Source organism: Nocardiopsis sp. NPDC006198 (genome assembly GCF_040613895.1).
GTDB classification, from domain to species: domain Bacteria; phylum Actinomycetota; class Actinomycetes; order Streptosporangiales; family Streptosporangiaceae; genus Nocardiopsis; species Nocardiopsis tropica.
This window is the reverse complement of record NZ_JBEXSY010000001.1, coordinates 166914-397599: the sequence shown is the minus strand read 5'-3', so window position 1 is coordinate 397599 and position 230686 is coordinate 166914. Positions and strand designations below refer to the sequence as shown.

The 230686-nt window shown below is 72.1% G+C and carries 173 protein-coding genes and 2 pseudogenes (2 of these 175 only partly in view); 76 read left to right on the top strand and 99 right to left on the bottom strand.

Annotation, left to right across the window (positions count from 1 at the left end; translation table 11 throughout):
• Together ABZ234_RS01695 and ABZ234_RS01690 are read left to right on the top strand one after the other, a co-directional pair.
• Window positions 1-253 carry the 3' portion of a hypothetical protein gene (locus tag ABZ234_RS01695; RefSeq protein WP_355010589.1) on the top strand. Its footprint begins 1208 nt before the window's first position, so 253 of the gene's 1461 nt are visible here — the last part of the coding sequence; its start codon lies off the left edge, out of view; the stop codon is at window positions 251-253.
• Window positions 254-359: 106 nt separating this feature from the next.
• Complete coding sequence (locus tag ABZ234_RS01690) at window positions 360-986, top strand: TetR/AcrR family transcriptional regulator C-terminal ligand-binding domain-containing protein (RefSeq protein ID WP_355010588.1); 627 nt, start codon at window positions 360-362, stop codon at window positions 984-986.
• A 93-nt stretch (window positions 987-1079) separates the two neighbouring features.
• Here ABZ234_RS01690 and ABZ234_RS01685 read toward each other — a convergent pair whose 3' ends face one another.
• Window positions 1080-1874 (bottom strand): helix-turn-helix transcriptional regulator, encoded by a 795-nt coding sequence (locus ABZ234_RS01685; RefSeq protein WP_355010587.1) that lies wholly within the window; start codon window positions 1872-1874, stop codon window positions 1080-1082.
• A 97-nt stretch (window positions 1875-1971) separates the two neighbouring features.
• On the opposite strand from ABZ234_RS01685, the gene ABZ234_RS01680 reads away from it, so the two are divergent.
• Both ABZ234_RS01680 and ABZ234_RS01675 read left to right on the top strand, forming a co-directional pair.
• Window positions 1972-2775, top strand: a complete 804-nt coding sequence (locus ABZ234_RS01680) for an SDR family oxidoreductase (protein WP_355010586.1) — start codon at window positions 1972-1974, stop codon at window positions 2773-2775.
• Window positions 2776-3064: 289 nt separating this feature from the next.
• Entirely contained in the window at window positions 3065-3535 is a 471-nt protein-coding gene (locus tag ABZ234_RS01675) for a hypothetical protein (RefSeq protein ID WP_355010585.1), read from the top strand.
• A gap of 265 nt (window positions 3536-3800) precedes the next feature.
• Here the strand turns inward: ABZ234_RS01675 and ABZ234_RS01670 are convergent, their stop codons facing one another.
• A complete protein-coding gene (locus ABZ234_RS01670; protein WP_355010584.1) occupies window positions 3801-4205 on the bottom strand; it encodes a hypothetical protein in 405 nt (134 codons plus the stop codon).
• 521 nt (window positions 4206-4726) lie between these two features.
• Between ABZ234_RS01670 and ABZ234_RS01665 the strand changes: the two genes are divergently transcribed.
• Together ABZ234_RS01665 and ABZ234_RS01660 are read left to right on the top strand one after the other, a co-directional pair.
• Window positions 4727-5065 carry a trypco2 family protein gene (locus ABZ234_RS01665; RefSeq protein ID WP_355010583.1) on the top strand — a complete coding sequence of 113 codons (339 nt, stop codon included), beginning with the start codon at window positions 4727-4729 and terminating at the stop codon, window positions 5063-5065.
• A gap of 49 nt (window positions 5066-5114) precedes the next feature.
• Window positions 5115-8564, top strand: coding sequence for a tetratricopeptide repeat protein (locus ABZ234_RS01660; RefSeq protein ID WP_355010582.1), 3450 nt, complete (start codon window positions 5115-5117; stop codon window positions 8562-8564).
• 384 nt (window positions 8565-8948) lie between these two features.
• Here the strand turns inward: ABZ234_RS01660 and ABZ234_RS01655 are convergent, their stop codons facing one another.
• From ABZ234_RS01655 to ABZ234_RS01640, 4 genes are all read right to left on the bottom strand, one after another.
• Complete coding sequence (locus tag ABZ234_RS01655) at window positions 8949-9509, bottom strand: hypothetical protein (RefSeq protein WP_355010581.1); 561 nt, start codon at window positions 9507-9509, stop codon at window positions 8949-8951.
• Window positions 9510-9884: 375 nt separating this feature from the next.
• Window positions 9885-10313, bottom strand: coding sequence for a hypothetical protein (locus tag ABZ234_RS01650; RefSeq protein ID WP_355010580.1), 429 nt, complete (start codon window positions 10311-10313; stop codon window positions 9885-9887).
• Between the two features lie 59 nt (window positions 10314-10372).
• The gene (locus tag ABZ234_RS01645) at window positions 10373-11113 is read right to left on the bottom strand and encodes a class I SAM-dependent methyltransferase (RefSeq protein ID WP_355010579.1); all 741 of its coding nucleotides are present in this window, start codon (window positions 11111-11113) and stop codon (window positions 10373-10375) included.
• Window positions 11114-11138: 25 nt separating this feature from the next.
• A complete protein-coding gene (locus ABZ234_RS01640; protein WP_355010578.1) occupies window positions 11139-11930 on the bottom strand; it encodes an alpha/beta fold hydrolase in 792 nt (263 codons plus the stop codon).
• Window positions 11931-12191: 261 nt separating this feature from the next.
• On the opposite strand from ABZ234_RS01640, the gene ABZ234_RS01635 reads away from it, so the two are divergent.
• Window positions 12192-13373 carry a cytochrome P450 gene (locus ABZ234_RS01635; protein WP_355010577.1) on the top strand — a complete coding sequence of 394 codons (1182 nt, stop codon included), beginning with the start codon at window positions 12192-12194 and terminating at the stop codon, window positions 13371-13373.
• Here the strand turns inward: ABZ234_RS01635 and ABZ234_RS01630 are convergent.
• From ABZ234_RS01630 to ABZ234_RS01615, 4 genes are read right to left on the bottom strand one after another with little or no spacing between them, the layout of a single operon-like run.
• The gene (locus tag ABZ234_RS01630; protein ID WP_355010576.1) at window positions 13363-15330 is read right to left on the bottom strand and encodes a Gfo/Idh/MocA family oxidoreductase; all 1968 of its coding nucleotides are present in this window, start codon (window positions 15328-15330) and stop codon (window positions 13363-13365) included. The genes ABZ234_RS01635 and ABZ234_RS01630 overlap by 11 nt on opposite strands.
• Window positions 15327-16472, bottom strand: a complete 1146-nt coding sequence (locus ABZ234_RS01625; protein ID WP_355010575.1) for an NAD(P)H-binding protein — start codon at window positions 16470-16472, stop codon at window positions 15327-15329. Before ABZ234_RS01625 ends, ABZ234_RS01630 begins: the two co-directional genes overlap by 4 nt.
• Complete coding sequence (locus ABZ234_RS01620) at window positions 16469-21931, bottom strand: amino acid adenylation domain-containing protein (RefSeq protein WP_355010574.1); 5463 nt, start codon at window positions 21929-21931, stop codon at window positions 16469-16471. Before ABZ234_RS01620 ends, ABZ234_RS01625 begins: the two co-directional genes overlap by 4 nt.
• The gene (locus ABZ234_RS01615) at window positions 21928-28509 is read right to left on the bottom strand and encodes an amino acid adenylation domain-containing protein (RefSeq protein WP_355010573.1); all 6582 of its coding nucleotides are present in this window, start codon (window positions 28507-28509) and stop codon (window positions 21928-21930) included. The genes ABZ234_RS01620 and ABZ234_RS01615 overlap by 4 nt, the downstream gene beginning before the upstream one ends.
• Window positions 28510-28680: 171 nt before the next feature.
• Here ABZ234_RS01615 and ABZ234_RS01610 point away from each other — a divergent pair, with 171 nt between their 5' ends.
• From ABZ234_RS01610 to ABZ234_RS01595, 4 genes are all read left to right on the top strand, one after another.
• Window positions 28681-30336: an AMP-binding protein gene (locus ABZ234_RS01610; RefSeq protein ID WP_355010572.1), complete on the top strand. Its 1656-nt coding sequence runs from the start codon at window positions 28681-28683 to the stop codon at window positions 30334-30336.
• 170 nt (window positions 30337-30506) lie between these two features.
• Window positions 30507-30704, top strand: a complete 198-nt coding sequence (locus tag ABZ234_RS01605; protein ID WP_355010571.1) for a (4Fe-4S)-binding protein — start codon at window positions 30507-30509, stop codon at window positions 30702-30704.
• A 271-nt stretch (window positions 30705-30975) separates the two neighbouring features.
• Window positions 30976-32298, top strand: coding sequence for a salicylate synthase (locus ABZ234_RS01600; RefSeq protein WP_355010570.1), 1323 nt, complete (start codon window positions 30976-30978; stop codon window positions 32296-32298).
• Between the two features lie 58 nt (window positions 32299-32356).
• Window positions 32357-33214 carry a class I SAM-dependent methyltransferase gene (locus ABZ234_RS01595; RefSeq protein WP_355010569.1) on the top strand — a complete coding sequence of 286 codons (858 nt, stop codon included), beginning with the start codon at window positions 32357-32359 and terminating at the stop codon, window positions 33212-33214.
• Between the two features lie 79 nt (window positions 33215-33293).
• Here ABZ234_RS01595 and ABZ234_RS01590 read toward each other — a convergent pair whose 3' ends face one another.
• From ABZ234_RS01590 to sbnB, 8 genes are all read right to left on the bottom strand, one after another.
• Window positions 33294-34448, bottom strand: a complete 1155-nt coding sequence (locus ABZ234_RS01590) for a chorismate-binding protein (protein ID WP_355010568.1) — start codon at window positions 34446-34448, stop codon at window positions 33294-33296.
• 116 nt (window positions 34449-34564) lie between these two features.
• Entirely contained in the window at window positions 34565-35968 is a 1404-nt protein-coding gene (locus tag ABZ234_RS01585) for an ATP-binding cassette domain-containing protein (protein ID WP_355010567.1), read from the bottom strand.
• Entirely contained in the window at window positions 35961-36812 is an 852-nt protein-coding gene (locus ABZ234_RS01580) for an ABC transporter permease subunit (RefSeq protein ID WP_355010566.1), read from the bottom strand. Before ABZ234_RS01580 ends, ABZ234_RS01585 begins: the two co-directional genes overlap by 8 nt.
• On the bottom strand, window positions 36809-37807 hold the full coding sequence (locus ABZ234_RS01575; protein WP_355010565.1) for an ABC transporter permease: 999 nt from the start codon (window positions 37805-37807) through the stop codon (window positions 36809-36811). The genes ABZ234_RS01580 and ABZ234_RS01575 overlap by 4 nt, the downstream gene beginning before the upstream one ends.
• Window positions 37807-39318: an ABC transporter substrate-binding protein gene (locus ABZ234_RS01570; protein WP_355010564.1), complete on the bottom strand. Its 1512-nt coding sequence runs from the start codon at window positions 39316-39318 to the stop codon at window positions 37807-37809. Before ABZ234_RS01570 ends, ABZ234_RS01575 begins: the two co-directional genes overlap by 1 nt.
• A 1200-nt stretch (window positions 39319-40518) precedes the next feature.
• Window positions 40519-40977 (bottom strand): hypothetical protein, encoded by a 459-nt coding sequence (locus ABZ234_RS01565; protein ID WP_355010563.1) that lies wholly within the window; start codon window positions 40975-40977, stop codon window positions 40519-40521.
• A gap of 644 nt (window positions 40978-41621) precedes the next feature.
• Window positions 41622-43226, bottom strand: a complete 1605-nt coding sequence (locus tag ABZ234_RS01560; RefSeq protein ID WP_355010562.1) for an amino acid adenylation domain-containing protein — start codon at window positions 43224-43226, stop codon at window positions 41622-41624.
• Window positions 43223-44296, bottom strand: a complete 1074-nt coding sequence (gene sbnB, locus ABZ234_RS01555) for a 2,3-diaminopropionate biosynthesis protein SbnB (protein WP_355010561.1) — start codon at window positions 44294-44296, stop codon at window positions 43223-43225. Before sbnB ends, ABZ234_RS01560 begins: the two co-directional genes overlap by 4 nt.
• Window positions 44297-44718: 422 nt before the next feature.
• On the opposite strand from sbnB, the gene ABZ234_RS01550 reads away from it, so the two are divergent.
• Together ABZ234_RS01550 and ABZ234_RS01545 are read left to right on the top strand one after the other, a co-directional pair.
• Entirely contained in the window at window positions 44719-46434 is a 1716-nt protein-coding gene (locus ABZ234_RS01550; RefSeq protein WP_355010560.1) for an ABC transporter ATP-binding protein, read from the top strand.
• The gene (locus ABZ234_RS01545; protein ID WP_355010559.1) at window positions 46431-48176 is read left to right on the top strand and encodes an ABC transporter ATP-binding protein; all 1746 of its coding nucleotides are present in this window, start codon (window positions 46431-46433) and stop codon (window positions 48174-48176) included. The genes ABZ234_RS01550 and ABZ234_RS01545 overlap by 4 nt, the downstream gene beginning before the upstream one ends.
• Window positions 48177-48332: 156 nt before the next feature.
• Here the strand turns inward: ABZ234_RS01545 and ABZ234_RS01540 are convergent, their stop codons facing one another.
• Complete coding sequence (locus ABZ234_RS01540) at window positions 48333-48947, bottom strand: SMI1/KNR4 family protein (protein ID WP_355010558.1); 615 nt, start codon at window positions 48945-48947, stop codon at window positions 48333-48335.
• Window positions 48948-49069: 122 nt separating this feature from the next.
• Window positions 49070-50812 (bottom strand): carbamoyltransferase C-terminal domain-containing protein, encoded by a 1743-nt coding sequence (locus tag ABZ234_RS01535; RefSeq protein WP_355010557.1) that lies wholly within the window; start codon window positions 50810-50812, stop codon window positions 49070-49072.
• Window positions 50813-51659: 847 nt separating this feature from the next.
• Between ABZ234_RS01535 and ABZ234_RS01530 the strand changes: the two genes are divergently transcribed.
• The 3 genes from ABZ234_RS01530 to ABZ234_RS01520 are packed head-to-tail and all read left to right on the top strand — an operon-like array spanning window position 51660 to window position 53349.
• Window positions 51660-52433, top strand: a complete 774-nt coding sequence (locus tag ABZ234_RS01530) for an alpha/beta fold hydrolase (RefSeq protein WP_355010556.1) — start codon at window positions 51660-51662, stop codon at window positions 52431-52433.
• A gap of 51 nt (window positions 52434-52484) precedes the next feature.
• The gene (locus ABZ234_RS01525; protein ID WP_355010555.1) at window positions 52485-52748 is read left to right on the top strand and encodes an acyl carrier protein; all 264 of its coding nucleotides are present in this window, start codon (window positions 52485-52487) and stop codon (window positions 52746-52748) included.
• The gene (locus ABZ234_RS01520; RefSeq protein ID WP_355010554.1) at window positions 52741-53349 is read left to right on the top strand and encodes a class I SAM-dependent methyltransferase; all 609 of its coding nucleotides are present in this window, start codon (window positions 52741-52743) and stop codon (window positions 53347-53349) included. The genes ABZ234_RS01525 and ABZ234_RS01520 overlap by 8 nt, the downstream gene beginning before the upstream one ends.
• 37 nt (window positions 53350-53386) lie before the next feature.
• On the opposite strand, the gene ABZ234_RS01515 is transcribed toward ABZ234_RS01520, so the two are convergent.
• The 4 genes from ABZ234_RS01515 to ABZ234_RS01500 are packed head-to-tail and all read right to left on the bottom strand — an operon-like array spanning window position 53387 to window position 68866.
• Window positions 53387-54310 (bottom strand): hypothetical protein, encoded by a 924-nt coding sequence (locus ABZ234_RS01515; RefSeq protein WP_355010553.1) that lies wholly within the window; start codon window positions 54308-54310, stop codon window positions 53387-53389.
• Window positions 54307-55308, bottom strand: coding sequence for a 2,3-diaminopropionate biosynthesis protein SbnA (gene sbnA, locus ABZ234_RS01510; protein WP_355010552.1), 1002 nt, complete (start codon window positions 55306-55308; stop codon window positions 54307-54309). Before sbnA ends, ABZ234_RS01515 begins: the two co-directional genes overlap by 4 nt.
• Window positions 55309-55355: 47 nt before the next feature.
• A complete protein-coding gene (locus ABZ234_RS01505; RefSeq protein WP_355010551.1) occupies window positions 55356-55571 on the bottom strand; it encodes an MbtH family NRPS accessory protein in 216 nt (71 codons plus the stop codon).
• A gap of 56 nt (window positions 55572-55627) precedes the next feature.
• Window positions 55628-68866, bottom strand: coding sequence for an amino acid adenylation domain-containing protein (locus tag ABZ234_RS01500; RefSeq protein ID WP_355010550.1), 13239 nt, complete (start codon window positions 68864-68866; stop codon window positions 55628-55630).
• 960 nt (window positions 68867-69826) lie between these two features.
• Here ABZ234_RS01500 and ABZ234_RS01495 point away from each other — a divergent pair.
• From ABZ234_RS01495 to ABZ234_RS01445, 11 genes are all read left to right on the top strand, one after another.
• Window positions 69827-72415 carry an amino acid adenylation domain-containing protein gene (locus ABZ234_RS01495; RefSeq protein WP_355010549.1) on the top strand — a complete coding sequence of 863 codons (2589 nt, stop codon included), beginning with the start codon at window positions 69827-69829 and terminating at the stop codon, window positions 72413-72415.
• A complete protein-coding gene (locus ABZ234_RS01490) occupies window positions 72412-76980 on the top strand; it encodes an SDR family NAD(P)-dependent oxidoreductase (protein WP_355010548.1) in 4569 nt (1522 codons plus the stop codon). Before ABZ234_RS01495 ends, ABZ234_RS01490 begins: the two co-directional genes overlap by 4 nt.
• Complete coding sequence (locus ABZ234_RS01485; protein ID WP_355010547.1) at window positions 76977-81599, top strand: type I polyketide synthase; 4623 nt, start codon at window positions 76977-76979, stop codon at window positions 81597-81599. The genes ABZ234_RS01490 and ABZ234_RS01485 overlap by 4 nt, the downstream gene beginning before the upstream one ends.
• Window positions 81599-87016: a type I polyketide synthase gene (locus ABZ234_RS01480; RefSeq protein ID WP_355010546.1), complete on the top strand. Its 5418-nt coding sequence runs from the start codon at window positions 81599-81601 to the stop codon at window positions 87014-87016. The genes ABZ234_RS01485 and ABZ234_RS01480 overlap by 1 nt, the downstream gene beginning before the upstream one ends.
• 46 nt (window positions 87017-87062) lie before the next feature.
• On the top strand, window positions 87063-87914 hold the full coding sequence (locus ABZ234_RS01475) for a 3-hydroxyacyl-CoA dehydrogenase NAD-binding domain-containing protein (protein WP_355010545.1): 852 nt from the start codon (window positions 87063-87065) through the stop codon (window positions 87912-87914).
• Between the two features lie 32 nt (window positions 87915-87946).
• On the top strand, window positions 87947-88198 hold the full coding sequence (locus ABZ234_RS01470) for a phosphopantetheine-binding protein (protein ID WP_330157644.1): 252 nt from the start codon (window positions 87947-87949) through the stop codon (window positions 88196-88198).
• Between the two features lie 68 nt (window positions 88199-88266).
• Entirely contained in the window at window positions 88267-89508 is a 1242-nt protein-coding gene (locus ABZ234_RS01465) for a hypothetical protein (RefSeq protein ID WP_355010544.1), read from the top strand.
• 1 nt (window position 89509) lies between these two features.
• The gene (locus ABZ234_RS01460) at window positions 89510-92191 is read left to right on the top strand and encodes a condensation domain-containing protein (protein WP_355010543.1); all 2682 of its coding nucleotides are present in this window, start codon (window positions 89510-89512) and stop codon (window positions 92189-92191) included.
• A 116-nt stretch (window positions 92192-92307) separates the two neighbouring features.
• Window positions 92308-93486: a pyridoxal-phosphate dependent enzyme gene (locus ABZ234_RS01455; protein WP_355010542.1), complete on the top strand. Its 1179-nt coding sequence runs from the start codon at window positions 92308-92310 to the stop codon at window positions 93484-93486.
• Window positions 93487-93559: 73 nt separating this feature from the next.
• A complete protein-coding gene (locus ABZ234_RS01450) occupies window positions 93560-94702 on the top strand; it encodes an acyl-CoA dehydrogenase family protein (protein WP_355010541.1) in 1143 nt (380 codons plus the stop codon).
• On the top strand, window positions 94699-95979 hold the full coding sequence (locus tag ABZ234_RS01445) for a condensation domain-containing protein (protein ID WP_355010540.1): 1281 nt from the start codon (window positions 94699-94701) through the stop codon (window positions 95977-95979). The genes ABZ234_RS01450 and ABZ234_RS01445 overlap by 4 nt, the downstream gene beginning before the upstream one ends.
• 33 nt (window positions 95980-96012) lie before the next feature.
• Here the strand turns inward: ABZ234_RS01445 and ABZ234_RS01440 are convergent, their stop codons facing one another.
• The 7 genes from ABZ234_RS01440 to ABZ234_RS01410 all read right to left on the bottom strand — a co-directional run bounded on the left by ABZ234_RS01440 (window position 96013) and on the right by ABZ234_RS01410 (window position 105531).
• Window positions 96013-96285, bottom strand: a complete 273-nt coding sequence (locus ABZ234_RS01440) for a phosphopantetheine-binding protein (RefSeq protein WP_355010539.1) — start codon at window positions 96283-96285, stop codon at window positions 96013-96015.
• Window positions 96286-96603: 318 nt separating this feature from the next.
• On the bottom strand, window positions 96604-97950 hold the full coding sequence (locus ABZ234_RS01435) for a condensation domain-containing protein (protein WP_355010538.1): 1347 nt from the start codon (window positions 97948-97950) through the stop codon (window positions 96604-96606).
• A gap of 936 nt (window positions 97951-98886) precedes the next feature.
• Window positions 98887-99339, bottom strand: a complete 453-nt coding sequence (locus ABZ234_RS01430) for a CoA-binding protein (protein WP_355010537.1) — start codon at window positions 99337-99339, stop codon at window positions 98887-98889.
• Between the two features lie 126 nt (window positions 99340-99465).
• The gene (locus ABZ234_RS01425; protein WP_355010536.1) at window positions 99466-102903 is read right to left on the bottom strand and encodes a phosphodiester glycosidase family protein; all 3438 of its coding nucleotides are present in this window, start codon (window positions 102901-102903) and stop codon (window positions 99466-99468) included.
• A 346-nt stretch (window positions 102904-103249) separates the two neighbouring features.
• Window positions 103250-103723, bottom strand: coding sequence for a nitroreductase family deazaflavin-dependent oxidoreductase (locus ABZ234_RS01420; RefSeq protein ID WP_355010535.1), 474 nt, complete (start codon window positions 103721-103723; stop codon window positions 103250-103252).
• A 419-nt stretch (window positions 103724-104142) separates the two neighbouring features.
• Complete coding sequence (locus tag ABZ234_RS01415; protein ID WP_355010534.1) at window positions 104143-104520, bottom strand: CPCC family cysteine-rich protein; 378 nt, start codon at window positions 104518-104520, stop codon at window positions 104143-104145.
• Between the two features lie 708 nt (window positions 104521-105228).
• Window positions 105229-105531: a hypothetical protein gene (locus ABZ234_RS01410; RefSeq protein WP_355010533.1), complete on the bottom strand. Its 303-nt coding sequence runs from the start codon at window positions 105529-105531 to the stop codon at window positions 105229-105231.
• A 555-nt stretch (window positions 105532-106086) separates the two neighbouring features.
• Here ABZ234_RS01410 and ABZ234_RS01405 point away from each other — a divergent pair.
• On the top strand, window positions 106087-106287 hold the full coding sequence (locus tag ABZ234_RS01405) for a hypothetical protein (RefSeq protein ID WP_355010532.1): 201 nt from the start codon (window positions 106087-106089) through the stop codon (window positions 106285-106287).
• 87 nt (window positions 106288-106374) lie between these two features.
• Here the strand turns inward: ABZ234_RS01405 and ABZ234_RS01400 are convergent, their stop codons facing one another.
• Entirely contained in the window at window positions 106375-106662 is a 288-nt protein-coding gene (locus ABZ234_RS01400) for a hypothetical protein (protein ID WP_355010531.1), read from the bottom strand.
• 298 nt (window positions 106663-106960) lie between these two features.
• Between ABZ234_RS01400 and ABZ234_RS01395 the strand changes: the two genes are divergently transcribed.
• Entirely contained in the window at window positions 106961-107113 is a 153-nt protein-coding gene (locus tag ABZ234_RS01395) for a hypothetical protein (RefSeq protein ID WP_355010530.1), read from the top strand.
• Window positions 107114-107263: 150 nt separating this feature from the next.
• Here the strand turns inward: ABZ234_RS01395 and ABZ234_RS01390 are convergent, their stop codons facing one another.
• The 4 genes from ABZ234_RS01390 to ABZ234_RS01375 all read right to left on the bottom strand — a co-directional run bounded on the left by ABZ234_RS01390 (window position 107264) and on the right by ABZ234_RS01375 (window position 111705).
• Complete coding sequence (locus ABZ234_RS01390; RefSeq protein ID WP_355010529.1) at window positions 107264-108601, bottom strand: NtaA/DmoA family FMN-dependent monooxygenase; 1338 nt, start codon at window positions 108599-108601, stop codon at window positions 107264-107266.
• An 82-nt stretch (window positions 108602-108683) separates the two neighbouring features.
• Window positions 108684-109685, bottom strand: coding sequence for an LLM class flavin-dependent oxidoreductase (locus tag ABZ234_RS01385; RefSeq protein WP_355010528.1), 1002 nt, complete (start codon window positions 109683-109685; stop codon window positions 108684-108686).
• Between the two features lie 64 nt (window positions 109686-109749).
• A complete protein-coding gene (locus ABZ234_RS01380; RefSeq protein ID WP_355010527.1) occupies window positions 109750-111048 on the bottom strand; it encodes an NtaA/DmoA family FMN-dependent monooxygenase in 1299 nt (432 codons plus the stop codon).
• Window positions 111049-111177: 129 nt separating this feature from the next.
• On the bottom strand, window positions 111178-111705 hold the full coding sequence (locus tag ABZ234_RS01375; RefSeq protein WP_355010526.1) for a helix-turn-helix domain-containing protein: 528 nt from the start codon (window positions 111703-111705) through the stop codon (window positions 111178-111180).
• Window positions 111706-111866: 161 nt separating this feature from the next.
• Between ABZ234_RS01375 and ABZ234_RS01370 the strand changes: the two genes are divergently transcribed.
• The 4 genes from ABZ234_RS01370 to ABZ234_RS01355 all read left to right on the top strand — a co-directional run bounded on the left by ABZ234_RS01370 (window position 111867) and on the right by ABZ234_RS01355 (window position 115881).
• Window positions 111867-112349 (top strand): flavin reductase family protein, encoded by a 483-nt coding sequence (locus ABZ234_RS01370; protein WP_355010525.1) that lies wholly within the window; start codon window positions 111867-111869, stop codon window positions 112347-112349.
• Between the two features lie 79 nt (window positions 112350-112428).
• Window positions 112429-113769, top strand: coding sequence for an NtaA/DmoA family FMN-dependent monooxygenase (locus tag ABZ234_RS01365; protein WP_355010524.1), 1341 nt, complete (start codon window positions 112429-112431; stop codon window positions 113767-113769).
• Window positions 113770-113978: 209 nt separating this feature from the next.
• Window positions 113979-115403 carry a GTPase ObgE gene (gene obgE, locus ABZ234_RS01360; RefSeq protein WP_355010523.1) on the top strand — a complete coding sequence of 475 codons (1425 nt, stop codon included), beginning with the start codon at window positions 113979-113981 and terminating at the stop codon, window positions 115401-115403.
• A 166-nt stretch (window positions 115404-115569) separates the two neighbouring features.
• The gene (locus ABZ234_RS01355; protein ID WP_355010522.1) at window positions 115570-115881 is read left to right on the top strand and encodes a hypothetical protein; all 312 of its coding nucleotides are present in this window, start codon (window positions 115570-115572) and stop codon (window positions 115879-115881) included.
• A gap of 60 nt (window positions 115882-115941) precedes the next feature.
• Here the strand turns inward: ABZ234_RS01355 and ABZ234_RS01350 are convergent, their stop codons facing one another.
• The 5 genes from ABZ234_RS01350 to ABZ234_RS01330 all read right to left on the bottom strand — a co-directional run bounded on the left by ABZ234_RS01350 (window position 115942) and on the right by ABZ234_RS01330 (window position 120424).
• Window positions 115942-116457 carry an SUKH-3 domain-containing protein gene (locus tag ABZ234_RS01350; RefSeq protein ID WP_355010521.1) on the bottom strand — a complete coding sequence of 172 codons (516 nt, stop codon included), beginning with the start codon at window positions 116455-116457 and terminating at the stop codon, window positions 115942-115944.
• A 735-nt stretch (window positions 116458-117192) separates the two neighbouring features.
• Window positions 117193-117603: a hypothetical protein gene (locus ABZ234_RS01345; protein ID WP_355010520.1), complete on the bottom strand. Its 411-nt coding sequence runs from the start codon at window positions 117601-117603 to the stop codon at window positions 117193-117195.
• A 305-nt stretch (window positions 117604-117908) separates the two neighbouring features.
• Window positions 117909-118316: a hypothetical protein gene (locus tag ABZ234_RS01340; protein WP_355010519.1), complete on the bottom strand. Its 408-nt coding sequence runs from the start codon at window positions 118314-118316 to the stop codon at window positions 117909-117911.
• A gap of 183 nt (window positions 118317-118499) precedes the next feature.
• Window positions 118500-119060 (bottom strand): hypothetical protein, encoded by a 561-nt coding sequence (locus ABZ234_RS01335; RefSeq protein ID WP_355010607.1) that lies wholly within the window; start codon window positions 119058-119060, stop codon window positions 118500-118502.
• 5 nt (window positions 119061-119065) lie between these two features.
• Window positions 119066-120424, bottom strand: a complete 1359-nt coding sequence (locus tag ABZ234_RS01330; RefSeq protein WP_355010518.1) for an MFS transporter — start codon at window positions 120422-120424, stop codon at window positions 119066-119068.
• 70 nt (window positions 120425-120494) lie between these two features.
• On the opposite strand from ABZ234_RS01330, the gene ABZ234_RS01325 reads away from it, so the two are divergent.
• From ABZ234_RS01325 to ABZ234_RS01315, 3 genes and pseudogenes are all read left to right on the top strand, one after another.
• Window positions 120495-121493, top strand: a complete 999-nt coding sequence (locus tag ABZ234_RS01325) for a helix-turn-helix domain-containing protein (RefSeq protein ID WP_355010517.1) — start codon at window positions 120495-120497, stop codon at window positions 121491-121493.
• A gap of 315 nt (window positions 121494-121808) precedes the next feature.
• The gene (locus tag ABZ234_RS01320) at window positions 121809-122402 is read left to right on the top strand and encodes an SMI1/KNR4 family protein (protein ID WP_355010516.1); all 594 of its coding nucleotides are present in this window, start codon (window positions 121809-121811) and stop codon (window positions 122400-122402) included.
• Window positions 122403-122779: 377 nt separating this feature from the next.
• Window positions 122780-123696, top strand: a pseudogene (locus ABZ234_RS01315) (lantibiotic dehydratase).
• 327 nt (window positions 123697-124023) lie between these two features.
• Here the strand turns inward: ABZ234_RS01315 and ABZ234_RS01310 are convergent.
• The 16 genes and pseudogenes from ABZ234_RS01310 to ABZ234_RS01235 form a co-directional block, all read right to left on the bottom strand.
• The gene (locus ABZ234_RS01310) at window positions 124024-124329 is read right to left on the bottom strand and encodes a hypothetical protein (protein WP_355010515.1); all 306 of its coding nucleotides are present in this window, start codon (window positions 124327-124329) and stop codon (window positions 124024-124026) included.
• Between the two features lie 399 nt (window positions 124330-124728).
• A pseudogene (locus ABZ234_RS01305) lies at window positions 124729-125085 on the bottom strand (RHS repeat-associated core domain-containing protein); the annotation flags it as partial.
• Window positions 125086-125503: 418 nt separating this feature from the next.
• Window positions 125504-128632 carry an RHS repeat-associated core domain-containing protein gene (locus ABZ234_RS01300; protein WP_355010514.1) on the bottom strand — a complete coding sequence of 1043 codons (3129 nt, stop codon included), beginning with the start codon at window positions 128630-128632 and terminating at the stop codon, window positions 125504-125506.
• 599 nt (window positions 128633-129231) lie between these two features.
• Entirely contained in the window at window positions 129232-131730 is a 2499-nt protein-coding gene (locus ABZ234_RS01295) for an OmpA family protein (protein WP_355010513.1), read from the bottom strand.
• Window positions 131731-131744: 14 nt separating this feature from the next.
• Complete coding sequence (locus ABZ234_RS01290; protein WP_355010512.1) at window positions 131745-132122, bottom strand: hypothetical protein; 378 nt, start codon at window positions 132120-132122, stop codon at window positions 131745-131747.
• On the bottom strand, window positions 132122-132544 hold the full coding sequence (locus ABZ234_RS01285; protein ID WP_355010511.1) for a TadE/TadG family type IV pilus assembly protein: 423 nt from the start codon (window positions 132542-132544) through the stop codon (window positions 132122-132124). Before ABZ234_RS01285 ends, ABZ234_RS01290 begins: the two co-directional genes overlap by 1 nt.
• Complete coding sequence (locus ABZ234_RS01280; RefSeq protein ID WP_355010510.1) at window positions 132541-132927, bottom strand: TadE family protein; 387 nt, start codon at window positions 132925-132927, stop codon at window positions 132541-132543. The genes ABZ234_RS01285 and ABZ234_RS01280 overlap by 4 nt, the downstream gene beginning before the upstream one ends.
• Window positions 132924-133127 carry a hypothetical protein gene (locus tag ABZ234_RS01275; RefSeq protein WP_355010509.1) on the bottom strand — a complete coding sequence of 68 codons (204 nt, stop codon included), beginning with the start codon at window positions 133125-133127 and terminating at the stop codon, window positions 132924-132926. Before ABZ234_RS01275 ends, ABZ234_RS01280 begins: the two co-directional genes overlap by 4 nt.
• 20 nt (window positions 133128-133147) lie before the next feature.
• A complete protein-coding gene (locus ABZ234_RS01270) occupies window positions 133148-134026 on the bottom strand; it encodes a type II secretion system F family protein (RefSeq protein WP_355010508.1) in 879 nt (292 codons plus the stop codon).
• Window positions 134023-134868 carry a hypothetical protein gene (locus tag ABZ234_RS01265; RefSeq protein ID WP_355010507.1) on the bottom strand — a complete coding sequence of 282 codons (846 nt, stop codon included), beginning with the start codon at window positions 134866-134868 and terminating at the stop codon, window positions 134023-134025. The genes ABZ234_RS01270 and ABZ234_RS01265 overlap by 4 nt, the downstream gene beginning before the upstream one ends.
• Window positions 134865-136187: an ATPase, T2SS/T4P/T4SS family gene (locus ABZ234_RS01260; RefSeq protein WP_355010506.1), complete on the bottom strand. Its 1323-nt coding sequence runs from the start codon at window positions 136185-136187 to the stop codon at window positions 134865-134867. Before ABZ234_RS01260 ends, ABZ234_RS01265 begins: the two co-directional genes overlap by 4 nt.
• Window positions 136184-137014 (bottom strand): hypothetical protein, encoded by an 831-nt coding sequence (locus ABZ234_RS01255; protein ID WP_355010505.1) that lies wholly within the window; start codon window positions 137012-137014, stop codon window positions 136184-136186. The genes ABZ234_RS01260 and ABZ234_RS01255 overlap by 4 nt, the downstream gene beginning before the upstream one ends.
• Before the next feature lie 31 nt (window positions 137015-137045).
• Window positions 137046-137666, bottom strand: a complete 621-nt coding sequence (locus tag ABZ234_RS01250; protein WP_355010504.1) for an SAF domain-containing protein — start codon at window positions 137664-137666, stop codon at window positions 137046-137048.
• A gap of 21 nt (window positions 137667-137687) precedes the next feature.
• Window positions 137688-138134, bottom strand: a complete 447-nt coding sequence (locus tag ABZ234_RS01245; RefSeq protein ID WP_355010503.1) for a hypothetical protein — start codon at window positions 138132-138134, stop codon at window positions 137688-137690.
• Between the two features lie 344 nt (window positions 138135-138478).
• Window positions 138479-138850, bottom strand: coding sequence for a hypothetical protein (locus ABZ234_RS01240; RefSeq protein ID WP_355010502.1), 372 nt, complete (start codon window positions 138848-138850; stop codon window positions 138479-138481).
• A 405-nt stretch (window positions 138851-139255) separates the two neighbouring features.
• Window positions 139256-139783 carry an ATP-binding protein gene (locus ABZ234_RS01235; RefSeq protein WP_355010501.1) on the bottom strand — a complete coding sequence of 176 codons (528 nt, stop codon included), beginning with the start codon at window positions 139781-139783 and terminating at the stop codon, window positions 139256-139258.
• Window positions 139784-140752: 969 nt separating this feature from the next.
• Between ABZ234_RS01235 and ABZ234_RS01230 the strand changes: the two genes are divergently transcribed.
• The 3 genes from ABZ234_RS01230 to ABZ234_RS01220 all read left to right on the top strand — a co-directional run bounded on the left by ABZ234_RS01230 (window position 140753) and on the right by ABZ234_RS01220 (window position 142593).
• On the top strand, window positions 140753-141592 hold the full coding sequence (locus tag ABZ234_RS01230) for a helix-turn-helix transcriptional regulator (RefSeq protein ID WP_355010500.1): 840 nt from the start codon (window positions 140753-140755) through the stop codon (window positions 141590-141592).
• A gap of 28 nt (window positions 141593-141620) precedes the next feature.
• A complete protein-coding gene (locus ABZ234_RS01225; protein WP_355010499.1) occupies window positions 141621-141806 on the top strand; it encodes a DUF397 domain-containing protein in 186 nt (61 codons plus the stop codon).
• A 172-nt stretch (window positions 141807-141978) separates the two neighbouring features.
• Entirely contained in the window at window positions 141979-142593 is a 615-nt protein-coding gene (locus ABZ234_RS01220) for a hypothetical protein (RefSeq protein ID WP_355010498.1), read from the top strand.
• 244 nt (window positions 142594-142837) lie between these two features.
• Here the strand turns inward: ABZ234_RS01220 and ABZ234_RS01215 are convergent, their stop codons facing one another.
• The 8 genes from ABZ234_RS01215 to ABZ234_RS01180 all read right to left on the bottom strand — a co-directional run bounded on the left by ABZ234_RS01215 (window position 142838) and on the right by ABZ234_RS01180 (window position 151814).
• Window positions 142838-143674 (bottom strand): SDR family oxidoreductase, encoded by an 837-nt coding sequence (locus ABZ234_RS01215; RefSeq protein ID WP_355010497.1) that lies wholly within the window; start codon window positions 143672-143674, stop codon window positions 142838-142840.
• Window positions 143661-144878, bottom strand: a complete 1218-nt coding sequence (locus ABZ234_RS01210) for an FAD-dependent oxidoreductase (RefSeq protein ID WP_355010496.1) — start codon at window positions 144876-144878, stop codon at window positions 143661-143663. Before ABZ234_RS01210 ends, ABZ234_RS01215 begins: the two co-directional genes overlap by 14 nt.
• Window positions 144875-145072, bottom strand: a complete 198-nt coding sequence (locus tag ABZ234_RS01205) for a ferredoxin (RefSeq protein ID WP_355010495.1) — start codon at window positions 145070-145072, stop codon at window positions 144875-144877. The genes ABZ234_RS01210 and ABZ234_RS01205 overlap by 4 nt, the downstream gene beginning before the upstream one ends.
• A gap of 41 nt (window positions 145073-145113) precedes the next feature.
• A complete protein-coding gene (locus ABZ234_RS01200; RefSeq protein WP_355010494.1) occupies window positions 145114-146355 on the bottom strand; it encodes a cytochrome P450 in 1242 nt (413 codons plus the stop codon).
• A 171-nt stretch (window positions 146356-146526) separates the two neighbouring features.
• The gene (locus ABZ234_RS01195; protein WP_355010493.1) at window positions 146527-147237 is read right to left on the bottom strand and encodes a response regulator transcription factor; all 711 of its coding nucleotides are present in this window, start codon (window positions 147235-147237) and stop codon (window positions 146527-146529) included.
• Between the two features lie 148 nt (window positions 147238-147385).
• Window positions 147386-148102, bottom strand: a complete 717-nt coding sequence (locus tag ABZ234_RS01190; RefSeq protein ID WP_355010492.1) for a class I SAM-dependent methyltransferase — start codon at window positions 148100-148102, stop codon at window positions 147386-147388.
• A 171-nt stretch (window positions 148103-148273) separates the two neighbouring features.
• On the bottom strand, window positions 148274-149323 hold the full coding sequence (locus ABZ234_RS01185; RefSeq protein WP_355010491.1) for an STM4015 family protein: 1050 nt from the start codon (window positions 149321-149323) through the stop codon (window positions 148274-148276).
• A 400-nt stretch (window positions 149324-149723) separates the two neighbouring features.
• Complete coding sequence (locus tag ABZ234_RS01180) at window positions 149724-151814, bottom strand: UvrD-helicase domain-containing protein (RefSeq protein ID WP_355010490.1); 2091 nt, start codon at window positions 151812-151814, stop codon at window positions 149724-149726.
• A gap of 1212 nt (window positions 151815-153026) precedes the next feature.
• On the opposite strand from ABZ234_RS01180, the gene ABZ234_RS01175 reads away from it, so the two are divergent.
• The 5 genes from ABZ234_RS01175 (at window position 153027) to ABZ234_RS01155 (ending at window position 158043) form a co-directional block, all read left to right on the top strand.
• The gene (locus ABZ234_RS01175; protein WP_355010489.1) at window positions 153027-153761 is read left to right on the top strand and encodes a hypothetical protein; all 735 of its coding nucleotides are present in this window, start codon (window positions 153027-153029) and stop codon (window positions 153759-153761) included.
• A 262-nt stretch (window positions 153762-154023) separates the two neighbouring features.
• On the top strand, window positions 154024-154764 hold the full coding sequence (locus ABZ234_RS01170) for an IclR family transcriptional regulator (RefSeq protein WP_355010488.1): 741 nt from the start codon (window positions 154024-154026) through the stop codon (window positions 154762-154764).
• A complete protein-coding gene (hutG, locus tag ABZ234_RS01165) occupies window positions 154761-155708 on the top strand; it encodes a formimidoylglutamase (RefSeq protein ID WP_355010487.1) in 948 nt (315 codons plus the stop codon). Before ABZ234_RS01170 ends, hutG begins: the two co-directional genes overlap by 4 nt.
• Window positions 155705-156910, top strand: a complete 1206-nt coding sequence (gltS, locus tag ABZ234_RS01160; RefSeq protein ID WP_355010486.1) for a sodium/glutamate symporter — start codon at window positions 155705-155707, stop codon at window positions 156908-156910. Before hutG ends, gltS begins: the two co-directional genes overlap by 4 nt.
• A gap of 464 nt (window positions 156911-157374) precedes the next feature.
• Window positions 157375-158043: a hypothetical protein gene (locus ABZ234_RS01155; protein WP_355010485.1), complete on the top strand. Its 669-nt coding sequence runs from the start codon at window positions 157375-157377 to the stop codon at window positions 158041-158043.
• Window positions 158044-158319: 276 nt separating this feature from the next.
• On the opposite strand, the gene ABZ234_RS01150 is transcribed toward ABZ234_RS01155, so the two are convergent.
• A complete protein-coding gene (locus ABZ234_RS01150; RefSeq protein WP_355010484.1) occupies window positions 158320-159336 on the bottom strand; it encodes a hypothetical protein in 1017 nt (338 codons plus the stop codon).
• A 362-nt stretch (window positions 159337-159698) separates the two neighbouring features.
• The gene (locus ABZ234_RS01145; RefSeq protein WP_355010483.1) at window positions 159699-160292 is read right to left on the bottom strand and encodes a TetR/AcrR family transcriptional regulator; all 594 of its coding nucleotides are present in this window, start codon (window positions 160290-160292) and stop codon (window positions 159699-159701) included.
• 49 nt (window positions 160293-160341) lie between these two features.
• Here ABZ234_RS01145 and ABZ234_RS01140 point away from each other — a divergent pair, with 49 nt between their 5' ends.
• Window positions 160342-160869 carry a nuclear transport factor 2 family protein gene (locus ABZ234_RS01140; RefSeq protein ID WP_355010482.1) on the top strand — a complete coding sequence of 176 codons (528 nt, stop codon included), beginning with the start codon at window positions 160342-160344 and terminating at the stop codon, window positions 160867-160869.
• A gap of 151 nt (window positions 160870-161020) precedes the next feature.
• On the opposite strand, the gene ABZ234_RS01135 is transcribed toward ABZ234_RS01140, so the two are convergent.
• The 6 genes from ABZ234_RS01135 to ABZ234_RS01110 form a co-directional block, all read right to left on the bottom strand.
• The gene (locus tag ABZ234_RS01135; protein ID WP_355010481.1) at window positions 161021-161692 is read right to left on the bottom strand and encodes a histidine phosphatase family protein; all 672 of its coding nucleotides are present in this window, start codon (window positions 161690-161692) and stop codon (window positions 161021-161023) included.
• Between the two features lie 209 nt (window positions 161693-161901).
• A complete protein-coding gene (locus ABZ234_RS01130) occupies window positions 161902-162573 on the bottom strand; it encodes an enoyl-CoA hydratase-related protein (protein WP_355010480.1) in 672 nt (223 codons plus the stop codon).
• A 29-nt stretch (window positions 162574-162602) separates the two neighbouring features.
• Window positions 162603-162815, bottom strand: coding sequence for a hypothetical protein (locus ABZ234_RS01125; RefSeq protein ID WP_355010479.1), 213 nt, complete (start codon window positions 162813-162815; stop codon window positions 162603-162605).
• A gap of 255 nt (window positions 162816-163070) precedes the next feature.
• Window positions 163071-163880 carry a putative protein N(5)-glutamine methyltransferase gene (locus ABZ234_RS01120; RefSeq protein ID WP_355010478.1) on the bottom strand — a complete coding sequence of 270 codons (810 nt, stop codon included), beginning with the start codon at window positions 163878-163880 and terminating at the stop codon, window positions 163071-163073.
• A gap of 518 nt (window positions 163881-164398) precedes the next feature.
• Window positions 164399-165442, bottom strand: coding sequence for a zinc-dependent alcohol dehydrogenase family protein (locus ABZ234_RS01115; RefSeq protein WP_355010477.1), 1044 nt, complete (start codon window positions 165440-165442; stop codon window positions 164399-164401).
• Window positions 165443-165506: 64 nt separating this feature from the next.
• Complete coding sequence (locus ABZ234_RS01110; RefSeq protein WP_355010476.1) at window positions 165507-166739, bottom strand: MFS transporter; 1233 nt, start codon at window positions 166737-166739, stop codon at window positions 165507-165509.
• A 138-nt stretch (window positions 166740-166877) separates the two neighbouring features.
• Here ABZ234_RS01110 and ABZ234_RS01105 point away from each other — a divergent pair, with 138 nt between their 5' ends.
• Window positions 166878-167801 (top strand): helix-turn-helix transcriptional regulator, encoded by a 924-nt coding sequence (locus ABZ234_RS01105; RefSeq protein WP_355010475.1) that lies wholly within the window; start codon window positions 166878-166880, stop codon window positions 167799-167801.
• Between the two features lie 282 nt (window positions 167802-168083).
• On the top strand, window positions 168084-168893 hold the full coding sequence (locus ABZ234_RS01100) for an alpha/beta hydrolase (RefSeq protein ID WP_355010474.1): 810 nt from the start codon (window positions 168084-168086) through the stop codon (window positions 168891-168893).
• Window positions 168894-169227: 334 nt separating this feature from the next.
• On the opposite strand, the gene ABZ234_RS01095 is transcribed toward ABZ234_RS01100, so the two are convergent.
• The 3 genes from ABZ234_RS01095 to ABZ234_RS01085 all read right to left on the bottom strand — a co-directional run bounded on the left by ABZ234_RS01095 (window position 169228) and on the right by ABZ234_RS01085 (window position 171685).
• On the bottom strand, window positions 169228-170079 hold the full coding sequence (locus tag ABZ234_RS01095) for a class I SAM-dependent methyltransferase (RefSeq protein ID WP_355010473.1): 852 nt from the start codon (window positions 170077-170079) through the stop codon (window positions 169228-169230).
• Between the two features lie 211 nt (window positions 170080-170290).
• Window positions 170291-171007, bottom strand: coding sequence for a VCBS repeat-containing protein (locus ABZ234_RS01090; protein WP_355010472.1), 717 nt, complete (start codon window positions 171005-171007; stop codon window positions 170291-170293).
• A 144-nt stretch (window positions 171008-171151) separates the two neighbouring features.
• Entirely contained in the window at window positions 171152-171685 is a 534-nt protein-coding gene (locus ABZ234_RS01085; RefSeq protein WP_355010471.1) for a hypothetical protein, read from the bottom strand.
• Window positions 171686-171972: 287 nt separating this feature from the next.
• On the opposite strand from ABZ234_RS01085, the gene ABZ234_RS01080 reads away from it, so the two are divergent.
• The gene (locus ABZ234_RS01080) at window positions 171973-172674 is read left to right on the top strand and encodes a hypothetical protein (protein WP_355010470.1); all 702 of its coding nucleotides are present in this window, start codon (window positions 171973-171975) and stop codon (window positions 172672-172674) included.
• A 133-nt stretch (window positions 172675-172807) separates the two neighbouring features.
• Here the strand turns inward: ABZ234_RS01080 and ABZ234_RS01075 are convergent, their stop codons facing one another.
• Together ABZ234_RS01075 and ABZ234_RS01070 are read right to left on the bottom strand one after the other, a co-directional pair.
• Complete coding sequence (locus ABZ234_RS01075; protein WP_355010469.1) at window positions 172808-173221, bottom strand: spore-associated protein A; 414 nt, start codon at window positions 173219-173221, stop codon at window positions 172808-172810.
• Window positions 173222-173961: 740 nt separating this feature from the next.
• On the bottom strand, window positions 173962-174834 hold the full coding sequence (locus tag ABZ234_RS01070) for a 2-dehydropantoate 2-reductase N-terminal domain-containing protein (protein ID WP_355010468.1): 873 nt from the start codon (window positions 174832-174834) through the stop codon (window positions 173962-173964).
• Window positions 174835-174904: 70 nt separating this feature from the next.
• Between ABZ234_RS01070 and ABZ234_RS01065 the strand changes: the two genes are divergently transcribed.
• The 6 genes from ABZ234_RS01065 to ABZ234_RS01040 all read left to right on the top strand — a co-directional run bounded on the left by ABZ234_RS01065 (window position 174905) and on the right by ABZ234_RS01040 (window position 179673).
• Window positions 174905-175534: a TetR/AcrR family transcriptional regulator gene (locus tag ABZ234_RS01065; protein WP_355010467.1), complete on the top strand. Its 630-nt coding sequence runs from the start codon at window positions 174905-174907 to the stop codon at window positions 175532-175534.
• A gap of 313 nt (window positions 175535-175847) precedes the next feature.
• Window positions 175848-176282 (top strand): SRPBCC domain-containing protein, encoded by a 435-nt coding sequence (locus ABZ234_RS01060; RefSeq protein WP_355010466.1) that lies wholly within the window; start codon window positions 175848-175850, stop codon window positions 176280-176282.
• Window positions 176269-176631 carry a metalloregulator ArsR/SmtB family transcription factor gene (locus ABZ234_RS01055; RefSeq protein WP_267945045.1) on the top strand — a complete coding sequence of 121 codons (363 nt, stop codon included), beginning with the start codon at window positions 176269-176271 and terminating at the stop codon, window positions 176629-176631. The genes ABZ234_RS01060 and ABZ234_RS01055 overlap by 14 nt, the downstream gene beginning before the upstream one ends.
• Entirely contained in the window at window positions 176628-177017 is a 390-nt protein-coding gene (locus tag ABZ234_RS01050) for a VOC family protein (RefSeq protein WP_355010465.1), read from the top strand. Before ABZ234_RS01055 ends, ABZ234_RS01050 begins: the two co-directional genes overlap by 4 nt.
• A 356-nt stretch (window positions 177018-177373) precedes the next feature.
• Window positions 177374-178231: a maleylpyruvate isomerase family mycothiol-dependent enzyme gene (locus ABZ234_RS01045; protein ID WP_355010464.1), complete on the top strand. Its 858-nt coding sequence runs from the start codon at window positions 177374-177376 to the stop codon at window positions 178229-178231.
• A gap of 497 nt (window positions 178232-178728) precedes the next feature.
• A complete protein-coding gene (locus ABZ234_RS01040; RefSeq protein ID WP_355010463.1) occupies window positions 178729-179673 on the top strand; it encodes an alpha/beta hydrolase in 945 nt (314 codons plus the stop codon).
• A gap of 88 nt (window positions 179674-179761) precedes the next feature.
• Here ABZ234_RS01040 and ABZ234_RS01035 read toward each other — a convergent pair whose 3' ends face one another.
• Window positions 179762-181009, bottom strand: a complete 1248-nt coding sequence (locus tag ABZ234_RS01035) for an FAD-dependent monooxygenase (RefSeq protein ID WP_355010462.1) — start codon at window positions 181007-181009, stop codon at window positions 179762-179764.
• 97 nt (window positions 181010-181106) lie between these two features.
• On the opposite strand from ABZ234_RS01035, the gene ABZ234_RS01030 reads away from it, so the two are divergent.
• Window positions 181107-182105, top strand: coding sequence for a WYL domain-containing protein (locus ABZ234_RS01030; protein ID WP_355010461.1), 999 nt, complete (start codon window positions 181107-181109; stop codon window positions 182103-182105).
• A 129-nt stretch (window positions 182106-182234) separates the two neighbouring features.
• On the opposite strand, the gene ABZ234_RS01025 is transcribed toward ABZ234_RS01030, so the two are convergent.
• The 3 genes from ABZ234_RS01025 to ABZ234_RS01015 all read right to left on the bottom strand — a co-directional run bounded on the left by ABZ234_RS01025 (window position 182235) and on the right by ABZ234_RS01015 (window position 186067).
• Window positions 182235-184286, bottom strand: coding sequence for an AAA family ATPase (locus ABZ234_RS01025; protein ID WP_355010460.1), 2052 nt, complete (start codon window positions 184284-184286; stop codon window positions 182235-182237).
• Between the two features lie 172 nt (window positions 184287-184458).
• The gene (locus tag ABZ234_RS01020) at window positions 184459-185286 is read right to left on the bottom strand and encodes an AraC family transcriptional regulator (protein ID WP_355010459.1); all 828 of its coding nucleotides are present in this window, start codon (window positions 185284-185286) and stop codon (window positions 184459-184461) included.
• A gap of 523 nt (window positions 185287-185809) precedes the next feature.
• On the bottom strand, window positions 185810-186067 hold the full coding sequence (locus ABZ234_RS01015; protein ID WP_355010458.1) for a carboxypeptidase-like regulatory domain-containing protein: 258 nt from the start codon (window positions 186065-186067) through the stop codon (window positions 185810-185812).
• Window positions 186068-186527: 460 nt separating this feature from the next.
• Between ABZ234_RS01015 and ABZ234_RS01010 the strand changes: the two genes are divergently transcribed.
• Genes ABZ234_RS01010 through ABZ234_RS01000 form a run of 3 tightly spaced genes read left to right on the top strand, consistent with a single transcriptional unit; the run spans window position 186528 to window position 189180 of the window.
• Window positions 186528-187364: a type II CAAX endopeptidase family protein gene (locus ABZ234_RS01010; RefSeq protein ID WP_355010457.1), complete on the top strand. Its 837-nt coding sequence runs from the start codon at window positions 186528-186530 to the stop codon at window positions 187362-187364.
• Complete coding sequence (locus tag ABZ234_RS01005) at window positions 187361-188524, top strand: histidine kinase (protein WP_355010456.1); 1164 nt, start codon at window positions 187361-187363, stop codon at window positions 188522-188524. The genes ABZ234_RS01010 and ABZ234_RS01005 overlap by 4 nt, the downstream gene beginning before the upstream one ends.
• Window positions 188521-189180, top strand: coding sequence for a response regulator transcription factor (locus tag ABZ234_RS01000; protein WP_355010455.1), 660 nt, complete (start codon window positions 188521-188523; stop codon window positions 189178-189180). The genes ABZ234_RS01005 and ABZ234_RS01000 overlap by 4 nt, the downstream gene beginning before the upstream one ends.
• A 224-nt stretch (window positions 189181-189404) precedes the next feature.
• Here ABZ234_RS01000 and ABZ234_RS00995 read toward each other — a convergent pair whose 3' ends face one another.
• Window positions 189405-190253 (bottom strand): LysR family transcriptional regulator, encoded by an 849-nt coding sequence (locus ABZ234_RS00995; protein ID WP_355010454.1) that lies wholly within the window; start codon window positions 190251-190253, stop codon window positions 189405-189407.
• Window positions 190254-190405: 152 nt separating this feature from the next.
• Between ABZ234_RS00995 and ABZ234_RS00990 the strand changes: the two genes are divergently transcribed.
• Window positions 190406-191143, top strand: a complete 738-nt coding sequence (locus ABZ234_RS00990) for an NAD(P)-binding domain-containing protein (protein ID WP_355010453.1) — start codon at window positions 190406-190408, stop codon at window positions 191141-191143.
• A gap of 168 nt (window positions 191144-191311) precedes the next feature.
• Entirely contained in the window at window positions 191312-194011 is a 2700-nt protein-coding gene (locus tag ABZ234_RS00985; RefSeq protein WP_355010452.1) for an AAA family ATPase, read from the top strand.
• 34 nt (window positions 194012-194045) lie between these two features.
• Here the strand turns inward: ABZ234_RS00985 and ABZ234_RS00980 are convergent, their stop codons facing one another.
• Window positions 194046-194603 (bottom strand): helix-turn-helix transcriptional regulator, encoded by a 558-nt coding sequence (locus ABZ234_RS00980; protein ID WP_355010451.1) that lies wholly within the window; start codon window positions 194601-194603, stop codon window positions 194046-194048.
• A gap of 120 nt (window positions 194604-194723) precedes the next feature.
• Here ABZ234_RS00980 and ABZ234_RS00975 point away from each other — a divergent pair, with 120 nt between their 5' ends.
• The 4 genes from ABZ234_RS00975 (at window position 194724) to ABZ234_RS00960 (ending at window position 200259) form a co-directional block, all read left to right on the top strand.
• Window positions 194724-196046, top strand: coding sequence for an MFS transporter (locus ABZ234_RS00975; RefSeq protein WP_355010450.1), 1323 nt, complete (start codon window positions 194724-194726; stop codon window positions 196044-196046).
• A gap of 197 nt (window positions 196047-196243) precedes the next feature.
• Window positions 196244-197749, top strand: a complete 1506-nt coding sequence (locus ABZ234_RS00970) for a multicopper oxidase domain-containing protein (protein ID WP_355010449.1) — start codon at window positions 196244-196246, stop codon at window positions 197747-197749.
• 613 nt (window positions 197750-198362) lie between these two features.
• Entirely contained in the window at window positions 198363-199271 is a 909-nt protein-coding gene (locus ABZ234_RS00965; protein ID WP_355010448.1) for a zinc-binding dehydrogenase, read from the top strand.
• Between the two features lie 70 nt (window positions 199272-199341).
• On the top strand, window positions 199342-200259 hold the full coding sequence (locus ABZ234_RS00960) for an AraC family transcriptional regulator (RefSeq protein WP_355010447.1): 918 nt from the start codon (window positions 199342-199344) through the stop codon (window positions 200257-200259).
• Between the two features lie 81 nt (window positions 200260-200340).
• On the opposite strand, the gene ABZ234_RS00955 is transcribed toward ABZ234_RS00960, so the two are convergent.
• From ABZ234_RS00955 to ABZ234_RS00945, 3 genes are read right to left on the bottom strand one after another with little or no spacing between them, the layout of a single operon-like run.
• The gene (locus ABZ234_RS00955; protein ID WP_355010446.1) at window positions 200341-201804 is read right to left on the bottom strand and encodes an NAD(P)/FAD-dependent oxidoreductase; all 1464 of its coding nucleotides are present in this window, start codon (window positions 201802-201804) and stop codon (window positions 200341-200343) included.
• Window positions 201805-201832: 28 nt separating this feature from the next.
• Complete coding sequence (locus tag ABZ234_RS00950) at window positions 201833-202594, bottom strand: GNAT family N-acetyltransferase (RefSeq protein ID WP_355010445.1); 762 nt, start codon at window positions 202592-202594, stop codon at window positions 201833-201835.
• The gene (locus ABZ234_RS00945; protein WP_355010444.1) at window positions 202587-202880 is read right to left on the bottom strand and encodes a hypothetical protein; all 294 of its coding nucleotides are present in this window, start codon (window positions 202878-202880) and stop codon (window positions 202587-202589) included. Before ABZ234_RS00945 ends, ABZ234_RS00950 begins: the two co-directional genes overlap by 8 nt.
• A gap of 187 nt (window positions 202881-203067) precedes the next feature.
• On the opposite strand from ABZ234_RS00945, the gene ABZ234_RS00940 reads away from it, so the two are divergent.
• The 3 genes from ABZ234_RS00940 (at window position 203068) to ABZ234_RS00930 (ending at window position 205270) form a co-directional block, all read left to right on the top strand.
• Window positions 203068-203388, top strand: coding sequence for a MafI family immunity protein (locus ABZ234_RS00940; RefSeq protein WP_355010443.1), 321 nt, complete (start codon window positions 203068-203070; stop codon window positions 203386-203388).
• Between the two features lie 45 nt (window positions 203389-203433).
• A complete protein-coding gene (locus ABZ234_RS00935) occupies window positions 203434-203937 on the top strand; it encodes an NUDIX hydrolase (RefSeq protein ID WP_355010442.1) in 504 nt (167 codons plus the stop codon).
• Window positions 203938-204250: 313 nt separating this feature from the next.
• Window positions 204251-205270, top strand: a complete 1020-nt coding sequence (locus ABZ234_RS00930; protein ID WP_355010441.1) for a LacI family DNA-binding transcriptional regulator — start codon at window positions 204251-204253, stop codon at window positions 205268-205270.
• 111 nt (window positions 205271-205381) lie between these two features.
• Here the strand turns inward: ABZ234_RS00930 and ABZ234_RS00925 are convergent, their stop codons facing one another.
• Window positions 205382-205918 carry a CYTH domain-containing protein gene (locus ABZ234_RS00925; RefSeq protein WP_355010440.1) on the bottom strand — a complete coding sequence of 179 codons (537 nt, stop codon included), beginning with the start codon at window positions 205916-205918 and terminating at the stop codon, window positions 205382-205384.
• A 314-nt stretch (window positions 205919-206232) separates the two neighbouring features.
• Complete coding sequence (locus tag ABZ234_RS00920) at window positions 206233-207033, bottom strand: GNAT family N-acetyltransferase (RefSeq protein ID WP_355010439.1); 801 nt, start codon at window positions 207031-207033, stop codon at window positions 206233-206235.
• A 501-nt stretch (window positions 207034-207534) separates the two neighbouring features.
• Here ABZ234_RS00920 and ABZ234_RS00915 point away from each other — a divergent pair.
• The gene (locus tag ABZ234_RS00915) at window positions 207535-208329 is read left to right on the top strand and encodes an SAM-dependent methyltransferase (RefSeq protein ID WP_355010438.1); all 795 of its coding nucleotides are present in this window, start codon (window positions 207535-207537) and stop codon (window positions 208327-208329) included.
• 200 nt (window positions 208330-208529) lie between these two features.
• Here ABZ234_RS00915 and ABZ234_RS00910 read toward each other — a convergent pair whose 3' ends face one another.
• Entirely contained in the window at window positions 208530-210611 is a 2082-nt protein-coding gene (locus ABZ234_RS00910; RefSeq protein WP_355010437.1) for a serine/threonine-protein kinase, read from the bottom strand.
• Window positions 210612-211097: 486 nt separating this feature from the next.
• Here ABZ234_RS00910 and ABZ234_RS00905 point away from each other — a divergent pair, with 486 nt between their 5' ends.
• The 4 genes from ABZ234_RS00905 (at window position 211098) to ABZ234_RS00890 (ending at window position 214468) form a co-directional block, all read left to right on the top strand.
• Window positions 211098-211700 carry a TetR family transcriptional regulator gene (locus tag ABZ234_RS00905; RefSeq protein ID WP_355010436.1) on the top strand — a complete coding sequence of 201 codons (603 nt, stop codon included), beginning with the start codon at window positions 211098-211100 and terminating at the stop codon, window positions 211698-211700.
• 50 nt (window positions 211701-211750) lie between these two features.
• Window positions 211751-212785 carry a zinc-binding dehydrogenase gene (locus tag ABZ234_RS00900; RefSeq protein ID WP_355010435.1) on the top strand — a complete coding sequence of 345 codons (1035 nt, stop codon included), beginning with the start codon at window positions 211751-211753 and terminating at the stop codon, window positions 212783-212785.
• A 57-nt stretch (window positions 212786-212842) separates the two neighbouring features.
• Window positions 212843-213823 carry a zinc-binding dehydrogenase gene (locus ABZ234_RS00895; protein WP_355010434.1) on the top strand — a complete coding sequence of 327 codons (981 nt, stop codon included), beginning with the start codon at window positions 212843-212845 and terminating at the stop codon, window positions 213821-213823.
• 192 nt (window positions 213824-214015) lie between these two features.
• Window positions 214016-214468: a hypothetical protein gene (locus ABZ234_RS00890; protein WP_355010433.1), complete on the top strand. Its 453-nt coding sequence runs from the start codon at window positions 214016-214018 to the stop codon at window positions 214466-214468.
• Between the two features lie 102 nt (window positions 214469-214570).
• Here ABZ234_RS00890 and ABZ234_RS00885 read toward each other — a convergent pair whose 3' ends face one another.
• Together ABZ234_RS00885 and ABZ234_RS00880 are read right to left on the bottom strand one after the other, a co-directional pair.
• Window positions 214571-215200 carry a hypothetical protein gene (locus tag ABZ234_RS00885; RefSeq protein ID WP_355010432.1) on the bottom strand — a complete coding sequence of 210 codons (630 nt, stop codon included), beginning with the start codon at window positions 215198-215200 and terminating at the stop codon, window positions 214571-214573.
• 240 nt (window positions 215201-215440) lie between these two features.
• A complete protein-coding gene (locus ABZ234_RS00880) occupies window positions 215441-215995 on the bottom strand; it encodes a hypothetical protein (protein WP_355010431.1) in 555 nt (184 codons plus the stop codon).
• 587 nt (window positions 215996-216582) lie between these two features.
• Here ABZ234_RS00880 and ABZ234_RS00875 point away from each other — a divergent pair.
• Both ABZ234_RS00875 and ABZ234_RS00870 read left to right on the top strand, forming a co-directional pair.
• Window positions 216583-218427: an ABC transporter ATP-binding protein gene (locus tag ABZ234_RS00875; protein WP_355010430.1), complete on the top strand. Its 1845-nt coding sequence runs from the start codon at window positions 216583-216585 to the stop codon at window positions 218425-218427.
• Window positions 218417-220216 (top strand): ABC transporter ATP-binding protein, encoded by a 1800-nt coding sequence (locus ABZ234_RS00870; RefSeq protein WP_355010429.1) that lies wholly within the window; start codon window positions 218417-218419, stop codon window positions 220214-220216. Before ABZ234_RS00875 ends, ABZ234_RS00870 begins: the two co-directional genes overlap by 11 nt.
• Before the next feature lie 28 nt (window positions 220217-220244).
• Here the strand turns inward: ABZ234_RS00870 and ABZ234_RS00865 are convergent, their stop codons facing one another.
• From ABZ234_RS00865 to ABZ234_RS00835, 7 genes are all read right to left on the bottom strand, one after another.
• Window positions 220245-221336: a peptidase C39 family protein gene (locus tag ABZ234_RS00865; protein WP_355010428.1), complete on the bottom strand. Its 1092-nt coding sequence runs from the start codon at window positions 221334-221336 to the stop codon at window positions 220245-220247.
• Window positions 221337-221370: 34 nt separating this feature from the next.
• Complete coding sequence (locus ABZ234_RS00860) at window positions 221371-223473, bottom strand: iron ABC transporter permease (RefSeq protein WP_355010427.1); 2103 nt, start codon at window positions 223471-223473, stop codon at window positions 221371-221373.
• Window positions 223470-224525 (bottom strand): iron-siderophore ABC transporter substrate-binding protein, encoded by a 1056-nt coding sequence (locus ABZ234_RS00855; RefSeq protein WP_355010426.1) that lies wholly within the window; start codon window positions 224523-224525, stop codon window positions 223470-223472. The genes ABZ234_RS00860 and ABZ234_RS00855 overlap by 4 nt, the downstream gene beginning before the upstream one ends.
• On the bottom strand, window positions 224522-225400 hold the full coding sequence (locus tag ABZ234_RS00850) for an ABC transporter ATP-binding protein (RefSeq protein ID WP_344177665.1): 879 nt from the start codon (window positions 225398-225400) through the stop codon (window positions 224522-224524). The genes ABZ234_RS00855 and ABZ234_RS00850 overlap by 4 nt, the downstream gene beginning before the upstream one ends.
• 200 nt (window positions 225401-225600) lie before the next feature.
• Window positions 225601-226518: an AraC family transcriptional regulator gene (locus tag ABZ234_RS00845; RefSeq protein WP_355010425.1), complete on the bottom strand. Its 918-nt coding sequence runs from the start codon at window positions 226516-226518 to the stop codon at window positions 225601-225603.
• A gap of 339 nt (window positions 226519-226857) precedes the next feature.
• On the bottom strand, window positions 226858-227613 hold the full coding sequence (locus ABZ234_RS00840) for an ABC transporter permease (protein ID WP_355010424.1): 756 nt from the start codon (window positions 227611-227613) through the stop codon (window positions 226858-226860).
• Window positions 227603-228430, bottom strand: coding sequence for an ABC transporter ATP-binding protein (locus ABZ234_RS00835; protein ID WP_355010423.1), 828 nt, complete (start codon window positions 228428-228430; stop codon window positions 227603-227605). The genes ABZ234_RS00840 and ABZ234_RS00835 overlap by 11 nt, the downstream gene beginning before the upstream one ends.
• A gap of 54 nt (window positions 228431-228484) precedes the next feature.
• Here ABZ234_RS00835 and ABZ234_RS00830 point away from each other — a divergent pair, with 54 nt between their 5' ends.
• Window positions 228485-229129: a TetR/AcrR family transcriptional regulator gene (locus tag ABZ234_RS00830; protein ID WP_355010422.1), complete on the top strand. Its 645-nt coding sequence runs from the start codon at window positions 228485-228487 to the stop codon at window positions 229127-229129.
• Window positions 229130-229535: 406 nt separating this feature from the next.
• Window positions 229536-230686: the 5' portion of a BCCT family transporter gene (locus tag ABZ234_RS00825; protein WP_355010421.1), read on the top strand. Its footprint extends 454 nt past the window's final position; the window shows 1151 of its 1605 coding nt (coding positions 1-1151); the start codon lies at window positions 229536-229538; its stop codon lies off the right edge, out of view.

The window sequence follows — 230686 nt, the reverse complement described above, 5'->3', positions numbered from 1 at the left end:
CGCCGGAAGCGAACTGTCCCCCGAGCCCCCCGTGCACGCCCAGGGGTTCGTCACCTCCGACGGCCGGCGCCGCCTCCTGCTGGTAAACACGGGGCCCGACCCCGTCCAGGTCACCCTCACCGGGGAGGTTCGCTTCCACGAGACCGCCCATGTGGACACCGCCACCTCCCACCGCCCGGCCCTCCGGGCCCCGGCATCCGGCGACCTCCTGGAACTGGGCCCCTTCTCCACCACCGTGGCGACCCTGGCCTGAGAACACCGTCACCGACCGGCGCCACCACCACGGACGCCCGGCCCGCCGGTCACTCCCGGCACCGGCCCTACACTGGGCCGGTGCCCTGACAGGGAGGACAACGCCCATGACCGCCCGTGGCCGCCGCGGCCCCGAACAACTGCTGGCCGACATCCGCGCCGCAGCCGTCGAGGAACTCTGCCTGGTGGGCGTCGGCCGCCTGAGCATGGCGGGTATCGCGCAGCGCTCGGGCACCGCCCGCACCTCCCTGTACCGGCGCTGGTCCGCTCCCATCGACATCGTGCTCGACGCCCTCGAACACGACTTCCCGCAGGAGACGGTGTCCCCCGGCACCGACGACCTCCGCGGCGACCTCGTCCGGGCCCTGGTCAGCCTGGCCGAGTGGACCACCACCCCCACGGCCAGGGCCGCGGCCGCGATCCTGACCGAACGCGACCGCCACCCCGAACTGGCCGAGGCCCTGTACACCCGCGTGTTCGACCCCAAGGGCGGGCGCTTCACCCGCACCGTCCTGACCCACTACGCGGAGCACGGACACATCGACCCGTCCCTGGTCAGCGACGTGGTCGTCGACATAGGCGAGGCCCTGGTCCTCAAACACCTCTCCGACACCGGGAACGTCCCCACACACGCCCACCTCGAACGCATCGTGGACCACGCCATCCTTCCCGCGGTGGGGCTGCCTCCCCGGAGGACCGGTCCGGACGACGACTCCCGGCATCCGGTGAGCTGACCCCTCACGGGGCCCGCCGGTCGCCGACGGCCGGGACCGACCCTCCGGTGGCGAGGCGGCCGGCACAGGAGGCGGGCGTCCCGGCCGTGGCCTTCAGTGCCGGGTAGCGCCGGTCCCCTCCTCGGCCGCCTTCTCCCGGTAGACCAGGAGCTGGTATCCGGGCACGCTGGCGACGTCGAAGGCGTGGAAGTCGATGCTCAGCAGACCCCGGGCGGGGTGGCGCAACACCTTCGTCTCGTGGGTCTTGGGCCGCACGTCGTGGCGCGCCCACAGGCCGGGGAACTCCGGGCTCTCGGCCTCCAACCGGTCGAGCAGTTCCCGGAGCCGGGCGGGGGCGACGGCGAAGTCGGCGCTGGCACGCAGGTTGGCCACCGTCGCCTCGGCGGAGGCCTCCCAGTCGACGAAGAACCGGCGGCCCTCGGGGTCCAGCAGGACCATATCCAACAGGTTCGCGGTCTCCTCGAAACCGGAGAACAGCTCCTGCGCCCGGGCGTTCAGCGCCAGGACGTCGAGCACCGGGTCCAGCACGATGGCGCCGGAGTCGCTCCAGGAGTCCATCAGGCTCAGCAGCTCGGCCGGCACCGGCTGGACCGTGGCCTCTTCTCCGAGCCTGCGCGCCGTACCGGCCAGTGCGTACAGGTGCCGTTCCTCGGCCCCGGTCAACCGCAGCGCCTTGGAGAGGCCTGCCAGGACCACCTCCGAGGGGCGGGTCTCCTTGCCCTGTTCCAGGCGGCGGTAGTAGTCGACGCTCACCTCGGCGAAAGCGGCGACCTCGTCGCGGCGCAGGCCCGGGACGCGGCGCTCGCCCGCCGCGGGCATTCCGACGGCCTCGGGAGTGACCTTGGCACGGCGTGTCATGAGGAACTCGCCCAACTCGCTGCGTGGCATGTCCCGAGCCTACCGACGGGCAAGGGAGGCCCCCGGACCGCTGGGGGGCCGTATCGCTACCCCCCGATCCGGCGGAACCGGTCGCATGCTGGCCGACATGAACACAGCACAGAACACCCAGCCCGCCGCCCAGCTCATCTCCGGAACCCCGCTCGCCGGACGTGTCGCCGTGGTGACCGGCGCCTCCAGCGGCATCGGCGAGGCGACCGCCCTGCGCTTCGCGGAACTCGGCGCGAAGGTGGCGCTGGTGGCCCGTCGCGGCGACCGGCTCAACCAGGTCGAGGACCGCATCCGTGCCGGCGGCGGAAGCGCCCTGGCCCTGCCGACCGATGTCACCGACCGCGCCGCCGTCCTCGCGGCGGCCGACCGCGTCGCCGACGAACTCGGCCGGGTCGACCTCGTCTTCGCCAACGCCGGCGTGCAGCTCATCTCCGGCATCACCGACCTGGCCGCAGAAGACTGGGACGCCCAGATCGACCTCAACGTCAAGGGCGTCATGAACACCGTCCAGGCCTTCGTGCCGTCCCTGGAATCGGCCGCCGCCGACGGCCGCAGCGCCGACCTCGTCATGACCTCGTCGATCGCCGCCGTCCGGATCCTGGAAGGCTTCCAGGTCTACTCCGCGACCAAGGCCTACGTCACCCAGCTCTCCAAACTGCTCCGCACCGAGCTTGGCCGCAAGAAGATCCGAGTGGCGACGATCGAGCCGGGCATGGTCGACACCGAACTGCCCGACCACGTCACCGACCCGGCCGCGAGCAAGCTCATGGCCGACCTCATCGACCAGATCGACGTCCTGTCGTCCGCGGACGTCGCGGAGACCGTCGCCTTCATGAGCGCGGTCCCCAAGCACGTCAACCTGACCGAGATCACCATCCTCCCGACCGAGCAGATCATCTGACGCCATGGCGGGAAGGGTTCGCCGGGCCGGAGAGCATCGGACGGTCCCGCTGCACAGGCCTCTCCCGCCGCGTACCTTCCCGATGCGCACCCCGACGCGCTCGCCCCACCGCTGGGCGAGCGCGTCCGGGTCGCTGGCACGAGCCGTCGCAGGTAGGCAGACAGACCCCGGTCTGCACCGTGTGGTCGGAGTGGAGCAAAAATCGACCCTGGTCCTACCCCCGGGCACGAACCCTCGCCGTCCTGTGGCCGAAGCTCCGTACCTCTCCGCCGGGTGTCAGCATGGGCGGATGACCGCTCTGCTCTGGGACGAAGTGAAGGACCTGTTCGACCCCCACCTCATGGGCTCGCTGCCGGACCTGCGGGTTCCCGACACCTCGGTGCGGGACTGGCAGAGCTTCCTGGAACTGGTGGTCGAGCGCGGATGGCGGCACCGGTACACCGAGGGCAATGCCGTGGTGCCCCTTGGACCGGCGCACACCGCGCTGTCGCGCACCGGGTTGGCGGAGTTGCGGGTGTGGCCGAGTGGCGGTGTACTCGCGATCTTTCGCTTCTGCGCTCCGGAGGAGATCGACTTCGACGTGGACCTGCGTGAACTCCAGGGGCAGGAGCGGCTGGACGTCCTGTGCCACTTCCTCGCGACCATCGGACGCCGCCTGGGCAAACCCGTTCTCATGGAACCGGAGGGCTCCCACGGCCACCCCGTCCTGGGGTTCGACGTCCGCGCCGACCGGGTCGTCCGCCTGGCCGAACCGCTGTGACGCCGCGGCATTCCGGGCTCGGGGAGGGGTTGCTCGTCGGGGAGCGCCACGCCCCCGGACGATCAGTGCGGGTGTCACCGATCTCCACGGTCAGTGCGTCTGATCGGGGGCGTGCAACATGCCCCCGGCAGAACCAGGCAATTCACGGTTTCATGTTGCGCACCAGGGTCCACGATGTCTTTGTGCGCGCGGCGGGAAGCGGCTCCGATACGCGAACCTTTCCCATGTTCTGCCCAGGACCGGGAACGACTTGTTCGCGTCCTGGCTAGAGGTCCTCGAACGCTTCCTCGCCCGGCCGCCACACCATCCAACTGCGATCCTCGAAGCCGCTGAGCATGGCGATCTCCGGACCGTCGAGTTCGCCCTCGGTCGGATGGAGCTGGATCGCACCTCGGTCGAAGTCGACCTTGATCCCGATGCCGGTCTTCTCCTGCGTGGCGATCACGTGCTGGCCGATGAGGGCGCGCAGCGCCTCCGCCCAGCCGCACTCCTCAAGGGTGAACCGCCGCCCGTCCAGAACCACCTGGGGCAGGACGTCACAGTTGAGCAAGGGCATGTCGTCGGACGTCTCGCTGTAGAACCACAACTGGACGTAGTCCATGACGAACTGCACCGAGTACAGCCGACAACCCACGAGACGGCCCAGGAGCGAATTCAGTACATACACCACGAACGAGACTCCAGACGAAGGACGAGGGCCAAAAACCGCGAGACACCACGTCGGCGTGGCAATCATCATGCGCATGCCGAGCGAAAGGGAACGAGGCCACCTGTCGGCCAGCCGCACCAGAGGGCGATCCGCAGTCGGCCAAGGCCTTGTCATACGCCATCGGGCGCCGCGCCGGCCTGAGCGTACTCCGTTCGTGCTCGACACTCTCGGGCCCGGGCTGCACCGGCCGACACCTCCGCGAACGGCCGTCCGGGCGGTCTCACGCCAGGCGATGGGCGACGGTCAGCCCGGGGTCGACTGCCCGAACGGCGCCAGCCGTGATCGGCGGCGTCACGAGAGGCCATCCGGTGGTGACGGACTCGGAAGGACCCGGGCAACACCGACCTGGGCCTCAAGCCACCGCCGACCGGAAGGAGGAGGACTGGCCGCATACGGTCAAACACCCCTCCGGCGCCCGCGCCACGGCGCGGGTTCTGCGATCGTGGGATCGTCCTTTCTCCCCCGCCCTTCGAGGAGCCCACGTGGAAATCCGCCTGACCGACGCCGTCCGCACCCTGCGCGAGGACCTGACCGAGGCGGTCGAGGAGGCCGAGGCCCAGAGCCCCGACATCGCCTTCAAGGTCGGCCCCATCCAGATGGACTTCGAGGTCCAGTTCCGCGTCGACGGCAAGGCCAAGGGCAAGCTCTCCGCGTGGATCGCCTCCGGCGAGGTCGAGGCCGGGGCGAGCCGGACCCGCACCCACCGGGTGTCCTTCACCCTGACCCCGCACCCCAGGAAGATCCCCGGCGGCGACGTGTCCATCAGCAGCACCCGCCGCGACTCCGGTGAGCACACCCCTCCCCCGGCCTTCAGCCGCTGAGCCCCCACTCCCCCGTGCGCGGGGTCCGTAGAAGCGACCGGAGTACCTGTTGGACACCGCCCAGCGCATCACCCTCATCACCACCCCCACCAGCACCGGGTCCGGGTACCTCATCGCCCCGCGCCTGGTCCTGACCAGCGCCCACACCGTCCCCGACGTCGGCGGCCGGGTCCAGGTGCACACCGCCACCGACCACCGGCCCCGCGCCGGGCAGGTGGTCTGGCGCGGCACCCCGCACAGCCACGACGACGCCGCCCTGGTGGAGGTCACCGATCCCGACTGGACCGAGCACCCGGTCACCACCAGGTGGGGAAGGCTGGTCACCACCACCCCCGGCACCCCCTGCCAGGTGTGGGGCTTCCCCGACCTGGTGCAACGTGCGGGCCGGGCCGCGGAGACCGCCCAGCTGGCCGGCACGGTCGCCCCGGGCAGCCACTACGTCAACCACCGGCACGTGATGGACCTGAGCGCCCACCCGCCCCGCTGGCTCCCCCACGAGGTCCGGGAACAGGAGCGGACCGGGCAGCGGCGCTCGCTGTGGGCGGGCCTGTCCGGGGCCGCGATGCGCTGTGGCGACGGCGAGCTGGTGGTGGGCGTGGTGGCCGCCGACCCCGAACACCGCGACCACGCCGCCCTGGAGGTCGTGCCCGCCTACGTGCTCCACCACGACCCCGCCTTCCGGGCCGTCCTGGCCGAGCACGGTGTGCCCCTGGTGCTGGAACCGGTCGAACTCGCCCACCTGGCCCACACCCCGCGCGCCCACCACCGCCCCTCCCCCGCCGCGCTGCTGGAGGCCCACCGGCAGGTGGTGGACTTCCACGGCCGTGAGGAGACCATGCGGACCCTGCTGGAGTGGTGCCAGGGCACCGAACCGCTCACGGCGGCGGTGGTGCACGGGCCCGGCGGGCAGGGCAAGACCCGCCTGGCCCACGAACTCACCGCACGTCTGGCCGAGCCCGACCCGCAGGGGAGGCGGTGGGCCACCGTGTGGCTCAGGCAGGACGCCACCGTCGAGGAACTGGGCCCGGTCAAGGAGGCCACGGCCCCGCTGCTGGTGGTGGTGGACTACGCCGAGACCCGCACCGCGCAGCTCGTGCGCCTGCTCCAGCTGTGCGACCGCCCGCCGGGGCACGCCCCCGTCCGGCTGCTGTTGCTGGTGCGCACGCTGGGCGAGTGGTGGGACCAGGTCAACACCGCCACCGGCCACCTGCTGGCCGACCTGGCCGTGCAGCTCCCGCTACCGCCGCTGGCGCCCCGCGCCACCGAGCGCGCCCGGGAGTACCGCACCGCCCTGGGCCACCTCGCCGAGGCCCTGCCCACGGCCCGCACGCCGCGCCCGGCAGACTGGGCCCGGGTCGCGGACGGCCTGGCCGACCCGGACCTGTCGGGGCCCGAGTGGGAGACCGTGCTGAGCGTGCACATGCGCGCCCTGGCCGACCTGCTGGACGCCACCCAGGACCCCACGGCCGTCACCGCCGACACCGCGGTGGAGGGGCGGGTGCTGGCCCACGAGTTCCGGTACTGGGACCACAGCGCCGCCGCCTACGGCCTGGGCGACGCCGACCTGGCGCAACCGCTGCGCGACGTGCTGGCCCTGGTCTTCACCCTCGCCCCCGCCGGCGTCGAGGAGGCGGACGAACTCCTGGAGAGCGCGGCGGTGCTCCAAGGGCAGAGCACCGCCCGCAGGCACCAGATCCGCCTGTGGGCCGGCGGCCTGTACCCCGCGGACGGGGAGCGGATGTGGGGGCACCTGCAACCGGACCGGCTGCTGGAGTACTTCCTCGGACAGCGCCTGCAGCGCGACCCCGCCCTGTTCGACCCCCACCTGGACACCGTCGCCACCGCGGACGCCGAACGCCTGGTGACCCTGTACGCCCGCGCGGCTGCCCACCCCGCCCTGTCCGCCGTGAAAGGGCACCTGAGCGCACTGTGCACCCGCCACATCCACACACTGGGCCCGGCGGTCGTCGACGTGGCCACCCAGGTGGAACACCCCGGCCCGCTCCTCCGAGCGCTGGAAGACGTCACGGACGACCCCGACACCTCGCCCGAGGTCCTCGGACGGCTCAGCGACGCCCTGCCCCTGTCCAGCCAGCGGTTGGCGGTCTGGGCCGAGCGATTGACGGCATGCCTGGTGGGGGTGCGTCGGGGGCCGGCAGCGCAGAACCCCGACGCCCACTTGTCCGACCTCGCCGGGTCCTTGAACAATCAAGCCCTCACCCTGCGCGCCCTGGGGCGGGTCGACGAAGCGCTCGAGGCGAGCACCGAAGCCGTAGAACACTACCGGGCCCTGACCGAACAACGCCCCGACGCCCACCTCTCCGGCCTCGCCCTCGCCCTGAACACCCGGGCCCTCACCCTGCGTGATTCGGAGCGGTTCGAGGAAGCGTTCGAGGCGGGCACCGAAGCCGTACAGCACTACCGGGCCCTGGCCCAGCGGCGCCCGGACGCCTACCTCTCCGACCTCGCCCTCGCCCTGAACACCCGGGCCCTCACCCTGCGCGCCTTGGGCCGGGTCGACGAAGCGCTCGAGGCGAGCACCGAAGCCGTACAGCACTACCGGGCCCTGACCGAACAACGCCCCGACGCCTACCTGACGAGCCTCGCCATGGCCCTGAGCAACCAGGCCATCTACCTGAACGCCCTGAAGCGGGTCGACGAAGCGCTCGAGGCAGGTACCGAAGCCGTTGAGCACTACCGGTCTCTGGCCGAGCAGCGCCCCGACACCTACCTCTCCGACCTCGCCCTCGCCCTCGGCAATCAGGCCGGCCATCTGAGTGCTCTGGAGCGGGACGAAGAAGCAGTGGAGGCCATCACCCGAGCTGTCGGTATCACCCGTGCCTTGTCGGAGCAGCACCCCGACGTCCACCTGCCCAAACTCGCAGACTATTTGGACTACCACGTCAATATCCTCACGAAACTGGGACGGGTTTCAGAAGCTCTGGACGTCATGTCCGAAGCCGTCGGTGTCCACCGTTCCCTGGCCGACCCGGAACGGGACGAAGAAGTCCTGGAAGCCACCACTCGAACCGTCCGTCAGTACGAGGCATTGGCTGAGCAGCACCCGGAGGCCTACCTGCCCGACCTGGCGGCGTCCCTGCACGACCAAGCTGGTCAGCTGGGGGAACTGGCCCGACTCGAGGAAGCCCTGGAAGCGATCACCAAGGCCGTCGGCATCCGCCGCATCCTGGCTGAGCAGGACCCGGAGGCCTACCTGCCCGACCTGGCGGCGTCCCTGCACGACCAGGCCGGTCGCCTGCAGATGCTGAAGCGCGCAGAGGAAGGGCTCGAAGTCATCGGTGAAGCTGTCAATATCCGCCTCGACCTCGCGGATCAGCACCCCGAGGCTCACCTGTCCGGCCTGTCCGAATCCCTGGGCAGTGTAGGTCGGATCCTGGTCGCTCTGGGGCGCCATACGGAATCTTTCGCCTACTTCGAGGAGTCCACCCGCATTAAATTGGAGTTGGGCAACCCGAAAAAAGCGGGTGATGCGTCCTGAGTCGGCGGACAGCGCACCCCCTCATCACACGACTGTCTCGTACCGGGCGCGGTGGAGGATCTGGTGTGTTCCGGGAACTCCTCCCGCCGCTTACCTGACGCGCTCCTTCTCCGCGACCGGCCCCATGCCTGGTGGCCGCGGGAAGGCGGAGCCGATCCGGCACGTCCCGGCCCCGTGTCCCAGGCCGAAGACTTCCCACGGCCTGCCGCCTGTGCCGGGAGCGCCGCCGTTCGGTCCCCGGGGATTCCCACCTCACGAACCGACCGCCTTCCCGAACTCGTTCGACCAGGAGAACGGGCGCTGTTCCGACCCGGCCGACAGGCACAGCTCCCCTGCCCAGCCACGATCAGGGCGATGACGGCACCGACGAAGAGTCGCCGGAGGTCAGCGAACTATTCCATGCAGCTCGAGGCCGCTCACCGTTCCACGCGGCCAGGAGGGCCTGGTGAAGACAGGACAGAAAAGCTCCCTGGAAATTATTCCGTAGAGATATTCGCTGAACGGGACCTCATGCCGCACCCAGGAAACAGAGCAGTCCGTGGCGATCACCTGCCAGTGATCCGGATTCCCCGAAGAGTCCCAGAAAATCTTTTTCCCAGAATTTTCCAGGGCCCAGCAGATGAGATCGGAGAACCTGACATAGTCATCACCCGGGGAAATTTCCCAATGATGGACCAACTTGCCATCGCGGAAGTAAACACCTTCCGATTCATGAATTCTTTCCAGGTCGTCCTGGTTCTGTCTGATTTCTTGGCACACCACCCTGGGTTGGAGCACGCTCAACTTGTCGTCGAAATAGAACCCGGATCCCATTTCCACGATGGTTTCGACGTAGTCGGAGGGAAGCGGAGGCAGCCCAGAAAGAGGGTACTCAGATAGGTTGGGGGCAACACCTCCCCGCGCGCCCTCTCGAAGAAGCCCAACGAGCTCTCGCACCTTACTCACCGATCATCACCGTTCTCCCTGCGCGGCCGTCTCGGCGCTTTCGGTCGCAGGGCTGTCTGCCCAGGCCTGCGGGCTGACGAGCTGCCGTTCCCGACTACCCCCGGGGCGACCGTCGCGCAGCGGCCCCGCCCCGGCCAGAGCCCCTCATCGAGTGGCCGCAGTTGTGAATCCTGCCCGGCATCCCAGAAACCGGGGCGAGCGGGGTGGGGTTGTCGGCCTTCTCGGCCATGACCTCCGACTGCTCGAAGACCTCAGGGATTCCGGGGCCGGCCGGAGGTAGGCGGGGACAGCCGTCCCCGGGACGGGGACCGTTCCCGGGAACGGTCCCCGTCCCGTGACCCGCACCGGCCATGACCGGGGGCGTCCCCTTGGCGGTCAGCCCACTGGGCGCAGGTCCCCGCACCAGCTCTCGTACTCGACACTGCCGGTCGGAAAGACGATCTCCAGGCCGACACGGCCGGTGTAGGAGTCGAACCTCTCGTGCACCGCGACGACAGGCTCCCCCGCATGACGGACGAACGGCGACCCGTGCGTCCACGGTGCGACCTCCACAGTGCCGTGCTCGCCCATGTCGTAACCAGAGCGGGGCGCAGCGTCGTCCACGACCAGGCACCAGTCGGAGCCGGTCGTCAGGTGGACGGCGTCGCCGAGGTCGTCGACGAGCCAGACCTCGACCGGGTCGGTCGCAGCCTGGTCGGCGCGCGCGTGCCACGCGGCCATGACCTGCCGCACGCGGCGCCCGACCAGACGCGCGGGGTCCACCCCCGCTCCGTGCAGCGGGCACTCGCGTCGCGTCGTCGGCATCACCCGACGACCGTACCCGGCACCAGGCTCGGAGGCCACGGGGATGAGGAGGACGGCTCCTAGGCGTCCCGGACGGTGAGGACGCCGATCTCCGGCGCTCCGGGGAGGCCGGGCTCGCCGACCAGGCGTCCGTCCATGCCCGCCTCCTCGGCGAGGCGGGCGACGCTGAGGTTCTCCCACATGTAGGTGTCGCGGGTGCTGCGCACCACCTCGCCGTCGCGGAGGACCTTCCAGGTCGTCTCCCATCGCAGGAGGTCGCCCTCGACGGGTTCGGCCTGCGTCCACCATTCGTAGGTCTGCTCGCCGATGCGTTCGCGCAGCATGCGGAAGGGGGGGATGGCCCTGGCTGTGCCCGTGCCCATGAGTTCCACGACGATCGGGGCGCCGGGTGGGACGTGCTCGCCCAGCTTGCGCCAGAGCGCGATCCGCTCGTCCTGGGTCAGGTGCCCCAGCACGCCGAAGACGACCACCGCACCGACGCTGTCGGGCAGCCGCAGGTGTTGGGCGGGCTCGGCGCTGATGGTCACGCGGCGGCGGAGGTCCTCCTTGCCGACGACGCGGCTGGTGAGCATCGCCCGCATGGGCGTGGACGGCTCCGCGGCGAGGATCGGGGAATGCGGCAGGGCCGCGGCGATCACTTCCGTGATACGGCCCGTGCCCGCTCCGATCTCGACGACGGGGCCGTGAGCGGGGTCGACGCCGGCCAGCGCCGTGCGCAGCGGTCCGGCGCTGGTGAGCACGTGGCGTGCGGCGACCATCTCGTAGAACTCGGCGGAGGCTGTGTAGTAGTCCGCGACCATGGTGATCTTCCTTGTCGTGACGGTCTCAGGGTGTGCTGGGCCAGGTGGGGGCGGTCTCGGTGGGCTCGTGGCCCAGGGCCCGGGCGATGGTCGCCGCGACCGCGCGGCGCTGTTGCGCGAGGAAGAAGTGCCCGCCCGGGAACACCTCGGTCGTGACGTCGCCGGTCGTCGTGTTCTTCCAGGTCGCGGCGGCCTCCTCGGAGCACTCCGGGTCCTGTTCGCCGACGAACACGTGCACGGGCGTGTCGAGCGGTGCCGCCTGCGTCGGCCGGTAGGTCTCGATCAGCCGGTAGTCGTTGCGCACGTAGCCCAGGACCGCGGTCCGCAGCTCCTCGTCGGCCAGGACCTCCGGCGGGGTGCCGCCCAGCCGGGTGAGGTCGGCCGCCAGGTGGTCGTCGTCGCGCAGGTGGACGTCGCCGGGCTCGACGTCATGGGGTGCGGGCCGCCCCGAGGCGAACAGCCGGACCGGCGGCGGCAGCGACCTGCGGCGCGCCTCCACGGCCACCTCGTAGGCGACGGCGCTGCCCATGCTGTGCCCCATGAGTGCGTAGGGGCGGTCCAGGAGGGGGGCGAGAGCGTCCACGACCGCGTCGACGACCTCGGGCATCGTGTCGACCATGGGGTCGCCGAAGCGGTCCTCGCGGCCGGGGTACTGCACGGTCAGCGCCTCGATGCCGGGGGGCAGCAGGTACTGCCACGGTCGCAGCGAGGACGCCGATCCCCCGGCGTGGGGCAGGCAGATGAGGCGCACGTCCGCCCGGGGGCGGTGCCGGGGCCGACGCAGCCACGGGCTGAGGGGCGCTTGCCGCGGGTCCATGGGAATTCTTCTCCTCGCGATCTTTTCCTGTGAAAAAAGAATGGCTTTTAATGGCGTCGCCATTGACGACCCCGGTGACATTGATCTCGAATTGCGGACGATCCATCATATTGGAGATCGCACCCGCAGTCTGTAAAGTTATGAATGGAGACCGGTTGATCCCTCCATTTCTCCGAGTTTTCCCGTGGTATCCGCAATCCGAGCAGAAGGGCTGGTGTCCCCGTGTCCGACGCCGACCGAGTGAACCCTCCGGCTTTCCCCATGCCGCGCGAGTGCCCGTTCTCGGCCCCGCGCGCCTACGCCGACCTGCGCCGGCGGGGGCCCGTGGCCCGGGTGTCCCTGCCGACCGGCCGCACGGCCTGGGTGGTCACCGGCTACGAGGAGGTCCGCGCGGTGCTCGCCGACCCCCGCGTGAGCGCGGACATCCGCCGTCCGGGGTTTCCGGCGCTGGTGGAAGGAGAACAGGAGGCCGGCACGAAGACGACGCCGTTCATCCGCATGGACCCGCCCGAGCACTCCCGGTTCCGGCGGATGCTGCTCGCCGAGATGACGGTGCGCAAGGCCCGCCGGATGCGCCGCGACATCCAGCGGATCGTCGACGACCGGATCGACGAATTGCTGAACTACGGCCCGCCCGCCGACCTGGTGACCCATTTCGCCCACGTGGTCTCCAGCACCGTCATGTGCGAGCTGGTCGGCCTGCGCCGCGGCGACCAGCTGTTCCGGCGCGTCACGGAGACCCTGGGCTCGCAGGTCTTCGGCGGGGGCGGCAGCACCGCCGAGGGGGCCAGCGAGGGCATCGGCGCCCTGGGCGCGGTGGTGGAGGACGCCGTGCGCGCGAAGGAGGAGGACCCCGGCGAGGACCTGCTGAGCCGCCTGGTCCACGAGCGGCTGCGGTCGGGCGAGCTGACCCGGCAGGAACTGGTGACCACGATCAGCATCCTGATCGTCGCGGGGTGGGAGACCACCACCAACCAGATCGCGCTGAGCGTGCTCGCCCTGCTCCAGCGGCCCGACCTGCTCGAACGGCTGCGGCGCGACCCCGCGGTACTCCCGCAGGCGGTCGAGGAGCTCCTGCGGACCCTGTCCGTGGGCGACTCCATCGCCCTGCGCACCGCCACCGAGGACATCGAGGTCGGCGGGACCGTGATCCCCGCCGGCGACGGGATCATCCCGCTGCTGGCGGCCGCCGACCACGACCCCGCCGTGTTCCCCGACCCGGAGCGGATCGACTTCGACCGCACCGGCAGGACCCACGTGGCGTTCAGCTACGGGATCCACCAGTGCGTCGGCCAGAACGTCGCCCGCCTCGAACTCGGCGTCGCCATCGGCACCCTGGTCGACCGGATGCCGGGGCTCCGGGCGGCGGAGCCGTTCGAGTCGGTCCGCTTCCGTCACGACGGGATCGCCTTCGGGCCCGAACGGGTACTCGTCACGTGGTGACCGCCCCGTCCCCCGGCGCCGTGAGCGTGCCCAGGTAGGGCACGCCCGCGGCGTGGGGCGCGGGCGGCGGCGTGAGGCGCAGACCGCTCTCCCGGGCGAGCTGTTCGAGCTCCAGCGTGTACCAGCGGTACTGCTCGCGGACCTCGCGGACGGGCTCGCCCCCGCGGAGGACGCGCCACTCGGTGTCGAGCCGCATCCGGTCCGGCCCGTCCGGTTCGCCGGACATCCACCACTCGTACCGCTGCTCGCCGAGTTCGGCGTGGCGCAGCAGGGTGGGGCCCATCCTCATGGGCTCGCGCATCCCCGTCAGCTCGACGACGATCGGGGCGCCGGGCGCCAGGCGCTCCGCCAGTCCCCGCAGGAGGTCCCTCCGCAGGTCCGGGTCGAGGTGGCCCAGCACCCCGCAGATGACGACCCCGCACAGCCGGTCGGGCAGCACCCCCGGCTCCAGCAGGCGCTCCGCGGCGTGGGGGAGGACGGTCACCCGCTGCGCGAGCCCGGGGTCGTCGCCGACCCTGCCCGTGAGCAGGGCGCGCATCCCCGCAGCGGGTTCGGCGGCGATCACCCGGCAGTCGGGGTAGGCCGCCGCGACCTGCCGGGTGACCAGTCCGCTGCCCGCGCCGACGTCCACCAGCGGGCCGGTCCGGGGGTCGATCCCGCTCAGGCACGCCACGACCGCGGGGCCCGTGCGCGCGGTGTGCTCGCGGGCGCCGAGGTCGAAGAACTCCGCCGCCTCGTTGTAGTCCGACAGGTCCGCCGCGTGCGGGCGGGCCGGCTCACCGGGAGGGGCCGGGGCCTGCCGCGCGGCCGCCCCGGACCCGGGCGCGGCGGGTGCCGACGCCCCGGCTGCGCCCGGCGCCGCGAGCGCGCCCGGCGCCAGGGGCTCGGGGGCGGGGGGACGGATCAGCTCCGGCGGCCCCAGGCGTTCCATCAGCTCCCGCCAGAGGGCGAAGACCGCCAGGTCCTGCTGGGCCGACCGGAGCGGGTCCCCGCCCTCGGCGACGGCCGCGGCGAACCCGTCGAGGGCCTCGCCGATCGCCTCGGGCCACAGCTCGGAGAAGATCTCGGAGATCCGGGGCGGCGGTCCCGCCTGGCCCAGGACCGCCGACGCGGGCAGCCGCAGCGACTCGGCCCCGGTTCCGGGTGTGAACACCAACCGGTGCCCGGAGTCGCGGGGGGAGTGGATCCGCGGGTGCCACAGCACGGGCCCGTGGGTGTCGGCCAGGGTCAGGACCCCGCCTTCGGTCCCCACGGCCACGCGGTGCCAGAAGAGGGAGTGGTTGTCCCGGTCCCCGGGGTGGATCTGGTTGTGCACCCGCAGTGTCAGCGGGGCTCCGGCGATGGCCCCGTGCAGCAGGCTCAGCGGCGCCTCCCCCTTCGCCGCCGCCACGACGTCCTCGGTCGGTGGAACGGGATCGCCCAGCCTCCAGGGCCGGGTGCCGCCCAGGGCGCGCGCCAGGATGTCGATCAGGGGGGCCAGGACGTGGACCGGGGCCGCCGCGTCGACGAACAGGACACGCTGCAGTCGGCGCAGTCGGCGCGCCGCCTCGATGAACTCGCGCACCGGGGCCACGTGGGGGTAGTGGGTGTTGACCTGGAACTGCCGGCCGGCCTTCCTCGCCGCGCGGAGGGACTCCGACAGCTCGTCGGGGTGCAGCGGGTGTTCCTGGAGCACGTGCACGCCCTTGGCGAGCAGTGTGCGCGCGAGTTCGGACCCCTGGCCTCCCATGACCGCCGCGGGCACCGCCACGACGGCCGCGTCGATGTCGGCGGGGAGCTCGTCCGGGGAGGTGTGGCAGGGCACGCCGTGCCGTTCGGCCAGTTCCCGGGAGTGACGGCTGCCGGTGGAGAGGAGCCCCGCCAGGGTGAACCCGGGGTGGCTCCGGACGGCGTCGAGGTAGAGGCGGCCGAAGTTCGTGCCGCAGACGACGGTGCGCAGCGGTGCCAGCGCGTTCACAGCTCACCGTCCTCGACGGCCTCGGCCGCGTCGCCGGGGACCGGCGGCGCGGCGGCGTGGTGGTGGACCGCGAACTCCGCGTCCCCGTTGGCCCTCAGCGCCTCCACCGTGGCCTGCGGGTCCATCGCCTGGGCCGCGTAGTGCAGCCCCTTGCCGATGCGGCCGGCCAGGACGTCCAGGGCCGCGAGCGCGGCGACGGCGCCGGTGAGCCGGTAGCTGCTGTCGCAGTGGACCACGCAGGTGCGTGCCCAGTCCCGGCCCGAGAGGCTGAACACCAGCCGGTAGTAGGGCACGCCGCCCGCGGCGTCGACCTCGGCGGCGCGCCGGATGCGCCCGGTCACCGCGTCGCGCTGCTCGGCGGTGTCCATCGGCAGGGTCGGCAGCGCGGTGAGCAGCTCGCGCACCTGTGCTCCGGGGAGGACGTTGTACCAGTCGGCCTCGGCCAGGTCCATGTGCGCGGCCAGGCGCTCCACCTCGGTGGTCAGGAGCGGTTGCAGGGCGACCGGGTGGGGGAAGTAGGGGGCCTGGGCGCTGTCGGCCACCCGCAGGACCCCAGGGGCGCGGCGGCCGTGCCGCCAGGCCGCGAGGGGGTGGCCGAAGCGCTCGCCGCCCGCTCCCCCGGTGTCCAGGGAGAGCACGATGTCGGCCGCAACGCTCTCGGTCGCGTGTTCCAGCCCGCCCGCGTAGCCGGTCATCCTGAGCGCCGGACCGTTCGCAGGGCCGGCCCCGGCGAGCCAGAGGGGGACCAGGCCCGCCAGGCCGGGGACGGTCCCGGCCGACAGGACGACGCAGCGGTCCGGCCCGACCGCGCCCGACTCCGTCAGGGACTCGTGGACGGGGTCGTCGCCCATGACGTCGACGACGTCGGCGCCCGCGGCCAGTCCGGCCAGCGCGACGGTGTCCTTGAGGAGGTAGCTGGGACCGGCGCAGTTGACCAGCAGGGTGCAGCCGGCGCTGAACCGGGCGAGCGAGGCGGGGTCGGAGGCGTCGACCCCGACGGTCTCGCTGCCCTCGGGCCAGGGGCCCGGGGGGACGGCAGAGGGCCGCCGGGCCCCCAGGCGCAGCGGGCCCGCTCCGGCCTCGGCCAGGGCCGCGGCGGTGTGGCGCCCGACAGCGCCGGAGGCGCCGATGATGCCGATCAAGAGGTCTTCCCTTCGATGATCTCGTGCAGGTGGTCGTCGACCGTGGGGACGTTCTCACCCGTCATGCAGGTGAAGTGCTCGCCCGGGATGTCGCGGGTGCGCAGTTCGCCGAGGCAGATCCTCGCCCAGTGGTCGGCGATGGTGTCGGCGCTGCCGGGGAAGGGGTAGGCGCCGTTGTGCCGCAGGAAGGTGATGTCGCCCGCGTAGGGCTCGGCCCGGTGCCGGCTCAGCGCGAAGGTGCTCTGCTGGTAGGTGCGCAGGGCCCGGAGCAGGCCCTCGGGCTGGTAGGTGTCGGCGAGCTCGGGCGGCAGCGCCTCGCACATGCGGGTCACCCGGGCCATGCGCGGCACCGCCTCCAGGGCCTCGAAGGCGGCCGCGACGTCGGCGAACTCCCCGTCCAGGTCGGCGATCGCGCCGTCCAGGACGGCCTCGGGAGAGCGGTCAAGCACGGCGGAGACCGCCTCGCCCACGCGCTCGGAGTCGGCGGGGAACCCGATGTGGGACGGGTCCATGCCCATCATGAGCGAGAAGGAGTACTCGGAGAGCAGTTCGTCGTCGATGCGGAAGGTCGGGCTGTGGCTGCTGATGACCGTGAGGCTGCGGACGGTGGCGCCGGCTTCGGCGAGCCCGCGGGCCACCTCGGTGGCGATGACCCCGCCCACGCAGTAGCCGACGACGTCGACCCGTGTGTGTCCGGCGTCGAGCAGGGCGCGCACGTATTCGGCCGCCGTGCGGTCGATGAGCCCGTTCGGGTCGGCGTTGCGGAAGTTCTCGGGCGCCGGCAGCTCCAGGCCCACCAGCCCGTGTCCTTCACCGGAACGGGCGCGGAGCCGGGTGACCAGGGGCCGGTACGGCAGCAGGGTCCCCGTTCCGGCGTGCACGAGCACGGTCACCGGGGCGCCGGGCTCGGGCCGGATCAGCTCCACCAGAGGCGAGTTCTCGGCGTCCGCCTCCGCCTCGGGGGCGGAGAGCTCCCGCAGGTAGGCGGCGAGGCCGGCGATGGTCGGCCTGCGCAGCAGGTGGCGCAGGACGACCTCCCACTCGAGGTCCCATTCGTGGCCGGCCAGCCCGTCGCGCAGCCGTCCGACGATCCGGGCCACCAGCAGCGAGTCGCCGCCCAGCGCGAAGAGGTCGTCGTCGCGTCCGATGCGCTCCGTCTCGAGCAGCTCTGCCCACAGGGCCGCCAGTGCGCGCTCGAGGTCGTCGCGGGGGTTCTGGTCGCCGGCCTCCTCGGCGGGGCCGGCGCCCAGTTCGAGCGAACGCTTCTCCAGCGCGCCGCGGTCCAGCTTGCCGTTCTCCGTCCTCGGCAGGGCGTCGACGACCTCCCACTGGGAGGGCACCGAGTACTCGGGGAGCAGTTCGTGGCCGCGGCGCGTCAGCGACGCCACCTCGACCGGCTCCTGCAGGGGCTTGGCACGGACCAGGTAGAGGTGCTGGCCGAAGGCCCGGGCCGTTCCGGTGTCCTCGGGGAACGCGGCGGCGACCTGGTGGCCGCGGTCGCGGAACAGCTCCTGCCACTGGTCGTGGCGCAGGAACGTCTGCTCCTGCTCCTGGCGGACGTCGGTGAACGGTCCCGCGTGCTCGGCCGTGAACTCCGCGGAGATCCGGAGCGCGTGGTCGTCGTCGTCGGTGTTGGCCAGCAGGAACATCCACCCGCCCGGCGCCACCAGGGTGGAGAGGCGCTCCAGGGCCGCTTCCACGTCGGGGAGGTTGTCCAGGACGCCGACGCAGACCAGCAGGTCCACGGAGTTGCGGGCCAGGCCCTGCCCGGCGGGGTCCTGCGCGGGGTCGAAGGCCGCGCAGCGCACGCGCGGGTCGTCGGAGAAGTCCTGCTCGAACACGGACCGGTTCTGCGCCGACGCGTCGGTCCCCAGGTAGTCGACCCGGTGGTCGGCCAGTGCGGGCAGCAGGTCGCCGGCCACGCCGCCGCCGCGCAGCCCGACCTCCATGATCCGCAGCGGTTCGGCGGTGTCGCGGGTGCGTGCGATCTCGGCGGCCGCGGCGGCCAGGACCGAGCGCAGCGCGGAGGAGCCGGCGTTCGCGGCGTAGGCGGCGGTCAGCGCCCGCGGGTCGGCGCCGGAGAACGGCCGGGCCGCCTCCTCCCGCCCGGCGACCAGGTCGGCCAGGTGCTCGGCTCCGGCACGCACCGTGGCGAACAGTTCGGGACTCCACCGCGCCTGCTTCTCGAGGCGGGCGGCCTCGTCCCAGGCGCGGACGGTGGCCTGCGGGCCGGGGGCGCGCAGGCCGGCGAGCTTCCCGCCGGGGGTGCGCTCCAGGAGGCCGTCCGTGACGAGCCCCCGGATCCAGCGCCGCACCAGGCGGTGGTGTGCGGGGGCCGCTCCCAGCGCGTCGCACACCTGTTCCGGTGTGAGCTCGCCGCCCCCGGCGAAGGCCGGGGCGAGTGTGTCGGCGATGGACGCCGCGGCCGCCTCGCCGAGCGCGGCGCGGAACGCGGCGAGTCCGTCGAGGTCCACCTGCTGCCCGGCCTGCCGGGCGGCGTCGCGGACGGCGGGGAGCAGCGTCTCCGGGAGCGGGAGGGGGGTGTCGCGGTGGGCGGGTTCGACGAAGGCCGTCAGGCTCTGGCCCGCGCCCGTGGGCCCGGATCCGCGCCCGCCGGTGAGCACGACCGCCGCCGCGCCCACCTCCGGCAGCGACTCCACCGCCGCCTGGACCTCGCCGAGCTCGATCCGGTAGCCGCGGATCTTGACCTGCTGGTCCTCGCGTCCGAGGAACTCGATCACCCCGTCGGGCCAGTAGCGGCCCATGTCGCCGGTGCGGTAGAGGCGCTCACCGGTCTCCGGGTGCCGGATGAACCGGGCCGCCGTCCGCTCCTCGTCGCCGAAGTAGCCCTGGGCCAGACCGATGCCCCCGATGTACAGCTCGCCCACGACCAGGTCGGGACAGGGCCGCAGCGCCGTGTCGAGGACGTGGAACGTCTGGTTGTCCATCGGCCTGCCGTAGGGGATGCTGCGCCAGGCGGGGTCGACCCGGTCGATCGGGTGGTGGATGGACCAGATCGACGCCTCGGTGGCGCCGCCGAGGCTGTGCACCGCCATGTTAGGGGCCCAGGTCCGCACGGCCTCGGGCAGCGCGGTGGGGATCCAGTCGCCCGAGAGCAGCGCGACGCGCAGGGAGGGCAGGGGCGGGTCGTCGGCGCGCAGGTAGTCGTGCACCATCTGCAGCTGTCCGGGGACCGAGTTCCAGAAGGTGACCTGCGCGGACCGGACGGTCTCGATCCACTCGGAGGGGTCGCCTCGGCGCGCGGGGTCGGGCAGCACCACGGCGGCCCCGACCGCCAGCGGGCCGAAGATGTCGTAGACGGAGAGGTCGAAACCGAGCTGGGCCAGTGCGAGGACGCGGTCGTCGGCGGTCACGTCGAACCTGCGGTTGACGTCGGTGACCGTGTTCAGCGCCGCGGCGTGGCTGATCATGACGCCCTTGGGGGCGCCGGTCGACCCCGAGGTGTAGATGACGTAGGCCAGGTCGTCGGGGCCGGTGTCGGGCCGCGGAGGCGGACCGGAGGCGAGGGGGAGGCTGTCGACGGCGACGGTGGTGCATCCCGGGGGCCACTCCCCCTCCTCCACCAGCCAGGACTGGGTCAGCACGACCGAGGCCCCGGCGTCGGTGAGGATCGCCGTGCGGCGGCGCGCCGGCTGCGTGGTGTCCAGGGGGAGGTAGGCGGCGCCGGCCATCAGGGCGCCCAGGACGCCGGCGACCTGCTCCCACCCCTTCTCCATCGTGACGGCGACCAGGTCGCCCGCGCCGACGCCGGCGGCGCCCAGCGCCCGTGCGACCGCCGCCGCGCGCCCGACCAGCTCGCCGTAGGTCAGCGAGCGGTCCCGGTCGATGACGGCGACGCGCCCGGGGTCGCGCTCGGCGGCGGCCAGCACCCCCTCGTGCAGCAGGGCGCGCGGCACCGGGGCGGCGGTGTCGTTGACCCGCTCGCGGACGGCGCGGGTGCCCTCCGGCAGTTCGACGCGGGCAGCCTCGTTCCAGGCGTCCGGGTCCTCGGCCAGACGGGTCATGAGGGCGGTGAAGGCGGCGAAGAGGTCGGCGGCGGTGTCACCGCCCAGGACCCCTTCGCGCACGTCCCAGCTCAGGGCCAGTTCGTCGGCGCGCTCCATCACCTGGCAGTCCAGCCAGACCTGCGGGGTCTGGGTCTGGGCGTGGCGGATGGCCGCGGCGGGGCGGCGGGCTGCCGCCGAGCCGAGCGTGCTGGTGAACACGACCGGCATGAGCACGGTGTCGCTGTCGCTGCGCCGGGTGAGGTCGGCCAGGACCTGGCTCCCGGTGTACAGGGAGTGCGCGAGGTCCTCCAGCAGGGTGTCGCGCAGGGTGGCCGCGCGTTCGGCGAACGTCTGCGCGGGCCGCAGGTCGACGGCGAGGAGTTCGACCGCGGTGAAGTCCCCCACGAGGCGGTCGACGTCGGCGTGCAGGGGCAGGCGGGTGAAGGTGGGGACGTTGAGCGTGAACTGCGGGCTGCGGCTCCAGCGGCCCAGCACCTCGGCGTAGGCGGCCATCGCGGCGGCCGAGGCGGTGACCCCGGCGCGGGCGGCGTTGGCCTCGAAGGACGCGCGCTGCTCGGCGCCCAGGATCTCCTCGAAGCGCCGGAAGGCGCCGACCCGGCCGCCGTCGGCGGGCAGCGGCAGGTCGGGGGCGGGGGGCAGGGTGGGCAGCCGCCGGGTCCAGTAGTCGCGGGCGCGGTCGTACTCGCCGGTGAGCGTCTGGTTGCGGCGCGCCAGGACGTAGTCGCGGAAACCGATCTCCGGGGCCTCGGTCTCCCGGCCGTGGTAGGTGTCCTCAAGCTCGGACAGGACCAGCAGCAGGCTGGCGTAGTCGACGATGAGCTGGTCGATCGACAGGTGCAGGACGAGTTCGTCGGCGCAGCGCGTCATCCGCAGCTCGAACAGCGGCGGCACGTCGGTGGGCGGGACCCTGGAGGCGAGTTCCCGGCGCACCAGGTCCACGCGCTCCTCGACCTCGGCGGGGGTGGCGCCGCGCAGGTCGGCGGTCGGCACCGGCGTCTCCGGGATCTCGGGCAGGACCTCCTGGAAGCCGTCGGGGTGGACCACCGCGCGCAGCATGCCGTGGCGGCGCACCACGGACCACCAGCTCTCCTGGAGCCGCTCCGGGTCGGTGTCGGCCGGGAAGGAGAGTTCGACGTAGACGTGGCAGGCCACTCCGCCGTACCCGTAGGCGCTGCCGCGGCCGACCAGGTAGGCCGCCTGGATGTCGGTCAGCGGGAAGGGGGTGCCGGCCGACTGGGGGTCGGGGGTGATGCGGGTGGCGAGGCGGCGGGCGGTCAGGTGGGCGAGGACCTCGGCGCGGTTCTCGCGCAGCAGCGCCTTGCGCTCCTCGGTCAGCACGCCCTTGGGGGCGCGGAACCGCAGGGCGCCGTCGTCCTCCCAGAGCCGGATGCCGTCCTTCTCCATCTCGGAAACGAGCTGATGGGCGTTCATAGGATTCCGCTTTCTTCGTCGTCGCGGGAGGCGAGCGCGTGGTCGACCTGTCGTGCCAGGTCGGCGAGGGTGGATGCGGTGAGGAAGGAACGGACCGAGATCTCGACGCCGAACGCCTCACCCGTGGCTGTGACCAGGCGCAGCGCGCTCAGGCTGTCGCCGCCGGCGGCGAAGAAGTCGGTGTGGCGGTGCTCGGCCCCGGCGCCCAGGAGTTCGGTCCACAGTGCGGCGATGCGGAGCTCGGTCCCGCCCGTGGGCGGTCCCGACGCGGCGCGCTCCCGGACGGCGGCCTCCTCGGCCAGCGCGCCGCGGTCCACGGCGCCCTCGGCGGTCAGGGGCAGGCGGGGCAGGCGGGTGATCCGGGCCGGTACCGCGAAGGGGGGCAGCAGTCCGGACAGGTGGCGGGAGAGGCCGTCGGGCTCCTCCCCGTCGGCGGTCACCGTGTAGGCGTGGAGCCGGCGTTCGCGCCCCTCGCCCACGGTGACCACCGCCGCGTGGACGACGCCCGGGTGCGACTCGATGGCGCCTTCGACGGCGCCGATGTCGACGCGGCGGCCGTTGAGCCGGGCCTGCGGTTCGGGGCCGAGGAACTCGACGGCGCCGCCGGGCAGGTACCGGGCGCGGGTCCCGGTCGGGCGGAGCCGCCCGTCCGGGTCGGACTCCCCGGCCGTGGCCGGGTCGGGCGCGGCGTCGGGGCCTGCGATCCAGAGGTCGCCGATCACCTGGTCGGGGCATTCGCGGCCCGCGGAGTCCACCACGCGCAACCGGTGGCCCGCCAGGGGCCGCCCGGAGGGCGCCGAGCGGTCCGTGTCGGCGTCGAGCTCGACGGCGCTCGCCCAGCCGGCGCTGCCACGGCCGCCGTACAGCGCGACGAGCCGGCCGCCGCCGGTGGCCCGGCGCAGGCGCCCGGCCAGTCCGGCGCCCACCCGGTCGCCCGAGACGAGCGCCAGGCGCAGGTCGCGCAGCGGCGCGCCCTCGCCGGCCGGGGCCGCCGCGATCAGCTCGTCGAGCAGCATCGGCGGGCCGTTCCACACCGTCGCGCCGTGTTCGGCGGCCAGCGCGGCCGCGGCGCGCGGGTCGGTCGCGACGTCGGCCGCGGGGCACACCAGTGCGCCGCCGGCGCCGAGCGGCCCGAACACGCTGAACGCGTCCACGGCCGCCGCCGGGGGGTCGCCCGCGAGCACCCGGTCCCGCGCGTCGATGCCGAACCTCTCGCGCACCGCGGCGATCGTCGCCGCCGCCGACCGGTGGTCGACGGATTCGACCGCGGCGTCCTCCCCGTCCGGGCCCGCCTGGACGGTGACGTAGGCCCTCGCCCCGGGGTCGGCGGCGACCGCGGTCCGCAGGGGGGCGGCGGCGGCCAGATCGGTGAGTTCGGCCTGGTCCGGTCCGTCCGCGCGGCCGGGGCCGACGATCACGACGCGGGCCCCGGCCGCCCGCCGGTCCTGTTCGCGTCGCGAGGGGGGCGCCCCCGGGTCGCCCAACAGGTAGGCCGCGCCGGTGGAGAGCACACCCAGGATCGCGACGACCCGGTCGGCTCCGGGGGGCAGGGTGATCGCGACGACGTCGCCGGGGCCCGCGCCCCGCTCGGCCAGGCCGCCCGCGACCCGGGCGGCCCGCGCGGCGAGTCCGCCGTAGGTGAGGGGCTCGCGGCCGGGGGCTCCGAGGACGGCGGGGCGGTCCGGGTCCTCCTGGGCCCGGCGCAGGACCTCGCCGTGGAGGGTGCCCTCCGCGGTGGCGGGGAGGGGGCCCGGGGCGGGACGGCGCGTGTCCGCCTGGGCGCGCGGGAGCACCGGCGGGGCGACCGCGTCCCAGTCGTTCCCGGCCAGCCAGGCCAGCATCGTGTTGTAGGCGTCGAACATGGAGTCGAGCACGCCGGGACGGAACAGTTCCTCGATGGCGTCCCAGGTGACCATGACGCCGCCCTGGGACTCGGTGACCTGGTTGTCCAGGAGCACCTGCGGGGTCTGGGAGATGCCCCACACCTTCTCGGGGAAACCGTCGGAGAGGTCCTTGACGGTGCGGTCGCCCACCCCGACGGAGCTGCTGAAGACCACGGGCATGGCCGCGTCGACCGCCCCGGTGCGCTTGGCGAGCTCCTGCAGCAGCCAGGTCACGGAGGCCTCGCGGTGGTCGAGGTCCTCGCCCATGACGCGCTGCAGGCGGTGCGCGGCGGCCGGCCACGGCTCCCCGGCGCGCGGCTCGTAGCCGAGCAGGGACACCGAGGTGAAGTCGCCCATGATCAGGTCGATGTGGGGGTGGACCGGCTGCCGGTTGAACAGGGTGAGGTTGACCGCCACCTCCGGGTCGTCGCTCCAGGCCGACAGGACCTCCGCGTAGCAGGTCAGAAGGACGACCGACGGTGTCAGGCCGTGGGCGCGGGCCTTGTCGGTGATCGCCTCCCAGTCCCGCGCGCGGAGGGGGCGCCGGCGGCGGGTGAAACGGGGGTGCTCCACGGTGGAGGGGTCGGCGACCAGCGGGAGCGCGGGTGCGGGCGGCAGTGTCCGGAGCCGGCGCGTCCAGTGCCGGCGCGCGTGCTCGACCGCGTCGGGGTCGGGTTCGGACTGCAGGACGTAGTCGCGGAAGGAGACGTCGATCGGCTCCAGCTCCGCCCCGGGGTCGCTGTAGAGCCGGTCGAGCTCTCCGTACAGGGCGATGATCGAGGCGGCGTCGAGGACGATGTAGTCGAGCCCGATCGCCAGGCGCGTGCGCGTGGCGCCGCCGCTGGGATAGCGCACGGCCCGCAGCTCGAACAGGGGCCACCGGGTCAGGTCGATGCTCAGGTGGGAGGCCTCCTCGCGCAGCGCGGCCAGGGCCTGCGCGGCCTCCTCCTCGGTGGCCGCCTCCGTGACGGCCACCGTGACCGGCGGCGTCTTCGGCAGGATGCGCTGGCGTCCGTCCTCGTCGAAGACGGCGCGCAGCATCTCGTGCCGGTCCACCAGGGCCGTCCAGGCGCGTGTGAACCGGTCGAGGTCGACGTCGGAGCCGTCGAACTCGCTGTAGTGGTAGGTGCCCACGCCGCCGAGGGAGAGCCTGCTGTCGCGTCCGATCCAGAACGCCCGCTGGACGTCGGTCATCGGGAAGGGCAGGTGGCGGTTGGCGGTGTCGCCCTCGCCCAGGACGGTGCCGGTCGGCGGTTCCTGCCGGGTGAGGGTGGCGGCGAAGTCGGCCAGCGCGGGGGAGGAGAACAGGCCCGCGACCCGTGCGCCGCCCGCGCCGCGCTCCCGCAGGGCGCCGATCATCCGGGTGGCCAGGAGCGAGTCGCCGCCCAGGGCGAAGAACCCGTCGTCGCGCCGGATGCCCTTGACGTCCAGGAGCTCGCCCCAGACCTCGGCCACCACGGTCTCGGCCCACCCGCGCGGGGACCGGTCCCCGTCGCCGTCGTCCTCGGGGGCGCGGCCGGTCGCGGCCGTGGCCAGGGCCTCGGCGCGCCGACGGTCGGGCTTGCCGTTGGCGGTCAGGGGGAGGGCGTCCACCAGCACGATCTGGGTGGGGACCATGTAGGAGGGGAGGTTGCGCTCCAGGGTGGCGCGGAGCTCCGCCTCGGCCGCCGGCCCCGCCGCCGCGGCGGCCACCAGGGCGAGCCTGCGCGGTGTGCCGGTGACGAGCGCCACCGCGGCGGAGACGCCCGGACACGAGGCGGCGGCGGCTTCGACCTCGCCGAGCTCGATGCGGTGTCCGCGCAGTTTCACCTGGTGGTCGGCGCGGCCGAGGAACTCCAGGACGCCGTCGGAGCGGTAGCGTGCCCGGTCGCCGGTGCGGTACCACCTGCGGCCCTGGTCGGTGACGAACTTCTCGGCGGTGCGCCCGGGGTCGCCGCGGTAGGCGGTCGCCAGTCCCGCGCCGCTGACCCAGAGCTCGCCCGGGACCCAGTCGGGGCGGTCGCGGCCGTGGTGGTCCACGACCCGGGTGCGCATGTTGGGCAGCGGGAGGCCCCACGGGATCGACGTCCACGAGGGGTCGACCCGGTCGACCTCGAACACCGTGGAGTGCACGGCGGCCTCGGTCATCCCGCCCAGGGCGGTGAACCGCGCCCGCGGGGCCAGGGCGTGCAGGCGCCCGGGCTGGTCGAGGCCGACCCAGTCGCCGCCGAGCAGGACGAACCGCAGTCGGTCGCCGAAGCCGCCGGGGCGCGACTCGGCGGCGGTCAGCACCATGTCGAGCAGTGCGGGCACGCAGTTCAGGAGCGTGACGCCGTGCTCGCGCATCAGCGCGACCCAGTGGTGGGCGTCGCGGCGGGCCTCGTCCGAGACGAGGACCACCGACCCTCCCGCGGACAGGGGGGCGAAGAGGTCGTAGACGGACATGTCGAAGTCCAGGTCCGCGAGGGCCAGCCCGCGGTCCCGCGGTCCCACGTCGAAGCGGTCGTTCAGCGCGGCGATCGTGTTGACGGCCGCCCCGTGCGAGACCTCCACGCCCTTCGGGACCCCGGTGGATCCCGAGGTGAAGATGACGTAGGCGGTCGCGTCGAGGGGCTGTGCGAGGTCCGGCGGCGCGGGCGCGCACCCGTCCGCGTCCTCGACCAGCACGACCGGCGGTCCGGTGCGGCCCTGCGCCGGACCGGCGGGCCGGTCGGCGTGCGCGGCGTCGGTGAGCAGGGCCGCGGCGTCGGCCGCGGCCAGGATGCGCGCCGTGCGCTCGGCGGGCTGTTCCACCCCGACGGGGACGTAGGCGGCGCCCGCGCCCAGGACTCCGAGCACCGCGGCGACCTGTGCCGCGCCCCGGGGCAGGCTGACCGCCACGGCGTCGCCCGGCGCCACCCCGGCCCCGGCCAGCAGCGCGCTGACACGGCCCGCGCGGTCGGCGAGCGCGCCGTAGGTCACCGGTTCGCCGGCGTCGGGGATCAGGGCGAGGGCGTCGGGGTGTTCGCGGGCGGCACGGAAGAAGCCCTCGTGCAGCCGCTCGGTCACGGCGGGCGCGTCGGTGGCGTTGGCCGCGGCGCGCACGCGCGCCTGGTCCTCGGGGAGCGGCAGGCGCACGGGCCCGGTCCAGGCCGAGGGGTCGTCGACGAGGGAGTCGACGAGGTCGCGGTAGGCCGCGAACGCCGCCTCGGGGACGCCGGGTTCGAACGCGCGGTACCGCACGTCCCAGTTCAGGAGGAGCCCGCCGTCGAGTTCGGTCACCTGTGCGTCCAGCCAGACCTGCGGGCCCTGGGAGATGATCCACACGGGCTCGCCGAACGCGGCCCTGACCTCGGAGTCGTAGACCTCGCCCAGCCCCAGGGCACTGGTGTAGACGACGGGGGCCAGGGCCGGAACGCCGTCGGAGGCGCGGGAGAGGTCGCGGAGCACCTCGACGCCGGAGTAGGAGCCGTGGGCGGCCGCCGTGCGCAGGCGGGTCTGCACGTGGCGCGCGGACTCGGCGAAGGTGCGCTCCTCGGTGAGGTCGACGTCGAGCAGGATCGAGCTGCTGAAGTCCCCGACCAGCGACTCGGCCCCTTCCACGTCCAGGTCGCGGTGGAAGAGCGGGAGGTTGAGCAGGAACCTCGGGGAGTCGCTCCAGGCCCCGAGGGTCTCGGCGAAGGCGCCCGCCAGCGCGGCGGCGGGGGTGACCCCGTGGCCGCGCGCGGCGGCCAGCAGCCGCTGCTTGCGCTCGGGGTCGAGCCAGTGGTGCAGCCGGGTGGTCGGGTGGAAGCGCGGTGCGGCCGAGTCCGGGTCGAGGGGGTCCACGACGGTGGGCAGGGCCGGCGGGGCGCTCAGCGACTCCAGGCGCCCGCTCCACCAGGCGCGGTCCTCCTCGCGTTCCCGCTCCCGCGCGGTCCCGACGGCGTCCAGGTAGGCGCGGTAGTCCAGGGGGAGCTCCGGAAGGCCGGCGCCGGGGTCGGTGTAGAGCAGCTGGAGGTCGCGCAGCAGGACCCGCATGCTCGCGGCGTCGGCCGCCAGCATGTCGAGGTCGATGTGCAACCGGGTGGCCCCGCCGGGCAGGAGCGTCAGCGCGAGGTCGAACACCTCGCCGCGCTCGACGTCCATCCGCCGGTGGGTGTAGTGCTCGCGCAGTTCGGCCAGCTGCCGCTCGACCCGCTCGGCCGTCTCCGCGCTCAGGTCCCGCACGGTCAGCGCGGGGCCGGGCGGGTGGTCCAGGACGCGCTGGCGGCCGTCGTCGAGCACGGTGACCCGCAGCATGCCGTGGCGGCGGCGCAGTGCCGTCACGGCGGTCTCCAGGCGCACCGGGTCGACGGCCGAGCCGTCGAGCTCGGCGTAGAAGTGCGCTCCGACCCCGCCGAGGGGCTGGCCCTCCTGGCGGCCGATCCAGTAGGCGTGCTGCATGGCGGCGAGCGGGAAGGGTGTGCCGGGGCCCTCCGCGTCGGTGCGGGGCCCCTGGGCGGGGGCGGCCGGCGCCAGGAGCCGCTGCCAACCGCGCAGGGTCGCCGCTTCCGCGAGTTCGTCGAAGCCGGCCCCGACGCCGGAGCGCCGCCACCTCGCGGCCAGGCGCATCAGGGCGATGGAGTCCAGACCGAGCTCGAACAGGTCGTCATCAGGGCCGATCTCCTCCGGGGGGATGCTCAACAGCGCGGCGACGGCGTCGCGCAGCTCCCCCTCCGTCGTGGGCACCGTTGGCGGACCGGCTGGCAGCGACACGCGTGATCGTCTCCTTGGCTGGCGGCGGGCTCGGGGGTTCCGGCCCGGTTCCGGCGGGGGTCGGGGGGCCGATGGTACAGATGAAAACGAAAACCGTTATCTTTTTTATCCTAAGCGCGGCATCGAGCGCGATCCCCCACTTGTGTGGCGAAGAACGCAAAAGGAGCAGAGATGACGAAGAGTGCGAACCCGCCCGAGGCGCAGGCGCCGGACTGGCCGGGGTGGCCGGAGGAGGCGCGCGAGCGCTACCGGGCGGCCGGCTTCTGGCGGGAGGAGGTCCTGGCCGACGTGCTGGCGCGGCAGGCGCAGCGACGCCCCGACGCCGTCGCGCTCGTCGACGGCGACCGCCGGTGGACCTACGCCGAACTGGCCTCGGAGGCGGGAGCGGTGGCGGCGGGGCTCCACCGCCGGGGGGTGCGCCGGGGCGACCGGGTGGTGGTGCAGCTGCCCAACCGGGCGGAGTTCCTGCTGCTCTGGTTCGGACTGCAGTACCTCGGTGCCGTTCCGGTCCACGCCATGCCCGGCCACCGCGGCCACGAGATCTCCCACCTGCTGCGGACCACCGGAGCGGTCGGTTACGCCGTGGCCGACCGCCACGCGCGCTTCGACTACCGGACCCTGGCCGCGTCCGTGCGCGAGGAGCACGAAGAGCTGCGCCACGTGATCGTCGTCGGTGACACCGGCGGCCTGGAAGGCGCCGTCGGCTTCGGGGAACTGCGCGCCGACGCCCCCGCGAACAGCGTCCCCGCCCCGGCCCGGCCCGACCCCGGGGACATCGCGCTCCTGCTGCTCTCCGGGGGGACGACGGGGACGCCCAAGCTCATTGCGCGCACGCACCAGGACTACGGCTACAACGCCCGCGCCGCCGCGGCCGCCTGCGGCCTCACCGCGGACAGCGTCTACCTCGCCGCGCTGCCCGCCGCCTTCAACTTCACGATGTGCTGTCCGGGGATCCTCGGCACGCTGACCGCGGGCGGCACGGTGGTCATGGCGCCCAGCCCCGCCCCCGAGACGGCGTTCCCCCTGATCGCCCGCGAGGGCGTGACCGTGACGGCGCTCAGCCCCCCGATGGTGCCCGTGTGGCTGGAGGCCTACGCCGACCGGGCTCCGGGCACGGCCGAGCTCGAGAGCCTCTCGGTCCTGCAGGTGGGGGGAGCGCGGTTGGCCGACGACCTGGCGCGCCGCGTCCGCCCCACCCTGGGGTGCGGCCTCCAGCAGGTGTTCGGCATGGCCGAGGGCCTGATCAACGTCACCCGGCTCGACGACCCCGAGGAGCTGGTGTGCACCACCCAGGGGCGGCCCATCTCGCCCGGCGACGAGGTGCGGGTGGTCGACGGGTCCGGCGCCCCGGTGCCCGTCGGCGCCGTGGGCGAGCTGCTGACCCGGGGCCCCTACACGCTGCGCGGCTACTACCGCTCCCCCGAACTCGCCACCACGCACTTCACGCCCGACGGGTTCTACCGGACCGGCGATCTCGTCCGGCTCCGCCCGAGCGGCCACATCGACGTCGTCGGCCGGGTGAAGGACCAGATCAACCGCGGCGGGGAGAAGATCGACGCAACCGAGGTCGAGGGCCAGCTGCTCGCCTACCCGGGCGTGTCCGCGGCCGCCCTGGTGGCCGCCCCCGACCCCGACCTCGGCGAGCGCTCGGTCGCCTTCCTGGTCTGCGCGGGCGCCCCGCCCACCGTCCGCGAGCTCGCCGCCTTCCTGCGCGGCAGGGGCCTGGCCGGCTACAAGTCCCCCGACCGGGTCGAGGCCGTCGACGCGTTCCCCCTGACCGCGGTCGGCAAGGTCGACAAGAACGCGCTGCGCGAGCGGAGCCGCTGAGTGGCGGTACCACCCTGCGCGACCGGAGCAGCACACACAGCGCTGCGACCCCGGCCACACGGGCGCGCGCTTCGCTTGAAAACGATAATCATTTACGATCGGTTCGGTGGCGCCGCCGGGCGCCCGGCGGCCCTGACCGGGCCGCTCCACAGTGAAGAGGACGTTCCCGCGTGCGCATCACCGTCCACCCCGAGGTCTGCATCGGCGCCGGCCAGTGCGTCGTCGCCGCCGACCGCGTGTTCGACCAGGGCGAGGAGGACGGGCTCGTGCGCCTGCGCACCGACCGCCCCGGCCCCGCCGACGCCGCGCACGTGCGCAACGCGGTCGACCGCTGCCCCTCCGGCGCGATCGAGCTCACCTCGGACTGACGTCGCGCTCCCCCGCTCCCCGTCCCCCGCCCTCCCGGGGCCCGCGTCCGCCCCGGGCCGACACCCTCTCGCGGCGGGCCGCGGCCGTGGAGCGGGCCGCGGCCGGCGCGCACGTCCGGGGCGGGCGACCGCGCACGTCCGGGGCGGGCGACCGCGCACGTCCGCCGAAGGGGCGGCCGTCCTCTCCGCCCTCGAAACAAGACCGGAGAAACATGTTGACCACGGGTACACCGGAGGCGGCCTGCGGGCCGTCCGGGGCAAGGAGCCGACCGTGAGCCGTAGCGAAACCGAACAGGTCGAAGGGCCGCTCGACCCCGTCGAGGCCGCCGCCCGACTCGCGGGCTCGGGGCTCTTCCCCGAATACGTCCTCTACGAACGCGAGGGGGTCTGGCGCTTCGGCGGCGGCGAGCGGTGGGGCGTCGACCTCGACGGCGACCGGGTCACGGTCCGCGCCGCCGACGGGACCTCGGACTCCCGCGCCTACACCGGCAGCCCCGCCGACGCTCTGGCGGAGGCCCTGGCCGGACTGCCCGACCCGTCCTGGCGGGCCTACGGCTGGGTGGGGTTCGACTTCGCGCTCCGCTCCCGCGGGGCGGCCCCGGCCGCCGGCAGCAGAGCCGCGCGGCTGGCCCGCCTCATCGTGCCCCGGACCGAGGTCCGCATCACCGCCGACGGGGCCCGGATCAGCGGGGGCGAGGCGCAGCTGCGCCAGAAGGTGCGCTCCCTGCTCCTCGAACCGGTCGCCTCCCCCGCACGGCCCCGCGCCACCCTCGACCCGCAGGCCGACCCCCACGGCTACCGCGCGCTCGTGGGCGAGGCCCTCGCCGAGATCGACCGCGGCGACTACCACAAGGTGATCCTCTCCCGGAAGGTCGACCTGCCCTTCCCCGTCGACATCCCCGCCACCTACGCGGTCGGCCGCAGGGCCAACACCCCGGCCCGGTCCTTCCTGCTGGACCTCGACGGGCTCCGCAGCGCGGGCTTCAGCCCCGAACTGGTCGTCACGGTCGGACCCGACCGCGAGGTCTCGACCAACCCGCTCGCGGGCACCCGGGCGGCGGGGCGCGGTACGGCGGCGGACACCGCCGCACGCGCCGAGCTGGAGGCCGACCCCAAGGAGATCCACGAGCACGCCATCTCGGTCCGCGAAGCCGTCACGGAGATGCGGTCGGTGTGCGCCCCGGACTCCGTCGCGGTGTCCGACTTCATGAGCGTCTCGGTCCGCGGCAGCGTCCAGCACCTGGCCTCCACCGTGAGGGGGCGTCTGGAGGAGGGGGCCACCCCGTGGCACGCCTTCGAGGCGCTGTTCCCGGCGATCACGGCGTCGGGGATCCCCAAGCCGCAGGCGATCGAGGCGATCACCCGCCTGGAGGAGGGACGCGGGCTGTACTCCGGGGCCGTGGTCACCGCCACGTCCCGGGGCGAGCTCGACGCCGCGCTGGTCCTGCGCGCCGTCTACGAGGAGCAGGGCCGGGCCTGGCTCCGCGCGGGCGCCGGCATCGTGTCCGGCTCCCGCCCCGAACGCGAATTCGAGGAGACCGGCGAGAAGCTGGCCAGCGTACTGCCCCACCTCGTGCCCGCGGCGCGACCGTGACCGCGCCGACGAACGAGCACCACCGTCCCCCCTGTGAGAGAGCCGAGGCAGTCACACCATGACAGACATCCAGAAGAACGGGCTGGTCCCCTACCTGCTCGCCAACCGGGCCTTCGTCGCCCCGGCCGTCGAACAGGCGGTCGGGGCGATGGACCTGTCCGGACGCACACGCCTGCTCGACGCGGGAACCGGAGCCGGGGGCGGGCTGGTGGCGCTGGCCCGGGCGGCCGGCCCGGGGGCCCGCGTCCTGGCCGTCGACCGCAACGCCGACGTGCTGGACCTGGCCCGTGAGCACGCACGGGCCGAGGGGGTCTCGGACCGGGTCCAGGTGCGCGCCGCCGACCTGGTCGACGTGCTCGACGAGGCCGCCGGCTCCGGCGACGGGTTCGACGCGATCTGGGCCTCGGACGTGGTCTGGCCCGGCAACTTCGACGACCCCCGGGCCCTGGTGGCACGCGCCGCGCGCGCCCTGGCCCCCGGCGGCGTGCTGGGCCTGTTCACCAGCAACTACTACCAGGCCATGTTCCTGCCCGGTCACTCGAGGCTGGAGCGGGCGGCGCGCACCGCCTCCGAGCTCAACTGGGGGATCCCCTCCGGGGGACCCGCCCACTACGAGCTCCACACGGTCTGGATGGAGGCCGCGGGGCTGCTCGACGTGCACGTGAACGTCTTCCCGCGGGTGGGCTCGCCCGTGGACGCCGACCCGACCGTGCGCCCCTACCTGGAGAACGCCGTATGGCCGGAACTGCGCGAATCGCTGGTCAAACGCGGCGCCGACGCGGGTCTGAGCAGTGACGAGGTCGCCGAGGCCGAACGGCTCCTGACCCCGGGCCACCCGGACTACATCGTCGACACCGCGGGCTACTACATGGTCCACCCGACCCTGCTCGCCGTGGGGCGGCGCCCCTCGGACTGAGACGGCCGGCCGGCCCCCGTCCCCCGGGGGCCGGCCGGCTTCGCGCGGGGCCCACCGCCCGCGGCGGTCCCGGGAGCGCTCAGCGCACGCCCAGGGCGAACAGGAGCGCGCGCATCCTGTCGGTGGTCTCCGACAGGACGGCCCCGGGGTCGGAACCGGACATGACGCCACCGCCGACGAAGGCGTCCACCCTGCTGTGGAACACCTCGGCACAGCGGGCGGCGACGACCCACTCGCCGTCGCCCCGGGCCGTGCTGTAGCCGACGGCTCCGGAGTGGAAACCCCGGTCGAAGGGCTCCGGCGCGCCGACCACCCCGGACGCGGGCCGCGAGAGGGAGCCGCACACGGCCGGGGCGGGACGCAGGGCCGCCGCCAGGAGGTGCGCCGGCACATCCGCGTCCAGCAGCGTCCCCTCCAGGCGGGTGGACAGGTGCCACATCGTGGCGGTTGCGACCAGCTCGGGCCGCTTCGGCACGGCCAGGGTCCGGCAGTAGGGCTCCAGCGACTCCGCCACCGCGTCGACCACGACGGCGTGCTCACGCCTGTCCCCAGCCGAGGCACGCAGTCTCTCGCGGTTGCGGTAGTCCTTGGTCGGATCGGCGCTGCGGGGGACGGAGCCGGACAGCGGCTGGGAGGCCACCCGGCTCCCGCGCTTGGAGACCAGCAGTTCCGGGCCCGTCCCCAGAAGGGTGCGGTCCTCCGCCCCGGGGCCGGGCACGTCGATCGCGAAGACGGGTTCGCCCGGATCGCGCCAGAGGAGGTTGTTCAACGCCGTGAACGGATCGACCGCCGACGTGCTGTGCAGACGCAGGCCCCTGGCCGACACCACCCTGTCCGGCCCGCCGTCCCCGGCCGTCAGCGCGATCGCCCGCTCGATCGACGCCCTGTGCTCGTCGGGGGCGGGCACGGGCGTGGACCCCCACTCCCCCGGCAGCGGTCGCCGGCGCAGGCCCGGCGCCCGGCCCCGGGGCGGCGCGGGTGCGTGGCGCACCGTTCGGGGGAGCAGGAACCGGGCCGACCGCCGCCCGTCGAAGGGGATGGCGCCCATCACCACGCCCTCGGGCCCCGCGCTCCCGAGCAGGGAGTCGACCTCGTGCACCTCTTCCGCGACCCCCAGGACCCCGGTCCCGTGCAGTGCGCCGGCACCGGTGGAGAAGAACGTGTCCCCCGGCCGGTAGGAGGCCAGGAGCTCGACGACGGACGGCGCCGGCGCCGGCGTTCTCTGTTCAGGCATGTGTCGAATCCTCTACAGGGGTGGGAGTGGTCTCCGATGGAACTGCCGCCCGGCCGCGCAGGCTCCCCGGCATCGGGCACGACCGCGCCGCGGCGGGTCCGCTGCCGGGGGCGGCACTACGGACCCGGCACCAGGGAGCGGCTCTCCGGGTCCAGCGTCAGGACCCGGTCCATGCGGTCGGCGACGTGCCGGTCGTGGGTCACCATGACGACGGCCAGGCCCTCCTCGGCGCGGAGGGCGTCCAGGACGTCCAGGACCGTGCGGGCGCTCGCGGCGTCCAGTGCGGAGGACACCTCGTCGGCCAGCAGGACCCGGGGGCGTGCGGCCAGGGCCCGGGCGATGGCCACGCGCTGGCGCTGGCCGCCGGAGAGGCGGGCCGGCAGCGCGCGTCCGACGTCCGCCGGCAGCCCGACCCGTTCCAGGAGCCCGGGGACCTCCGCGGCGGCCCGGCCGCGGGTCAGCCCTCGCAGCACCATGGCCGGGCGTGCGAGCGCCGTCGCGACCCGCTGAGCCGGGTTCAGGGTTCCGGCCGGGTCCTGGGGAACCAGCTGGACGGCCCGCAGCGCCTCCCGGGAACGGTCCGTGTGGCCGGCCGGCAGGGGCCTGCCACCGAGCGAGAAGGAACCCGCCGCGGGAGGATGGAGCCCCGCCAGGCTCCTGAGCAGGGTGGACTTACCACATCCGGAAGGACCCAGGACGGCGACCGCCTCCCCCGGACCGACGGCCAGGTCCACCCCGCCGAGCAGTTCCCGCCCGCCCGGGGCCGTGAGGCGCACCCCCCGCAGGCCGAGGACCGGAGCGCCCCCCGGAGGCCGGGGACCCACGGTCGTGGACGCGGCTCCACGGACCGGTTCGGGCCCGCCGATGTCGAGGCGGAGGTCGGCCGCACGGTCGGCGAACCCCCGGTCGTGGGTGACCACGACGGTGACCCTCCCCGGGCGCCCCCTCCGCTGTTCGAGGACGTCGAGCACGAGTTCCACCGTGGCGGGGTCCAGGCCGCTCGTGGGCTCGTCCAGCACGAGCACCCCGGGATCGGCGACGACCGCCCGGGCCAGCGCCACACGCTGGGCCTGGCCCCCGGAGAGCTCGTGCGGGCGCCGGCGCCACAGGGCGTCGGCGTCCAGTCCCAGCGAGGTGAGCACCGCCCGGACGGCCCCGGCGTTCGCACGCCGCAGGCCGCCCGGCAGGGCTTCGGCGACCAGGGCGCAGACCGGCCGCAGGGGGTGCAGGTCCGAGGCGGGGTCCTGGCCGAGCACGCCCGTGGCGGCCCGGCGCCATCGGCGCGCCGCGCGCCCCGCGGGCACCGGTGCCCCCCGCCAGCGCACCCGGCCGGCCCTGCGCACCAGGCCGGGCGGCAGCGCGTCCAGCACGGCCAGGACGGCGCTGGTCTTGCCGCTCCCCGACGGGCCCATGACCGCGAGCACCCCGCCGTCCGGCACGCGCAGGTCCACCGGACCGACCACGGCGGCCCCGCGGTCGGTCTCGACCAGCACCGCCTCCGCATGCAGTCCTTCAGCCATCCGCGAGCTCCTTCCGTGCGGGTCCGCGGTCGCGGCTCCCGGGCGTGCGGTCGTCGGAGAGGTACAGCTGTGCCAGGAGGGCGAGCAGGACGGTGGTGGCCCCCAGCGCCACGGCCGGTGCCGCCACGGCCCAGGGGTTGATCGCCACCCCGGTCATGTTCTCCCTGAGCATGAGGGCCCAGTCGGGGGCGGGCGGGGCTGCCCCCAGCCCCAGGACGCTCAGGGCGGAGGCCACCTGGAGCGCGACCACCAGGCGCAGCCCGAGGTCGGCGACGACCAGCCCCCGAACGGCGGGGAGGACCTCCCTCAGCAGGATCGAGGCGGTGCCCTCCCCGCGCAGCAGCGCGGCCTCCACGTACCCGGAGGTGCGGGCCGCGCGGACTGCGTCCTTGACCACGCGCAGGGTGAGCGGGGCCCCTCCGCACACCGTCGCGACGACCACCGCCGTGTGCCAGGGCAGGGCGATCGCGGCGAGCAGGGCCAGGAGCAGGGAGGGCAGGGCGAGCAGCAGGTCGGCCACGGCGGTGAGGAGCCGCGAGGCCGGCCCGCCGAACCACCCGGCGGCCAGACCGCCGGCGGTCCCGACGGCACAGGCGCACACGGCGGCCGCGACGGAGACGCCGAGCAGCCCCCTTCCGCCGGCCAGGACACGGGACAGGACGTCGCGGCCCAGGGCGTCCGTTCCCAGGAGGTGAACGGGGTCGGGCAGCTGCCAGGGCGCACCCGTCGGGGAGGTGGGGCTGTGCGGCGCCCACCATCCGCCGAACAGGGCGACGGCCAGGACCGCGGCCGACAACAGGGGGACGGACAGCGACGCGAGGACCGGAGCGAGGCGGCGGTTCACCGGACCGACCTCCGGCGTGGTTCGGTCAGGGCGGCGACCAGGTCTCCGACCAGCAGCCCCACCAGCACGACCGCGGCGGCGACCACCGCGGTGGCCTGGACGACGGGCAGGTCCCGGGAGGCCAGGGAGGAGACGAGCAGCGATCCGATGCCCGGATAGCCGAAAAGGGTCTCCACCAGCGCTGCGGCGGCGATCAGCCCTCCCGCGGTGTTGGCCGTGACCCGGGTGAAGGGGGCCAGGAGGAAGGGGAGCACGTCGGTCGAGGCGATCCGCCACGGGGGGACCCCCCGCCGGCGGGCGTCGGCCACGTGGGGCAGGCGTACGGTGTCGGCCACCGCACCGGCCAGCAGGCTCGCGCCGAAGAACGCGGTGGGCAGGGCCAGGGAGGCCACCGGGAGGAACAGCAGTTCCGGGTGCTGCCAGGGCGAGGCTCCGGGCGGGAGCAGGGATACCGGGGGCACCAGGCCAAGGGCGCCGGAGAACACGGCCGCCAGGGCGGCGGCGGTGACCGCGGTGGGCAGGGCGGCGCCTCCGGTGAGGACCGCGGTGGACAGCCGGCGCGCCCGCCGGGAACCCCCGGCCCACCAGGCCAGCGCCAGGGAGGCGGGGGTCGCCACCGCCAGCGCCCCGCCCACCACCGCGAGGGTGGCGGGCAGCCGCTGGGCGAGGGCGTCGGCGACCGGGCGGCCGTTGACCAGGGACGTGCCGAGGTCTCCGGTGAGCAGCGATCCGGCCCAGTCGAGGTAGCGCCGCCAGGGCGCGGCGTCCAGTCCCAGCTCCTCACGGAGCTCCCGGACCTCCTCCTCGTCGGCGCCGGGGGTGACACGCAGGTCGACGGCGTCGCCGGGCAGGAGTTCGGTGGCGGTGAACACCGCCACCGAGACCAGGGCCAGCAGGAGCACGGTCCGCACCAGGGCGAACAGGAGCGGGACCCCCGTGACCGCCCCCGCGGTGCGGGGTCGGGGGGCCGCGAGGGCGGTCACGGGGCGGGTCATCAGCCGGAGACCTCGACCCGCTCGATGAACAGGCGGTTGAATCCGGGCCCGGTGGGCAGGCCGCTCACGCCGGAACCCGCCAGGTCGATGCCGTCCCCGGTGCCCCAGACCACGTAGCCGCCGTCGTCGGCGACGCGCTGCTGCAGGTCGGCGAGCATCGCGTGGCGGTCGCCCTCGTCCTCGGTGGCCAGGGCCTCGGCGAAGTCGGCGTCCCACTCGGGGACGTCCCAGCCCGTCTCGTTGGTGGGGCCGTCGGAGAGCAGGGCCATCCGGGCGTAGTCCACGAACCCGTTCCCGCCCAGGCTGTTGAGGTAGAAGGGTTCGACGTTCCACACCTCGGCCCAGTAGGTGTCGGGCGCGCCCACCTCGATCCGGACCTCGATGCCCGCCTCGGCGAGCTGTTCGGCGGCCAGGGTCGCGGTCTCCTCCATGCCGGGGTAGGAGTTGGTGGCGTGCAGGGTGAGCTCGACGCCGTCCGCGTGGCCCGCATCCTCCAGCAGTTCGCGGGCCCGGTCCAGGTCGCGCTCCACGGGTGCGGCGTCGGGGGCGAAGGGCTCCTGGGAGTTCAGGATGTCCGCGCCGGTCTCCCCGTAGCCGAGGAAGACCGTCTCGACGAGCTGCTCGCGGTCCAGGGCGAGCTTGACGGCCTCACGGACGCCCGGGTCGTCGAAGGGCTCGGTGTCGAGGTCCATGACCAGCGGGTAGTTCACACCGGCGGGCCGGGTGCTCACCTGGACCGCGTCGTCCGACTCGTACTGCTGCGCACTGGCGGGGGACACGCTGCCCGCGACGTCCGCCTGTCCGGAGGCCACCGCCTCGGCCCGCGCGGCCGGGTCGGGCATGGCGCTGATCTGGAGGGTCTCGAAGTCGGCGGCACCGCCCCACCAGTCGTCGTTGCGGGTCAGGACCGCGGTGGTGTCGTCGTGTTCCTCCAGCTGGAACGGTCCGGAGCCGACGACGGGCTCGGTGATGTCGTCGCTGCCCTCGGGGACCACGAAGGTCAGGGAGGCCAGGGCGATGCCGACCTCGGCGTAGGGCTGGTGGGTGGCCAGTTCCAGGGTGTGCTCGTCCACCACCGAGGAGGACTCCAGGTCGAACACCGACAGGCGTCCGTTGTTCTCGGCGCCCTTGCCCTGGATCCGGTTCAGGGAGAACAGGACGTCGTCGGCGGTCACGGGCTCTCCGTCGGAGAAGACGGCGTCATCGCGCAGGGCGACGGTCCACAGGTCGAGGTCCTCCCCCGCCGGCTCCCAGGACAGGGCCAGGCGCGGCTGGACCACGCCGTCCTCGTCGGTCACGGTCAGCACGTCGTAGAGCATGGCGAAGCGCAGGTAGTCGGACTCGTTGCCGACGCGCCCGTGCGGGTCGTGGGTGGTCGCCGCCGGGGCTCCGACCGCCGCGTAGCGCAGGGTGGGGCCCTCGGCGGAGGCCTGCTCGTCCTCACCTCCACCGCAGGCGGTGGCCGCCAGGAGCACCGCGAGGGCGCCCGCGGGCAGGAATCGTCGTCTCATCGTTCGGCCTTTCTCGGGATGGGCCGTGGTCGGCACGGCCCCAGTAGGTGGCTCCCGGCACGGGGCCGGGAGGGTTCGTGGGTGGTCACGGCGGCTGAGGGGCGCCGGCGGGCCGGGCGTGGGGGGAGCGGAGCTCCGGCGCGCGATCGGAAGCAGCGCGGTGGGCGGGGGTGTCGTCCGTGGGACCGGGCCTGTCCGCCCACGGCGCGCGTGCCTCGGCGGGGCGTCACAGGCAACGCGGACGGGTGCCGGCGGGCCGGTCGATCCGCCCGTCACCGCTCGTGCGCCGGATCCTCTTCACGGCCTCGGCGGGTGCGGCGCTCCCCGTGTTCTCCTCCGCCTCGGCGCAGCCCCGGCAGGAGAGGGGGCGGCGCTCGGACGACCCAGGTCATGAGAGATCTCCCGGCAGCGGAGGGAACGGGCGCCGCCGTCGAGAGCCTGCAGCACGACCGTGTCGTATCCGGGCGTCCCTGGCATGCCGGTCGGCTGCCCGGTCGGGGAGCGCCGGAGGCGGGGGGTGAGCGCCGGATCGGCTTCGCCCTACGTACACGGGGAGGACTCCTGGGGGAGCGCGAGTCGCGTGAATGAAAATGATTATCAGTACCGTAGCACGCGCGAGTCCGCTTTGCCCGAATCACACCCGCCCCACCCACAACGAGCCGAGCCCCTGTGGCCGCGGGGCGATGACCGCCTCCGCAGCCCCAGGGGCTCGGGAAAGGAACCTCCGACGCGCATCGCACCGGTCAACCGGGGCGCACGCGGCGGGGCCCTGGGGGCCGGCCGCCGACCCGGTCGAACGGGGTGAGGGGCAGCCTCGGGGTCAGCGCACCCGGCCGGGTCGGTGGACCGCGAGTGCGTCCACCTCGAACAGCATCCCGGGCAGCTCAAGCGAAGCGACCCCCGGCAGCGTCTGGGCGGGAGGACTCCCCTTCCGAAGCGCGCTGACGCGCGCCCAGGACTGCCGGGTGGTCGGCGTCCGCAGCCGACGACTCCGAACCCGGGGGGCAGAGGCTTCGGCTCCGTGGAACTCGGCCCGGCGGACCCTGGACGATCAGCACGGGCCCCAGGGCCACATGCACATCAATGCCGAATCGACTTCATTCCGTCAAACGGGGATACTGCAGGAAGGAAGACCCAACAAAGTATCCTTCTTCTGTATAAGGAAGGACGATCTCTCCCTCCACCATTTTGACCAACAGCTCACAGATACCGCCACGGAACTGCCACCAGAGGTAACCACTCCCCAGCACCACCGTCCAGTCCGCGACATCGGGGTCGAAAAAAATAAAGGCTCTCTCCGTTTACTTCGCCCACCAGGAACACATTGCACGGTTCCCGGCACAGCATCCATGAGATATCGACCTTGCGAGAATCATCCATGAAACGGAAATATGGCGCATTATCGGCGAGATAGTAGACAGGGCAGTTCCCCTCTTCTATCGCCCTCCTGGGGTCCTGCCTCCCGAAACAATCGACAGCAATGAGAAGACAGGCGTTCTCGATGGTGGACACCACACCGCCATAAGCCTGCATCAGGGCAACGTAGTCACGGGGAAGCGCTCTTCCGAGAACTCGCTCCAGCGGCTCCGGATCGAACATCACCCGAGCACTCGACACCCCGAGCATCCGACTCATCTCTTCGAAGTGATCTTTACTCAAACCATCTCACCCCAACGCAAGGAACACCCGTGCGCCCGACCGGCTCAAACCCATCGGCGGGACCGAGGAAAAAGGAATGCCGACCGGTCGGCACGGCCGACCGCCCCCGGAGCCCGCAGACCCGGAACGCAGTTCCAACACAACCGATCAAGGATGAAAGTAGCAGGAGGTGAGAATGTCCCCACAAGGCCTCACGGCGAATTTCCATGCCCTGTTGCCGACATGAGATCCGGGGCTCACGCCAGCCGCACCGTTTCAGCTGACACCTAGCCCCATTATCGGCACTGGGCGTGACGGCCGGTCGACGAAGGTCTCTCCGAGACGGTACGGAGAATCCGGGCTCGCCTCTTCCACCCCAGCAGTCCCGACGAGGCCGAACCGGCCGTCCGCCGACTCGCCGGTGAACTGCTGAAAAGGTGGTGCCGCCATGACCGTTCCGGACGAGCGTGGTGACGGCCGCCGAGGAGGACGCCCCCGATGTGGACCGGACCGCCCCCGCCAGCTGCGCGAACTGCGGTTCCCGTTCGCCGGGACCCCGCCCCAGGCGACCGGGGACCGGCACGGGGTGCCCCTCCCCCGCGCGGAGGGGCCGGGGAGGGGCGGGCGGCGGGTCCCGGCGCAGTCCTCCCCGACCCCGGGCCGCATCAGCCCTCGCCCGGGGGCTCCCTGCGCGCGAGCGCCCGGTGGTCCACCTTCCCGTTGGGGGTCAGCGGCATCTCCTCCAGCCGGTCCCAGCTCCGCGGGACCAGGCTCGCGGGCAGGGCCGAGCGCAGGAACGCCTCCAGCTCACCGGCCCCGACCTCGGTGCCGGGCACGTAGTGCGCGGTGAGGACCGGCTGCCTCCCCTCGTCCTGCCGCAACGTGACCGCGCAGAGCTTCACCGAGCCGTGCCTGCTGAGCACCGCCTCGATCTCGTCGAGCTCCATGCGCACGCCCGCGACCTTCACCTGGCGGTCGACGCGGCCCAGGTAGTGGACTCCGTCGCCGTCGATCCTCCCCAGGTCGCCGGTGCGGTACAGGCGGCCCGTCGGGGAGTCCGGGTCGAACACGTCGCGGAAGAACGCGGAGAGGGTCGCGTCGCGGTCGCCGAGGTAGCCCAGTCCCACCGGGACGCCTCCGACGAAGAGCTCGCCGGCCTGTCCGGGGCCGGCCGAGGACCAGGTGCCCTCCTCGCCGTCGTGGACGAGGCAGTAGATCTTCGCGTTGCCGATGGGGCGGCCGACGGGCAGGCGAGCCCCGGCCGTGTCCTGTGGCGACACCACGTGGTGGGTCACATCGTCGGAGCACTCGGTGGGCCCGTAGGCGTTGAGCAGCCCGGCGTGCGGAAGGGCGGCCAGGGCGCGCTCCGCCAGGCTGGGCTTGAGCTCCTCGCCGGTGGAGATGAGCCAGCGCAGGGCGGGGAGCACCTCACCGCTCCCCTTGCGCGCGATGTCGTCGAGCAGGGTCCCGATGGCGGTGGGCACCAGTTCCACGACGGTCGCCTCGTGCCGCAGGAGCAGCCGGTGCAGCCGGGGCGGGTAGAGGACGTCGTTGTCGGAGGCGACCACGACCGTGGCCCCGACCATGAGCGGGGCCAGCATCTGCCAGATCGAGATGTCGAAGACCAGCGGCGCGGTGAACACGACCCGGCTGTCCTCGGTGATGTCCAGGTCCGCGACCTTGGCCCACAGGTGGTTGAGCATGCCCGGCCGGGCGACCACCGCGCCCTTGGGCCGGCCCGTCGTCCCGGAGGTGTAGATGACGTAGCGGGGCTCCTCCCCCTCCGGGGCCTCCAGCGGGCCTCCTCCCCCGCCGGCGGTCCTCTCGACCACCGGGGGCTGCTCGTCCTCGGCCGTGTACTCCACGGCCAGGGCGCTGGAGCTCAACCGCAGCACCTCGTCGATGCGCGCCCGGGGCCACCCCGGGTCCACCGGGAGGTAGACCGCGCCCAGGCTCTCCAGGGCCAGGAACAGCACGATGGTCCGCGCGGACCGGGGGCCCAGGCAGGCGACGACGTCTCCCGCCCCGCACCCCGCCGCCTCCAGGCGGGCGCGCATCCGCTCCACGCGCCGGACCAGGTCCGCGTAGCCGATCTCGGCCCCGGCGCCGACGACGGCCCGCCGGTCGGGGCTCTTGCGCGCCCACGCGTTCACGCGGTCGAGCACGGTGCCGGTGGTGTCGGCGTCGGCGGGGTTGGCCAGTGCGGGCGCCGGCCCCCGTCCCGCGTAGGGGAGGTCGGCCAGGTGCGGCGGCCGGTGGGACGCGGTCACAGGGCGCCCCCGTTCCGAGCGGCGCGCACCCGGGCCGGGCGCCGGTGCCGGTCGGTGTCGTAGAAGAAGTCCTCGACCGTCGTCGCCCCGCCGTCCTCGGCGGCCCTCCTGTGGACGTAGTCGCCGACCACCAGGTCCAGGACCCCGAGGCCGAAGGGGGAGAAGACCACCGGGCGCCCGGACTCGGGCCGGAACCGGCCGCTGATCACCTCGGGGAGCGTCGCGTGGACGAAGTCGCGCCGACCGGTGCGCTGCTCGGCCAGGTGCACCGAGGTGTCCGCCTTGAGCACGTGCTCGACGTCGTCCACGACGTTGGTGCTCGCGAGGACGACCTCCGGGGAGAGGTCGCGCAGGGAGACGTGCAGGACCAGGGGGTTGTGGGAGAACCACGAGGGGTCGGTGACGTGCGGAGAGGCGGCGGTCGTGGCGAACACGACCATGTCGTAGGAGGAGACCAGGTCCCGGGCCGACCCGTGCACCCGCACGCTGCTGCCGGGCGAGGTCTGCTCCACGTGGTCGGCGAATCCTCGCGCGTAGTCCTCGGAGAGGTCGTGGACGCCGATCCGGTCGAAGGCCGGGCCGAGCGCGGCCAGGTACTCGTGGAGGTAGCGCGCGATCAGGCCGGCGCCGAAGAAGCCCACGTTGGTCAGGGGCGCGCGTCCGCGTGCCAGGTGGCGCACCGCGACCGCCGCGGAGGCGGCGGTGCGCACGGCGCTGATGATCGAGCCTTCGAGGCAGGCGTAGGGGTAGCCGGTCGCGGCGTCGTTGAGCAGCAGGACGGCCGAGGCCCGGGGGATGCCGTGCTCGATGTTCTCCGGGTAGCTGGACACCCACTTGATGCCGTCGACGCGCACGTCCCCCCTGACCGCCGCCGGCAGGGCGATGATCCGCGAGGACGGCTTGTCCGGGAACCGCAGGAAGTACGAGGGCGGGTTCGTGGTCTCGCCTGAGCCGTGCAGCAGGTAGGCCTGCTCCACGAGGTCGGTCAGCTCCTGTTGCCGTCCCGCGAGGACATCGTGGACGGTGGCCCCCGATATGACGGTGAACGGTGGAATCGACTGTGTGCCCATGGCTGCTCCCGGTACCTGTCCGCTTGTACGACGCGAGGGGAAACGGAGTTCGTCCGCGGCGGTTCCGGGGTCGCGGCGTGCTCGTCCCGGGTCACCGCTGCGGACTTCGAAACCCTTGTGGTCTGAAGGGAAGAAAGTGCTTACCAAGGGCGGAGTGTACCGTGGGCGCCCTTCCTCCGGGGGTTTTCCCTTTGCACAAATCGGACTTCCTGTTCTCGGTGGCTCCGTTGGCGGAAAACCAGGTCGGACGCCCGGTGAACGGCGGCGGAACGGGCCATTGTGGCACCCGGTACCGGGGAGCGGCGGTTACCGCCCACCCCTCCGGACACCATTACGGCAAACGCTTTTACCATACGGATAAATGCGCGTCAATACCGGACAGGAAACTATCCCTGCCGGGGCAAACGCAGTAAGGTGGCCCGGTGGTCGACACATTTACCCCTCCCTCCCCCGGGAACACAGCCACCCCTGTCCGGTATCTGCTGTGGCTGGTCCTCAGCCAGAAATCCCGGATCGCCGCGGGCGCCACCCTCGGAAGCCTGTGGATGCTGGGTCTGACCCTGCCCCCCTACGTGCTCTCCCGGGCGATCGACGACGGGCTGAGCGCGGGCGACACGGGGGCCCTGTCGCTCTGGGTGGCCGTCCTGTTCGGCGTCGGCGTGCTCAACGCCGCGCTGGGGATCGCGCGACACCGGACGATGACCAAGATCCGCATGGACGCCTCGTTCCGGACCGTTCGCGCCACGGTCCGCCACTCCACCCGCCTGGGCGCGACGCTGCCGCGCCGGGTCTCCAGCGGCGAGGTCGCCTCCATCGGGATCGCCGACGTCCAGGTCATCGCCCAGTCCCTGACCGTGACCGGCCCCGGGTTCGGCGCCGTGGTGGCCTACATCGTCATCGCCGCGCTCCTGCTGTCGATCTCCCCGCTGCTCGCCGTCGTCGTCCTCGCCGGTGTGCCGATGCTCGCGATCACGGTCGGCCCCCTGCTCCACCGGCTCCTGGGGATCGGCTCCGCCTACCGGGAGATGCAGGGCGCCCTCACCGCACGCCTGGTGGACGTGGTGACCGGCCTGCGCGTCCTCAACGGGCTCGGCGGCAAGGACGCGTTCGCGCGCCACTTCCACCGCGAGTCCCGGGAGCTGCGGGACAAGGGGTACCGGATCGGCGGCGTCACCAGCTGGGTGGGCGCCCTGGGCGTGGGCCTGCCCGCCCTGTTCCTGGCCGTCGTCACCTGGCTCGCGGCCAGGATGGCGGCGAGCGGCGCCATCAGCATCGGCGACCTCGTCGCCGTGTACGGGTACGTCGCCGTCCTGGTGGTCCCCGTCGCGTTCTTCATCGAGGGCGGCACGGACATCACACGGGCCCTGGTCTGTGCGCGCAGGGTGATCCGGTTCCTCAACCTCGAACCGGAGCACGCGGACGACGGCGCCACAGCGCGGCCGCCGGCGCCGGGAGCGGAGCTGTACGACCCCGCGTCGGGCGTGCGCGTCGGCCCGGGGGTCCTGACCGCGCTGGCCGGCGCCCGGCCGGCGGACGCCGAGGAGATCATGGACCGCCTCGGCCGGTTCACCGCCTCCGACGCCGAATGGGGCGGGGTCCCGTTGCGCGAGGCACCCCTGGAGGCGGTGCGCGAGCGCATCCTCCTGGCGGACAACGACGCCGACTTCTTCTCCGGGAGCATCCGCGACGTCGTCGCCGGGGCCGGGGAGCCCGACGACGAGGCCGTCCGCGCGGTGCTGCACACGGCCGTGGCCACCGACATCGTCGACGCCATGGCCGACGGCCTCGACTCGGTGGTGAACGCGCGGGGCCACAACCTCTCGGGGGGCCAGCTCCAGCGCCTGCGGCTGGCCCGGGCCCTGTACACCGAGCCCGAGGTCCTGCTCGCGGTCGAGCCCACCTCGGCCGTGGACTCCCTCACCGAGGCCGCGATGGCGGCGCGCCTGCGACAGGCCCGCGCGGGCACGACCACGGTCGTCTCCACCACCTCGCCGCTCGTCCTGGACCAGGCGGACGCGGTGGTCTACCTCGTCGACGGGCGGGCGGCGGCCACGGGCACACACCACGGACTACTGCGCACCGAACCCGGATACCGGGCCCTGGTGTCGCGCGACGCAGAGTGGGAGCCGCTCCGATGACCGCAGTGCTGCCCGTCGCGGGCCGAGCGCACGTGCGCCGTGCCGCCGTGCGCGAGATCCGCGCCGACCGGTGGACGTTCGCCCTGATGCTGGCGCTCAACGTGCTGGCAGCCCTCGCCGCGCTCATCGCCCCCTGGCTCGTGGGGCTGATCGTGGACACCGTCCAGCGGTCCCCCGGTCCGGCCGCGGTGGCCTCCGTGGACCGCACAGCGCTGGCGATCGTCGTCGTGACGGTCGTGCACATCCTGCTGGCGCGCTACTCCCTCTACGTCGGTTACAGGTTCGGCGAGGGCGCCGCCGCACGCATCCGCGAGCGCTTCCTGGAGCGCACGCTGGCCCTGCCGGCCGCCACGGTCGAGCACACGGCCACCGGCGACCTGGCCGCGCGCGGCACCTCGGACGTCACCAGGGTCGCGTCGGCCCTGCGCAACGCGATCCCGGAGGTGTTCGTCGCCCTGACGCAGGGGCTGTTCCTCATCGGTGCGGTGCTGTTCATCGACCCGGTGCTGGGGGCCTGCGGGCTGGCCACCCTGGTCACCATCGTGGTCGCCCTGCGCTGGTACCTGCGCCGGGCGCGGACGGCCTACCTCGCCGAGGGCGCTTCCGGTTCGGACCTCGCCGAGGTCCTCACCAGCACCGCGAGCGGCGCCAGGACCGTGGAGGCCCTGCGCCTGCAGGAACGCCGGATCGCCGCGGCGGAGACCGCGATCGAGACGGCCCGCGGGGCGCGGCTGCGCACCCTGTGGTTGCGCACCGTCCTCTTCCCGTCCGTGGACGTCTCCGCCGTCCTGCCGCTGGTGGGCGTGCTGCTGATCGGCGGCGTGTTCTACCAGAACGGGTCGGTCTCCCTGGGGACGGTCGTGACCGCGGCCCTGTACCTGCGCCAGCTCTCCGTCCCGCTGGACACGATCCTGCTGTGGGTCGAGGAGCTGCAGGCGAGCGGCGCCTCCTTCGCCCGCGTGGAGGGGCTGGCCGCGGCGCCCGCGGCCGAGCGGCCCACCTCCGCCGAACCGGCCGACGACCGGATCCGGGTGAGGGACGTCCGCTACGCCTACGACCACCGCGGGGACGTGCTGCACGGGCTGGACCTGACGGTGCAGCCGGGGGAACGGCTCGCCGTGGTCGGCCCCTCGGGCGCCGGGAAGTCCACGCTGGGCAGGCTCCTGGCGGGGCTGGACCGGCCGCGGACGGGGGAGGTCACCGTGAGCGGCGTCCCCGTGGCGGACCTGGCGCCGGAGCTGCTGCGCCGCCAGGTGGTGCTGCTGACCCAGGACCACCACGTCTTCCGGGACACGCTGCGGCACAACCTGCTCCTGGCCAGGGCCGGGGCGACCGACGCGGAGCTGCACGCCGCCCTGGACACGGTCTCGGCCGACTGGGCCCGGGAGCTGCCCGAGGGGCTGGACACCGTGCTCAGCCCCGACACGCACAAGCTCAACGGGGGCCAGGCGCAGCAGCTCTCCCTCGCACGGGTGGTGCTCGCCGACCCCCACACCCTGATCCTGGACGAGGCCACCGCCCTGCTGGACCCCGCCACGGCGCGCAACACCGAACGGGCGCTCGCGGCGGTCCTGGAGGGGCGCTCGGTCATCGCGATCGCCCACCGGCTGCAGACCGCGCACGACGCGGAACGCATCGCCGTGATGGACGAGGGCCGGATCATCGAGCTCGGCAGCCACGGCGAGCTCCTCGCCCGGGGCGGGACGTACGCGAACCTGTGGAGGTCCTGGCACGGGGACTAGACCGTGACTCCACACGGTCACCGCTGGTGGATCACGGTGTCGTGGGACGTCGCCGTGGACTGTCGGATGCGGAGCGCGGGGGTCCGTCCGGTCGCCGCCGCCCGGGTCGCCGCGGGGACGGGAGCGGCCGGACGGCCGCCTCGAGGCCGTGTCCTCCTATCCGCCCATGCTCGTGTACCCGGAGTCGAACAGCGCGGAGAAGCGGGGGTACTTCGTCGGGTCGCCGTACTTCGGCGCGAACTCGTAGGCGGCCCACTCGCCGTCCGGCCCGACGTCGGTCGGATCGAGCAGCCAGAAGTCCTCGCCCCGGGCGACCTCGAGGGACCGGCTGAACAGCTGCACGAGATCCTCGTTGCCGGGTATCGAGTCGTAGATCGCGGTCACGCGGCTGCCGGCATCGCCGTCCCGCATCCACGAGACGCGGCCGCACGGATGGACGCCTTCTCCCACCCAGGCGCCCCCGACCCTCGTCCACCCGTCGCTGGCCAGGTAGAACCCCCTGAGGCTCGGCGGGAACCGCACTCCGAGCCGCTCCTCGGACTCCACCAGTGCCTCTTCCCGGGCCGGTGCCTCACCCAGCCACAGGTCGACACGCCCCCCGCCGTCCAGGACCTCCAGCTGATCCTCGTCCAGCAGATCGACCAGCTCTTCGCCGTCGGCCTCGTTCCTCAGGTACGCATCGCCGTACCGCTCCAGGTAGCCCCGCCACTCCGCCGGCGTGGTCGGAGCGGCGGCAGCCGCCTTCTCTTCGGGCCCAGTCGTCTCGCTCATGCCGCCCAGGGTGCCAGGCGGTCACGACAACGCCGACGGCTGCCGACCGCACGGCGCTCCCGGCGGGCGGGGCCGGGGGCAGCCCTCCCCCGACCCCGGGACGACAGGGCGGTCCCGGCCGTTCAGCCGCCCAGGCCCACGCGGAACCCCTCGATGTAGAGGCGGCCCAACGACATCCTCTCCAGCGCCTCCAGGGCCAGGTCCGGCGAGGCGATGATCGGCTGGTTCTTGACGTTGAACGACGTGTTGATCACGCAGCCCAGGCCGGTGTGCTCCTTGACCTTGTGCAGGAGCCGCCAGAAGACCTCGTTGTCCTCCTTGGTGACGATCTGGACCCGGGCGGTGCCGTCCACGTGCACGGCGCCCCGGATGCTCGGGATCCGTTCGGGCCGGGTGCGGGCGGTGCTGAGCATGTACCTGCTCGGCGACAGGGCCCGGCCCTCGAAGACCTCCTCGTAGTCGGAGTCGAGGATCGCCGGGGCGAAGGGCCGGAACCCCTCCCGCATCTTGACGATGGCGTTGAGCCGCCCCTTGATGTCGTCCCCGTTCGGGAGCGCCAGGATGGACCTGTTCCCCAGCGCCCTGGGGCCGAACTCCATGCGTCCGGCGAACCAGGCGACGACCCTGTCCTCCGCGAGGTCGCGGGCGGCCAGATCCATGTACTCGTCGGTGAACCCGTGGTACTCCCAGACCGGGGATCCGCCTCCGGGCCGCTCGAAAGCCTTCAGCGCCGAGCGCACGTCGTCGGCGCCGTAGCCGGGACCGGTGTAGGCGCTGAAGGTGCCGGAGAAGCCCCCGGCCACGTGCAGTGCGGCCCCCATCGCGGTGCCGTCGTCGCCCGCGGCCGGCGGGACGAACATGCGCGACACCTCGGGCAGCTCCGAGATGGACTGGTTGGCCAGGCAGTTCAGGAAGGTCCCGCCCGAGAGGCACAGCGAGTCCTGGCCCGTGTGCCGCAGCCAGTGGCGGACCAGGTCCGTCAGGACCTCGGAGAAGCGCGCCTGGAAGGCGGCGGCGATGTCGGCGTACTCGTCGGGGACCTCGGCGCCGGGCTCGCGCGGTGCGACGCCGAGCGACTCCTCCAGGAAGGCCAGGGCGTCCGGGTAGCCCTCCCCCGCGCGTCCGAGCGCGCCCTGCGGCCAGCCGATGGCGGCCCTGCCCTCGTCGGCGCCCATGAAGCGGGCGAAGAATTCGGCGTAGCGGCGGGGGTCGCCGTACGCCGACAGGCCCATGACCTTGTACTCGTCGGAGTTGAAGGTGTACCCGAGATAGCGGGTCAGGATCGAGTAGAGGATGCCCAGGGAGGAGTCGATTCCCTGGCTGTACAGCTCCTCCATGCGGCCCCGGGTGAACCGGTGCACGGTGAGGGCAACGGTCTCGCCCATGCCGTCGGAGACGACGGACAGGGCGTCCTCGTAACCGCTCAGGTGGTAGGCGGAGGCGGCGTGGGCGACGTGGTGGTCCACCGGGCGGAACCGGTCGCCCGGATTCCTCCACCCCGTGCGCGCGAGTTCCTCGACCACGGTCCGGCCGCTGAGCACCTCGTCGAAGTACTCGGGGGTCCGGTGGAAGAAGCGGCGGAACCGGTCGTAGTTGAAACCGTGGGCGATGAGGTCGACGTCGTCGCCGGTGATCCCGGCGTGGTCGAGGCAGTAGGCGATGGCCTTCTCCGGGAAGGCCCCGGTCGCCTTGTCCCCGGTGAAGCGCTCCTCGGCGGCCGCGGCGACGATGTTCCCGTCGACCACGAGGCAGGCGGCACTGTCCATGCCCTGGCAGATCCTGCTGTCGACCTCCGCGATCCCCGGCCTGCTCCGGAGGTGGTGCGGCTGGGAGTGGGGGAGGCCGCTGAGGCCGAGTACGATCACCGTTCTCCTTGTGTGGGCTCGGCGTTCTCCGCCTCACACCCGGGGGTGCGGGCGGGGCGGGTCGGTTCACGCTCCGGGAGCGCCTGCGCGGCCGCCCGCGCCGACCGCGTGAGCGCTTCCTCCCGGTCGGCGGGACCGGCTGCCGGGAGACAGGGGGTCAGAAGCCGGAGCAGACTCCGCGACGCTTCGCCGTCATCGGGCACCTCCCCCTCTTTCCGGACACTCCACCGCGGGGCCCCTGGCGTGCGGGCCCTTCGTCGAACGGCATGAGTATAGGACGGGCCGAACGGTATGGGAATAGCGAATCCGTTTGCCGGAGCGCGGATGTCTTTCGCCCCCGTACCCGGTTCGCGCTTGTGCTCCGTTCGTGTGTAACGCGCGCACGCGGCCGGGGTCTTTCCGGTTTCGAGCACCCTGACGAATATGGTTCCCGGTTCCACTCCGCCGATCTCCCCCTGCGCGTCCTCCGAATCCGTCCCCCTATCCGAATGATCCTGATTCGCGGCTTTCAAAGCTTTCCTGGACCAGGGTGATCCGAGGACTGCGCGCCCCGGTTCCGTTTCCATGCGGCCTGTCCCGGAAAGGAAAACGATCCCCTGCTGCGGCACCGGAGGAAATCCCGATCCGACCCCTGGCGCGAACGGAGAGAGCCCACTATGATGCGACAGCCCGTGGTGCGAATACCGGACCGAGGAGCAGGGGTCGCCGCCATTGTTTCCGACGCCGGGAACGCACCGGAGAGCACGCATTCGAAGCACCGGTCCGCCGCGGTGATCCGAGGACGCCCCGCGGACCGGGCCGGCCGCTCCGGACCACACCGCCCACAGAACGGACCCCCGCCCCTACCATGCACTCCACTCCCCACCGGACCGCACAGGAATGGGTTCGCCCCCTGACCGGGGAGACCGTCCCCGGCGGATTGCGCCTCTTCTTCTTCCCCTACGCGGGAGCGGGAGCCTCCGCCTACCGGAACTGGGGGGCCGGCCTTCCCGAGGGCACCGAGGGCTTCGCCGTCCAGCTGCCCGGACGCGAGGACCGCTTCCACGAACGGCCCGTCCCCGGGCTCGACGACCTGCTGGACGCCCTCACCCCCGGGCTGCTGCCGCTGCTCGACAGGCCCTTCGCGTTCTTCGGCCACAGCATGGGCGCCATCGTCTGCTGGGAGCTGTGCCGCAGGCTGCGGCTGACGCACGGCCTCGAGCCGGTCCGCGTGTTCGTGTCGGGCTGCCGCGCCCTGCACCTGCACCGGTCGCGCACCCCGGCGGAGGCCGACCTGTCGGACGAGGGGCTGATCGAGGAACTGCGCGTACTCGGCGCCACCCCCGAGGAGCTGCTGCGCAACCCGGAGTTCACCGCGTTCCTGCTGCCGACCTTCCGCGCCGACCTGTCCCTCTTCGCCGGATACAGCTACCGGCCCGGACCGCCGCTGAGCTGTCCCGTCTCGGTGTTCGGCGGCACGCGGGACCCGCGGGTGGCCGAGGAGCACCTCCACGGCTGGGCCGCGCTGACCGACGGACCGGCCCGGGTGGAGATGTTCCCCGGCGGCCACCTGTTCCTGCTCCAGGAGCGCGAACGGATGCTGCGCAGCATCGGCTGGGCACTGTCCGGCGACGGCTTCTGACCCGACGCGGCCCGGGCACGCACCGGTCCCCACCTCCACGGAAAGAGGAGCATGTCCGCAGACGACACGAACTACCAGGCCCTCGTCGGCGGTATCGTCGCCGACGCACTCGAGACCCGGTCGGTCGCCCCCGGGGACGCCTTCGCCGACCTCCAGGTGAACTCGGTCCTGCTGCTGCGCATCGTCGCCGCGATCGAGGACAGGCTGGGCACCTCCATCGACATCGTCGACGTCCTCCAGGCGCAGACCGTGGGCGACCTGGCCGACCTGGCCAGGAGCTACGCCCTGCGCGAGGAGGAGCAGAGCCGTGGGTGACGTCCCCTCTCCCCTGTGGCTCCGGACCTCCGACGTCGACCACATGCGCAGGGACGGGCGGGACGACGACCCCGGCCACGCCTGGACCGCCGAGCGCATCGGCGCGCTCTACCCCGGTACCTCCTGCGCTCTGCTGGACTGCGGCGTGATGTCCGGCGTGACCTACGCCGGTCTGCGGGACGCGGGCCTGCCCGTGGACTACACCGGCATCGACGTCTCCCCCCGGGTCCTCGACGCGTGCCGGGCCGAGCACCCGGGCGCGCGGTGGCTGGAGATGAGCGTCACCGACCTCGCCTTCGGCGAGGGGACCTTCGACCTCGTGAACGCCCGCCACCTGCTGGAGTGCCTGCCCTACTACGAGACGGCGGTCCGGGAGATGTTCCGTGTGGCCCGCACCCACGTCCTCATCGGCTTCTTCCAGGTCCCCAGGGCGCCCGAGGCGCTGCTGCGGCGCGAGACCGACGAGGGCTACATCTGGCTGAACCGCTACGACCCCGGCCCCTTCGAGGAGCTGCTGCACCGGCTCTCGCGGGAGGTGGAGACCGCCGACCTGCGCCACGGGCCCCGCCGCTCCCGCATCTACCTCTGCACGAAACGCTGATCCGTCCCGGTCCCGCACGCGGCGGGGCCGGGACGGGTCAGCGGCCGGACGGCGCGCGAAAGCGCAGGGCCATGGCCGCCAGGGAGCCCCTGCTCGAGGCGCAGGCCAGGACCGCGTCACCGTCGTCGATCCGGCCGGACCCCGCCAGGTCGGCCAGGTTGATCGGCACGTCGGACGAGAAGCAGTGCCCCACCGTCGAGACGAGCCCGGGATAGGGCTCCGTGTGCGGCATCGCGGCGGCCATCGACAGCATGGTGCGGGTCGCGCTGCCGAAGTTCGGGGTCACCAGGTAGCGGAAGCCCTCCTCCGCGTGCCCTGCCACCCGACGCGTGGCGGTGCGCATGGCCGTCAGGGTCACCCTCGCGTCGGCCAGGCCCGACCACTCCTTCCGGGGCAGCCAGCGCTCGGTCGCCGATCCCAGGAGCTGGAAGGACGCCTCCGGACCGGGTTCCCGCGTGATGAGGCAGGAGGCGGCCCCGTCGCTGAAGACCGTCATGCTGATCGGAGGGTGCCGGGTTCCCGAGACGATCCGGTCGACCGTCACCAGCAGGACCGACACGGCCTGCCCCGACGCGATCAGGCCCCTGGCCACGTCGGTCCCCGAGGAGAAGTTCGAGCAGGCGTCGCCGCTGACGACGAGGACCGGGGTCGAGGGCAGCTTCGCCGCGGCGCGGAACTCCTGGGCCCACTCGCTGGGGGTCGTTCCCTCGTCCGTGTCGTTGCAGACCACCACCGCCTCGTAGGACACGTCCGGCTGCTCGGTCCCCGGGGCTCCCGGGGTGACCGCGACCGCCATCTCCAGGGTGGAGTCCGAGGACACGCGCACCTCCCGGATGCCCTGCTCCTCCAGCGCGCCGAGGTTCTCGCGGACCCTGGGGTCGTCCAGGTCACGGACGTGGACGGGCGTACCGAGTCTGGACGTGAGAGGGACGGCGTACACGTCCGGGCCCTGTGTGTTCACTGCCCCTCCTTGCCGTGCGGCGTCGTGGAACCCCCGGCGGAGGGCCGGAGGGTCTCGTCTCCGAAGTTCTTGTCGACCCACTGGTCGCTGTAGACGGTCTCGAGGTACCGGTCCCCCAGGTCGGGGGCCACGGCCACCGACCTGAGGCGGTGCTCCGGGTCGTGGCGGTCGAGCCAGTCCAGGGCCCCGCCCACCACCGTTCCCGTGGACCCGCCGAACAGGAACCCGCGCGCGGACAGGGCCCGGCAGGTCCTGATGGCCTCCCGTTCGGGCACGTGGACCACGTCGTCGACGGAGGCCAGCTCCAGGGCCGGTGCCGGAGTGCTCGACCCGAGTCCGGGGATGAGGCGCGGCCCGGGCTCGCCGCCGAAGTTCGCCGACCCCTGGGCGTCGACGGCCACCACCCGCACACGGGACGCGTGCTCGCGGAAGTACCGCGCGCAGCCCACGAGGGTGCCCCCGGTCCCGGCGCCGACGAAGAGGACGTCGAGGTCGGGGAAGCGCCCGGCGATCTCGACGGCGGTCGTCTCGTAGTGCGCCGTCCAGTTCGCCGGGTTCTCGTACTGGTTGAGCCACAGGTACCGGTCGTCGCCGCGGCACATCTGCCGGACCCTCTCCTTCCTGGCGCCCAGGAGGCCGCCGACGGGGTCGGGGACGTCGACCACCACGACGTCGGTGCCCAGGGCCCTCATCAGCCGCAGCGTGTGGGGGTTGCAGCGCCGGTCGGTCACGCACGTGAACACCAGGCCCTTGCTGGCGGCGACCACGCTGAGAGCCACACCGAGGTTGCCGGAGGAGGACTCCACCAGGACCGTGTCCGGGCGCAGGAGGCCGTCCTTCTCGGCGGCCGCCACCATGGCCGCGGCCGTGCGGAGCTTGACGGAGCCTCCGAAGTTGAAGCCCTCGCACTTCAGGTAGATCTCGCGGCCGGTCACGGACGTGAGGTCGACGTAGACGTCGGACTCCAGCAGTTCGTGCGGCGCGGAAACGATGGGCATCCCGTGCTCCTGTTCTCGGTACGGGGCCGGGGCGGCGCGGCGGGCGCTCAGGCGCCGGCTTCCGCCTGCCGGACCAGGCTCGCGGGCCGCATGTCGGTCCACTCGCTGTCGATGTGCCGGGTGCACTCCTCCCGGCCGGCCGGACCGAACACGCTCTCCCAGCCGACGGGCACCGCGATGTGCCCGGGCCACAGCGAGTACTGCTCCTCGGCGTTCCTGAGCACGAGGAAGGTACCGTCCTCGGCGTCGAACGGGTTGGTCATCGCGTTCTCCTCCACGGGTGTGGTCGTGTGTAGGTGGTCGTCCTGCCCGGGGCGGCTCACAGGTCCGCGAGCACGCCGTCCAGGATCTTCCTGACGGCGCCGAGGGGTTCGCGGTCGGTCATCCGGGCGTGCTCGGCGTCGATGTCGTGACGCTCCACACGGCCGCTGACGTGCGGGTCCCACGCCCGCGCCGACGGGGCCCCCTCGCCGCGTCCTCGGGTCGCCGCGAAGAACAGCATGTCGCCCTCGAAGCGGGCGGTGGGCTGCTCGGCCACGATGCGCAGGAGCCGGTTCGCGGTGCGGGCGAGGGCGTCCAGGTCCGCCTCCCCGAGCGCGGGCGCGGCCTCCGTCGCCCCCATGAGGCGGGCGACCTCCTCGGGCCCGATCCCGTCCTGCCAGCCGACGCCCTCGGCCTCGTGCGGGTAGGAGTCCAGCAGCGCCAGGACCGCCACCTCCTCCCCCTGTTCCTGGAGGGCGCAGGCCAGGGCGTGGGCGATGTTCCCGCCCAGGGACCAGCCGAGCAGGTGGTAGGGGCCGTGCGGCTGGACGGAGCGGATCTGGGCCAGGTAGTCGGTGACCAGGTCGGCGGCCGTCTGCGGGGCGCCGCCCGCGCCGTCGGTCCCCCCGGCCTGGATCCCGTACACGGGACGGTCGCCCAGGCCTTCGGCGAGAGCGGCGTAGCACCAGCTCAGGCCGGTCACCGGGTGTACGCAGTACAGAGGGGGCCGGGCCCCGCCGCTGCGCAGGGCCAGCAGGGGCGCCTGGGAACCGGGACGGTGCGGCCGGAGCCGTCCGCCCTCCTCTGCGAGGGCCTCGGAGATGCCCGCGACGGTCGGGGAGCGGAAGAACGCGGGCAGGTCGACGGTCGCGCCGAGCACCGTCCGTATCCGGCTGATCAGCCGGGTCGCCAGCAGCGAGTGCCCGCCCAGGTCGAAGAACCCGTCGTCGATCCCGACGTCGGGACGGTCCAGCACCTCGGCGAACAGGCCGCACAGGATCTCCTCCCGCGCGGTGCGCGGAGCCCGACTCGCCACCGCCACGACCTCGGGGGCGGGCAGTGCGGCCCGGTCCACCTTGCCGTTCGGCGTCAGCGGGAACGCCTCCAGGGCCGTGAACGCCGACGGGACCATGTAGGCGGGCAGGTCCCGGGTCGCCAGACGGCGCAGTTCCCCGCTCCCGAGGACCGCTGCGCCCTCGACGGGAACGTGGTAGGCCACCAGGCGCTTCTCGCCGGGGGTGTCCTCGCGCAGCACCACCACCGCCCGCGCGACATCCGGATGCGCCGCCAGAACCGCCTCCACCTCCCCCGGTTCGACCCGGAAACCGCGGATCTTGACCTGGAAGTCGGAGCGCCCCACGTACTCCAGCGCGCCTTCAGCGTTCCACCGCACCACGTCACCCGTGCGGTACATCCGCGAACCCGGCTCACCATAAGGGTCGGCGACGAACCGCCCCGCCGTCATCCCCGGACGCTCGTGGTACCCGCGCGCCACACCCGCGCCCGCGATATAGAGCTCGCCAGGCACTCCGGGGGCGGTGGGGTTCAGGCCGTCGTCCAGGACGTAGGCGCGGGTGTTGTCGAGCGGGGCGCCGATGGTCACGGGAGCGTCGGCGTGCAGGCGGCAGGTCGTGGAGTAGACCGTGGTCTCGGTGGGCCCGTACCCGTTGGTCACCCCCCGGGCGGCGGAGGTCAGCGCGTCGGCCAGTTCCCGGGTGACGGGCTCCCCCGCCGTCACGGCATGCACGCCGGACAGGTCGACCCCCGATTCGAGCAGGGTCCTCCACAGGCTGGGGGTCGCCTGCATGTGGGTGACACCGTGCCGGTCGATCATGTGCCCGAGCCGCCGGGGGTCCAACAGGTCCTCGCGCGTCACCAGGACCGTCGCACCGCCGCACACCAGCGGCAGATACACCTCGACGGAGGAGATGTCGAAACCGAACGTGGTACTGGCCAGGAAGCGGTCGCGCTCGGTGAAGGACAGATGTCGCTTCACCGACATCAGCAGGTTCACCAGCGCACCGCCGGTGACGGTCACGCCCTTGGGCCGCCCCGTCGAGCCCGAGGTGTAGAGCACCTGCACCGCACCCGCCCCCGGACATCCGGTGGCAGGCGGATTCTCCTCCGACCGCCCGGACAGGTCGGTCGAGGCCAGGAACCCCTCGTCCAGCACCACACGGGGCCGGGCGTCCTCCAGGATGAACCGGATGCGCTCGGGAGGGAACTCCGGATCCACCGGCACATAGGCAGCGTCGGCCTTGAGCACCGCCAGAGCACAGACCACCATCTCCACACCCCGGGGCACCAGGACCGCGACACGGTCCTCACCCCGCACACCCCTGGCCACCAGCTCATGGGCCAACCGGTTCACCCGGGCGTTGAGCTCGGCGTAGGTGGTCACCCCCTCGTCGGTGACGACCGCGGGAGCCTCCGGGGACCGCGCAACCTGCGCCTCGAACAGCCCGGCCAGGCTCTCCGTGGAGGTCCGGTCGTCGGTGTGCGGTGCGCCCCGGCCCCACGTGTGCAGCAGCTGATCGCGCTCACCGGGAGAGAGCAGGTCGACCTGGCCGACCCGGAGGGAGCCGTCGCGGGCCATCTCGGCCAGCACCGCCGCGTACCAGCGCACGATCCGCTCGGCGGTGGAACGGTCGAACAGGTCCTCGGCGAACTCCAACTGGCCGACCAGTCCCGCTCGCGCGCCCTGTTCGTCGAACTCCTCGCGTGCGCTCAGGGAGAGGTCGAACTTGGCCACCCGGAAATCGACCGGGTACTCCTCGACCTCCAACCCCTCCAGGGCCAACGAGGAACGCCGGTTGTTCTGCATCACCAGCAGCGTCTGGAAGAGCGGGTGCCGGGACGCCGAACGCTCCGGGTTGAGCGCCTCCACCAGCCACTCGAACGGCACGTCCTGGTGCGCGAAAGCGTCCAGACCCCTTTCACGGACGCGCGTGACGAGTTCGCGCAGCGTGGGATCGCCGGAGACGTCGGTCCGCAGCACCAGGGTGTTGACGAAGAACCCGACCAGGTCCTCCAACGCCTCGTCCGAACGCCCCGCCACCACCGTCCCCACCGGGATGTCGGTACCCGCGCCCAACCTGCTGAGCAGCGCCGCCCAGCCCGCCTGAAGCACCATGAACAGCGTCCCCCCGCACTCCCGGGCCAGGCCGGCCAGTCCCTCGTGCACCTCCGCGGGAAGGGCGAGATCGACGGTGCCGCCCCGCCAGGACGCCACCGCCGGGCGGGGCCGGTCGGTCGGCAGAGCCAACTCCTGCGGAGCGCCCTCCAGGGCACGGCGCCAGTACTCCGACTGGGCGTGCATGACACTGCCGGGATCGGACTGCTCTCCCAGATCCCGGCGCTGCCACAGGCTGAAGTCGGCGTACTGCACCGGCAGCGGCGACCAGTCGGGGACCCGGCCGCGTGCGCGAGACCGATAGGCACGGCTCAGATCATCCAGCAGCGGTGCCAGTGACCATCCGTCGCACGCGATGTGGTGCACCACCACGCAGAGAACACTCTCGCCGTCCGAGACCCGGTACAGCCGGGCACGCACGGGAGGTTCCACCGACAGGTCGAAACCGCGCGCGACGAACCCCGTCAGTCCGGCGACGTCCTCCCCCGACTCGCGGTCGACGATCTCCAGCGGCGCCGGGGTCTGCTCTGCCGGGAGCACGTGTTGCCAGACCTGGTCCTGGCCCTGCACGAAGACCGTCCGCAGACTCTCGTGACGGCCGAGCACATCGCCCAGGGCCGCGTGCAGGGCCACGGCATCGACCCTGCCCCGCAGCCGCAGAGCCACCGGGACGTTGTAGGTCCCCGGCTCCTCCATCTGGTTCAGGAACCACAGCCTGCGCTGGGCGAACGACAACGGCACCCGCTCCGGCCGCTCCCCCGCCACCAACTCCGCACGCGCACGACCACCCTCGCGCTCCAGCAAGGCAGCGACCCCGGCCACCGTCGGCCGGTCGAAGAACTCCCGCACCCCCACCTCACCGCCGAGCACCGACCGCACCCGACTGATCAACCGGGTCGCCAGCAGCGAGTGCCCACCAAGATCGAAGAACCCGTCGTCGATCCCGACGTCGGGACGGTCCAGCACCTCGGCGAACAACCCGCACAGGATCTCCTCCCGTGCGGTCCGCGGAGCCCGACTCGCCACCGCCACGACCTCGGGGACCGGCAGCGCCGCCCGGTCCACCTTGCCGTTCGGCGTCAGCGGGAACGCCTCCAGGGCCACGAACGCCGACGGGACCATATAGGCGGGCAGGTCCCCGGCCAGTCGGCTCCGGATACCGTCCGTGTCCAAGCCGTGTCCCGCCGGCGGGACGGCGTACCCGACCAGACGGCGCCCACCGCCCGCGTCCTCACGTACGACGACGACAGCCTGTTCCACACCCGGACAACGGTGCAGAGCCGCTTCGATCTCCCCCAGCTCGACCCGGAAGCCGCGGATCTTCACCTGGAAGTCGGAGCGCCCCACGTACTCCAGCGCGCCCTCGGAATTCCACCGCACCACGTCACCCGTGCGGTACATCCGCGCCCCCGGATCACCGAACGGATCGGCGACGAACCGCCCGGCCGTCAGCCCCGGACGCTCGTGGTAGCCGCGCGCCACCCCCGCACCCGCGATATAGAGCTCGCCCGCGACACCCACCGGCACGGGCGCCAACGCGTCGTCCAGCACATACACCCGCGTGCCGGACAGGGGCCGTCCGATGGGCACACGGCCGGGGCTTCCCTTGAGCGGGTCGCTCAAGGTGGAGCAGACCGCGGCCTCGGTCGGACCGTAGGCGTTGACCATGCGCCGGCCCTCGGCCCAGCGCTCCACCAACTCGGTCGAGCACGCCTCCCCGCCCGAGGCCAGCGAGCGGAGTCCGGTGAGCACGGCGGGCGCGGTCTCGGGCAGGGAACCCAGGACCGCTGGGGTGATGAGGGCGTGGGTGGCCCGGTGACCGTCGAGGAAGTCGACCAGGTCCTGGCCCGCCAGGACGGTGTCGGCTGCGGCCACCGCGAGCGCTGCGCCGCTCAACAGGGCGTGGCACCATTCGGCGGAGGCGGCGTCGAAGCTGAACGAGGCCACCTGCGCGACGACGTCGCCGGGGCCCAGTTCCAGGGCACGGATGGTGGCGCGGGCCATGTTGGCCACACCGGCGTGGTGGTTGACCGCGCCCTTCGGGGTTCCGGTGGACCCGGACGTGTAGATGACGTAGGCGGCGTGTTCGGGCCGGAGGGGGGCCGGGCGTTCGTCCTGGGTGATGTCCCGCTCCGCACGGCTCCGCACGGCCTCGGCGGTCCGCGGGTCGTCCAGGCACAGGGAAGGTGCGGCGGGAGACGCGGGGTCGGCCGCGACCGTGGTGAGCACCAGTGCGGGGGCCGCGTCGGCGAGCATGAACGCGACGCGCTCACGGGGGTAGTCGGTGTCGACGGGGACGTAGGCTCCGCCCGCCTTGAGCACGGCGAGCGCGGCGGTGAACATCTCGACGGATCGCGGCAGGGCGATGGCGACCCGTGTCTCCGGTCCCACCCCCCTCGCGAGGAGTTCACGGGCCAGCCGGTTCGTCCGGGCGTTGAGCTGGGCGTAGGTGGTCACCCCCTCGTCGGTGACGACCGCGGGAGCCTCGGGGGTCCGGGCAACCTGCGCCTCGAACAGCTCGGGCAGGATCTCCGTGGCGCTCTGCCCGTCGGCGTGCGGTGCACCCCGGCCCCACGTGTGCAGCAGCTGACGGCGCTCGTCTGCCGACAGCAGCTCGACCCGGCCGACCCGGACCGAGCCGTCGCGGGCCATCTCCGCCAGCACCGCCGTATACCAGCGCGCCAGCCGCTCGGCGGTCGAACGGTCGAACAGGTCCTCGGCGAACTCCAGGTGTCCGCCCAGGCCCGCCCGGCCGCCGTCCTCCCCGAACTCCTCGTACACGTTCAGCGAGAGGTCGAACTTGGCCACCCGGAAATCGACCGGGTACTCCTCGACCCCGACCCCGGCGAGCTCCAGCGGGGAGCGCCGGTTGTTCTGCATCACCAGCAGGGTCTGGAAGAGCGGGTGCCGGGACGCCGAACGCTCCGGGTTGAGCGCCTCCACCAGCCACTCGAACGGCACGTCCTGGTGCGCGAAAGCGTCCAGACCGCCCTCGCGCACCCGGGCCACCAGCTCCCGCAGCGTGGGGTCGCCGGAGACGTCGGTCCGCAGCACCAGGGTGTTGACGAAGAACCCGACCAGGTCCTCCAGGGCTTCGTCCGGCCTTCCGGCCACCACGGTGCCCACCGGGATGTCGGTGCCCGCGCCCAACCGGCTGAGCAGCGCCGCCCAGCCCGCCTGGAGCACCATGAACAGCGTCCCGCCGCACTCCCGGGCCAGGCCGGCCAGGCCCTCGTGCACCTCCGCGGGGATGTCGAGGCCGACCGCGTCGCCGCGCCAGGACGCCACCGCCGGGCGGGGCCGGTCGGTCGGCAGCGCCAACTCCTGCGGCGCCCCCTGCAAAGCCCCACGCCAGTACTCCGACTGGGCGTGCATGACGCTGCCGGGGTCGGACTGCTCACCCAGCTCACGACGCTGCCACAGGCTGAAGTCGGCGTACTGCACCGGCAGCGGCGACCAGCCGGGAACCCGGCCGCCTACGCGGGCTTCGTAGGCCCGGCCCAGGTCGCCCAGCAGCGGCGCCAATGACCATCCGTCGCACGCGATGTGGTGCACCACCACACAGAGAACACTCTCGCCCTCCGACACCCGGTACAGCCGGGCACGCAACGGCAGCTGCGCGGAGAGGTCGAACCCGCCCACGGCGAACTCCGCCAACGACGACGCGATCCCCTCCGAAGCGCCGTCCGCGGCCCCGGAACCGGGCGCACGGTCCACGATGTCGAAGAAGGCTTCCGTCTGCCCTGGTGGGAGAACGTGCTGCCAGACCTGGTCCCGGTCCTGCACGAACGCCGTCCGCAGACTCTCGTGACGGTCGACCACGTCGCCCAGCGCCGCACGCAGGGCCCCTACGTCCACCGCGCCCCGCAGCCGCAGCGCCACGGGAATGTTGTAGGTCCCCGGCTCCTCCATCTGGTTGAGGAACCACAGCCTGCGCTGGGCGAAGGACAACGGCACACGCTCCGGCCGCTCCCCCGCCACCAGCGCCGCACGCGAGCGGCTCTTCCCATCACCCAACAACCGGGCGACCCCGGCCACCGTCGGCCGGTCGAAGAACTCCCGCACCCCCACCTCACCGCCGAGCACCGACCGCACCCGACTGATCAGCCGGGTCGCCAACAGCGAATGCCCACCCAGGTCGAAGAACCCGTCGTCGACCCCGACGTCGGACCGGCCCAGCACCTCGGCGAACAACCCGCACAGGATCTCCTCCCGCGCCGAACGCGGAGCCCGACTCGCCACCGCCACGACCTCGGGGACCGGCAGCGCCGCGCGGTCCACCTTGCCGTTCGGCGTCAACGCGAACGCGTCGAGCAGCACCACGAGCGGGACCATGTAGCCGGGGAGCATCGACTCCGTCCGGCTCCGGATGTCGTCCGCGTCCAGGACCCGGCCCGCCGCAGGGACGGTGTACCCGACCAGGCGCCGCTCACCGCCCGCGTCCTCGTGCACGACGACGACAGCCTGCTCCACACCCGGACAACGGTGCAGAGCCGCTTCGATCTCCCCCAGCTCGACCCGGAAGCCGCGGATCTTCACCTGGAAGTCGGAGCGCCCCACGTACTCCAGCGCGCCCTCGGAATTCCACCGCACCACGTCACCCGTGCGGTACATCCGCGAACCCGGCTCACCGAACGGATCGGCGACGAACCGCCCGGCGGTCAGGCCGGGGCGCTCGTGGTAGCCGCGCACGACCCCGGCACCCGCGATATAGAGCTCGCCCTCCACACCCACCGGCACGGGCGCCAACGCGTCGTCCAGCACATACACCCGCGTGTTGTCGACCGCGGTGCCGATGGTCACCGGGTCGTCCTCGGACAGGCGGCAGGTGGTCGAGTAGACCGTGGTCTCGGTGGGCCCGTACCCGTTGGTCACGCCCCGGGCCGCGGAGGCCAGTGCACGGACCAGCTCCGGGGTGGCCGCTTCTCCTCCCGTGACAACGTGCACGCCGGACAGGTCGATGCCGGCCTCCAGCAGGGTCGACCACAGGCTGGGGGTGGCCTGCATGTGGGTGACACCGTGCCGGTCGACCATGCGCGCGAGCCGCCGGGGGTCCAACAGGTCCTCGCGCGTCACCAGGACCGTCGCACCGCCGCACACCAGCGGCAGATAGATCTCGATGGAGGAGATGTCGAAACCGAACGTGGTGCTGGCCAGGAAGCGGTCGTGCTCGGTGAAGGGCAGGTCCCGCTTCACCGACATCAGCAGGTTCACCAGCGCGCCGCCGGTGACGGTGACCCCCTTGGGCCGCCCCGTCGAGCCCGAGGTGTAGAGCACCTGCACCGCACCCGCCCCCGCGCATCCCACGGACTCGGGGTTCGCGGCAGAGCGGGCGGTGAGGTCCATCCGTCCCACGAGTTCCTCGTCCAGGACCACGCGGGGCCGGGCGTCCTCCAGGATGTACCGGATGCGCTCGGCGGGGAACTCCGGGTCCACCGGCACATAGGCAGCGCCGGCCTTGAGCACCGCCAGAGCACAGACCACCATGTCCACACCGCGCGGCAGCAGGACCGCGACGCGGTCCTCGCCCCGCACACCCCTGGCCACCAGCTCGTGGGCCAACCGGTTCACCCGGGCGTTGAGCTCGGCGTAGGTGGTCACCCCCTCGTCGGTGACGACCGCGGGAGCCTCCGGGGACCGCGCGGCCTGCTCCTCGAACAGCCCGGCCAAGGACGCGGGAACGGCTTCCACACGAGGCCCGTTCCACCCCTCCACCAACTGATCGCGCTCGCCGGGGGAGAGCAGCTCGACCCGGCCGACCCGGACCGAGCCGTCGCGGGCCATCTCGGCCAGCACCGCCGCGTACCAGCGCACGATCCGCTCGGCGGTGGAACGGTCGAACAGGTCCTCGGCGAACTCCAGGTGTCCGCCCAGACCCGCCCGATCGCCGGCCTCCCCGAACTCCTCGTACACGCTCAGGGAGAGGTCGAACTTGGCCACCCGGAAATCGACCGGGTACTCCTCGACCTCCAACCCCTCCAGAGCGAGCGATGTCCGCCGGTTGTTCTGCATCACCAGCAGGGTCTGGAAGAGCGGATGCCGAGAGGCCGAACGCTCGGGGTTGAGGACCTCCACCAGCCACTCGAACGGCACGTCCTGGTGCGCGAAAGCGTCCAGACCGCCCTCGCGGACGCGCGTGACGAGCTCTCGCAGCGTGGGGTCGCCGGAGACGTCGGTACGCAGCACCAGGGTGTTGACGAAGAACCCGACCAGGTCCTCCAGGGCTTCGTCCGGCCTTCCGGCCACCACGGTTCCGACGGGGATGTCGGTTCCGGCGCCCAACCGGCTGAGCAGCGCCGCCCAGCCCGCCTGGAGCACCATGAACAGCGTCCCCCCGCACTCGCGGGCCAACATCGCCAGGCTCTCGTGCACCTCGGCGGGGATGTCGAGGTCGACGGTGCCGCCACGCCAGGACGCCACCGCCGGCCGGGACCGGTCGGTCGGCAGAGCCAACTCCTGCGGAGCGCCCTCCAGGGCACGGCGCCAGTACTCCAGCTGGGTATGCATGACGCTGCCGGGGTCGGACTGCTCACCCAGCTCACGACGCTGCCACAGGCTGAAGTCGGCGTACTGCACCGGCAGCGGAGCCCACACAGGGATCCCACCACGCGATCGGGCGTCGTAGGCCCGGCCCAGGTCGCCCAGCAGCGGCGCCATCGACCATCCGTCGCACGCGATGTGGTGCACCACCACACAGAGCACGCTCTCCTCGTCCGACACCCGGTACAGCCGGGCACGCAACGGCAGCTGCGTGGAGAGGTCGAAACCGCCCACGACGAACTCCGCGAGCGCGTCCGGGAGTCCGGCCGGGTCGGAGTCGACCGCCTCCAGGGGGACACCCGTCTGTTCAGCGGACAGTACGTGCTGCCAGACCTGGTCCCGGTCCTGCACGAACACCGTCCGCAGACTCTCGTGACGGCCGACCACGTCACCCAGCGCCGCATACAGGGCTCCCACGTCCACCGCGCCACGCAGCCGCAGCGCCACCGGGACGTTGTAGGTCCCCGGCTCCTCCATCTGGTTGAGGAACCACAGCCGGCGCTGGGCAAAGGACAACGGCACACGCTCCGGCCGCTCCCCCGCCACCAACGCCCCACGCGCACGCCCGCCCTCGCGCTCCAACAAGCCGGCGACCCCGGCCACCGTCGGCCGGTCGAAGAACTCCCGCACCCCCACCTCGCCACCGAGCACCGACCGCACCCGACTGATCAACCGGGTCGCCAACAGCGAATGCCCGCCCAGATCGAAGAACCCGTCGTCGACCCCCACCTCGGACCGGCCCAGCACCTCGGCGAACAACCCGCACAAGATCTCCTCCCGCGCAGTCCGCGGCCCCCGCCCGACCGCGTCCCCGGCCTCGGGGGCGGGCAGCGCCGCCCGGTCCACCTTGCCGTTCGGCGTCAGCGGGAACGCCTCCAGGGCCGTGAACGCCGACGGGACCATATAGGCGGGCAGGTCCACACCCGAGAGACGGCGCAGTTCCCCGCTCCCGGGGGCCTGCGCTCCCTCGACGGGAACGTGGTAGGCCACCAGGCGCTTCTCCCCTGGGGTGTCCTCGCGCAGCAGAACCACCGCCCGCGCGATGTCCGGATGCGCCGCCAGGACCGCCTCGATCTCCCCCGGATCGATGCGGAAGCCACGCAGCTTGACCTGGAAGTCGGAGCGACCCACGTACTCCAGGGCGCCCTCGGCGTTCCACCGCACCAGATCACCGGTGCGGTACATCCGCGAACCCGGCTCACCGAACGGATCGGCGACGAACCGCCCCGCCGTCAGCCCCGGACGCTCGTGGTAGCCGCGCGCCACCCCCGCACCCGCGACGTACAACTCGCCCTCCACACCCACCGGCACGGGCGCCAACGCGTCGTCCAGGACGTACACCCGCGTATTGTCGACCGCGGTGCCGATGGTCACCGGGTCGTCCGTTGAAAGGCGGCAGGTCGTGGAGTAGACCGTGGTCTCCGTGGGCCCGTACCCGTTGGTCACGCCCCGCGAGGCCGAGGCCAGCGCGTCGGCCAGTTCCCGGGTGACGGGCTCCCCCGCCGTCACCACATGCACACCGGACAGGTCGATCCCCGCCTCCAGCAGGGTCCTCCACAGACTGGGCGTGGCCTGCATGTGGGTGACGCCGTGCGTGGAGACCGCCTCGGACAGCCGGTGGGGGGTGAGCACCGCATCGCGGGTCACCAGGACCGTCGCGCCGCCGCACACCAGCGGCAGGTACAGCTCCACCGAGGCGATGTCGAAACCGAACGTGGTACTGGCCAGGAAGCGGTCGCGCTCGGTGAACGGCAGACCCCGCTTCACCGACATCAGCAGGTTCACGAGTGAGCCGCCGGTGACGGTCACGCCCTTGGGCCGCCCCGTCGAGCCCGAGGTGTAGAGCACCTGCACCGCACCCGCCCCCGGACACCCGGCGGCAGGAGGATTCTCCTCCGACCGCCCGGACAGGTCGGTCGAGGCCAGGAACCCCTCGTCCAACACCACACGCGGACGCGCGTCCTCCAGGATGAACCGGATGCGCTCGGGAGGGAACTCCGGATCCACCGGCACGTACGCCGCACCGGCCTTGAGCACCGCCAGCGCGCACACCACCATCTCCACACCCCGGGGCACCAGGACAGCCACCCGGTCCTCACCCAGCACACCCCTGGCCACCAGCTCATGGGCCAACCGGTTCACCCGGGCGTTCAACCGCGCATACGTCATCACACCCTCGTCCGTGACGACCGCAGGAGCCTCCGGGGTCCGGGCAACCTGCTCCTCGAACAGCCCGGCCAAGGACGCGGGAACGGCTTCCACCCGAGGCCCGTTCCACCCCTCCACCAACTGATCGCGCTCCTCGTCCGACAGCAGGTCGCACTGCCAGATCGCGGTGTCGGGGCCGGAGACGACCAGCTCGATCGACCTGCGCAGGCGCTCGGCCATCGCCTCGACGGTCGGGCGCCGCCACAGGTCGGTGCGGTACGTCAGGACTCCCCGGAGGCAGCCGTCGGCCACTGCCGTGCTGAACTCCAGGTCGAACTGGGCCGCCGAACCGTTCCACGGAACCCGTGCGACGCCCCGGTCCCCCTCGGGTCCGCCCGGATCGGCGGGACCGCCGTGGTGGACGTAGACCACGTCGAAGACGGGGTTGCGGTGGGAGTCGCGCGCGGTCGTCGCCGCCGCGGCCACCCGCTCGAACGGGGCGTGCTGGTGCGCCTGGGCCCGCGCCAGCCCGCCCTGAACGAGGCGTACCAGTTCGGCGCTGGTCCGCACCCCGGACAGGTCCGCGCGCAGGGCGGTGGTGTTGACGAGGAAGCCGACGACGTCCTGGAGGTCGGGGCCGGTGCGGCCGGTGAAGACCGTGCCGATGGTGACGTCGGTCTGCCCCGACTGCCTGGCCAGGAGGAACTGGAACGCGGCCGCCAGGACGCTGGAGGGGGCCGCCCGCATGCGCAGGGCGAACCGGTGCAGTGCGGCGGTGGCCTGCGGCGACAGCTGGAAGCGCACCCGGTCCGCCTCGGGGGCGGAGTCGTCGGAACGGGGCATGTCGGTCGGCAGCTCCAGGCGTTCGAAGCCCTGGAGTTCCCGGCGCCAGTGGTCCACGTGCTCGGACAGCTCGGCGACGGCGTCGGGCGTGCGCTGCGCCGCGGCCACGTCCGAGAACCGGGCGGGCGCCGGCGCGAGTCCCGCGTCGCCTCCGGACAGGGCCGCGCCGTAGAGGGCCCGCAGGTCGCGCTCCAGGATGTCCAGGGACCGCCCGTCCACCACCAGGTGGTGGACGACCAGGGCGAAGGTGTCCGGTCCGCCGGCGCGGCGGACGACCAGCGCCCGGAGCGGCGGGGCGCCCTGGAGGTCGAAGGGCCGCGCGGCTGCTGCGCGGACCGCGTCCCGGACGGCCTCGCCCGAGTCGGCGCGCGCGTGGTCCGGTTCCAGGGTGAACGCCGTGAGGGCGTGCTGCCGGGGGACCCCCTCCGCGTCGGCGGAGTAGGCCGTCCTCAGGACCTCGTGCCGCTCGACGAGGCGGTCCAGGGCCGCACGCAGGGCGCTCTCCGCGACACCCGGGGCGAAGTCCAGGCGCAGGACCAGGTTGTGGCTGACGTCGTGCGGGTCGAGCTGCTGGAGCCACCACAGGCGCTCCTGCCCGAAGGTCAGGGGCCGGGCCCCGCTGACGTCGTTCACTGGCCGTCCTTCCCGTCCTGCACCGTGATGGCGCAGCCGTTCCCCACGGCGCCGCGCCCGCAGCGGGGCACGGAACGTCAGGGGGGTGCCTGTTGTTTCGAACCGTCACGATTTCGACATATCGGTTTCAACGACCACCGGTCAACCACGCGAGTACACACTCGCAAAATCACCGATTCCGGACCGCCGTCCCGAAAATACGCAAGGCGCGACCACTGGCCGGTCCCCCTCCGGAAGACTCGGCGAGAAGGCGTGAAACGGATCGGTTCCCCGGGGTTGACCTGTACCTTCCCGACGCGGTAATGCCACCGGGTTCCCGCCGGTCGGATCGGCCCGCGAACACGGCACGCACAAGCACCCCCACCTGATAAAAGCCCTGCGTCGTCGGCGATGATAGCGCACGGCACACCGGCCGGGAATCCCCGACTGCCGATGAATCGGCTGTTCACAGAGGCTTCCGCTCCACCAGGGAAACCGTTACTATGCGCCAGGGATCACCGGTCCGCGGTGGTGCGCGAGAACCTCGAACCCGTTGTGCCATTGCGCCGCACAACGACGTTCTGGTATCTCGTTCCATACGGTCTGATGTTTCGCTGCGCCCGGGTTGCGAGTGGGCCGACAATGCCACGGCGAGGGGAGTGGGATGGGTTTCGTGAGTGATCTCCACGTAGTCCGACCACGCTTCCGATTACCCTCGGGAACCGTTTCCCCGAATACAGAACGGGCTGCGCGATGACGACGGCGCACCGGAATGCGGATACCGCGGTCCCGAGGAGCGGGAATCCGGACTGATACAGGGTTCCGCCACGGAGGAACCCCCTCCCCGGGCCGCGCGGTCCCCGCGACCGTGTCCTGGAACGCGAAAAGGAGACACCCCCCGCCCCCGGGCACGGACCCCCTGTCCCACCCCCGGCCGACGTGATCCGCGTGCCCAGCCCCCGACGTCCGCAAGGCGGCCCCATGACGCTTCCCCCCGCCCCGTCGACCAGTCCGCCCGAGCCCGCGGGCGCCACCGAGCCGCTTCCCGCGGCCGTGCTGCCCTGGGACCGGCCCGCGCCCGCGCGGCGCGAGCTGAGAGCGGGCTCCGTGGCGTTCGAGGTGCCCGCACCGGACGCCGCCGGGCTGCGGGCGCTGGCCGGAGAGGCCGGCTGCGGACCCGAGGCCGCGGCCCTCGCCCTCTACCTCGTCCTGCTGCACCGCTACGGCGGCCCGCGGGACCTCGTGGTCGCCGTCCCCGGCCCCTCCGGCGGCACGCTGCTGACACGGACCCGGGTCACCGGCGCGGAGAGCTTCCGCGAACTGGTCGACCGCGCCGGGCAGAGCCTGCGCCGGGCGGAGGACGGCCGCCACCAGCAGGGCGCGACCGCGCTGCCCTGGCCGGGTTTCGGCCTCACCCGATCCGACGGCCCCCCTGAGACCGGCGGCAGTCCCGAACCGGTCCGCACGACCCGCTGCGACCTGGACGTGCGGCTGACCGACCACGGCGACCGGTTGGCCGGCCGGGTCGTCTACGCCGCGGACGTGTTCGACGAGGCGACCGCGCGGCGGGCCTGCGGGCACCTGCTCCGGCTCCTGGAGGGCGTGACCGGCTCACCGGACCGGGCCGTCCGCGACCTGCCCGTGCTCACCGCGGAGGAGGAGCGCCTCACCGCCGCGCTCAACAGCACCGCGACCGCCGTCCCCGCACAGCCCTTCCACGAGCTGTTCGAGGCCCAGGCCCGGCGCACCCCCGACGCGGTCGCGGTGCGCACCCCCGAGGCCGCGCTCACCTACAGCGAGCTCGACCGGCGCGCCAACCAGCTCTCCCACCTGCTGCGCGAACAGGGCGTGGAAGCCGAGACGACGGTGGGGCTGTGCTCGGAACGGGGCGCCAGGCTGGTGGTGGCCGTCCTGGGCATCCTCAAGGCCGGCGGCGCCTACGTTCCGCTGGAGCCCGCCGACCCGGCCGAACGCAGGGCCGCGATCCTCGCCGACGCGGCGGTGCGGACCGTGGTGACCACCGACCCCGCCCTCTCCTTCGGACCGGGCCGCGGCGTCGTCGAGCTGGACCGCGACTGGTCCGTGCTCCGGGGCCGCCCCGACGACAGGCCCGCCGAGGGGTCCTGCGGTCTCGGCACGGCCGCGTACCTGCTCTACACGTCCGGTTCCACCGGCAGGCCCAAGGGCGTGGTGATCGAGCACCGCCAGCTGCTGAACTACACCTTCGCCGTCATCGACAGGTTCGGCCTGCGCGAACCGCTCAGCTTCGCGATGGTGCAGCCGCTGACGGTGGACTCCAGCGTCACCGCCCTCGTGCCTCCCCTGTGCACCGGCGGGCAGGTGCACCTGATCCCGCGGGAGACCGCCCTGGACGCGGACCGGCTCGCGGACTGGGTCCGGGACCGGGGCGTGGACTGCCTGAAGATCGCCCCCTCCCACCTGCGGGCGCTGCAGTCCTCCCCGCGCTTCGCGGAGCTCCTGCCGCGCCGCCTGCTCATCGTGGGGGGAGAGCCCTCCGACTGGCGGTGGCTGCGCGGGATCCAGCGCTCGGTCCCCCACTGCCGCGTCTACAACCACTACGGGCCCACCGAGACGACCGTCGGCGTCCTCGCCCTCGCCGTCGGCGACCACCTGCGGGCGGAGTGGGACACCGCGCCCATCGGCGTGCCCCTCCCCAACACCCGCGCCCACGTGGTGGACGCGGCCGGGCAGCAGGTGCCCACGGGCGTCTCGGGCGAACTCCTCATCGGCGGCGCCAACCTCGCCCGGGGCTACCACGACAGGGCCGACCTCACCCGGGAGGCGTTCGTCCCCGACACCCTCGGCCCACGGGCGGGCGAGCGGCTCTACCGCACCGGCGACATCGTGCGGCGCCTGCCCGACGGCACCATCGCCTTCCTCGGGCGCCGCGACGACCAGATCAAGGTGCGCGGCTTCCGCGTCGAACTGGGCGAGATCGACTCCGCCCTGAAGTCCCACCCCCAGGTCCGCAACGCCACCACCGTCGTCCGCGACGACCTCGCGGGCGGCCGCGGGATCGTGGCCTACGTCGAACCGCACTCCCCCGCCTCGTTCGACCGGGCCGACCTGGAACGACACCTCGGGGAGCGGATCCCCCCGCACATGGTCCCGCAGGCGGTGGTGCCCATGGAGCGCCTGCCGCTGTCCGAGCACGGCAAGGTCGCCCGCTCGGCCCTGCCCCCGGTGCCCGCGCCGACGACGGCCGCCTCCGCACCCCTGCCGCCGTCGAACGGGCTGGAACGCCTGGTCGCGGACGCGTGGCGGGAGCTGCTCGGGGTGGAGGAGGTGGGAATGGAACAGAACTTCTTCGACCTGGGCGGGCACTCGCTGCTCCTGGTCGAGCTCCAGCACCGCCTGCGGGCCGGGACCGGCCGCGACATCGACCTCCTCGGCCTGTTCCAGCACACGACCGTGCGCGCGCAGGCCGCGTTCCTCGCCTCCGGGGAGCCGGAACAGCCGCCCCCGCCGGAAGCGGCACGGGGGGCGCAGCAGAACGCGCTGCTGCGCCGCCGCCAACAGCAGCTACGAGCGAAGCGAGGCCGGGCATGAACCAGCCGGCGCCCGACACGGGCGACGAGCACGACGACAGCCTCGACATCGCGGTCGTCGGCATGGCCGGACGCTTCCCGGGGGCCCGCGACGTCGGGGAGTTCTGGAGCAACCTCAAGGCCGGGGTGTGCTCGGACACCCGCTTCTCCGACGAGGAGCTGGCCGCGCGGGGCGTGCCCGCGGACGTGCGCGGCCACGAGGACTTCGTCGCCGCCGGCTACCTGCTGGAGGACTCCGAGAGGTTCGACGCCGCCTTCTTCGGCTACTCCCCCCGCGAGGCCGAGATCATGGACCCGCAGCACCGTGTGCTGCTGGAGTGCGCCTGGTCGGCCCTGGAGAGCTCCGGGCACGCCCCCGACCGCTTCGACGGACCGATCGGCGTCTACGCGGGCGCGGGCAACAACACCTACCTGCTGTTCAACGTCGCCACCCAGCCCGACGCCGAGCGGCTCCTGGGCGACAAGCAGACGGTGATCGGCAACCGCTCCGACTTCGTCAGCAGCCGGATCTCCTACAAGCTCGGCCTGCGGGGACCCAGCGTCAACGTGCAGTCGGCCTGCTCGACCTCGCTGGTCGCGGTCGCCGAGGCCTGCCAGTCCCTGCTGGCCTTCCAGTGCGACATGGCCCTGGCCGGCGGGGTGGCCGTCGACGCCACACGCCGCGACGGCTACCTCTTCCGCCAGGACGGCATCCTGTCCCCCGACGGCTACTGCCGCACCTTCGACGCGCGGGCCCGGGGCACCGTCGGCGGTGAGGGCGCGGGCATGGTCGTCCTCAAACGGCTGGGCGACGCGCTCGCCGACGACGACCACATCCACGCCGTCATCAAGGGCACGGCGCTCAACAACGACGGCTCGCGCCGGGCCGGGTTCAGCGCACCCGGCGCGGCGACCCAGGCCGAGGTGATCGCCACCGCGCTGGCCAACGCGGACGTCGACCCCGGCAGCATCGGCTACGTCGAGCTGCACGGGACCGCGACCAACCTCGGGGACCCGATCGAGTTCTCCGCGCTCACCTCCGCCTTCGCCGGACTCCCGGCGCACGGGTGCGCCCTGGGTTCGGTCAAGAGCAACATCGGACACCTGGACTCCGCGGCCGGGGTGGCCGGACTGATCAAGACGGTGCTCGCGGTGGAGCACGGACAGATCCCGCCCAGCCTGCACTTCGAGGAGCCCAACCCGCGGCTGGGCATGGACGGGAGCCCCTTCTACGTCAACACGCGGCTGCGCGACTGGCCCGAGGGGGACGGGCCCCGGCGCGCCGGGGTGAGCTCCTTCGGCCTGGGCGGCACCAACGCGCACGTCGTCCTCGAACAGGCCCCGCCCCGCCCCCGTCCCGACGAGCAGGCGGAACCCGGCCGGGAGGAGCTGCTGGTGCTCTCCGCCCGCAGCCCCGAGGCGCTCGAGAGCGCCACCGACCGGCTCCAGGAGCACCTCCGCGCCCACCCCGGCACCGACCTGCGCGACATGGCGTTCACCCTCCGGCAGCGCAAGGCCTTCCCCCACCGCCGCATGGTGGTCTGCTCCAGCACCGAGGAGGCGCTCGGCGCCCTCGACGCCCGCGACGACGGGCGCCTGCTGTCCGCCCTGGCCCCGGAGAGCGCCCACCGGCCGGTGGGGTTCGTGTTCACGGGCTTCGGCTCGCAGTACCCGGGCATGGCACGGGGCCTGTACGCCCGGGAGGCCGTGTTCGGGGAAGCCGTGGACGAGTGCGCGGCGCTGCTGGAGCCTCTGCTCGGCCAGGACGTGCGCGAGCACATGTTCGCCGGGGACGACGCCGCGGCCCCGCCCTCCCCGGACTTCCGCCGCTTGCTGGAGCAGCCCGCGCGCGGCCGGGCCCCCGTCGACCGGCCGCTCCTCGGGTACCCGGCCGTGTTCGCCCTCGAGTACGCGCTGGTCCGGCTGTGGGACTCCTGGGGCGTGGCCCCCGAGGCGATGATCGGCCACAGCCTGGGCGAGTACGTGGCGGCCTGCACGGCCGGGGTGTTCTCCCTGCCCGACGCGCTGCGCCTGGTGGTGGAGCGCGCACGCCTGATCGAACAGCAGCCCGAGGGCGCGATGCTCGCCGTCCCCCTCTCCGAAGAGGCGGCCCTGGGCCACACCGGCGACGAGGTCGGGCTGGCGGCCGTCAACGGGCCGCGGAACTGCGTGCTCTCGGGCACGGTCGAGGGCATCGAGAAGGCTGCCGCCGACCTGGAGCAGGCGGGCACCCCCGGTCGCCGGCTGAACACGCGCTTCGCCTTCCACTCGCCGGCGATGGACTCGGTGGTCGAACCGTACGCGCGGCTGGTGCGCTCGGTGGAGCTGCACCCGCCCGAGCGACCCTTCGTGTCCAACACGACCGGGACGTGGATCACCGGCGAGCAGGCGGTCGACCCGGACTACTGGGCACGGCACATGCGCCGGACCGTGCGCTTCTCGGACGGGCTGCGGACGCTGTGGTCCGTGCCGGACATCGTGGTCGCCGAGGTCGGCCCCGCCCCCACCCTGACCCCGGACGTCCTGCGGCACCCCGCCGCGGCGGCCACCGACCGGGTTGTCGTGCCCTCCCTGCCGAACACCTTCTTCGGCGGCAGCGACCGGGCCGCGATGCTCGGAGCGGCGGGCCGGCTCTGGCTCGCCGGGCGCGAGCTCCCCTCCCCTCCGCGCGGGTCCGCCAGGCGTGTGCCCCTGCCCGCCTACCCCTTCGAGCGCCGCCGCTACTGGCTGGAACCGGGTCGGCGGGACGGCCCGCGCGACAGGTCGGTGCAGGAGCGTGTCGGCTCGCAGGACAACTGGTTCCACGCCCCCTCCTGGCGGCGGCTGCCCCCCGCCCCCGCGGCGGACGCCGGGCGCCTGGCCGCACAGCGGTGGCTGGTCTTCGCCGACGACACGGGACTGGGCGCGGCGCTCGCCGAGCGGCTCGCGCACACGGGCGCAGCGGTGCGCACCGTGCGGGCGGGCGACGGGTGGAGCCGCGACCGCGAGGACTCCTACGTCCTGGACCCCGCGCGGCCCGAGCACTTCACCCGGCTGGCCGAGTCGCTGCGCGCCGAGGGGGCGGTGCCCGAGCGGGTGGTCCACTGCTGGGGCGTCGGCGCCGACGCCGAACGGGCCGCCGACCCCGCACAGGTCCAGGACCTGCTCGACCGCGCCTTCACCAGCCTGGTCCACTGGACTCAGGCGTGCGCGGACGAGCTCATGGCCGGGCCGCAGCGCTGGGACGTGGTCTCCAGCGAGGTCCACCCGGTGCTCGGCGACGAACCGCTCTGCCCGCCCAAGGCCGCGGTCCAGGGCATCTGCAAGGTGGCCGTCCAGGAGTACCCGTCGTTGGAGTGCGTCCACCTGGACGTGCGGACGGACGGCCCCGCCGGACCGCCCGAGCTCGCCGGCCGCCTGCTGGACCACCTGGCCCACCCCGCGCAGGAGCCCGTCCTCGCAATGCGCGGAAGGCACCTGTGGGCCCAGGGCTACGAACCGGTGGAACTCCGGGGCGGCACGGCCCCACCGGTCCGGAGGGACGGCGTCTACCTGGTCACCGGCGGCCTGGGGAAGATCGGGCTGCTCATGGCCGGGGCCCTCGCCGAACAGGAGCGGGTGCGCCTGGTCCTGCTCGGGCGCAGGGGCCTGCCGCCCCGCGAGGAGTGGGACGACCCGGCGCTGCCCGGACCCACCGCGTCGGCCGTCCGGGCGGTGCGCGGGATCGAGGAGCTCGGATCGACGGTGACGGTGGTCGCCGCCGACGTCGGCGACCTCGCGGCCGTGCGCGCGGTCCAGGAGCGGGTGTCCCGGGAGCTGGGTCCGGTCAACGGGATCCTGCACTGCGCCGGGACCACCGGGCAGGACGCCCACCGCACCATCACGGAGCTGGGGCCGCAGGAGTGCGCGTGGCACTTCGGCCCCAAGCTGCACGGCGCCCGGGTCCTGCACGAGGTGTTCGCCGGGCAGCGCCTGGACTTCGCGGTCATCAGCTCCTCGGTCGCCTCGATCCTGGGCGGGCTCGGGTTCGCCGCCTACGCCGCCGCCAACGCCGCCCTGGACGCCTTCGCCCAGCGGCACCACGGCCCGGAGCAGCCGTGGACCAGCGTGAACTGGGAGGCCTGGCTATTCGCCCGGGAGGAGGGGCGGGCGCGCACCGACCTCGGCGCCGCCGTGCGCGAACTGGCCCTGGCCCCGGAGGAGGGCCGCCGGGTCTTCGACCGGCTGCTGCGCTCCGCGCCCCTGCCCCAGGTCGCCGTCTCCACCGGGGACCTGGCCGCCCGCGTGCGGCTGTGGGCGGATCCGGTCGCCGACGCGCCGGCCCCGGTCCGCCTGCACGAGCGGCCCCAGCTGCGCAACCCCTACGTCGCCCCGGCCGGAGCCACGGAGGAGCGGATCGCGCTGATCTGGCAGGAGCTCCTCGGCGTCGAGTCCGTGGGCGTGCACGACAACTTCTTCGAGCTGGGCGGCAGCTCCCTCCTCGGCCTGCAGGTCGTGCACCGGCTGCGCCAGGAGCTCGCCGTGGCGGTCCCGCTGACCATCGTCTACGAGGGCCCCACCGTGCGCACCCTCGGCGAGCTCGTCGACGGCCGCGGGGAGGAGCGGTGACGGCCGCGGGCGGCGGGGGGCCGCGCGGGGGCGTCGCCATCGTCGGGATGGCCGGGCGCTTCCCCGGAGCCGCGGACCTGTCCGCGTTCTGGGCGAACCTGCGCGAGGGCGTGGAGTCGATCGGGCGCCTGAGCGAGGAGGAGCTGGAGGCCGCCGGGGTGCCCGGCGAGGAGTCCGGCAAACCGGACTACGTCAGGGCGGTGCCGAGGTTCGAGGGCGCGGACGAGTTCGACGCGGAGTTCTTCGGCTACACCGCCCGCGAGGCGCAGGTGATGGACCCGCAGCACCGGCTGTTCCTGGAGACGTCCTGGCAGGCGCTGGAGGACGCCGGTTACGACGCGGCCCGCCACCGCGGCGCGATCGGGGTGTTCGGCGGCGCGGGGGCCAACCGGTACCTGGCCCACGTGCACTCGCACCGGCGCCTCGTGGACACCCTGGGCCGGACCCAGGTCCTCGTCGGCAACGAGCTGGGGTTCCTCTCCACACGGGTGTCCTACAAGCTGGACCTGAAGGGGCCGAGCCTGTCCCTGCGGACCGCGTGCTCGACGGCGCTGGTGGCGGTGCACACCGCCTGCCGGAGCCTGCTCGACGGCGAGTGCGACATGGCGCTCTCCGGCGGCGTGCACGTGGACCCGGGGCTCAACACCGGCTACGTGCACCAGGAGGGGTCGTTCCTGTCCCCGGACGGCCACGTGCGCCCCTTCGACGCCGACGCCCGAGGCACCGTCTTCGGCACGGGCGTGGGCGTGGTGGTGCTCAAACGGCTGGAGGACGCGCTCGCCGACCGCGACACGGTCCACGCCGTCATCCGCGGATCGGCGGTCAACAACGACGGGGCGGTCAAGGTCGGCTTCACCGCGCCCAGCGTGAGCGGCCAGGCCGCGGTGGTCGCGGCGGCCCTGGCCCGCGCCGGCCTGGACCCGGGCGGTGTCGACTACGTGGAGGCCCACGGGACCGGGACGGCGCTGGGGGACCCGATCGAGGTGCAGGCGCTGTCGCGCTCCTACACCACCGACCGGCGCGTCCGCCTGGGCACGGTCAAGGGCAACGTCGGCCACCTGGACGCCGCCGCCGGCATCGCCGGACTGATCAAGACGACGCTGGCGCTGGAGCACGGGGAGCTGCCGCCCACGCTCAACCACCGCACGCCCAACCCCGACATCGACTTCGCGGCCACTCCGTTCGACGTCGTCACCGAGCTGACGCCCTGGCCGCGCGGGGACCGCCCCCGGCGCGCGGGCGTCAGTGCGTTCGGCTTCGGCGGCACCAACGCCCACCTCGTCCTCGAGGAGGCCCCTCCGCCGCCCACCCGCTCCGCGAGCGGCCGCGGCGCAGGACTCATCACCCTGTCGGCGCGCACGCCCGAGGCGCTGGAGGACCTCACCGACCGCATGGCCGCCCACCTGCGCCTACACTCCCCCGACCTCACCGACGCCGGGTACACCCTCGCCGTCGGGCGCCGCGAGTTCCCCCACCGGCGCACCGTCACCGGCCCCGACACCGGTGCCGTCGCCGCCGCCCTGGAGACACGCGACCCCGCGTCCGCGCACAGCGCGCGGGTCGTCCGCGACAACCCCCCTGTCGTGTTCCTATTCAGCGGTCAGGGGTCCCAGCACCCGCGGATGGCCCAGGACCTCTACCGGGAGGAGTCCTACTTCCGCACCGCTGTCGACGAGTGCGCCCGGATCCTGCAACCCCTGCTCGGCGCCGACATCCGCGACCTGCTCCTCACCGACGAGGACCCAGCCCGCCTGGACCGGACCCGCTGGACCCAGCCCGCCCTGTTCGTCCTGGAGTACGCCCTGGCCCGGCTCTGGATCCACTGGGGCATCACCCCCACCGGCATGCTCGGCCACAGCCTCGGCGAATGGACCGCCGCCACCCTGGCCGGGGTCTTCACCCTCCCCGACGCCCTGCGCCTGGTCACCCTCCGGGGACGCCTCATGCAGGACCAGGCCCCCGGAGCCATGCTCAACACCATGGCCGACCGCGAAGCCGTGCAGGCGGTCCTCCCGCCCTCACTGTTCCTGGCCGCGCACAACGGTCCCCGGGACTGCGTGGTCTCCGGCCCGCGGGAGGCGCTCGACGCCTTCGCGCAGACCGCCCGCGAACACGGCTGGAGCACGCAGGAAGTGGCCACGTCGCACGCGTTCCACTCCGAGCTCATGGCGCCGATGGTCGAGGAGTTCACCGCGGCCGTGGCCGCCGCCGAACGGCGCCCTCCGGCCCTTCCCTTCGTCTCCAACGTCACCGGCGACTGGATCACCCCGGAGCAGGCCCAGGATCCCGGGTACTGGGGCCGGCACATCCTGGCCACCGTCGAGTTCGCCGCCGGCGTCCTCACCGCAGCCGCCTCACCCCACACCACCCTGCTGGAGGTCGGCCCCGGCCAGACACTGCGCAGCCTCGCCCGGCGCGTCACGGCGGACGCCGGGGTCCCCGCTGCCGCGCTCCACTCGCTGCCGCACAGGCGCGACCTCCGCACCGCCGTCCAGACCCTGCACCAGACCCTCGGACAGCTCTGGCTCCACGGCACCACACCCGACTGGGACGCCTACTACAGCGACCGCACCCCCCGCCGCATCCCCCTGCCCACCCACCCCTTCCACCGCCGAAAGCACTGGCTGGACAAGGTCGAGCCGACCGCGCAGCAGGAGCACGGGGCGGAGGACGGCGTCCCCCGGCGACACGAGAACACGGCGGACTGGTTCCACGTCCCGTCCTGGCAGCGCGCCCCGCTGCCCCTGCGCACCGCGCCCGACCACAGCCGGCACTGGATGGTGCTCACCGACGGCCTGGGCGTGGGCGAGGCGCTCGCGCGACGGCTGCGCGAGGGCGGCGCCAGGGTCACCGAGGTGGCCGCCGCCGACGCCTGGACGGACGACGGCGACGGCCGGTTCACCGTCGATCCGGCCTCGGGCGCCGACCACGACCGGCTCCTGGCCGCCCTCGCCGGCGGCCCGGACGGCGTGCCCACCCGCATCGTCCACTGCTGGAGCGTGACCGCGCCCGTGCGTGCGGACCGGAGCGACCCGGACACGGCGCTGCGGCTCGGCTTCGAGAGCCTGGTCCGCCTCACCACGTCCCTGTCCCGCCACGCCGACGGGGAGCCGCGCCGATTCTGGGTGCTCAGCAACGGGCTGCACGGCGTCACCGGCGACGAGGTCCTCGACCCGGCCAAGGCCACCCTGCTCGGCCCCTGCCGGGTCATGTCCCGCGAGCTGCCGGACACGGCCTGCCGCAGTGTCGACATCGACTGCGCGGCGGCGCCCGACCCGCGGCTGGTCGACCGGCTGGCGGCGGAGCTGGCGAGCGAGCCCGGACCCGGTCCGGAGACCGTCGCCCACCGCGGCCCCCACCGCTGGACGCAGCACTTCCTCCCCCACCCCCTGCCCCCGGCCCACACGGTTCCGGGCGCGCGCAGGGACCGCGTGCACCTCATCACGGGCGGCACCGGCGGCCTGGGCCTGGCGCTGGCCGAGCACCTGGCGTCCGACGGGGCCCGCATCGTCCTGACCTCGCGCACCGGCCTCCCGCCCGCCGAGGAGTGGGAGACCTGGCTCGACGCGGGCACGGGCGACCGCCGGACCACCGAGATCGTGCACCGCCTCAAGCGGCTCCGGGACCGCGGCGCGCAGCTGCTCGTCGTCCGCGCCGACGTCACCGACCGGGACGCGATGCGCGCGGTCGTGGACGAGGCCGTCCGGCGCTGGGGCGGCGTCCACTCCGTCTTCCACGCCGCCGGGCTGGCGGGCGGGGGCCTCATCCAGCTCAAGGACCTGCGCGAGGCCGCCGAGGTCCTGCGGCCCAAGGTCCGGGGCACGCTCGTCCTGGAGGAGGTCCTGGCCGACCAGGACCTGGACCACCTGGTGCTGTTCGGCTCCAACGGCGCCAATATCGGCAGCGCCGGGCAGGTGGACTACTGCGCCGCGAACTGCTTCCTGGACGCCTTCGCACAGGACCGCGGCCGGCGGAGCCGGGTGGTCGCCATCGACTGGGGCGCCTGGAAGGACGTCGGCATGTCCGTCACCACGGCCCTGCCCTCCTCCGTGGAGCACAGCCGGCGCCTGCGCGTGGAACGGCTCGGCATGAGCGCACTCGAAGGACTGCGCGCGCTCGACACGGTCCTGGCGCACTCGGGCGAGCCGCAGGTCGTGGTCTCGCCCGCCGACCTGTCGGCGCTGTTCGCCGAGGCCCTGGCGGCGCGGCCCGCAACCGTACCGGAACGGCCCCCGGCGGCCGTTCCGGGCGGTGCCGCCGCCGGACCGGCGGCTCCGGGGCCCGGCGCGGAGGCGGTGATCCGCGAGGTGTGGCAGGACCTGCTGGGTGTCGAGCGGGTCGGCGCCCAGGACAGCTTCTTCGACCTGGGCGGGGACTCCCTGATCGCCATCCAGCTGGTCGGCGCCGTCAACGCCCGGCTGGGCAGCAGGGTGACGCTGGGCGACCTCTACGAGGGGCTGACCGTCGCCCACCTGGCCGGGGTCGCCGCGCCGCCGGAGCCGGCCCGGGACGGCGACGGCCCGCAGGACGGCACGGACGACGCGCTCCGGGAACGCAGAGAGAACGCGCAGAAGCGGCGCCGGCACCAGCAGCGGCGCCGCAAGGCAAGGGGGCAGTGATGGCCGACGCGGCCGAGCCGGGGTCCGAGGACCTCCCGGAGCACGAGGGTGTCGCCATCGTCGGGATGGCCGGGCGCTTCCCCGGAGCCCCGGACCTGTCCGCCTTCTGGGCGAACCTGCGCGAGGGCGTGGAGTCGATCGGGCGCCTGAGCGAGGAGGAGCTGGAGGCCGCCGGGGTGGACCCCGCGGTGTTCGGGCGCTCCGACTACGTGCGGGCCGCGCCGCGCTTCGAGGGGATCGGCGAGTTCGACGCGGAGTTCTTCGGCTACACCGCCCGCGAGGCGAAGATGATGGACCCGCAGCACCGGCTGTTCCTGGAGACGTCCTGGCAGGCGCTGGAGGACGCGGGCTACGACGCGGCCCGCCACGACGGCCGGATCGGGGTCTTCGGGGGCGCCAGCACGACGGCCTACCTCGACAACCTCATGAGCAACCTGGAGCAGGGCGAGAGGATCAAGGGGGAGAACGTCGGCCTCGCCTTCGAGCTGGCCTTCCTCACCAGCCGGGTCTCCTACAAGCTGGGCCTGCGCGGCCCGAGCTTCCCCGTCCAGACCGCCTGCTCCAGTGCGCTGGTGGCGGTGCACACCGCGTGCCAGAGCCTGCTCAACTTCGAGTGCGACATGGCCCTGTCCGGCGCGGTCTCCTACAAGGTCCCCGAGAACACCGGCTACGTGCACCAGGAGGGGTCGTTCCTGTCCCCGGACGGCCACGTGCGCCCCTTCGACGCCGACGCCCGCGGCACGGTGTTCGGCTCCGGTGTGGGCGTGGTGGTGCTCAAACGGCTGGAGGACGCGCTCGCCGACCGCGACACGGTCCACGCCGTCATCCGCGGATCGGCGGTCAACAACGACGGGGCGGTCAAGGCGAGCTTCACGGCGCCGACGGCGTCCGGCCAGGCGGAGGTGGTCACCGAGGCCCTGGCCGCGGCCGACGCCGATCCCGGGAGCATCGGCTACGTGGAGGCGCACGGCAGCGGGACCCTGATCGGCGACTCGATCGAGGTGCAGGCGCTGGCGCGGGCGCTGGACACCGACCGCCGCATCGGCCTGGGCACGGTCAAGGGCAACGTCGGCCACCTGGACGCCGCCGCCGGCATCGCCGGACTGCTCAAGACGGCGCTCGCCCTGGAGCACGGGGAGCTGCCGCCCACGCTCAACCACCGCACGCCCAACCCCGACATCGACTTCGCCTCCACCCCCTTCCGGGTCACCACCGAGCTGACGCCCTGGCCCCGCGGCGAGCACCCCCGGCGGGCGGGCGTCAGTGCGTTCGGCTTCGGCGGCACCAACGCCCACCTCGTCCTCGAGGAGGCGCCCCTGGAGAAGCCCGGGGAAGCGGCCGGCGCGGCCCCGCGCGGTACCGCGCTGCTGACCCTGTCGGCGCGCACGCCCGAGGCGCTGGAGGACCTCACCGACCGCATGGCCGCCCACCTGCGCATGCACGACCCCGACCTCACCGACTCCGGGTACACCCTCGCGGTCGGGCGCCGCGAGTTCCCGCACCGGCGCACCGTCACCGGCTCAGACGCCGGTGCCGTCGCCGCCGCCCTGGAGACACGCGACCCGGCACACACCCACACGGCCCACACCGCGCACGGGAGCACGCCGCTGGTCTTCCTGTTCAGCGGCCAGGGATCCCAGCACCCGCGCATGGCCCAGGACCTCTACCGGGGCGAGCCCCACTTCCGCGCCGCCGTCGACGAGTGCGCACGGATCCTGCAACCACTGCTCGACGCCGACATCCGCGACCTGCTCCTCACCACCCCCGACCCCGCACAGCTGGACCGGACCCGCTGGACCCAGCCCGCCCTGTTCGTCCTGGAGTACGCCCTGGCCCGGCTCTGGATCCACTGGGGCATCACCCCCACCGGCATGCTCGGCCACAGCCTCGGCGAATGGACCGCCGCCACCCTGGCCGGGGTCTTCACCCTCCCCGACGCCCTGCGCCTGGTCACCCTCCGGGGACGCCTCATGCAGGACCAGGCCCCCGGAGCCATGCTCAACACCATGGCCGACCGGGACGAGGTGGAGAAGGCCCTGGGCCCCGGGCTCTCCCTCGCCGCGCACAACGGTCCCCGGGACTGCGTGGTCTCCGGCCCGCGGGAGGCGCTCGACGCCTTCGCGCAGACCGCCCGCGAACACGGCTGGCCCACCCAGCCCCTGACGACCTCCCACGCCTTCCACTCCGAGCTCATGGCGCCGATGGTCGAGGAGTTCACCGCGGCCGTGGCCGCCGTCCAACGGCGCCCTCCGGCCCTCCCCTTCGTCTCCAACGTCACCGGCGACTGGATCACCCCCGAGCAGGCCCAGGACCCCCGCTACTGGGGACAGCACATCCTGGCCACCGTCGAGTTCGCCGCCGGCGTCCTCACCGCCGCACACGGCCCGCACACCACCCTGCTGGAGATCGGCCCCGGCCAGACCCTGCGCAGCCTCGCCCGGCGCGTCCTGAACGGGCACGAGCACCCGGCGACGACCCTGAACAGCCTGCCCCACAAGCGCGACCCCCGCACCGCCGTCCAGACCCTGCACCAGACCCTCGGACAGCTCTGGCTCCACGGCACCACACCCGACTGGGACGCCTACCACGCCGACCGCAACCCCCGCCGCATCCCCCTGCCCACCCACCCCTTCCACCGCAAGAAGCACTGGCTCGAGAAAGCGGAGCCCCGGGCGGCCGAGGTGCGGGGCGACGGCCCGCACCCGCTGCTCGACCGGGAGCTGCTGCGCTCGATGGGGCAGTCGGTCTTCGCCACCGAGTTCGCCACGGAGCGGCACTGGGTGCTGTCCGAGCACATGATGTCCGGCGAGGCGATCGTCCCGGGCACCACCTACCTGGAGATGGCCCGCGCGGCAGCCGCCCTCCACCTGGGACGCCCCGTCACACGGATCCGGGACGTGACGTTCCTCGTCCCGCTGCTCGTCCAGGAGAACGCCCCCCGCACGGTCCACACCACCGTCCGGGAGACCGGACAGGACGAGGCCGAGTTCACCGTCGCCAGCCTCTCCCCGCACGGCGGGCACTGGACCGAGCACGTCCGCGGGACCGTCGGCGTCCGCGCGCTCGACGCACCGCCCGTCCAGGACACGGCCGCGCTGCACGAGCTGTGCTCCCTGGAGACCGTGGACGTCGGCGCCCGCCAGGACGGGCACCGGGTCATGGAGTTCGGCGAACGGTGGACGGGCAGCCTGCGCACCGTGCGGGTCGGCGTCCGCGCCGCCCTGGGCCGCCTCGACATGCCCGAGCGGTACCGGCCGGAGTGCGGGGACCACGCCCTGCACCCCGCACTGCTCGACCTGGCCACGGGTTTCAGCGGGCTCGCCCTGCGGGACGGGGCCGGACAGCAGGACGGCCCGGACCCTGCCGCGGACTTCTTCCTCCCCGTCGGCTACGACGAGCTGCTCGTCCACGCGCCCGTCCCCGCCACCGGCCTGAGCCTGGTCCGCACGCGCCCGGAGGCCGACAACGCCGAGGTACGCAGGGCCGACGTCCTGATCTGCGACGACGACGGGACCACCTGCGTGGAGATCCGCGGCTTCACCGCCAAGCGCGTGGCCGACCCCCGGCGGACCGTCGCGCGGCTGCGCCCGCACACGCGCCACCACGCACTGCGCTGGCGACGCGCGACCGAAGCCCTGGAGCCCCGCGACGCACCGGGTTCGGTCCTGGTCGTCGCCGAGCGCGCGGGCCAGGGCAGCGCCCTGGCCGCGGAACTGCGCGCCCGGGGCGTGCACGTGTCCGAGGCCGAGCTCACCGGCCCCCGGAGCTCCCCGGGCGGCGACGTCCACGGGGTCGAACCGACCCCCGACGGGTTCGACAGGCTGCTGGACGCCCTCCGGGAGAGGCCGCCGGAGGAGGTCGTGCACGTGGCCGCCCCGGCGGACGGCCCCTGCGGCGGCCCCGAGGAGCTCGCGGACCGCCTCGACCACGGCGTGCACAGCATCTTCCACCTGGTGCGCCGCCTGTGGGAGCGCGGCGGCGTCCCCGGCCGGTTCAGCGTCGTGGCGCCCCGCGTGGCCAGGGTGACCGGCCGGGAGGAGGCCACCGCCCCCGTGCACGCGACCCTCTTCGGCCTGGCGAAGGTCATCGGCATGGAGAGCGAGGGCACCGAGGTCCTGTGCGTCGACACCGACGGGGACACCGGCCCCGGGCCCGTCTGCGACCTCCTGCTCGCCCGGCGCACCCCCACCGTCGTCGCCCTGCGCGCGGGAGTGCGCCACGTCGCCGAGCTCGTCCCGGTCGACCTGCGCGGCACCCCTGCGCAGGACCCCCTCCCCGAGAACGGGGTCCACGTCATCACCGGCGGCCTGGGCGGCCTGGGCCTGGCCACCGCGCGCCACCTGAGCCGCACCGTGCCCGGGGTGCGCCTGGCCCTGGTCAACCGCACCGGGCTCCCCCCGCGCGAGGAGTGGGACGGCGTCCCGGCCGACGACACCCGGCTCCTGGAGCGGATCCGGGCCGTGCGCGAGCTGGAGGAGCACGGGGCCCGGGTCCGCAGCTACAGCGGCGACGTCGCCGACCCGGAGCGGATGGCCGAGGTCGTGCGGCTGGTCCGGGAGGAACAGGGGCCGATCTCCTACGTGCTGCACGCCGCGGGGATCGCGGGCGACGGCTTCCTCTTCCGCAAGGACGAACAGACCTTCCGGCGCACCCTGGCCCCCAAGGTGCTCGGCGCCGCGGTGCTCGACCTGGTCACCCGCGACGACCCGCCCGCGTGCATGGTCCTCTTCGGATCCACGGTGTCGGTCTTCGGAGCCGCCGGACAGTCCGACTACACGGCCGCCAACAGCTACCTCGGCCACTTCGCCGAGGAGCGCACCGCGCGGGGCCTGCGCACGGTCACGGTCGACTGGAGCGACTGGAGCGAGACCGGGATGGCCTTCGACCACGGGGTCGAGGAGGACCGGGGCTTCTTCCGCTCCCTCACCACCGCCGACGCGCTGAACAGCTTCGAGGAGGTCATGTCCCACGCCCGCGGCAACGTCATCGTGGGCGAGGTCAACTACGCGCGCCTGGGCGGACCCGGCGCGGGGGGCCTGGACGAGCTGCTGCGGCGCGCGCCCTTCGTGCTCTCCCCGCCCGTGCGGACCGCCCTGGCCGCGGCGGGCGGCGCCGCCCGCCGGGAGGGGTCACCGCAGGCCCCCGCCGCGGGCGCCACCCTGTTCGGCAGGCAGGACGGCGCCTACACCGACACCGAACGGGCCCTCGGCGACATCTGGGCGCGCGAGCTCGACCTGACCGACGTCAACGTCCACGACAGCTCCTTCGCCCTGGGCGTCGACTCGCTGTCCGCGCTGCGGATCGCCCAGAGCATCCAGAAGTCCCTCGACGTCAGGGTGTCGATGGTCGACCTGTTCCGCTTCACCACGGTCGCGGACCTGGCCGCCCACCTCGACGGCGAGGACGCCCAGGAATGAACCACATCCCTGCTCCCCCACCCCGAACCAGGAAAGGCGGTACCGCGTGAGTGTGCGCACCGTGGGCGTGATCGGCGCCGGCACCATCGGGCGCGGCGTGGCCCAGGCCTTCGCCGAGGCGTCGTTCGACGTGGTCCTCGTCGACGTCTCCCAGGCACAGATCGACAGCGCGATCAGCCAGATCGGGCGCGACCTGCTCGTCAACGGCATGCTGAGCGGCCGGACCCCGTCGGAGCCCCCCGAGGACGTGCTGGCACGCATCCGGACCGGCACCGGGCTCGCGCCGATGGCGGAGGCCGACTTCGTCGTGGAGAACGTGACGGAGGACTGGGACGTCAAACGCGAGGTCTACGAGGAGATCGACTCCCTGTGCCGCCCCGGCGTGGTCTTCGGCGTCAACACCTCGGCCGTGCCCATCACCCGGGTGGGGTCGGTGACCGGACGCGCTCCCCAGATCCTCGGACTGCACTTCATGAACCCCGTGCCGCTGATGGACACGGTCGAGGTCGTCCAGGGGCACTTCACCTCCGAGCAGACCCTGGACACGGCGCTGGGCCTGCTCAAGGACCTCGGCAAGGAGGGGATCGTCGTCCAGGACGCCCCCGGCTTCATCACCAACCGCGTCCTGATGCTGACGATCAACGAGGCGATCTTCTGCGTGCAGGAGGGGATCGCCTCGGCCGAGGACGTCGACAAGATGTTCCGCGGCTGCTTCGGCCACAAGATGGGGCCGCTGGAGACCGGCGACCTCATCGGCCTCGACACGATCCTCAACTCGATCACCGTCCTGCACGACAGCTTCCGCGACAGCAAGTACCGCCCGGCCCCGCTCCTGCAGAAGATGGTCGACGCCGGCCTGCTCGGCCGCAAGAGCGGCCAGGGCTTCCACACCTACTGACCCCCTTCCGACCCCCGACAGGAGACACGGACATGACGACCGAGAACGCACGAGAGCGCATCCACACGTTCCTGCGCGAGCACACCGGCGGGCAGCCGCTGGCCGACACCGACGACTTCTTCGCCCTGGGCTACGTCAACTCCCTGTTCGCGATGCAGCTCGCCGCCTTCGTCGAGAAGGAGTTCGCTCTGACGCTCGGCCCGGACGACATGGACTTCGACAACTTCCGCACGGTGAACGGGCTCGTCCGCCTGGCCACGTCCAGGACCGACGCGCAGAGCTGACCCCGACGCGCACCGGTCCCCCCGCCCCCGCGCGCCCCCTGCTTCCGAACGGCGAGTAAGGCACCCCCGTGAACCACACGCACCGCAACGACCAGCCGCCGGCCCCGGCCGGCGGCGGCCCCACACGCGTCCCCCTGCACACCCCCGTCCCCGGGGCTCTGGGGCCGGAGATCGAGAGGCGGCTGTACTTCGTGTCCCCGCGGATCTCCGGTTTCGCGCTGGTCGGGGACGGCGACACGGTGACGGCGGTGGACCTGACCACCCGCGGGCCCTGCGGGGAGGACGGGCTTGAGGCCAAGGTCAACCGGATGGTCGACAACGACGTGCGCCCGCAGATGCCGACCCGGCCCAAGTCCGTGTGGACCTCGCCGCACGGGCGCGCCGCGGACGGCGACACGTTCGAGCGCCTGGCGGCGGCCGGAGCGGTCGCCGAGGTCGGCGAGGGCCAGGTCGCCGTCGGCGAACCCCTGCTGTCCCTGTTCGCCTACTTCGACCGCGCGGTCCTGGGGATCCTCGCGCAGGACCACTCCGCACGCGAGTTCCGGTACCCGACGCTGATCAGGACCTCGACCCTGGAGAGGGCCGGGTACTTCACGTCCTTCCCCCAGCACCTGATGTTCGTCACGCGGCTGCACAACGACATCGACGTCTACCGGTCCTTCCAGGAGTCCTACCCCCGGACGGGCATCGGCCCCTCGGTGCTGCAGTCGTGCGGGAACGTGGACTACTGCCTGCCGCCGACCATGTGCTACCACACCTTCGCCCAGTACGGCGGGCGGGCGCTGGAGGGCGAGGGCCTGCACGTGGTCACCTCCCGCGGCAAGTCCTTCCGGTTCGAGGCGGGCTACTCCACCACCCTGGAGCGGCTCTGGGACTTCACCATCCGGGAGATCGTCTTCCTCGGATCGCGCGAGGACGTCGCCCGGGCGCGGGAGCGCTACATGAGCAAGGTCTTCGCCTTCCTCGAGGAGCTCGGCCTGAGCGGCTGGTGCGAGGTGGGCAACGACCCCTTCTTCAGCGGCTCCGACACCTCCGCGCGGATCTGGTCGCAGCGCCTGCAGGAGCTCAAGTACGAGCTGCGGCTCCCCGTCGGCCCCGACCGCAGCATCGCGGTCGGCTCGTTCAACTTCCACGACGACCTGTTCGGCCGCGCGTTCGACATCACCCGCGGGGAGGGGCCCGCCCACAGCGGGTGTGTGGGGTTCGGCCTGGAACGGCTCGTGTTCGCCTTCCTGAGCCAGTTCGGGACCGATGAGCAGGACTGGCCGGACCCGGTCCGTACGGGCGTGCGCGCCGCGGGCGGGATCTGAGATGGGCGCCACCGGCACCGGCGGTGCCCGACCGCCCCGCGACCGGGTGCAGGACCTCCTCTGCTCCCTGTTCTCCCAGGTCCTCGGGGTGGAGTCGGTCTCCGTGAACGACTCCTTCCTCGACCTGGGCGGGCACTCGCTCCTGGCCACCAGGCTGACGACGCGCATCCGGGCCGTCCTGGGCGTGGACCTCCCCGTGCGCGCGGTCTTCGACGCCCCCACGGTCGTCGAGCTCGCCGAGCGACTGGGAGAGGCCGGACAGGACCCGCGCCCGCCGCTGGCCCCGGCCGAACGGCCCGAGGAGATCCCGCTCTCGTACACGCAGCGGCGGCTGTGGTTCCTCAACCGCCTGCACGGCGGCGCGGGCAACTACAACATGCCCATGGCCTACCGGCTGCGCGGCGAGCTGGACGTCGCGGCGCTGCACCGGGCGCTGGAGGACCTGGTGGCCCGCCACGAGAGCCTGCGCACCGCCTACCCGGACTGGGACGGGCGGCCCCAGCAGATCGTGCTCGACCCCGGGGAAGCCCCGGTCGGCCTGGAGGTCGACCGTGTCCGCGAGGAGGACCTCGCCCAGATCCTGACCGCGGAGTCCGGCCACCTCTTCGACCTGACGGCGCAGACCCCGCTGCGCGCCCGGCTGCTGCGCCTGGGCGAACGCGAGCACGTGCTCATGCTGGTGGTGCACCACATCGCCTGCGACGGCTGGTCGCTGGCGCCGCTGGTCCGCGACATCGGCACCGCCTACGCCGCCCGCAGGGCCGGCGCGGAACCGCCCTGGACCGACCTCGCGGTCCAGTACGTCGACTACACCCTGTGGCACCGCGAGCTGCTCGGCGCACCGCAGGACCCGCAGAGCCCGCTCAACCGGCAGACCCGCTTCTGGTGCGAGGAGCTGGAGGGCCTGTCCGACCGGCTGGAGATCGACGCGACCGGCCCCCGGCCGGCGACGCCCTCGCACAGGGGCGGCCGGGTCCCCGCCCGCGTCCCCGCCCGCACCCACCGCGCACTGCGGGAACTGGCGCGCTCCACCGGCACCAGCGTGTTCATGGTGGTGCAGGCGACGCTGGCCGCGCTGCTGACGCGCAGGGGCGCCGGCACGGACATCGCCATCGGCACCCCGACCGCGGGCCGCACCGACGAGGCGCTGGACGACCTGGTCGGCTTCTTCGTCAACACGCTCGTCCTGCGCAACCGGACCGACGGCGACCCGACCTTCCGCGAACTCCTCTCCCAGACGCACGGCAGGTGCCTGGCCGCCTTCGCCCACCAGGACGTGCCCTTCGACCACCTGGTGCAGGCGCTCGCCCCGCAGCGCTCCCCCGCCTGGCACCCGCTCATCCAGGTCATGCTCGCCTTCCAGAACACCACCGCCGCCGAGCTGGAACTGCCCGGGCTGACGGTGGAGCGCGAACCCGTGGAGGAGGGGATCACCCGCTTCGACCTGCGCTTCGAGCTGATCGAGGACTTCACCGACGACAGGACCCCCGCTGGGGTGGACACCAGCCTCACCTACGCCCGCGACCTGTACACCCACCAGGACGCAGAAAAGCTCACACAGGACTTCCTGGACCTGCTGGAGGCTGCGGCCTCCACCCCCGACCTGCGCATCAGCGAGCTGGGCCGCGAGGGCGCCCGGCAGGCCCCGGACACCGGCAGGCCGGCCGCGGCCGTCGCACAGGCGCCGAACGTGGCCTTCGTGTGCTCCCCCTACGGCCAGCAGTGGGCGGGCATGGCACGCGAACTGCTCCGCACCGAACCGGTCTTCCGCTCGGTGCTGCGCGAGTGCGACGCCGAGCTGGCCCGGCACACCGGCTGGTCCCTCCTGGAGGAGCTCCACCTCGACGAACCGCACATCCGGTCCGGGGACGTGGGGGTGATGCAACCCCTGCTGTGCGCCGTCCAGATCGGCATCGCCGCCTGGCTCGAGGACGCGGGCGTGAGGCCGGGCGCGGTCGCGGGCCACAGCCTCGGCGAGGTCGCCGCCTGCGTCATCGCCGGCGTCCTCGACGTCCCGGACGCCATGCGGCTGATCCACCACTACAGCGACCAGCAGCGCCGCGTCGCCGGCCGCGGCAGCGGCATGGCGGTCTTCGAGCTGTCGGCCGCGGAACTCGTCGCCCACCTGGACGCCCGCGGATCGACGGTGGAGGTGGCCGCCCACAACGGCCCCAGGACCACCGTGCTGGCCGGGGACGGCGCCGAGCTGCGGGCCGTCGTCGCCGACTTCCAGGCCCGCGACGTGCTGTGCGCGATGGTCCGCGTCGACCTGCCCGCGCACAGCCCGGCCATCGACCCGGTCATGGACGACCTCGAACGGGCCGTGGGAGAACTCCGTCCCCGGCCGGGACGGCTCCCCATGATCTCCTCGGTCACCGGGCGGGAACTGGAGTGGCAGGAGGCCACCGCGGCCTACTTCGCGCGCAACCTGCGGCACACCGTCCTGCTGGCGGAGGCGACCGAGCTGCTCCTGGCCGAGCACGACGTCCTGGTCGAGATCAGCGCACACCCCGTCCTGGCCCCCGCACTGGAACAGAGCGTGCGGGCGCACGGCGGCCGGGCCACCGTCCTGACCACCATGCGCCAGGGCCCCGACGACCGCGCCGGCCTCGTCCAGGCCCTGGAGAACCTCGAAAAGCTGGGGGTGCGCGTCCGCCGCGACACCCCTCCCCCGCCGGCCTGACCCCGAACCGAACCAGCCGACCGCCCGCGCCCGGCAGACCCGTCCGTCCGCGGCCGCGCCCGCCACCGGAAGAGCCGGCGCCCGACCCCCGATCCTTCTCGCGCAAAGGGATTCCCATGCCCGTGGACGCCGACGCCTCCGCCCCCTCCCCCGCCTTCGCCCTGACCTGCCTCCTGTGCGGATGGCAGTGCGAACCGCAGTTCAGGCTGCGCTGCGAACGATGTACGGGCGCGCTCGACCCCCGCCTGGACCTGGACGGCGCCGCCCCGCGGGAGAGCGGCCGACCGGAACTGGCCTACCAGGACTTCCTGCCGGTCGAGCCGCGGTTCCTCCCCGCGGCGGGGATCAGCGTGCGCACGCCCTGCCGCCCCGCCCCCGAGCTCGGCGCCCTGCTGGGCCTGCCCAACCTCTGGGTCAAGGACGAGTCCCGCCAGCCGACCGGAACCACCAAGGACCGGCTCGCCTCCGTGGTCCTGGCCGTGTTCCGGCAGTTCGGCATCGAGGAGTGGGTGGCCTCCAGCACCGGCAACAGCTCCACGTCCCTGGCCCGCGCCGTCGAGCGCGACGGCGCGATGCGCGCGCACTTCTTCTGCGGCCGCGAGTTCGCGGGCGACCACCGCGCCGAACCCGGCGAACGCACCCCCCTGACCGTCGTGGACGGCAGCTACGCGGAGGCCAGCCGCGCCGCGCAGCGCTTCGCCGAGGAGAACGGGCTCGTGTGGGAGGGCGGCTTCTTCAACTGGGCGCGCCGCGAGGGCCTGAAGCTGACCTACCTGGAGGCCTTCGACTCCATGGACGTCCAGCCCGACGTCGTCGTGCAGGCCGTCAGCAGCGGCATGGGGATGCTGGCGGCGCGCAAGGGCGCCGAGGAGTACGTGGCGACCGGGCGGCTCACCGCGGTGCCCCGCATGCTGATGGTCCAGCAGGACACCTGCGCGCCCATGGCCAGGGCATGGCGGGAGGGGCGCGAGGAGCTCACCGAGGACGACGTGGTCAAGGACCCCGCCGGCCTCGCCCGCGCCATCCTGCTGGGCGATGCCCGGGCCACCTACCCGTACATGAGGGACGTCGCCGCCGGCACCGGCGGCGGCATCGTCGAGGTCGGCCAGGAGGAGCTGGTCGAGGCGCGCGCACTGCTCCACAAGGTGGAGGGGCTGGACGTGTGCCACTCCTCCGCCGCCACCGTCGCCGCCCTGCGCAACGAGGCGGCGGCCGGACGCCTCACCCCCGACCAGGTGGTCCTGGCCAACCTGACCGGCGGAGACGACCCCCGCACCGCCCGCAGACCCGACTAGCGCGCCGCCCGCGGACCGCAGCGGGCTGACCCGGACCACCGACCCACAGAACCGCACCACGCCGAGGACCCCGTTGACACTCACACACCTCACCAAGCACCAGTCCGACCGCCTCGGCGAGTTCCGCGCCTTCGCCGACGAACACCTGGCCCCCCTCGCGGACGGTTTCGACGCCGGGCAGACCCTCTCCCCCGAGGTGGTCGCCCTGCTCGCGGAGCGGGGATACCTCGGGGCCACCGTCCCCGGGGAGCTCGGCGGCGCGGGCATGCCCATGGTCGAGTACGGACTGCTCTCGGAGCAGCTCGGCCGCGCCTGCCAGACCGTGCGCAACTTCGTGGCGTGCCAGGACATGGTCGCGCTGTCCCTGGCCAGGTGGGGCACCCCGGAACAGCGGGACCGGTGGCTGGGGGGCATCGTCTCGGGCGAGGTCACGGCCGCGTTCGCCCTGACCGAACCCGATGTGGGCAGCGACGCCAAAGCGGTCGCGACCACCGCGACCCGGGACGGCGAGGAGATCGTCCTGCGGGGCGACAAGAAGTGGATCAGCTTCGCGCAGACCGCCGACCTCTTCCTCGTGTTCGCCTCGCTCGAGGGACAGCACACCGCCTTCCTCGTGGAGCGCAACACCCCGGGCCTGTCCGTGGAGCCCGTCCGGGGGCTGATGGGCCTGCGCGGATCGCTGCTGGGCCGCATCACCCTGGACGACTGCCGCATCCCCTCCGCCCGACTGCTCGGCAGGGCCGGGATGGGACTCGCCTTCGTCGCCTCCAACGCCCTCGACCTGGGCAGGTACAGCACCGCCTGGGGCGCGGTGGGCCTGGCGCAGGCCTGCCTGGAGGAGTCCGCCCGGTACGCGGGCCGGCGCGTGCAGTACGGGACCGAGATCGCCAACCACCAGCTGGTCCAGCAGATGCTCGCCGACATGGCCACGGACACCATGGCCGCACGGCTGCTGTGCCACCACGCCGGGGTCAGTGTGGAACAGGGCGACCCCGACGCCGTGCACCACACCCTCATGGCCAAGTACCGGGGCTCGACCGTGGCGGTGCGGGCGGCCGACCACGCGGTCCAGATCCACGGGGCGCAGGGCATCGGCGCCGAGGCGCCCGTACAGAGGTACTACCGGGACGCCAAGGTGCTGGAGATCATCGAGGGCACCTCCCAGATCCAGCAGACCCTGCTGAGCGCCTACGCCGTGAAGGCGGCCCGCTCATGAACACGCGGACCGGGCCGCTCACGCACGGCCAGCTCTCCGTCCTGCGCTCCCTCGCCGTGCACGGCCCCGGCGCACAGGCGGTCGCGAACCTGGCCAGCGCCTGGGAGGTGCCGTTCGGGGTCGGAACCGCCCAGGTCATGGACGCCTGGCTGCGCCTGGTCGAGGCCCACGAGGGCCTGCGGAGCTCGTACACGGCCGAAGGGACCCCCACCCAGCGCGTGCACCCCTTCGAGCCGTCGCAGGTCCCGGCGGTCGAACTGACCGAGGACACCGCGGCCGCCGCGCTGGGACTGGCCGCCGGGTACGCGGCCGAACCGATCCCGGTCGACGCGGGCCGGCCCTGGCGCGCGGCCGTGGCCACCTTCGAGGGCGAGCCCCTCTACCTGGTGACCGCCATCCACCACGTGGCTGCGGACAACGCCGCGCTGGCCGTCCTGGAGGAGGACTTCGGCCGCCTCCTCCAGGGACGGGACCCCGAGCCCGGGCCCCAGCCCCTGGACCTGGCCCTGGAGCAGCGGGAGCGCCCTGAGGCCGGCGAGCGGAGCCTGCGCCACTGGGCGGGGGTCTGGAAGGACCTGGGGGACCGCGATCCGGCCGACACCAGCAGGCGCCGCCGGGCCTCGGTCTACAGCCTGGAAGGCCTGGCCGCCGCGCGGAAGCTCTCGGAGGACCTGCGGGTGTCGGTCCAGTCCGTACTGCTCGGCGTCGGCGCCCTGGCGGTCTCCCGGTTCGAGGCGCGCGACAGGCTCACCTTCGCCCTCATGGCCGCCAACCGGGTCGACGAGCGCTGGGCGAAGGTGGTCGGCTCGCTCAACCAGTACGCCCCGGTGACCGTGGCCGTCGACGAGGACGCCCACCCCCTGGACTTCCTCAAGGCCACCTACGTGCAGTGCCTGTCGGCCTACATGCACGGCTCCTACGACGTCGACGCGCTCGCGGCGCGGCTGCGCGACCAGGGGGAGCCCGACCCCGAGCCGACCGGCTTCGCCAGGCACTTCAACTTCCTGGGCGCGGTGGACGCGGAGCCCGCACCGGGTTCCCCCCTGCTGACCGGGGCCCAGTGGCGCGGGTCCGGCCAGCGCACCGGCGCGAACCTGCACCTGGCGATAGCCGTGGGCGAGGGGGTGCTGATCGGCGTGGGGGCCAGCGAGCACCTCATGCCCGGCGACGGCCCGGCCAGGACGGCCGCCGCCATCGAGGCCGGACTGATCGGCATCGCCGAGGGGTCCGCCCAGACCCTGCGGGAGGTGGGCCTGGACCCGGTGCGGCAGGTGTGAGAAGCGCAGCCCGCCCGTGCCGCGGGCGGGCCGTCAGCCGGTCCGGCCGCCGAGGATCGCGCGGACCGCCTCCGCGATGTTCGCGGCGCTGGCGAAAACCTCGGGCGTCAGGAACTCGTCCGGGAATTCGATACCGAACTCGCCTTCGATCGCCACCATGACGGAGATATTGGACAGGGAATCCATCCCGGCTGCCCAGAGATCCGATTGCGGGGTCAGCTGTTCGGTGTTCCTGAAACCGGGGAGGCCGGATATGACGACGCCAAGGACTTCCTCGTCGGTAATAGCACGAACATCGGATCCCATGAATCGACCGCCCAACCCTCTGTGCTCCCGGTATTTCGAGTGAACAGTACTGAGCGGCCCGCAGAACTGTCAACAGCCCTTCCTCGGGGAAACAGGGCTGACGAAAGGAGTTCGTGCCGGGCCGTCCTCGCGCCGTCGGCAGGGACCCGCACCCGTGGGGGTCGCCGATGTCGGCGGCACGGTCTCCGGTTCCCCGTGCCCCTCCCCGTGAGGGGGCGCGGCGGCTCCCCGGCCGTGGACATGGCGGAGGACGGACCGCGGGAACGGCCGCTCCCCACCCGCACGCGCGCGAGCCGCGGCCGTCGGATCCCGCCCCCGCTAGTGTCCGTGGACCGCCGAGAGGGCCAGGTCCACGAGCGAGTCCTGGACCGTGCGCAGGTACCGTTCCGCGAGTTCGGGCGGCAGAAAGGCCGTGTCGACGAGGAGCGAGAGGCTGCGCGGATGCGAGGAGAGGAGGAACTGGATCTTCTCCTCGCTGTGTTCGAACAGCCATCGGAACCGGGCGTTCCCGGCGTCGGAGAGAAGCTCCGCGGCGGGGATGTCCTCCGCTTCCGCCGGCCCGCCTCCCGGTTTGCCGATGTAGTTGATCGTGGCGTTCGAACGCGCGGGGGGCACGGCCTCCTCCCTGATGCGGCGCATTTCCGGAGGCCAGTAGTAGGGGCACCGCAGCATCGAGACCGCACTGCGCTGCACCTCGCCCGCCATGTCGGGCAGCTCCCGGTCCAGACGGCGCAGCACGAGCGGGAGCTCCTGTGAGTAGTGCCCCACGGCGGTTTGCGTCCTGGCGTCGTAGCGGTTGAGGGTCCGCAGCGAGAAACCGAACTCCGTCACCCCGCAGAGCCGGTGCAGGGTGATCGCCGCGACGGCGATCAGGACCGACGAAGCACTGACGCCCAGGTGCCGGGCCAGGAGGCGGGCGGCCTTGTCGGGCGCCTGCGAGAGGAGCTCGCCCATCCAGTAGCGGTTCGGCTGGGGCCGCACTCGCGCGGAATCGGGGAAGGGGCCCGCGGGGACGTCGGCCAGGCTCTCACGCAGGAATTTGTGCGCCCGCTCGAGCTTGCGCCGACCGGCGGGTGATTCCTCGTACGCGAGCTGGTCCAGTGGCTGCCACGGGTCGGCGGGAAGGACGTCGTCGGGGTGCTGTCCTTCGAGGAGTCTGCCGGTCTGCTCGACGAGGAGGCGAAGGCCCCAGATGTCGACGACCATGTGCGAGAGGACGAGGACGAGGACCCGGGGGGCTCCCTCCTGGGTGACCACCGAGAACCTGACCGGCAACTCGGTGTCCAGGCAGAACCGCTCGCCCGCGCTCGCCCGCGCGGTCTCCTCCGCCACCCGCTCGGCGTCCTCCTCCGTGTCGATCACCGCCACGGGGATCGTCCCCCGCGCGTGCGCCTGTTGGACGGGCTCCCCCTCCTCGTCCACGGTGTACAGGGTGCGCAGCGAGGCGTGGCGTTCCACCAGCGCGCGGACCGCACGAAGGACCACCTCGAGCTCCGTGCCATCGGGCACGTCCAACAGGAGCTCGGAGTTGAGGTGCTCGTCGTTCGGGGCGAGGTCGGCGATGATGTCCCAGATGAAACGCTGACCGCAGGTCAGCCTGCCGTACTGCGGATCTGCGCCGCCCCACGCCTCGAAGGGGATGTCGGCGCGGCGTTCGGCGACCATGGTGGACCCTCTTCCGTCGGAGCGGGTGTCTCGTCAACGAGCGCTGCGGGGACCGGCGTTCGGACTTCGTTCGAAACCCGCCGTTGCTCTGCCTTCGAAAAAGCAGGACACCGGATTCCCGAAAATAATGCTTGCGGAGAATTCTAGCAGTTCCATCCGAAATTTCCAGACCTTTCTCCCGACAAGACGCACCGCCGCTTCCCGAACACACCCGCAATGCATGGGGCAGCATAGAGCAGTCGGGGAGGTGTCGACGGCGAGAGGGACGCAATGGCCACGGAGGAATACCGGGGTCGAATTCGCAGAGTTACGGTTTCCGGGTCGGCCCGGTCCCGGACGGACGCCCTTCGAACAGTTCGGGGCGGCACCGCACGGGTCTGCGCCGAGCACGGACAGGGCGGCGAGCGGACAGACACCGCCCAGGACAGTTTCCTTTTCGGTGAGCGGTGACGTTCGCGCTGGTCGTAGAAGGCCGATCACGTCCAGCGGGCCGGTGCACGCCGCATACCACACCCATCGGATTGTTTCCTGCCGGGTGTGATGGAGGCTCCGGCGTGTACCGGCTCCGGTGCGCGAGGCGGCGGTGGCCGGAGGATCCCTAGAACCCCTAGGGCAACACAGCACTCACAGTGCGTGATCATGCCAGGCGCAGGGCACCTCGCAGGATCTTCGAGATGAGCTCTTACGCGGGAAGAGACCGTGACCCGGCGCCCGGGACGGTGCGGGCCCCGTCCACCTTTCTGTCGGCGAAGATCACGGCCCTGCCGCTCGGTCCGGCGACTTCCCCCAGCGGCTCCGGCGCCAGGCGTCGTACTCCGCGGGTGCGCCGGCGGGCGGCGGGCCGCCGACCGGCCCCTCCCGTGTCGACGCCTTCTCGTGACGGCATCTGCCGGGAGTCGTCGGAGAACGCCACCCGACCCGGCCGAACCCCACCGCTCAGGCGCCGCGCCTGCCCCACTCGATGGCGGGGCAGGTGTCCATCACCATCGGCACTCCGGCCTCCCGCGTGCGCCGGAACGCCTCCTCGTCGAGGACGCCGAGCTGGAACCACACACCGCCGGCGCCGATCGCGACGGCCTGGTCGGCGAACTCGCCGGCCGCCTCCGAACGGCGGAAGACGTCGACGACGTCGATGGTGCCGACGGCGGCGGCCGCGTCGGCCAGCGTCGCGTAGGCCCTCTCCCCGAGGACCTCCTCACCCACGGCGGCGGCCCCGGGGTGGACCGGGACGATCCGCTTGCCCCTGGCCTGCAGCAACTCTGCGATCCGGTAGGCGGTACGCCCCGGGTCGTTCGACAGGCCGACGACCGCCCAGGTCCGGGTGTCGTCGAGGAGGTGGTCGATGGTCTTCGGGTCCAGCCACGGCTCGGTCATGTTCGTGGAGAACATCCCCGGTGCGCCACCGATTCCCGCGCCCCGGCTCGGGACCCGGGAGAGCGGTGGACGCGGACGAGGGGCGGGTGGCGCCTATGCGGCTCCCGCCCCTCCCACCCCCACGTGGCCGGGGTACGTGCGTCAGGGCTTCACAGCGATGGTCACCTGTTCGGTGACACCGTTCACCGTGACGGCGAGGTCGACCGTCCCCTCCCCCAGCGCGCTGAACCGGCCTGTCGCCGGGTCGAACGCGGCGACGTCATCGGCCCCGGCCTCCCCGGCCGGGCCGATGTGGACGCCGTCGGAACCGGACCAGTCCGCGCTCACCGGGTAGAGGACCGGCACCGCGGTGCCGTCGTTGTCCACCGTCGCGGTGACCTCGACCTCTTCACCGACACCCACCGAGGCCGGCGCCTCCAGTACCAGCCCGTCCACATGGGGGCGCAGCTCGGTCGCCACCCAGTCCTCCGCGGGATCGCCGCCGGTGTCCACACCCCACAACGACCAGCCGGTGAAGCCGCCGTCCGCGGGACCGGCCGAGGGGTTCTTGCCGACGTTACCGTTGATGACGTAGGGAACACCGTCCACCCGGTCCGCGTGGAACACGCCGACGTGCGCGCCGATGAACGCCGCGCCCTTGCCGCTCCCGGACTGGAACTCGGCCAGCCAGCCCTCGACGGTGGCCGCCTCCTTGCGGTCCGACAGCTCGCTCGCCCGGGTCGGCAGCGGATCGCGCAGGGGCACGTGCTGGGCCACCACGACCGACGACACGGCGGGGTCGTCGGCCGCGCGGTCGAGCTCTTCGCGCAGCAGCGGCAGCTGCGACCAGTCGCCGGCCCGGTAGGAGAACCGCGCCGTGTCCAGGAAGATGAACCTGGTGCCGTGGTGGTCGACCACGTGCCGGGTCTGCCCGAACGCCTCCCGGAAGTTGTCCAGCGTGCCCTCGGACACCTCGTGGTTGCCCGGCACGTAGTAGTAGGGCAGCTCGCCCTCCAGCTCCTCGTCGAGGATGCGCCGGGCCAGCGCGAAGTCCTCCGGGGCGGCCTCGTCGACCAGGTCGCCGTTGATGACGAGGAACTCGGCGTCACTGGCCCGGATCTCGCGGAGCGCGCGCCGTGTCTGGGCGACGATCTCGCTGTCCGGGTCACGGGCGACGAACTGGGCGTCGGACAGGACGGCGAACCGCCAGTCCTGGCCGGCCACGGTCTGGCCGGGCGCCACCACCGGGTCGACGACCGGTTCGTCAGGCGGCAGGTCCACCGGCGGCGGCACCATCGCGGTCAGCTCGTCCACGACCACCTCGCCGTGATAGCCGGCGCCCGGATCGGTCTCGGCGAAGTAGAGGCGGCGCAGCGACAGCGGGTACTGCGTGCCCGGCGACACCTGGAAGACCAGCTGCTGCCAACCCGGTTCGTCGAGGTATCCGGCACGCAGCGCGGGCAGCAACTGGCCGGAGCCGTCCCAGACCTGGAGGCTGGCCCACTCCCCGTTGCCCTCGGCGTGCACCCAGGCCCGCAGTTCCTGCGGCTGGCCTGGGATCTCCAGTTCCCTGCCGGGCGGCAGGACACCGCCGGTACGGGTCCCGGTCGAGGCGGTGAAGTCGTAGGTCAGCCCCACCGCGGCGCCGTCCCGCCCCTCGGCCGCCGCGACGCCTCCGTCCGCGCGCTCGCCGAAGTAGGACCAATCGGCCGCATCCTCGAAATCGGCGACGACGGTCTCCCCCAGGCCGACGGTGACCGCGAAGCTCGTCTCCACACCGGCGACCCGGACGGTGGCGACCGTGGCCCCGCTGTCCGTGGCGGCCCGGACCTCGAACCGCCCGTCCTCGGTCACCGAGACCCGAGCGACGCTCTCGTCGATGTCAAGCTCGACATCGGCCGGCTCGACCGGCGCGGCGAACCCGCGGGAGTCGTAACCGGTCACCCCGACCACGGCGGACGCCTCGGCGTCGGCGAGCCCCACCCGCCCGGACGTGGTCTCGAGCCGGGCCAGCTCGCCCAGCACCGTCAACTCGATGTCCCCCGTGGCACTCCGCTGGCGGGCCGTGACGGTGGCGGTGCCCGCAGAACGCGCGGTGAACACGCCGTCCCGGTCCACCGTGCCGACCCGGTTGTCACCGGACCGCCAGTGCGGATCCGCCTGCACCGGTGCGTAGGTCTCGTCGTGACCGGCTGCGGTGAGCGTCCGCCTCAGGCCGGGGAACACCCGGTCGGGCCGGGTGGGTGCGACATAGGCGGGGCCGTCGCCGCGTCCGGGTTCGATCTGTGTCTCGACCCAGAAGCCGTCGAGCCTGCCGCTGCCCTCGGGGGCGAACAGGGCGAGTCCGTTGGGGACGAGGCGCTCCTGCCCGTCCGAGGGCCGGTTCTCGACCCGCACCTGCTCCGCGCCGGGCTCCCGCGCCACCATGGTGGTCGAGCCGCCGCCGTCGAGGTTGAGCGCGGTGTGCGCACCGGCCTCGACCATCATCTCGCCCAGTTCGTCCAGGCCGACGCCCTCGGCGAACGACGGCTGCCGACCGTCCACGCTGAGCAGGTACATCTGCGAGCCGTCCTCGGAGAACCCGATGGCCGTGCGCGGCGCGCCCGGGGTGTTGTTGCCCTGGCTGGCCCGCTGGACCTCCCCGTCGACGACGAGCAGCTGTCGGCCGTTCAGCGCGGCGTGGAGCTCCTGGTCCCCACCGGCCCGCGCGTCGTAGTCGATGCCGACCGGGTCGCCCACGGCCAGATCCGACAGCGCCACGGCGCCGCCCTCGCGACCGACCAGGACGAAGGAATCGTCGGCGATCGCGCCCTCGCGCGGCTCCTCCACGATCTCGGAGACGACACCGTCGGTGACGACGACCTCCAGCGTCTCCGTCGCCCCCTCGACCGCCCGGCACCGGCAATACGTCCCCCAGAGGGGGGTGAACGCGGCGATCCCGCCGGTCTCCAGCGCCGGTTTGTTGATCGCGTCCAGCGACGGCGTCTCCCCGGTCGGCAGCTGGACGGTCCCCTCGAAGAACACCTCGCCGATCGAGCCGAGCCCGTCGGGCGTGAAGACCGCCGCCGATCCGCGGTAGTCGTTGGTGGCCGGGGACTGGATCACCTCACCGCCCTGCACAGCCACGCCCTGCGGCGCTCCGGAGGCGTTGATGTCGAAGAAGTCGCCGTTCACCGCGGCGACCGCACCGGCCCGGTCCGCCTGGACGCTCAACGGCTCCCGCTCGGTCACCCGCCCGGGGAACAGGTAGTCGACGCTGACCCCGCCGGTGAGGTCGGCGGTCAACAGGTCGGCCTGCAACCAGGTGGGCGTCCCGGTGTACCCGTCCGGCCCGTAGGCCTCGAACGAGTTCAGCGTGACACCGGGGGCGACCGGGCGCTCGGCGTCGAACGTCTCCAGCCGCGGCTCAGGATCCTCGACCGTGGCGACCGAACCGCCCGGCGGGATCTCGACGGTCTCACTGAACCCGGTGTGCTCGCGCGGGTCCTCACGCGCCGTGCTCGCGTCGGCGGCCGGGGTGAGGGAGAGGGTGAGTACCAGGACGGAACCCGCGGCCACCGCGGTACCCGTGCGTGAGCGGATCGACCACCGGCGAATCATGGGAAGCCTCCGTGCGGCTCGGGGGATAGCGGAGAGCCCTCTGCGTTGACTTCCTACCATCAAGCCGATCGTTTGTGTAGGAAGTGAACGGACCCCGAATCCTGTTCATCTCCCTGGCCGGAGCCGTCCACGCGGAGGCCTGACCAGCGGACACACCCACCCGCCATCGGCGTCGAAACGGTCCCCGGGCAGGACCGCCCGTCTCCAGATTTCACCTGAAGACACCGGGTTCGTCATGCGGGGTCCCACCGCACGCGCCAGACCCACGCGTCCCCCGGAGCGCGGCAGTGCGGACAGGACTGTGCCGCCCCCTGCTGCGGCGGTCCGCGCCGGAGCTCACGGGCCGTCAGGCGGAGACAGGGGTCAGCCGGAACACGGGGATGAGGCGGTCCGTGCGCCGCTCGTACAGGACGTAGTTGGGCCAGACCACGCACATGAGCGCCCAGGCCCGCTCACGCTCGTGCGACGTGAGTTCCTCGGCCTCGACCTCGACGCTCCGCCCCGACTTCTCCACGAGGGCGGTGGGAGCCTCCCTGAGGTTGTGCGCCCACTGAGGTGTCCTGGGCGCACCGAAGGACGAACCGGCGACGAGCAGATGCGCGCCGTCGCGAACACACAGCAGGGGCGTCCGGCGAGGCTCACCGCTGACCCGTCCGCTGACCGTGAGCATGATGTTCGGCAGACCGGCGACGTCGAGTATCCCGATGTACCCGCGGCTGACCCGTTGGAGGCCCCGGTCGAGCCGGGTGATCTGGGGCAGCAGTCTCGACGTCCACGAGATGGCGCCGATCCGCACGGCGAGCGGGGTCAACAGTCCCATGGCCGCATCGTACGGGCGGCGATGCCGCGTCCACCATGTTCCACGCCGCCACGGCGGACCGGCCCCGGACCGGACACGAGCCCCCTCGCCGAAGCCGGTCGCCCTCGGGAACGGGCCCCGAAGAAGACGGACGACGGAAGGCGACTTCGGCACACGCCGCAGTCTCCACCGCCCCCGGCACGAAACATACTGCCCGAGCCGACGATCGTGGCCAGCACCGTGACGAAACCAGGGACTAGTTCTTTGACGGCTCCCTGGTTTCTCCGGTCGACGCCAGCGCTGGCCGGCGGGAACAGGAGGAGCCATACCTTCGTAGCAAAACTGCAGGCCAGAGGGCAAGCCGGCCGTCTCGACATGGAGGCCATACTCACGGCCTGGCAAGCATGGTGCGGCAGAAGCGCTTGGGCCGTTACACCTTCTCAAACATGCCCCCAATAGGATCGCCAAAAAGAATCTCTCCACCAATAAAGGTCCGACTTGTCAACTGGCCATTCTCCTCCATGGTTCAATTCTTCGAAATTATCAACAGAAAAATCAATTAAGCGCCAGCCGGGCTCTTTCCTTTCATGAGGAAGATTATTTCGCACTCTACCAAAAAAGGGATAGTCAGACGCTCCAATTTCTACATATTTACACTGGGCATCATAGAGTGAGTTATTATTCACACCCCCGGAAAGCGCGGGCCACCGGAGTTGCACGGCATCGTCTTCCCAGAAACAGACAGGACACACCTCGTGAGATCCGGGGGGATTTTTGTGCACCCTAAAGCCACAGCACGGACAGGGGAATGAGCTCATCATACACCCTCATTTAATTAAGTTCTAGGCCGCCTATCATGATAGGCATCGGGATCATCTGGATCAAAGTAGGCGACAATGCTTTTAGCACCGAACTCGACGCCGTCTTCATTCAAGTAGTACGAGGCATAACCATCACGCCTTGAAAGAACCTCGGGGTGCAACCCATTACCATCACAAAGAAGGCCTTCAGCAGCTTATTGATGCTCCGCCGTGGACTCATAGCTCATGCCGCCACCATGCTTGTTGAAATTATTATTCAAGTTCGACTCACTGAGGCGATCCCAGTAAGTTTGAGTCCGCACGAAAGCCATGAACCCGGCAAATCAGAATCAAGGGGAGGGGTAGTCGTTCCTCAGGCATAGACGTGGAGCCCCAGGTGGAAGGCGAGGTGTCGAATCTTGCCGGACTACCGTGAAAGGCTCCACGCGGTCCCTATAGTGTCATCCTCGACGTCCCCAGGGAAACCGTTCTCTTCCTCTCCCGCCTCCTGGCCACCGAACGCAGGCTACGCGGCACCCACAAGGGGACCCGAGCCGTGACCTGCTTCCACTAGGCCCTGATGGCCCTGCGCCACTTCTGCTCACCCAGCGGTAGCGGCTCCTTCAGCACATCACCGCCGGCCCCAGCAAGATCGGAGGCATCGCCAGGGCTGCCCTCGTTCTCGCACATTGCGATCATGGGCCCCTCCTTTAGAACTTGTTGGGATCACCTCAGTGGACTCCGGAAAACGAAGGAAAAGTAACTATCCTCCCCCGAGAACAGATCAAAAAATACTTCCCACCGCTTCTCGGCACACCCATCGCTCCCAAAATGCCAACTTTCCTTCCCAAAAGCAAAACCCCCATCGACCTTCTTCCACAAATCACCACCCAAAATTGAACTTCCTCCAAATTCAAGAGCACTGAAAACGCCACAAGCAACAATCGAGGGAAAAGCGAACTCGTGCGCCCCTTCATCAGAAAGGTCCACCGCACAAGCAAACAGATCCTCTGATATAAGCTGGCTCATGTCGCCCCAGTCCCTGCCAGCCGGACTCACTTCGTCCTCCTATCAAAGAGCCTGTGGTTAAGAGCTCATCTCAAAAGCCCTGCAACGTACCCCTGTGCCTGGCACGATCACGTGCTGTGGGTGATGTGTTGCCCGATGGGCTCTGGGAGATCGTCCGGCCACTACTGCCTCCCACACCAAAAACCGGCTGACCCAGTATGGACCAGAGCGCCGTGCTGACCACGGTGCTGTTCGTCCAGACCTCAGGATGCTCCCGGAAGAAGGCCGACCGCCTGTTCGGCGTCACCCGCGCCACTGCTGGTTGAAAGGCCTGGACCCAGGTGGGCCTGTGGCTCACGACCCACCGCACGATCCTGGATGAGCTGGGCAGACGCGCCCTGCTGGACTGGTCCCGCGCCACCGTCGACTCCCAGTCGGTCCGCGCCAGGAGAGGGGGAGAACACGGGGCCAGACCCCACTGGTCGCGGCACACCCGGTTCCAAGCTCCACGGAGACGAGGCCTACCACTCCCGAAGCCGGCGCCGCTGGCTGCACGAACGTGGCATAGAGGTGCGCTTGGCCCGCCCCGGGACCGAGTCTTCCCAATACCTGGGGTGGCACCGGTACAAAGTCGAGCACTCCATCGCCTGGCTGGACTCCTACCGCACGCTGAACGTCCGCTGGGAGTGCAAGGCCTCCACCTTCCTGGCCATGCTCGGCATCGCCTGCATCGTCATCTGCTACAAGCACCTGACCAAGCATGCCGATGGCTTTTGAGATGAGCTCTGAACGGCCTCATCCCCCTGAGCACCACCGCAGGCGTCCTCGCAGTCCTGCACCCCGCCCTACTGCCCATGCTGATCCTCATCGCCGCCCCGCGCTCGTGTACGAGCCGACCTGCGTCTCGACCCCGAAGCCGAAATCGAAGCCTTCGACCGCACCCGCCGCCACGCCGCCAGCCGCCCCACTGACACCGCGCAGAAGCGGCGCTCCTCGCGGGAGGAGCGCCGCCCAGTTTCGCCGCACGGCACGGTTCTCAACGTCATCGGCGTCCACCTCTACCTGGAGCAGCCCGACGGAACAGTGTTGCTCCGGCTGCGCCGTCCCAACTCCGACTTCGCTCCGTCCACCTGGCACGTCCTGGCTGTTCATCAGGCAAGTCATGTGTCGGGTTTGGAAGTGTCGACGGACAGCGAGAGCGCCGAGCCGACCAAGAGCGCCTCACCGAAGCTCGAGGTCGTCGACCTGGCTCTGGAGCGTGGCACGGTCTACACCGTTACCAACCGCAGCTGCGGACTGCTCTCGCCGCCGAAGGCCGTCGGCCCGTGGCTGACCTACTGGCACCTCGACGGCGACCACAGTACGTACCAGGAGGTGATCTGCACCAGGCCGTCACCGAGTCCAGCGGCCTCATCGGAAACGAGCAGGGTCCCTGGGACAACGTCGACCCGTGGGTCGGGGAGGCCGAGAGCGAGATGAGTTCGATGAAGCTGACGGACACCACGAGCCGCGTCGGTTCACGGGTGTCGACGCCGAGAGGGACGAGTTCTTCGAACTGTGCTCCGACGTCGGCGAGGACGTCGCCGACCTCGTCGTCGGCTGAGGCGATGCCGGGGCCTCGCCCGCCTGGTCCACGGCCATGGGGCGCGTTCACCGGGGCATACCCGTCAGAACGCTTGGTGGGCCCTGCGTCGCACCTCCTGGGCCCACACCCCGCTCGTGCTGGATCCTGCCCTCGCCGCTGTCCGACGATTCAGTCCGCGGAGCTCGAGACCCGAGGATCGAGGCCGTACTGGTCCGGCAGGCTCAGGTGCTCGCGGAGCGTCCGGGGCTTCTCGTCGTGCTCGGGGAAGAGGCGGCGCTCGCGGAGCACCGGCACGACGCCGTCGACGAATGCGTCGATCCCGTGATGGAAGGAGGCGAAGTTGAGCAGGAACCCGTCGGCGGCTCCCGCCTCGAACCATTCCTGCAGGTGGTCGGCTGCCTGCGCCGGTGTTCCGACCACGGACGGGAAGGGGTCGAGAGCACCGTGGGCGAGAATGTCGCGCGGCGACCACCTCTCGCGGGCGAGTCGCGCAGCTCGCTGGGACGGGGCGTGCCCCGGTGCGGGATTCATCATTGCGAGCTGCTTGGCGGTCAGGGGTGCATCGGACCGTTCCACCCCGATCGGCAGGCCGAGCATGCTCCCCAGTCGAGACAGCGACGGGCGGAGGTCCCGCAGCTCGTCCATCGCGCGGATCCTGTCCAGTGCTTCCCGTGCGGTCGCCGCGACTTCGTACTTCGCGAACGTGATGAAGCGGACTTCCTGGGGATCCCGTCCCGCAGCCTCCACGGCACGGCGCACGATCGCCCTCTGTTCGAGTGCCTGCTCGATGGACATCGGCATTGCGATGACGACGTTGGCGTACATGGCCGCCGCCTGCAGTCCGTAGCCGCTGCTCAACGGCATCACGACAACCGGCTGGCCCTGCTCGGAGGGCGGGACGGGGAGTGGGCCGCGGGAGCCGACGTGCTCGCCGCGCAGGTCGACCGGCCTTATGTGGGCGGGGTCTGCGAACATGCCGCCCTGATCAAGTCGGCCGGCTTCCCGCCCCCAGCTCCCCCACAGCGCATGGACCACCTGGAGGACCTCGTGGAGCCTCTCGTACTTCTGCTCACGGGGCGGCAGCTGCCTGCCGGCGTTGGCGAAGGCGTCGGGCTCGAAGCTCGGCACGGCGTTCCAGCCCACGCGCCCGCGGCTGACGACGTCCATCGTCTTCAGTTGGCGCGCGAGCAGGTACGGCTCGTTGAAGGAAGTGGAGGCGGTGCCGATGAGGCCGACGCGCTCCGTCGCCTGGGACACCGCGGTCAGGGAGGTGAGCGGGTCCATGTTGAACAGCGGAGGTTCGGTGGCGAGATCGCCGTGGAGGAAGAGGCGCTCGGCAAGGAAGATGAAATGCAGGCCTCCCCGTTCGGCCGCCTGGGCCTGCCGCACGGTGGCGGCGATGTCCGCGTACGCCCCCGGGTCCACGTCGGGCAGACGCCAGGCCGCGGGGTGCACACCGAAGTTGTTCGCCAGCCCGACCCCCAGAATCATGTGCTTCCCGGTCATGTCGTGCCTTTCTGCTGAGCAGGGTTCGTGGTGTCCGGGGCGGTGCCGGGGCGAGGGTTCACGCGCCTCGCCGGCCGGCGGGTCAGGCCTCGCGGCCCGGGGCGAGCAGCTCCAATGTGCGGCGCATGTGTTCTTCGCCGGGGACGTGGTTGACGAGGATCAGCTCGTCGGCGTGCACCCGCGCTGCGATGTCTGCCAGCCCGGTGCGGACCTGCTCCCCCGTTCCGGCGAGCGTGGCGTCGAGCATCCGTAGCATCTGCTGTGCCTGCGGTGTCTCGCGCACCGCTGCGACCTCCTCGTCGGAGAGCGGCCGCTCCCTGCCGAAGAACGCATCGAGGGAGGCGTCCTCGGCTTCGCGGCGCCGACGCGCCGCCGTTTCGGCGTCGTCGGTGGCGATGACGTTGAGCGCCACCATCAGGTGGGGCTTCGCGTCTGGCCCGGCGAGTGGCCCGTCAGGAGCGAATCCGCTGCGGTACGCCTGTGCGGCCTGGTCCAGCGACCCGGGGGCGAAGTGGGCCGCGAATGCGTACGGAATACCGAGCTGCGCAGCCAGCTGCGCCCCGAATATCGAGGATCCGAGCATGTACAGGGGCACGCGACTGCCGGTGCCGGGGTAAGCCCGGACGCCGGGAACCGGCGATCGGTCGCCGAGGAAGCCGTGGAGCTCGAGCACGTCGGAGGGGAACCGCTCGGCTTCATCGCCGGTGCGCCGCAGGGCACGCACGGTGGCACCGTCCGTGCCGGGGGCCCTGCCCAGACCCAGATCGATGCGTCCCGGGTAGAGCGCCTCGAGGGTGCCGAACTGCTCGGCCACCATCAGCGGCGAGTGATTGGGAAGCATGATCCCGCCGGCACCGACGCGGATGCGCTCGGTGCGGGAGGCCACGTGCTGGATCAGGAGCGCGGTGGCGGAGGAGGCGATGGTCCGCATGTTGTGGTGCTCGGAGAACCAGACCCGGTGATATCCGAGCCGATCCGCATCCTGGGCCAGTCTCTCGCTGCGCCTGATGGCGGCGGATGCGTCCGGGTCGGCCCGCTCCACACGGACGAGATCGAGCACGGAGAGGGGCACGACGGATGACACGGGACGACCTTTCGGACGGAGTTCGGCGGAAACGAGGTGGAACGGGCTCGGTCGATGAGCGGCTTCAGCTCCCGGCGCCGCGAATGCGCGGGTCCGGTCCGAGCTGCTCGGGCAGCCCGAGCCGGCCCCTCAGGGTGGTGGGTCCGTCGTCGGCGCGTAGGAGACCGCGTTCGCGCAGGATCGGGCTCACCAGGTCCGCGAAGGCGTCGATGCCGTCGTGGAGGTCATCGATGACGAGGACGAAACCGTCCACGGCCTCGGCCTCGAACCACTCCTGCATCAGGTGCGCGGCAGCTTCAGGAGTCCCGACGAGCCCGGGATTCGAATCCAGGACGCCGTGCGCGAGGATGTCCCTCGGGGAGAAGCCCTCGTGGGCCAGCGCGAGGGCCTGTTCCAGCTGCTCAGCGGGGAGCGGCCGATCCGCTGCGGCTGGGTCGATGTGCACGCCCAGCATCACGGACAGCTGCGCCAGGCGGGGCATCGGATCCGTCCGGTCCTCGAGAGTTCGGCGGCGCTCGAGCGCGCTCTCGTGCGTCACCCCGAGTCCGAATCCGATGAATGCGAAGAACAGGATCTCCTCGGGGTCCCGTCCGACCGCGATCGCGGACCTGCGGACCATGTCGCGCTGCGCGTGCCCGTCCTCGATGGTGTTCGGCATGCCGATCACAGCACCGGCATACATTCCTGCCGCCTGGATCGAGGGCCCGCCGGCGGCGGGCATGAAGACCACCGGCTGGCCCTGCGGGGAGGGCGGGATCTGGAGCGGTCCGCGAGAGCCCACGTGGCGACCGTGGAGATCAATCGGCCGGATGCGAGACATGTCCGCGAAGGTCCCGGAGGCGGGATCCGGGTCGCCGGCCTCCCGCTCCCAGCTCCCCCACAGCGCCTGGACGATCTGGACGGCCTCGTGGAGCCGTTCATACTTGCCCTCCCTGGAGGGGATAGGGCGGCCGTGGTTCGCGAACGCCTCGGGCTCGTAGCTGGGAACGGCATTCCATCCAGCGCGTCCGTGGCTGATGACATCGAGGGCTCGCAACTGCCGTGCGAGGGCGTACGGCTCACTGAAGGACGTGGATGCGGAGGGCACCAGTCCGATGCGTTCGGTCTCCCGAGCCACAGCCGTCAGAGCCATCAACGGCTCCATGGAGAAGGTCGGCGGGCCGGCGCCCAGGTCGTCGCGGAGGAAGACGCGGTCCGGCAGGAAGGCGAAGTCGACTCCCCCTCGTTCGGCCGCCTGTGCCGCGCGGACCTGCACACCCACGTCGGTGTACGCCCCGGGGTCGGCATGCGGCATTCGCCAGGCTCCGGGATGGACGCCGAAGCTGTCCCCGAGCGCCACGCCGAGCGAGATGGTCCTTCTCATAAGCGGTCCCTCTGCGGCCGATGGATGATGAGACGAAAACGGAGAGCCCGTCCGCTTCGAAGCATACGGAGAGTGTCTCCATTTTGCAAAAGCGCCATGCCCGTGCACGCAGGACCGCCGCTCATGACCTCAGGTTCCGGGCGCGGCGCGCCATCCATCGCGGACGAAGCGCTCCAGGGCATCCGCGTCCGCCTCGTGAGGGTCGTTCGACGCCGACGCCGCCCATGCCGCACCGAGGGTGGCTCGATAGAACCCCCGACCGGTGACGAAGTCCTGCACCGCGCCGTCCCGCCGGGCCTGTTCGACCAGCGCGTCCGTCCACGCGATGACGGTCGAGCACTTCACCCCCAGAGGTCCGGCCTTGGCGTCAAGGGACGCCCTCAGGGGGTCCGGAAGACCCGCATAGCTGGTCATCCACTGCCGCAGCGCGACGGACCACCGCTCCAGCCGCTCCCCGCCCTCCAGGTCCGCGCTCCTCAGGGATGCAAAAACCTCCTCGAGGTCTCCCATCTCGGCAGTGAGAACTTCAGCGATCAGATCCTCGCGCGAGGGAAAGTGCCGGTAGAGGGTGCCGGCCCCCACGCCGGCGCGCTTCGCGACCGCATCCAGCGACACCTCGAGGCCCTGCTCGATGAAGCACTCCCGAGCGATGCTCACGATCTTCTCCCTGTTCCGCGCGGCATCCGCGCGCACCGGAGCCTTTGCCATAGCTCACCTTCCCCGAGCATCGAAGCTCGAATTGACAAAACGGAGAGCGCCTCCGTATCGTTTTAAACGGAGACAGTCTCCACTAGAATCGTACATCCCGAGGAGCCATCATGCCGTCACTGCTGGGCACGGATCTCCGGCACACCTTCGCCGCCTACCCCACCGGCATGGTCATGATCGCAGCCGAGGTGGATGGTCACGACGAGGCGATGCTGGCCAACTCGTTCACCACCGTGAGCCTCGACCCGCCGCTCGTCTCCATCTCCTTCACGCACGTCTCCACGACCTGGCCGCGTCTTCGGAGGGCCGCGGAGCTCGGAATCACGGTGCTCGGCGAACCTCAGCGGGATCTCGTGCCCCAGCTGCGCCGCTCGGGTCCGGCCCGCCTGGCGGGCATCGATCTGGAGCGCGCGTCGGACCAGGCCCGAACGCTGACCGGCGCCGCAGCCGTGCTCGTCGTCAGACCCCACCGCTTCATTCCTGCCGGAGACCACGAGCTCGTGCTCTTCGAGGTCGTGGACCACCACCGGGACGATGCCGTCTCCCCGCTCACCTACTTCGCACGAAGGGTGGGAGTCGCCGCCCGTGACTGACTCGCGCCCCTGCGCGGACCCACGCCCCGCCGCCCCACCCCACCGCTCAGCACGCCATCACTCCCGGAAGGGCTCATCGATGACCGACAGGAAGGCCATCCTCGGCCTCGCATTGACCGACGGCTACGGCGCCCTGGCCGGAGCCTGGCGCGCACCCCATGTCGACGCCGACAACTACGCCAGGATCGAGGCGAACATCCGCTACGCGCAGGCCGCCGAGCGAGGAGGATTCACGTTCCTCTTCACCCCGGACTTCCCCGCCGTACGCGGGGATGTCGAGCGCTCGATGCTCAGCAACATCATGGATCCGATGATGCAGCTCGCCGCCATCTCGCAGGCCACCTCCCGGATCGGCTTCGTCGCAACGGGTTCCACCACATTCCAGGAGCCGTTCAACACCGCACGCCAGTTCAAGGCACTCGACGTGATGAGTCACGGTCGCGCCGGGTGGAACGCCGTCACGACGAGCGATCCGGCCGTGTCAGCGAACTACGGCAGACCCGTCATGGATCGCGCCGTGCGGTACCAGCGCGCACATGAGTCGATCCAGGTCGTCGAGGCGCTCTGGGGCAGCTGGCAGGAGGACGCCTGGATCAAGAATCAGACCTCCGGCCGCTTCATCGACGCGTCGAAGCTTCAGCCCATCAACCTCGAGGGCAAATACGTCGCCTCTCGCGGGCCCCTCGCGATCCCGCCATCGGAGCAGGGCCAACCGGTGATCTTCACCTCCGGAGGGCCCAGCCCACACCTGCTCCAACTCGCCGGCCGCTACGCGAGCGGCTTCATCGCCGAGGTGTGGACGATCGAGGAGGCCCGCGCACAGCGGGAGATGGTACGCAACGCCGCGCGGAAGGCCGGACGCGACCCCGACGACATCAAGTACTTTGCGGGGCTGATGACGACGGTCGCCCCGACGGTGCGCGAGGGCCTCGACCGCCGCCTCGCCCTGGCCGGCGACGTCATCGAGGCACGCCTGCCGCACCTCGGCGCGCTGCTGGGACTGCGCATCGAGCCGAACCGATACGACGAGCCCCTCACACCCGATCAGCTGGCCGCCGCTCACGCGTCCCCCATGGATCCGCGCTCCGGAATCGCCTTGGAAGTCGCGCGGGAGGGCTGGTCACCCCGCGACATCCTCGCCCACGGCGTGATCGACTACCACCCCACGACGGTCGGACCCGCACAGGTGCACGCCGACCACCTGCAGGAGTGGTTCGAGGCGGGCGCCGTCGACGGGTTCTGGCTCTCCCCCGACATCTACGAGGACGGCGTCGACGCGTTCGTCGACGAGGTCGTACCCCTTCTGCGCGCACGCGGCATCTACCCCGAGCACTACGTCGGCGCAACCTTGCGTGAGAACCTCGGCGTCCCCGGGCAGTACGGCCCCGACCCCCGCGTCATGAAGGCTACGGCGGGGTGACGACCAGCCACCAGGGTCCGTCTTCACACTGAGCCTGTTCCGCTTTGACGGACGCCTGGGTCAGGCCACGCTCAACTGGACGGCACAGCACCTTCCGAGGGCGGATCTCAGCTTTCCCGCCAACCGGGGAAACGGTCCGTCCTCGGCGCGTCACATCAAGAGACATTCCAACGTTCCCGTATTTTTCTGCAGTACCTGGAGGCCCCACCATGACCACCTTCGTGGACCGCGTCGAGTTCCATGTCGCCGCGGGTAACGGAGGCCACGGTGTGGCCTCAGTACACCGTGAGAAGTTCAAGCCGCTGGGCGGTCCCGACGGGGGCAACGGCGGACGGGGCGGCGATGTCATCCTCGTCGTCGAGCAGGCCGTCACCACACTGCTGGACTACCACCACCACCCCCACCGCAAGGCCACGAACGGCCGGCCCGGCGCCGGTGACAACCGGTCCGGCAAGAACGGCCAGGACCTCGTGCTCCCCGTCCCGGACGGCACCGTCGTCCTCGACAAGGCCGGGAACGTCCTCGCCGACCTGGTCGGCCAGGGCACCACCTTCGTCGCGGGCCAGGGCGGCCGCGGCGGCCTCGGCAACGCGGCGCTGGCCTCCGCCCGCCGTAAGGCGCCCGGCTTCGCACTACTCGGCGAGCCGGGGGAGAGCCGGGACATCGTCCTGGAGCTCAAGACCGTCGCCGACGTCGCGCTCGTGGGCTACCCGAGCGCGGGCAAGTCCTCCCTGATCTCGGTGCTCTCCGCGGCGAAGCCGAAGATCGCGGACTACCCGTTCACGGCCCTCGTGCCCAACCTGGGCGTCGTCACCGCCGGTTCGACCGTCTACACCATCGCCGACGTCCCCGGGCTCATCCCGGGCGCCAGCCAGGGCAGGGGCCTCGGCCTGGAGTTCCTGCGGCACGTCGAGCGCTGCTCCGTCCTCGTGCACGTCCTGGACACCGCGACGCTGGAATCGGACCGTGACCCCGTCTCTGACCTGGACATGATCGAGGAGGAGCTGCGGCTGTACGGCGGCCTCGAGAACCGCCCGCGCATCGTCGCCCTCAACAAGGTCGACGTCCCGGACGGCCAGGACCTCGCCGATATGATCCGCCCGGACCTGGAGGCACGCGGCTACCGCGTCTTCGAGGTCTCGGCCATCGCGCGCAAGGGCCTCGACGAACTCTCGTACGCCCTCGCCGGGATCATCGCAGAGGCGCGGGCCGCCAAGCCGAAGGAGGAGTCGACCCGGATCGTCATCCGGCCCAAGGCCGTCGACGACGCCGGCTTCACAGTGACCGCGGACGAGGACGGCATCTACCGCGTGCGCGGCGAGAAGCCCGAGCGCTGGATCCGCCAAACCGACTTCAACAACGACGAGGCCGTCGGCTACCTCGCCGACCGGCTCAACCGCCTCGGCATCGAGGAAGAGCTCCGCAAGGCGGGTGCCCAGGCCGGTGACGGCGTGGCCATCGGGGTCGATGACAACGCGGTCGTCTTCGACTGGGAGCCGGCCATGGCCGCCGACGCGGAGATGCTGGGCCGGCGTGGCGAGGACCACCGTCTGGAGGCGCCGCGCCCCGCCGTGACGCGGCGCCGCGAGCGTGATGTCGCGCAGCGCGAGTACGACGAGCTCGCCCCCTTCTAGCCGTCGCACCTGGTGCCCCAGGCGACCGGGCACCCGGAACCGGCCCTGCTGCGACCAGGATTCATCCGGTGCCTACACCCGCTTCTGTCTCGCCTACCCCAACACAGCCACGGAGGACCTTCTGCAAGCCCCCGCCGCGCCCCTCTCGGCCGGCGCACTGCGCGCCTTGCTGCGGACCAGCAAGCGGGCGGAGCTGCTGGACGGCGAGGCGTGGGAGCAGGCCGGGCTGACCGTGCTGGCCTCGCCCGGGCTGCCTGGCGCGGTCGGCGGGGTGCGCTTGACCCGCCCCGGGGCCGAGTCTTCCCAATGCCTGGGGTGGCACCGGTACAAAGTCGAGCACTCCATCGCCTGGCTGGACTCCTACCGCACGCTGAACGTCCGCTGGGAGTGCAAGGCCTCCACCTTCCTGGCCATACTCGGCATCGCCTGCATCGTCATCTGCTACAAGCACCTGACCAAGCATGCCGACGGCTTTTGAGATGAGCTCTTAAGGGAAGAACCCCTCACTCACACCGGAATTCTCCTCGGAACTAGATAATCAAACAACAATCCCATCTTCCACTTCAGGAGGCCAAGGAGAGAGCCCTGGATTGGCGTGAAGACACACAAGTGGTCGATCAGAAAAAATCGCCAATCTCAGGGCCTCTTCGAGAGTTTCCCCCAACTCCCAGATCCAACCCATGCCAGTGGCAACAACCCTACCTCCAGACTCCATGAAAACACTAGAGTAACTAAGCCATTCCCCAATTGGAAAATACGACCCACCCAGGACTTCTTCGATTTCCAATGCCATCTCGCGATAGGATGCCCCGGCGGCAACGGGGTCGAAATTCAAGGGATCGCCATTTTCAAAATTTGGACCACTGGAATTGATTGGCGGAACCACAAGGCCCCCCATGGATGCAAGCACTTCCTCGGCAGCCAAGTGGATCCTGTACCCCTCAAGCTCCAGCGACTGCACCCAAGAACTCGTATCGACTTCCCTACTCGGACTCCACCCCACCCGAACCAGGGCCGCAACCAGATCATCATCAAACTTTTCGAACCTTCTCATCAAACTCATCCTACATTCAACTCTGTGAACAACCTTTCACACCCAGCACAAATCTAGGCCACGCCCCACGATCCGCCGCATTCGTCGTCGGCATGGAATTATTTTGCGACACCATAACCCTAAAACTCCCCTGCCGACAACCCCGGGACCTTCAGCATTTTCCGCCTTAAACAAACACTTCACTTCAGCGCAACCACCATGATCCCCCACTTCGTTCGCAGCATCCAACACCATTTCTGGAGGAATAATCTCGCCACTAGTACTCTCACCGATCGAGCCGAACCCGTCTGGCGTGAAGAGCGCAGCCGACCCACGGTAGTCGTTGATGGCCAGGAAGTGGATCACCTCATTTCACCTGAAGGCAGGGCGTTCACCATGCGGAGTCCCACCGCACGCGTCAGACCCGCGCACACCCCTGTAGCACGGTGGTGCGGCTCTCCGCGCCACACGAGTCAGACACCCTCTTCAGGGAGCACCCGGAAGGCCTCCGGCGGTATGGAAGAGTGCAGGAAACACCAGTGATCCCACAGAGCCCGGTCCCCAGCATGAGCCATTGAACGGTGCAGCGGGCAACCGGTGGCCTTAATTTGCCGCCCAAAGTAGGACCAGATCCAGCCGCTGGTTGCTCCATTTTTTCTCGATCAGCTGATCAAGGTTCAACTATCGACCTTCGACTGGCAGAAGAAGATTCCACTACACTAAAGAATTCGCCACACAAAGGTACCTCGTTCGAACTCATGACAAGTAGGCATCCGACAACGATCCCACAAGCCCTTCCACCAGACTCTCCCAAACTTCCCACTCACTACTGTCTCTTGCCTCAACCGCCACATAGAAATCCAAATCAAGGAAGGTTTCGAATTGGACACGAACATCCCAATCAACAGCAACCATCCTCATTTCTATTTCTTGATGAAGACCCTCGGAAAAATTCTTGACCTCCTCCCAACCAAGACTTACCCCTCCCTCTCTGTCCATCAACTCCTCCTCCAACTGCCAGAAGGTCATGCCACGAGGCATATCACCAGCGCCATCAAATTCAAGAAGAACCCATTTCCAATTATTCTCCGGCACCCTCCGAAGGACATCCGACAGTCCAACCGAAAAAACTCCTGCGCGCCGCATAGAAAACACTACTGATCTCATGATAATTCACCTCGCTTAGATTCCCAATATTCTGGGTTCGCATCCATGGTAGAAATCCTCGTGCAGAATTAACCGGGGAACCATTTCAACGGGGGGCATACAAGACATGCACCTGCCGACAAACGGCTGGCAGGGCTGGCCGATACCGCCCGCATCGGCCGGCCCAAGGCCGAGCTGGTCCTGAGCCAGGAGGAGCGGGCCCACCTGGAGCGGTGTGAGGTGCCCCGAGGTTTCCGGACAGGGGCTCACCGGAAGCGGCCAGGTGTTACCCTCTCCCGGTGCCGGACCTGTGCCGGGTCGACCGCCTACGGGGCATCCTCAGGGGACAGGTGGATATTCACCCACCGGGCGCCGTCCGGTCCTCGGGGGGCCAGGTCGACCTGCATCAACCAGCGTCCTGGACTGAGGCCGACCTCGTCGAAGCGGTCGGCGTCGCCGATCGAGAGCGTCCCGGAGCGGAGGACGATGACCGACGCGTGGTCCGACGAGGGCAGGGCAGCGGCGCGGACGTAGACGTTCAGCTCGACGTCGGCGTCCTCCTGTTCAACAAGGCGGCTGTTGACCACCTCGACGGTGATCTGATCCTCCACGGCGAAGAAGGGGCCGTCACCGGTGAGGTGCCCGTATTCCCCTTCGTACTCCTTGGGGCCTTCGCAGTAGATGCAGCCCCAGTAGTAGTCGCGTACGGAGTGGAGCACGGGATCGGTCGCCATGTCCACCGAGTGTGCGGCACCGTAGAGACACTTCGCAGCGCACAGCCGGAACCGGACCGGGCACCCCGAGACCCGGGGAACGAGACCTGGACGGGGACCGTGCTCGGCACGGCCCCGCGAACGGGCGTCCGACGAAGACCCCGCAAGGCGCCATCGGGCGTCCTTCGCATCCGATGGCCGCGGTCATGCCCCCTGGCTCGACCGCCCCACCGTCCTGAGCCCGCGCACATGGCGGACCCACCTCACCGTCATACCGCTGACCGCCGCCGCGGATCCCACGAGGAGAACCGAGGAGAGGATCCACTCGCGCGAACCGTCCGGTCCGTAGACCCGGTTCGCGGCGCCCACGTCGACCGCCGGGATCTCCTCACCCTCCCGGCAGGTGTCGCGCCCGGCGGCGTGCAGGTAGACGCCGCGCGCGTCTCCGCCGGAGTCCGGTGTGTAGTGGCCGTGGCAGGTGCACGACTCGTGCCCGGGGTGTTGGACGCAGCTGAGACCGGACACGGTGAACACCCCCCGGGCCCCTTCCCCCCGCGCCGCTCTCAGGCTCTGGTCGAGCCCGGCAGAGCCCACGTAGGCAACGCCCGCGACCAGGAGCAGCAACAGGAGGGAGAACGCCGGCGAGGGCCGGTGCCGGGTTCCGGCCTCCCCGGGGACTCCGGCGGCGTCCGCGGCGTGTGGGTCCGCCCCGCCGAGGCCCGTGAGGCCGCTGTTCGCGTCGTGTCCGACACCGTTCCCGTCCATGGTGCTCACTTCCCGGTCTGTTCGTCGTCGTTGCCCGGGGGCACGGTCGGCGCCCCGTCGTGTCCGGACTCGTTCTCGCCGCTGCGTGCGATCTGGAGGGCGAGTACCGCCGCGACGACGCACAGTGCGGCTGCCATGAACCACACCGGGCCGTAGCTCCCGGTCACGTCACGGGTGAAGCCGCCGAAGACCGCCATGGCGCCGGCACCGACCTGGTGGATGGCGTTGACTCCTCCGAAGACGATCGCGCCGTCCGCGCCGAACGCCCGGCGGCAGAGCAGGATGGTCGGGGGCACGGTCGCCACGTCCAGCAGACCGAAGACCACGACGAAGGCGATGAGCGCGGCACCGGCGCCGGGTCCGAACAGCGCCGGGAGCGCGGCCAGGAGCACGGCCCGGCCGAGGTAGTAGGCGACCAGCAGTCCGCGCGGATCGAAACGGTCGGTGAGCCAGCCGGACACGATGGTGCCGACCAGGGAGAACATGCCGATGGTCGAGACCAGCGCCGCCGCGACGGTCACGGCCATCCCGTGGTCCTGGGCGGCGGGCACGAAGTGGGTCCACATGATCCCGTTGGTGGTGGCGCCGCACGCCGCGAACGTCCCGGCGAGCATCCAGAACTGTCGGCTGCGCACGGAGTCGCGCAGGACCCGGACGGTGCGGCGGGCCGCGCCCTGTTCCGTCCTCGGTCTGCTGACGAAGGACGTGGATCCGTAGGGGCGCATCCCCACGTCGGCGGGGTGATCGCGCAGGACCAGGGCGACGAGGAGCATCATCACGAACGCGGTCAGGGCCAGCGTCACGATGGCCGGGCGCCACCCCTGGTGGTCGATGATCCACGCGAGCGCGGGCAGGAAGACCAGCTGCCCGAACGCGCCGGCGCCGGTCAGCGCGCCGATGACCAGGCCCCGGCGCTTGACGAACCAGTTGTCGGCGATGGTGGCGGCGAAGGTCATGGCCAGTGATCCGGTGCCCGCGCCGACGAGGAGGCCCCAGTAGAGGGTCAGCTGCCAGGGAGCGGTCATCACCGTGGTCAGTCCGGCCCCGGCGATGACGGTCGCCAGGGCGGCCAGGGCGATGCGGCGGATGCCGAACCGGTCCATCAGGGCCGCCGCGAACGGGGCGATGAGGCCGTACACGACCATGTTGACCGAAGCGGCGGCACCGATCGAGCCGCGCGACCACTCGTACTCGGTGTGCAGGGGGTCCACGAGGAGCCCGGGCATCGCGGCAAAGGCCGCCGCGGCGACGATGGTCGCGCCCGCGACGAGGGCGATCAGCCAGGCCCGGTGGACCCGTGCGGGTGGCCGCCCGGCGCTGGAGGCTGTCTTCCCGGTGCTCCTGGAGGGGCTCGTCGAAGTCATGTGTCCAGCCTCCGGCTCGGGGCCCCACGCCGACAGTGGCCCGAAAGCCAACATGTGAAAGAATCCGGCCATGACCGCATTCGTCCACCCGGACCGTCACCGCGTGGCCGTGCTCGCCCGGCACGGCCTGCTGCCCATCGAGACGGGGATCGTCCACCGGCTCTTCGGGCGGGCCGTCGGAACCGACGGCCAACCCCTCTACGAGGTCGTGACCTGTGCCGTGGAACCGGGCGTGATCACCACGGACACCGACTTCACCTTGAACGTCCGCCACGGCCCCGAGGCCGTCGACGAGGCGGACACGGTGATCCTGCCCGCGGCGCAGGAGGACTACGTGGAGCGCCCGCACGCCCCCATCTCCCCGGCCCTGGCGGCGGTCGTCAACCGCATCCCCGAGCACGCACGGATAGCCTCCATCTGCACGGGCGCGTTCGTGCTCGCCGCACTCGGACTCCTGGAGGGCTGCCGGGTCACCACGCACTGGCAGTCCGCCGGGTTCTTCCGCGCGATGTACCCGCACATCGACCTGGACCCCGACGTGCTGTACACCGACAACGGGCGCGTGCTGACCGCCGCCGGGGTCGCCTCCGGGATCGATCTCAGCCTGCACATGATCCGCGCCGACCACGGCGCCTCCGTCGCCAACGAGGTAGCCCGGCACACGGTGGTACCGCCGCACCGCGACGGTGGGCAGGCCCAGTACATCCGCCACCCGGTGCCCGCCCCCGAGCGGTCCTCGACCTCCCGGGCGCGGGCCTGGGCCCTGGACCACCTGCACATCCAGCCGAACCTGGGCGACATGGCCGACCAGGAGGCGATGAGCGTGCGCACGTTCACGCGCCGTTTCCGGGACGAGGTGGGCCAATCACCGGGCCAGTGGCTCGCCCAGCAGCGGCTCGACCGGGCCAGGCAGCTCCTGGAGGAGTCGGACTTGTCGGTGGACCGGATCGCGCACGCGGCCGGTTTCGGCACCTCGGCGTCGCTGCGCCAGCACATGCACGCCGGGCTCGGGGTCTCCCCCAGCGCCTACCGACGCACCTTCCAAGGGGCCTCGGGCGAAGCCCCCTGATTTCCCGGACCGACGGCGGTGGCGTCGTGCGAAGGGTTCCAGGACGCGTGGGTTCGGCGGGTCACGCACGGAGAACCGGCAAGCGGCTCCGTTCTCCCGGGTCCCCGGCGGGGGGATCCCGACATCTGGTCCGGCGTTCGACACAACAGTGCTGCCCGTCTCGACGCACCGGCCTTCCCATACCGCCCGTGCCTCCCCTGGGCTACGCTTCGGCCCGTGCGAGCAACGATCTGGAACGGTGTCCGTGAACGGGTCGAAGCCTTGGCCCGACAGGACCGGGCGAGCGATGTCTTCGGCGCCCGGGACGGGCATGGCGTGACAGGACACCGTTTCCGGCTCGCCGCCCCGCTGACGGAGCGGGAGCTCTCCTCCGCGGAAACCCTGTGGGGTGTCTCGTTGCCGGCGGACTACCGCGGCTTCCTGCTCGAAGTGGGTGCCGGTGGCGCCGGGCCGGGGTACGGGCTCGGTTCCCTGCACCGGACGGACACGGGGTGGGGCTGGGCCGACCCGAGCGGCGATATGCGGCACGGTTCCCTGGGATCGGTCTTTCCGACGGCGGAGGAACGATCGCGGCTCCTGGCCGAGCACGAGGACCGGGAGCCGGTGCACTCCGGCTTCGGGACGCAGGAGGGGTTCGACACCGCCTACCGCGTGTGGCGGGACGCCGATGACACGCTCTTCCGCCGGTTCACCTCCGGGGCGCTGTGCCTGAGCCATGAGGGCTGCGGCCACTGCCACTGGCTCGTCGTGACGGGACCCGAGAGCGGATCCGTGTGGGTCGACGGCTTCCCGTCCGACGGTGGAATGCGTCCCCTGGGCGCACCGGACGCACGGATCGGATTCTCGGACTGGTACCTCGCCTGGCTTGCCAGGGCCGAGGCCACCGTCCGTGAAACCCCTTGGAAGTAACGGAAACGCCGACCAGGGGACACATCCGTTTCGCGAGAAGCTCGCGAGATGCCGACGGACGCCGCCCTCCACCTGGACGTGCTCCGTTTGCGCTCCGCGGTTTCGGACCGGGACGACACACCGTGGCATGACATGGCACCCGCCGACACGGTCGTACCGCCGCACCGCGATGGTGGACAGGCCCGGTACATCCGCCGACCCGGGCTCGGAGATCCGGCAGACGGCTCCCATCTCCCGAGGGTGGCGGGAGGCGATCCCGACACGCGACGCTCTCCACCGAGCCCGGAACGAGACACACCAGCACCTCGACTTGACCCACACGGTCGGCAACGGCCCGGGACGCCGGTGCCGACCAGCACTCCTGAGGAGGAGGGGGAATGGTTTCCGGCGAGGAGCAGCACATGCGTTGGCGTGTGGTCGGCCGGCCGCTGGTACGGGCGAGCCTGTTCAGTGGCCTTACGACGGACGGCGTACCGGACCTGAGCGGCAGAGACCCCCGCCCGTGGTTGGAATGGCTGCGCCGTGTGCGGGAGCACCCGGGTCTGACCGAGGCGATCCGACACGCCTCGCCCGACCTGGCAGCCGGGGTCGAGGCTCTGCTCGGCCGGGATCCGGCCGCGGTGCGGATGCGCCGGACACGGAAGGTGACCGCTGCCGTCCTGCGCTACGCGCTGCGAGCCGACAGCCGCGCCACCCCCTTCGGGTTGTTCGCCGGCGTGAGCGCCGCGACCTTCTCCGAATACTCACGAGTGGTCTGGGGTGGCCCCATCGGAAGGTGCTCTCCCCCGGCGGGGCATGGGTGGCCGAGGTCGTCAACGCGCTCGAGGCTCTCCCCGGAGTACGCGAGCACCTGCTGGTCGTCGTCAACGACACCGCCGTCGAAGAGCGCGGATGCCTCGTCGTGCCCCAGTACTCCCGTCTTGAAGCGGGTGCGCCCGGGTCGGACACGGAGCAGGTCGAGATCCGTATCAGCAGCGCCGTACGCCTGGTCCTGGAAACAGCACGTCAACCCGCACCGTGGTCGACGCTCCGGGCCAAACTGGCCGCCGAGCACCCCGATGAACCTGCCCTGAGCACCGAGACCATGCTCGCCCGACTGGTCCAGGCGCGGGCACTGCTTACCTCTCTCACCCCGGCGTCCACCGAGACCGACCCCCTCGGTTGCCTCGTCTCTTCCCTCACCCAGAGCAACACCTGCGCTCTGTCTGAAACCCGCCCACTGGTGTCGCTTCTCCAGGAGGCGCACACGGCGGTGGAGGAGCACAACCGCGGTGGCGGATCCAGCGCTCTATGAGAGGCCGATAGGGCGGTCTCGTGCGTGTCCCGGGCTCAGCCGTTGGGGGTTGACGTGCACCCCCTGGGGATAACTTACCGATCAATTATGTAGACCACCACCTGGAGAGCAAGAAACACAGCAGCGACCGCAAAGAAAGTAGAGCAAATAAGCACCGATGTCCTGGATCTTTTATCTTTTTCGAATGCGCGAAAGGCGAGTGCGAGAATGAAGCCGATCGACGTCACGAGCAGTGCAATCAGATACCAAGGGAAGCTTGCCAAAATTCCTCCATTTACCCTGGCGCCGACCTTCCCCTGAAGGTCGACACCAGCTAATTTCCTGTTTTCAGGAAGATGCGGCTTCTGCTTCCGCCAAACGTGCTATCTCCATGCCGCCACCCATGAGGAAAGACACCATACCCAGAGAGCCTGCGATCCACCCCAGTGGATTCCAGCTGATGGCCATAGACAGGAAGCCCAGAGCTGTGAAAATTCCTCCGGCAGACCAGCAGAAAATCAGACCACTGGGGTCGGTCTTGTCGACGGGGGCACAGGCCGCATAGGTGTAGTTGTTGAGTCCCCGCCGGGACGGGTCCGGCTGGGTGAAGCCCAGGGTGAACGTGCCGTGGAAGCGGTGGGCCAGGCGCACCATGCAGTCCTGGAACTGGTAGGCCCCGGGGACCCGCACGGATGCCAGGGTTCACGCGGCGGGCCGCCCTGTTTGCAGCAGGGCGGCCTTTGCTGCGTTCGTCAGTCATATTGATTTGGGCTGATTTTCCTGGCCCAGCAGGAGACCAGGGAACCGAACAAGCAAACCATTGCCCTCCCCCTAAAGACACGGACAAACAGCCTACCCGGCACTATTTCGGAGATATTGAAGAAAAATAAATATCAACCCGATGACCCCACAGGCCAGGAAGGCATACCCAATCAAGTCAATATCTCTGGGGCCAATAAACCTTTCGCCCGCAAGGGCAAACATGAGGACCGTGCTAATTGCCAGAGAAACCAGGACAAGTCGATCATGTGATTTTTTTCCCACCGGAACACCCTAACAACTAGTTGCCATTCCTTCAATCCCCCCGGCGACCCCAACCACCCCAAGGCCGAGACCCCACATTGCTCCAGGAGTCGCGGCTCCAGCTGTAACGATCACCGACGTCAGACTGATAGTGAAACTCGCATATCCAGCCACGAAATACCCTGCCGATCGAACACACTGCCATGAGGGCATGGTATTCAGCCCTGATGAGTCGGTGTTGTTGACGGGGTCGCAGGCCGCGTAGGCGTAGTTGTTGAGTTCCTGCCGGGAGGGGTCCGGCTGGGTGAAGCCCAGCGTGAACGTGCTGTGGAAGCGGTGGTTCAGGTGCACGGTGCCGTCCTGGAACTGGTAGGCGCCGGGGAACCCGAACGGACTAGACTCGGCAAGGACTAGGCTCCTAAAGCCTCAGGCCACGAGGTCCTCACGAAGGTGCACTTTGCACCCGACCTCAGATGCCCCAGGTGGCCGTGGTGTTGCCACGCCGGTATGACACCACCACATCACCGACCTAGCCTTTAAAAAATGAGTAAAATAAGAAAATTGTGGATGTCAAAATTAGAACAACTACAGAACCCGCAAGCATGCGCTTGTTAAGCTTATTTGACTGCTCCTTGTTCGTCATGTAAATCACCGCGAGGACAAATGCAAGGAGGAAGAATATAACAGATATAATAGTAGGAGTGTTGATCATACTTCCCAATCTTTGTTCACGGTTTATTTGGGTGAAATTTCTAATTGCGCCTTCAGGCACCCGAAGAGAACTCTTCGGGTGCCTGGCTAGGACCTAGGCTGCTGCCACAGCCTGATCGTTAATCCACATGCCGATGCAGATCACACCTCCCACAGCTGCCGGAACTCCAAGGATCAGAGAAAGCGGTGCAGCTCCGGCCAATGCGGCACCGGTTGCAACTACCCCCACGAGCGTAACGAAGTTGCAGGCATTCAATCCGCTGGGGTCGGTGTTGTTGACGGGGTCGCAGGCCGCGTAGGCGTAGTTGTTCATCTCCTGCCGGGAGGGGTCCGGCTGGGTGAAGCCCAGGGTGAACGTGCTGTGGAAGCGGTGGTTCAGGTGCACGGTGCCGTCCTGGAACTGGTAGGCGCCGGTGAACCCGAACGGACTCAGCCCGGCTGCTGCGGTCCCTTCCAGGTTCTCAGTGGTGCGTTCGCCGTAGGGGGTGTAGTCGTAGACCACGTCCGGGGTCTGGGCCTCGGAGCCCTCGGCGGTCAGGGCGAGCACGGTGTTCTGGTGGTCCAGGGTGTAGTGGAAGCGCTCATCGCCGTCCCAGGCCACCATGGAGACCAGCCGACCGTCGGGGTCGCGGACGAAGCTGGTGCGCTCGCCCTCGGCGGCGATGTTGGTGACCCCCAGCGCGGTGGTGGACAACTGCCGGTCGACCCGGGTGCCCTCGTGCACGTCGGTGACGCCGCGCAGTTGGGTCTGGTCGGTGGTGTCGTAGCTCAGGCTGGTGGCCAGTTCGCCGTCACCGTAGTGGGAGCGCAGCGTCTGGTTGGTCACCGAGTACTCGTAAACGTACTCGCCCCGGCCGGTCGTGTTCCCGGCCTCGTCATGGGCCACGTCCTCACCGCGGGCGGTGGTGGGCTGGTCGGCGTCGTTGTAGGCGAACTCCTCGTCCCCGGCGCTGAGCAGGTTGCCGACGTCGTCGTAGGTGTAGTCGGTGGTGCCGTCGCCGGTGAGGCGGTCCAGGCCGTCGTAGGTGAAGGTCTCGGTGTCCCCGGCGATGGTGCGGGCTTGGAGCTGGTCGCTGTCGGCGCCGTCGTTGTCGTAGGAGTAGGTCGCCTCGACCAGCGTCTGGTCGGCGGCTCCGGTGGTGGTGATGGAGGTCAGCCGTCCGGAGTCGTCGTAAGTGCGCTCCTCCACGGCCCCGTCCGGGTGCGCGATTTCGGTGCGGCGGTTGTTCTCGTCGTTGGTGAAGGTGGTCTCGGCCCCGGTGTGGTCAGTGAGCAAGGTCAGCCGGAACGCGGCGTCGTAGCCGTAGGTCGTGGTCTTGCCGTGTTCGACCATCTCGGTGACGTTGCCCGCAGCGTCGTAGGCGTAGGTCGTGGTCTCGGTTCCGGCCGAGTCGGTGCGCACGGTTTCGAGCAGGTCCCCGCGGCCGTTGTAGGAGTGCTCCACGCTGGCCTGGTCGGTGTGCGTCGCGGTCTGGCGGCCGTTGCCGTCGTAGGCGATGGCCTGGAGCAGGTCGCCGCCCTGGGAGATGGACACGATCCGGTCCAGGCGGTCGTAGCCGTAGGTCAGGGTGACCCCGTTGCCGTCGGTGACCGAGGTGACCCGTGACAGCGCGTCGTAGCCGAAGGAGGTGGTGCCCATCGGCCCGGGTTCGTCCATCGCCGTCATGTTCCCGGCGCGGTCGTAGGAGTAGCCGGTCGTGTTGCCGTTGGCGTCGGTGACGTGGTCGACCAACCCGTTGGAGTGATAGCGGATGTCCGCCACCTCGATGTCCATCTCCTCCTGGACCGCAGAGGTGAGGTTGCCGGCGGCGTCGTAGGACATGTCCAACGTGTCGCCGTCGGGGGTGGTGACACTGGTGGGTTTGGCGGGGTTGGCGGTGTCGGTGAACCCGACCGAGGTGGCCGCGCCGGTGGGCAGCTCGGTGCCGATGAGGTTGTTGAACTCGTCGTGCTCGTAGGTCACCGAGGCTTGCAGGGCGTCGGTGGTGGTGGCCACGTCGGAGTTGGCGGTCCAGGTCTGGGAGCGGGTGTTGCCGACCTGGTCGGTGGCCGAGGTCTGGCGTCCGGCGTCGTCGAACTCCAGGGTGGATTCGCCGCCGAGTGGGTCGGTGACCGTGGTCTGGGGGTTGTGCCAGCCGCTCTCGGCGTAGGAGTAGGTGGTGGTGGCCCCGTCCTGGCTGCCGTCGGGCACGGTCAGGCTGGAGACCCGGTCGTCGTCGTTGTAGGCGATCTGCCAGGTCGCGCCGGTGGCGTCGGTGACCGAGGTGAGAAGGCCGTCGTCGTAGCCGAACTCCAGTTCCTGGCCGGCGCGGTCGGTCAGGGCCACCATGTCATCGCCCTGCCAGGTGAAGGCCGTGGCGGTCTGGCCGACCGGGTCGGTGATCCGGGTCGGCTGGTCCCAGGCGTCCGGGTTCCAGTCGAAGGCGGTGACCCGGTCCTGGGTGTCCACGACCGAGGCCAGTTCGCCTTCGGTGTCGTAGCGCATCCGGTGGGTGTTGCCGTTGCGGTCGGCCTGGGAGTACAGCCATCCCTGGGCGGTGAAGGTCCATACCTGGTCTTCGTACTCGCCGCGGTGGAAGGTCAGGGCGTAGTGACCATTGGACAGCTCCGCCAGGTCGGCGTTGAGGCCGGAGGGGGGTGTGAAGGTACCGTCCTCGGTGCTGTCGAAGCGCTCGCAGTATCCGGAGGGTCCCTGGAGAATGACGCTGTCGCTGAAGACGTTCAAACCCACGTCCTGGCCGTGGGAGAGGGTCCAGCCGTCGTAGGAGGGCGCGGAGTTGTAGAAGCTGGAGACCGACAGGTTCAGCCCTGTTCCGGCCACGGTCATATTGCGGTGGCGCAGGACCAGGTTGCCGTTGTGGGTGTTGACCGCCAGTTCCATGCGGTCGCTGATCTGGTGGCGCTCCAGCGGGTACCGGGCCTGGATACCGCGGTCGATGCCGTCGGCACAGGTACCGACCAAGGTCTCGGGATTGTCCGCGCGGGCCTCGGAAGCAGACTCGTCCTCGGTCCCGGGCGGGGCCCAGGGACGGTCCGGTGGCTCGCCGCCCACCGGTTCGGTGGTGGCCTCGCCCGGCTCCCAGGTCTCGGGGACCGGGACGGTGCGGTCGTGGGGGGAGTGGGGGTCGGTCTCGGCCAGGGCCGGGGGCGCCGACAGCAGCCCCAACACCAGGGTGGACGCGGCGGCGCAGGCCGCCAGGGACAGGGGGATGTGCTTTCTCACGAGGGGGATCGCTCCCAGGGTAGGGATGTGCACGGGGAACACCCGGACATGACGGCCCTGGTCTGAGGGCCCGTTTCCGGGTGGCTCAGGCACTCGGTACGTTACGGAACGCTGCCGCAAGAGCGCCATGAGCCCAAAGTGAGGGTCGTGACCCTGGGTGAGAAGGCCCTTCGGGAAGTTTGACCGTGGGGAAACGGAGAATGAGCGCGTTCGCCCACGTGAACACGGACGCCTGGGGAAACAGGGTGTTGCGTGCGCCGGGTGGTGTCTTTGTGCTCTGCCGGAGGGGGTGACCGAAACCGGCCCCGATGACAACAGTTGTCTGAAGGCAAGAACGTGGGCGTTGAGGGATGGTCCTTGCCTGGGACAGACGGGTCCATACCTGGAACCAGGGCCTCCAGGACGGTTTGCTGCTCCACCCGCCGCATTGCGCTACCGGTGACCATCGACAGAACGGTCCCCTCCAAGGCCGACTGTCTCCAGGTGTCCACGGCGACCGAGACCCGCGAGCAGGCGGTGGAGCCGGCCGGGTCCACGGTGAAGGCCGGGCTCGAAGCCGGCGCGCAGATGGTCGGGCCCGTCACGAAAGCCTCCGCCCCTCACCGCCGACTCCTCGTGAGGTCCTCCAGCAGGTTCCTCGTGGCGGCGCTCGGGCGCGCCCGCATGGACTTGAGCCTGCCCGCGAGGTCTTGGTAGGTGCGCTCGGCGGCGTCGGGCCGGCCCAGCGCGGCCTGGGTCCGCATGAGTTCCTGGTAGATGCTCTCGTTCAGGTCGTCGGCCTCCCGGGCCCGCTCCAGCCAGGCCAGCGCCTGCCTGGGGTCGTCGGCCGCCTTGGCGAGGCCGACGAAGCAGTCGGCGGCGGCCCTGCGGTAGGCCTGGCGCTTCTCCTCGATCCAGGGCAGGTCGCTCTCGGTCAGCAGCATGTGGTCGTACTCGGCCGCGGCGGCGCGCAGGCAGGCGTGGGCGGTCCTGTCGTCCTCGGCCTTCCTGGCGGCCTGCAGGGCCCGGTCGAAGCGCCATACGTCCACGTCGACGGTCTCGTGGTGGATCCGGTAGCGGCCCGGAACCACGTCGATGATCTCCGCGTCCGGGTTCTCCAGCGCCTCGCGGACGGCTACCCGTGCGCTGGTGCAGGCGCTGCTGCGCAGATGGCGGCTCTTCTTGCCGGGCTCGGTCGAGAAGACGGCTTCCGTGAGGGCGTCGGTGCCCACCCCGTGGGGGTGGAGCGCGAGGTGGGCGAGCATGGCGCGTGAGGCGCTGCGCATCTTCACGCCGATGTCGACGCCGTCGACGGTGATGCTCGGCTGGGGCGCGAACAGGCGGATGTCGACCTTCGGGGGGCCTTCGACGTCCGGATCCGGGAGGGCCCCGCCCGGCTCGACCGCCGGCTCCGGGGCGGCCTCTTCCTTCTCCTCTTCCGAGGGCGTCGGCACCGTCTCCCCTGCACGGTCGGGTTCTCCTGCGGCGGCGGTGGTGAAGCCGGCGGCGAAGGTGGCCTGGTCGATGTGGAGGAGCCGGAGTCCGTCGTAGGTGTCGGTGCTCCCGTCGGGGGCGGTGATGGCGACCGTGTCGAAGGAGTCGCAGCGCAGGACGGGCACGCCCCATTCCTCGCCGAGGACCACGACCGTGACCTCCCCCTCCTCCTCCCCGTCGCGAAGGGCCTGCAGCCGTTCCTGGGCGAGGGTGTGCTCGGAGGCCTTGACAACGAGCAGGGTGCGTGACGGGCCCCCTTCGTCGCGGGCCGCGGTGATGTAGGCGAGTTCGGCCTCGGTGACGGCCGAGGCGGTGTCCGCGCTGACGGTCATGCCCGGGGCCCGTACCCGGGGTGAGGCCCCGGCCTGGGCCACGAGTTCGCGGGTGGTGATGACGCGGATGCCCGGGTCGGTCAGGGCTCGGCCGATGAGGGAGGCGCACACGCCCAGGGCGTGGGTTCCGGTCACGGCGAGTCCGTCGTGTGCGCCGACGCTGAGGTTGTCGGCGACGCGGAGGTGGCCCTGGGGGCTGATCACCGCTCCGCCGGTGTCCCTGGTGACGGGGACGGGGGTGTGGAGGGGCTGTTCGGGGTCGACGTCGGGTTCGTCTTCAGGGCCGGGTTCGTCGTGGGTTTCGTGGTTGTGCTCGTCCTCGTCGGCCTGGTGCTTTCCACGGTGTCCCGGTGCCGTCAGCCGTCCGGCGACCGCGCCGAGGGCGCCTCCGACCCCGCCCCCGGCGAGTGCTCCGGCGAGCACCGCGCCGACGGGGAGGGCAGCGGTGTCCTGTGCCTCGGCGGCGGGCGCGACCTGTGCGGCGCCGACGGCCGTCTCCTGCTGTTCGGCCTCGCTGTCGGCGGTGGTGTGGGGGCGGGTGGTGAGGGTGTAGGTGATCTCGGCGCGCCGGTCGGCGGAGGGGCCGAGTTCGGGGTGCTCGCGGGGGTGGTCGGAACCGGCGCCTGCGGTGGTGACGGTCCATCCGTCGCCGAGCTGCTCGGTGAGGGCGGCGGCGACGGCTTCGGCCCGCCGGAGGGACAGGGCGCGGTTGTGCTCGTCGGGGCCGGTGGCGTCGGTGTGTCCGGTGACGGTGATCGCGGTGTCGGGGTCGCCGAAGAGCTGGAGGAGTTCGACGGTGGGTCCCAGTTCGTCCGCCATGGCGGGGGTGAGGTCGGCGGAGTCGAGGCCGAACCCGGTGAGCGTGCGAGTGCGCTCCAGCACGTGTGCGGGTTCGCCGGTGGGCGCGCTGTGGGCGTCGTGTGCGCCGTCGGTGGGCGCGGTGTCGGCGGGGGCCACGGCTGCGACCGCGGGGGCGGACACGGCCACCGAGCTTCCGGCGATGCCGGTCGCGGCCAGGCGCAGCAGTCCGATGCGGGGCACCTGTCCCCGCAGCAGGGCGACCGTGTCGGCTGCCACCAGCAGGGCGAAGGCGGCCCACAGCGCCCACAGCAGTGCGAGCACCAGCGTGTGTCCGAGGGGTGGGGGCAGTGTGCCGCTGAGCAGGGACAGGCGCAGGTGCTCCGCGCTCACGCCCCCGGTGTCGGGCCAGGGCTGTCGGCTCAGCAGGACGGGCGGTGCGATGAGCAGTGCCGGTGTGGTGGCGGCGGCCAGGGCCGTCCGGATCGGGTGCACGGGTCCCCCTCGTCTCACGGTGTGTGGGCGGTGGCTGTGGCGCGGGAGGAGATGTGGACGTCGCCGAGCAGGGTGAGGAGTGCGGGGTGGTGGGTGCTCGTGACGGTGACCGTGACGGTGGCGGCGCCCACGGACACCTCGGCGTCGCCTCCGCCCGCCCGGGCGTGCGCCGTGGCGGCGGTGCGGGCGGCGGCCGGGTCGAGGGCGCGGGTGCCGGTGCGGAGCAGGTGGGGGTCCAGGTGCTGGGCTCCGGCCCGGGCGGACTCGTGGGCCAGGACGGTGGTGCGGGTCTTGGTGCGGAGCATCTGGGCGCCGTCGTGGACGAGCCCGAGGCAGGCGATGAGGGTCGCGGCGATGGCGACGACGAAGGCGCTGGGGCTGCTGCCGAACATCAGGGTGCCTGTTCGCGGTGCAGGTCGGTGACGGACACGGCGCGGGCGGTGACGGTGCGGGTGTCGCCGGCGCCGAGGTCGGGGAGGTCGTCGCGGTGGACGGTGCAGGTGACCTCGGCGCGCACGGCCGGCGCCCCCGCGACGGTGGCGGGGTGCAGGTGGACGGCGGGGTCCTGGCAGGCGCGGCCCCAGGTGCCCACGCTCGCGGCGACGGCCCGGGCCGCGGCCTGCTGTGCGGTGGCGGGGTCGGTGTGCAGGGATCCGGCGCGGGCGGCGGAGTGGGCGAGGGCGTCCGCGGCCAGGGCGGCGGTGTAGTCGCGGCCGGTGAGGGCGATCAGTGCCAGGAACGCGAGCAGGACGGGGACGAGCAGGGCGAGTTCGACCGCCGCGCTCCCCCGGTCCCCGCTGCCCGCGCCGGTCATGGCCGGGCCCCGGGGACGTGTTCGGTGGGGCCGCTCAGGCTGGTCTCCACGGGCGGGTACCAGCCGGGGACGAGGCTGACCGCGGTGCCGGTGACGGTGGCGCGGGTGGTGCCGGCCCGGCGTTCGACCCGGACGCGGACGTCCTGCAGGACGGCGCCGCCCAGGTCGTGGACCATGGCGTGGCCGCGCTCCCGCCCCTGCCGTGCACTGCCGTCGAAGGCGCGCCCGGCGGCCAGGGCCTCGGTGGCGACGGCCTGGGCGCGGTGGTGGGCGTGGGTCCACATCCCGTACTGGAGGATGCCGAGCAGCATCGCGAACATCAGCGGGACGGCGAACAGGACGTCGGCGCCGCCCCGGTCCCCGCGTCCGGCGAGGCGTTTCACGGGTTGACGCCCAGGTCGATGGACTGGGCGCTCTCGGTGATCATCGGGGTGAGGATGGCGCCGACGGCGGTGGCGATGCCGATGGTGATGACCAGGACCAGCACGTACTCGGTGGTACCGGATCCGCGGTCGCCGGTGCGGCGGCCGGCTCGTCCGCCGTGGACGAGTGCGGTGAGTGCTCGGCGCAGGGCCTGGTTCACGGGCGTGGGCCTTCCTGGGTTCAGAATCCGGTGGTGACGTGCACGATGGCGGGATAGCCCATGAGCAGCAGGAACCCGAGGACCAGGAGCATGACGGGCAGGGTCATGCGCTCGGTGGCCCGGTGGGCCTCCCCTTCGAGGGCGGCGAGCCGGTGGATGCGCAGGGAGGCGGCCTTGGCGCGGACCGAGGCGCGCACGCGGGCGCCGTCGGTCCCGGCCAGGCGGATGGAGGAGGCGAGTTCGTCCAGGTCGCGCACGCCGGTGCGTTCGGCGAGCTCGGCCAGGGCGTCCCAGGGCGGGCGGGTGCGCAGGTTGGCCTCGTGCAGGCACCGCCGGATGCGGGTGAAGGCGGTCCCGTGGCCCCGCCGGGTGGCGGCGGTGAGCGCCTCGGTGACGCCCGCTCCCCCGGCGAGGGCGACGCCGACCAGGTCCGCGATGACCGAGGTGGCCGCGCACAGCTGTTCCCGGTGGCGGGCCGCCCTGCGGCGCAGGACCAGGGTCGGGGTCCACGCCCCCAGGACCACCAGGCAGACGGCCAGGCCCAGGGCGTAATGGGTCGGAAGCGGGGACTGCGGCGGCGCCGCGGCGGCGAACGCGAGCACCCCCAGGGCCAGGCCGGCGAGGGCGGCGACGCTGGTGTCCATCCGGTGGACGTCGGCGTCGGCGCCGCACGCGGCCAGGTCGCGCCCGGTGCGCTCCCCCGGCCACCCGGTGCGGGCGAGGGCCCCCGCGCCGGCGGCCGTCACCGCCCGCAGGGGGCCCACGGGTGCGGGCCGCGCCTGTTGCTCCTCCGGCGGCGGCAGGAGTTCGGCGAGGGTGGGGCGGCGCAGGGTCCACACGGTCCAGTACAGGCCGGCGCCGGCCGTGGCGCCGCCGAGCCCGGCGATGAGGGTGTTCATGTCCTTGCCTCCTGCGGGTGGGCCGCGAGCACGCGTTGCGTGCGCGGCGGGTTCGACAGGCGCGTCAGCCACCCCAGCGCCGCGGCCCATACGGCGCCGATCAGTGCGAGGACGAGCTGGCCGGCGGTCGAGTCGAACGGGGCGAAGTAGGGGCCGTTGAGGACGGCCATGCCGACGACCATGGCGGCCGCGGTGGTGATGATGATGCGGACCGAGGTGCGGGTGCGGGCCCGGGTCGCGGAGGTGCGCACGAGCATGGCCGCGCGGTCGCGGGCCGCTTCGGCCAGGCTGGTGAGGAGCGGCCCCAGGTCGGCGGCGTGGCGCTGGGAGGCCATGGACAGCGCGGTGGCGACCAGGTCGGCGGTCTCGTTGCCGACGCGGTGGGCGAAGGCGGTGAGCGCCTCCTCCTGGTCCGCCCCGGCGGTGAGGTCGCGGGACAGGGTCCGCACGTCGTCGCGGACGGCGGCGGGGGCGATGACCGCGGAGGCCCGGACCGCCTGCCGCAGCCCGGAGGAGGCGGTGATCAGGTCGCGGAGCTGCTCGGTCCAGCCGGCCACGGCCTCGATGCGCGCCACCTCGGCGGGTGTGGCCCGGTCCGGGCCCAGGACGGAGGGCAGCCACCACGCGGCCCCGGCGGCCAGGACCGCGGCGACGGGCCAGCCGGTGATGCCCCAGGTGAGCATCCCCGCCCCGGCCACCGCGGCGGCCTTCCACCACAGGTGGCGGCCCCGCTCCAGACGCGCGCGCACCCCGGGCAGACCGGAGGTGAGCGCCGGCAGCAGGAGCACCAGCCCCAGGCCGACCACCGCCCCGCCCAGGCTCGCGATCAGAACCGCGCTCACGTCGCCTCCCCGAACAGGGTGGCCGGGTCCAGGCCGGCACGCAGGAGTTTGCGGGCGTACTGCGGGCTCGGCGACGTGGTGAACCCGCCGTGCTCCACGGCGTAGAGCTCGTTGGTCACCACCTGCGGGCCGTCGACCCCCACGACCTCGCGGACGCTGGACACGTGCCCGTTGCCGCGGTCGTCGGTGTCGATGTGCACGGCCAGGTGGACGGCCGAGGAGATCAGCACCGCGCCCTCCTCCAGGGAGAGCCGCTCCCCGGCCTGGTTGGCGTACGTGGCGAGCTTGGTGAGGATCTGCGCGGAGGAGGAGGCGTGGACAGTGGCCATGGAACCGTCGGTGCCCATCGTCATCGCGTGCAGGAGCGCCACGGTCTCCTGACCGCGGGTCTCACCGACGATCACCCGGTCCGGGGACATCCGCAGGGCGTGCCGGACCAGGTCGGCCAGGGTGATCTCCCCGGCCCCCTCGGTGTTGGGCGGCCGCCCCTGGAGGGCCAGGCAGTTGAGGTCGGCGTCGGAGTCCAGACCCAGCTCGAAGGCGTCCTCGATGGTGACGACGCGCTCGAAGGGCGGGATGTGGCGGGCCAGGGCGCGCAGCAGGGTGGTCTTGCCCGAACCGGTCGCCCCGCCGATCACCAGGTTCAGGCGGGCGCGCACGGCCGCGGTGAGCAGGGAGCGCACCGGACGGGTGAGCATCCCCGACGCGGTCAGGTCGGTGAGGGTGAGTTCGCGCTCGGGGTGGCGGCGGATCGTGACCGCCGGACGCCGGGAGACCCCCATGACCGCGGACAGGCGGGCGCCGTCACCGAGCTCCATGCTGAGCAGCGGCGCCGAGGCGTCGAAGCGGCGCTCCCCGCCCGGGGCCTGACCGGCCAGGCGCTGCACCAGGGCGACGAGCTCGGCGTCGGAGGAGGTGACCGGCGGGCGCTCCTCACGCCGACCGTCGCCGAGGTCGACCCACACGCGGGTGCCGTTGATGTGGATGTCGCGCACACCCGGCTCACCGAGCAGCAGCTCCAACGGGCCCAGCCCGCAGACCTGCGCCAGGGCGCGGGCGTGGACCCACGCCTCGTCCTGCTCGGCCAGGGGACGGGCGGCTCCGGTCAGGGCGTGGCAGGCGTGCTCCTCCAGCAGGGCGGAGAGCATCGCGTCGGCCCGCTCGCGCTGCGCCCCGCGGTCGTGCTCGGCGGCGGTGCCGGCGTCCTGGCGGACCAGGGCGTCGGTGACCCGGTCGGCCAGCCGACGGGCCAGCCCCTCCAGGTGCTCGGCCACCCCGTGCGGGGAGAGCCCCTGCGGGACGTGGATCGTGGGGTTCACGCCGCCACCTCCGCCCGATGCCCCAGGGGCACCGGAGCCGGCGGCAGGTCCTCGACATGGTTGGCCAACCGCCGGGCGCACGCCAGCAGCGGCATCCAGTCCACCGTCTCCGGATCCTGGCGGGCGTGCGACCAGGCGGCGAAACGCTCCCGGAGCCCGCGGGGCCGGAAGGCCTCCCCCCGTAGGAAGGCCGCGCCGGCGGGATCGTGCGGCACCTCCGCCCATACCGGATAACCGGTCACCGCCGAGACCTCCGCCGCGGGGAACCGGGAGCCGCGCACCGCCACACCGACCGCCGTCCCGTTCTCGGCCAGCGCGTCCAGGACGTCCCGGCACCGGGAGAGCCGGTGGATCTGCGCGGCGTCCCCACCCGCCACGGTGAAGACCGCCACGTCCGCCAGGGACAGCAGGTGCGCACCGGCGGTCCCCGGCATCACCCGCCCCAGATCCACCACACTCACACCGCTCCGCAGAACCTGGCTCCGGTGCGCCAGCGCCGCCACCACCGCCGAGGCCTCGTGCGCGGTCGTCGGCGCGGTCACCGCCCGCAGACCACCGGGAAGCTCGGTACCGTGCCGGAGCAGGACCCCGTGCGTCCCCGGCTCCTGCACCAGGGACAGGTCCGTGCCCGCCCGCACCGAGGCCGCCAGCGAGACCAGCCCCGGACGCCCGGCAAGCCTGTGCCAGGCCGCCAGGTCGCCCCCGCTCGCGTCGGCCTCCACCAGCACCGGAACCGTGAGCGGACCGGTGGGCCACACCGCCGCCAGAGCCGTGGCCAACGTCGTGACCCCCGGCGCCCCCGACAGCGAACAGACCGCGATGATCATGCTTCTCCCCCTTGTTCTTGTGTCCGTCGCCCTACCGCGCGGACATGAGCGCCATCCGCACGCCCTCGTCCACTGCCCCGACCACCTCGGCCACCTCGTCCTCGGCGACCACGAGCTCCACCACACGGGAACCCGCGAGATCGCCCTCCTCCCCCAACGAGTGCAGCCGAACGCTGTGGGGCCCTCCCTCCCCGGCACCGAGCACCAGCAGCAGAGCGCCCTCCCGCGCCGAAGCCGGAAGCATGCCCGGCTGGGTCTGCACCGCCACCACCGCCTGACCGGGCCCCGGCCAGTCCGAGGTGTCGGCGAGCATCGCCCCGGTCAGCACCGTGCCCGCCGGAACCGGCATCGCCACGCGGCCCCCGAGGGCCTCGTCGACCGGCGCCAGATCCAGGTCCTCCACCCCCAGGGCCGGAACGATCCGCAGATCCGCGATGGTCAGGGCCTCACCGGCGGCAACGTCCTCCGCGGTGACGACCATGGGAACGCGCTCCTCCTCGTGCCCCGCCGCCCACGCCGCGACCACCCCGCCGACGACCACCGCCGCGACCCCGGCGAAGGGCCGCTTCCAGCCCTTGCGGCGCGGCAGGGACAGCCGGGACCTCCCCGTCTTCCGTTCGGACACGTGGGGTCCGGACAACGTCGTCGTCACGCTCTCTCCGTCTCTGCGCACTCAGCCATCGGTGACCAGCGCGTGGACCTCGGCCACCCGCACCGCACGGGAGGCGCTCGTCGTCAGCGGGTCCAGGGTTCCGCTACCGCCCGCGGTGCTCGACCACTCCACCGACCAGGTCACCGTCACGGTGACCGGGAACCGCCCTGCGGCCTGCCCCCGGGAGGCGCGGGTATAGGTGTGGCCGCAGTCCGGTGACGGGGCGTCCGCCTCGTGGCGGTCCGGGACGAACACGGTCCCCGGCCCCGGACAGTCGAGGGTCGTACCGTCGCCCATCGCCCAGCGGGCCCCGCCCGGGGTCGCCGTCACCGTCACCGAACCCGTGGAGACCGCCGCGGTCGCGCTGACCGGCTCCCAGCCGGAACGGTCCACCCACAGCCAGAGCGGGAAGCCCACGACCGTCTCGGCCACCGGAGAAGAACCCACCGCGAGGTCGGGCAGGACCATCGACGCCCGTGCGCGCTCCGCAGCGGTCCGGGGATCGACGGCCGCGCCGCCACCTGCCGGTTCGGAGCGGGTGGAGGCACCGCACGACCACCCGGGGTCCTCGCGGTCCCACTCGACGCAGGGTGACTCGGCGGAGAGGGAGACCGGGGCGCTGTTGGCGGGGCGCGGGTGGGTGGTTCCGCCGCCGGATGTGCTTCCAGGCTGGGCTGATTCGGCAAAAGCCGCACAGCCGGTCTTCTCGCAGGCAACGTCCCCGTTGAAATCCGGTTCCTGAGGGAGCGGCAACGCAGGCGCTACGACGAGCAAGGGGATGGCAACCCCCGCAGCGACAATGCTGGTTGGGGTCAGCATGTGTCGTTCCCCCAGACCTGCATGTCGACAACCCACCAGTCGAACAGGTCCCGTTGGAGCTTAGCGTCCACACGCACATTGCGAGACCGAGGCTCGGTCTCGCCCACGACCCTCCAGTCCCCTGCTCCCTGGCAATCCCTGATCACGACCGTCCTCGGTTCGTCCGTCGGCTCAACAGAGATCACCTCGGGGTCTGGAGCAGGCTCACCTTCCATGCCGAGGCCTGCGTCTGTCACTCCCTGGACGCCGTCCTGTGCCAGCTCCAGCGCTTGATCAACCGCGTGTTCCTCCAGAGCCGGGTGCTCCGGGTCCATCTCGGCCGAGGCCAGAACGATGGCGTCCCAGAAATCCAGGTAGACCGCCACGGCCTCTTCCTCGGGAGTGCCTTCCGAACCTTCCGATTCCGCAGGTGCCACGGACGACCGAACGACCGGTTCGGGAATTTCGTCTACTCCGACGGAGCATCCCGTGACCAGCACCAACCCCAAGGCGGGCAGGGAGAAGCGACGCACCACAAAAAACTCCTTGGAGTGTCATGATGATCACTCTTAGTGATCAAGGAGAACGTAGCCCCTCGGTTACCCTCCGCACAAGTCGTTCTCGATGGATGGCAGCGCCGAAAACTGTCGGCAAGCTCACCGACCCCCGATGTCCAAGTCGTCTACCTGCGAAAACACTGCCCCAACAGGCGGAACGCCGTCGGAACGACGTCTGCGCACGACGGTGGGCGGCATCCGGATCGGACGCCGCCCACCGTGATCACCACCCGGTCAATCCGCGAGGCGGAACCTCGGCAGCCCGAGTGGGACCTGCTCGGATGCCACCAAGAAGGAGGCCCAGACACTCAGGCCCATGCTCTGCCGCCCCGGACCCACCCGGTAGTGGCCCCAACGCTCCGCGAGGGCGTCCACGAGCATCAGGCCGCGCTGCCCCTCGGCCCAGTCCCACTCCGCATCGCTGCGCCCGGTCGGGATGCGGGGGACGCTCGCTCCGCCACCTCCATCGACGATCGCCAGCCACAAGGTGCGCTCGTTCACGAGCGCCAGGGCTCGGAGAACGCTGTCGCCGCCGGGCGCGTACTTGACCGCGTTGGCGACCAACTCGGCCGCGCACAGGACGACACTGTCGACCAGGTCGCATGCGAAGCCCTGCAGATCGGTCCTCAGGTGCGCACGGACCTCGCCGGCGGAGGCGAGTTCCGAAGGGTAGGAGCGGTGCTCCCACCACGTGGACGCCCTCCTGGGCGGAGACAGTTCCGGAGCCGAGGCCGAGCACGGCGAGGGAAGAGGGTTCGTCATGACGCTCCCCCGACCCCGTCGAGGTAGACCCGGACCACTGCCGCAAGCTCACTGAGGCCCTCCGGATCGTCCGCCCCTCCCCTGTCACCGGGCTCGACAAGAAGATCACCTACAGGGACTCGGGGCCGGGGAATCCTGAGCACGCTCTGCTCCGCGACCGACGGCAGGTAAGGGCGCACGAGGGTGCCCGCGATCTCGTCCGGATCCGACCAGAGGCCGTTGCCATCGGGCAGGCTCCCGGGGTGTTCCCGGTGGTAGCCACTCCCCCAACGCTGGGAGTTCAGCACGGCTGAGCTCATCCGCATCCGCTCGCCTGGGAGTTCCGGCAGTTCCAACGCGCCCTCCCGCAGTACGCGTCGAGGCAGCCCCGCCGACAGCGCAGGGCGGTGTGGCGTCTGCGCGATCGCGGACCGCGCCTTCGACGCTTTCCGGGGGACAAGGACGTAGGTCAACGCCACGGCGATCAGCGCGGCGGCGATGACCCACATCCGACCGGCCGCGCTGTGGCGGGGCCTGCGGTGTCGTCCATTAGGGTGTTCCACGGTCTCCTCCTGCGTTCTCAGGTGGTGATCACGCCCCGCTCGAGTGGTCCTAAGCACTTGAGTGGGGCATCTTCTTTTCTGTCGCCTCGACCGAGGTTCTCGAAAGGCCTCTTTTTCACATCACGAGCACAATTTGCGAAATAGATGCAACTATTTCAGCTTTGGTCGATCTGTCGGATTTCAGAGCACCCCTCGCATGCATGCACCAGAACACCCCGAAGCCCAGCCCCGCCGACCCTCCACCCCCGGGAGACAAGGACCAACCACGGAACCCCTGACGACCTCGGGGATCCTGATGCTCTAAAAATAAGTGAGGCGGCCTCATTTCTCAAGAGCCTCATATAATATAAGCATCAAAGTCGCATTTGTTCGTTTTGGACCTGGAAGACTGTGACCCGCTGGCAGTGGTCACAACAGAGGGGGTTTCATGGCAACCGGCTTGCCCGTCCGACGGCGATACCTGGCCATCCAGCTCAGGAGGCTGCGCACCACCGCCGAGCTGACACAGGATGAGGTCTGGAGGGCCCTGGGTTGGAGCAGGGCCAAGATCCAGCGGCTCGAAGCTGGCAACTTCCAGCGGGTGAAGGCCGGCGACATCATGGCCCTGTGTCAGCTCTACAGCGCACCCGTCGACGTAGCCCAGGAACTCATCCAGATCGCCCGGGACTCACGCGCCAAGAAACCGTGGTGGCTCCAATACGAGGACGTCCTCCCCGGAGCCTTCGTCGGTCTGGAGGCGGAGGCCACGGTGATCCAGGAGTTCAACATCGGTCTGGTCCCGGGACTGCTGCAGACCCCGGCCTATATCTCCGCACTGCTGGAGGCCGCCGTCGGGAGCACGAGCAACCAAGCCGAGCAGAGGCTACAGAGCAGGCTCGAACGGCAGCGAACCCTCCTCGAACGCGAACAACCCCCACTGCTCACCGTCGTGATGGACGAGGCCGCCGTCCGACGCCAGATCGGAGGAGGAGCGGTGATGAGTGAGCAGATCCACCACCTACTGGACATCGGTCAACGCCCGAACGTCGAGATCCAGGTGCTCCCGTTCTCCTCCGGAGCACACGCAGCAGCAGGGCTACCGTTCACCATCCTGGGCTTCAGCAACGGCAACAGCGCTGACAGCGTGGTCTTCCTCGAAGCGCGCGGGGATGGCTTCTACCTGGAGTCAGAGGCCGAGATCACCCGCCATAGTCTGGTGTTCAGCCGCACCCGGGAAAGCGCGCTGTCCGTCCAGGACACATCCACTTTCCTGGAAGGCCTGATCTGATGACGAGCGACCCGGAATCGAGGCTCCCGTGAACGACAGCGCGGCGGAGTGGCGCAAGTCCAGCTACAGCAACCCCGATGGCCCCCAGTGCGTCGAAGTGGCATGTCTGCTCGGGAAGACGGCCGTGCGCGACACCCAGAACCGCAGACTCGGGCACATCGAGTTCGACGCCCCGTCATGGGCGGCCCTCCTGGGCACGATCCCGAGGAATTAGCCGCAGCCAGCAAGGGGCCCCGCCGACCCGACCGGGGCCTCCCCGGGCACCTCCGCGTGTCCGGTCATCGTCGGCCGTTGGCACCGCGTACCGATACATTGCGGGCATGATCCCCCCGGGAGACCCCCGCCCCCAGGCCCCCCGTCCCCAGCGCTTCCTCTGGGGAGCCCGAATGCAGATCTACCGCGACAACCACCCCCGCGCGTTCACCCTCCGCTTCTTGAGCCTCCTGTTCCTCCTCATGGGCGCAAGCGGACTCATCGCGTTCGTGACCGCCGGCCGCCCGTGGCAGCTGGGTCTCCTCATCGCCGTGATCCTGCTGGCGGTGCTCACGATCCCCATGGCACTGATCATCGTGTTCTCGTCGCCCGCCAGGGTGACGGAGCGCGCCCGCCATGATCCCGGGTTCCCTCGCTTCCCCGCGGACACCGACCCCGCCAAGCTCGCTGAGGCCTGGCGACTCGTCCGGCAGGGCAGGCTCGGCCCGGACCCGGAGGCCAACCAACTGGGGCGGATCGTCGTCGAGAAGGAACTGAGCAGCAAATCGACGACCTCTTCCTTCGTCGTGCTAGGAGGGGCGGCCCTTCTCAACGCCTTCCAGGGAATCAGCCGCCTCCTGATGGAGGGAGTCTCGCCCTTTGTCGTCGTACTCCTGGGACTGGCCATCCTCCTGAGCGGACTCTCCGTCTCGGTCCTCTTCCTGGCGCCACGTCAGCGCCGCCGTTCGGAGGCGTTCCGCGACGCCTACGACGACGCCGACGGAGAAGCACCCGGCAACGCGGCGTAGACACACTGCGCGGTCACGGCCCACGCCCCCGACCGTCCTCCCGGCGGAGCCGGCGACCGGGACCGGGCGCAGGTGCTGAACCTGCGTACGAGCTACGGCCCCATGCGCCCGTCCAGGCCCGGGGAGTGTTCACCTCGGGCCTGGGGTTCCTCGGAGCCAGACGCGCGGCTCGGCGGGGTCCGGCGTGACCACGGCCTTCGGCCCTGGGTCGGGTGCAGCACCCGTCCCAGGGCCGAAGGGGCCGTCAGTCCGTCGGCCTGTGCCAACGGATCCAAGCCGCTTGTCCTCCATCGACCAGGAGATCGGTCCCGGTGATGAAGCGCGCTTCCGGGCCGACGAGGAACGCCACTGCCTCGGCGATCTCCCCCGGTGTGCCCTTCCGGCCGATACCGCAGGCCTCCAGCATCGCCATCATGTGGCCTCCTGAGGCCGATTCGCCCTCCGCCTCGGACATGGGGGTGGCGATGACCCCGGGGCTCACCGTGTTCACCCTTGCTCCGCAGCGGTTCCAGGCCAGGGCCGCCGCCTGCACCCGGACATGGTTGGCGCGCTTGGCGATGATGTACGCCGTCATGGCGTCCTCTCCCACACCGGAGAGGACATCGAGGTCGAGCAGCTCCTCCGTCGGAGCCGTCGCCAGCGCCAGTTCGTCCTGTCGGCTCAGCGACGCGTAGTGTCCCGCCATGCTGGAGACGCACACCAGGGACGTACCCGGCGAAGTCACCGGTTGGAAGCAGTCGATCATGTGAGCGGTGCCGAGCAGATCGATCTCGAGGATCTTCCTCGCGGTCGAGGTGGCCGCGGAGACCCCGGCCGTGTGCACGACCGCGGCGATCCTGCCCCTGGCGTCCGCGACCCGTGCGAGGGCCTCCACCGATGAGCGGTCGGAGACGTCGGTGGGAACCGCTTCAACGCTGTAGCCGGCGGCCGTCAACGCCTCGGCCACGCGGGTGAGCTGCGCCTCGGAGTAGTCGGCGATCAGCAGCTTCCTGCCGCTGCCCAGGCGCCGCGCAACCGCTTCGCCCATCCCGCCCGCTCCGGTGACGACCACGACCTCTTCTCTGCTGTCAGATCGCTGCATCGAAGAGCCCCTCTCCCGTACGCCGCCCGGTGGTCTGTGGGATGCCTGCGACCGCCTCGTCCCAGGGACTCCCCTTGGCGATCGCCTGCCGCCAGGGCCGGAGCGCCTTGGGGGCGGCACCGACCGCGAGAACGCCGACGAGGCGGTCACCCGTGCGGTAGGCGGCGATGAAGTGCCGCTCGCTCAGTGCACCCTCCACGACCCGGACCTCCTCATGGCCGCGCAGGTAGCCGTAGGCCTGAATTCTCATGTCGTACTGATCGGACCAGAAGTAGGGGACCGGGGCGAAGGGCCTGCCTTCCGCACCGCGCAGCAGGTTCCTGGCTGCTGCCATGCCCTGTTCGGCCGCGTGGGTACGGTGCTCCACCCGCATGGACGTCCCGAAGAGGGGGTTGTGCCAGCGGGCGACATCTCCCGCCGCGTACACGTCCGGTGCGGCCGAGCAGTACTCGTCGCAGACGATGCCGTCGGCGAGTTCCAGGCCGCTGCCCTCCAGCCAGTCCGTGTTCGGCACGGAACCGACGGCGACGAGGACCTCGTCCGCCCGGACCACCTCACCGTCGGTGAGGCGCACTCCCTCGGGCACGACCTCGTCCACGCCGATCCCGGTACGCAGTATCACCCCCTGCTCCACATGGGTGGCGGCGAGCATGCTCCCCACGGCCTCACCGACCGCGTGGGCCAGCGGCACCGGAGCCGGTTCCAGCAGGGTGACCTCGCAGCCGAGCCCGCGAGCCGCTGCCGCCACCTCGGCGCCCAGGAATCCGGCGCCGACCACGACCAGACGGCGGCCGGAGACCAGGCGGGACCTGAGCCGCAGGGAGTCGTCCAGAGTACGCAGCACGTGGCCGCCGGAACCGGGGAGGAGCCGGGGGCTCACCCCCGTGGCGACGACCAGCCGGTCGTAGGCGAGGACATCGCCGGTCGCCAGTTCGACGGTATGCGCATCGAGGTCGATCCCGGTTGCGGCGCTGTCGAGGCGCAGGTCGATGTCCAGACCGCTCAGGTCCTCATCCGACCGCAGGCGCAGCCGGTCGGGCTGCCACTCCCGGGACAGGAGCTGTTTGGACAGGGGCGGGCGGTCATAGGGCGCGTAGGGCTCGTCGCCGACCAGGGTGATCGTGCCCTCGAAGCCCTCTCTGCGCAGGGTCTCGGTCGCGGCCAGCCCCGCGGCCGAGGCTCCGACCACGACGACCCGGTTCACTCCTGCACCAGTCGCAGTGCCGCGGCCGGGCAGATCGCCACGGCTTCGCTCACCTCGTCGTACAGGTGCTCTGGAGGGGTCCGGTCGAGCACGACCGCCACCCCGTCCTCGTCCCTCTGGTCAAAGACGTCGGGTGCCGCGACGACGCACTGCCCCGAGGCCACGCACTTGGGCTCGTCCAGTTCCACGCGCATGGGAACTCCGCTCTCTTGTCGGTATCGGATGTTGTCGGCGGTCACCAGGTGACGGGCAGGGAGCGCAGGCCGTAGGCCACTCCCTCGAAGGCGAACTCGACGTCCTCGAAGGGCACGGCCAGGCGCAGCGTGGGGATCCGTCGGTACAGGGTGCTGAAGACCACCTGGAGTTCGACACGGGCGAGTGTCTGTCCCAGGCACTGGTGGGCTCCGTAACCGAAGGCGTGGTGCTGGCGCGCGGACCGGCTCAGGTCGAGGCGCTCGGGTTCGGGGAACTCCTCCGCGTCCCAGTTGGCCGCGGCCACGTCGAAGATCACGCCGTCTCCCGCACGGATGACCTCGCCCCCGACCTCGATGTCCTCCAGCGCGATGCGGCGGACACCGGTGTGCACGATCGTCAGGTACCTGAGCAGCTCCTCCACCGCGCGGGCGACGGTCTTGGGATCGTCGGTGGTCCGCAGCGCGTCGAGCTGTTCCGGGTTCCGCAGGAGGGCGAGTGTGGCGAGTGAGATCATGCTGGCGCTCGTCTCGTGCCCGGCGATGAGGATGGCCGAGCCCATGATCACGGCCTCCTGGCGCGTCATTTCGCCGGCCGCCACGCGGGAGGCCATCTCCGACAGCACGTCGTCGGCGGGTTCCGTGGTCTTCCGGTCGATCTGTGCGCCCAGGTATTCGGCGAGGGCGCCGCTGGCCTCTCTCGCCTCCTCCGGGGTCGCGGTGTGGCTGACCGCGACGTTGCTGCAGCTCTGGAAGAAGTCGTGGTCGGTGTACGGGACCCCCAGCAGTTCGCTGATCACGAGTGTCGGTACCGGCAGTCCGATCCTGGTGACCAGGTCCGCGGGCTTGGGGCCGGCGAGGAGGTCGTCGATCAGCTGGTCGACGATCTTCTGGATGGCCGGGCGCAGCGCCTCGACCCGCTTCACGGTGAAGGGTGCGTTGACCGTACGTCGGAGTCTGGTGTGCTCCGGGGCGTCGGTGTTCGTGATCAGCTCCGGCATGTGCGGTGCGACCTCGGCACGCCCTCGGGTCATGTGCGGATAGTTGGGCAGCTTCTCGTTGATGCTCAGGCGGGGGTCCGTGAGCAAGGCCCTTTGGTCGGCGTGCCGTGTGACCAGCCAAGGGGTGCTTCCGTCCCAGATCTGCACCTTGGACACGGGTGCTTCGGCCGTCAGCCTTCGCACGGTCGCGGCCGGCTGGAACGGGCAGCGCCCGTCCCGGGGCTGCGGGTACTCGGGAACCGGTCGCGCGGATTCGCTGCCCTGCGGGTCGGCAGTGTCGACCATGCGTCTCCTTCATCTGATGCCCACGCGTTCCTCGAACGAGGAACGCGACTGGCACAGATGCAACCAGCGCGTGCTGACGCGTCCCGGACCCCGACCTGACCGGAACCTGACATGACCCATGTCACATAAGCCTGTCCGGATACGCCCCTGCCCCGACACCGGGGAGAGTGGTCACCGACGCAGGTCTCCGAGTACGTAGCCGAAGCCGCGCTGGGTCAGTATCAGGGCGGGTCCTTCCCGGTCCACCTTGCGGCGCAGGCGGGAGACCAGGCGTTCGATCGCGTTGTCGCCACGGCTCTCCCCCCATACGTGATCGGCGATCTGGTCCTTGGAGCGCACCCTTCCGACGCTGGCCACCAGATAGCCGAGCAGCCGGTACTCGGAGGGTGTGAGGTCGAGTTCACGGCCTCCCCGCCAGGCACGGCATGTGGATTCGTCCAGTACCAGGTCCCCGTGGCGAAGGGTCGGCGCCGAGCAGCCCACACCGCGCCCGTCGAGCAGCAGTCTGACTCGGGCGAGGAGGTCGGTGATCTGGAAGGGTTTGGCGAGGTAGTCCTCTCCGCTCAGCCCGACCTCGGGCAGGATCATCTCCAGGTAGTCACCGCTAGCCAGAAAGAGGACCGGTGTTCCCCCGATCCCGCGACGTCTGCGCGGGATGCTCTTGAGGTCGGGCAGCGCCGTGTCGACGACCGCGAGTCTGTAGCCGGTGCGCTCCAGTCGCGCCACGGCCGCTCTTCCCGTGGAAGCCACGTCCACCTCGTATCCGGCCAGGCCGAGGGTCGGGCGCAGGACCTCCACCACGTCCGGGGCTTCGGCGACCAGGAGTATGCGCTCACCGTCCCCCCGCAGCACGCCGATTCCGTTGTTGTCAGAAGAGCTCATGGGACAGCGGTCCTCCCACCATGGGTTTCTGCAGCTCCTTGGACACTCTCGCCGTCGGCGGCCGACAGCTGGGCGGGCTCCCATGGTTCTCCGCAGCGGAGTCGGGATTCTGAGAGATGCCATGCTCCTTTCCGAGGACAAGAGCATTTCAGGGGAAACAGGCGGTGCGCGAGCACGGCGCTTCCCCGTGGCTCTCCACGGGCACGAGAGCGCGGGCGTTTCCGGAGCGTGCACTGGAAACGGCAACGACGACAACGGCTGGACCGGACACAGAGTTCCGGATTCCGGCCGTGCCCCGGCCTTCTCCTCGGCACCCGCCGCGGCCTCGCGCAGCGCGTCCGGTCCTCCGGAGCCGTCGTGGTGAGGCCGGGGCCGAAGGGGACCGGCGGACCAGTGCGCGCAGGTCGTCCACGCCGGCCAACAGGTAGTCGAACCAGTCCGTGGCCAGCACTCCCTGCCTGTTGCGCATGCGGATCTGCCCCGGGAGCCGTCCGGCGCGACGGTTGCGCTCCTGGTAGGCGCGGTGGTCGGCGTCAGCGGTGCTCGGGTCCATGCCGGTACCGATCAGGAGGGCTCCCGGCCTGGCCAGGGACGCCAGGTGTGCGAGGACCTCGGGGGCCCGCTCAGGTCCTTGGAGGAGTCCCAGGTTGTTGCCCAGGAGCAGGAGGGCGTCGAAGCGGCCGATGTCCGCGGGCGGGGCGGCGATGGAGCCCAGGCGGGCGTCCACACCGCGTTGGCGGGCAACCTCGACCGCGCCGGGTGAGGGATCGAGGCCGACCACGTCCTTGCCCGAGGCCTGGAGGGCCAGGGCGTGGCGTCCGGTGCCGACGCCCACGTCCAGGACCCGGCCCCCGGCCAGGTCCACGGCCTCGCGGTCGAGCGAGGCAAACTCGTCGGCCGGGGTGAAGTAGCGGCTGGCGAAGGCCGCGCTGATGTGGCCGTCGTCGCGCTCGATGACCTCACAGACGGCTCCCGGTGCGGCGTCGGCGGCAGCGGCCGGCGGCGCGGACTCACCCGGTCCGGGGCTGGAGTCGGCTCACTCGCCGACAGCCGGGTAGTAGTCGTCCTTCTGACGGGCCTCCTGTCGGTCGGACACGTCGACCTCCGCCCCCGCCCGTGCGAAGGCCGCCCGCACCCGCTCGGCGGTCTCCTCGCCCAGGTAGTGGTGGTGCAGGTCCAGGCGCTCCAGGTGGGAGAACGCCGGAACGGCGGCGAGCAGGTCCTCGACGTCGTCCTCGCACAGGGTGCCCAGGGACAGGTCGAGCGAGGACAGGCGGGCCGTGATCGGGGCCTGGGCCAGGGCCCGCACCCACTCCCCGGTGCGGCTGGAGTTGCGCAGGCCCAGGTGCCCGAGCCCGGGCAGAGCCTCCCCGGACAGCAGGGGCGCCAGGTCGTCGGGGGTGGCGTCGCCGCCGTAGTCCTCCACGCCCAGCCACAGTTCCAGGCGCTGCAGCGCGGGCAGCCCCGAGGTCAGGACCTGGCGCACCACCTCGGCGGGCAGGCCGCCGCTCTGGAGGGTGAGCGAGCGCAGCGCGCCGTGTTCGGGCACGTGCAGGGAGAGCCTTTCGGCCCCCGCGTAGGTCTCCCCCACCCCGCGGACGGTGAACTCCTCCAGGTGCGGGTAGGCGGCCAGCAGCGGAGCCATGTCGCAGTGCTGGATCCAGGAGATCTCGTTCTCCTCGAACGTGATGTCGCCGAGGAAGAGCGAGCGCAGTGCGGGCAGGGCCGGGGCGTGGGCGATCAGGGCGTCCCGGAGCTCGCGGGAGGAGATGTCGCTGCCCTCCTCGAACCCCCAGTCGCCGATCACCAGCGCGACCACCCGGGAGGTGTCCACCTCCTCGACGAACCTGGCCAGGTAGGGGACGAGCTCCTCGGTGTAGCTGGAGAGGCGGAGCCGCCACGCCACCGAGTCCGGGGCGAGCTCGGCCTTGTCCATCCTCTCCCGGTGCGGGGTCGAGGTCGGGGCCTCCACGTGGTTCCTGCGCGCGCTGTAGGCGGCCTCCCGGAGGTAGTGCGCCTCCGCGTCCCGGTCGAGGAACTCGACCACGGGGAGGCCGGCGTACTCGGTGAGGTGTTCGCGGATCATGGTGTTTCTTCCTTGCCGGCCAGGGGTGTGCGACATGTCTAGCAGCGAGCGCGGACAGGCAGGGGCCGGGCACAGCGTTTCTCCGGCGCATGGTCGAAGGGGGGAGCACCGAGCACGGCGGGCCCGCTCCCGAGGGCTGTGGTGAGCCCGAACGGTCCTCTATGAGGTCCTGCCGAAGCTCGTCACGACGGTGCACACAACGTCACCCGGACCGAACGTTATATCCGAGGTCCGTTCCGGCGGAGAAAAGCACGTCCGCCGCCACCCCTCCATCGGTGGGGCAGCGGCGGACCTGCGCGAGGGGCCGCAGATCCGGGGCGCGGAGACCGTCTCAGCGGCGCCGGGACCAGGGGCCGTGTTCCGGAAAGGGGTCAGGGTCGCCTTCCCGGTGCCGTCGAGATCACCTCGGCGTCTCCGCCCCGTGTGTCACCAGCAGTTGTCCCAACTCCTGGGTGCACCGTGTCAGTGCGACGTACAGTCCGTTCCAGCCACGGGGTTCGGCGGTGATGCCGGGGGCGTCGATGAGCAGGGTGGCGTCCCATTCCAGCCCCTTGGCCTCGGTGGCGGAGAGGACCGGCACGTCGGGCAGCGCCGCGCGCAGGGCCGGCAGGCGTTCACGGGGAGCGATGACACCGACCATGCCCCCTGCCCACCGTTCCGAGAGTTCCCCGATGATGCGGACCGCCTCGGCCGCGAGGCCGTCCTCGTCCACCGTGCGTTCCCAGGGCTCGACGCCCGAGGCGCGCACGGCGCGAGGGGGTTCGTTCCGGCTGCCCGCGTTCTGGAGTACCGGCCCGGTGAGGGCCATGACCTCCAGCGGGGTGCGGTAGCAGATGGTCAACCAGGCTTGCGCCCATCTTGTGCCGAAGGCCGCGCCGACCGCGTCCTCCCAGGTCGTGTGCCGGTGCGGCGCCTCGGCCTGATCGATGTCGCCGACAGCGGTGACCGAACGGGAAGGGCAGCGGCGCATGACCATGTGCCACTGCATCTCGGAGAGTTCCTGCGCTTCGTCCACGACGACGTGCCCGTACACCCAGTCCCGCTGTGCCGCGGCACGGTCGGTCAGGAACTCCCCCTGCTCCTCGTTCGGTTGCACATCACCCAGAAGATCGTCCAGGGCGTCGAACAGGGGGATGTCACTGCTTGCCCACTCCTGCGGTTCACCGACGACCATCTCCCTTTCGGCGTCGGTGAGCTCCGGCGCCCACCGGCGCAGCAGTTCCGCGTCACCGAGCAGCCGACGCAGTTCCGTCGTCGTGTCGAGGGTCGGCCACCACCCCTCCAGCGTGGCAGCCACGCCGGAGTCGGCGGCGACCCGGTCGTGCAGTCGCTCCAGGTCCTCCTCGGTGAGCTCTCCGTCGACATCCGTTCCGGTGGTGCCGTTGCTCGCGGCGCGGTTGTCCGAGCGCGTGATTCCGGCGTCGAACCGGGCGAGCAGGTCCTCGAAGCCCTCCTCCATCTGCGCCAGCAGCTCTTCGCTGCGCTCGGCTATCGCGTCGGTCAGCAGATGGTGGACCTGTTGGCTGAAAAGGGCGCGCGCCGCGTGGTAGGAGTGCCCGGCCGTCGCCGACGCGAGAGCCCGGGCGACCCTCTGTTCACCGATCGTGTACCGTTCCCCCTCCCACACCAGTTCCAGGTCGACGGGCCGAGGGACGAGCGAGGCCGAGTACCGGGAGAGCGCCTGCTGCCAGAGCCCCCTGCCCTTGATCTCCGCGATCTCTCGCGACTCCGCACGCTCCACGCCGATTCCCGGGACCAGGGCGTCGCAGGTCGCCGACACGATGGCGGTCTCCCCGAGTGCAGGCAGCACCTGGGTGATGTACTCCAGGAAGCGCAGGGACGGGCCCAGGACCAGGACGCCCTGCGCGGCGAGTTGCGGATAGGTGAAGAGCAGGTACGCCACACGGTGCAGTGCCACCACGGTCTTGCCGGTTCCCGGGCCGCCCTGCACGACCAGCGGCCCCCGGGAGTCGGCGCGGACCACTTCGTCCTGCTCGCGCTGCAGGGTGGCCGCCGCGGTACCCATGCGGCCGGTGCGCCGCTCTCCGAGGGCCGCGAGCAGGGCGCCCTCGCCGACCAGTTCACCCGCCTCCGATCCGTCGAGCGGCTCGTCGTCGACGCCGGTCACCTCCCGCCCGTCGACACGGATGTGGCGGCGTCGGCTCTGACCCTGGGGGTCGACCGGGGTCGCGGTGTAGAAGGGCCTTGCCGCAGGTGCGCGCCAGTCGATGACCAGGGGATCGCTGTCGTCCCCCGGGCTGGGCACACCGACGCGCCCCACGCGCAGGACTGTCCGGTCGAGCGCGTCGAGCCGGCCGAAGATCAGACCCCGGTCCGCGCGCCGCAGTTCCTCGCGGCGGTTGGCCATCATGCGCAGCCGGGCGTGCCCGGTCGTGTCGCCCGCCGGGACCGCGATCTCGGCATCGAGGTACTGGAGTATCTCGTCGCGGCGCGTGAAGGCCTCGTCGAGGACGAGCTGTTCCTCGGCCACGGCTGCGGTCTGCGCGGCATGGTCGCCATTCGGCGATGGGGTGGCATTGCGTGGGGGCACTCGAAATCTACCCTTTCCGTTTCACGGTAGAAGCAAGGAGCGTAACACCGCGAAACAGCGAAATATTCGTTAGCGTGAGTGTGGTCACTTCTTCCTGGTGCTGTAGCAGAAATCGCGGGCATGGTGGCTGCCGAGGGCGGTGGGCAGGGTCGCGGAGTCCGGCGGTCGGCCGGTTGCGTTCGGTCGGGCGTTCTGTCAGCCGATATCCACGACTGCATTCTCGGTGCCACGGGAAAAACCGGTAGCAGGTGTCGGATGTTGCCGAATGCCCTCGGTCGACCACTTACATGAATGGCCCGGGGCGACGGCGTCGGTCCGTGCGCAGCCGGGGCCGAACGCGTTCGCGGCGTGTGGCGTTCGAGCGTGGCCGGTTGCCCTGCCCATCGCGTACGCGGAGTGGATGGCGGCGCGGTGCGCCGTTGGCGCCGCCCGGACGGAACACCCTCGCCGCGGACCCTGCGCAGGGCCTCCACCGCGGCGCGGTGGCCGCTCCTCACGGCACCGTCGAGGGCGCCGTTGCCGGGAAAGGTCCGCGGTCGCGGTGGCAGTCCGGTGCACGCGCCTTCGGGAAGCACGCAGCCCGAGTCCGTGCCGGGTGAGGAGGTCGGGCGGGATGGGCAATCGGGGCTCAGGCCCGAAACCGGGGGACGCCGCACCCACCGGCCCTCCCCGACCGGGCCCGCCGTACCGTCCTGAGCAGGCTCTTCGTCCTGGGGGTCGCCGTCTCGGCCCGGTGCCGAAAAAACTTCGCGATCCGGGAGAACTCCTCTGTCCCCTCTGCCATCAGAAGGCACAGAAAGAAACCACGGACACAAGAGGAGCGGCGCCGGGAGCGTCCCGCCGAGCACAGGAGAAAGGGCGATCCGCGTTGCCGGGCGACCGAAATGCACAAACTCGGACACGCGTCGATGACGGAACGAGCCCGACACATCCGATCCCGACGCCGATGAGGCATAGCTAGAGGCCACGGCACCTCTCGACGAGATCGACCGGCAGGGAAGCGCCCATCGGAGCGCATTTTTCCCGGGTTGTAAGAGACACCGCTCCTCCCCCACCGCGCGTGTTCTCCATTCCCGAAATCCCCGCCACAGTCATACACGAAAACCCTCACCTTTCATGACACATCTCTTCCCTCGGGGAGAAAGGAATCGCATGAACCGCAATTTCCGTACCACCGTCCTGGCTCTCGCGACCTCCGGCCTGGTGGTCCTCGGCTCCGCCGCGTGCTCCTCCGGGGAAGTGATCGACGCGGTGGCGGACGGTACGGACGCGGGTGAGGGCAACGGGGCCGCGGTGGTGACGGAACCCCGGGTCGGCCTGCTGGAGTTCATCGCCCCGGGCGAGTTCAGCATCGACGGCGAGGCCTTCTTCGTCACCGAGGAGACGCAGATCCTGGGCGGCCTCAACGCCTGCCCCGCCGAGGACGGCCTCGACGAGAACGGCTTCGGCGTCGTGGACTGCGACCTGGAGTCGCTCGAGGCCGCGGTGCAGGGCGGCGCGCCCGTGTACGCCGAGGCCGAGGTGGAGGAGCCCGGGAACGCCCTCTCGATCACCGAGTACGACAACGACCGCCAGGCCGAGCCGGCGCCCGGGGCGGCTCCCGGCGAGGGCGCCGCCGGGACACCCGGGGGCTCCGCCGTCGTGCGGGGCGAGCTGGAGTACATCGCCCCGGGTGAGTACATGATCGACGGGACGGCGTTCTTCGTGGCCGAGGACACCGTGATCTACGCCGGTGTCCACGCCTGCGCCGGGGGCGTCCAGGACCCCGACACCGGCGACGTCATCTGCGACTTCGACGAGTTCGACGCCACCCTGGCGAACGGCACCTCCGTCACGGCCGAGGTCCGGGTCGTCGAGGGCGTCGCCGAGTCGATCACCGAGTACTAGGACCGGTCCTCCCGAGGAGGCGGTCGACGTCCCCTCGGCCCTCCGGCGAAGGCCCTGCTCAGCAGGGCCTTTTTTCGTGTCCCCCGCCAGGGGTGGCGGCTGAGTGCAGCCTCACAGAACCGGTCGGACTCCCGGGCGCGGATCGGAACGTAGCCTTCTCATCGGATGAGAATTTGCCCTTTTCATACCTTTTGTCCGATCCATAGAGTGAGCCGGTCCCGAGCGCCGCTCGGAGCTGGCCAGGTCCGGGAGAGGGGGCGCCATGTCAGCCGACGCGACGTCCGGCAACGCGGGTCGGACCACCGACCGCCTGCTCGGCGTGCTGATGGTCTTCGCCGAAGCGGAACGCGCCACCGCCTCGGAGGTCTCCGAGGCCACCGGCATCCCGGTCAGCACCGTCTACCGGATGCTGGACCGGCTGTCCGCGACCGGGTTCGTGCAGCGTGTCGGTACCGCCTACGGGGCCGGCCCCGTGGCGGTCCGGTTCGCGGAGAAGTACCGCAACGGCGCGCTGGAGCGCACCGCCATCGGCCCACGGCTGGAACGGCTCTCGCACGAGTCCGGCGAGCTGGCGGCCTTCATGGTGCCGGTCGGCACCGAGGCCCTGTGCGTGGACGCGGTCGAGGGGGCCCGGGTGCTGCGCTGCTGCTACACCCGCGGAGCCGTGCAGCCGCTGCTGCGCGGGGCCACGGCCGAGGCGCTGCTGGCCCACCTCCCCGAGTCACGGCGCCGGCAGGTGTACGCCGCCTACCGGCTCCCCGCCGAACGGGTGCGGGCCCTGGAGGCCGCGCACCCCCTGGTGCGGGAGCAGGGCGTGGCGGTCAGCGAGAGCGCCCTCGACGAGGGCGTGTGGGGCGCGAGCGCCCCCGTGCTCGGCGACTCGGGCTCCCTGAACGGGGTCGTCACCGTGATGGCCCCGGCGGCGCTGACCGAGCGCCGGCGCCCCTACTACGTCCGCCTCGTCAAAGAGGCGGCGCGTGACCTGAGTGGAGGAACGATTTGAACAGGGTGGATCCCCCCGTCTGGACCGGGCGCGACGACGGCCCCGGCGCCGAACACCGGCGCTGGCACACCACCGTGCGCCCGCTCGACGACGCCGGCCGGGCCGGAACCGCGATCGTCGGCTTCGCCTCCGACGAGGGCGTGCGCAGGAACAGGGGCCGCACCGGCGCCGCCGAGGGACCCGCCGCCCTGCGCCGCGCGCTCGCCCCGCTCGCCCTGCACCGGGACGAGGCTCTGTACGACGCCGGGGACGTCCGCGTGGACGACGGCGACCTGGAGGCCGGCCAGCGCGCGCTGGGCTCGGTGGTGGCCGGGGCCATGAGGGCCGGGCACTTCCCCGTCGTGCTCGGTGGCGGCCACGAGGTCGCCTACGCCAGTTACCTGGGCCTGGACGAGGGCCTGGGCCCGGACCGGACCCGCACTCTGGGCGTGCTCAACATCGACGCCCACTTCGACCTGCGTGAGGAGCCGGAGCCCACCTCCGGAACACCCTTCCTCCAGATCTGCGAGGCCGAGCGGGCCCGGGGACGCGACTTCCGGTACGCCGTCGTCGGGATCAACGAGGCCGGGAACACCCCCGTGCTGTTCGACCGCGCCGACCGGCTCGGCGTCGAGTACCTCACCGACGACCGGTGCACCGCCGCCCGCCTGGAGCGGGTGCTGGCCTTCGTCCGTTCCTTCCTGGACACGGTGGACGACGTCTACCTCACGCTCGACCTGGACGCCCTGCCCGCATGGGTGGCGCCCGGGGTGAGCGCCCCCTCGCCGCTCGGCGTTCCGACCGAGGTGGTGCAGGCCGTGGTCGAGGAGGTCGCCGCCTCGGGACGGCTGGCCCTGTTCGACGTGGCCGAACTCAACCCGTCCCTGGACGTGGACGGCCGGACCGCGCGCGTCGCCGCACGCATGGTGGACCGCGTGCGCGCGGCCAGAGGACGGAACTCGTGAACATCTCCCTGGACCTGATCCAGACCACCACCCTGGCCGTCGTCCTGCTGCTCCTGGGCGAGTTCGCCCGGCGCCACATCGGCTTCCTCCAGCGGTTCAGCATCCCCGGCCCGGTGATCGGCGGTTTCGCGTTCGCGCTGGCCGTCCTGGCGCTGCGGGAGACCGGCGTGGCCCAGCTGGAGCTGGACACCACGCTGCAAGAGCCCGCGATGATCGCGTTCTTCACCACCATCGGCCTCGGCGCCAGCGTCAGCCTGCTCCGCAAGGGCGGCAAGCTGCTGATCGTCTACCTGCTGGCGTGCTGGACCCTGGCGATCCTCCAGAACGTGGTGGGCATCGGCATGGCCACGGCCCTGGGCATCGACCCGGTGCTGGGCGTGATGGCCGGCGCCGTCGCCCTGGAGGGCGGCCACGGCGCCGCGGCCGCGTTCGGCCCCACCGCCGAGGCCCTGGGCACCGACGGCGCCACCGCGATCGCGATCGCCGCGGCCACCTTCGGCCTGGTCGCGGGCGGTCTGCTGGGCGGTCCGATGGCCTCCTGGCTGATGCGGCGCCACAAGGTGGAGGTGCCCGCGGCCGCCGACACCGCCACGCCCGCCGCAGTCGAGGCGGAAGAGGGCGAGAAGGAGGAGCCGGTGGGCTACGGCCCGCTGTTGAACACCGCCGTGCTGATCGGCGTGGTGATGGTGGCCGGGGTCGCGCTGGGCACGTGGTTCAGCGAGACGACCGGGTTCGTGCTGCCCGCGTACGTGGGCGCCATGGTGGTGGCGGCCGTCGCGCGCAACGTCGGTGACCGGTTCGGGCTGCGCATGCACCAGGGCGCCCTGTCGCTGGTGTCCTCGCTGTCGCTCGGCCTGTTCCTCACCATGGCCATGATGGGCCTGCGGATCTGGGAGCTGTACGCGCTGGCCCTGCCGCTGGTGCTGCTCCTCGCGGTCCAGGTGGTCGTCCTGCTGCTGTTCGTCGCGCTGGTCGTGTTCCGCCTGCTGGGGAAGGGCTACGACGCCGCGACGATGGCGGCCGGCATGGTCGGCCACGGCCTGGGCGGCACCCCCAACGCGATGGCGAACATGGACGCCTTCAACCGGCGTTTCGGGGTCCGTTCGGAGAAGGCCTTCCTGATCGTCCCGCTGGCCGGTGCGGTGCTGATCGACATCGTGGCGCTGCCGTGGATCGTGTGGTGCATCAACGCGGTGGCCTGACCCGAGCCGCCTCACGAGGGATCCCCAGGTCGCCGACCTGGGGGTCCCTCGTCGTTTCGGCCCGGGGTCCCGCTCCGGGGCGGGGGGCCGCGGGGCGTCCTGGAGGTGGAAGGGGCCGGAGAGCACCCGAGCCGCAGGGGCGTCGGTGATCTCCTGCCTCGACACCGCCACCGACGCCTGGACGGCCGCGGACGGGGCGATCCCGCTGTCGGTGCCCCTGGGCCGGGCGCCTGGGAGGGCCCGGGCGCGGGCCGGGCGGGGCGACCGGCCTTACCGGAGGTTCGGTCAGGTCAGGCGGGACGCGGAAGCGGCTGTGGAGCGGGCGTCACCCGGGGAGTCGCGGGAGAGCCTCGGGTCACGATATGGCGTCGGCGTGCAACAAATCCGGCGTCTGAGCACTCCCTTTACCTGAGCCTCCTGCGCCACGCGGGGCTCCGATCCTCCACCGAACCCCCGAGGTACACATGCTGAACCCTGCCCTCACGCGCCGCATCACCCTGGGCGTGGCCGCCGCCGGATCCGCCCTCGTCCTCGCCGCTTGCGGCGGGGCCGACCCCGAGCCGGAAGCGGCCCCGGAGGCCGCCGAGGTGACCGAGGAGGAGACCCCGGAGGTCGACACCGCCGACTTCAACCAGGGCCCGATCCCCGACGCCGCGCCGGAGGTGACCGCGGAGGACCTGCCCGCCGAGCCCGACAGCTCCGCGCCGCTGGGCGACCGCATCGCCTGGGAGGCCCTGGAGCAGGTCTCTATCTTCGCGTCGGTCGTGGACCCGGACGCCACCTCCGAGTGCCCGGAGATCGCGGGCACCGAGGGGGAGACCGCCACGTGCACGGTGAACTTCCTCGGGGAGGAGTTCGAGTACGCGATCACGGTGGAGTCCTCCGGCATCCTCGTCTCCTACCAGCCGCAGCTCGTGGACGGGCCGCTGATCCGCGAGGCGGTCGAGGACACCCTGCGCGTGCAGGCGGACACCGAGTACGTGCTCTGCGACATGGAGGCCGACCTCGTACGCGGCGAGCCCGACACGGACGCGCCGTTCACGTGCCAGGCGCTGGACGAGGCGACCGGGGAGGTCGACGAGTACACCCTGAGCATCTCGATGTACGGGGCGTTCACGTTCTTCGTGGTCTGACCGGTGACCGGGCCGCCGTCCGTCGCCCCGAGCCCGGTCGGGGCGACGGGCGGCGGCGGGACGGGGCGGGAGCGGGCGCCCGCCCGGGAGCCGTCACCGAGGGTGTCGTTCCCGCAGGCGAGGGAGTCCTCGACGGTCACGGCGCCGACGGGGCCGGTGCCGGACTCGGTGCAGAGGTCCCGGCCGTCGTCGATGTAGCTCTCGGCGAGGGCGTCCGTGCCTGCCTCGGCCGCGAAGTACGGGGCGGGGAAGGCCGGGCGTGGCCGCTACACCGGTTCAGTCCCCATCGCCGCCGTCCATGTCCGGCGGCTGCCAGATGAGGTTCAATCCAACGGGATTTTCCGGCTCGGACGCCGCGACCCGCCTCCGTACCTCCTCCCGGGCACGGGCCCTGAACCCGCCCTCCAGGACTCCGAGGTCGACCTCCAAGGGCATCCACCTCTTCCTGGCCCCGAACCGGAGGGACCGCGCATGGAGCTCCCCCAGTTCGGGACACACGTCTTCCCCCGTGTATCCGAGCAGGACTGCCAGCACCCGGTGCGCGCCGGGCCGGCGCCCGGGGTCGCGGACCAGGCAGCCTTCCAGCACCGACGACAGCGGTCGGGGCGCCCCCTCCAGGTCCGGTCGCCCCACCACCGCGCGGGCGGCCGTCCCGGGGCGCGTCGGCCCGGGGAACGCCGACCTCCCCGTGGCCGCCCGGACCACGGTCGCCGCCCACCCGAAGACGTCGTCGGCGCCGGTGCCCCGCCCACCGCCCCGCCGTTCCGGCTCCGGCTGCTGCGGTGTCAAGAAAGACCCGCGGCCGTCGGCGGTGGCCTCCACCGCTCGGGCGAGAACACGGTCGACGACGACCGCGCCGTCCGCGCCCACCAGGATGTTCTCCCCGGTGACCCCGTGGTGGACGATGCCCGCGTCGTGCAGGACCGCCAGCGCGGTGACGGTGTGCACGGCGAACCGGTACAGCTCCCGGTCCGCGAGCAGGTCTCCGCCGGCGATCCGCTCGCTCAGGGGTTCGGCGTGCCCGGCGTGCCGGAAGGCGACCCACGGCGTGCCGGCCCACGGGTCGGCGTCCACCGCCGTCAGCAGGGAGAAGGAGGACACCCGCAGCGACAGCGCCACCGACCGTTCCAGGCGTTCGCGAAACCCGGGTGCGCGCGCCGTTTCGCCCGACACGAGCGTGAGCACATGCGGTGCGCCCCCGGCGTCCACCGCCCGGAAGTGCGCACCTCGGGGGTCCGCGCCGAGGTCGCCCACGAGCCGGTATCCGTCCACGCTTTCCCCGACACCCGCCATGTCCCTCCCCTTCACGGATACCGGTGAGAGTCCCGCGCGGGCCGGGAGGTTCACACCGGGCTTCCGCCGGGGCGAGCCACCCCCGCAGCCGTCCTCGCCCACAGGTGCGTGGCCGGACGGTGCACCACCTGACCGTGTCCGATCCGCACCCCCGGCGGCACCGGCCGACTCCTCGCGGCGGCGCAGGGTCGCGACCAGGTGCTCGACATCGGGGTCGGACGCGGCAACGGTGGTTCCGGTCCGGTCGGGCATGAAACCGGCCCTGCGCAGGAGCCCCCGCCGATGGGCAGGCTGCGGTGTCCCGGCCGGGACGCCGTGCCGCCGGGGACCGAACCGCAGCGGTGACCGGGTTCGTCGGCTTCTCAGGCGCGTGCGTCGGTGTTCCCGGCGCCGGCCCGGATGGAGTCGATCATCATGCGCACGAGCTGGTCCCCGTTGATCTTCCACTTCTCCTTCGCCAGGTGGCCGCTGAGCTCCAGCCCGGCAATGCCGTGCGCGCTCGACATCAGCAGGGCGCCGTAGCTGAGCGAGTCCGCTTCGCCGACCACGTCGGCGACGATGGCGAGGAACGCGTTCTCCAGGCGGCTCGCGGCCTCGACGGCCTCCGCGTCGTCCGCCGGGGTGCTGAACATCAGTGCGTACAGGTGCGGTTGGCGTCGGCCGACCCCGATGAGCTCCAGCACGGCGTGCTCGAGCCGTTCGCCGGGGGTCGTGTCCGGGGCGGACCGCAGCTGTTCCACCTTGTCCGCCAGGGAGTTCCAGGCGTCGATGGCGAGCCTGGTCAGCAGGTGCTCCTTGTTCTCGAAGTGCCCGTAGGGTGCGCCGCGGGAGACCCCGGCGCGGGCCCCCACACCCCGGAGCGTCACCGCGTCGGGTCCCCCCTCGTCGAGCAGTTCGGATGCGGCGCGCACGAGGGCGCTGCGGGTCGCCGCGGCTGCTTCGGTTCGCGTCACCATGGGGCACATTCTACTTGACAGCGTCACATCAAGACCCCACAGTGTTCGCATGACACAGTCACACGAATTGCCCGTCGATGAGAACCGCCTGCGCCGTCTGCTGGACCGCGCCGAGATCAGCGATGTCCAGCTCCGCTACGCCACGGGAACCGACTCCCGTGACTGGGAGCTGTTCCGGAGCTGCTTCACCGACGAGGTCGAGGTCGACTTCAGTGACGGCTTCGGCCAACCCGCCGTCCGCCTCAAGGCCGACGACTGGGTCAGGGGGACCGCACCGAGGATGGAGTCGTTCAAGGCGACGCAGCACATGATCACGAACCACGTGATCACCTTCGACGACGACGATCACGCCACAGGCGTGGCCTACGTCCGAGCCGGTCACCACCTGCCGAACAGCACCGGCGACAGCGAGCAGACCGTCTACGGGTACTACACGAACCGGTTCGAGCGGACCCCGGCCGGCTGGCGGATCTGCGGGGTCAAGCTGACGGCCCTCTGGATGACCGGGAACTTCGGCGTCTTCCAGGCGGCCCTCACCCCGGAGGCCGAGCCCGCACGAGCCCACTCGGGCGGCTGACGGACGCGGTGCGACCGCGAACGGGTGGCGCCGGCGCAGTGTCCGCCGGCCCTGCCGGGGCCACGGCGGCGAGAACTTCCGGCACCGGCCGGACCGCGATCGTCGGCACGCACGGGAGGCCCGGCCGGCCGACGGCCCTCCGGAAAGTCGGTCAGGCCTCGACGCCGTCCACGGCCTCCCCGGCAGGCCCGCTCTCCGCTCCGGGAACACTGCTGTCGGGACCGACGGTCTTGCCCATCCACGTCTCCGCTCGCCACCCTTCGGCGGGGGTGCCGGAGAGGACGACGACGCCGGTGTTCTCCAGTACGTGGGCCGATGCGAACGCGACGTCGACGTTCTCGGCGCGGGCCGCCACCCACATGCGGATGACGGCGCCGTGGCTGACCATGGCCACCGTCCGCGCCCCGGTGGCCGCGGCCTCCTCGACCACGGCGTCGAAGCGCCGGAGGGCCTCCACCCCGTTCTCCCCGCCAGGCATGCGGAGCCCGGTGTCCCCCGCCGACCAGGCGAAGGCGGTGCTCAGGTACGTCTGGGCGGCGAGCTCGTCACCCCGCATCTCCAGGTCGCCGGCGATCAGCTCCCGGATACCGTCCCGTACCCGGACCTCGAGCCCCGTGTCGGCCGCCAGCGGTGCGGCGGTGAGCTGGGTGCGGATCAGCGTGGAGGCGTAGAGGGCGTCGATCTCCTCGCCCGCCAGCACCTCGGGAAGGGCCGCCGCCTGCTGCTGGCCCAGCGGGGTCAGCCCCGGACCCGGTTCTGCCGTGTCCAGGAGGTGCTTGAGGTTGGACGGGGTCTGGCCGTGGCGGACGAGCAGCAAGCGCATGTGAACGGATCGGTCTCCAGAGAGGGCGGTCGTGGTGGTCCCACTCTGGCATCCGTGCGACAGGCCCGTGTCGGCGGGTTCCGGCAATCCGCTCCGAGGCCCGGGACGCGGGGGTCGGGGTCGGCTCGGCCGTGCGCTGCCGCTCGCCCGCCTCGGCCCCGGGACCGTGCTGTGCGGTCCCGGGGCCGGGCGCGGACTCCCCTGCGGCGTCAGCCGAGGGGGGCGTCCTTGTCCCGCAGCACGTCCAGGACGGGGGCGTACATGCGGGACTTGATGGTGCCCATGGTGGCGGCGTCCTTGGCGGCCAGGGAGCGGGCCAGTTCGACGGCGGTGGGGCGCACGTCCTGCTCGGACACGGCCCGGTCCACGATGCCGGCCGCCTCGGCGTCGTGGCCGCCGTAGCGGCGGGCGGTCAGCATGGCCTCGTGCGCGGTCTGCGGCGCCAGGCGCGCCTGGATGAGCGCCGACATGCCCGGGGTGAAGGGGATGTTGATGTCGGCCTCGGGCAGGCACCAGAAGCCGCGGTCGGCGCGCATCACGCGCAGGTCGTGGGCGAGGGAGAACATGGCGCCGGCGGCGAAGGTGTGGCCCTGCAGGGCCGCCACCGTGGGCATCGGCAGGGCCAGCATGCGCGCGAACAGGTGGTGGACGTCGGCGACGTAGTCCTGGCGGTGGTCGGCGTTGGCCATGAGCCAGTCCAGGTCCAGGCCGTTGGAGTAGAACTTCCCGGTGGCGGCGGTGACCAGGGCACGGGGCCCCTGGACCTGCTCGGCCTCGTCCAGGGCGCCGTTGACCGAGGCGATCCAGTCCGGGTGGAAGCGGTTCTCGCCGTCGCCCAGGTCGAGAACGAGGACCTCGTCGTGGTGTTCGAGTGTGGGCATGGTGCTCCTTGTCGTGGTGGCGGACGGTGTCAGGGGCGGGACTGCCCCTCACCGGTGTCCCGGTGCGGGTGCGGAACGCGGGTCGGCGGGTCGTGGTCCTCCTCGCCGGAGGCTCGGAGCGGGGCGGTGCCGCGCCCGGCACGGCGCATGAACGCTGTGCCCTCGGCTGCGGCGAAGGCGGCCGGGCGTTCGCTGCGCGGCACGGGCAGCCCGCGGCTCCGGGACAGTGCGGCTCTGTGCACCGTCGCCTCGCGACCGCGGCTCCTTCCCGGCCCCATGTGCCGCCTTTCCGGACGTAGGGCTCCCCCGCTGGTGGGTATGCGCCGCACCCGGGAAGCTACCGGAAAGTAACTTATGACGGACAGCATAGAGCAGACAAGTTCACCCCGAGGCCGCGGAACCCGCGGACGCGGCCCCGCCGGGGCGCCCGGGAGGAGCGCCCGCACGGAGCGCCCCGTTCGGCCCCCGCCGGGAACCGAACGGGGGAAGGGCCCCGGTCACGGACGGCGGCCCACGATGACGGAACTGTCCGCCTCCTCGCAGGTCACGACGTCGGCGATCAGGCCGCCCCGGAGGAAGGCGGACAGCGCCGGGGGCGCCTGGTCGGGGTGGGTCTGCACCAGCAGGCAGCCGCCGGGGGCCAGCCAGGGACGGGCCCGCGCGGCGATGCGGCGCACGACGTCGAGCCCGTCGGAACCGCCGTCCAGCGAGATCCGCGACTCGTACTCGCGGGCCTCGGAGGGCAGCAGGGCGATCTCTCGGGTGGGGACGTAGGGGGCGTTGGCGACCAGCACGTCCACACGGCCGCGCAGGGAGCGGGGCAGGGGCGCGAACAGGTCGCCCCGGTGAACGTGCCCGCCCAGGGGGGCGAGGTTGCGGCGGGCGCAGCGGACGCTGGCGGCGTCGATGTCCGCGGCGTGCAGCTCCACACCCCCGCGTTCGCTCGCCAGGGCGGCGCCCAGGGCGCCGGTGCCGCAGCACAGGTCCACGAGAACGGCGCCGGGGCGGGTGAGGGCGAGGGCCTGTTCGACGTGGAACTCGCTACGCGGGCGGGGGACGAACACGCCGGGTTCCACGACCAGGCGCAGACCGCGGAAACGGGCCCAGCCCAGGACGTGTTCGAGCGGGGAGCCGGTGACGCGCCGGTCGACCAGGCGTGTGAGTTCGTCGGGGGTGCGCGCGGCGGCGGCGATCAGCGCCGCCTCCTCCTCCGCGAACACGCATCCCGCCCGGCGCAGGCGGGCGACGGTCTCGGAAGGTGTCGGGAACGGCTGTGACAAGTGGTGCTGGGAGAACTGCGGAGGCAAGGGAGCCTTTCGGGGTGCCCGGGGGCGCTCCCGCGCTCACCTACGCCGTGCGAGGTGGGTGACCGCGGGGTGGAAGCGCCCGTCCTGCTGCTGCGGTGATCGGTCCCACCTCCTCGGTCGTGGTGTGCGGGGCGACATTACACCACGGGGCGCCGGCCGGGGGCCACGCGGCCGGGGCCGGCGGTCGTGTGTCGGCCCCGTCGCCGGTGAACGGCCCGGGCCCCGAGGGCACGACGCCTGCGCGCGACGCTTCCGGGGGCGGGGAGGTTCACCACGGGATCCGGCTGTGCCCCCGGTGGCGGCGCCGGTTCGTCCTGTTCGCGGCCCCGGGTTCGTGGCCGTGCCGCACGAGTCCTTCTCCGCGGAGCAGAGCGCCCGCTCCCCCGACGAGCTGTCGGTGGCCGACTCGAACGCTGTTTCCGGGCCCTCGCCGGCGCTCACCGCCGGAAGCGGGGCGGGGGCGCGGAGGAAGCCGGATCCGCCCGCTACGGCCGTGGGCGGACCCGGCGAACTGCGTGTCAGGGCCTGATGAGGACCTTCAGGCTCGTGCGGTCGTCCATGTCCTTGTAGCTGGCGGGCACGCCGTCCAGGTCGGTCGTGGCGTCGAAGACCCTGCCCGGCTCGATGGTGCCGTCCAGGATGTCGGGCAGCAGCTCCTCGATGTAGGCGCGTACCGGCGCGGGCCCGCCCGCCAGGCGGATGTTGTGCCGGAACAGGCTCGCGAAGCCGATCGGCGCCTGCTCGTACTGCGGGACGCCCACACGGCTGATCACGCCGCCGGGGCGCACCACACCGAGAGCCTGCTCGTAGGCGGGCATGTGTCCGACCGCTTCGAGGACGGCGTGCGAGCCGTGGCCGCCGGTGAGCTCGCGGACCCTGGCGATGCCCTCCTCGCCGCGCTCGGCGACGACGTCGGTGGCGCCGAACTCCCGGCCCAGGTCGGTGCGGTCGGTGTGGCGGCCCATGAGGACGATCTGCTCGGCCCCCAGGCGCTTGGCCGAGAGCACCGCCATCAGGCCCACCGCGCCGTCACCGATCACGGTGACGCGCTGACCGGGGGCCACGCCTGCGGCCCTGGCGGCGTGGTGGCCGGTGCCCAGCACGTCGGCCAACGTCAGCAGCGAAGGCACCAGGGCCGAGTCGGGCGCGACCGGCAGCTTCACCAGGGTGCCGTCGGCCAGCGGCACACGGACTGCCTCGGCCTGGCCGCCTTCGTCGGGGATGCCGTCCCAGAAGCCGGCCTCGTGGTGGGAGCAGGAGGTCTGCAGGTTCTCCCGGCAGAACTCGCACACGTTGTCGGAGACGGCGAACGGTGAGACGACCAGGTCGCCCCTGGTGAGCGTGGCCACGTCCGGGCCGACCTCCTCGACGACGCCGATCAGTTCGTGCCCCATCCGGGCAGGGCCCTGGGCGGCGGTCATGGAGCGGTAGGGGTGCAGGTCGCTGCCGCAGACACAGGACGCGGTGATGCGGACCAGGGCGTCGGTGGGGTGTTGGATCCGGGAGTCGGGCACGTTCTCGACGCGGACGTCTCCGGCTCGGTACATGAGGGTGGCGCGCATGGTCGCTCTCTCTTTCGGTGGTGCTCTTGGTCGGGAACCGCCGGGTGCGGCGGAGGTGTGCGGGTCAGGAGAGGGCGTTCGCGGCCTCGGGGCCCGCCGCCGTGTCACGGCGGCGCCGGATCACGGCCAGTGCGGTCGCGGGGATGAGTGTCAGTGCGGCGATGGCCGTTCCGACGACGAGGGGGCCCGTGGTGCCCAGGCCGGTGCCGAGGGCGATGCCGCCGATCCAGGAGGCGGCCGCGGTTCCGAAGTTGAAGGCCGCGACGCTGAGGGAGGACCCCAGGGTGGGCGCGTGGGCGGCGTAGCGGACCGCCAGCGAGATCAGCACCGGGTTCGCGCCAAGGCCGAACAGCCCGAGCAGAACGAGGAGGATCGTCGTCGGGATCGGCGCGCCGGCGACGAGGCAGAGCGTCAACAGGATCAGGGCGGTTGCCGACGGCGCGACGATCGTCACCGTGTGCGGGCGGGTGTCGCCGAGACGGCCGCCCAGGACGGACCCGAGGAGTGAGCCGACGCCGAAGCCGGCGAGCACCAGTGGAACGAGGCCCGAGGGGATGCCCGTCTGCCCGGTGAGCAGCGGGGTGACGTAGGAGTACGCGGCCAGGACACCGCCGGTCGTGGCCGCGCAGGCCGCCAACGCCAACCACAGTCGCCCGGAGCGCAGAGCGGTCAGCTCCGAGCGGATCGACATCGACCGGTGCCCGCCGCCGTAGGGAACGTGGCGGGCGATCACGGGCATCGCGATGACCGCGAGGACCGCCAGCGCCCAGAACGTGCCGCGCCAGCCGACGAGCTGTCCGGCGAACGCGCCGAGCGGAACGCCCAGGACGGTCGCGAGCATCCCTCCGGCGTTGACGACGCCCACGGCCCGCGAACCCGCTCCCGGGCCGGCGACGCGGGTGGCGACCACAGCGGCCACGGCCCAGAACGCACCGGTCGCCAGCGCGGTGAGGAAGCGTGCTGCGAGCAGCACCCCGAAGTCGGAGCCGACGGCGACGATCACGTGCCCGAGGGCGAACACGCCCAGGGCGAGCACGAGCGTCACCCGCTGCGGCATCCGCAGGGTCAGCATCGCCATGAGCGGTGCGCCCACGATCATGCCGACCGCGAAAACCGTGATGAGCATTCCCGCCCGGGCGACGCTCACCCGCACGTCAGCGGCGATGTCGGGCAGGATCCCGGCCACGACGAACTCCGTCGTGAGCATCAGGAACGTTCCCAGCGCCAGGACGTAGACGACGAAGGGGAGTCGGGACGAACGGCCCTGGTGGAAAACCCGTGTGGCTTCGTCGTGCATGGCGAACCTCGTGTCGTGGTGGTGCCTTCGCTGTCACCACCCACTCCACCGGCCGCCGCCGACGCGGAGAAGGTTGCGTTTGTGGGGGTACAACCTCAACCCCCCTTGAGGCGCTCACCTGCGCCTATCGTGGACGGCATGGACAATCGCGCGGACATCAGGGGCTTCCTCGCCAGTCGACGGGCCAAGTTGTCCCCGGAACAGGTGGGGCTTCCCCCCGGCGTCCGCCGCCGGGTCCCCGGGCTGCGTCGTGAGGAGGTCGCCGTCCTGGCCGGTGTGAGCATCGAGTGGTACACCCGGTTGGAGAAGGGCCACATCGCGGGTGTGTCCGAAGAGGTGCTCGACGCGGTCGCCCACGCGCTGCGCCTCGACGACGAGGAGCGCACCCACCTGTTCGACCTGGCCCGCGCCGCACGTCCGGCCCACCGCAAGGCGACCCGCCGCCGCGAGGTCGCCCTCGCGCCGCCCGTGCAGTGGATGCTGGACTCCATCACGCTGTCGGCGGCGTTCGTGCGCAACGGCCGACTCGACGTGGTCGCGACAAACGCCCTCGCCAGGGCCCTGCACGCGCCGATGTTCACCAGCCCGACGACGGCCGCCCGCGGACGGGCCAACTTCGCCCGCTACCACTTCCTCGACCCGGCCTCCCGTGACTTCTTCGCGGACTGGCAGGCGGGGGCCGCGATGACCGTGGCGCTGCTGCGCGCCGAGGCCGGACGGGAACCCCACGACCGGGCGCTGCGTGAACTCATCGGTGAGCTGTCGACCCTCAGCGACGACTTCCGTGCCCTGTGGGCCTCGCACGACGTGCGCATCCGCCACGACGGCGTCAAACGCCTCCACCACCCGCAGGCGGGCGATCTGGAGCTGACCTTCCGGTCCCTGGACCTGCCGACCTCGCCGCGGGCCGTGCACGACCTCTCGCTCTACACCGCCGAACCGGGGACCCCGCACGAGGAACGGCTCAAGCTCCTCGCGAGCTGGTCCGCGCCCCGCACGGCCTCCAGGCGGGAGGGCCGGGATCTGTTGACCGCTCCCGAGACCGGGTCGGGCCGGAACTGACGCCCGGGAAGTCCTCGTGGCGGGTCGAACTTCCGAAGTCCTGCGTCTGCGGAAGCGGACTGCCGGTGGGCTTCCGGGAACACACGGGCCGAGCCGCCGCACCGCACCCGCCCTGCCGGGCCACCCGGCGGCCGGACCCGCCGCCGTCCGGGGAGCGGCGAGGAACCACCGCCGATTCCTGTGCTGGTCCTCCTCGCCGCCTTCCGGCGCACGGGGGTGTTCGCGCACCCGAGGAAGTCAACTGGGGTTGACCATTGGCACTAGTCAACGTAGGTTGACTCCATGGCGGACGACGAGGGTTTCGGAAGCAACGGCGCACCGACGCCGATCACCGTCGACGTGGGCGGGCACGCGCTGTGCGCGCGCGTCGTCGGCGAGGGCCCCACGGTGGTCCTGGAGAGCGGAGGCTCCGGCCAGGGCGTGGGCACCTGGGGCCGGGCCCTGGAACGGAGGCTGGCCGAGCGGGCCACCGTGGTGACCTACGACCGCGCCGGCGTCGGCCGGTCCGGCGGAACACAGGCCGCCACCGTCACCGAGGCGGCCGACGGCCTGCACCGGCTCGTGCACGCCCTGGGCCTGGAACTGCCCGCGGTGTTCCTCGGCTGGTCCTACGGCGGGCTCGTCACCCAGGTCCACGCGGCCCGCCACCCCGAGGACGTGTCAGGGCTGGTGTTCGTGGACCCGACGGCTGCAGGAGCCCCGCCGGGCTCGGACCCGGTACGCCGCCTGTCGTTCGGCGCGGTGTCGCGGCTGCTGCGCCTGCGTGCCGCGTTCGGCGGCCGGAACGCACAGGAGCTGCGCGAGCTGGCGACCATCCTGGCCGGGATGCCGCAGGCCATGGAGGAGACCGCCCGGGTGCGGCGGGAGGTCGGGCTGCCGCCGGTACCCGTGCGCGTCGTGACGGCGGGCAGACGACCGCGTATGCCCCGGGCACACCTGGAGCACCTGAACGCCGACCACCGCGCCCTGGCCGAGCAGTCCCCGCAGGGCCGAGTCGCCGTCGCCGAGCGGGCGGGCCACCAGATCCCCTACGAGCAGCCCGAGGCGGTCCTCCGGGCTCTCGACGAGGTGCTGGAGGCGACGCGGGCCTGATGCTCCGTCCGGCGAGAGGGCGGTTCCCTGCCGGGAGAGTTGGAAAGGGACCGCGGTGCAACGTTCTCGCTGCTCGGAGGGCAGGCCGATCCCGCAGTGCGGGGCGGACCGGCGGGCCGGCGCCGTCCGCCCTGGTAGGGCACGACTCCGGGGGACGAGAGGTTCCCCGACAGGCCGCACGTGATGCGGTGCGGGGGGCGCTCGCGCCGCCTTCGGTCCCGGCCCTCCCCGCGAAGACCGCAGAAGGCGCGCCAGGCCCCCGGAACCTCCGGCCGGGGCCCGACACCTGCGGGCCCCTACCGCTGCACCCTGTGGCGATCCTCCCCCTGAACGATCAGTCCGACAGCCGGGCCACCACGGCGAACTGCTCCGAAGCCGGATCGTAGGGGGCGCCCGCCAGGTCGCCGTGCACCTCGGCGACCCCGAACCCGCTGTCGGCCAGCTCAGCGGCGAGCGTGTCGGGCGTGAAGTAGCGGACCCAGTTGCAGAAGACCCTCGTGTCGTCCGCTGTGACGATGTCGTAGCGGTCCAGGCTCACCCGCTCGTCGTCGTACCGGAAGGTGTGCCGGAAGCCGTGGTAGGGCCGGCCCGCCCAGAACCCGCCCATGAGGTCGGGGGCGTAGACGGCCCCCTCGCGGACCGGGTCCAGTGCCGGTTCGGCGTCCACGTCGAACAGGAAGACGCCTCCGTCGGCGAGGTGTCGGCGGACCACCCCGAGCAGTCGGTAACGGTCCTCGGGCGCCATCGCGCAGTAGTCGCGCATCACCATCACGATCAGGTCGAAGCGCTCCTCCAGGTCCAGGGTCAGGTAGTCGCGGCACAGGTGGTGGGCGTCCAGGCCCTCCGCCCGCGCGGTCTTCTCGGCGTGGTCGACGGAGAGCCGGGCGAAGTCCACCCCCAGCGCGTGCGCGCCGGCGCGCGCCAGGCGGGTGGTGTACAACCCCGGGCCGCAGCCGAGGTCGGCCACGCGGGAACCGGCCCCCAGGCCGAAGTGCCCGACCATCCAGTCCGTGGCGCGGTCGACGAACTCGGCCCGGTGGGAGGCGGCCTCGACCTCGGGGGCGAGGTGGTTGGCGAGCATGCGCTCGGAGATGTGCGGGTCGGTCCACAGGTCCGCGGTGGTGACGAGGGCGTAGGGAGCGGGGCGCTCGGCCATGGCGGACAGGGCGGTGAAGAGGGAGTTCACGGGGTTCCTCCTGGTACGTGTGGGACCACCAGCGGGGACGCCCGAGGCGACTCACCCGGGCCCGGCGGTGGAGAAGAGCTGCGCACACGTTCAGGAGGACATGCCGCTCATCGTACCCAGCGGCCGAGCCCCGCCGGCACCGGTCGATCCTCGCCAGGCCCGGTGGCGAGGCCGGTGCCGCAGGCCGGGTCAGCCGGTTGAGCGCACCGGGTCAGGCATCGCAGGCCGGGTGGAACCGGTCCGAGGCCGAGGGGGGAAGATGTTCTTCGGGTCCTGCCCCGGGAAGGTTGTAGCCGGGGGCGTCGACGTCGGAGAAGCGTTCGACCTGGTCGCTCAGCCCGTCCTCGCCACCGCCCAGCAGGGCGCCCGTCCCGTACACGCCGTCCCCCTCGTAGCGGTACGACGCGAGGTCGGGGTGCTCGTCGTCGTCGAAGTCGACCACGCGCAGGCCGAACGTGGTTCCCAGGTCCAGTTCGTCGGTGCGCTGTCCGGTCCCCCGGTCCGAGAAGGGCCCGAGGCGCAGTTCGGCCACTCTGGAGGGGACCGGGTCGTCTCCTCCGACGGGGGCGGTGGCCGCGATCGCCAGGTCGAGCCAACCGTCGCCGTCGAAGTCGGCCACCGCCGCCATGACCTCCTCTCCTTCTTCACGCGAGCTTCCGAGCAGGACGCCCGTGGTCTGCGGTTCCGCGAACCCGGATTCCTCACCGAAGGCGATGGCCAGGTCGGTGCCTATGCCCTCGGTGCCGGAGATGCGGTCGGGGTGGCCGTCGTTGTCCACATCGGCGATCAGCCGGCCGTTGATGTCCGAACACGGCTGGAAGGCGCTGGGCCCGGACGGCTCGAGCGGTGCCGGACGGAGGCAGCCGGTGAGTGCCAGCCCCAGGCCGGCTGCCACCCAGAGCCCTCGGTGCCGTCGGCTGGTGATCATCTCGTGTGCCCGTCCTCGGTGGGGTGTCGGCCAGAAGAGAAGAGTGTCACCGAGTGCGGGGCCACCCGCAAACCGGGCGGCCCCGGAGCGGACATCCGTGCCGGGGCCGCGCGCCGAGCGCAGCCGGCCGCTCGCCGGGGGCTGTCAGGGTGCCGGCATGAGGCCGAGGGCGGCCAGCAGCGCCGGGACGGCCAGCAGGACAAGACCAAGCACGGCAGGTGCGCCGAGCACCCCGAGGACGGCGAAGCCCTTCCGGAGGCCGTTCCGCCGTGAGTGGGAGACCGCCAGGATCCCGAAACCGGCCGCGGCCAGCAGGAAGAGGAGCACGTAGCCGACACCGGCGGCGTCGATCTGGTCGACCCCGCCCGCCAGGCCGGAAACCATGCCGACCACCTGTACGACGCTGCCCGTGGCGTACAGGCCGAGCGTCGCGAAAACCGCCCACACCGACACGGCCAGGAGAGCCGGGGGAACGAACGTCGGGCGTTCGGCGACCGACAGCAGCGCCACGGCAGCCCCCAGAGCCTTCAGCCCGACGACGAGCCAGTTCATCACGGTGATCGCGGAGCTGTAGTCGGCGTAGGCGCCGTCGGAGAAACGGTCGGTGATCTCGAAGACGACGTTGAAGACGGCGAACCCGACGCACCACAGGGCCATCAGCAGGCCGATCGCGGTCACGGCGGCGCCGGGTGGTGGAGGGACAGGGGAACGATCGGCTGTGGGCGCAGTGGAGGAGGTCATTGCAGAAGCCAACACGGATCCCGTCGTCGACGCCTCCCCCGCGGGAGGGAGAACCACAGACCGCCCTCACGCCTCCGGGGGAACCACAGCCCTGCGGCGCGGTCGAGGCCCTCGCCTCCGGGTACGCGGGGTCGGCCGGTGTCCTGATCCGGCCACCGCCGTTGGTCGTCGACAGGGTGGGACCGGGTAAGGAGCGGACCACCGTCACTCCGCGGAGGACCGCTATGCCTGTGATGTTGCTGATCGTGGCCGGTTGCGCGCTCGCGTCCGCCTGGCTGCTGTGGGTCGTGGTCGACTCCTACAGCAAGATGGTCAGCGCCTCCGAGGAGAAGCGCCTCAAGGAACGCGACGACACACTCACGCAGGTGGCGGCGGCGACCTCCGGCGGCAGCGCGGCCATGACCCTGATCCTGCTCGGGCACGCGCACGCGCAGCCGGAGAGCACCGGTACGAAGGGCTTCCTGGCGATACTGGCCGTGTACGTGCTCGTCTGCGCCGGGTGTGTCTGGGCGACCGACCACCTGGACGGGGCCCGCCACCGGAACCGCATCCGCGACCTCCTGACCATTGCGTTGTGGGCTGCCGCCGGGGCCGCCTTCCTGGCCCTGCTCGGGGCCGTCACCGATCCCGGCGCCCGGGAGGTGGTCGGTGCCGTGGTCGGCGCGGTCGGCGCGTTTCTCGAGGGTCTGCTGACCCTGGTGGCCATAGTCGTGACGGTCGTCGTGACACTCGGGTTCATGATCCTCATGAGCGGGGAGGACCAGAACACTCCTCGGCGCCCCAAGGGGATGAGCAGGCAGGTGTGGAACCGGCAGCAGCGGGAGTGGCGGGAGTACAAGCGCAAGCACGGCATCGACCGCAGCGGCGGCGCGGGCTACAGCGGCGGCTCCGGTGACGGGGGCGACGGAGGAGACGGCGGGGACTGATCGCCGTCCCGCCCGCCGATTTCTCCCCCTTCGAGCGCACCGTCGGAGGCACAGCCCCCAGGAGAGGATCTGCCGGTGGAGCCGAGAACTGCCCTGACACCACATCAGGGAGAACGGGCCCGCACCGCGCGCCTCAGTTGCAGGGGAGGGAGATCGGGTTGACCTCGTTGCCGTCGATGGAGCCTCCCCATTGCATGCAGGAACCACGCCCGTACACGTACACCGGTCCGGCGTAGCTGATGTACACGCCCATGTCCTGCTGGAGTGAGGACGGGTCTCCGGCCCTGCGCAGCCACACGTCCATGTGGACGGAGGGGCCCGGGTTGTTCCGGATGGTGACCGCGCAGTGGTAGCCGTTGGAGTTGTTGTAGGTCAGGAAGACCGTGCCCAGGTTGTTCGGCACCTGAGCGGCGTTGACGACGCCGTAGCCCGCCCCGCAGGCACCGTTGTAGCCGGCCGCGGAGGCCGGGGCTGCGGTGAAGGCTCCACCCGCGACGAGCGCGAGCGTCGCGACGGCGGTGGCGAGGCTCTTCTTGAGCAGTCGCACGAGAAAGATCCGTTCATCCGGGAGGTGAGGACGCTCGAAAGCGTAGGGAGTTTCTCCCTTCTGCAACAGCGTGTGACCATTTGCGGCCATGAGGTGACCAGCCGCGTCCCGGAGAAAGCAGAGACCACCCGCCACCGAGGCATCCCGCGCCCATCCGCGGAACACCTGTCCCACAGGCGCTTTCGAGCGCCCGGGTGACCAGGTGGTTGTCGTCAGGGGACAGGGGCCACGCGTCCGGGATTCGGTGCGCCAAGCGAATTTTCGCCACGTTTCATCCTCATCACCCCAGCGCGGACTCTTTGTGGCTGGAGCGCATCACCTGGGAGAACCGGAGCTGCGTTCGCGCCCGCCGTGGGGAGCGCGAAGCTCTACCCGACGCCCCCGCCCCGGAGTCGACGGTGTACGAGATCAACGGGCAGGAGCGGCGTTGTCCAAACGGGAAACAAGGGAACACCCGATCAGAAACCCTCGCCACCTCACCGGCCCCCTCCTGGAGCAGAAGGGGTGTCACCTGATCACTTCTGGTGGGGTCCAGGTGCATTCTGACCGCCCCGATAAGAGCATTACCGGCGGTCAGAACCGTTTGATACCTGGACGAACCGCACCGGATCGCTGGGCCACTCCGCACAGCCGGATCGGTCTACCTCCTGATCCGAGGAACCGTTGCCCCAGCGCTCCTTTCCGGCGCACTTGATCCGCTCCCCCACTCGCGTGTGATCCGGCCGAGACAACGCGGCCGCCTACCGGTCTTTCGCATGGGCGCGGATCTGTTCGGCCAGCCGCGCGAGTTCGGCCGCCGTCGCGGGCGAGGCGTTGCTGAGTCCGCTGTACACGGCCGCCGGGCTTCGCAGGAAGCGCCGCAGCACGGCCACGAGCAGTCCTTCCGGCAGGGTCCGCAACGCAGCGAACCCGCGAGGGACCGGCGGCGTCGGCATGGCGGCCAGGTTCTGCCGTATGAGGCGGAGCATGCCGCGGACCGCGTCCGGATCGTCGGCCAGCGCCACCGGGCCGCCCGCCGCGTACACCGCCTGCTCGAGCGGCATCGCGAACGCGGCATGCGTCTTGAGCCAGGCATCCATCCTCGGCTCGGCCCTGGCATTGATCCCGGCGGTGCGGAACGTCCGCACGATCCGTTCGAGTCGCGGGGTGGTCCGGCCGTCGGGTTCACCGATCGGCATCGCCACCCGGCGGGTGACGAAGCTGTCCGCGCGGTGGCGGACCACGTCGCCGTCCATCGTGCCGCCGTCCGTGCCGAAGCCGAGCAGCACCCGCTCATGGCCGATCACCGAGCCCAGCGGCTCCGGGCCGCCGGCCCAGTTGTGCAGGAACAGCACGTCGCCTTGGAGACCGGCGAGCGACTCCAGCACCGCGTCCACCTGGTGGGCGCGGACCAGGACCGCGGTCAGGTCGTATCCGCCGTCCGGGTGCTCGACCACGGGCACCGGTACCCGCCTGACGGCCGGGCTGTCCTCCTCTGCGAGCTGCACGCCGTGTCGGCGCAGGGCGGCCAGGCGCTCGCCCCGGGCCAGGAGCGCGACGTCGTGCCCGGCCTCATGCAGACGGGCGGCGAACAGGCTGCCGAGAACCCCGGCGCCGTACACGAGCAGTTTCATGGCGATCTTCTCCGTATGCTCATTTCAATCAAACGTTCGTTTGAATCAAACGTCTGTAGTGTACGCAGACATGGCGTCACCTGACACCCGCACCCAGCTCCTCGACGCGGCCGAACACCTCTTCGCCGAGCGCGGCTACCGCGGCACCTCGGTCCGCGCGATCACCGACCTCGCCGGAGCGAACCTGGCCGCCGTCGGATACCACTTCGGGTCGAAGGCGGAACTCATGTCCGCGGTCGCCCGCCGGGTGGTCGAGCCCATCAACGCCGCACAGTGCGCCGGGCTCGACCGGCTGCTCGCCAGAACTCCCGACCCGGCGGTCGCCGAGCTGGTGGAGGCCTTCGCGGGGCCGCTGTTCGACGAAATGCGGGCCGGTGACGAGGGCGGCGCCCGCCGGTCCCGGCTGATCGTGACGATCCTCGGCGACCCGGCCGAGGAGGTGCGCAGCTGGACCGGCCCGGCCGAGGACACGGTCCGTGAGCGCTACCTGGCGGCCTTCGGACGCGCACTGCCCGGCCTTTCCCCGGAGGAACTGCGGTTCCGGATGCGGGGGATCCTCGCCGTGACGGCCGTGGACCGCGTCGAGGTCTACCAGCGGCCCACCCCGGACTGCCCGTCCCCGGTAGCGGGCGAGGCAGCCCGGCACTGGGCGATCACGTTCCTGACGGCGGCGATGAGCGCACCGCCGACGGGGACCTGACACCCCGGAACGGCCGCGGCCGATCGTCGCCACCGGAGCACCCCGGGGCGGCGGGGATTGCCGCAGCCGTTGGCGGCAGACCCCGCCGATGGCCACGGACCGACCACGACTTCCCCGTGCAACGTGGCCTTGCGCGGGGGCTGCCTTGTGCCCGAACCAGCCGACCTGGGTTGCCGACCTGCCAATAAGGGTCACTTAGCGGGGGCCAGAAACCGCCCCTGCGGGCGACGAGTCCCCTGCGTCGACACCTGTATCGCAACCTATCGGTTGTGATAAGTTGTATGGCAACCGAAGTGTTGCAATGGAGGTTGCGGTGTCCATCCCCGACAGCATCGAGCGTGTGCTCGAACTCGCCCATCCACCCGAGAAAGTATGGGCAGCATTGACCACCGCCGAAGGACTCGGCGGCTGGTTCGGCTCCCGCGCGGAAATCAACGACCTGCGCCCCGGTGGCGAGGCACGCGTGTGGTGGAACCAGCAGGACGGGCACACCCTCGCGATCCAGGTCGTCGAGCCGCCCCGCCGGTTCGCCTACACGTGGGCGATCGACGGACTGCCGACGGGTGACCCGCGCCGGACCCGGGTCGAGTTCACATTGGAGTCCACCGCCACGGGCACGCGGTTGACGGTGCGTGAGACCGGCTTCGCCCGGATGCCGGAGGACCTGGCCATCGCCTACGAGGACCACACCACGGGCTGGCGTACGGAGCTGACCGAGTTGGCCGAGTATCTCGATGCCGCGTCCTGACCCTGAGACCGATACCGAGTCAACCGCCCAGGCGGTCTTCACCGCACTGGCCGACCCGACGCGGCGCGGCATCCTCGCCGAACTCGCCGCGCGCGGCCCGGCGACGGCGACCGATCTGGCCGAGCGGCTCCCCATCTCACGCCAGGCGATCGCCAAACACCTCGCCCTGCTGTCCGATGCCGGGCTGGTCCGAGCGGAGACCGGGGAACGGCGCCGGATCCGCTTCCGGTTGCAGACCAGGCCGGTCGCCGTTGCCCAGTCGTTTCTCGCCGCGATGGCGCGCGACTGGGACGGACACCTGGGTGCACTGCGCGACCACCTCGACGACCACAGAAGGAATGGGACATGACCCCGACGTTTAGCGGCGGCCACAACATCGCCATGAAGCTGCCCAAGGCCCAGTTCGACCGCACCATCGCCTTCTATCGCGACATTTTGGGGATGGAGGTCACCGATGAGAGCAGCGAGGCCGTCGCGAACGGCGTTGCCCAGAGCGCATCGGTGCGGTTCGGTCCGGTCAAGCTGTGGTTCGACCGCGTCGACAACTACGCGCGAGCCGACCTGTGGCTGGAGCTGTTCACCGACGATGTCGGCCTCGCGACCCGACACCTGGCCGCGCACGGTATCGCGGTCCAAGACGAACTGGAACCGCTCCCCTCCGGCCTGGATGCCCACTGGATCAGCAGCCCGGTGGGCATCCCGCACATCGTCCGGCTCTCCAACGAGGTGCAGTAGGGGGTCGAGGAAGGAGCCCTTGCCCTAGGTGCCGTAGGCCATTACCGCTCCTCAGGCTGGCGCCTCTTCAACCGAAACCGGCCATCTGCGCTGCGGCGGGCGAGCACACTCATCACGTGCGAGGTTGAGGTAAATCGGGCACCGGCGCGGCGCCACCTCGCTCCTCCTCCGGCCGCCCCAGGCATGCGAGACCCGTGCTCTGGAAGGGCTCACCACCGACCGGTGAGCGGCCGAAGGGCCACCGCCACCCCCCGTCGTGATCCTCCCCGGCCCCATCGGGACCCGACGCCTCCCGGGGCAGCGCGAAGGCGGGATATCCGATGGAGGAACGGCCCTGCGCGTGGCAGGCTACGACCATGACCTCCCGGCCCAGCGGGCTGCCAGACTGCTCCTGGCTCGGCGCCCCGATCGACGCCCGCCCCCTCTTCGCCCCTGAGCACAACGCGCTGATGGCCACGCTGCGGGGGCTGACACCCGCCGACTGGCGTGAGGAGGCGGTGCCGGGATGGACCGTGCGCGATCTCGCCGCGCACCTTCTCGGCGACTGCTACGGACGGCTCGCCCGAGGCCGCGACGGCCACCCGGAGGGGCCCTCCTTCGCCGCGGGCGAGACGCTGGAGGCGTTCATCCACCGCATCAACCAGGAATGGGTGGACGCCCACCGCCGGGTGAGTCCGGCCGCGCTCACGGACACCCTGGGGCTGGTCGGCCACCAGGTCGTCCGCTTCTTCGAGACGGCGGACCAGGACGCTCCGTCGACGGGGGTGTCCTGGGCCGGTGTCGACCCGGCGCCCATGTGGCTGGACAGCGCCCGCGAGCTCACCGAGTTCTGGACCCACCGCCAGCAGATCCGCCACGCCGCCGGCCAGGCCACCGACCCCGCCCCCAGGCCCCTGGCGCTGGTCCTGGACACCTTCATGCGGGCCCTGCCCCACACCCTGCGCGAGGTCGACGCACCGGTGGGAACGCAGGTCCGGGTGAGCGTCGAAGGCCCGGCCGGCGGCCTCTGGACCGCCACGGCCACCGGGGACCGCTGGTCCCTGGCCGAGCCCGGCGTCCGGCACCCGGACGCGACCCTCCACCTGGACGCCGAGACCGCCTGGCGGCTCTGCACCCGCGGCGTCGAGCCGGACACCGCCCTGGCCCGCGCCCGCGTCGAGGGCGACCCCCGCCTGGCCGGGGCCGCCTGCCGGATCGTCTCCATCATCCACTGACGCCCCGGCCCCCACCAGGAGGCGGTGACCCGGTACCGGCAGGATCTCGGTCGCGCCGGTGATGGCCGCCCGTGGTCGACGCCCTCCCCACCGCGCCCGGCCTCCCGACCCTCCTCGGCGGACGTGGAAGGAGGAGGCGCCGCGGTGTGGGGGCACGTGCCGGCCGGTGTGCACACGAGGCGGCGCGCCCCGCCGCCCCCGACCAGCGAACTCTGCCGCGGCTACCGTGGCGGGCCGGAACACCGTTGTCGGACCGCGGCTCTTCCTGAGCACCTCGAACTCCCGGGGCACCGGCCGGGTCACCGCGACCGCCCTCCACGGCGACGACGACCGACCTACCCTTGAGTGCGCGTCGCTGTTTTCTTGACCCGTTGCCCAGGGCGTCTCCGCGCGGAGACGTCCGTGTCCGTCCAGACGGCCCCACACCTGTGGAGGCAGTTCCGTCGGCGCGGACTCTCCCCCCGTTGTCCCCCTTGCTACCCGACAGGACCAAGCGCATGAAGAGGGACCCCCGTATCGCCTGGCGGCACGCACTCGCCGCACGGGCGCTCCAACTGACCTACCCCGCGATGAACCGCCTCCTGCTGCTCCCGCCGGAGGTGGAGTTCGCGACCAAACCGATCGCCGCGCCTGCGACCGTGCGGATCCCGACCCGCCACGGCGATATCGGCGCCCTGGTCTTCAGCCCCACCTCCGAGGACATCGAGTCACAGCTCGCCGACGGTCGCAGCCCCCCGGTGCACTTGCTGATCCACGGCGGGGGGTTCATCACCCGCTATCCGCTCGGTGAAGGCAACGTCGCACGCTATCTCGCCTCCGAACTGGGCTGCTACGTCCTCATGCCCGACTACCGTGCCGCCCCCCAGGTCTGCCATCCGGTGGCCGGGCAGGAGTGCTACGACGCCTACCTCTGGGTCCGCGGCAGCGGCGCGGCCCACGGCTGGGACGGCGACCGGGTCTCCGTCGGCGGGCCCAGCGCCGGCGGGCACCTCTCCCTGGGCGTGGCCCTGACGGCCATCGAGCGCGGGGCCCCCTCCCCGGCGGCCCTGTCCGTGGAGTTCGCCCCGGTCGACCTGACCCTGGCGAACGCACAGCGGACGTCGACCCGGTCCCGGCCCATCGTCGGAGACGCCCTGATGGACACCGTCATGAACACCTACTTCGCCGGAGCGGACACCAGCCACCCGCTGGTCTCACCCGCACTGCACCCGGCACTCGACCGGCTTCCCCCGACCCTGGTCATCACCGCCGAGCACGACACCCTCAGGGACGAGGCCGACCGGTTCGCCGACTCCCTGCGACGTGCGGGAGTCGAGGTCACCCATCGCATGTTCGAGGGCGTCGACCACGGATTCATCTACCACCGACCGGCCGAACCCGCCCGCGCCGCCATCTCCCTGATGGGCGAGCACCTGGGCTCGGCCTTCCGACGTTCCCGCTGATCGAAGGGGCGGACCGGGTCGAGGACGCGGGACCGGCGCGTGCGGTCCCCTCCGCTGCTCCCACCGGTCCGCCGGCGCCGGCCGGTGCTCAGCGGCGGTGGAGCAGCCGGGTGGCGGCGGCCAGGAGCGGGGTGGTGAGGGTGGTGGCGGCCGCGCCGAGCACGGTGTCGGTGGCCAGGATCCAGCGGACGGTCATCATCCCCCGGGTGATGACCTCGCTGCCCCGTAGGCGCATCGCCGCCTCGAACCGGCCGACGGCCGCGGTGAGCGCGGCGGGGTCGGCTCCGGCCCCGCTGAGGTTCCCGACCAGGTCGGCCGCGTCGCGGATGGCGGCGCCGGCCCCCATGCCGGCGGTCGGCGGGGTGGCGTGGACCGCGTCCCCCAGCGCCGTGATCCGGCCGGCGGGCCACGGTGCGAGCTCCCGTGCCCGCGGTGACGCGGCGTTGAAGCGGAACGCGGCCACGGTGCGGGGGTCGGCGCGGTCGAGGACCTCGAGCACGTGCTCGCTCCAGCCCAGCTCGGCGAACCGGGCCGCCAGCGCCGCCTGCAGTGCTTCGCCGCGCAGGCCGCGCAGGGCGTCGGTGGCGGAGGACTCGGGGAGCATGGCCCCCCAGATGTAGGTGGGGCCCGTGGTGAGCGCCATGCACAGTTCGGGCCTGTCCAGTGCGGCGTTGCCGACGGGGTCGAGGTAGCCCACGTAGAGTGCGGCGCCGTGGCCGCCGAGCGCCAGGCCCGATCGCGGCCCCAGCCGTTCCCGCTCGCGCCGGCTCAGTGAGGGCAGCGGTGTCCGGCCGGAGAAGCCGATGATGCCCGCCGGGGTGTTCGTGGGGCCGCCGGCCAGGTGCCGGGCCACCAGGGAGTGGGTGCCGTCCGCTCCGACCAGCAGGTCGCCGGTGACGGGTGCGGCGTCGGCGAACTCCACGCGCGGCGTCCCGTGGTCGTCGTGGCCGACCCCGGTCGCCGTCCGGCCCAGGTGGAGGTCGTCGCCGACCGCTTCGGCGAGCAGTGTGCGCAGGGTGATGCGGTCGATGTCCACGCTCGGGTCGGCGCCGAGGTCCGGGCCGTGTCCCAGCAGGCGGCCGCGCCGGTCCCAGAACGCGTCGCGGTCGCGCAGCCGCAGCGCCGAGGACGACGCCAGCAGCCGCTCGAAGACCTCGGGCGGGAGCAGTTCCCGCAGCGCCGTCTGGGCCCGCTGGTCGAGTGTGATGTGGTATCCGCCCGTGGCCGCGACGTCGGTGTCGCGGTCGTACACCGCCACCTCGATCCCGCGGCGGCGCAGCCCGGCCCCCACCACGAGTCCACCGATTCCGCCACCGACAACGACGACACGCACCATGTTCCCGCTCCTTCTTCGTTCCGGGATGGTCCCGGTCATGCAGGAGGATGGGGCATGTGGTGGCCACCGAATGTCCACTACTGCCCATAATGGAGCTGTGGCGGATACTTCACGGCGGGCGCTGCGACTGCTCTCACTGCTCATGGCGCGACAGCAGTGGCCGCTGGGCGAACTCGCGTCCCGGCTCGGCGTCAGCGAACGCACGGCACGGCGCGACATCGAGACCCTGCGCGGGCTCGACTACCCGATCACCACCGTCCGCGGGCCCGACGGGGGGTACCGGCTCGGCTCCGGCCACACCCTCCCCCCGCTGCTGTTCGACGACGATCAGGCGCTCGCGGTCTCGGTGGCCCTGCAGACCGCTCCGAGCACGGTGTTCGGCCTGGCCGAGGACGCGGCCAGGGCACTGGACACGCTCACCCAGGTGATGCCGGCCCGCGTGCGGGCGTCCATGGAGGCCTTGCACCTGACCAGGTTGCAGAACTACTGGGAGTTCCCCACCCCGCCCGTCGACCCGGACGCGCTCACCGCGGTCGGCGGAGCGGTGCGCCACCGGCACGTGCTCACCGTCCAGACCCTGCGCGCCGACGGGTCGCGGGCCCTGCCCGGGGACGAGGACTTCGTTCCCGCCCGGCGCGTGGAGCCCCATCACCTGGTCGTGTGGGCCGCACGCTGGTACCTGGTCGCCTACGACCTCGCGCAGGAGGCCTGGCGCATCCACCGTGTGGACCGGCTGGTCCCCCGCCCGACGACGCAGCCCTTCACCGACCGCGCCCTCCCCGGGGGCGACGTCGCCCGGTTCGTCATGACCAGCCACGACCGGGGCGACGTCCCCACCGCCTGGCCGTGCATGGGAACCGCGCGCCTCGACCTGCCCGCCCACGTCGTCGCCCGCTGGGCGCCCGGCGGGTCCGTCATCGAGCACCTGGACGCCGACCACTGCCGGCTCACGCTGGGAGCGTGGTCGTGGGCGGGTGTCGCCGGGATCCTCGCCACCTTCGACACCGGGATCACCGACGTGACCCCCGCGGAGCTGGTCGTCGCCTGCCACCGCCTCGCCGAACGGTGGTCCGCCGTCACGGGGCCGACCGCGTAGGGGGCGGGCCGGGGCGGCGTCTGCGGGTCCCGGCACACAGCAACGGGGACACTGCCCACCACCCGGCGCGCGACCCCCTGTGACGCGCCCCGCCCTGCCCCGGCCGCACGTCCGGGCGGGCGCCGGCCCTCAGACCGGCAGGTGCGGGCTCGGCCGGCCGCTGTGGGTCAACGTGAGCCGGTGCAGGGCACGGGTGCAGGCGATGTAGAGCAGCGACCGGTCGGTCTCGGAGCCGTACTCCTCCAGCGAGGCCCGGGCGACGATCACCTCGTCGAACTCCAGCCCCTTGGCCAGGCCCACGGGCAGCACGGTGACGTCGTTCCCGAGCACACCCCGGGACCCGCCGGTCGCCAGGGCGAGGCCTTCCAGCTTCTCCGACAACAGCCGGTGCAGGTCCTGCGCCCGCGAGCGCGACCGGGTCACGATCGCGAGCCGGCCCTCCCTCGCGGCGCGGAACCGGCCGACCTCCTCGGCGAGCCATCCGACCTCCGCCTCGGACGTGTCGAAGCCCAGCACCCGGGGTTCGTCACCGTGGCGGTCGATGGTCGTGACGTGGGTGCCGCGGATGCCGGAGGCGAACCCCATGATCTCGCTCGTGGAGCGGTAACTGCGGTTCAGCTCCATCACGCGTGCGTCCTCGAACAGCCCCCCGAGGTCCTCCGGCGCGTAGTCCTCGGTGTTGCCCAGGGCCTGGGCCACGTCGCCGAGAACGGTCATGTTGCACCGGAAGAGCTTCCGGAGCACCGCGTACTGCGTCGGCGAGTGGTCCTGCATCTCGTCGATCACCAGGTGCCGGATCTCCTTGTCGCCGTCCAGTCCCGCGAACGCGGCCGCGGCGAAGAGGTAGGGGTACACGTCCGCCCACTCCAGGGTTCCCGCCGACGGCGCCCGGAACGACGTCGGCGCGTCCGCCCGCCGGTACAGGTCGCGGTAGAGCGCCCGCGTGCTCTTGACGGTCAGCATGGAGGTGAGTTCCTTGTTCACCTCCCCGACCCGGGGCAGGGACGCGGCGGTGGGGTCCTCCAGTCGGGCCCGCTGGCAGAGGTGTTCGGCGATCCCGCGAAGGCGCGCCCTGACCGGCACGGACGCCATGTGGTCGAACCGGGTGCGCAGCTCTTCTGCCTCGACCCGGAAGCTTCTGACGCGCAGGTCACGGGGCACGAAGCAGTTCTGGACCGCCTCGGCCACGGCCTGCTCCAGCCACCGGTGGAACGCCAGGGTCGACTTGGCGCGCGCACGCTCGTGTGCGGCGCCGTCACCCGGCTCGACGGGGTCGACCGGGTCGGTGAAACCTATCCGGTGCCCCTCGAGCCGGCGGCGCGCGATGCCGGTGAGGTCGAGGGCGACGACCGCTTCCTCGCCCAGTTCGGGAAGCACCTCGGAGACGTACTCGGCGAAGAGCCCGTTGGGGGAGACGATGGCGATGTTGTGCGCCTTCAGCCGACCGCGCTGCCGGAACAGCAGGTAGGCGATGCGGTGCAGCGCGATGGAGGTCTTCCCGGAGCCGGCGACCCCCTGGATCACGAGCGTGCTGTCCGACTCGTTGCGGATGATCGCGTTCTGCTCGCGCTGGATCGTGGAGATGATCGAGCGCATGTGGGCGTCGCTCGTGCGCCCGATCTCCTCCAGCAGGATGTCGTCGCGGATGGCGTCCGCCGTGTCGACGACGAACCGCAGTTCGCCGTCCTCGATCTTGATCTGGCGTTTGCGTTCGATCCGTCCGGTGATCCGTCCCGAGGGCGCTTCGTACTCGGCCCGGCCTGGCTCGGCCTCGTAGAACAACCCGCCGAGGGGTGAGCGCCAGTCCACCACCGCTGTGCGGCCGGAGTCCTGCAGCCCTTGGCGTCCGATGTAGTGGGCTTCGGGTGCGCCCGCCGGGTCCGCCGTGAAGTCGAGTCGCGCGAAGTAGGGCGAACTGCGCATCGACTGCAGTCGTTCGCGCAAGCGCACGGCGTGGGCGCCCCTGGCGTCGATGTCGCGCAGGATCAGCTCGTTCTGGTACATCTCGGTCGGGTCGATCTCGCCCCGGTTCTCCGCCATGTAGGACTTGACCTCGCGGTAGTCGGAGTCGTGGGAGCCGAGGGAGGCGGTCAGCGCCCCGATCCTGCTCTCCAAGCCGCGCAGGGTGGCGGCGAGGCGGTCGCGCTCCTCGGGATGCGGGTCCGGTGGTGCGGAGGTCACAGTGGTGCTCCTGGAGTTCGGTGCGGATGGCAGGCAGGGCGACCCGTGTCCGGGGCGGTGCGTCCCGGGCACGGGTCGGGGCGGCGGCCGTCTCGTCGAAGGGCCGCCATGTCGTGTGTGCGAAGGGACCCCGCCCTGTGGTCGGGCGGAGGTACCACGCCCGAACCTCAGTCTACCTATCGGTAGGTAGAGAGCGGACGAGCTCGAACCGCTGGGTCGGATAGCCGAACTCGACGCTCAGAGGCCCGGGCCGGAACCCCAGCCCCAGCAGGGCTCGGCGGTGGCCGAGGTCGGCCCGGTCGCCCTCGCGGAAGGTCGTCACCGACAAGCGCGGATGACTCACCCCGGCCTCGCGAAGGAGCGTGCGCACCACCGATGACCCGCGCGCCAGCGGATGCACGGCCAGGTAGTCGATGTGGCCGTCCGCCGGATCGATGATCATCGCCGCCGCGGGGCGGCCCCCGCGGTGGGCTGTCAGCACACGGTGCGAACCGGACCGTGTGTCCAGGGCGGCGGTGTGCTGTTCCAGGTCGAGCACCGGAAGCATGTCAACTGCCGCGAGCGACAACGGAAGGAGCCGGTCGGCACCGATCCGGTCGGTGACCTCGAAGCCGTCGGCCGCGCGCCCGAACCCCCACTCGGCCCGGTCGAACGTGTACGGCAGCAGGAGCGGGAAGAACCGGCGGGTGCGCCGCCACCTGGCGGGCGGCAGGCCGTAGAACGACGAGAAGGCGTGGGTGAAGGACTGCTGGTCGGCGAACCCGTGGTCCACCGCGATGTCGAGGACGGGGTCCGGCGTCGCGGCCAGCACCCGCGCCGCCTCGGTCAGCCGCCTGCGTCGGACGTAGGAGTGGATGGTCAGCCCGAGTGCGCGGTGGAACGAACGGTGCAGGTGGTGGGCGGAGTACCCGACCCCTGCCGCGACACGGTCCAGGCGCAGATCGGTGTGCAGGAAACGTTCGATGAAATCGACCGCCGCCGCGTGATCGGTTGAACGCATGGTCTCCTCGCGTGGGCCTCCTCCCGGCGTGGGCAGCTGTTCGGCCCACCGGTGCCTTCAAGGCTAGCCAGGGGCACCCCGCTCGGCTTGCGCGATCTTGCGCAGTTGTCAACAGCTCGTCCGCCGGGAGAAGTCCGGTCTCTGGATCGGTCCCGCATGCCCTTCACCGCATCGGGGTCCCGCCCCGGGTCGGCGGGGTCAGGAGGCTTCCCGCGCTCGGTCGCGCCGAGAGGCGTGCGCCGACGACTTCGAGAACGTTGGCTCGCTCCTCACCGTGCGGACAAGGGAGTGGAGCAGTCGAAGAGGCAGGGCGTCACCGATGGCAGGTCGGGCGCACCAGGGCTCGGCAGTTCGGATGTCACCGGCCACGCCGCCGCCACGGGAGGCGGGCCGCGCACTTTCCTGTCTTCGCCGGTGGCGCTCGCACGTCGACCTGCCATCGCCGACCCATCACGTGAGAAGGGCTCTTGCTCCGCCGGGCGAATACCTCTGCCGGGGCGATCGTCCAGATGACGAATTGCCGTCAGGGGAAGTGCAGTTCGACGACGACGTCATCTGCCCCGAGAACCACTGTTTCCGTCTCGGTCCTCGTTCCGTCCTTCGTCCCGTGGACGTCCCAGCTGCCCTGGTGCAGGACCAGTCGGTAGCTTCCGTCGTCGATGGTGCGTGAAGCCCTCTCGTGCGAGGACACGGGCGGGTCCTCGTTCGACGACCACTGGATGCTCACTCCTTCGACCGGCTGTCCCGAGGAGTCGTACACCGTGCCCGTGATAGCCGTCATCCCGGTTTCCCCGGGACTTCGACCGGGGTCGTCATTGCTGACCATTGTCCAGGGAAGAGCACACGAAGAGGCCAGGAGAGCCGTTGCCACGACGCATGCTCCCCGCGTGCGGATACCAGCCATGCACACCACCGTCTTTTCTGAAATGGTCCTACCCGAGGGTGCGGAAGCAGACTGGTACCGGTAAAGGCGCCGGCCCATTTTAACTGCTTTCGGTATCAGGACGGATTCACCGGCTCAGGCATGGGGTCGTACCGCGCCGGAGTGATCCGCGTGGCCCGGTTCATCACCCCCTGCCCGCGATCCCGACGGCCCGGGCCGGGGTACTCCGCCGGCCCGTGTCCCCCGGAAGAGCTACACGCAGGTGTCCACCCCATGGTGACGACTTCGCCCCGCCCCGGTCAGTAGCGTTCTCACCAGTCGCGGCTCCCCTGCCGCACCGATGTCATGAAAGACCCCCATGAGACTTCTCTGGCAGCTCCTGGCCGTCGCCGCGGTCGCCTTCCTCGGCGGACAGGCGGTCTTCGCGGTCCAGGGCAACACCTGGCTCACCCTGGCCCTGGGCCTCCTCACCGCCGTGATCTCGGTGTTCGTCTACCGGTGGGTGGTGCGCCGCACCGAGAAGCGCGATGTGACCGAGCTGGCCTGGAAGGGCGCCACCGCCGCCACCAGCTGGGGCACCCTCCTCGGGGTCGGCCTGTTCGCCCTGGTCATCGCCAACATCACCTTCCTCGGCGGCTACCAGGTCCACGGTCTGGGCTCACCGATGAGCGCCCTGGGCCTGGTCGGCTTCATGGGCGCCGCCGCGGTGACCGAGGAGCTGATGTGGCGCGGTGTGCTGTTCCGCATCATCGAGGAGCGCGCCGGCACCTGGATCTCCCTCGGACTGACCGGCCTGGCCTTCGGCCTCGTGCACATGGCCAATCCGCACGCCACCCTGTGGGGCGCCATCGCCATCGCCATCGAGGCCGGCGGCATGCTCACCGCCGCCTACGTCGCCACCCGCAGCCTGTGGCTGCCCATCGGCCTGCACTTCGGCTGGAACATCGCCGGATCCGCCCTCTTCGGCACCGAGGTCTCGGGCAACGGCACACCCCCGGGGCTGCTGGACGCCACCATGTCCGGCCACACCCTGATCACCGGCGGCGGGTTCGGCCCCGAGGGCAGCATCTACTCCGTGGTGTTCTGCGTCATCGCCACCGTGGTGTTCATGTGGATCGCCCGCCGCCGCGGCCGGATCGTCCCCGTCCGCCGGCGTGACGCGCGACCCGCCACCGCCGCCGCACCTCCCCGGTGACCTCGCTCCAGCGGCTCTCCCACCTGTGGCGGCGGCTCGACGTCACCCTCCAGGACCTGCCCCTGGCCCTGCTGATCCTCTCCGTCTCCCTGGTCCCGTCGACGCACGGCTACGGGACCGATTTCGGCGGCGTGGCGGACCGCCCCTTCGACGCCCTGGGACTGCTCGCGGCAGCCCTGCAGTGCCTGCCCCTGGCCGTGCGGCGCCGGTGGCCGGCCCTGTCCCTGGCCGTGGTGGCCTGCGGCTTCGTCCTCGACCAGCTGAGCGGCTACCACCTGGTCGCGGGCACCGCTCTGCCCATCGCAGTGTTGAGCGCCGGCGCCCACCTCCACCGGCACCGGCTCACCGCCGTGGTGGTGGGCACGGCGGCCTACGTGGGGCTGGCGGTCGCGGTGTCCCAGGTCGGCACGGGCGAGTCCTTTCCCTCCTACCTGGTTTTCTACGCGACGCTGGCCTTCTCCTGGGGGACGGGGGCGTGGCTGCGGTCCACCCGCGCCGCCGAGGCCGAACGCCGCCGCTTCGTCGCCGAGTCCACCCGCACCGCCGAACGCACCCGTATCGCCCGCGAGCTGCACGACGTCGTGACCCACCACGTGACCGCGATGGTCGTGCAGGCCGAGGCGGCCCGCTACCTGACGGCCGCTCCCGAGCGGCTGGACGAGACCCTGACCGCGGTCACCGACACCGGTCGGCGGGCCATCACCGACATGCGCCACCTGCTCGACGTCCTCGACCCCGACCACTCCGCCCCCGTGCCCGGGTCCGACGAAGGGCTGCTGTCCGTGGTGGAGCGCACCCGCAGGGCCGGGCAGCCGGTGGAGTTCACCGAGGAGGGCGTCCCGGCCGCCTCGCGCGGCAGTGCCGACCTCGTCGCGCACCGCGTCGTGCAGGAGTCCCTGACCAACGCCCTCAAGTACGCGCACGGCAGCCCCACCACCGTCCGCGTGCGCCACCGCCCCGAGGAGATCACCGTGAACGTCACCACCGACCGCTCCGGGCCTTCGGGCGTCCCGGCCGGGGGCGGCGGGCGCGGCCTGGCCGGCCTGCGCGAACGCGTCGAGGTCCTGGGCGGCGAGTTCACCGCGGGTCCGCGCGAGGGCGGAGGTTTCGGCGTGGACGCGCGCATCCCCGCCCGCGCCCCGACGGGCGGCCGGGCATGAGCGCGCCGATCCGGGTCCTGGTCTGCGACGACCAGGTGCTGATCCGCACCGGGCTGGTCACCATCATCGACGCCCAGCCCGACCTCGAGACCGTCGGCGAGTGCGGGGACGGCAGGGCCGCGGTCGAGCTCGCCGAGCGGCTGTGCCCCGACGTCGTGGTGATGGACGTGCGCATGCCCGTGCTCGACGGCATCGGGGCCACGCGGCGCCTGGCCGGAGCCGGGGTGGAACACCCCGTCAAGGTCCTCGTGGTCACGACGTTCAACCTCGACGAGTACGTCTACGAGGCGCTGCGCGCGGGCGCCAGCGGGTTCCTGCTCAAGGACGCGCCCCCTGCCCAGCTGCTGCACGGGATCCGGACCGTGGCCACCGGGGCGGCGCTGCTGGACCCCGACGTCACCCGCCGGCTGGTCGGCAGGTTCGCCACCCGGATCCGGCCCTCCCGGGCCGAGCCGGCCGATGTGCCGCTGACCCCGCGCGAGCTGGAGGTCCTGCGCCTGATCGCCGACGGGCTGTCCAACGGTGAGATCGCCGCGGCCCTGTTCATCAGCCAGGAGACGGTGAAGACGTTCGTCTCGCGGATCCTGGCCAAGCTCGGCCTGCGCGACCGGGTCCAGGCGGTGGTCTACGCCTACCGGCACGGGCTGGTCACCTGAGCCGGCGTCGGGCTCCGGCGCACGGGCAGGGCGGGTGCGGGCGGAGGTTCCCGGAGCCCCGGCGTGCCCGGGCCGGGGTGGGCCGCCCCGGCCCGGCCGGCTTCTCCCCGGGCGGCGGAGATCCGCGACCGGAGGCCGGTCCGGGCGGGCGAGCTCAGCGTGTCGCCGCCGGCTCGGGGCGGGGCGTGCCTTCCCGGCAAGACCCGCTCACCCTGGGCGGGGGTTCAATCCGCGAACGCGGCCACGTACGACGCCACGCACGGCTCCGGGGTGGCCGGTGAGGTGACGACGTGGCCGTCGACGGTCACCGGCGGGTCGAGCGGCACCTGGAGCAGCCGCTCGGAGCGGGTCCCGTCGAACTGCTCGGCCGGCATCAGCGTCCAGCCCCCGGGATCCCGGCCCACCTCGAACAGCACGTTGAGCACGTCCCCGGCAGGCGGCCGCAGCGGGGCCACGGGCAGGGCGGCGAGGATCGCGTCGTGCATCGGCGGGTCACTGGCGCGGGCGGGAACCCGCAGGCCGTGCGGATCGAGGTCGTGCAGGCTCACCGCGGGCTTGCGGGCGGCGGGGTGCTCACGCGCGAGCACTGCGTGCAGCGGCTCGGACCAGGCGCGCACGACCGTCATCGCCGCGGAGGTGAACGCTCCCCGCACCAGTGCGAGGTCCAGCTCGCCGTCGCGGACGGCGTCGAGTCGCGCGGCCACCGGCAGGTCGACCAGTTTCGGCTCGGCGGGGCGTTCGCCGTCGCCGAGGCGGCCCAAGGCCCGGTCGAGCCGTGGGGTGACGCAGGACGCGACCCCGATCCGCAGGACGGCCGCCGGTTCTGCGGCGACCACCCGCACGCGGGCCGCCGCGGCGAGGGTCCTACGGGCCTCGGCGAGCACCCGTTCGCCCGCCGGGGTGAGCCGTACCCGGCGTGAGGTGCGGTCGAGCAGGCCCGCTCCGAGCTCGCGTTCGAGCCGGGCGACCTGCTGGCTCACCGCCGGCTGCACTATGCCCAGCCGTTGCGCCGCACGCCCGAAGTGCAGCTCCTCGGCGACGGTCACGAAGTACTGCAGCGCCCTCAGTTCCATCTGCCTGATCTATCACATGATGTGATCGCTGCCGGGCGTTTGTGGTCATTGTTCGCGTAGCCCGCTCCGGCTGTGATGGATACGAGCCCGCCGGAGCGGTCCTCCTGTCCACTGGAGGCCGCGACGCGCGGGAGACGCGAACGGAGAACAGAGTGAGCACCACAACCCTCGGCGTCATCGGCACCGGCATGGTCGGCCTCGGGGCCGCCCGCCGCGCCGTCGACGCCGGCCTGAACGTCGTCCTGAGCAACTCACGCGGCCCCGGGACGCTGGCCGGTCCCGTCGCGGAGCTCGGCGGGCGGGCCCGCGCGGCCACCCCGGCCGAAGCGGCGAGCGCCGGTGACCTGGTCATCGCCTCCGTGCCGCTGGCCGCCCACGAGCGGCTGCCCCGGGCCGAGCTCGCCGGCAAGACCGTGATCGACCCGATGAACTACGCGCCGCATCCCGGCTTCGAGGTGCCGGAACTCGACAGCGACGAGCTGACCTCCAGCGAACTGGTGCAACGCCACCTCGCGGACGCCCGGGTGGTGAAGGCGTTGCACAACATCGGCCCCAAGCAGTTGTTGGAGCTGTTCCGCCCCGCCGGGGCCCCCGACCGCACCGCGGTACCGCTTTCCGGCGACGACCCGGACGCCAAGGAGGAGGTGGCCGAGCTGCTGGACGTCCTGGGCTTCGACGCGGTGGACCTCGGCACACTGGCCGACAGCTGGCGCAGCGAGCCCAACACCCCGTTGTACGCCCTCCCGTACGTGGGGCGACCGCCGTCCGGCCTCACTCCCGGGGAATTCGTGGCCTGGGTCCAGCAGGCGCCCGGTGTGCCCGTGTCCGCCGCCCGGATCGAGGAGCTCGCCGACACGGTGCGGGGGCCCGCGGGTTTCCGGATGTCCTAGCGGGTGATCCGCCCCGGCGGCACGGCCGGGCGTCCGCCCGCCCCCTCCTCGGCTCCCGTGCGGGCGCCACGGCGGGGGGCGGGGCCGGCTGCCGCAGCGTCCCGGCCGCCGGGAGAGCGACGGTCCGACCGACCCGGCCGGATTCGCGCCCTTGCTAACGTACGTCCCATGCGAACGCCAGCTCCCCCTCGCGGTTCACTCGTCGGCAGGCGGCACGAGAGCGACCGCATCGAGGAGCTGACCGGGGCCGCGCGGGCGGGCCGGGGCGGGGCACTGGTCCTGCGCGGCGAGGCGGGCATCGGCAAGAGCGCCCTGCTGGACCACGCCCGCAACGCCGCCTCCGGGTTCCGGGTCGTCCACGTGTCCGGGTCCCAGTACGAGGCGGAGCTGCCGTTCGCCGCCCTGCACCAGCTGTGCCTGCCGGTGCTGGGGCACCTCGACGAGCTGCCGTCCCAGCACCGCGACCCCCTCCTGGTCGCGTTCGGGGCCGCGACGGGAACCCCGGACGTGTTCCGTGTCGGACTGGCGGCCCTGGGGCTGCTGGCGACCGCGGCGCGGGAGCGCCCGCTGCTGTGCCTGGTCGAGGACGCCCAGTGGCTGGACGCGGCCTCGACCAGGGTCCTGGCCTTCCTCGCGCGCCGGGTCGCCGCCGAACCGCTCGCCCTGGTGTTCGGGGTGCGGCTGCCCTGTCCGGCCGGGGAGCTGGACGACCTGCCGGGCCTGACCGTCGAGGGACTGGCCGACGCCGACGCGCGGACGCTGCTCGCGTCGCTGAGCCACGAGGTGCTGGACGAGCAGGTCCGGGAGCGGATCGTGGCCGAGGCGCGCGGGAACCCCCTGGCACTGCTCGCCCTGCCCAGGGCCGGCGGTTTCGCGCCGCCGGACGCGTCCTCGGTGACGACCCGTGTCGAGCTGGGCTTCCGGGAGGCGCTGGCCGGCCTGTCCGCCGGGGCACGGCGGCTGCTGACGGTCGCGAGCGCCGACCCGACGGGCGATCCCGGGCTGCTGTGGCCGGCCGCGCAGCGGCTGGGCATCGACCTGCCGACCGCCGGCGCCGCCGCCTCCGCCACCGGGCTCGTGGAGTTCGGCACCCGCATCCGCTTCTACCACCCGCTGGCCCGGACGGCGGTCTACCGGTCGGCGGAGGCGGACGAGCGCCGGCTGGCCCACCGCACGCTCGCCGAGGTCACCGACCCGGTCGTGGACCCGGACCGGCGCGCCTGGCACCGCGCCCAGGCGAGCGCGGGACCCGACGACGGCGTCGCCGACGAGCTGGAGCGCTCGGCGTCGCGCGCCGAGGCCCGTGGCGGAGCCGTGGCCGCCGCGGCGTTCCTCGAACGTGCGGCGGAGCTGACGCTGGACGCCGACCGGCGGATCGGACGGACCCTCGCGGCGGCGCGGGCCTCGCTCTCCGCAGGCGACGCCGACCGGGCCGCACGACTGCTCACGGCCGTGGACGGCTCGGGCCCGGACGAGCTCCGGAACGCCGAGGCCGACCTGCTGCGGGGGCAGATCGCCTTCGTGCGCCCGGGCGACGGCGACGGCCCGGTGTTCATGCTGCGCGCCGCGCGCCGGCTCGCGCCCCTGGACCCCGCCCGGTCCCGTGAGAGCTACCTGGAGGCACTGGAGATGGGCCTGCTCGTCGGCCAGGCGAGCGGTGTGATGGACACGGTCCTGGCTGCGGCGCAGGACTGCGCGCCACCCCCGCACGGGCCCGACGTCCTGGACGCGCTGACCGTGCTGGCCGCCCAGGGGCACCGCGCGGCGGTCCCCCTCATCCGCGAGGCCCTCGACGGAGCCGGCGAGGCGCTGTGGACCCGGCACCCGGCGCTCGCGGTCACACTGGCGGCCGAGCTGTGGGACCCGCGCACCCACGCGACGATCATCGAGTGGCTGATGAAGAACGGCCGCGAGTCGGGGTCGCCGCTCGTGCTGCGCCTCGGTCTGGCACAGGCGGCCTCCGGCGCCGCGCTGGCGGGCGACCTGGACCGGGCGATGGCCGCGATCGCCGAGGAGGAGGCGATCGCCGACGCGACCGGCGCCCCCTCGATCACCTACCACCGGTTGCAGCTGGCGGCGATGCGCGGCCGCCGCGAGGAGGCGTTCGCTCTGTTCGGGACCGCCACGGCAGCGGCGGCGACGCAGGGCGTGGGGCAGCTGGTCGCCAACGTCCACTGGGCCGGGGCGGTGCTGCACAACGGCCTGGCCGACTACCGGGCCGCGCTGGTCGAGGCCCGGCGGGCCGTCGCCCACGGGGACCTCTTCATCGCCGGGTTCTCCCTGCCCGAGCTGGTGGAGGCCGCCGTGCGGTGCGGCGAGCGCGAAGCGGCGGCCGAGGCGCTGGCGTCGCTGACCGAACGGACCCGGGCGAGCGGGACGGCGACGGGCCTGGGCGTGGCGGCCTACGCCCGGGGACTGGTGAGCGGCGCCGAGGACGACTACCGGGAGGCCGTCGAACTCCTCGCGGACGGTCCGCTGCTCCCCTACCGGGCCAGGGCCCACCTCCTGTACGGGGAGTGGCTGCGGCGCGAGGGGCGCCGCCGGGACTGCCGTCCGCACCTGCGCACGGCGCACGCGCTGCTCTCCGGCGCGGGGCTGGAGGCGTTCGCCCGGCGGGCCGCCGACGAGCTGCGGGCCACGGGAGAGACGGCCCGCAGCCGCTCCGGGCACACCCGCGACCGGCTCACGATGCAGGAGCTCCACATCGCCCGCCTGGTCGCCACCGGCGCGACGTCCAACGAGGTGGCGGCCCGGCTGTTCATCAGCCCGCGCACCGTCGACGCCCATCTGCGCAACATCTTCCGCAAGCTGGGGCTCACCTCCCGCCGACAGCTCAAGGACCTGCCCGACCTGTCCCCGTCCGCGTAGGGCCGGTTCATCCGCGCGGGGCGGAGAAGGCGTCTCACAGGCGGGGCATCGTCACCACCCCCAGGAAGACGGCGACGTCGGTGCCCGCCTCGAACGTGTGGTCCGCGGTGTGCCCGATCCGTGCCGACCCCCCTGCGTCGACGCGCAGATCCGACGAGGCCGAACGGACGAGGAGCTGGCCCTGGAGGACGTGGGCCATGGCCTCGGGTGCGCCCGCGGCGGGAGAGACGTGGTAGCGGTCGTCCCCGACCAGGTGCCACTTCCACATCTCGACGAACACCTGGCTCGTCTGGACCGCCTGCAGGAGGCTTGCCCAGCTCCCGTTCGGCGTCGACCACACCTCGACCCCCTCGGGCGAGCCCTCCTCCAGCACGCCGACGAGCGCCGGGAACGTCGTGCCCAGCGCGGAGGCGATCCTGTCGACCGTCCCGATGCTCGGGTTGGCCTGGCCCAGTTCGATCTGTGTGAGCATCCGCCGGCTCACCCCGCTGAGTTCGGCGAGCTTCACCACGCTCAGGTCCTTGCCCTGCCGTACCGCACGGATGCGGTTGCCCAGGAGGACGACCACCTCGGGTCGGATCTGCTCGGTCATGCGCTCCTCAGCCGGTGTCTCGGGACGGATCCAGGATGAGCACTATAATGCTCACGCGTGCTTGTTCGGTTGCCGGGCCGGCCCGTCCGCCGTGTGCACAGACGAAGCTGAGAGGCGCGAATGACCCGCAAGCACGTGACTCCCCCGCCCCGGAAGACGGGTACGCCGCAGGCCAGGGCCAGAATCCTACGGTGGCAGCTCGCCTACGGCACCCTCGGCGTGCCGCAGGCCGCCGCGCCCATCGCCTTCGGCCTGGTGGCCCTCCCCCTCACCGGCTCGGTCGGGTCCGGCGCCACGATGGTCTTCGCCATGACCACGGCCCAGGTCCTGGGCGCCGTCCCCGTCTCGCGCCTGGGCAGGCGGTTCAACAGTGTGCACTACCTTCGGGCCCTGATCGCCGTGCGCACGATCGCCCTCGCCGCGGTCACCGTGCTGGCGGCCGTGGGGGCCCCGTTCGCGTTCCTCGTCGCCGCGGTCGTCGCCGCGGGCCTGGTCAACGGAGCCGCCTACGGCTACCAGCGGCTCCTCCTCAACCACCTGGTCTCCCCGGGTGGGCTCCCCCGGGCGCTGGGCGTGGCCGCGACGCTCAACGAGATCAACTTCGTGCTGTCCCCCGTGCTCGCGTCCCTGCTCGGCGCGGTCTCGCCCGTCGGGGCGATGGCGGCGATCACCGTGCTCGGGGTGGGGCCCATGCTCCTGCTGCCCCCGATCCCGCAGGCGCGCGGACCGGAGGACGGCCGACCCGGCGGCACGGGCGGGCGGGTCCCCGCCGAGGTGCTCCTCTGGCTGTTCTGCGCGGCCGCGGGGGGCGCAGCGGTCGCGGCCGTCGAGGTCGGCGCCGTGTCGTTCGCCCTCTCCTTCGGGCTCGATCCGGGCTGGGCGTTCCTGTTCGCCTCGGTCCTGTGCGTCGGCGCCGTGACCGGCGGCGTCTGGGTCAGCCTCCGCAACCGCGTGCCGGAGCGCTGGAAGGTCGCCTTCTTCCTCGTGATGAGCACCGCGGCCTCCGGCGTGATCCTCGCCGGAGGGCACATCGCCCCGACCCTCGCGGGAGCGGCGGTCCTGGGGTTCTTCCTGCCGCTCCTGGGGACGTTCTACTCGCTGGTCATCGACGAACTCGCACCGCCCGGACGCCGTGCGGAGATGTTCGCCCTCCTGCGCACGGCGAACTCGCTCGGCGTCATCGCCACCAGCGGCCTGCTCGCCCTCCAGGGGTTGCCGACCGCGCTCCTCGGCAGTGCGGCGCTCCTGCTGCTCGCGTCGTGCCTGGCCGCGCTCCACGCCGTCCTGGTCCGCCGTGGACGCCGGCCCCAGCCCCTGACGCACGTCGACGGCCGCGAGGATGTCAGCGCCCGCGGTTGCGGGGACACCGACGGACACGGGCCGCCAGGCTTTCGGCCGGCCGGCTCCGCGCCGGGGGCCGGTTGTCGCCGGCCGCGGGGATGACCGGGCCTGCGGCCACGCAGGTACCGGTGTGCTCGCGGGTCGGAGCACCATTCCGCCGACGGTCACCAGAGCCGGAGGAGGGCAGCGGGGCCACGGCGGCCCGCGCCCTGTTTCTCCGGGGCCCCGGAGCCCCGGGAGAACCGTCTACGTAGGTATCGCCGACGCGAGGGCGCCCCGTTCCGCGGGATGTTCGTCCCATGGAACGTCGCACAGCTCTCAAGGTCCTCGGCATCGGCATCGGCGGGGCGTTCGCCCTCGCCGGGGGCGGCCTCGGCGCCTACTACGCCGCCGCGAAGCGGGACACCGTCGGGAGGATCGGCTTCGACTCGGCGCTGGCCATCCCTCCCCTGGCCGGGTCCGCGCCCGGCGAGGCGGGGGCCCGGGTGTTCACGCTCGGCCTCCGGTCGGGCGAGACGGCGTTCAAGGAGGGGGCGGCCACCCGCACCTGGGGCGTGAACGGTACCTACCTCGGCCCCACGGTCCGCGCCCGGCGCGGCGAGGAGGTCGCGTTCGCGGTGCGCAACGAACTGGACCAGGAGACCTCGCTCCACTGGCACGGCATGCACCTGCCCGCGGCCATGGACGGCGGACCGCACCAGACCGTCGCCCCCGGCGGTACGTGGGAGCCGCGGTGGAGGATCGACCAGCAGGCGGCGACGCTCTGGTACCACCCCCACGTGCACGGGGCGACCGGAGACCACACGTACCGGGGCCTGACCGGGCTGTTCATCGTCGACGACGACGCGACCGACGCGCTGAACCTGCCCTCGGAGTACGGCGTCGACGACATCCCGATGATCGTCCAGGACCGCGCGTTCGACCGGGACAACCAGTTCGAGGAGAGGATCCCGCTGGCGGGCTCGCTGGGCGTGATCGGTGACGAGATCCTCGTCAACGGCACGCTGGGCCCGTACTTCGACGTCACGACCGGGCTCGTGCGGCTGCGACTGCTCAACGGGTCCAACGCCCGCCTGTACAACTTCGGTTTCTCGGACGACCGGGCCTTCTCGCTCGTGGCCACCGACGGCGGCCTGCTCGCCGAGCCGTGGGAGACCGACCGCCTGCACCTGTCGCCGGGCGAGCGGGCGGAGATCGTCGTGGCCTTCGAGCCCGGCGAGACCGTCGAACTGCGCTCCTACCCCTCCCCGGAGTACGGCGGGGCGTCGGGGAGGCTCGACGGCTTCGCGGACCTGCTCGACATCTGCCGGTTCAGGGCCGCCGACACCCTGTCCGACGACACCGAGGTCCCCGCGGTGCTCGGCGCAGCGCCGGACCTGGCCGCCGAGGCGGTGGCACAGGAGCGCTCCTTCGTGCTCGCCTCGGACCGGATCAACGACCGCTCGATGGCGATGGACCGCATCGACTTCGGCGTCCGCGAGGGCACCGTGGAGGTGTGGGAGGTGACCAACGACAACGGCTACCTGCACAACTTCCACGTCCACGACGTCCAGTTCCAGGTCCTGACGGTCGACGGCGAGACCCCGCCGCCCCACCTGCGGGGCTGGAAGGACACGGTCATGGTGGCCCAGGGCAGGCGCTACCGGCTCGCGATGCGCTTCGGCGGCCACACCGACCCGAACATGCCGTACATGTACCACTGCCACCTGCTGCAGCACGAGGACGACGGGATGATGGGCCAGTTCGTCGTGCTGGGCGAGGGTGAGGAGGTCGGCGCGGTGCCGGCTGCGCACGACCACGCCTGAGGGGCGCGCTGCGCGATGGCCGCCGTCGGGGCGGTCGGCCCGTCGCCGGAGGGGTGGGCCGGCCGCGCCCCCGGCCCTGCGGCGCCCGCGCACGGCACGGTTCTCCCGAAGCCACGGTGTGCCGCACAGCAGCCCGGTCAGTCGCCGCACCCGGCCCCGCGGCCTCACCACAGGAGGGTGTCGGCGGACAGCGGTAGCGGTGATTCCTTTTCAGGTCGGATTGTCGGACTTCCGCGTACTCACGATCCCATCGAGGGGTTTTCGCAGTGGATAACGGAATTACTGCGACGGAGCCTCTTCCGTAATCCCCGTGACCTTTGTTGAGCGATTTCCTCCGCCGGAGCACCGACGCCGGACGTATGCCCCCAGGCCGGCCGCGCCGGGCCGTCCTGCCGCTCCTCGCCCGTCACAGCGCCGACCACAGGAGGGATACAGGGCTCGACGCGCCGCGAGACGCACTGACACAGATCGTCAACTGATTGATTCTCACAGGGCTGGCCGCCTCCCCGATCCTGCGTAGGATTTCAAGAGGTCGGCAGCACGGTATTTGCGTATTTGACCCACTGCCGCGCCGAGCGTTCCGTTTTATCGACGACAGAAGGAAACACATCCTATGCGCGCCCTCGTGGTCGCTCACGGCGAGGCCGGTCCCGTCCGGTTCGCCGAAGTCGACGAGCCCGTACCGTCCACCGGTGAGGCGCTGGTGGAGATACGGCACATCGGCCTCAACTTCGGAGAGCTGAACTACGTGCACCGGTGGCCGGCCGGCGCCGTGCACGGTCACGACGCGGCCGGAGTCGTGGTGCGCGCCGCATCCGACGGCTCGGGGCCGCCCGAAGGTACGCGTGTCGCACTGGGAATGACCCCTCACGCGTGGGCGGAGCGTGTGGCGGTCGGCCCCGCCTCGCTCGGCGCCGTTCCCGAGGGCGTGGACCTGGCCGACGCCGCCGCGCTGGGGATCGCCGGAGTCACCGCGTTCCGGGTGCTGCGCAAGCGTTCCCTGCTGGCGCGCAACGTCCTGGTCACCGGTGCCAGCGGGGGCGTCGGGCACTTCGCCGTCCAGCTGGCGGCGCTGGCGGGCGCCCGGGTGACGGCACTCGTCGGTTCGCCGGACCGGGCCGCCGGACTGCGCGGACTCGGCGCCGACGAGGTCCTGACCGACCTGGCCGAGACCGGGGACCGGTTCGACCTCGTCCTGGACACGGTCGGCGGGCCGCTGGTGGCCCGGGCGTGGAACTCGCTCGCCGAGGGCGGCACCATCCACCTGGTCGGTTACTCCTCGGGGCAGGAGACCACGTTCCCGCCAGGGGCCCTGTTCGGCTTCGGCGAACCCCGCAGCATCGCCACCTACGGCGACATGACACCGACCAGCGGAGAACTGGCGGACCTGCTGGGCCTCATGGCCGCCGGGAGGCTCTCGGCGCCGGTCGGCCTGCGAGGCGACTGGCGGGACGTGGACGACGCCGTCCAGGCGCTGTTCGCGCGGAAGGTGCACGGAAAGGTCGTTCTCGACGTGGCCTGAAGCTGTGAACGAGGGGACGCGCGCCGTCGCCCGTCGGCGGACGGTCCGCGGCGCGGACGAGAATGGACCCATGGACGTGTTGGCGGAGGTCTTGCGTGTCTCGGGTTCGCGTGGGGCACTCGGGGTCATGGTGAAGGCCGGAGGAACCTGGGGCCTGTGGCTGGACTCCTCTCCGGGAGCGACACTGCACGTGGTCTCTCGCGGCACGGTGTGGCTGCACGCCTCAGACGGGAAACCTCTTCAGGTGCAGGCCGGAGACGCCGTCCTGGTGCCGCCGGGAACCGCGCACGGGATAGCCGGCGGCGCCGACGTGACCATGGGTTCCTGCGACCGTGAGGCGGCGGCCCGGTCTTTCGGCGACGGCCGAGCCCTGCGGCTGGGCTCGGAGCCGGTACAGACGGAGGTGATCGTCCTGCACTATGAGCAGGACCCGGAGGTGAGCACACCGGTGCTCACATCCCTGGCCCGGCCGATGCACGTCACAGCCCGCCAGAACACGCAGTTCGGGAGGACCGCCGAACTTCTCGCCGAGGAGCTCGCACAGCCGCAGATCGGCACCGCCGCCGCCGTCAACAGCATCGTCGACCTCCTGCTCGTCCAGTTCGTACGCGCCTGGCTGGAGCGCCACCCGGAGGCACGGTCCGGCTCATGGCTGGGAGCGATGCGTGATCCGGTCGTGCGCGACGCCCTGGCACGCGTCCACGCCCAACCGGAACGCCCCTGGACCACGGAGGCCCTGGCCGTCGCGACGAGCGTCTCCCGGGCGACGCTGTCCAGGCGTTTCCGGTCCGCCCTCGGACAGACGCCGGGCGCGTACGTGACGCAGTGGCGCATCGACCTGGCGTCCGTCCGGCTCCGCGACACCGACGAGCCGGTCGAGTCGATCTCCGGCGCGGTCGGCTACGCCTCGCCGCACGCCTTCAGCCGTGCCTTCAGACGTGCCCGGGGCACGGCCCCCGGGGAGTACCGTTCCCGGTTTCGCCGGTGATCGCGGGCAGGAGGTCACCGGCGACACCTGCGCACGGGTGCGGTCCGGCCGTCCCCGGTCCGGGGCTCGAACGGACACGCCCTACCCCGGGGGCGCCGGCGACAGCGCCGGAGGCGTGCGCACGCCGAACTCGTGGCGCAGCGCCGACCTGGCGGCCAGGTGGCCCCCCATGCCGTGCACACCGGGTCCGGGCGGGGCGGACGCCGAGCACAGGTAGACGCCGCGCAGAGGGGTGCGGTGCGGGTCCCAGCGGGGCACGGGCCTCAGCAGCGTCTGTCGGAGGGTCATCGCACCGGAGGCGATGTCGCCGCCCACGTAGTTGGGGTTGTACCGCTCCAGGTCGGCCGCGCTCCGGGAGCTCCGCGCCACCACGGTGTCGGCGAACCCGGGCGCGTACCGCTCGATGCGGGCGGTCACGAGCTCGGCGGGGTCGGCGGGGTCCCCGTGGGGCACGTGCGCGTAGGCCCACACCGGCCGGTGCCCCCCGGCGCCCACGCGCCCGGGGTCGGCCGCGGCCGGGTCCACGACCAGGACGAACGGCGCCTCCCCCGGCCTGCCCCGGGCAACCAGGGACTCCTGCCGGAACACGGTCCCCTGGCGGCCCCCGAGGTGGACCGTCCCCGCCGCCCCCACCTCCGGGTTCGCCCAGGGGATCGGCTCCGAGGTGAGGAAGTCGACCTTGGCGGCCCCGGGGCCGTACCGGAAGGCGCGCAGGCCCGCGCGGTAGGCGCCGGGCAGCAGCGGGCCCGCGATCCTCAGGAACTCCTTCGGGGACAGGTCCAGGAACACGGCCCGCGCGCCTCGGACCTGCCTGAGGTCGTCGATCCGCTGCCCGGTGGCGAGGGTTCCGCCGTGGGCCCGGACGTCGGCCGCCATCGCCTCGGCGATCCGCGCGCTGCCGCCGCGCGGGAGCGGCCAGCCGGAGCCGTGGGCGAGGTGGCCCAGCAGGAGGGCGACCGCGGCCGAGGAGGGCGTGGGCATGCGGCCGACCACGTGGGCGCCCACCCCGGCGAGCAGCGCCGCGGCCTCCGGCCCCGCGAAGGCGTGCCGGGCCAACGGGGTGCCGTGGCGCAGCATGCCCAGCCCCAGCAGCAGCGGGGCGCGAAGGTCCGCGGGGAGGCTGCGCTGCCGGCCCAGCGCGAAGTCCACCACCGCGCGGCTGTGCTCCAGCAGCGGTTCCATCAACGCCCGCCAGGCTCGCCCGTCACGGCCCAGGCCCGCGCAGGTGGTGTCCAGGTCGTGGTGGGCGAGCGCCGCACGGCCGCCCTCCAGCGGGTGCGCGTAGCTGATCCGCGGCGTGAGCAGCTCCACGCCCCGGGCCGCCAGGTCGAACTCGCGGAAGAACGCGGACGCCGCCGCCATCGGGTGCACGGCCGAGCACAGGTCGTGCACCACGTCGTCACGGAACAGCGGCGAGGTGCGCAGGCCGCCGCCGATGTCCTCCGCAGCCTCGTACACGGCCACGGACAGGCCCGCCCGGGCCATGGTGACCGCTGCGGCCAGGCCGTTGGGCCCGCTCCCCACCACGGCGACGTCCTCGCTCATGCCTCCCCCTTCCACACCCCGGCGGACTTCAGGCGCCGGGTTCGTAGACGTAGGGCCGGGTCCAGGTCACCGGCTCGAAGCCGCGCCTGCGCAGCGTGGGCTCCGAGGTCGGCAGGGCGTCGACCAGGACGTGGGTGCGCCCCCGCTCCCGCGCCTCCCCCAGCCTGCTGCCGACCAGCGCGGTGAACAGGCCCCGCTTGCGGTGCTCGGGCCGGGTGCGCCCGCCCGCCAGCTCGGCGTAGGGGCCGCCCGGCCGCAGGTGGATCCGGCCGCAGGCCGCGGGGCGGCCGTCCTCGTAGGCGATGTGGACGCTCATCGCCTCCGGTGCCCTCCGCAGCCCCTCGGCGAGCCTGCGCCGCTCCTGCTCCACGTCGCGCCGACCGAGGGCGGCGGCGATCTCGGCGTAGTCGTCCAGGCCCCGCTCGTCCACGACGCGCCGGATGTCGCGCCCCTGCGGGTCGAAGGCCGCCGGGTCGGCCCCGTCGACCGCCAGCGCCAGCACGCTCTCCCGGTCGTCGGGCTCGAAACCCGCGGCGGTGAGCCGCTCGCCCAGGTCGGCGGGGGTGTCGTGGCCGTAGACCTTCCACTCCAGGGTGTAGGGCGTCCGGCGCGCGAGGTCGGCCTCCTCCCGGATGACCCCGTCGAGTTCCCCGGGGGCGCAGCGCGCGTAGACGATCCGGCGCTCGGAGCCGTCCGCCGCGTGCTCGCGGACGACGCCTCCCCGGCCGGTGCTGTCCCCCGAGGCCCGGCGCTCGCCGTCGAGCCCCGCCAACAGGTCGTGGTCACTCATACGGGGTTTCCTCACGGTCCAGGATCCGGGCCACCGGCCGGTTGCCGGCCATGGCGTCGAGAATAGGGCAGAGGCCTTCCAGCGGGCCTCGGGGGCGCTCCGCGCGGAAGATCTCGCTGTTGTAGGTCAGGGCGAGCTCCGGTTTCCCGTCGGAGAGCACGAAGGCGAACAGCAGGTCGGCCTCCTTCGGGCGCCGCGGCAGCTCCCGGGCCGCGAAGGAGACGCCGCCGGCGCTCGGAGCCTGCGCGCGGTCGGGCCGGTCCAGGGCCACCATGACGTCGAGCATTCGTCGTCACGACGGCCACCACCCGCCCGACCGAACCCGGCCGGTCCTTCACCCGCTGGCCCGTCCGCAGACTAGAACCACCGCAACCACAATGCCCGGACCCGCTCCCTGCACGCCTGCCTGCGCCGGGGCGGACGACCCGCGAAAACCGGGTGAGTGCACCGACCACAACAGCGACAATGGCACCATGACCGTTGATCGTGCGGCGCTTCATGACAGCTGGAACCGCACCCGAAGCCACCTCGAGACTGCTCGGGCCCACCTGGCGGGCCTGCCCGACATCGACCTCTCAGCGACACTCGAGTTCCTGAAGCACAACGAGCTGGAACTCGCCTTCGACTGCATCGTTGATCTCGGTGACGACCTCGACCTACCGCTCGTGTTCTGGGAGTGCCTGGACCGAGCAGCCCGTGAGATGCGGCTCTACAGCGAGGCGCTGCACAAGCCCTACCTCACGGCCGCCGACACTTGCCTCCGACACCTCGCAGCCGCCTCCGAGCAGGTCTGACCGAACCCGGCGAACCTGTGCGGTCACAGCACTAGGCTCGACGGGGTGAGCCACCCCGACACCGCAGCAGAGCGGCAGTTCTACGCGCGCCTGCCCGCCACCCGGGGCGCGGCGGGCGCGCTCATCCTCTCCCCCGACGGACAGGTGCTGCTGGTGGAGCGCGCCTACAAGCCCGACCGGCCCTGGGGCCTCCCCGGCGGCATCGTCGAACACGGCGAGTCCCCGCTGGCCGCGTGCCGCCGCGAACTGGCCGAGGAACTCGGCGTTCGGGCCACCGTGACGCACCTGGCCGCCGTCGACTGGGTCCCGCCCTCCGGCGAGCGCACCGCCGCCCTCCAGTGGCTGTTCACCGCCCACCTGCCTGAGGGCGCCGAACCGCGCCTTCCCCCGGACGAGCTGTCGGGCTGGGCGTGGGTGGAACCCGGACGCCTCGGCGACCTGCTGCCCGGCCACGTGGCCCGGCGCGCCACCGCGGCCCTGGCCGCCCGGGCGTCCGGTACGACCGTCTACCTCGAGCACGGCCGCCACGCGCCGGAGGAGGACCGTTGACCGCTCCCGGCGTCGACCGCGCCGCCGCGGTGGCCTCGGCCTTCACCGATATCGCCGAGCGCCGCGCCGGCGGCGGGTACGCGCCCGTCCACGCGGCCATGGCCGCCGCCTGCTCCACCGACCCCCACGCCCTGGACCTGGCTTCCCGGCCCGCCTGCTCGACGCCCTCATCGAGGGGGCGGGGATCCACCGGGCGCTGGACCCCGAACCCGCGGACCGCGAGGTCGTCGCGAAGATCACCGCGCCCTGACCCCGCACGCCCTGACCCGCTCAGGACCCGTGCCGCGACCGGACACACCCGACAGGAGTACCGATGGGCTCGATGATGCGGCGCCCGACGATCATGGACATCGCCAGAGCGGCGGGGGTCTCCAAAGGAGCGGTGTCCTACGCCCTCAACGGCCGCCCCGGCGTCTCCGCGCAGACCCGCGAGCGCATCCTGGCCACCGCCCGCGACTTCGGCTGGTCGCCCAGCGGTCCGGCGCGCGCCCTGTCCTCGGGCGGCAGGACGGCCGCCATCGGACTGGTGACCCGCCGGGCGGGCCGCCTGTGGGGCAGCCACTCCTCCTTCGCGCTCCTGGTCGAGGGGGTCCAGCACACACTCGCCTCCACCGGGATGGACATGATCGTGCACTCCGACCCCGCCGCGGAGGGCTCTCCGCGCCGCCGTTGGGAGACCCGGGGCCGGGTCGACGGTGTGATCCTGGCCGAGGAGCGCATGGGACGGTCCCCCGCGTCTCCGCCCGCCGTGCCCGCCCTGGTCCTCGGAGCCGCGATGGAGGGGAACGGCACGCTGTCACTGCCGGTCGACGACCACCCCACGATGAACGAGGTCATGCACTACCTCGTCGCCCTGGGGCACACGAGCCTGGCCCACGTCGCGGGGCCTGCCGACCTCGCCCACGCACACGCGCGGGCCAAGGCCTTCGAGCAGACCGCGCGCGACCTCGGACACCGGGCCGTGGTCGTGCACACCGACGGCAGCGGGGAGCACAGCGCGCGTGCCACCCGGCGCCTCCTGGCCCTGCCCGAGAGCCCGACGGCCCTGGTGTACGACAACGACGTGATGGCGGTGGGCGGGCTGGCGGTGGCCGAGGAGATGGGCGTCGCGGTCCCCTCCGAGCTGTCCATCGTGGCCTGGGACGACTCGCTCCTGTGCCGTCTGGTGAGGCCGGCCCTGACGGCGGTCCGCCGCGACATCGTCGGATACGGCCGTCGTGCGGCGGCCCTGCTCATCGGGGCCGTCGAGGGCGCACCCGTGGCCGAGGAGATGCTCCCCGGCGGAGAGCTGGTGCCCCGGGAGAGCAGCGGGCCCCTCCGCCTCCCCCGGTGAGGGCCCCGGCACAGCGACATCACGTCGCGAGGCGTCGTGCAGTCCGACCCGCACTCGCCGCGCGGTGCCCTCCGGCCACGGGAGCGGGGCCGCGGGGCACCGCCGCGGGCCTCAGGCGGGCACGGGGCGCACCAGGACGTCGTAGGTCTCCGTGACCCGCTCCAGGTCCGTCCCGAGTCCGCGCGCCCACGCGTCCAGCTCCTCCTGGGCCGCCCGCCCGTCCCGGTCGTCGTCGACCAGCACCTCGAGCTCCAGGAACACCCCGGCTCCCCGCACGTCGTCGAGGCACACCGCGATCGGACCGGACCGGCCCGTCCGACGGCTCTTGACGATCCGCACGCTCGGCACGTAGCCCAGCGCGGTCAGGACACCGTGCATCCCGTCCCGGTCGGCGACGGCCGTCTCGTGCTCCACGCACTCCATCGCGTTCGCCAGCGGGGTCTTGGCCGTCACGATGTGCACGCCGTCCTCGGTGCGCAGGCGGGCGAAGGTGAAGCCGCGCTTGCCCTGCCCCGGATCCCAGCCGGAGGGCGCGTAGGCCGTGTCGTCCTGGTGGACCGGCTCCCCCATGGTCACCCCGGCCTCCCGGAGCGCGGTCAGAACCGCCTCCGGGTCGTGCACCCGGTACTTCGCCTCGATCTCCCGCATCCTCGGCCTCTCCTCGCAGCGCTGTCGGGGCGAGCGTAGTGAAGGCTCACGACGGCGTCCGGGGTTCGGCCCATCCGGCGCCGGAATGCGAACACACGTCCCTTTCGGGGCGTCCCCGGAACTGCTGCTCAGGATGTCTTTCCCGTCGACCGGAAGTCTCCGAGGATTCCCGGGACCCTCTCTCCTGGGTTCTCGATCAGCGAGCGGCGGGTTCGCCGCTCAGGGGTCCTCGTACCCGGGCCCGCCGCTCGCCCCGTTCCGGCGCTCTTCGCCGCAGCCCGGGCGCGGGGCCCACCCCGGACACGCCGGGGAGCTCAGCCCTTCAGACCGTAGAAGTGCACCGGGGAGTTCGGCCGGAAGCCGATGCGGGGGTACACGGGCGCCCCCGCCTCGGTCGCGTGCAGGGTCGCGCGGGTCAGGCCGGTGGCCCGCCCGCCCTCGTGCAGCGCCTTGCGCGTGACCGCCTCGCCGTAGCCCCTGCGCTGCCAGTCCGGATGCGTGGCGACGAGCGCCACGAACAGGCGGCCCTCCGCCTCCACCGTCGCGGCGCACGTCACGGGGACGCCGTCGCGCAGGCCGAGGTAGGCGTACACCCCCTGTTTCCACAGCGCGGACCCGAGGAGCCCGTCGCGGCCGTCCTCCAGCGGGAACCCGTACGCGCGCGAGTTGAGGTCCGCGTACTCACGGAGCCGCTCCTCGGTGGTCACGCGCACGAAGACCAGGTCGGGGTGGGACGGCTCGGCGACGGGGAGGAGGTCCCCGGCCATGCCGGTGCCGGAGAAGGCGAACTCCAGGCCGGCCCTCTCCGCGGTCGCCCGCACCCCCTCCCGCGCGTCCTCGCCGAGGAGGTCCTCGAACAGCCACAGGAACCCTGGGCGGACCTTGGAGCGCATGATCTCCGCCGCCCCGGTCAGACGCTCCTCGACGAGCGCCGCGTCCGCGCCGACGTCGGTCAGCGTGACGCAGTTCCAGAACGCGAACCGGCAGTCGGCCCAGCGGACGGCGATGCCGGGCAGGTCCCGGACGTCGGCGTCCGCGTCGCGGTCGAGCACCATGGTGCGCCAGGCCGCGGCGAGCTGCCGCATCGATTCGATCGACTCCGTGCGATCAGTCATCGGAACCCTTCGAACGGTGGGGAGGGGGAGCCCGTCCGGCCGGTCGTGCTCCGGCTCCACGATCCCCGACCGTCCCCCGGTTACCGACCGGTTCGTCCGATCTGTGACCTGGAGGCGGGCACGGATCGGTATCGGGACGGATGAGCGCGAGTGCGGAGGGGAAGGGGGACCGGGGACGGCCGTGGCCCGCCCCCTCCCCCGAAAGCTCCTCGTCCTACGGAAACGACGACTACTGAGCCCCGTTTCCCTGGCAGGGGCGGAACACGGTCCGGCCGGGCCCTGCGTCAGCCCCGCACCCCGTCCACCGGGCTCCGGAGCACGGACGCGCATGGAGGGGGTTCCCGGCCAGGTCCCGTGTCGAGGCACGCCGAACGCGCGCGGCCGAAGCAGTGATGGCCGCGAAAACCCTTGTGTGGCAGGGTTTCCCCAACGGCGAAGAAGATGCGCGAACGAGAAGGACGACCGTGTTCCCCGGATCGTCCGCCGAGCCGGAAGGTGCCCATGACGAACTCCCCCCGCGTCCCCCTGGACACGACCGTCCCCCACTCCGCACGGGTGATGAACTACTGGCTGGGTGGCAAGGACCACTACCCGGTGGACCGCGCCCTCGGGGAGCAGGTCGAACAGACCTCCCCCGAGATCGTCGAGCTCATGCGCGCCGACCGCCGGTTCCTCGCCCGCGCGGTCGCCCACCTGGCCCGGGAGGAGGGCGTCCGGCAGTTCCTGGACATCGGCTCCGGCCTGCCCACCGCGAACAACACCCACGAGGTCGCCCAGGCCATCGCCCCCGGGTCCAGAATCGTCTACGTCGACAACGACCCCCTGGTGCTCGCGCACGCCCGTGCACTGCTGACCAGCACCGAGGAGGGAGCCACCGCCTACCTCGACGCCGACCTGCTCGATCCGGAGGCGCTGCTGGCCCGGGCCCGCGAGCACCTGGACTTCACCCGGCCGATCGGACTGGTCCTCATGGGCGTGCTCGGCCACTTCCCCGCCGACGGGCGGACCTACACCGTGGCCCGCGCCTACGTGGACGCCCTGCCCGCAGGCAGCTTCCTCGCCCTGTGCGACAGCACCGACACCAGCCGGCAGATCGTGGAGGCGGCCAGGGCCTGGAACGAGAACGCCGCCCAGCCCATCCACCTGCGTACCCCGGAGCAGATCGGCGCCTTCTTCGAGGGCCTGGAGCTGCTGGAACCCGGTGTGGTCTCCGTGCCGTTCTGGCGGCCCGGGACGACCGGGGCGGGCGCTGCCAGGGAGGTCGCCCAGTACGGCGGAGTCGCCCGCAAGCCCTGATCCAGGGAACGGTTCCCTGCGCCCCGTGCGTCCGGGCTCCCCTCTCGGAAGCGCCCCTCCCCCGAAGCACGACCACGGTGCCCCTCCGGTACGCGTCCGTCGTCCCTTCGACCGTGTTCACCACCGCGGCGACGCCCCCGTCCCGACTGTCGCGCTCCAGCAGCGCGTGACAGCTCGGGGCCCGGGTGGTCCGGGCCGCCTCAGGCGGGCAACCGCTCGCGGGCCCCGTCCAGTTCCACGAGTTCCCGGCGGAGCCGCGCGGCGTCCCCCTCCGCCTTGCGCGCCTTGTTCCGCCATCCCCGGGTGGACCGGTACTTCTTCCTCATCCTGTCCGACGGCGGGGGGTGCAGCATCTTGTGGGAATCGGCGACGATCATCACCAGGGCGTAACCGAGCAGGAAGAAGACCGACCAGAGCAACGCCGTCAGCGCCACCCCCGTGACCGCGTCCACCGCCCGGTCGTCACCGAAGTAGAGCGGGAGGGCGAACAGGAACGCCGCACCCGCCGCGATCAGGCGGGCCCACGTGTGCTGCGTGTTCCGGCGCCTGAGCGCCAGTGCGAACGCCTCCCGCCGTTCGATCCTCTCGCTCAGCTTCCTGTGCCGGGAGTCGAGTTGGACGAGGAGTTCGCGGAGCACACGGACCACCAGCCCGTGGCACGCCCACACCGGCTGCGGGGTCCCCGCCGGCGGCTCGGGCGGCAGGTGCCGCCGCAGCGACGGGTCCAGGGCGTCGCGGTACCGCCCGACCGCGCGCCGCCACTCGTCCGGGGCCAGGACGGCCCGGAGGAACAGGCCGCCGTCCGCCCTGCGGTCGAACGCCGTCCGGGACCGGGGCTCGGCCGAGGACAGCACGGCGGCGTAGCGCTCGCTCTCCCGGAGATAGAGGTCCAGCGCGGACCGCGCCGCCCTGATCATGCGCCGGTACTCGTCGCACCCCTGCCCGGGGCGGCACGGGTGGCCGGGTTCCCGGCAGTCGTACCCGGCCGCCGCCTCGGCCGCGTTCAGGGGCAGGTCGATGTCGTCGTCCAGCGGGTCCGCCCACCCGGCGGCCGTCGCCCGCGCTCCGGACAGTCCCACGTCGGTTCCCCGGTACCTCGGCGGCAGGTCCGGTCGGACCCGGGCGACGAACCGCAGGACCGCCAGCTCGACGTCCTCCGGCGGTCGGCGGAGCAGGTCCGGGTCGATCCCGGCGCCCTCCGGGTGCTCCGCGATCCACGCGGCCAGGTCCGCCCGCTCGTCAGGGTCCCCGAACAGCTCGCACGCGGCGTCCGTGTCCGCATGGAAGGCCTCGGCCAGGCCGCCGAGCGAGCGGTACCACCCGCCGGCGAGCCCGTAGGGGCGCCCGGGCCGCGCCCCGGGACCCGGGACCTCCTCCGTCAGCTCCGAGGTCTCCCGCAGGGTCGGGACGCCGCGGATCTCCTCCGTCGGCAGCGCCCCGGTCGCCGCGGTCCTGCCCGAGACCAGCGCGGTCTCGACGTCCGTGTCGTCCGCGCCGAGTCCCAGCAGGGAGTTGAGCACCCGGTGGGCGGTCGGGCGCCGGTCGGGCTCCTTGTCCAGGCACCGGGCGACGAGTCCGCGCAGTTCCTCCGGGACTGCCGAGCAGTCGGGGTCGCCCGTCAGGATCCTCGCGATCACGGCGGCCTGGGTGCGCCCCTCGAACGCGTGCCGCCCGCTCGCCGCGTAGACCATCACCGCGCCCCACGAGAAGACGTCCACCGCGGGGGTCAGGTACGGGGCGTCGTTCAGCCGTTCGGGCGCCATGTAGAGCAGGGTCCCGACCTTGGCCGTGGCCTGGAAGGCCGTGTTCTCGAAGGAGCGCGCTATCCCGAAGTCGATGACCCTGGGGCCGTCCGGCGCCATCATGATGTTGTCCGGTTTGAAGTCCCGGTGGGCGACGCCGGCCCGGTGGATGGCCGTCAGCGCGGTGGCCGTGGACACGGCCAGGCGGTGCAGGTCCGCGCCTCGGCGCGGGCCCCGCGCCCCGATCTCCTGCGTGAGCGTGCGGCCCTCGACGAACTCACTGGCGATCCAGGGCCGTTCGGCGTGCGGGTCGGCGTCCAGGACGCGCGCCACGCAGAACGGGCTGACCCTGCGTGCCGCCGCCACCTCGCGGGCGAACGTCTCCTTCAGCCCCGGGTCCGCGCCTGCACCGGCGTGGAGGAGCTTCACCGCCGCAGGGCCGCCGCCGGGGGCCTGCGCCCGGTAGACGACACCGAAGCCGCCCCGGCCGATCTCCTCCAGGAGCCGGTATCCGCCGATCTCACCGGTCTCCGCGTCCATGACCACCACGCCCTGTCGCCCGTCCCCTCGCGGGGCCCGGGATCCGCTCCTCAGACGTGTATAGCGCCGCGGCGATCCGTGAGGAAGGGCCGGTTCCTCCTCCCTGCCGCGACCGCGTCCTCGACCAGCGGTGATCCGGTGGGCACGGAGAAATCCGCGCCGACTCTCGTCTTTCACGTGTGCCGCACGCACGTTCCTGTCCGAGTGCGGGGGCGCCCGGGGCAGGCTCGGCAACCGCCGGCGCCGGGCATGAACCGAGAGCGCGGCACGGCCGCCCGATCTGTGTGTTTCCAGGGCCGGGGACCGGGGGCCGCTTCGGACCGGGGGACGTGTTTCCGGGAGTACGGCACCGGCAGACAGGTGGCGGGTGCTCCCGGTCCCGCAGCCCCGCCGCAGAACGTCCCGGCAACGCTCCCTCGAACACTCATGAGATGAACCACCTTCTTGGGCCTTGCCATCAAACTGGGAGTCGCTATCATTTTGGACATGGATGCCACTATTGGTCTTCGGGAGCGCCGTCGTCGCGCCACCCTGTCCGAGATCGAGAACGCGGCGCTCGATCTCTTCGAGCGCCAGGGCTTCGAGAACACGACCGTCGAACACATCGCGGCTGCCGCCGGGGTCTCCACGAGCACCTTCTTCCGCTACTTCCCCACCAAGGAGGACGCGGCGCTGGGAACCAACCAGGCCTTCGAGACTGCGCTCGCCTCCCGCCTGGAGGGGTGTGCGAGCACTTCCGCACCCCTGCGCGAGGTGGAGCGGGTCGTGGTCGAGGTCCTGCAGGAGCTGGAAGCCGACCGCGCCGACGTCATCGAGCGCATGCTCCGCGTACGGCGCCTGGCCGGAGCCGACGCGGCCCTGCGCGGTGCGGCGCAGCGCCGCGAGGCGGAGCAGTGCGACCGGTTCGTGCAGATGATGGCGGCCACCGCCGAGGCTGCCGTCATCGACCTGCGCGTGCGGGTGCTGGCCGAGACCGTCAGCGCGGCCCTGCGCGCCTCCTTCGACGCCTGGGCCGCCGACAGCCGGTCCGACCTGGCACAGACCTTCCAGGCCGCCTGCGCCCATCTGCGCGAACTCACCGCTGAGTGAGCGTCCGCACCCCGATCGATTCCTTCCCTGCACCATGTGAGGACCGCACCATGAAAGCCGCACTGATCACCGGCCGTGAACAGGTCGAATTCGCCGAGTTCGCGCTACCGGAGAAAGCCGGACCCGGCACCGCCGTGGTGGAGATCGGCCGGACCGGCATCTGCGGCTCCGACGTCTCGGCGTTCAAGGACGGCCACGAGTACCCGCCGTTCCTGTCCGGGCACGAATGGGGCGGCACCGTCCTGGACGTCGCACCGGATGTGGCGGACCTGGCCGCGGGCGACCGGGTGGTCGCCGGGACCCCGCCGGCCTGCGGCCGGTGCGCGATGTGCCGAGCCGGGCACGCCCAACGCTGTGAGGGCCTGACCGCGCTGTCGTTCGGCACCCACCCCCTGACCCCGGCGCACGGGGCCTACGCCGAGCGCATCACCGTGCCCGCCGAGATGCTCATCCGCATCCCCGACGGCGTCGACGACGACCAGGCCGCCATGATCGAACCTGCCACCGTGGCGCTGCACGCCGTCCGCCGCCGTCCCCCGCTCCTGGGAGAGGTCACCGTGGTCATGGGGGCCGGGCCCGTGGGGCTGTTCGCGGTGCAGCTGCTGCACCTGGCCGGAGCGGGACGGGTGGTGGTCATCGAACCGCGCCAGCGCAGACGCGACCTGGCCCTGGAACTGGGAGCCGACACCGCGCTCGCACCGGGCACCGAGGCCGCCGAGGCGGTGGTGCAGGCCTCGGGCGGGCTGGGCGCGGACCTGGTGTTCGACTGCGCGGGCAACGAGGCCGCCCTGACCGCGGCCGTGGAGCTGTGCCGCCCGGGCGCCACCATCATGATGCTCGGTGTGGCGTCGGGGTCGGTGAGCGTCTCCCCGCTGGCGTGGCTGAGCAAGGAGCTGACCGTCCAGACCTCCCTGGCCCACCTGAACCACGAGTTCGCCGTCACCGCCGACCTGATCGCCTCCGGTCGGCTGCGGACCGAGCCCCTGCACGACGCGACCGTGGGTCTGAGCGAGCTGCCCCGGGCCCTGGCCGACCTGGCCGCAGGGCAGGACCGCGTCAAGGTCCTGGTCGACCCGCGCGCCTGAGCGCGCCATCGCGTTCCGTCCCGACCGTTTCCACCTGACCTCTGGAGGCACCGCATCATGCGAGCACTCGTTCTGGACCGGCCCGGCACCTGCGACACCCTGCGACTGGCCGACCTGCCCCTGCCCGAACCCGGGCCCGGCCAGGTCCGCATCAGGGTCCAGGCATGCGGGCTCAACCCCTCGGACTACCAGCGGGCCGCCTACGGCATCCCCGAATGGGAGTGGCCCGCCGTCCTGGGCCTGGACGTGGTCGGCGTCGTCGACGCCCTGGGCCCGCAGGTGGAGGGTCTGGCCGTGGGGCAGCGGGTGGCCTACACCGGCGACATCCGCGACCGCGGCGGGTTCGCCGAGTACACCCTGGCCCGCGCCGAGGTCCTGGCCCCGGTCCCCGACACGGTCTCCTCCGCGCAGGCCGCAGCCCTGCCCTCGGCAGGGTTGACCGCCTACCAGGCGATCGTGCGCCGCCTGCACGTGGCAGAGCAGGACACCGTCCTGGTCACCGGCGCCGCCGGAGGCGTGGGCGGATTCGCCACCCAGCTCGCCGCTCTGACCGGAGCGCGCGTGCTGGCCACCGAGGCCGCCCACAACACCGACCGCGTCAAGAAGCTCGGCGCGGACCAGGTCATCGACTTTCGCACCGAGGACATCCCCGCCCGGGTCATGGAGCTGACGCACGGACGCGGGGTGGACGCGGTCCTGGACACCGTCGGCGCGGAGTCGGCCACCGCCAACCTGTCCCTGCTCGCCCACACCGGCGGCATCGCGACCGTCGCCGGACGCCCGGACCTGGAGACGGTGGCGCCCTTCGGGATCGCGCCCTCCGTCCACGAGATCGCCCTGGGCGCCGCCTACAGCCTCGGCGACCACCGCTCCCGCCATGAACTGTCGGTCATGCTCACCGACCTGCTCGACCTGCTCGCCCGGGGAGAGCTCGACGCGATGCTCTCGCGCACCATCCCGCTGGAGGAGGTCCCCAGGGCGCTGGTCGAGCTGTCCGCGCGCACGATGAGCGGCAAAACCGTGTGCGTCCTGGACTGAGACACACCCGGTCCGGGCAACGGGCCCGGACCGGAGCACCGTTCGTGTCCGCAGCACCGCCGGGAGCCGTGTCGGGTCCGGGTTCGGCGGAAGCCGACTCAGGCGCAGCCGAGTGTGTCCGGCACCGGGCGTTCCACCGTAGGGTGTGCGCACCCCCGGCGCCTTCGGCGCCACCGTCCCCTGGAGGGCATCGTGCGCAGACTCGCGCCGTGGACCGCACTCACCCTCGTGCTCGCCCTCATCATCCTCGCAGTCGGCGCCAGATACCTGCTCGTACCGGCGAACCGGCCTTTCGAGTACGGCGACGGGATCAGGCTGCAACTCCTGAGCATCTCCCACGAGGACGTCGGCGGAGAGGAAAGGGTCACGTGGGAGGTGAGCCTCCTCAACGGGACGGATGAGCCCCTGGACCTGAACCTCGCCTCGACGTGCCGCTACGCCGCGTCACCACGCGAGTCGGGCCCCTCCGCCCTGGCCGAGAGAGGTGGCGAGAGGGTCTCTCTCCCGGCACACCTGGCCACGGGTGTCACGGACTCCTGCCCCTCACCGGAGTCGGGCCGGTGGTGGGCCTACACCCTCACCCTGGAGGACAACACGGGCGAGAACAGCTCCCGCACCGTCACCTTCATGGGCAGGGCCCACTGAAACCGCTGAGCAGGACTGTCCTCCTGCCCAGGACGACGAGGTCGCCCCCGAACCGGAGGAGCTCGTGAAGTCGTGCCGACTCCCGGACTTGAAAAATGAATGTCATTCGGTCAGGCGTGGCTCCTGCAAGAAGGACGACCCGATGAAATAGCCCTCCTCGGTATACGGAAGCACAACCTCGCCTTTCACCATTTTGACCAGGAGTTCACAGACCCCACCCCGGAAATTCCACCACAGGTCACCGCTTCCCAGCACCACCGTCCAGTCCGCGACGTCCGGATCGAAAAACAGATAGAGAGCCTCTCCGAAGACTTCACCGATCCGGAACACGTTGTACGGTTCACGAGAGAGGATCCATGAGGTGCTGATCTTGCGGGGTTCCCCCATGAAAGAGTACTCCGGAAAACGGTCCGCGAGATAGTAAACGGCATAGTTTCCCTCTTCGACCTTCCTCCTGGGATCCCAACGCCCCCCATCACCGACGGTGATCAGAAGATACGCTTCCTCGAGGGTGGACACCACACCGCCGTAGGCCCCCATCAGAGCGACATAGTCGCGGGGAAGCTCTCTCCCGAGAACACGCTCCGTCGGTTCGGGATCGAACATGGCATCGGGACTCGGCGAACCGATCATCCCGCTGACCTCGGTGAAATACTCTTCATTCCATCTGGCTGGTTCCAAGAGAAGTGAACCCTCACGCACACTCGGCTGGCACTCGACGATGACGCACATCGGTCTTCCGCAGGGAAAAGCCGGATCACCTGGAGGAAAGTGTTGCACGACGCCCTGGCAGGCGCCTCAGTCGCTCCGGGCGAGCGGCTCGGGACCGGCGTCGAGTGCGTCGAGCGCTGCGTCGCCGTTCTCCATCGCCCACAGGGCTCGGGCGGATGCCCCTGGGGCAAACCGCACCGCCGGCCGCAGGCGAATCACCACACCGGGGAACGGGGTGGGAGAACCCCGGTGGGCAGACCGTCATCCATCCCGCTCCTCTTCCTCCGCGTAGGGCGTGAAGAGCGCGTCGCGGTCCGTCCACGACCCGTCGAGCAGCTCACTGCGCACCTCACCCCGGACGAGTCCCAGGAGGAGGTCGGTGGTGGGCAGGTCGTACCTCTCCCACACGTCGCCGTTTCGGTCCGAGACCCGGACCGGGTACGCCTCGGCCGCCGTTCCGGGTGGGACCTGCCAGTAGAGCGTGACCCCCGTGCCGGTCGAGGCCCAGGGCAACAGCCTGGAACCAGGATGGAGATCGTCGGGCGGCCCCACGACCTCGTCATCGAACAGGTCCTGGAGCTGTTCGAACTCCAGCCCCGACCGTTCGAGATCGACGTGCCGGAGACCGGGGCCGGGCGCCGGAACGTAGAGCCTCACGAAACCGAGCCACAGTCCGCCGCCCCCGGCGTCGAGAAGCTCGCGGTAGTCCTGCGGCACGGGCGCCCCGAGCCGGCGCCCGACCTGTCCCCAGTCGAACGGGCCGGCCGGCGGTGCGGGACGTGCCGTTTCGATCAGCTGCTGAGCACTGGCTGTCATGCGGGTGCATTCCTCGGGGTCACTGGTCCGGGTCCGATCTGCCCGACCCGGGGCCCGCCCGAATTCCGGTCGAACTCCGGTGTTTTCCTGGCACCGGCCATACCGGGCTCGTTCTCGAGCGCGGCGCCGTGGTCGACCGCGCGTACCTGTGCGGATCAGGTGGTCGGGCCGTGCGCGAGCTCGCCGTCGAACTGCTTCGTCACTCCGACCACGACAATATCGCCCGAGCCACCCGGCCCCCACCGCATCCGGCCCGTCCCCTGGCGCATCCGGGGATCACCGCAGCCGCCGCCCTGTTCCTCCTACGACGCCCCGGCCCGAAGGCGTGAGAAAAACCCACCGATGAACGGACGGCCACAACGGTGATGCGGAAAATTCAGATCTGATCAACCGCCTGGTGGAAGCACTACCGAAGCAGCCTTTCCTGCGGAATGGAGTTGACCTCCCGGCAAGGGCGAAGGTAGGTTCCACATCGCCGAGCCATTGCAGCTGGGCACTCCCTGATGCCTTCATTCCACCACCCGGCAGTCGCACCGAGCGATCTCCCCGTGAATCACGATCCACCGAGAGAAAGGCTGGTGCACAGGGTGCCCACCCCTGACACCGAAGAAGTGGTGCGCTCCGGAAGGAGTAATCCGCCGGCCCTGCTCAAGGCGCGGAGGGAATGGGTCTTCTTCGCCACCCTGTGGAAGTCGCACCCCGGGTTGACCGCCCTGTGGTGGGCGCTGATCCTTCTCCAGGGCGTTCTTCCCGCCGGCTTCGTCGTGGCGGTCGGAGCACTCGTCGGCGCCGTCGCCGACGACGCCCCGCTGGTGGCGCCGCTGCTCCTGATCGGCACCGTCTTCGTCCTGATGCAGCTCCTGACACCCCTGCACACCCAGGTCGGCTCCCTCCTGGGAGAGCACGTCTCCGACCGTCTGCACGATCGGCTGCTCGTCGCCGCGGGCGCCCCCGAAGGGGTCGCGCACCTGGAGAACCGTGCGCACATGGACGAGCTGACCTCTGCCCGGGACTTCGACCTCGGCATGACCGGTCCGCCCCTGCACCTGTCGATGGGCTTCATCGCCGGCGGCCTGGTGGAGGCGGTCTCCGGCCTGGCACAGGCAGTGGTCCTGGCCGCCTACGCGTGGTGGGCGCCGCTCCTGGTGGGAGGCGCCTGGCTCTCCACCCACTGGCTGCTCCGCGAGAGCACCCGGTGGGACCGCCACACGGGGGAGGTCCTGGACGCCCAGCGCCGCGCCGAGTACTCCTACCGGCTGGCGGTGGACTCCCCCGCCGCCAAGGAGATCCGGCTGTTCGGCCTCGCGAGCTGGCTGACGGACCGCTTCGCCTCGGAACGCCGGACCCTGGTCGAGCTGCGGTGGCACACCACCCGGCTGCGGCAGAAGCCCATGCGCTGGGCGGTGGTGGTCCTGACGGTAGCGGGAGGACTGTTCTTCTGGTCCCTGGGACGGGACGCCGCTTCGGGCGCCGTCGACCTGGGCCAGGTGAGCACCTTCGCCTACGCGGCGGTGGGGGCCAGCGCACTGGCCTTCGGCGGGTTGAACTGGGCCCTGTCCCTGGCCGCCGACGGGGTCGCGTCGGTGCTGCGCGTGGAGGCGACGATGTCGTCGAGCGCCGAAGCGCGCAGCGTGGTCTCCGGAGGGACCCCGGCCGAGGGGATGCCGGCGGCGGAGATCAGGTTCCGGGACGTGACCTTCGCCTATCCGGGCATGTCCGCGCCGGTCCTCGACGGCCTGAACCTCACCGTCCCGGCCGGGAGCTCGCTGGCCGTGGTCGGGGTGAACGGCGCCGGGAAGTCGACCCTGGTCAAGCTCCTGTGCCGCCTCTACGACCCGGTCTCGGGAACGGTCGAGGTCGATGGCACCGATCTCCGGGACCTGGACCTGGAGTCGTGGCGCCGCCGGATCAGCGCGGTCTTCCAGGACTTCATCCGCTACGAGCTCTCGCTCGCGGACAACGTGGCCGCCCCGGGCGCCACACCCGAGGATGTCCTCGAAGCCCTGACCACCGCCGGCGCCGCGGACCTGCGCGACCTCGACCGGGTCCTCTCCCCCGGGTACGAGAACGGCACCGACCTTTCCGGAGGGCAGTGGCAGCGCGTCGCCCTCGCCCGGGTCCTGTGCTCCGTGAGCCTGGGAGCCGGAGTGGTCGTCCTCGACGAGCCCACCGCCCAGCTGGACGTACGCGGCGAGGCCGAGGTCTTCGACCGCGTCCTGGAGGCCACGAGGGGTTGCACGACCGTGCTCATCTCCCACCGCTTCTCCACGGTCCGCCGCGCCGACCGGATCTGCGTCGTCGATCAGGGCAGGGTCGTGGAACTCGGGAGCCACGACGAACTCATGGCCCTCGGGGGCGCCTACAAACGCCTCTTCCAGATCCAGGCCACGCGGTTCGACGAAGAACGGAACGGGGACGACAGTGCCGGCTGAGGACCACCCCCTGCCCTCGTCCTGGCGGGGCCTGGGCCGCACGCTGCGCCTGGGCTGGACCGCCTCCCCCGGACTCATCGCCGTCGCGTTCGCCACGACGGTCGCCGCCTCCCTCCCCGACGTCCTCATCGCCGCCGCCCTGGCTCTGCTCGCGGACGCGGTGCTGTCCGGGGAACAGGTCGGCGTGATCACCGCCGCCGTACTCCTGGGCGCGCTGGCGGTCATGAGCTGGCTGCTGCGCCTCCTGAGCGAGCGGGCCAACCGCCGCTTCGCCGATCGCACGGCCGTGTTCATGGAAGCGCACGTGGTCCGGCTCCAGAGCGGCCTCCCCTCCCTGGAGCACCACGAACGCCCCTCCTACGTCGACCGCGTCCAGCTCGTCCGCGACCACGCGGACACGTTGAGCGAGGTCTACCAGGAGCTGTTCCAGGTGGTCGGCGCCGTCCTGCGCCTGAGCCTGACCATGGCCCTGCTGATGACCGTCCATCCCCTGCTCGGTCTGCTGGGACTCTTCGCGGCGCCCACCGCCGCGGTCTCCCACTGGCGGGGAGGGGCGGAGCACGCGCTGGAGGAGAGGCTCGGACACCACGGGCGCTTGGCACGGCACTTCTTCCTGCTGGGCACGAACGCCTCCTCCGGGCGTGAGCTGCGTGTCGCCCGCGCCGGGGAACGGGTCCGTCGAGGGCGCCACCAGTCTTGGGCCGCACGGCACCGTGCCATGGCCCGGGCCCGCTGGACGACCACTCTGTGGCAGACGGCGGCTCTCACGGTCTTCGGCTGCGCGTTCGCGGGCTCCGTCGCCGGGGTGGCGCTGAACGGCGGCTCGGCGGCCGAGGTCGTCCTCCTCCTCACCGCAGGCGGCCGTCTGGCCCAGTACCTCGGCCAGACGCTCAGCCAGGTCCACTTCCTCCGCACGATCTGGTTGGAGGGAGGACGCCGCCTGCTGTGGCTCGAGGAGCTGTCCTCCATGGCGGCCGAACGGAGCCCCACCCCTCCGCCGGAACGGATGCGCTCCGGCATCACCCTGGACGCGGTCTCGTTCGCCTACCCCGGGACGGACCGGCGGGTTCTGGAGGACGTCACACTCCACCTGCCGGCAGGGTCCGTGGTCGCCGTCGTCGGCGAGAACGGAGCGGGCAAGTCCACGCTGGTCAAGCTCCTGGCGAAGATGTACGAGCCCGACTCCGGGAGGATCCTGGTCGACGGGGTCCCCCTGGCCGACATGCCCGCCGACGCGTGGCGTGAACGGCTCTCGGGGGCCTTCCAGGACTTCGCCCGCTTCGAGTACCCGCTGCGCCTGTCCATCGGGGTGGGTGACCTGGCCAGGGCCGGGGAAGGCCGGGCCGTGGACCGGGCGGTCGAGCGCGCCGACGCCGACGCCCTGGTCGACCGGCTCGACCGGGGGCTGGACACCCAGCTCGGCAGCGCCTGGGCCGGTGGGGCTGAGCTGTCCGAGGGGCAGTGGCAGAAGGTCGCGCTCGCCCGCGGCTACATGCGCGACCAGCCCCTGCTCCTGCTCCTGGACGAGCCCGCCTCCGCCCTGGACGCCGAGACCGAGCACCTGCTGTTCGAGCGGTACGCGGAGCGCGCCCGAGCACTCAAGGACCGGGGCCGCGTCACGCTCCTGGTCTCACACCGCTTCTCCACCGTGCGCACGGCCGACCTCGTCGTCGTCATGGACGGGGCGCGGGTGATCGAGCAGGGCACCCATGCCGAGCTCATGGAACTCGGCGGACGCTACGCCGAGCTGTACGGGATCCAGGCCCGCGCCTACCGCGTCGAGGGATGACCACCGCGGCCCCGCTTCACCGGCGGTGCTACCCCGCCGCCTCCGGGGCTCCGATGACCACGGCGCCGCGGTGGCCGCCCCGCTCCACCGCCGCCATCGCGTCGAGCGCGGCGTCGGGCACGGGCAGCAGGTGGGCGTCGACCCAGGTGTCGCCGGTGGTGTCGTTGGTCCACGGGTCCTCGATCACGACGGCGCCGGGTACGACGCCGTGGCAGAGGACCCAGTGCGGCACGTCGAAGCCCAGCATCACGGCCAGGGAGAGCAGGAGCAGGACGCGGTCGCCCCGGCCGACCGCGTCGCGGATCCCGGGCAGGGTGAGGCGGTGCGGGTCGATCGGGACCCCGGCCCGGGCCGCGTCCGTCCGCGACACCTGCTGGAGGAGGGCGCGCCACTCCTGTTCGGCCTCGGTGTAGGAGTCGAGGAGGACGGGCCGGTCCGTGTCGAGGAAGACGGTCACGGGCGAGGCCGGCCAGGTCCGGCGCACGGCGACGCCCAGTCCGACGGGTTCGCAGGCGGGGAAGTTGGTGGCGCCGCGCCACAGCGTGAGCTCCGCCGGGCGGTCGAGGGAGTCGCGGGGCACCGCCCCCGCCTGGACCTGGGCGACCAGGGCGACGACGGCGCCGCAGGTGAAGTTCGTGGACTGGCGGTGGTACGGAGGCTCCGCCGTCCCGTCGCCGCCCCCGTCCAGCCAGCGCACGTAGCCCACGGGCGGGCGGGCGGCGCCGTCCGTCGTCCCGCGCGGGGCCTCCATCGGGGTGAAGCCGAGTGCGGCGGCGTCCGCGGCGTCGGCCGTCCACCCCTCCCACTTGACCTGCACGAGCCCTTGGTCGCGGGCGTGGGCGAGGACCGCCTCCACGGCGGCGGGGACGTCGCCGACGGCGTCGACGATCTTGGTGTAGGCGGTCTGCGGGCGCGCGGTCACCAGCGCGGCGCCGGCCCAGCCCTCTCCTGCGGCGTCGGGGACGGCCACGATCCGGGGCTCGTGGTTCGAGCGGTCGACCGCTTCCCAGCGCTCCAGGACCGTGCCGGGCGCGATCCGCTCCAGCTGCGCGGGCCGGGCCGCGGGGTCGAACGGGAGGACGGCGCCGCGGGCGGGTGCGTCGGGGCGGCTGGATGGCATCGGGGTCTCCTCGTGGGGTGCGGGCTGCGGGGGCTCAGATGTGGGAGCGGCGCAGCAACCAGATGAGGTAGGGGGCTCCGACCAGGGCGATCATGAGCCCGGCCGGCATCTGGGAGGGGGCGATGAGCGTGCGGCCGAGGGTGTCGGCGACGCAGACCAGCAGTCCTCCCAGCACGATCGCGACGGGGATGCTGCGCCCGTGCCGGGCGCCGACCAGTGCGCGGGCCAGGTGGGGCGCCACCAGCCCGACGAAGCCGACGACCCCGACCGCGACCACGCTGACGGCCGCGAGGAGCGCGGCGACGCTGAGCAGCGCCAGCCGCGTCCGCCCCACCCGCATGCCGAGGATGCGGGGGGTGTCCTCGTCGACGGCGATCAGGTCGAGGTGGCGGGCCAGGCCGATGACCAGCGGCGCCGCGACCAGGAGCACCACGGCGACCGGTACGACGTCGGGGAAGGTGCGCCCGTAGGTCGTCCCGGAGAGCCACGTGAAGATGCGCGGGGTCTGCCAGGGGTCGGCGCGCAGGAGGAGGAACGTGGTGAGGGCGCTGAGGCTGTAGCCGCACCCGATGCCGATGAGGACGAACCGGTCCGGGCGCAGCGCGCCCCTCCAGGCCAGGGCGGCGATCACGGCGAAGGTGGCCAGGCCGGTGAGGATCGCCATGGTGACGAGGGAGGGCAGGCCGCTGCCCGCGGCGGAGGTCACGACGATGACCGCGCCCAGGCCGGCCCCGGCGGTGATGCCGAGCAGGCCGGGTTCCGCGAGGGGGTTGCGCACGGTGCTCTGGACGAGGCTGCCCGCCAGGGCGAGCGCCGCGCCGGCGAGGACGGCGGCGGTCACGCGGGGGACCCGTTCGTCGAGGGCGCGGCCGATGAGGTCGGGGGCGGTTCCCTGGAGCCAGAGGGCGATGTCGCCGGTGCGCAGCCACAGGCTGCCGGCGAGCGCTCCGACGAGGACAGCCGCGACGAGCAGGACCGCCGCGGTGAGGAGGACGCCGAGGAAGCGTCGGCGGGTGCGCGTCCCGGTCCGTGCGCCGGGCGGCCGGCGGACGGGGCCCGCGTCGCGCAGGCGCAGGGCGAGGACGACGATGAGGAGGCCGCCGAGCACGGCCGTGGGCACGCCCGTGGGGATGGAGGCGGCGCCCTCGGCGCCGAGCACGGCGCGCAGGGAGGCGTCGGCGAACAGGACCAGGAGTGCGCCGAGGAGTCCGGAGACGGTGACGAGGAGGAGGTGGCGGCGCAGGGAGGGGATCCGTCCGGCGATCAGGCGCGCGAGCACGGGGGCGGCCAGGCCGATGAAGGCGATCGGTCCTGCCAGTGTGACGGACACTCCGGTGAGGAGCACGGCGCAGAGCACGGCGATGGTCCGGGTCGAGCGCAGGGGCACGCCGAGCGACGCGGCGGTGTCGTCGCCCAGGCCGAGCACGTCCAGCCGCCGGCTCAGCAGTAGCGCGACGGCCAGCACCGCGACGATGACCGGCATGGCGCGCAGGGACGCGTCGATGTTGAGCTGGACGAGGGAGCCGTTCCCCCAGGCGTAGAGGCCGGTGGTGTTCTCCTTGAACAGGATGAGCATCATGGCGGTGGCCGCGTCCAGGGCCATCGCCATGGCCGAGCCGGCCAGGATGAGCCGCGTCGTGGCCGTTCCGGCGGCGTGGCCGGCGATTCCCAGGACGAGGGCGGCGGCGAGCAGGCCGCCGGTGAAGGCGACCAGGCCGGAGGCCCACAGCGGGACGGCGATACCGAAGGCGGCGACGGCGGTGAGCGCGAAGTAGGAACCGGCCGTGACGGCGAGGGTGTCGGGTGAGGCGAGCGCGTTGCGTGTGATCGACTGCAGCAGTGCTCCGGCGACGCCGAGGGCGAAGCCCACGGCCACGCCGGCGAACAGGCGCGGGAGGCGCGAGCCGGTGAGCACGTCGCCGACCGGCACCCCGTCGACGTCCTCGCGCTCGCCGAGCGCGTAGCGCGCCAGGTCCCACCAGCCCACGCCGGAGGTGCCCTGGGTGAGGTGCCACAGGCCCACGGCGAGGATCGCGGCGGTGAGGGTCGCGGCGACCGCCGCCCCGGCGGTGCCGCCGCGCATGCCGATGCGCGGCAGCGGGGACCGCCGGGGCGGGGCCTGGAGTGTTCCGCTCATCCCTGGGTGAGCGCGTCGACGAAGCCGTCGATCGCCTGCTCCGTCGAACGCGGGCCGCCAGCGCCCCAGATCCGCGGGGGGAAGGCGTGCGCGCGCTCCTCCTCGACGGCGGGGAGGGAGGTCCAGATGGGGTTCTTCTCCAGCTCCTCGACGTAGCCGCCGACGCCTTCGTCGTTGGCGTAGAAGAGGTTGGCCTCGCCCACGGCGGTGAGGCCCTCGACGTCGGTCTGCGCGAGGCCGTAGGAGGGGTTGACGCCGCCGTCGCCGTAGGCCTCGTTGATCTCGTCCGTCCAGACGGGCGTCATGCCGAGCTCTTCGCCGAGCGCGGTGAACAGCGCGCCCTCGCCGTAGGGGCGGATAGTGAGGTTGCCGCCCTGGAGCCACCCGTCGAAGTAGAGGAAGTCCGTGGTGGGCAGGTCGAGGGCGGCCACCTGCTCCTTGGCGTCGGCGAGGTGGTCGTCGAACCTCTGGAGCTCCTGCTCGGCGCGCTCGGTGCGGCCGGTGGCCTCACCGATCATCCCGAAGACGTCGCGCATGTTCCCGATGGGGTCGGCCGGGTCGGCGCCCAGGGTGGCGAGGACGGGCACGCCGCGCTCCTCGAGCTGGGCGATGATCTCGTCGTCGGCGCTGAATGCCTCCACGACGACCAGGTCGGGGTTCTGCGCGTAGAGGGTGTCGAGGTCGGGCTCCTCGCGGCTGCCGATGTCGGTGACGCCCTCGGGCAGTTCCTCGGCGCTCACCCAGGTGCTGTAGCCCTCGGTGTCGGAGACGGCCACGGGGGTGACGCACAGGGTGAGGGCGTCCTCGACCTGCTGCCATTCCAGGACGGCGATGCGTTCGGCGGGCTTGTCGAGCTCGACCTGCCGGCCGACGCCGTCGGTGAGGGAGACCGGGTCGGTGGAGGTGGCCGTGGTGTCGTCGGCGCAGCTCTCGGAGGCGGGTGCGGCGACGGCCTCGGGTTCGGCCTCCTCGACGCTGGTGGTGCCGCATGCTGTTGCGGCGAGGACGGCGGCGGCGGAGGCCGCGGCCGCGAGGTGGCGGAGACGGGTCATCGGTGGTTCTCTCTGCTCTGTTCCTGTGTGCTCGGGTGGTCCGAGGCGGTGGTGCGGGCGCGGGCCGTGTGCCGGCCCACGGGGTCGATGCGGAGCCGGCCGGTCCGGGGGTCCTGGACGACCTCGACCCGGATGCCGTAGACCTCGCTGAGGTTCGGGGTGGTGAGGACCTCGGCCGGGTCGCCCGCGGCGCGGACGCGGCCGGCGCTCAGCAGGAGCAGCGTGTCGGCGATGCGGGCCGCGTGGTCGAGGTCGTGCAGGACGACGCCGACGGCGACGCCGTGGTCCTCGGCGAGGTCGCGGATCAGGTCGAGGGTCTCGATCTGGTAGCGCAGGTCGAGGTGGTTGGTGGGCTCGTCGAGCAGGACGACGCCGGTGTTCTGGGCCAGGCAGGCGGCGAGCCAGACGCGCTGCATCTCCCCGCCGGAGAGCTCTCCGGCGGCCCGGTCGGCCATGTCCCGCACGCCGGTGGCGCTCATGGCGTGGTCGATCGCGCGGCGGTCCTCGGCGGAGAGGCCGGCGAAGCCGCGCCGGTAGGGGTGGCGTCCGAAGGCGACGACCTCGCTGACCGCCAGTCCCTCGGGGGTGGGGCGGGACTGGGAGAAGAGGGTGACCTCCCTGGCGAAGCGGCGTGCGCTGAGCAGGGACACCGGGCGCTCGGGCTGCCCGTCGCGGCCGCCGAGGGTGACGTGGCCGTCGTCGATGCGGTGCAGTCGGGCGAGCGAGCGCAGGAGCGTCGACTTGCCGCTGCCGTTGGGTCCGACCAGGGCGGTCACGCGGCCGGGCTCCAGGGTGAGGGAGGCTCCGTGGACGACCGTGGACCTGCCGTAGCTCAGGACCAGCTGTTCCCCGCTCAGGGCGTGTGCGCGCGTCACGGCGCTGTGCGCGTCGCGCGCGCCGGGGTCCCGGCGGCCGCGGTGGAGGAGGGCCGCGGCAAGGCGCGGGCGGCGCCGGGGGCGGTGTGCGCGGGCCCCGTGAGCAGCGGGTTCGGCCGTGCGCACGCGAGCCCGCCCGAGCAGGAGATTAGGTTAGCCTTCACTCACTCAGGATAGGTACGGCTGCTCCGCGCCTGCAATCAGGACTTCCGGACTCCGGATACGGAATTCCGGTCAGCGGTTGCCCGGGGCGTGCCGAAGTACGTCCCCGGGGTGGTGCCCATCACGCGCCGGAAAGCGTCGATGAACGTGCTGGTCTGGGCGTATCCGAGGCGCTCGGAGGCGTCCTGCACCTCGCACCCCTCGCTGAGCAGCGTGAGCGCCCGGTGGATGCGCAGTGACTGTCGCCACTGCGCGAACGACAGCCCGGTGGCGGTGCGGAAGGCGCGGCTGATCGTGCGGGGGCTGACCCCCAGGTCGCGCGCCCACTCCTCCAGGGAGCGGTCGTCGGCGGGGTCGCGCAGCAGGGCCTCGGCGATCACGTCGGCCCGGGGGTCGCCCGGCAGCTGCAGCGCGAGCTGGGGGCGCGAGGGCTCCAGCACGTCGAACACGACCGCCTCGGCCCGTGCCCGCGCCCCGGCGTCGATGTCGGTGCGGGCCAGGTGCAGGAGCAGTGACTCCAGCACCGGGGTCATCGCGATGGCCGTCGGCCCCTCGAAGGCGACCGGTGTGCGGTCCGGGGCGAAGAAGGCGGTGTGGAGTTCGGCCTTGGCCGTCAGCCGGCCGGCGTGCACCTCCCCCGTGGGCACCCACAGCCCGCACCCCTCGGAGACGGTGAAGACGCGGTCGCCGACACGGGCGGTCATGGCCCCGCAGCGCACCCACACGAGCTCGTGCGCGGGGTGGGCGTGCGGCTCCCACTCCGCGGGGGCGCCCGGGATGTGCGACTCCGCGATGATGACGAAGGGCGCGTCGGCGCCCCCCGGAAGCGGGGCGGCCTGCTTCACCAGGGTGCTCGGCTCACGCCGCCAGGCCCCCAGGCCCGCGCCCTCACCGGGGGGCGGGGGCGATCCGGAGGGCGGACGGCGTCCGGACGGGTCCGCCCCGGTCGCGCTCACGGGCGGCACGCCCCGCCGCCCGCCGGAAGCACCCGCCGGGCGGCACGGCGCCGAGGGGTCGCGGTGCCGATCGCGGGGCGCTTCCCCGGCGGGATCGCCCGGAGAGCACCGTGGCGGGCGCGGCGGCGCGACCGCTCCCGGTGGGCACGGGCGGTGCGCCCCGGGAACGGAGAGATGGACGGCATGTCCCTATTGTCGCAGGCGGCGCCGGGTGCGGCGTTCGGGGTGGCGCAGCGGCGGGCGGTCGTCCCATGGAGCTCGCGGAGGCGGCACACGCGTGCCGCGGGCTTCCCGCGGCCACCGCGGGCGCGCCCTGACGCCGGCGCGAGGCCCTGTCCCCTATCCCTGGAGTTCCTTCAGGCCCCGGCTGATGCGGATGCAGGCCAGCACGCCCGCCACCGCTCCGACCGCGACGAGGACGAGCGCCGCCCGCGCGACGGTGTCGGCCTCCCCCGCGACCGCGGCCTTGAGCATGGTCACCGCCCAGTAGCCGGGGGAGGCGGGCGCGACGGCCTGAGCCCAGGCGGGCATCATCGCGATCGGGGTCAGGGCTCCGCCCAACGCGCTCACCGTCAGCGCACCGACGTCGCAGACGGCCGCGAGCTCTCCGTGGCTGCGCACCACGCTGGCCAGGGCCACGCCGATGGCCAGCAGGGCGAAGGACCACACGCAGACCGCCGACAGGATCAGCGCGAAGGAGCCGGTGACGGGCATGTCCACCACCTGGGCCCCGAAGACGATGAGGACCGTCTGCTGCACGACCAGCAGCACGAAGACGGGCAGCGCCTTGCCGATGAGCATCTCCACGACCGAGACCGGGGTGACCCGCATCCGGTTCCAGGTGCGCCATGTGCGTTCGGTCAGCAAGGCGGTGCCCACGACGGACAGGGAGAGCACGGAGAACATCACCAGCATGCCGATGACCGCCTGGGCCTCACCGCCCCGGGGAAGCGCAGCCCTGTAGAGCGGACTGAAGACGAGCATGAGCACCATCGGCATGACCAGGTAGCTGATCAGGTGGCCGGGGTCGCGCAACCGGAGTGTGGTGTTGTGGCTCACCAACAGGGCCAGGCGGCGGGGAAGGTCAGTGCGCACGGGCCACCGCCCGGTAGAGGTCGTCGAGGGTGGGCCGGCGCAGGTCCACCGAACGCACGGGCTTGGTGACCTCGACCAGCATCGTGGCCAGGGTGGCGGCGGGATCGGTCGTGGGGACGCGCATCTCCTCGTCGTCGAAGGTGAGGCGGACCTCTCCGGGGAGTCCGTGGAGCAGCTCACCGGCCTCGCCCCTGGCGATGACCCGCCCGTGGCGGGCGACGGAGATGCTGGCCCCCAGGTCGGTGAGCTCGGGAAGGTAGTGGGTGGTGTAGACGACCGTCGCCCCGGTCCGGGCGTGGTCGCGTACGACCTCCAACAGGGACTGGCGGGTCTCGGGATCCACACCCGCGGTGGGTTCGTCCAGGAGGAGGAGCGCTGGCCGGTGGATCATGGCGGCGGCGGCCTGGACCCGGCGCTGCTGGCCGCCGGAGAGGACCCCGACCCTGCGGTCGAGGAAGCCGGTGATCCGGAGGGCCTCGGCGATCTCGGTGACGGCCCGGCCGAGCTCGCGCCGGCGCAACCCCTGCAGTCCCCCGAACAGCCGCAGGGTCTCACGGGGGGTGACCGTCGGGTACAGCGCGATGTGCTGGGGTGCGAGCCCGAGGAGTCGGCGTGCGGCGCCGGGGGCCTTTCCGTCGACGAGGACCCGCCCGCCGTCGGGGCGCAGAAGCCCGGAGACGATGTTGGCGAAGGTGGTCTTACCGGCCCCGTTGTGCCCGACGAGTCCGACGATCTCACCCGGCCGGGCGGCCAGGGTGAAATCGTCCAGAGCGTTGACCGGTCCGTACCCCTTCACCAGACCTAATGCCTCCAACATGCCACGACCACCCGTTCTGTTCGGTGTATAGAAACATTGTCTATGGCGTAAAGTATGGCCATGGGAAAGATAAATCAAGAAAGACGGGAAGAGATCCTCTCCGCCGCTCTGCGCATCGCTGAGAAGGGAGGTCTCGCAGCCATGTCGATGCGTGCGATCGGGGCCGAGGTCGGCTTGACGCCGATGGCCCTGTACGGGTACTTCGCGAGCAAGGACGAGTTGTTGGACTGGCTGGTCGGCCGAGTCCTGCAAGAGGTGCCCCTGCCCGATCCGGAGGCGGACTGGCGCGAGCGGCTGCTCGCCTGCGCCCGCGGGGCCAGGGCGGCGGCGCACCGGTACCCGCAGACGTTCTCGGTGCTCCTGAACAGGCCCGTGGTGCTACCGGAGGCGATGCGCGTGGTGGATCCCCTGTACGGCGCCCTCATGGACGCGGGGATCCCCCACGAGCGGGTGGCGGGCTGGGAGCGGATGTTCAGCACGTTCGTGCTGGGCTTCGCCGTCTCGGAGGTGAGCGGCCGCTTCGGGGAGGGGAACCTCGGGACCCGGGAGCGGCGTGAGCGCCTGGACCCCCGGGAGCTGCCGGCGCACCACCGCCTGGGAGAGGTGCTGGACCTGCCGGTCGACTGGGACGCGGAGTTCGAGGAGGGACTGGCGAGACTGGTGGCGATGGTCGAGGCGGAGGGCACGGGGCCCGCATGAGGCACCGGGCGACCGCCGGGACGGGCGGCCGGGGCCGCGCTCTGTCGGCCCGGCTGCGCCGAAGCCGGCGGGCCGGCTCCTCCCGGTGGAGGAGAGTCGGCGGACACCCGTCCGACCGTGTCCGCCCTCACACGGGCCGACACCGGGGCCTGCGGTAATGTGGACAGTCGTCGTCGCGCCGGCGGACACGGGCCCCGGGGTCTTCCCCTCGTCCCCTCCCGCCCGTGCCCGTCGACGACCCGGCGGGACCGTTCTCGGCTCCCCGCCGGCCCCGTGCAGCACCTCTTGCGCCGGCAGTGAGACCGGGCGTCGTTCCCGGCGGCCTCCGCGCGCAGCCACGGGCCTTCAGATGCCGGCCGCGGCGTGTCCCGGCCGGTGCTTCCATTCGAGGGGCTTCCTCTACTCCATGTTCTCCACTCTGCGCTCACGCGCGTCCGCGCGAGGCAGACGTTCCGATCCCTGGGTCATGGGCGTGACCAGCGTCTTCATGGTCGTCTTCGTCACCGCGTCCTTGGCCTCCCCCGGTGCGGTGGGGGCCGTCGTCGACGCGGCCTTCGTCTGGTCCGCGCGCTGGTTCGGCGCCTACTGGCAGCTCCTGATGCTGGCCACCTTCGTCGTGATGACGATCCTGGCCTTCTCCCGCTACGGCAGGGTCCGCATGGGCGGGACCTCCTCGCCGGAGTTCGGCAGGTTCACCTGGATCGCGATGATCGTCACCACCCTGCTGGCCGCGGGAGGGGTGTTCTGGGCGGCGGCCGAGCCCATCGCCCACTACGCCTCCCCGCCCCCGCAGTACGCCGACCTGGCGGGCGGGCCGGAGGGCGCGGCCTACGCGCTGGCGCAGAGCTTCGTCCACTGGGGCTTCATCGGCTGGGCGATCGGCGGCGCGCTGGCCACCCTGGTCATGATGCGCGGGGTGGAGAAGGGCATGCCCCTGCGCCCGCGCACCCTGCTGTGGCCGCTCATGGGCGAGCGGGTGCGCACGCACTGGATCGGCGCGGTCGCCGACATCAGCTGCGTGATCGCCGTGATCGCCGGGACCGTGGGGCCCATCGGCTTCCTGGGCCTGCAGATCTCCTACATCTGCAGCCGGTTGTTCGGGCTGCCCGACACCTATCCCGTCCAGGCCCTGATCATCCTGGGCCTGACCGCCGTGTCCGCGGTGTCGGTGCTGAGCGGCCTGCACAAGGGCATCCAGCTGCTGAGCCGGGCCAACGTCTGGGTGGCCCTGGCCCTCATCGCCGCCATCGTCGGCATGGCCTCCCTGCCCTTCGTCCTGGACCTGTTCGTGCAGGCGAGCGTCGTGCACGCGCAGGAGTTCCTGCCGATGGCCCTGTACGGGGGCGACGAGCAGTGGCTCGGGTACTGGACGCTGTTCTTCTTCGGCTGGTTCCTGGGCTTCGGGCCCATGATGGCGGTCTTCTTCGCCCGCATCTCGCGGGGCCGCACCGTGCGCGACATCTACGTCGGCGCGACGGTGGTGCCCTCGGTGGTGACCATGGGCTGGTTCACCGCTCTGGGCGGGACCGGCATCTGGCTGGAGCAGCGCTCGCCCGG

Bases quoted from the DNA above. Each gene is read 5' to 3' on its own strand.
- ABZ234_RS01690 (WP_355010588.1), top strand. From the start codon at position 360: ATGACCGCCCGTGGCCGCCGCGGCCCCGAACAACTGCTGGCCGACATC.
- ABZ234_RS01685 (WP_355010587.1), bottom strand. From the start codon at position 1,874: ATGCCACGCAGCGAGTTGGGCGAGTTCCTCATGACACGCCGTGCCAAG.
- ABZ234_RS01680 (WP_355010586.1), top strand. From the start codon at position 1,972: ATGAACACAGCACAGAACACCCAGCCCGCCGCCCAGCTCATCTCCGGA.
- ABZ234_RS01675 (WP_355010585.1), top strand. From the start codon at position 3,065: ATGACCGCTCTGCTCTGGGACGAAGTGAAGGACCTGTTCGACCCCCAC.
- ABZ234_RS01650 (WP_355010580.1), bottom strand. From the start codon at position 10,313: ATGCCGACGACGCGACGCGAGTGCCCGCTGCACGGAGCGGGGGTGGAC.
- ABZ234_RS01645 (WP_355010579.1), bottom strand. From the start codon at position 11,113: ATGGTCGCGGACTACTACACAGCCTCCGCCGAGTTCTACGAGATGGTC.
- ABZ234_RS01640 (WP_355010578.1), bottom strand. From the start codon at position 11,930: ATGGACCCGCGGCAAGCGCCCCTCAGCCCGTGGCTGCGTCGGCCCCGG.
- ABZ234_RS01635 (WP_355010577.1), top strand. From the start codon at position 12,192: ATGCCGCGCGAGTGCCCGTTCTCGGCCCCGCGCGCCTACGCCGACCTG.
- ABZ234_RS01620 (WP_355010574.1), bottom strand. From the start codon at position 21,931: ATGAACGCCCATCAGCTCGTTTCCGAGATGGAGAAGGACGGCATCCGG.
- ABZ234_RS01610 (WP_355010572.1), top strand. From the start codon at position 28,681: ATGACGAAGAGTGCGAACCCGCCCGAGGCGCAGGCGCCGGACTGGCCG.
- ABZ234_RS01595 (WP_355010569.1), top strand. From the start codon at position 32,357: ATGACAGACATCCAGAAGAACGGGCTGGTCCCCTACCTGCTCGCCAAC.
- ABZ234_RS01590 (WP_355010568.1), bottom strand. From the start codon at position 34,448: ATGCCTGAACAGAGAACGCCGGCGCCGGCGCCGTCCGTCGTCGAGCTC.
- ABZ234_RS01585 (WP_355010567.1), bottom strand. From the start codon at position 35,968: ATGGCTGAAGGACTGCATGCGGAGGCGGTGCTGGTCGAGACCGACCGC.
- ABZ234_RS01575 (WP_355010565.1), bottom strand. From the start codon at position 37,807: ATGACCCGCCCCGTGACCGCCCTCGCGGCCCCCCGACCCCGCACCGCG.
- ABZ234_RS01570 (WP_355010564.1), bottom strand. From the start codon at position 39,318: ATGAGACGACGATTCCTGCCCGCGGGCGCCCTCGCGGTGCTCCTGGCG.
- sbnB (WP_355010561.1), bottom strand. From the start codon at position 44,296: ATGGGCACACAGTCGATTCCACCGTTCACCGTCATATCGGGGGCCACC.
- ABZ234_RS01545 (WP_355010559.1), top strand. From the start codon at position 46,431: ATGACCGCAGTGCTGCCCGTCGCGGGCCGAGCGCACGTGCGCCGTGCC.
- ABZ234_RS01540 (WP_355010558.1), bottom strand. From the start codon at position 48,947: ATGAGCGAGACGACTGGGCCCGAAGAGAAGGCGGCTGCCGCCGCTCCG.
- ABZ234_RS01530 (WP_355010556.1), top strand. From the start codon at position 51,660: ATGCACTCCACTCCCCACCGGACCGCACAGGAATGGGTTCGCCCCCTG.
- ABZ234_RS01525 (WP_355010555.1), top strand. From the start codon at position 52,485: ATGTCCGCAGACGACACGAACTACCAGGCCCTCGTCGGCGGTATCGTC.
- sbnA (WP_355010552.1), bottom strand. From the start codon at position 55,308: ATGCCCATCGTTTCCGCGCCGCACGAACTGCTGGAGTCCGACGTCTAC.
- ABZ234_RS01505 (WP_355010551.1), bottom strand. From the start codon at position 55,571: ATGACCAACCCGTTCGACGCCGAGGACGGTACCTTCCTCGTGCTCAGG.
- ABZ234_RS01495 (WP_355010549.1), top strand. From the start codon at position 69,827: ATGACGCTTCCCCCCGCCCCGTCGACCAGTCCGCCCGAGCCCGCGGGC.
- ABZ234_RS01490 (WP_355010548.1), top strand. From the start codon at position 72,412: ATGAACCAGCCGGCGCCCGACACGGGCGACGAGCACGACGACAGCCTC.
- ABZ234_RS01480 (WP_355010546.1), top strand. From the start codon at position 81,599: ATGGCCGACGCGGCCGAGCCGGGGTCCGAGGACCTCCCGGAGCACGAG.
- ABZ234_RS01470 (WP_330157644.1), top strand. From the start codon at position 87,947: ATGACGACCGAGAACGCACGAGAGCGCATCCACACGTTCCTGCGCGAG.
- ABZ234_RS01460 (WP_355010543.1), top strand. From the start codon at position 89,510: ATGGGCGCCACCGGCACCGGCGGTGCCCGACCGCCCCGCGACCGGGTG.
- ABZ234_RS01455 (WP_355010542.1), top strand. From the start codon at position 92,308: ATGCCCGTGGACGCCGACGCCTCCGCCCCCTCCCCCGCCTTCGCCCTG.
- ABZ234_RS01445 (WP_355010540.1), top strand. From the start codon at position 94,699: ATGAACACGCGGACCGGGCCGCTCACGCACGGCCAGCTCTCCGTCCTG.
- ABZ234_RS01440 (WP_355010539.1), bottom strand. From the start codon at position 96,285: ATGGGATCCGATGTTCGTGCTATTACCGACGAGGAAGTCCTTGGCGTC.
- ABZ234_RS01435 (WP_355010538.1), bottom strand. From the start codon at position 97,950: ATGGTCGCCGAACGCCGCGCCGACATCCCCTTCGAGGCGTGGGGCGGC.
- ABZ234_RS01430 (WP_355010537.1), bottom strand. From the start codon at position 99,339: ATGTTCTCCACGAACATGACCGAGCCGTGGCTGGACCCGAAGACCATC.
- ABZ234_RS01425 (WP_355010536.1), bottom strand. From the start codon at position 102,903: ATGATTCGCCGGTGGTCGATCCGCTCACGCACGGGTACCGCGGTGGCC.
- ABZ234_RS01420 (WP_355010535.1), bottom strand. From the start codon at position 103,723: ATGGGACTGTTGACCCCGCTCGCCGTGCGGATCGGCGCCATCTCGTGG.
- ABZ234_RS01415 (WP_355010534.1), bottom strand. From the start codon at position 104,520: ATGAGCTCATTCCCCTGTCCGTGCTGTGGCTTTAGGGTGCACAAAAAT.
- ABZ234_RS01410 (WP_355010533.1), bottom strand. From the start codon at position 105,531: ATGAGCCAGCTTATATCAGAGGATCTGTTTGCTTGTGCGGTGGACCTT.
- ABZ234_RS01400 (WP_355010531.1), bottom strand. From the start codon at position 106,662: ATGAACAGCCAGGACGTGCCAGGTGGACGGAGCGAAGTCGGAGTTGGG.
- ABZ234_RS01390 (WP_355010529.1), bottom strand. From the start codon at position 108,601: ATGACCGGGAAGCACATGATTCTGGGGGTCGGGCTGGCGAACAACTTC.
- ABZ234_RS01380 (WP_355010527.1), bottom strand. From the start codon at position 111,048: ATGAGAAGGACCATCTCGCTCGGCGTGGCGCTCGGGGACAGCTTCGGC.
- ABZ234_RS01370 (WP_355010525.1), top strand. From the start codon at position 111,867: ATGCCGTCACTGCTGGGCACGGATCTCCGGCACACCTTCGCCGCCTAC.
- ABZ234_RS01365 (WP_355010524.1), top strand. From the start codon at position 112,429: ATGACCGACAGGAAGGCCATCCTCGGCCTCGCATTGACCGACGGCTAC.
- obgE (WP_355010523.1), top strand. From the start codon at position 113,979: ATGACCACCTTCGTGGACCGCGTCGAGTTCCATGTCGCCGCGGGTAAC.
- ABZ234_RS01350 (WP_355010521.1), bottom strand. From the start codon at position 116,457: ATGAGAAGGTTCGAAAAGTTTGATGATGATCTGGTTGCGGCCCTGGTT.
- ABZ234_RS01345 (WP_355010520.1), bottom strand. From the start codon at position 117,603: ATGAGATCAGTAGTGTTTTCTATGCGGCGCGCAGGAGTTTTTTCGGTT.
- ABZ234_RS01340 (WP_355010519.1), bottom strand. From the start codon at position 118,316: ATGGCGACCGATCCCGTGCTCCACTCCGTACGCGACTACTACTGGGGC.
- ABZ234_RS01335 (WP_355010607.1), bottom strand. From the start codon at position 119,060: ATGGACGGGAACGGTGTCGGACACGACGCGAACAGCGGCCTCACGGGC.
- ABZ234_RS01330 (WP_355010518.1), bottom strand. From the start codon at position 120,424: ATGACTTCGACGAGCCCCTCCAGGAGCACCGGGAAGACAGCCTCCAGC.
- ABZ234_RS01325 (WP_355010517.1), top strand. From the start codon at position 120,495: ATGACCGCATTCGTCCACCCGGACCGTCACCGCGTGGCCGTGCTCGCC.
- ABZ234_RS01310 (WP_355010515.1), bottom strand. From the start codon at position 124,329: ATGGTGCGCCTGGCCCACCGCTTCCACGGCACGTTCACCCTGGGCTTC.
- ABZ234_RS01290 (WP_355010512.1), bottom strand. From the start codon at position 132,122: ATGTTCGGCAGCAGCCCCAGCGCCTTCGTCGTCGCCATCGCCGCGACC.
- ABZ234_RS01285 (WP_355010511.1), bottom strand. From the start codon at position 132,544: ATGACCGGCGCGGGCAGCGGGGACCGGGGGAGCGCGGCGGTCGAACTC.
- ABZ234_RS01270 (WP_355010508.1), bottom strand. From the start codon at position 134,026: ATGAACACCCTCATCGCCGGGCTCGGCGGCGCCACGGCCGGCGCCGGC.
- ABZ234_RS01255 (WP_355010505.1), bottom strand. From the start codon at position 137,014: ATGATCATCGCGGTCTGTTCGCTGTCGGGGGCGCCGGGGGTCACGACG.
- ABZ234_RS01245 (WP_355010503.1), bottom strand. From the start codon at position 138,134: ATGGTCCTGCCCGACCTCGCGGTGGGTTCTTCTCCGGTGGCCGAGACG.
- ABZ234_RS01235 (WP_355010501.1), bottom strand. From the start codon at position 139,783: ATGACGAACCCTCTTCCCTCGCCGTGCTCGGCCTCGGCTCCGGAACTG.
- ABZ234_RS01230 (WP_355010500.1), top strand. From the start codon at position 140,753: ATGGCAACCGGCTTGCCCGTCCGACGGCGATACCTGGCCATCCAGCTC.
- ABZ234_RS01220 (WP_355010498.1), top strand. From the start codon at position 141,979: ATGCAGATCTACCGCGACAACCACCCCCGCGCGTTCACCCTCCGCTTC.
- ABZ234_RS01215 (WP_355010497.1), bottom strand. From the start codon at position 143,674: ATGCAGCGATCTGACAGCAGAGAAGAGGTCGTGGTCGTCACCGGAGCG.
- ABZ234_RS01205 (WP_355010495.1), bottom strand. From the start codon at position 145,072: ATGCGCGTGGAACTGGACGAGCCCAAGTGCGTGGCCTCGGGGCAGTGC.
- ABZ234_RS01200 (WP_355010494.1), bottom strand. From the start codon at position 146,355: ATGGTCGACACTGCCGACCCGCAGGGCAGCGAATCCGCGCGACCGGTT.
- ABZ234_RS01195 (WP_355010493.1), bottom strand. From the start codon at position 147,237: ATGAGCTCTTCTGACAACAACGGAATCGGCGTGCTGCGGGGGGACGGT.
- ABZ234_RS01185 (WP_355010491.1), bottom strand. From the start codon at position 149,323: ATGATCCGCGAACACCTCACCGAGTACGCCGGCCTCCCCGTGGTCGAG.
- ABZ234_RS01175 (WP_355010489.1), top strand. From the start codon at position 153,027: ATGAACCGCAATTTCCGTACCACCGTCCTGGCTCTCGCGACCTCCGGC.
- ABZ234_RS01170 (WP_355010488.1), top strand. From the start codon at position 154,024: ATGTCAGCCGACGCGACGTCCGGCAACGCGGGTCGGACCACCGACCGC.
- ABZ234_RS01155 (WP_355010485.1), top strand. From the start codon at position 157,375: ATGCTGAACCCTGCCCTCACGCGCCGCATCACCCTGGGCGTGGCCGCC.
- ABZ234_RS01150 (WP_355010484.1), bottom strand. From the start codon at position 159,336: ATGGCGGGTGTCGGGGAAAGCGTGGACGGATACCGGCTCGTGGGCGAC.
- ABZ234_RS01145 (WP_355010483.1), bottom strand. From the start codon at position 160,292: ATGGTGACGCGAACCGAAGCAGCCGCGGCGACCCGCAGCGCCCTCGTG.
- ABZ234_RS01140 (WP_355010482.1), top strand. From the start codon at position 160,342: ATGACACAGTCACACGAATTGCCCGTCGATGAGAACCGCCTGCGCCGT.
- ABZ234_RS01135 (WP_355010481.1), bottom strand. From the start codon at position 161,692: ATGCGCTTGCTGCTCGTCCGCCACGGCCAGACCCCGTCCAACCTCAAG.
- ABZ234_RS01130 (WP_355010480.1), bottom strand. From the start codon at position 162,573: ATGCCCACACTCGAACACCACGACGAGGTCCTCGTTCTCGACCTGGGC.
- ABZ234_RS01115 (WP_355010477.1), bottom strand. From the start codon at position 165,442: ATGCGCGCCACCCTCATGTACCGAGCCGGAGACGTCCGCGTCGAGAAC.
- ABZ234_RS01110 (WP_355010476.1), bottom strand. From the start codon at position 166,739: ATGCACGACGAAGCCACACGGGTTTTCCACCAGGGCCGTTCGTCCCGA.
- ABZ234_RS01105 (WP_355010475.1), top strand. From the start codon at position 166,878: ATGGACAATCGCGCGGACATCAGGGGCTTCCTCGCCAGTCGACGGGCC.
- ABZ234_RS01100 (WP_355010474.1), top strand. From the start codon at position 168,084: ATGGCGGACGACGAGGGTTTCGGAAGCAACGGCGCACCGACGCCGATC.
- ABZ234_RS01090 (WP_355010472.1), bottom strand. From the start codon at position 171,007: ATGATCACCAGCCGACGGCACCGAGGGCTCTGGGTGGCAGCCGGCCTG.
- ABZ234_RS01080 (WP_355010470.1), top strand. From the start codon at position 171,973: ATGCCTGTGATGTTGCTGATCGTGGCCGGTTGCGCGCTCGCGTCCGCC.
- ABZ234_RS01070 (WP_355010468.1), bottom strand. From the start codon at position 174,834: ATGAAACTGCTCGTGTACGGCGCCGGGGTTCTCGGCAGCCTGTTCGCC.
- ABZ234_RS01065 (WP_355010467.1), top strand. From the start codon at position 174,905: ATGGCGTCACCTGACACCCGCACCCAGCTCCTCGACGCGGCCGAACAC.
- ABZ234_RS01055 (WP_267945045.1), top strand. From the start codon at position 176,269: ATGCCGCGTCCTGACCCTGAGACCGATACCGAGTCAACCGCCCAGGCG.
- ABZ234_RS01050 (WP_355010465.1), top strand. From the start codon at position 176,628: ATGACCCCGACGTTTAGCGGCGGCCACAACATCGCCATGAAGCTGCCC.
- ABZ234_RS01045 (WP_355010464.1), top strand. From the start codon at position 177,374: ATGACCTCCCGGCCCAGCGGGCTGCCAGACTGCTCCTGGCTCGGCGCC.
- ABZ234_RS01040 (WP_355010463.1), top strand. From the start codon at position 178,729: ATGAAGAGGGACCCCCGTATCGCCTGGCGGCACGCACTCGCCGCACGG.
- ABZ234_RS01035 (WP_355010462.1), bottom strand. From the start codon at position 181,009: ATGGTGCGTGTCGTCGTTGTCGGTGGCGGAATCGGTGGACTCGTGGTG.
- ABZ234_RS01020 (WP_355010459.1), bottom strand. From the start codon at position 185,286: ATGCGTTCAACCGATCACGCGGCGGCGGTCGATTTCATCGAACGTTTC.
- ABZ234_RS01015 (WP_355010458.1), bottom strand. From the start codon at position 186,067: ATGACGGCTATCACGGGCACGGTGTACGACTCCTCGGGACAGCCGGTC.
- ABZ234_RS01010 (WP_355010457.1), top strand. From the start codon at position 186,528: ATGAGACTTCTCTGGCAGCTCCTGGCCGTCGCCGCGGTCGCCTTCCTC.
- ABZ234_RS01000 (WP_355010455.1), top strand. From the start codon at position 188,521: ATGAGCGCGCCGATCCGGGTCCTGGTCTGCGACGACCAGGTGCTGATC.
- ABZ234_RS00995 (WP_355010454.1), bottom strand. From the start codon at position 190,253: ATGGAACTGAGGGCGCTGCAGTACTTCGTGACCGTCGCCGAGGAGCTG.
- ABZ234_RS00985 (WP_355010452.1), top strand. From the start codon at position 191,312: ATGCGAACGCCAGCTCCCCCTCGCGGTTCACTCGTCGGCAGGCGGCAC.
- ABZ234_RS00980 (WP_355010451.1), bottom strand. From the start codon at position 194,603: ATGACCGAGCAGATCCGACCCGAGGTGGTCGTCCTCCTGGGCAACCGC.
- ABZ234_RS00975 (WP_355010450.1), top strand. From the start codon at position 194,724: ATGACCCGCAAGCACGTGACTCCCCCGCCCCGGAAGACGGGTACGCCG.
- ABZ234_RS00970 (WP_355010449.1), top strand. From the start codon at position 196,244: ATGGAACGTCGCACAGCTCTCAAGGTCCTCGGCATCGGCATCGGCGGG.
- ABZ234_RS00965 (WP_355010448.1), top strand. From the start codon at position 198,363: ATGCGCGCCCTCGTGGTCGCTCACGGCGAGGCCGGTCCCGTCCGGTTC.
- ABZ234_RS00960 (WP_355010447.1), top strand. From the start codon at position 199,342: ATGGACGTGTTGGCGGAGGTCTTGCGTGTCTCGGGTTCGCGTGGGGCA.
- ABZ234_RS00955 (WP_355010446.1), bottom strand. From the start codon at position 201,804: ATGAGCGAGGACGTCGCCGTGGTGGGGAGCGGGCCCAACGGCCTGGCC.
- ABZ234_RS00950 (WP_355010445.1), bottom strand. From the start codon at position 202,594: ATGAGTGACCACGACCTGTTGGCGGGGCTCGACGGCGAGCGCCGGGCC.
- ABZ234_RS00945 (WP_355010444.1), bottom strand. From the start codon at position 202,880: ATGCTCGACGTCATGGTGGCCCTGGACCGGCCCGACCGCGCGCAGGCT.
- ABZ234_RS00940 (WP_355010443.1), top strand. From the start codon at position 203,068: ATGACCGTTGATCGTGCGGCGCTTCATGACAGCTGGAACCGCACCCGA.
- ABZ234_RS00930 (WP_355010441.1), top strand. From the start codon at position 204,251: ATGGGCTCGATGATGCGGCGCCCGACGATCATGGACATCGCCAGAGCG.
- ABZ234_RS00925 (WP_355010440.1), bottom strand. From the start codon at position 205,918: ATGCGGGAGATCGAGGCGAAGTACCGGGTGCACGACCCGGAGGCGGTT.
- ABZ234_RS00920 (WP_355010439.1), bottom strand. From the start codon at position 207,033: ATGACTGATCGCACGGAGTCGATCGAATCGATGCGGCAGCTCGCCGCG.
- ABZ234_RS00915 (WP_355010438.1), top strand. From the start codon at position 207,535: ATGACGAACTCCCCCCGCGTCCCCCTGGACACGACCGTCCCCCACTCC.
- ABZ234_RS00910 (WP_355010437.1), bottom strand. From the start codon at position 210,611: ATGGACGCGGAGACCGGTGAGATCGGCGGATACCGGCTCCTGGAGGAG.
- ABZ234_RS00905 (WP_355010436.1), top strand. From the start codon at position 211,098: ATGGATGCCACTATTGGTCTTCGGGAGCGCCGTCGTCGCGCCACCCTG.
- ABZ234_RS00900 (WP_355010435.1), top strand. From the start codon at position 211,751: ATGAAAGCCGCACTGATCACCGGCCGTGAACAGGTCGAATTCGCCGAG.
- ABZ234_RS00895 (WP_355010434.1), top strand. From the start codon at position 212,843: ATGCGAGCACTCGTTCTGGACCGGCCCGGCACCTGCGACACCCTGCGA.
- ABZ234_RS00885 (WP_355010432.1), bottom strand. From the start codon at position 215,200: ATGTGCGTCATCGTCGAGTGCCAGCCGAGTGTGCGTGAGGGTTCACTT.
- ABZ234_RS00880 (WP_355010431.1), bottom strand. From the start codon at position 215,995: ATGACAGCCAGTGCTCAGCAGCTGATCGAAACGGCACGTCCCGCACCG.
- ABZ234_RS00865 (WP_355010428.1), bottom strand. From the start codon at position 221,336: ATGCCATCCAGCCGCCCCGACGCACCCGCCCGCGGCGCCGTCCTCCCG.
- ABZ234_RS00860 (WP_355010427.1), bottom strand. From the start codon at position 223,473: ATGAGCGGAACACTCCAGGCCCCGCCCCGGCGGTCCCCGCTGCCGCGC.
- ABZ234_RS00855 (WP_355010426.1), bottom strand. From the start codon at position 224,525: ATGACCCGTCTCCGCCACCTCGCGGCCGCGGCCTCCGCCGCCGCCGTC.
- ABZ234_RS00835 (WP_355010423.1), bottom strand. From the start codon at position 228,430: ATGTTGGAGGCATTAGGTCTGGTGAAGGGGTACGGACCGGTCAACGCT.
- ABZ234_RS00830 (WP_355010422.1), top strand. From the start codon at position 228,485: ATGGCCATGGGAAAGATAAATCAAGAAAGACGGGAAGAGATCCTCTCC.